Raw genomic sequence first — 230,686 nt, 5'->3', positions numbered from 1 at the left:
CACTGAAAAATATTTCGAGCGTGCCAAATAGTCCTCTCCATTATCCAGAAATTTCTCATTTGAAAAAAACAGCAGATCGTAACCAAGCAAGCCAATCTGTTTTTTGAAGACATTAATGATATCTACAAAAAAAGGATGACTAAAATCAACATTCAGCTTACCAGCGAATATAACGCCTACCAGATTAGATTTTTTGGTAGCCAGCGTTTTAGCCGAGGAGGAGGGTCTATAGCCTGTTTCCTCCATGATTTTAAGTACCCGCTGCCGGGTTTCCTCACTGATGTCTGTGTAATTGTTAATGATTTTCGAAACCGTTGCTACTGAAACGCCTGCCATGCTAGCTATTGTTTTTATATTCATGGAATCCTCCGCAACTAAACTGATTTAGTTAAATTGACTTTGTTTTTCAAAATTAATGATTACTCGTATTCTATGCTACCTCATAGAAGTGAGTCAACCGTGCTAATAAAGGATGACTCCTAATATTTTAAGGAGTAATAACGGTGATTTGTGTTTTATTTGATAATTTACAAATCTCTATTTACAAATACAGGCTATCCGATACATAATAGTAGCTGTAATTAACTAAACCGCTTTCGTAAAGGTAAGTGCATTTATTCTAAGATAGCCGGAGCTGTGAAGTCTTGATTCCTGAAAGGATGATACCAAGTATGAATGAGAATACCTATACATTCCCCACCACGTTTATGTGGGGAACTTCGACCTCTTCTTATCAAATTGAAGGTGGCGTGGATGAGGAAGGAAGAACGCCTTCTATTTGGGATACTTTCTGTCAAGTACCCGGGAAGGTGATCGGAGGGGACTGCGGAGATGTGGCTTGTGACCATTTTCACCGCTTTAAGGAAGACGTGCAATTAATGAAGCAACTTGGCTTTTTACATTACCGTTTTTCCGTGGCCTGGCCGCGCATTATTCCCGCACCTGGCGTGGTTAACGAACAGGGGCTACTCTTCTATGAGCGTCTGCTGGATGAGATTGAGTCGGCTGGGCTGATTCCAATGCTGACGCTGTATCATTGGGATCTGCCGCAGTGGATTGAGGACGAGGGTGGCTGGACGCAGCGAGAGACTATCCAACATTTTAAAACGTATGCCTCTGTAATCATGGATCGATTTGGACAGCGTATAAGCTGGTGGAATACGATAAATGAGCCCTACTGCGCCTCTATTTTGGGCTATGGTACAGGCGAGCATGCCCCCGGCCATGAGAACTGGAGGGAAGCTCTTGCTGCCGCTCATCATATTCTGATGTGTCACGGGATAGCCATGAACTTACACAAGGAAAAGGGCCTGACGGGCAATATCGGTATTACGCTGAACATGGAGCATGTCGATGCAGCCTCTGAACACTCCGAGGATGTAGCCGCTGCTGTCCGGCGGGATGGCTTTATTAATCGTTGGTTTGCCGAGCCATTGTTTAACGGGAAATACCCTGAGGATATGGTGGAATGGTACGGGGAGCACTTGAACGGATTGGATTTTGTACAGCCTGGTGATATGGAGCTGATTCAGCAGCCAGGGGATTTTTTGGGCATCAACTACTACGCCCGCAGTATCATTCGAGCGACTACAGACGCTTCGTTGCTTCAGGTCGAGCAGATTTCCATAGAAGAACCGGTAACGGATATGGGATGGGAGATTCACCCTGAATCCTTTTATAAGCTGCTGACACGGATTGAGAAGGATTTTACCAGAGGATTATCCATCCTGATTACAGAAAACGGAGCAGCGATGAAGGACGAACTGGTGAATGGAAAGATTGAAGACATTGGGCGTCAGCATTACATTGAGGAACATTTAAAGGCATGCCATCGCTTTATTGGGGAGGGAGGTCAGCTTAAGGGCTATTTTGTATGGTCATTCCTCGATAACTTCGAATGGGCCTGGGGATACAGCAAACGTTTTGGGATTATACACATCAATTACGACACGCAGGAACGGACACCCAAACAAAGTGCGCTGTGGTTCAAGCAAGTGATGGCGAATAACGGGTTTTAAAAAGAAAAGGGGTGCACGATGCAGCAGTATTATTTTGACGATCAAGGACGTTTTGTGATTGAGAATTTTGCGCAGGCCAAGCCCTTTTCCAGTTTTCTACCCGGTATTGCTGGTGTTCAGGGAATTCCTCTGTGGGCGTATTATGTTAATCGTGGACAAGGAATTGCGAGCTTTGGTGTGGAGGATAAGAATGGAGCTATCATGGAGTTTTTTCCGGCCAACCGAACAGCTCCTTTATTGCTAGCAGTGCTAATCCTGATGCAAGTTTGCATGGAACGGGATATATCGCGAGGCTGAGCGGATCTACGGCAGAATTTATTCATATGTGGATATGGATGATGACGGGCGGGCAGCCGTTTGGCTATGATCATAGGGGCCTATCCTTGAAGCTGGAGCCCAAGCTGCCAGGCTGGCTGTTCACAGCTACAGGTGAGCTATCTTTCTGTTTTCTCGGAAGCTGTCAGGTGACTTATTTTAATACGGATCGCAAGGATACTTATCCACCGGAATGCATAGTGACCCAGTATGTACTGCATTACGCTAGTGGCGAAAAGAAGACGATAAGACAGGCTATATTAGATCATAAAGAGGCACAAGATGTGAGAGAGCGGTTGATTTCCCGTATCGAGGTATATTTGGGGACATAGCTCCATTCATTAAAGCGGTCATGCTGCAATAACAGAGCATGACCGCTTTTTAAAGTTTCATAAATCCTTGTGTCAGGGCAGGGGACTTATGCTGAAATATCTTGCAACTCCAATATCACAGGACAGTGGTCACTGCCTGTAATATGACAATCAATGCTCGCATCCATCAATAGCGGACGAAGTCTCTCTGAGACGAGGAAGTAATCGATCCGCCAGCCGATATTCCTTTCTCTCACCTTTGGCATGTAGGACCACCAGGAATAAACATCCGTCCGGTCAGGATAAAAGGTTCTGAAGGTATCTATAAATCCGGCGTCTAGCAGCTGTGACATGCGTTCCCGTTCCTCAGGCGTAAAACCGGCATTTCCGTAGTTAGCTTTGGCGTTTTTGAGATCGATCTCCTGATGAGCTACGTTCAAGTCTCCACACACGATGACAGGCTTCAAAGCATCCAGTTGTTGCAGGTAGCTGCGAAAACGGTCTTCCCATTCCAGTCTGTAGGGCAGTCGGGATAAGTCCCGTTTGGTATTCGGTGTGTACACATTGACGAGATAAAATTTTTCGAATTCCAAAGTGATGGTTCGGCCCTCCGGTTCTTCATTTTCTTCAAGTCCATAATGCACAGAGAGCGGCTTGATTTTGGTGAAAATAGCCGTGCCGGAATACCCTTTTTTCTCAGCATAATTCCAGTATTGTGTGTATTCCTCCATGTTTTCCATGAGGATCTGCCCTTCTTGAAGCTTCGTTTCCTGTACGCAAAAAATATCGGCATTCGTTTCTTTTAAATAAGTATAAAACCCTTTGGTCACACAGGCTCTTAAGCCATTTACATTCCAAGATATTAATTTCATTTGATTAATCTCCTTGCTACTTCACGCGGTCAAGCGATGTGATTTGTATATCCTTTGTTGACATAAGCTTATAAATGTCTTCTATCTTGACTTCATAGGTCTTTTCATCAAAATGGTCCTGACCAAACATATAATCGTTTAGTTCTATTGCCTTAAGGTTTCGGTTGGTATTCATAGCCGAAGGGAAGTATTCGATGTCTAATGAGGCTTTATTTCCGGCCAACACTGTTTTGAGAACTTTTGCAGTTTGTAATACCCGTTCTTTTTCCAATGACAATCCTGAGTCAGTTAGATCCTCGAATACAATTATACGAATATATTGATCGCCGACCGCTTCGGGATTCAGTTTAAAATCGTCGTATTCTTTGATCATTTTATCTGTTTCCCCTTCTTGCACCCCAGAATGAACAGCGGCTGCATCATTGTATAGCTTCTGTATAACAGGTTTGAGCTTCATGTCCAGTTGGCTCTCCCAAAGGGCGTTAAGATATTTTTCTCTAAATGGGACATCCTCATAAGGACGCTTGGTCATGTTAAAGAGGACGGAAGGATGACGATTAGAGATCGCCTCCATGGTATATTCAGTGAAGGGAATACTATGATAGCTAATATTTTGAATTTGAAAGTCCTCTCCGTATTTCTGCTCCAGATATTGCTCTGATTCTGCGGCTACGTTGCGTTTATTTTCACCTGTTTGTGTAAAAGGTTCTATAATATCTACGTATTTCATTGTGACTGCAAGAAGTAGAAGTGTAGCTCCCACAGTGAGACTGAGCAACATGCGCCATTTGGAAGGCAACGATGCACTTGTCGGCGCGCTACCCACATTGCTTGTAATTTGAAAAGATCGTATTGTAAAAATAATGCCTAAAATGTGGAGAATAATGGCCAGCGGTCCCGAAATAATAAGCAGGTATCCGAGAGAAAATAATGTAAAATAGATCAGAATTCCCTGTGTGATGATCAGAGCCGCTCCTCCAATCATATAGGAAGGAATGGCGAGATAAAACATACCCAATCCAGTACCTAATATAGAAAGCAAAGTGGCAACAAAACGATGAATTTCCCGCGACTTTTGGAGTTTATTCGTAGTCAAGGGAGTCAGCCAACCTCCTTTACTTCAAAATGGTGTAACATGATAGATGATAGCAATATCTGCGTTTTATTGAAAGAGTAGTGACTTGAAACCAGCGCCTAAAGTAGCGTGGCAGACTATTCTTTCTACATTATTTATCATCAAAAAAAGCTCCCTTGCGGAAGCTTTTTTTTGATGTAATTTATCAAGAGAGATACTCTCCCTATGGTTGACTGCGAAGTATAGGCTAACGATGCCGATGGGCCGACGTTACCCTGTGAGTTATCTCATGAGAACAAAAAAAGCCTCCATTATGGAAGCTTCTTGTTATGACGTCCCAGGAGGGATTCGAACCCCCGACCGACGGCTTAGAAGGCCGTTGCTCTATCCAGCTGAGCTACTGGGACATAAAATTCAAGCGAATATTAATATATCATATGGATAAAAGAAATTCAAGTCTTATTTTGCATATATCGCTTATTTAGGCTTTATACAGCATAAATTCTGAGTAGACGTAGTTTTTTTTGCCTTATAAAAGGGTATGTTAGAATACAGGTGAATATGTGTAAGACGAGTGGTTGGACTTCGGCTACTGTTTCTCATATAATCTACAAATACTTGAGCTTGTGAAGGAGAGGGGGTGCCTTGAATAAAGGACTCCAAGGTGACGACAAAAGAAAATAATATTGTATTGTTTCCGAAGACACTGGACTATTATCAAATCCAACTTACTGTGATGCTTGAAAACGAACGTTACGGAGAGGCGATGGCGATGCTGCGTTTTTTAATGCAGTGTCAGGGACAGGAGCAGAAGCAATACGATGAATGGAACGCTCTATTACAATGGCTGGAAGCTGCATTTCCACAGTACGCTGACAGCGGGGCGATAACGGACGCTGTGGAAGAAGAGGTCAGTGAAGTAGAGTTAGCTCGCCGTCATGCACGCTTTAAGCAGGAGCAGGATGCGGGCTACGGCAACAAGCTGTTGCGGATGGCTATGGATGAACCCTTATCCGAACAGACGATTTTAGCGTTGGAGCAGTTGTCCTATTTGGAACTGCCAGAAATCGACGATGCCTTGCTTCGCTGGATTATGGACCGGGAAATCCATCCTTTACTTCAATTCCGTGTTCTACAGACAATGCGACGACGCGGAATGGAAGGGACGATAGAAATCAGACGGGGTGATGAACAAGCGGAAATCGACATTGAAACGGTTCCGTTACAGCCTGGTGATTTTCCAGAGTCGATTATGCGTATTTTGGAACGGGTGGCTGATCAGACTGAGGTGCACGAGCCTACACTATTCTATTTTGCACAGGAGTTGTGGTCACAGTTTGTGATGGCAGTATACGGTACGAATGATTATAGATCCATGTTGGTGGAAGAGGACGGAATGCCGGATATTTGGGCTGCAGCACTCCATCAGACCGTTTCGGAAAGTTTGAACGGTAATAATAATGAGGAAGAAACCCGTGCTATATATGGTATTACAGATGCGTTGCGCTTCCGTTTTGAGCAGGCGTATCGGTCGATGCGACTATTCGTAGCGGCGGGAATGCACACTCCTTAGTGACCGGAAACGTTTACCTGTGAAGCATTCAAAGGGCTGCTCTTGAAAAAGACAGTAATGTTAGATATACTATAGTGGTTATTTTGTGTGCGTTGATTGTAATGAAAACTAAGTGAAGATTTTGTTGGAGGGGAAAGCATAAAATGAAAGCAACTTGGGAGAAAATAGAGAAGAACCTTGGGGTTCTTGAAGTTGAGGTTGACGCGGATCGTGTAGCCGCTGCACTCGACAAAGCTTTTAATAAAGTGGCAAAACAAGTAAGTGTACCAGGATTCCGTAAAGGTAAAGTACCACGTCCTATCTTTGAAAAACGCTATGGTATTGAAAGTCTGTACCAGGATGCAATTGACATCCTGTTGCCAGAAGCTTACAGCCAAGCTGTAGAGCAAACGGACATCTTCCCGGTTGACAGCCCTGACGTTGAAATTGATCAATTTGCTAAAGGCGAATCTTTCAAATTCAAAGCAAAGGTTACTGTTAAACCTGAAGTGACTTTGGGCGATTACAAAGGCGTAGAAGTGCCTGTAAGCAAACTCGAAGTAAGCGACGAAGAACTGGCTCAAGAACTGGAGCGCCTGCAACAACGTCATGCTGAACTGGTTGTCGTTGATGAAGATGCTGCTCAATCCGGTGATACAGCTATTATTGACTTCGACGGTTCCGTGGACGGTGTACCATTCGAAGGTGGACAAGCTGAGAAGTATTCTTTGGAACTGGGATCTAACACATTCATCCCTGGTTTTGAAGAGCAAGTGGTTGGTTTGCACACTGGCGATTCCAAGGACGTTGAAGTAACGTTCCCTGAGAACTACCATTCTGCTGACCTCGCTGGCAAACAAGCGGTATTCAAAGTGAAAGTTCACGAACTGAAACGCAAAGTTCTTCCTGAACTGGACGATGAATTTGCTAAAGATGTAAGCGAATTTGACACACTGGCTGAATTTAAGGAAGACTTGAAAAAGCAATTGTTGGATCGTAAGGAAAACGAAGCTAAAGCAGCTCGCGAGGGTGCTGTAGTGGAGAAGGTTGCTGAGAATGCAACAATCGACATTCCTGAAGCAATGGTGAAGAGCGAAGTGCAAAACATGGTTCGCGATTTCGACAACCGTTTGCGTAGCCAAGGTATGAACCTTGAAATGTTCCTTGGATTCTCTGGTCAAAGCAAGGAAGACCTGGAAGAGCAAATGAAAGCTGATGCTGAGAAGCGCGTACGTAACAACCTAGTGCTGGAACAAGTGGCTAAAGCAGAAAACATCGAAGTTTCCGAAGCGGAAATTGATGAAGAACTGAAAAACATGGCTGAAGCTTACAAACGTTCAGTTGAAGAAATCCGTAGCATTCTGGAAGGTAACGGCTCGTTCGCTAACCTGAAAGAAGAAATTTCACTGCGCAAAACCATTGCTTTGTTGGTGGAAAACAGCAAAGAAGTAGAAGCGCCAGTTGAAGCTGCTGAGTAATTCAGACGATAAAATATACGGAGTATGCTGTAACAAGCTGAAACGTAGTAATTAGATAGGGATAAGGCACGTAGTGAAAGTTACGTGCCTTATTTTTACCTTTGATAACCCAAATTTTAGTCGTTTATGGAAAGTGCTGTGAGTCGCGTTTTCTTGTTTTACATAAGTCACTACCGTATATTTGCACATACATACGAAACATGGTTAAATATGAGAAGGTCTCGGCAGAGTGTACTGTAAATAGCCCGCACTGCATATATGAGCGCATGCAAATATGACACGAGACTCTGAACATGTTAAAATATTTTGTAAGGTGTTCACGTTTCATGCTTGCTGCTTCCGTTTTAATGGGACATAAGGAAGCGGATGAATACAGGTGTTCATTTTAATAAAGAAAAGAGGTTGGTCGTGATGAGTCTCGTCCCTATGGTTGTGGAACAAACGAATCGAGGAGAACGATCTTACGATATTTACTCGCGGTTGCTTAAGGATCGTATTATTTTCCTAAGTGGCCCGATTGATGACGATGTCGCCAATCTCGTCATTGCACAGCTATTGTTCCTTTCTGCGGAAGATCCAGAGAAGGATATTAATTTGTACATTAACTCGCCAGGCGGTTCTGTAACTGCGGGCATGGGTATATATGATACAATGCAATTCATTAAGCCGGACGTATCGACGATCTGTGTAGGCATGGCTGCAAGTATGGGTTCGTTGCTGCTAACAGCGGGTGCGCCAGGTAAGAGATACGCGCTTACCAATAGTGAAGTCATGATTCATCAGCCACTTGGTGGCATTCAGGGGCAAGCCTCCGATATGCTGATTCATGCGGACTGGATTATCAAAACACGTGCTAAGCTGAATCAAATCTATGTAGAGCGTACGGGTCAGCCCCTCGAAAAAATCGAACGTGATACTGACCGGGATTTCTTCATGGAAGCGGAAGAGGCAAAAGCATACGGTATCATTGACCAGGTGCTGTCTAAACCGATTAATCTGTAAAGGGGTGGCTCTATGTTTAAATTTAATGATGAAAAAGGACAATTGAAATGTTCTTTCTGCGGTAAATCTCAGGATCAGGTTCGCAAGCTTGTTGCCGGACCGGGCGTATATATATGTGACGAATGCATTGAGTTGTGTACGGAGATTGTAGAAGAGGAATTGGGTCATGAAGAAGAAGTAGATCTGAAAGACATTCCGAAACCAATGCAAATCCGTGACATTCTGGACCAATATGTTATTGGTCAGGATCAAGCGAAAAAATCGTTGTCTGTAGCGGTATATAATCACTACAAACGAATTAATACTCAAAACAAAATTGATGATGTGGAACTGCAAAAAAGTAACATCTTGATGCTTGGACCTACAGGTTCGGGTAAAACGTTGCTTGCGCAAACCATGGCTAAAATTTTGAACGTTCCTTTTGCTATCGCAGATGCCACTTCCCTTACGGAAGCAGGTTATGTGGGTGAAGACGTTGAAAATATTTTGCTGAAACTGATTCAAGCTGCCGATTATGATGTAGAAAAAGCCGAACGCGGCATTATCTACATTGACGAAATTGATAAAGTAGCCCGCAAATCCGAAAACCCGTCCATTACGCGTGACGTTTCGGGTGAAGGTGTACAGCAGGCGTTGCTTAAAATTTTGGAAGGCACGGTTGCTTCTGTACCACCTCAAGGCGGTCGCAAGCATCCACATCAAGAGTTTATTCAAATTGACACCACGAATATCCTGTTCATTTGCGGTGGTGCCTTTGATGGTCTGGAGCAAATGATCAAACGCCGTATCGGTAAAAAGGTTATCGGCTTCAACGCTACCAGCGAACAAAAAGACCTGAAACCAGGCGAATATACTTCAATGGTATTGCCTGAGGATCTTTTGAAATTCGGTCTGATACCGGAATTTGTAGGACGCTTGCCAGTAATTTCTACGCTGGAGCCGCTTGATGAGAACACATTGGTTCGTATTCTGTCCGAACCGAAAAATGCGTTAACCAAGCAATACCAGAAGCTGCTTGAGCTGGATAATGTGCAACTGGAGTTTAAGCAAGATGCTCTGGAAGCCATTGCTCGTGAAGCGATCAAGCGTAACACGGGTGCCCGTGGCCTTCGTGCGATCATCGAAGGTATTATGCTGGACGTAATGTATGAGGTTCCTTCCCGTGAGGATGTGACTACTTGCGTCATCAATGAGCAGGTTGTAAAAGACAAAATCGCACCGGAACTCGGTGGTACAGATAAGGATAAAAAACAAGAAGAGAGCGCCTAAGGATTGATACTTCGCGATCTCTAAAACATGAGAAGCCGGATCTCCACTTCACTAAACCTGTATGAGGTTTTAAGGGGTGGAGGTTTGGCGTTAATGGGAGAGAAAAGTACATGTTCTTAAGACAAGACACACGTCCCGTTAAAGTCGGGAATCTGACGATTGGCGGCAGCAATGAAGTCATCATCCAAAGCATGTGTACAACTAAAACAGCAGATGTGGAAGCAACTGTAGCCGAGATTCTTCGCTTGGAAGAAGCCGGATGTCAACTGGTGCGGGTTACCGTCAACAATGAGGAAGCTGCCGCAGCCATTAAGGAAATTAAAAAACGGATTCATATTCCGCTAGTTGCAGATATTCACTTTAATCACAAGCTGGCTCTACTGGCAATTGAAAATGGGATTGATAAAGTTCGCATTAATCCAGGTAACATAGGACGACGTGAAAAAGTAGAAGCTGTCGTGAAGGCATGTAAGGAAAAAGGGATTCCGATTCGAATTGGTGTGAATGCCGGGTCATTGGAACAGCATTTACTTGATAAGTATGGCTACCCTACGCCAGAAGCGATGGTAGAAAGTGCGCTGTATCATATCGGGATACTGGAAGAACTTGATTTCCATGACATTATCGTGTCACTGAAGGCGTCTGATGTTCCTATGGCGATTGCTGCTTATACGAAGGCCGCTGAAATTATTAAGTATCCGCTCCATCTGGGTATTACCGAAGCGGGTACACTCTTTACGGGTACAGTTAAAAGCGCGGCAGGTATGGGCGCTTTGCTAGCATCAGGCATCGGCTCCACAATGCGTATTTCACTTAGTGCTGATCCGGTGGAAGAAGTGAAGGTAGCCCGTGAGTTGCTCAAGACGTTTGGATTAATCACAAACGCAGCTACATTGATTTCTTGTCCGACTTGCGGACGTCTGGATATTGATCTGTTCTCTATTGCCAACGAGGTAGAAGACTACATTGCAAAACTCAAGGTACCGATTAAAGTATCAGTACTGGGTTGTGCAGTAAATGGCCCGGGTGAAGCGAAGGAAGCTGATATTGGAATTGCCGGAGCGCGCGGTGAAGGCCTTTTGTTCCGTTATGGAAAAATGATTCGCAAAGTACCTGAGGCTGATATGGTGGACGAATTGAAAAAAGAAATTGATATCATCGTCAAAGCATATGAGGAAACAGGGAAAATACCTGGACGTGAAGAACGTCATACCGCCGAGAAGGTGTAGGCAAAAAGCAGTTATTATAAAGAGGCATAGTCATAATCTATTGTCATCATTTAAACGCCGTGGAGAGCAGCTCTGCTACAGAACTGTTCTTCGCGGTGTTTTTGTATTTCTCTCTGATCTTTTGAAAGACCGCCGTTTAGCTATCGCGGAAAAGGAAATACTGTTTTTCATAGAGCGGCATTTTTAAAATTGCTGAGATGAGAAACGGAGGAAATACGATGGACTTGACTATGATTTTGTTATTGGTGCAAATGTTTTTCGGGATTGTTATTGGTCTGTATTTCTGGAACCTCCTGCGGAGCCAGAAAACGAACCGTAGTGCGGTAGATCGGGAATCCCGCAAGGAATTGGATAAGCTACGCAAATTGCGTTCTATTTCACTTACCAAGCCGTTGGCTGAACGCACACGTCCTGCCACATTACAGGATATCGTGGGTCAGAAGGATGGACTGCGCGCGCTCAAGGCTGCGTTATGTAGTGCGAATCCGCAGCATGTCATTATTTATGGCCCGCCGGGTGTAGGGAAGACAGCTGCTGCACGCGTTGTGCTGGAAGAGGCTAAGAAGAATCTGTCCTCTCCGTTCAAGGGAGATGCCAAATTCACGGAGATTGATGCTACGACGGCCCGCTTTGATGAGCGCGGTATTGCGGACCCGCTGATAGGTTCAGTGCATGATCCAATCTATCAAGGGGCAGGAGCGATGGGGGTAGCGGGTATCCCACAACCTAAACCCGGAGCTGTGACGAAGGCGCATGGGGGGATGCTGTTCATTGATGAGATTGGTGAGCTGCATCCAACGCAGATGAATAAACTCTTGAAAGTACTGGAGGATCGCAAGGTATTTTTGGAGAGTGCGTATTACAACTCGGAAGATTCGAATACTCCTGCTTATATCCACGATATTTTCCAAAACGGTTTGCCAGCCGATTTTCGTTTGGTGGGTGCGACGACCCGTTCGCCGCATGAACTGCCACCTGCGATTCGCTCCCGGTGCATGGAGATTTATTTCCGTGCCTTGCAGCCACAGGAGATTGCTCGTATTGCAGAGGATGCCGTCCACAAGCTAGGCTTTGGCCCTTGTCCTGAGGCGGTAGAAGTTGTACAGCGTTACGCAACGAACGGTCGGGAGGCGGTCAATATGATCCAGCTGGCTGCTGGTTTGGCACTTACCGAGAAAAGGGAATGTCTCAATGCTTCCGACGTCGAATGGGTAGCGGGCAGTAGTCAAATTCAACCGCGTCCTGACCGAAAAATACCAGGCTTGCCGCAAATCGGATTCGTTAACGGATTAGCTGTATATGGCCCGAACATGGGGATGCTGCTTGAAATTGAAGTTACAGCAGTTCCGGTTCCTGAGGGAAAGGGCAGCTATAATATTACGGGGGTTGTGGATGAGGAAGAAATCGGAGGCGGGTCCCGTACACTGCGCCGTAAGAGCATGGCTAAAGGTTCTGTAGAAAATGTTCTAACTGTTTTGCGTACGCTCGGATTGTCTCCGTCGAATTACGATTTGCATATCAATTTCCCTGGGGGTACGCCGGTAGATGGCCCGTCCGCAGGAATTGCGATGGCAACAGCCATTGCTTCCGCGATGCGGGGAATTCCGGTGGATCATGAAATTGCAATGACTGGCGAAATTAGCATCCATGGTCGTGTCAAACCGATTGGTGGTGTATTAGCCAAGGTTGAAGCCGCTTTTCAGGCAGGAGCCAAAAAAGTGATCATTCCGCAGGACAACTGGCAAGCTCTTTTTGACAGCATTGAGGGTTTAAAAGTGATTCCCGTACAGTCGGTTACCGAAGTGTTCCGACATGTGTTCGGGGAAGAGATAACGTCGGATTCGCCTGTACATGCGCCAATTGAGACTTTTCGCCCATCCCAATCTTCCTTGTTACAGGCTGATGGAACGCATAACGGGACGATATCAGATACAGGATCTTGCTGATGAACCACCCTTTCATTGGTTTTTTCATAAAACATTTGATAAAATATGAAAGATAACAACTTGAGGATTGTAAAATCCGGAACCTGAGAATCACTGGAGGTGCGAAAGCGATGGGACCCACCAAGACAAAAGGTCGTCGTTTTCCTTTGCTGCCTTTAAGAGGGCTTCTGGTCTACCCGAGTATGGTTCTGCATCTCGATGTGGGCCGGGAAAAATCGGTCAAGGCTTTGGAAAAAGCGATGGTTGAAGACAATTTGATTCTCCTGTGTTCTCAATCAGAAGTAAATATTGAAGAACCTACACAAGAGGACATCTTTCGAGTCGGCACGGTAGCCAAGGTACGCCAGATGCTCAAACTTCCTAATGGAACCATTCGAGTATTGGTGGAAGGGCTGGAACGGGCCGAGATTATTCAATATACGGACAATGAAGAATATTACGAGGTAATGGCGAAGGAGCTGCACGAGGCAGAAAACGTACAGCCTGAGACGGATGCGCTAATGCGCACTGTATTAACTCAGTTCGAGCATTATATCAACTTGTCCAAAAAGGTAACACCGGAGACTCTCGCTGCGGTATCGGATATTGAGGAGCCGGGACGGCTAGCAGACGTAATCACAAGTCATTTGACGCTCAAAATTAAGGAAAAGCAGGATATACTGGAGACGATCGACGTTACTCAGCGTCTGGAGAAGCTTCTGGATATTTTGAACAATGAGCGTGAAGTACTGGAGCTGGAACGTAAAATCAACCAGCGTGTGAAGAAGCAGATGGAAAAGACGCAGAAGGAGTATTATCTGCGTGAACAAATGAAGGCAATTCAGAAGGAACTTGGCGAGAAGGAAGGTCGCGCGGGAGAAGTTGAAGAACTGCGCAACCAGCTAAGTGAACTAGAGTTGCCTGTTCCGGTGAAGGAGAAGGTCGAAAAGGAAATCGATCGTCTGGAAAAAATGCCGGCAAGCTCTGCCGAGGGTGGCGTCATCCGTAATTATGTGGATTGGTTGTTAAGCTTGCCATGGAACAAGTTTACCGATGATGATCTGGATATCGTCAAAGCTGAAGAGGTACTTAATAACGACCACTACGGATTGGATAAACCCAAGGAGCGTGTATTGGAGTATTTGGCTGTACGCAAGCTGGTGAAGACCATTAAGGGACCGATTCTGTGTCTCGTGGGTCCGCCAGGGGTCGGCAAGACCTCGTTGGCCCGTTCGATTGCCAAATCCATGGGTCGGGAATTTGTCCGCATCTCTCTCGGAGGTGTGCGGGATGAAGCGGAAATCCGTGGTCACCGTCGGACTTATGTTGGTGCGATGCCAGGGCGGATCATTCAGGGGATGAAGACCGCAGGAACGTCTAATCCAGTATTTTTGCTGGATGAGATTGATAAAATGGCTTCCGATTTTCGAGGAGATCCATCGGCGGCATTGCTCGAAGTGCTTGATCCTGAACAAAACAATACGTTCAGTGACCATTTTGTTGAGCTGCCGTTTGACCTGTCCAATGTGATGTTTGTAACGACAGCCAATGCTGCACACAACATCCCGCGTCCGCTAATGGACCGCATGGAGACGCTCTATATTCCTGGCTACACCGAACTGGAGAAGCTGGAAATCGCCAATCGGTACCTATTGCCCAAGCAGAAGAGAGAGCATGGCTTGGACGAGGAACAACTGGTTATCGGGGAGGATACGCTACTGCGTGTCATTCGCGAATATACGCGTGAATCTGGTGTGCGGAATCTTGAGCAGCAAATGGCTTCTCTGTGCCGCAAGGCGGCGAAGTCCGTTGTATCTGGTGGCGAAGGACCAATTCAAATCACACCGGATAATCTGAAGGATTATCTGGGTATCGCTAAATTCCGTTACGGTGTTGCAGAACTGGAGGATCAGATCGGTACGGTTACAGGCTTGGCATGGACAGAGGTCGGTGGTGAAACACTGATGATTGAAGTGACGGTCGTACCTGGTAGTGGTAAACTGATTCTTACGGGTAAACTGGGAGACGTTATGAAGGAATCTGCACAGGCGGCATTCAGCTACACCCGTTCCAAAGCAGTTGATCTGGGCATTGAACTAGACTTTTATGAGAAAAATGATATCCACATTCATATTCCTGAGGGTGCGATTCCGAAGGATGGTCCATCTGCGGGAATTACTATTGCTACCGCGTTAATTTCAGCTTTGACCAACCGTCATGTATCCAAGGATGTGGCTATGACCGGCGAAATTACTCTACGCGGCCGTGTATTGCCGATTGGTGGTTTAAAAGAGAAGTCGCTGGCTGCCCACCGGGCAGGCTACAAAAAAATTCTGCTTCCCAAAGATAATGAACGGGATTTAAAGGATATTCCCGACAGTATCCGGCAGGATGTTGAATTTGTCCCCGTTGCCCATATGGATCAGGTGCTAAAGCATGCTTTGGTTGAGCAGGCAAGGGTACATTAGAGAGGAATTAAGGACACAATGAAAGTAACAAAAGCAGAATTTATAATAAGTGCGGTTGGTCCCGATCAGTTTCCTGTGGACGCTTTGCCAGAGATTGCTCTGGCGGGGCGCTCCAATGTAGGAAAGTCTTCATTGATTAATCGGTTGATTAACCGTAAAAATTTGGCGCGTACCAGTTCTACGCCAGGTAAAACCCAGCAACTCAATTATTACCGGATTAATGATGATCTCTATTTTGTCGATTTTCCCGGTTACGGTTACGCCAAGGTATCCAAAACGTCCCGCAAGGCTTGGGGGCAGATGATTGAGTCTTATTTGCTGGAGCGTGAGCCACTCAAACTGGTGCTTCAAATGGTAGATTTGCGCCATCCGCCGTCCAAGGACGATATCATGATGTATGATTGGCTGCGTCATAACGGGCTTCCCGTATGTGTTGTAGGCACGAAGGCAGATAAAATCCCTAAAACGCGGCGAGAAAAGCATTACAAGGTAATCAAGCAGGAACTCGGAATACTTCCCGGGGGATTGTTTATCCCCTTTTCATCCGAAGAAGGTATGGGCAAGGAAGAGCTGTGGTCTGTCATCTCCAGCTATATAGAGAATGACGAAGAAGAGCAGACGGAATTGTAAGGCTAGGGACGTCCTTGAGGACGTCCTTTTTTCATGGTTCGGGCTTCAAAAAAATAAACTTACTAAATAGGTGGGAATAATATATAATAACAAAAAGAACTCGTGGATTTTAAGCCGAAAAGTGAGTATATGGGGGATAATGCAGTCTCAACCCCATCATTTTCCGTTTATTTCCGATGTATGGCGGGAATTTATGATTTGATGTGCAAGAAAAGCACTTTAGGTCTGATGTATAATAAATTTAAAGCTTAAACTTATAGGTTCAGGAAAGAATTGAGGAGATGGGTATGGCTCAGCGGTTAGCCACAGAGTATGTTAAAACCACTTTGACCTTGTCGGAAACCCAAATGGACGAATTTTTGCGGGCAGTGGATGATCCCCAGGTGCATTACTATATTAAAGTTCTAGATAACGGAAGACAGGAAATCGTTCTGGAGCATAGTGCGGGTGAGGAAGTTCATTTGTTTTTTGAAGCCAAAGAGGGAGCGTTTGTGTGTGAATTGACTTGTCGCTTAATTCATCCGCAACTAACCCTGTTTATACGCAAACTTTTTGTTCGTTTTAAGGGCGAAGGCATCGTTTACCGAATGTATCAAGGATTCACTATGGTGTATTTTTATAATGAAGGTACGGTTCGTAAAATTATGGAGAAGAATGCCGGAGGTTCCAGGCTGGTATTCGAATATAAAAATACGGTGCAGGAATTGCAACAGCTTTTTCAGCATCAGAACGTTGAAAATGAAATATCTGACGTATATCATCTCATTAATTCGTTGCTTGACCAGCGGAATTTGGCGCGTACTTTCTCGGAGTTGGAACAGATTGACCACAAGCTTCGAATGAGTTGCTCAAAATTATTTGCACTGGAAGCTTAATAAGGCATGAATATATGGAATGAATCGTTATGCCATGTAGTCCCTTTCTTTACCGAAATAGGCTTTTTTATTCTTAAAAAATGATTGCATTTGCTGCACATAGATGTTATTTTTAATCTCGTTGAAAATGAAATATAGGAACCAGGATTCACTCAGGACATTGAATGTTGCGAGAGGTTATTCCCTCGGGAAGTGAATGACGTAGGTCCTAGCGGATGAAATTTTTCCAAACATTTTATTCCTAGGAAGGGGGAACCGAAAGATGGAATTGGAGTACTCAACTTTCGGAAGACACGTTGCCGTAGATACTTGGGGTGTTGAGTTTGAATTACTGAATGATGCGCAGTTTTTGGAGGCTCAATTAGTTGAAGCAGCTGAAGCTTGCGGAGCAACGGTGATGTCCGTTCAATCCAAGCAGTTCGAACCACAGGGAGCTACCGTGCTTGTACTGTTGTCGGAGAGTCATCTCTCTATTCATACGTATCCTGAGAGAGGGTTTGCCGCTATTGATTGTTATACTTGCGGTGAGACTGTCGATCCGCAGCTGGCTATTGATTACCTGGTATCCGTTCTAAAACCGAAAAAAACATATGCGAAAAAGCTGATTCGCGGCTTGGGAGAACTTCAGGTGGAATCACCAGAGTGCAAGCTGGCTGAGTTAGTGTAAATCGTTTTTTATGGAGCCATTTGTGCGTCCTATATTATAGCCATGGAACATTTCCATGGTTATTTGTTTTAAAAGTGGTCTACACTAAATCAAATCATACAGAACGTGCTGGTTTCATGAAAGCTATTCAATTTTCATAAACAATTCATAAAACAGCCGGAGGAGATTCGGACTTCTGTGATATAATTAACATAGTTTATGATAACAGTGGTTATTCTTATTACAGTTTAGGCAGGTGAATTTGCAATGCACATCGTCGTTGTTGGGTTGAATTATCGTACGGCGCCTGTGGAAGTCAGAGAGCGTTTTACATTTGCAGAACAAGATTTGCCAAAAGCGCTGGAGCAACTCAAACTTACCAAAAGTGTGTTGGAGGGCGTAGTTGTCGCAACCTGCAATCGGACTGAAATATATGTTGTAGTGGACCGCCTTCACATGTGCGGCTATTTTATACGCAGTTTTATGGAGCAATGGTTTGGCATTCCGCGTGATCAATTTACACAACATTTATATATATATGAGGACGAGCAGGCGATTCGGCATTTGTTCCGTGTGACTTGTGGTCTTGATTCTATGGTAATCGGAGAAACACAAATTTTGGGACAGGTAAAGAACGCTTTTCTTCAGGCTCAATCCCAGAAAATTACGGCAACGTGGTTTAATATGTTGTTTAGGCAGGCCGTCACATTGGGCAAGCGTGCCCATTCAGAGACATCTATTGGAGAAAGTGCCGTATCTGTCAGCTATGCAGCAGTTGAGCTAGGCAAACGGATTTTCGGGATGTTTACCGATAAAAAGGTACTGATTCTCGGTGCTGGTAAAATGAGCGAACTTACGGTTAAGCATTTGTACAGCGGCGGAGCAGCCGAGGTTATTGTAGCCAACCGAACCTTGTCCCGTGCGGAAGACCTTGCCTCCAAGTTCCATGGAACGCCGGTTACGATGGAGGAAGGCATGAATCGGTTGGCGGACGTGGATATTGTTATTAGCTCGACAGGTGCCCAGGGGTATATTCTGGATCGGACTCGGGTTGAAGCAAGTATGAAACGTCGACAGTCCCGTCCTTTGTTTATGATTGATATTGCGGTTCCGCGTGATCTCGACCCGGCTATTGGTGAATTACAGAATGTTTTCTTGTACGATATTGATGATCTGGAAGGGATCGTGGAGAGCAATTTGGAAATGCGCCGTACCGAAGCTACAAAAATCGAGCATATGATCGAAGATGAGCTTAGCGAGTTTTATCAATGGTTGAAAACGATGGGAGTGCGTCCGGTGATTCGTGCATTACAGGAAAAAGCGGAGTCTGTACATCAGGATACGTTGGAAAGCTTGTTCAATAAGCTTCCCGAGCTGGATGAACGGCAACGCAAAGTGATTAGCCGTTTGACGAAGAGCATGCTGAACCAGATGATGCATGATCCGATCAATCGGGTAAAGGAACTGGCTGTCCAAAAACAGGGGAATGAGGCCCTGGACATGTTTAGCCACATTTTTGCTCTGGAGGATCGTTTGGATGACGCCGCTCAGAAAGTAGATAAAAGCGATGCATCTGCGTTAATAAAACCGGAAGCCGGTGTTCATGAAAAAACCGTTCAGGCTCAGGCTTTGCCAGCGTCGTTTGCGCCGGCCAGCCTGTAAAAGTGGGTGAACAGACGTGGCTTCAGGCATGCTTATATATGATTCAATGATTTATGTTTTTGCCCTGAGCCTTCTGTTTGTATTCTCGGATGGGATTCGTCGCAATGCGAATGCTAAACGGACAGGTACAGGGCTTCTTGTTGTCGTTCTGGTGCTCCAGCTTGCTTATATGGGGATAAGAACCTGGAATGAAGGGCATCTTCCTATTTTCGTGACCTACGATTTTCTATTTCTGTTTTCAGTTATTTTAGTGCTGATTTCTTTGATTTTGACACGTTATCAGCGTTCCGAATTTGCGGTATTGCTGCTTAATATTATTAGTTTTGCAGTGCTGGTGCTCAACAATATATGGATGGAGCCTCTCGACAATCCACTTGGAAATTGGCATACCGTGCATGGGCTGCTCCTGATTCATATTGCGCTGGCTAATCTTGGTTTTGTAGCGATGACAGTAGCAGCTGTATTTTCGGGGTTATATCTGTTTTTGCATCGTAAATTGAAAGTAAAGAAATGGAATGACACGATCAGACGCCTGCCGAGTCTGGAAATGATGGATCGGTATACGCATATGGCGCTGTTGATTGGTACTCCTTTGCTGGGAGTCTCTATTGTAGTTGCCGTTATTTCTATTATTGCTGAGGAACGCTGGCTTCTCTTGCTAGATACCAAGGTGCTGATGACAGCGATTGCCCTGTGTGTGTATATTATATTTTTAGTGAGCAAAAGATTGAATCAGCGTTCAGGGCTTGTGATGGCAAAGTGGGCATTGGTGGGCTACACGCTATTGATTCTTAATTTTTTGCTGAATTCCTGGTCTGTATTTCATCAGTGGACGGGAGAGTGAAAAGCCATTTGCAGCATTTTGTCCCGGTTTCGTTGAATTGTAACAATAAGATCTGTTGTATTGTAGGCGGCGGCAGGATTGCGGAACGAAAGGTTAAGGGGATGATGGAAAGTGGGGCGTCCATTACCCTCATTAGCCCGAATATAACGCCGGATTTACAGGTCCTGGCCGATCACAAGCAGCTCCACTGGGTAAATCGCGTATATCGCGAGGGTGACCTCCAGGGAGCCTTTCTTGTATATGCCGCTACGAACCAGAGAGAAGTGAATAATAAGGTTGCGCATGAGGCCAGACAAAGGGGTATACTGGTAAATGTGGCGGATCGCTCGGAAGAGGGAGATTTTATAACGCCGGGCATCATCCGACGAGGGAGACTGACGATTAGTATCTCTACAGAAGGGGCAGGCCCCGCTGTGACCGCTGATATTACATCAGCCTTGGATACGTTGTTTGGTAGCGAATACGAGCCATATCTGGATTTCATGCACGATATGCGACAGATCATCAAACGTAAGATAAGTTCCCCACAGCAAAGGACTAAACTACTGAGGCGCTTGGCGAGTAGCGGAATTTTGGATCAAATACGCCGTCATGAATTTATGGCTTGGACCGAACAACAAATAGACCTGTGGATTGCGCAAAATCAGGAGGAATAACATGCGAACAATTGTGGTAGGCAGCAGACAGAGTGCGCTGGCGTTAACTCAGACCGGGCATGTCATTGAAGATTTGAACGCGCTATGCGCGGAGCATGGAATGGATTTGCAATTTGTCGTAAAGAAAATCCTGACCAAGGGTGATCGAATATTGGATGTAACCTTGTCCAAAGTGGGTGGCAAAGGGCTTTTTGTCAAAGAGATTGAACAGGCCATGCTGGCTGGTGAGATTGATATGGCAGTACATAGTATGAAGGATATGCCTTCCGAATTGCCGGAAGGGCTTGTCAACGGCGCTGTACCGCGTCGTGAGGATCCACGTGATTGCCTGATCACATTGGGCGCCGAGAGCCTGGAGGAATTGCCTCAAGGGGCAAAGGTGGGCACGAGTAGCCTGCGCAGAGCCAGTCAAATCAAGTCCATGCGACCTGATCTACAATTGGAGCCTGTGCGTGGGAATATTGATTCCCGTCTGAAAAAGCTGGAGACGGAAGGTTTTGACGCTATCATTTTGGCGGCAGCAGGTTTGCATCGGATGGGCTGGAAAGATCGAATTACATCCTATATACCGGAAGAAGACTGTTTGCCGGCGGTTGGGCAGGGAGCGCTGGGTATTGAATGTCGCGCGAGTGATGAAGAGCTATTGGCCTTGCTGCGCCTTTACAACGACCGGGATACCTCGGCTACCGTTGCGGCAGAACGAACCTTTTTGGGCGTGTTAAATGGGGGGTGCCAAGTGCCGATCGGGGCTCATGCCGTCTGGGCTGGTCAAGAAATCAGCCTTACGGGCATGGTAGGCTCGCCAGATGGCGAGGTTATTTTGAAGGAAACGCTCCAGGGAAATGATCCGCAAAAGCTGGGAGAAGCGGTGGCGGCCAGTTTGATAGCCAAAGGAGCAGAACAGATTCTGGCGCAGGTGAGGGGATGATAGCATGGCAGGAAAAGTATATTTGGTAGGTGCAGGACCCGGAGACGCAAGATTAATTACGGTCAAGGGTTGGGAATGCATTCAATTGGGCGATGTCATTGTGTACGACAGACTGGCAAGCCCGCGCCTCTTGGGATTGATGAAGCCAGGGGCCCAAAAAATATATGTTGGAAAGTTGCCAGATCGTCACACTATGAAGCAAGAGGAAATTAATCAGCTGTTGGTGGATTTGGCCTTGGAAGGAAAAACAGTTGTTCGTCTTAAAGGGGGAGACCCTACTATATTTGGACGAGTCGGCGAGGAAGCCGGGCTACTGCGTAAACATGGTATTTCCTATGAAATTATACCCGGCATCACATCAGCAATCAGTGTGCCCGCCTATGCGGGGATTCCAGTCACACACCGGGATATGGCCTCATCGCTATCTATCATTACAGGTCATGAAAGTCCGGATAAACTCGACAAAAGTATTCATTGGGATAAAGTGACGAACGCAACGGGCACACTGATCTTTATGATGGGTGTAGCAAAGATTGGCTATATCAGTGAACAGCTGATAAAACACGGCAAGCCATCAAATACTCCTGTTGCCTTGATCCGCTGGGGAACCCGTGCCGAGCAGGATACGCTGGTGGGTACGCTTGCGGATATTGAAGCTAAGGTGAAGGCTGCGAATTTTCAGCCTCCCGCCGTCATCGTTGTCGGAGAAGTGGTCAATCAACGTGAACAGTTAAAATGGGCTGAGGACATGCCTTTGTTTGGCAAGCGAATTTTGGTTACTCGCGCGCGTGCGCAGGCCAGCAGTCTGGTCCATCGGATAGAAGAGCTTGGTGGCGAGCCTTATGAATTTCCAGTTATTCAGACGGTCGCCCCTTCGGACGAGCCAACCAAACAGGAAATTAAAGAGGCATTTGCGCGACTGCCAGAATATGATTGGGTGTTTTTTACCAGCGTTAATGGAGTGGAATACTTTTTCACGCACTTAAAGGAACAGGGCAAGGACGTACGTATGCTGTTCAAAGCGCGTATTGCCGCAGTCGGACCGGCTACAGCAGCCGCGCTTCGGACGCACGGAATTGTGGCAGAACAGATCGAGGGCCCATTTCAGGCAGAGGGCTTGCTCGAAGGATTTGAGCAGGATTTGCAGGCAGGGCAGAACGTATTTCTCCCAAGAGGTGATCTAGCTCGGCCGTGGCTGCCAGAAAAGCTGAGGGAGATGGGACTTCATGTGACCGAGGCTGATTTGTATCAAACGGTGCTAGCAGCCAACACACAGGATGATGAACTTCTCAAGCTGCTTCAGGAGCGTGCCATTCATGCGATTACGTTTACCAGTTCCTCAACTGTAACCTTTTTCTTAGAAGCCCTCAGACAAATGGGGATCCATGATCCGGTGTCGCTGCTGGAGGGAGTTACGATTGCTGTGATAGGTCCTTTGACCGGTGAGACAGCTACCCAAGCCGGCTTGACTGTAAGTTTTATGTCAGAGAAGGCGACCATTGAAAGTCTGATCCAATCGTTGTGTGAGTGGAAACGTTCAAGTACTGTTATGACATTATAATTTTTTTGTTTTTACTAATGAATGTATAAAAAATGGAGGTTTGTAATCATGAGTGTTCCTTTTACCAGACATCGCCGTTTGCGACAGTCGGCTGCAATCCGCAGTATGGTGCGTGAGACCGTATTGAATCCCGCTGATTTTATCCAACCGATCTACGTAACATTTGGCACTGGGGTGAAACAGGAAATTAGCTCTATGCCAGGTGTATACCGTTTTTCTCTGGATCGGCTGGAGGAAGAACTGAAAGAGATTAGTGAGCTCGGCATTCCCGCTGTGCTCCTATTTGGCATCCCAGAAACCAAAGACAGCGTAGGGACTTCGGCTTTTGTGGACGATGGTATTGTTCAGGAAGCTACTCGTCTGATCAAGTCGCGTTATCCCGAACTGCTGGTTGTGGCTGACACTTGTTTGTGTGAGTTTACGGACCATGGACACTGCGGTATGGTGCACATGCATGAGCATGATGGTGAGGTATGCGGTGAGGTATTGAATGATGAATCTCTGGAGGTGCTGGTACGTACAGCTGTATCTCAGGCCAGAGCTGGTGCAGATATTATCGCGCCATCTAATATGATGGACGGTTTTGTACAGGCGATTCGGCAGGGGTTGGATCTAGAAGGCTTTTCACATATTCCAATTATGTCGTATTCCGTCAAATATGCGTCTGCTTTTTACGGTCCTTTCCGGGAGGCCGCAGATTCTGCGCCGCAGTTTGGTGACCGCAAATCCTATCAGATGGATCCTGCTAATGCACGTGAAGCATTGCGAGAAGCAGAATCTGATGTGCTGGAGGGGGCAGATATGCTGATGGTGAAGCCTTCCCTTTCTTATCTTGACGTAATGCGCACGATTAAGGATCAATTTGATCTGCCTATGGTGGCTTACAACGTTAGTGGTGAATATGCCATGGTCAAGGCAGCGGCACTTCAAGGCTGGATTGATGAAAAAGCAATGGTGCTAGAGATTTTGACAAGTATGAAGCGTGCGGGTGCAGATATGATTATTACCTATTCGGCCAAGGATGCGGCAAGATGGTTGAAGCAATAAGTCTATTTTCAGAAGATAGGAGTGGTCAGAATGATCGACGAACAACGAACAGTGCGCAAGGATACGAACTCCAAAGTAGCCTTTGATGAGGCAAAACAATACATTCCGGGTGGCGTAAACAGCCCGGTACGGGCTTTTAAATCTGTTGGAATTACACCTGTGTATATCGACCATGGCGAAGGATCGCGCGTATATGATATTGATGGTCAATCCTATTTAGACTATGTATGTTCATGGGGACCGCTTATTATGGGCCATGCACATCCCGAAGTGGTTAAAGCTTTACAGGCTGCTGTTGTAAAAGGAACCAGCTTCGGCGCACCAACGTTGGCAGAAACCGAAATGGCCAAGCTCGTATGTGAGCGTGTTCCTTCTATGGACATTGTACGTATGGTTAACTCCGGTACTGAGGCGACTATGAGTGCGATTCGACTCGCACGCGGATTTACGAGCCGTAGTAAAATTCTTAAATTTGAGGGATCATATCACGGTCATGCGGACAGCTTGCTGATTAAAGCAGGCTCTGGTGTTGCCACATTAGGCTTGCCCGATAGTCCCGGTGTGCCTGAAGTTGTGGCCACCCATACCATCACTGTCCCTTATAATGATCTAGCTTCGGTGAAGCTAGCTTTTGAGAAATTTGGCGAAGAGATTGCCGCAATTATTGTCGAGCCAGTAGCAGGCAATATGGGAGTTGTACCGCCACAGCCTGGATTTTTGGAAGGTTTGCGTGAGGTAACCCAGCAGTACGGAAGTCTGCTGATTTTTGATGAAGTGATGACTGGATTCCGGGTTGGACTTCATTCGGCTCAAGGTCGCTTTGGTGTGACACCGGATCTTACCTGTTTGGGTAAAGTGATTGGTGGTGGACTCCCTGTAGGTGCTTACGGCGGACGTCGTGATATTCTGGAGCGGATTGCTCCATCGGGGCCCATTTATCAAGCGGGTACGCTTAGCGGAAATCCGCTGGCTATGGCAGCAGGTTATTCGACACTTAAATTGCTGACGCCAGAAGTATACGATCGCTTGGAAGAGCGGGCAGCACGACTTCAAGCCGGATTCGAACGTAATGCGAACGAGCTAGGTATCCCTGTCACGATCAATCGCGTGGGTTCCATGGTTTGTCCATTTTTTACAGAAGAAAAGGTTGTCAATTTTGATACAGCTAAAACGAGTAATCAGGACCACTTCCGTCGTTACTTTACTGAAATGGTGAATGAGGGAGTCAGTGTAGCACCATCTCAATTTGAGGGTATGTTTGTATCGGGCGTGCATACGGTAGAGGATATTGATGCCACCATTGAGGCGAACTATCGCGCGCTCAAACGTCTATGAGCTGGCAAGGTGGCTGGAAAAGAAGAGGACCGTGGCTGGAAGTCACGCCAGGACGGGAAATCACAGACGAGGAAAAAAACAGCGCTGATGCTGTAGATCAGTGGTTGCTGAATCGTTTGGAATTACCGGAAAAGCTGTGGCGCAGACTGCGCCATGATAAAGAGATTGAACTTACAGGGGACCGGCTACGGCTGGCCCTTTTTCCTGTAATGAACCTTGGCATCACCCCTCGCTGGTATGATTTGAAGGTACTGTATGAAGATGATTTTTGTCTGGTAGTACATAAACCAGCAGGTATGGCAGTACATCCGGACGGTGGTGTGCAGGATGGTCCGCTGACGTTGGATCATGCTGTCGCATCCTACTATGAGATGAATGGCATTCATGCGGTGGTACGGCATGTACATCGTCTGGATGTGGATACGACGGGCCCGGTGCTATATGCCAAAAATGAGTTTGCGTTGCTCAAGCTGGACGAGCAAATGAGAGCTAAGGATATCGACCGCCGGTATGTAGCTTTGGTACGAGGGAAAGTACCTCCATCGCTGCGAACGTTGGATTGGCCGATTGGCAAGGACAGGCATCATAAGCAGCGCCGTCGTGTATCTCCGACTGGGCAGAAGGCGGTTACCCATATTGAACTCGGGGAAGTATGGGGAAGCGGTTCAAGTGCAGTGAGTCTCGTATATCTGACGCTGGAGACAGGACGGACGCACCAGATTCGCGTACATCTTAGTCATGCTGGCTACCCGTTGCTTGGGGATGTATTATACGGGGGGCGTGCTACTGATTTTGGCAGGCAGGCGCTACACGGAGAGTGTCTTACCTTCTGTCATCCGCTGAGTGGCGAAACGATTACTGTTGAGGATGCTTGGCCGGATGATTTTCAAAAGCTGCACAAACAGCTATAAAAGATGGCATGCCTTCTATTTTGGCGCATATACTTGAACCTAGAAACGGTTTGCAATATGGAGTTTCCGTGCGCCTGACCAGAAGTCAGAGGATGTGCGGAGACTGCCCAAAGGAGGATGCCATCCTTGAACAAACAACAGAATGATCAGCCGCAAGGCTTGCGTTTTGATATTTATGAACGCATTCATTTGACGGAGGAAGCTGCCGGGATTGCTGAGTTGGAGGAAATCGAGCTTCTGCCACGCATTCAGGTTGTAACCCACGGCGACCATGCCGCTTTGCGAGGGCATTTGCTGCTGGAGGGCGTGTACCGCACACCTGAACAGTTCACGAGCGAGCTTCATCATTTGATCCCTGTGGAAATTACCATTCCGCTAAACCGCGTAGGGAGATTGGAAGATATCTCTGTCGAGATTGAAAATTTTGATGTAGACCTGCTTTCTTTACGTAGTCTAAACATTACAGGCGTTCTTTCTTTGCATGGTGTGGAAAGCTCGCACGCGGAAGAGACGGCGGTCTGGTTGGATGAGGAATTTACCGTAGTGCATGCACCTGAGCATCCGGTTCAATCCCTTTCCGCCGATGAAGAGTATCGTCAGGCAGAGGCCTATTCTACCAATGATTCTACCAATGATTCGACCTCTGATTACGTTACAGATCCTGAAACCTCCTACAGTGTGCCAGTACAACAGGAGTCCATTTCCTGGGAACAGCTGTCTGAGGACCAAGGGGAACAGCAATCATCGTCGGAACAGCAAGCTTATGAGCCAGCAGTAGATCCTAACCGATTCTATGAGCCTTGGACGGGCAAAGCAGTTGAAGATAACTCTCCCGAGGTCAAACATGAGCATGGGTCTCCGGAAGTGTGGGGATTTCAGCAAAAGGAAGCATGGGCAGGGGGAAATGAGTCCAAAGTATCTTCCGCATCTCCTAATGTAAATTATGACCCTTTGCTGTCTGAACCGCATCCTGCTACGGAGTCCGAGGTCTATCTGGAGCCACAGTTGGAAGCGAGTCAAGTAGATAGCTTCGACTTCAGGCCTGAAGCGTCAGAACAGGTGAATCACGAGGCCCATGACACTTTTACTGAGGATAAGCCAGAGATGCGTGTGGCGCTTAACAGTAAAAAGGATGAAGAGGCAGACGAGCCAGACCCGGTTGTCTACTCATCATTGCTCCAATCCAGCCGTTCGGTGAAAGAAGCGGAATACCAGCAGCAATTGGAGCAGGAGCCGCAGGATCAGAAAGCCGAAGAAGAGCGGGAGAATGCCAAGTGGAAGAACCTTTTTTTTCATACACAAGATGAAACACCTTTTCGTAAGGTGCGGTTATGCATAGTACAGCGCGAGGATACACTGGAAACCATAGCTGACCGTTATCAGCTCAGCACGCGTGAGCTTCAACTGTATAACAGATTGGCGGAGCATCATGTGGAAGAAGGACAGGTATTGTACATCCCTTGATCCGGTTGCTGAAAAATGCACAGCGGGTGTTGACTATAGTCAATGGGAAATGTATGATGTGGTATAGTTATTGAAAGACTGAGATCGGGAAGAGTAGGCAGCAAGCCCTTCAGAGAGTGGAATTGCAGCGCTGTGAGGTTCCGCAGGAAGCTACTGGCCGAAGTCACCCGGGAGTCGCCTGTTTGAACGGTTCCTCATTTAATTCCTACGGAAGATAAGAGGTTCACGGTAGAATAAGGCCGGTCCGCAACCGTTATCTGCATAAAGTGTCACACCATGTGTAATGGATCAGTGGATACATACACTAGGGGTGAAACAAAGGTGGTACCGCGAGAGAACAGCCTTTCGTCCTTTGAGGATGAAGGGCTTTTTTTATTTGCCAATTGAAAAATCATGGAGGTATCCTGATATGTCAGAACAAGACAACAAGACAACCTTGGAAATGCCAACAACGTACGATCCAAAATCAGCAGAACAAAAATGGTACAAAACGTGGATGGAGAAGGGCTATTTCCGCGCTGGGCAACATCCAGAGGCAGAGCCTTTTACAATCGTTATTCCACCACCGAATGTTACAGGTATGTTGCATATTGGACATGCTCTTGACTTTACTTTGCAGGATATTATTATTCGCGCCAAGCGGATGCAGGGCTATGATGCCTTGTGGCTGCCAGGGGCAGACCATGCGGGTATTGCTACCCAAACAAAGGTAGAGCAAAAGCTGCGTGAAGAAGGCCTGACACGTTATGATTTGGGCCGCGAGAAGTTTTTGGAGAAAGTGTGGGAGTGGAAGGATCTTTACCTAGATAATATCCATAACCAATGGGAAAAGATGGGCTTTTCTCTCGATTATTCTCGTGAGCGTTTTACGCTGGATGAGGGACTGTCCCAAGCGGTACGCGAGGTATTCGTTAAACTGTACAAGAAGGGTCTGATTTATCGCGGTAAACGCATCATAAACTGGGACCCTGCTGCACGTACTGCATTATCGGACATTGAGGTGGAATACAAAGAGGTGAACGGAAATCTGTATCACCTGCAATATCCACTGAAAGACGGTAGCGGATTTATTACGGTAGCCACTACACGTCCTGAAACGATGCTGGGCGATACAGCTGTAGCTGTACACCCGGAAGATGAACGCTACAAGCAAATGATCGGCAAAACGCTTGTGCTCCCAATCATCGGACGGGAAATTCCGGTCATTGCGGATGATTATGTTGATAAAGATTTCGGTAGCGGCGCGGTTAAAATTACACCGGCTCACGACCCGAATGACTTTGAAATGGGACAACGTCACCAGCTGCCACAAATTACAGTGATGGACGAAACGGGAACGATGAATGCCGAAGCAGGCAAATATCAGGGCCTTGATCGTAGCGATTGCCGTAAGCAAATCGTCGCTGATCTGAAAGAGCAGGGCGTACTGATTCGTATTGAAGAGCACGTACATCAAGTAGGCCACAGCGAGCGTACAGGTGTAGTTGTAGAACCTTATCTGTCCACACAATGGTTTGTGGAAATGAAGCCTCTGGCAGCTAAAGCCATTGAAGTGCAGAAGGCTGGCAACGGGGTAAACTTTGTACCGGATCGCTTTGAACGTACTTATCTGCATTGGATTGAAAATGTGCGTGACTGGTGTATTTCCCGTCAATTATGGTGGGGACACCGTATTCCGGCTTGGTACGATGAGGATACCGGAGAAGTGATTGTATCGGCGGAGGACCCTACAACTTTGCCTGAGTATGCTGGCAGAAAGCTAAAACAGGATGAGGATGTGCTGGATACTTGGTTCAGCTCGGCTTTGTGGCCGTTTTCGACACTGGGCTGGCCTGAGCAGACAGAGGACCTCAAACGCTACTATCCGACTAATGTCTTGGTTACAGGCTATGACATTATTTATTTCTGGGTATCGCGTATGATTTTTACAGCACTCGAGTTTACGGAAGAGATTCCGTTCAAGGACGTACTTATGCACGGGTTGGTTCGTGATGCGGACGGTAGAAAAATGTCCAAATCCCTCGGCAACGGTGTTGATCCGCTCGACGTGATTGACCAATATGGTACCGATGCCATGCGTTATATGATTTCCACCAGTAGCACGCCTGGGCAAGACCTTCGTTTCCGCTGGGAGCGGGTGGAGCAGGCCCGCAACTTTGCCAATAAAATCTGGAATGCGTCACGCTTTGCGCTGATGAATCTGGAAGGCGTCACTTCGGCAGATATAGACATTACTGGTGACCTGAGCACCGCTGATCGTTGGATTCTGCATCGTCTAAACGAAACTTCACGCGACATCACGCGTCTAATAGATGCTTATGAATTTGGCGAGACAGGCCGCCTTCTGTATAACTTTATTTGGGATGATTTGTGCGACTGGTACATTGAGTTTGCGAAGCTTTCCCTATATGGCGACAACGCAGATGCGAAAAAGAAAACGCAGTCCGTACTTGCATATGTATTGGACCGGACGCTGCGCATGATTCATCCGTTCATGCCGTTTATCTCTGAGGAAATATGGCAGCATCTTCCACATGAGGGAGAAACGATTACACTGGCCGCTTGGCCTGTTTATGATCCGGCTTTTGAGGATAAGGATGCAGTTGCAGAAATGAATTTGCTGATCGACGTAATTCGCGCTGTGCGCAATATCCGTGCTGAAGTCAATGTGCCGATGAGTAAAAAAATTGAGTTGCTCATAAAACCCGGCGATCAAGCCGTTCTCGATATCATTAACCGCAATGGGGAATATGTGCGTAGATTCTGTAATACGTCTGAATTCGACGCGGGATTAGAGTTCACCGTTCCAGATAAAGCGATGACATCTATAGTTAGCGGCGCAGAGTTGTACCTGCCGCTGGCCGGACTGCTTGATATTGCCCAGGAAATTAGCAGACTGGAAAAAGAACTTCAGCATTTGAACAGTGAAGTGGAGCGCGTGGAGAAAAAGTTATCTAACCAAGGCTTTGTGGCGAAGGCACCAGCTAAAGTCATCGAGGAAGAGAAGGCCAAGCAAGCCGATTACTCAGATAAGCGCGCTAAAGTTATCGCACGTATTGAAGAACTCAAGGGATAATTTCACTCACAATAAAATGACCTGAAGGTGAAGAGGATGTCAGATACGATCAGGGGCGGAGATACGGCTCCTTTACAAAGCTATGATGAGGCAGTGGAATGGATTAACGGCTTGATTCCGTTTGGTATCAGACCTGGACTGGAACGAATTGAACAACTAATGAGTAAATTGGGTGATCCGCAACGACATCTGAAATTTGTGCATATTGCGGGAACCAACGGTAAAGGCTCGACTTGTGCCTTTCTGACCTCTGTGCTACTTAAATGTGGGTACGATGTCGGGACTTTTACGTCTCCGTACATCACCCGATTTACGAACCGCTTTCAATTCAATGGGACCGATATTCCCGATGAAACGCTGGTTTTGCTTGCCAATCGCTTGTATCCGTTGGTGAAAGAAATCGCAGATAGTGAATTGGGATCACCTACAATGTTTGAGGTATCGACAGCGTTGGCTATTTTATACTATGCTACGGTATCTTTCCCAGATGTTGTGGTATGGGAGACAGGTCTTGGGGGAAGGATGGATGTAACTAATATCGTGAATCCAATCCTCTCGGTTATTACAAATGTCGGCTATGACCATACGGATATTTTGGGAGATACGCTCGAACAGATTGCAAGGGAAAAAGCCGGTATCATCAAACCGGGTGTACCTGTCGTCAGTTGTGTTTCCCAACCCGAGGCTATTCAGGTCATACGTGAAACGGCGACAAAGCAAGGAGCTACCTTGTACCTGGCAGGAGAACAATTTACGTATGAACGGCTAAATGGAGATGAAACAGCTCAAACCTTTTCATTCGCGGGGCCCTTCCGACATATGGAAATTGACATCACGTTGTTAGGCGAGCACCAATGTTCTAATGCGGCAGGAGCTATGATGGCACTTGAGGTCCTACGTCAGTATATGGCTTTTGTGTTGGATGATGCAGAACTGCTGGAGGGCTTTAGACAAACTGCCTGGGCAGGGCGTCTCGAACAAGTCAGTACATCACCGAGAATTGTTCTTGACGGGGCTCATAATCCAGAAGGAGCACAGACGCTGGCCAAGAGTCTTCCTCAAGTGTATTCGTACAAAAAATTGGTTTTAATGATGGGGATGCTGTCAAACAAGCATCATGAAGCATACTTGCAGCATATACTGCCACTAGTGGATACGCTTATCCTGACCGAGCCCGATTTTCGGCGCAAAATGAATGCCGCTGAATTGGCTCATCTCGTGGAGAAGCTGCGGCCGTCTTATGCCAAAACGGATTTAAAAATAATTGTAGAAGGTGACTGGAAAAAGGCTCTTGGCCTGTTTCAATCACATACGGAAGCGGAAGATCTGGGGGTGGTGTCCGGCACGCTGTACCTTATTGCGGATGTACGGGCTACCCTTATGTATCAAACCGATTCGGAAAAAGGTTGGTGAAATTTGTTGATTACTTCGGAACATGTTCATTTTATCGGTATCGGCGGCTACGGGATGAGCGCGATTGCTCGAGTCATGCTGGAGATGGGTTATACCGTGACTGGCTCAGATGTGGCATCACAGGAGCTGACAGAAAAACTGGCGGCAAAAGGCGCAAAAATATATATTGGACACACGCCTGAGCATATTGCAGGCGCGGATATCGTCGTCTATTCAACAGCATTGTCACGTGACAATGTGGAGCGGGTGGCAGCGGAGGAATTGAATATTCCAACTCTGCACCGTTCGCAGATGCTGGCTCGCTTGCTTAACGAACGTAAGGGAATAGCTGTTGCGGGTGCGCACGGTAAAACGACAACCTCTTCCATGATCGCTCTGGTTATGGAGAGATGTAACGTTGATCCAACGTATATTATTGGCGGCGAAATTACGAATTTGGGGACGAATGCCAAAGCAGGTAAAAGCGAGTTTGTCGTTGCTGAGGCGGATGAGAGTGATGGTTCTTTCCTGCAATATCATCCTTGGCAAGGCATCGTAACCAATATTGAAGCAGATCATTTGGAAAATTACGATGGCGACTTTAATCGTCTGAAAAGTGCTTATGTACAGTTTTTGAGTCAAATTCGACCGGATGGAGCGGCTATTGTATGCGCAGATGATCAGAACATCCGGGAAATGCTGCCTCAACTCCAGACTCGGGTCATTACTTATGGAGTGGAGCATGAAGCGGATTATATGGCGACAGATATCCAATTAGGTGACCGTCGATTAAGCTTCACTATGAGCCGTAAGGGAACAGCACTCGGAACAATCGAACTATCAGTGCCGGGTAAACATAACATGTATAATGCGATGGCGACTGTAATTTCATGTTTAGAAGCAGGGATTCCATTCGATCAAATCGCTGCTACAATTGTGGAATTTCACGGAGCGAAGCGTCGGTTTCAAGTACTAGGTGAAAGCAATGACATACTGATTATTGATGACTATGCGCATCACCCAACAGAGATTGAGGCTACGATTAGCGCAGCGAGAGCGACTGGCAAGCGTATTATTGCTGTATTCCAGCCGCAACGCTATAGCCGCACCTTTTTCCTGCTCGATGCGTTCAGCCGCGCGTTTAGCGAGGCTAGTGAAGTCATCATTACCGATATTTATTCACCAGCGGGAGAAAAACAGATTGAAGGCGTGCATTCTTCCAAGCTCGTGGATTTAATCGTCCAAAACAGCAATGCTAATGCAATCTATTTGCCGACCAAAGAAGCTGTGATCGAGGAGTTGAAAGATCGATTACAGCCGGGTGATCTTGTGCTGACGATGGGAGCGGGAGATATCTGGAAAGCAGGTGACGCGTTAGCGCGCCATCTTCGCGGACAGCAAGTGTAAACCGTATAAAAATGAGCTGTTGCACCAATGAATTACAAAAAAAGGGTATTCCGAACACGACTGTGTTTCGGGATACCCTTTTTTGTAATGCTGGGGCATATATTCTTAGCTTAACTCATACAACAGACTATGAGGAAGTATGGGACAAGGAGGGAGTGCATCCATGAACAAGACCAAGATGACATTCCGGTTCGACCAACAGTTGCCGGAGACAAGCCGGGAGGATAAGCTACAGGTGCTTCCGTACAAAAACGAGTCGATTACGAACGAACAGCGTGAAACTGATAACCCGCATAAAGGAACGGAACGGAACAGAGGAATGGAGAAAAATACTGCAACTACACAAGAATCAAAGATCAATGAACCTGAGGATCGGAATAAACGCATTTCAAGTCGGCGTTTTGCTCCGACATTAAGAGTACAAGAGGGATGGGATGACCCCTTTGGTCGTTCGGCGGCTTCCTGGTCAGATGCGGAAGTTCTACCGGATAGCCTGGAAGAGGATGAGGAAGCTTATCATTCTGGCCAAGAGTACAGAAGACGTCCGCCCCACCCTTCTAGATGGAAACTGGTTGGCTCTGTAGCCAGCGCACTGGTGACCGGAGGCATGTTTGGATATATTATGTTGTTACTGTTTAACGGAGGAGGCATGGTTCCGGGATCAGATCCTTCAGTAGAGGAGGCTGTACCGGTCTTTAAAGAATCTGTTGGTGTGGATGCAATATCTGCAAAAGAGAATTCTGTCCCTGTCACTGTCATAGAGGCTCAGGTACCACCTCAAACCTACTATTTGTTGCAATATGGGGTTTTCAGCACCCCAGAACGGGCCTTACAAGCAAAAGAAGAACTATTAAAGGCAGGTATTGCAGCAGGAGGGGATACCGAGGACCAAAACCGGGTATATGCAGGAATATCACCGGATAGGGAGCAAGCCAAGTTGCTCAGCAATCAGTTGAAAACACAAGGAGTCGAATTGTATGTTCGTGAGCTTGAATTGCCTGGATTTGAAAAAGCGGCTTACGGAGGCGAAGGTGATAAACTCACTAGCTTTTTTCAGTTAAGTAGCTCATTGGTGGGTAAGTTGAGCGGACTTTCCTCAAACTTGCTCGGAGAAGGAGGTCCGAATACGGTGCCAGCCTCCGACATGAAGGAGCTGAACGACCTGCATCAGCAGTGGACACAAAATATCACTGTACTTCCCAGTGGTCTTCCGAAGGAAGCGGTTGCCTCCGCAACCTCACTTGAAAAGGCGATGAACAGCGCGATCTCTGCACTTGGGGAATATAATAAGAATACAGCCAAGGAACACATTTGGGAGATTCAGTCCTCCATAATGGAATATGTTTTGCGTGAGAGGGAATTTATCCAATTCATAAAACAATAGGCTAACCATATTTTCCGGCAAGGAACTGGAAATAGTTCCCCATGCCGGATTTCTGTTTGTATTGCAGTACAAATCACCGTATAATAATGAAGGTGTCAAAAAATGGCGAGGGAAGATCAGGATGAAAAAAAATGTAGGAATGCTTATACTGTTTTTGTTGCTCGGTTGGCTCTTGGGTGCATGGATTGCCAAAGCCCTTCAATCGATCAAATTCCTTTCTTTTCTGACCCACCCCACTAGGATATCTTGGTCGCCGAGAGCGGACCTGGATATTATCAGCTACAACATAACAATAAATTTTGAATTGAGCCTGCTTAGTCTGATCGGCATCATTGCCGCGTTCTGGCTGTACCGCAGGCTCTAACTGATGAAAAGGAGCTTCCCTTATGGACGGGAAAATTACGCCCCGCATTATTTTGGCATCGACTTCACCAAGAAGGAAGGAATTGCTCGCATTTTTGAGACTCCCCTTTGAGGTGGTGCCAAGTCATGCGGATGAGAGCACGCCTGAGAGCTGGACGCCTCAGCAAATCGTGGAGACCCTTGCGGCACGCAAAGCCCAAGCGGTCGTGAACACCGTCACTCAGTCGAAGGAAGCCGGACTGGTGATTGGCAGTGATACCATTGTCGTGCTGGATGGTTCGGTATTGGGCAAGCCAGCCGACCATGCGGACGCAGTTCGCATGCTGACTGCATTGCAGGGAAGGACACACCGCGTGTACACCGGGGTAGCCTGCATACATACCGGAACCGGCGAAGTGCTTGTCAGACATCGCCAAACGGAGGTTACAATGAAGCCTCTGAGTCAAGAGCAAATTGTGGCATACGTGAATACTGGTGAACCGTCTGACAAGGCAGGAGCGTATGGCATTCAAGGCATGGGTGCTACGCTGGTGGAATCTATTCAGGGTTGTTATTTTAACGTCGTAGGATTGCCGCTTTCCTTGCTGTCGGACATGCTGTCCGATTTTGGAGTGAATGTGTTGCGTCCATAAAGGGGATAAACATATGCTGGAGTCGCCAATACTGATGCTTCGCGACCTCCCCCATGAAGAACGACCAAGAGAGCGCATGATGACATATGGGGCGGATGCCTTAAGCAACGCGGAGTTGCTGGCAATATTGCTGCGTACAGGAACGCAAAATGAGTCTTCGGTGCATTTAGCGCAGCGTATTTTGCAGCAGGCAGGAAATTTGCGTCAACTGGTGGATATGAGCTTGAGCGAGTTGACCCAGATTAAGGGCATTGGGGATGCTAAAGCGATACAGTTAAAAGCGGGTATCGAACTGGGGCGCCGATTAGCTTTGTCTCGCCATTTGGAGACCCCGGTGATTAGTTGCCCGCGGGATGTGGCAGATCTGTTGTTTGAGCAGCTTCGTTATTTGCAGAAAGAGCATTTTGTATGCTTGTTCCTTAACACTAAAAATCATGTCATTGCTCAGGAAACACTATCTATGGGTAGCCTGAATTCTGCCATCGTGCATCCACGTGAAGTATTTCGGGCAGCAATCAAATGCAGCAGTGCTTCAATAATTTGCGCTCATAACCATCCGAGCGGTGATCCGAAGCCAAGCCCCGAAGATGTCCAGTTGACTCGCCGCCTGATGGAAGCGGGCAACATCGTGGGTATCGACGTGCTTGATCATATAGTGATCGGGGACGGGATCTTTGTAAGTTTGAAGGAACAAGGTCTGATATAATATAATATTTAAATCAAACATTAAACACGACCGGATAATCCGGCCTGAATAAACCGCTTATACATTGGATAACAGATTTCAGGGAAGAGAAAAGGAGATTACATCATGCTGGGTGGCTTTACAAAAGATTTGGGAATAGATTTGGGGACGGCAAACACGCTTGTATACGTAAGAGGTAAAGGAATTGTGGTTCGTGAACCATCTGTAGTCGCTTTGCGTACAGATACAAAAACCATTGAGGCTGTTGGTGAATCTGCGAAAAAAATGATCGGTCGCACACCGGGAAATATCCGTGCGATTCGTCCGATGAAGGACGGTGTCATTGCTGATTTTGATACGACAGCAACGATGATCAAATATTTTATCCGTCAGGCGCAAGCCCAACGCTCTTTGTTTCCACGCCATCCGAACGTGATGGTTTGTGTGCCTTCGGGCATTACTGCGGTGGAGCAGCGTGCCGTTGAAGATGCGACGAAGCAAGCAGGCGCAAGAGAGGCATATACGATAGAAGAGCCGTTTGCAGCAGCAATTGGCGCTGATCTTCCTGTATGGGAGCCTACAGGCAGTATGGTTGTCGATATCGGTGGAGGTACAACCGAGGTGGCAGTCATTTCCCTGGGTGGGATTGTAACAAGCCGCTCCGTGCGTGTCGCTGGCGATGAAATGGACGAGTCCATCATCCAATACGTGAAGCGCCAATACAATCTGATGATTGGTGAACGGACTTCAGAGCAACTGAAAATGGAAGTGGGTTCAGCTATGCCATTAGAGCAAGTGGAAACCTCGGAAATCCGCGGACGTGATCTGGTAACAGGTTTGCCAAAGACGATCACGATTACTTCTGATGAAATTAGTGAAGCATTATCGGATACAGTCAATGCAATCGTGGATGCGGTTAAAGTAACACTGGAAAAATGCCCTCCCGAATTGGCAGCGGATATCATGGATAGAGGTATTGTACTTACTGGCGGTGGAGCACTTCTACGTAACCTGGACAAGCTGTTGGCAGGTGAAACCGGAATGCCGGTGATCGTAGCAGAAAATCCTCTAGATTGTGTGGCAATCGGCACAGGCAGAGCGTTGGAAAATATTCATTTGTTCAAATCGCGCAGCAGTTCTGCCGTCCGTTCCAAACGTTGAATCGGGGGTGTAGGAACTGTTTAAGCTGCTTGGCAATAAAAGACTATTTGTTCTATTGATTGGAATCGTTCTGTTTATTGCCCTTATGGGGATTACACTTGGACAGAGGAATTCCTTAACCTGGCCCGAGAAGTTCGCCAGAGACTCGATTGGCTTTGTGCAAGGTATCTTTTACAGGCCCGCTTCTGCAATAGCGGGCTTCTTTGAAGATATCGGGAATATGCGCAGTATCTACGAAGAAAATGAACGGTTAAAAATTGCTGTGGCAAAGCTGACTCGTGACCAAATTCAGACCCATAATTATGTTGAAACAAATGCCAGACTGCAGAATGAACTGAAGTTCACCCAAACGCAAAAGGCGAAAAATAATTATGATTATCGTGTTGCTCAAGTGAACAGCGTCAGCAATGATTCCAAAACGCTTGTGATCGATATTGGTGAGAAGGACGGAGCGAAGGTTGGTCAGGAAGTCAGTTCGCTTGAAGGATTTGTAGGAGTCATTAGTCAAACGGGGAATTTTACGTCCACCGTTACCCTATTGACTACATTGGATCCTAAAAATCCGAATTCTTATGCTATTGCAGCGACAGTCTTGGGCAAGGAAAATCAATCGTTTGGTATGATTGAAAGCTATGATCCGGGTACGAACAGATTTCAAATGACTCGCATTGAGGAAAAAGATCCAATCGCAAAGGGTGATCAGATTATTACATCTGGCGCAGGTGGTAAATTCCGCAAAAACCTAATGGTTGGAACGGTAGAGAAGATTCAGGTTGGGGAGTTTGGCAAAACACGGACAGCGATTATTAAACCGGCAGCCAGCTTTGTGGATTGGAAAGAACTGCTCATCCTCTACACTCCTGAGGTACCGGAATAATGAAGATGCGCGGTCAGGTTCTAATACTGCTGCTGTTTGTACTGTTTATAGCTGAAGGGACGATTCTTCCATGGCTTCTTCCGGATAGTTGGCATTCAAGAATGGTTCCGAATTTTGTGTATGTCGTGATCTTGTTTGTGTCTGTGTATTACAGCCGTCATACAGCATTGGTGCTAGGTATTGTTTTTGGACTTATTCATGATGTAGTGTTCTATGGGTTTATCATTGGGCCTTATTCTTTTGCAATGGGGTTGTCTGCATACTTATTGGGGCTTGTTTTTACAGCTCGACGTGCGCAGATGCCCATTATGATGGCAGCCGTGTTGATTGGTAGTTTCCTCTTGGATTCTATGCTTTTTGCCATTGACCAGCTGTTCCAGCTGAATCATCAGACTTTCAATTGGGCACTTGCTCAGTATATAATTCCTGATTTATTTATCCATTTTCTGTTCGCCCTCATCATTTATGTCCCAGTTCGCAAGCAGTTGCAGCGTTTGGGTACCCGTGTGAAAAAGGAAGAGGCTGTCTAGGTCTTTTTACACACATTTTGTCCGGGTTAGCAGGGATTTGACGTCCCGGGGACGAAATGATTGAGATAGGAGGGACAGGCTAATGGCAGTGAAATCGAATCATGTCACGATTAAAGGCATCAAAGATGGCCTGGTATTCCTGCTGGACGATCAATGCGAGTTTGAGAATTTGCTGGGTGAGCTGCGTTTTAAGCTGGAGCACAGTCATCAAAATATTTTAACAGGCCCGATCATTCATGTGGATATTAAGCTGGGAAGCCGAGAAGTGACAGAGGAACAGAAGGAAAGTATTCTGGAGATTTTGAAGCAAAAGGGGAATCTGCTCATCAGGTCTGTAGAATCACCTGGACTGCCTGTGGAAGTGCAGGGAAAGCCTCCTATTCATACGGTGACAGGGATTATCCGATCTGGTCAAGTGCTTCATCACAATGGGAACCTACTCTTTTTGGGAGATGTAAACCCGGGTGGAATTATAACATGTACTGGTGATATTTATGTCCTCGGCGCTCTGCGAGGCATGGCGCATGCAGGGATGGAGGGAAATAGTGAAGCGATTATAGCGGCTTCCTATTTTGCACCGACACAGTTGCGAATTTCCGATATGATCAGCCGTCCACCAGACGAATGGGAGACACGTGAATCCGGTATGGAATTTGCGTATCTCAAGGATGGCGCTATGCAAATAGATAAAATGAGCAATATTGTGCGTCTGGGCCGCGATTTTAACGTGTTCAAAGGGGTGTAGCACATGGGAGAGGCTATCGTCGTCACTTCAGGAAAAGGCGGCGTCGGCAAAACGACGACGTCAGCCAATATAGGAACAGCGCTTGCACTGCTCGGCAAAAAGGTATGTTTGGTGGATACGGATATCGGTTTGCGTAATCTAGACGTTGTGATGGGTCTGGAAAACCGAATTATTTACGACCTTGTTGATGTAGCGGAAGGTCGTTGCCGTTTAAATCAGGCACTGGTTAAGGACAAGCGTTTTGAGGAGCTGTATATGCTGCCAGCCGCTCAAACCAAGGACAAGAGTGCTGTTACGCCGGAGCAGGTTAAGGATATTATTTTGGAGCTTAAAAAGGATTTTGAATATATATTGATCGATTGCCCTGCGGGTATTGAACAAGGCTTTAAAAATGCCATTGCTGGGGCGGATCAGGCTATTGTTGTGACTACTCCGGAAAATGCAGCCGTACGCGATGCAGACCGGGTAATTGGTTTACTGGAAAGCTCACATGTGATATCACCCAAGTTGGTGGTTAACCGCATTCGCAATAGCATGGTTAAATCCGGAGATATGTTGGATATTGATGGGATTTTACAAGTGCTTAGCATAGACCTTATTGGGATTGTGCCGGATGATGAAATGGTAATTAAAGCAGCTAATACAGGGGAGCCTACCGTTATGAATCCAGATTCACAGGCCGCGATTGCTTACCGTAACATTGCGAGACGGATTTTGGGCGATACAGTGCCCCTCATGCAGCTAGACCAGAAGAAAAGCGTGATGACACGTTTTAAGAAGTTTTTTGGTATGGGTGGATGAGGAAAACCGGAAGTTATGGCTGGTAAATTGCTTCCACGCTTCCTAAGTGATTTTCTATTGGTTCTAAGGTAGGAGCTGTAGTAGTATTCATTTGTAATACTAGACACTTAAATAAGTAATAATCTTATTTAAGTGTTTTTGGTTTGTCTTTTTAAATTCCTATAATACGGCTTCTCAAAATTTAGGGTCACTACATAAATATTATAAATACAAAACAAATCCGGTGCGCTAGCGCCGGTTTTTTTTGATTTTTAGGTACTTATTCCCGAGCGGGACAACATAAGTTGAAGCCCGTCCTCATAAGATGTATCAAACATACCTCGCTGAGGGGGCTGAACAGGATGAATAAAAATTCCGGAATCAAGCAGCGCAGAGAAGAACGTATACAGCAGCTAATCGCGGGAAGCAAAGCGGAGACGTATCCCTCTGGCATATATCAGTACAGGCACGGGGATAAAGATATGAGGTCGATGCCTATAGTCAGTGCCAACTCGCCCAGAGACCCAGAAACGGAGTGGAAAAATGAGCGGCAACACTGGCAGCAATCTTTTGGGGCGAATCGTGCTCCGTCTTTTTGGACTTCCTTTTGGCGAAGATCAGTCATAGCAACGGTGTTATTTGGAATGGTATGGGGAATGTTTCGTTGGGATATTCCCTATGCAGTGAATTTGAGAATGTTTATTGCGGATGCCTTGAATAAGGATATGGATTTTGCAGCCGTCGGACAATGGTATGAAACTTATTTTGACGGAGCTCCTTCCTTTTTGCCGATTTTTGGCGAGGAGCATGAAACGCACAAGGTAGCCGCAAATCGAAAGGGCTCTCCACCGATCGAAGGCACTATAACACAGCCTTTTGTACTGAGCCTGAAAGGGGTAGAAATTACGCCGAATGTCACTGACAACGGGCCAATCGTTGTTAAAAGTATAGATGCAGGACGAGTATTAGACATATTAAATCATCCCAAAAGCGGGATTTCGGTTACAGTTCGACACACTGGCGGTATCACAGCAACTTACGGGAGGCTTTCCCGCTCTACCTTAAAAGTGAACGACTGGGTTCAGGAGGGAGATGAGATCGGTGTACTGCCAGCAAGTCGCAGCGGCAGCGAGGCGGCAACTTTATTTTTGGCAGTTCAGAGAGGGGATCACTACATTGACCCGTCGGAAGTGGTAGCCCTTGATTAATGTCCGAGGGGTGACCTTATCACTACATCCACTGTTTGTATTGGTTATGCTGACCTCCATAATAACGGGACATTTTATCGAGATCATCACTTTATTTACATTGGTGTTTATTCATGAGCTAGGTCATGCGACAGCTGCTTCGTTGTTAGGCGCGCGGGTGCTTTCCATACAGATGTTACCCTTTGGAGGAGTTGCGGTCATTGAGGATCAGGGGAAGCTCAATGCGTGGAAGGAGATTGTCATTGCGCTAGCGGGGCCCCTGCAAAACGGAATCATGATCATCATCCTTTTATGGTTCAAAAATGTGAGTGGACCGGAGTATGATTATGTAAATTATATAATTCAGGGGAATGCAGTTATTGCACTGTTTAATTTGCTGCCCATTTTACCACTTGATGGTGGGAAAATATTGCAGGCAATGATTAGTTTATCCTTTTCTTATCACCGCACATTAGTGTGGACCTTTAGGGCCAGTATCGTAACGAGTCTGCTATTTTGTATGTATGGTATTTCACCGTTGTTAAGGCAAAATGGGCCTATGCATTTAAATCTGCTGGCGGTAGGGATTTTTTTGCTTTATTCTAATATTGTGGATTATCGGAATATCCCTTACCGTTTTATACGGTTTTTGCTGGGGAGGGACGAGCTTTTTTACCGCGAAATAGCTAAGGGAAGTATTGCCTTACCTATTGTATCCCTGCCAATGAAACATTTGGAGCCTATTTTGCGTCTTTTCAGAAGAGATCGGTATCATATGGTTTATGTTATGAATGAACAGGGACGAATTGTAGCCGTACTGCCGGAGCAACGCCTTATTCGCTCTTATTTTGCGACACGCCCGCCAGATGGTGGAGAACCCAAGCCTAAATAATGTTTTATGAGTAAGAAAGAGGCTGTATCCAGAGAGGTTGAAAAACCATGAAGCAAATGATTGTACAATGCCAGCAGCAGATGACCCAAATGGCGCTGTTGGAAGAGGGACGATTGGTTGAATATGCGGCTGAACTACCGCGAAAACGGGGGATTCTAGGTTCTTTTTTCAAAGCGAGGGTGGTCAATGTGCTACCAGGTATGCAAGCCGCCTTTGTTGACATTGGACAGCGAAAGAATGCCTTTTTGTACGTAGATGACGTACTTCACGCTCATTTGGACAAGCAGCCGGAGGTAAAGCCATCCATTTCTGAAGTGTTAAAGGTGGGGCAGGAAATTGTAGTACAGGTATTAAAAGAGGCAGTTGGTAGCAAAGGAGCCAGGGTCACCACTCATTTTTCACTTCCGGGTCGCTGGATCGTATATATGCCCCGTGCTGATTATGTGGCCGTATCCAAGAAGATCGAACGTGAGGGCGAGCGCACCCGTTTGAAAGCAATGGGAGAGCAGCTACGCACAAGTGAGGAAGGACTCATAATCCGTACCGTTTCGGAGGACATGAGTATAGAGGCGATTGAAAATGATCTGAATCAACTACGTAAGCAGTGGGCGGCTATTCAGCGTAAAGCTGGTGAACACTCGGCTCCGTGCGAATTACACCGGGATTTAAGTATTGTTCAGCGATTGATTCGGGATGTGTTTACACCTGAACAGGATGAACTGGTTATTGACAGTGAAGAGCAAGCAAAGGATGCAGAAATCATGCTGCAACAGATTGGTCCTGCGAAAGCTCATGTAAGTATATTTCGTGGTGCAGAAGAAACGATTTTTAAAGCTTATGGCATTCATGAGCAGCTGGAACGCGATTTTGCGCGAAAGGTATGGCTGCAGGGCGGTGGATACATTGTCATTGATCATACGGAGGCACTAACCGTCATTGATGTGAATACCGGGAAGTTTACGGGAGGCAGTAATCTGGAAGAAACGGTAACCCGGACTAACATTGAAGCAGCTGAAGAGATTGCCCGCCTGGTACGTGTGCGTGATATTGGTGGTATCATCATCATTGATTTTATTGACATGGAACAAGAGGAGAACCGTCGGGAAGTATCCTCTGTGCTGGAAGCAAGATTGAAGAAGGATCGGACCAAATCTTATGTTGTCGGTTGGACGCGGTTAGGTTTGCTGGAAATGACCCGCAAAAAAGTGCGTGAAGAAAAGACGCTCGTGTAGAGCGATGCGTAACCCAAAATCATTTTAAAACTAAAGGTTGAATGTGTATAAAGCTTGTGCTACAATCATTTAGTATGTGTGATGCGTAAGATTGGCTGCACATGCTGTAACCGCTCCAATCAGGTACTGAAGTGCAGTATCCTAAGGGAATCTGCCACCTGCTATTAGGCGAGTCTGAGACATAAGGAGGTGCAAGCAAATGTACGCAATTATCGAAACAGGTGGTAAGCAATACAAAGTTCAAGAGGGCGACGTATTGTTCATCGAGAAGTTGGAAGCTAATGATGGTGAAACTGTAACGTTCGATCGTGTTCTGGCAGTGTCCGGCGACAATGGCTTGACAGCAGGTACACCGCTTCTTTCTGGAGCTTCTGTAACAGCTAAAGTTGAGAAGCATGGTCAAGGTCAAAAGGTCATCGTATACAAATACAAACCTAAAAAGAACTACCATGTGAAGCAAGGTCATCGTCAACCGTACACGAAAGTGACGATTGAAAAAATCCAAGCGTAAGAGGGTGCGATAAGTGATTATCGTGCGTATTACACGACTGGAGGATGGCAGCATACAGGGGTTTTCCGTTAAAGGACATGCAAATTTCGCTAAATCTGGCGAGGATATCGTATGTGCTGGCGTTTCGGCGGTAACAGTAGGAACTGTCAATTCGATTGGAGCTCTTACGGACGTTGAGATGGAAACGGAAATGGAAAACGGCTTTTTAAGCGCGTATCTTTCTCCTGAAAGTTATCATGATGCGAACGCACAGGTTCAACTGTTGCTGGAGTCCATGGTGATTATGCTGACAAGCATTGCTGAATCATACGGTAAGTATATTCAAATAGAAAATAATCAAAGAAGGAGGTAGACATCATGTTGAAATTGACATTGGATCTTCAATTATTCGCATCGAAAAAAGGTGTAGGTTCCACAAAAAACGGACGTGACAGTAAATCGAAACGTCTTGGAGTGAAACGTGCTGACGGTCAAGCAGTTACCGGCGGTAGCATCCTGGTTCGTCAACGCGGAACGAAAATTCACCCGGGCACGAACGTGGGCATCGGTAAGGACGACACCCTGTTCGCGAAAGTGGACGGCGTTGTGAAGTTCGAACGTTGGGGCCGTGATCGCAAAAAGGTGAGCATCTACCCGATCGACGTTGCTCCAGTAGCAGCTACTGTAGAAGCTTAATAGCGGCTTAGACACGCTGAAAAGCCTCCGGCACTTTTGTCGGAGGCTTTTTTGCATGATGGTAATGAACTGGAAAGTTAGTCTGTGCTATACTGGATTAAGGTTCTTTAATAATCCATTTAATTATCGCAGAACGGAGAGAAGCCATGTTCCAGCGGATAAGAGCGCCTTATCTGGCGTTGGGTTCCATTCTGATTCCTTTGGTTTTTTCACTGCTCTATCCCGAAGTATTAACGATTATCTTATTAGCAGTATGGTCTGTAGTTGCTGCATGTTTTGGTATGTGGTATACGAATAGACAGGTTGAGTATGAGCGGAAAGCTGCTTTGCGTTCTTTTGAGCGTACAGCGATTGCAATGCTTAACCATCATCGGCATGACTGGATGAATGACTTGCAGGTGCTTTATGGATATATTCGCATGAATAAGCATGATAAATCTGTTGCTTATGTGGAAACAATAAAAGGGCGCGTGGCGGAAGACAGTAAAATATCTAAGTTGGGTATTCCCTCACTGGTGTTTTATTTACAGTCTTTTCGCGTGAACGCCGGTAATTTACAGTTGTCGGTACAGGTTGAGGAGCAGTTAAAGTTAGACGCTGTCATGTCTCCCGAAGACGGCGAGTCGCTTGCCTCGGCCGTCATAGAAACGGTGCGTGCGTATCAATATGGCGGGGGCCGGTCGTCCTGGGGAGAAGTGCGCAGATTGACACTTTATTTCGGTATGGATCAGAATGATGTTATCGTCCGTTTTGAAGGAAGTGACATACCTGCGGATTTGAATATCCTTAAGCGGGTCAGATCCGTACCCGGAAGTGAACGCATTCGAACAGAGAAGCTCCCTACGGGCGAAATGTTTCAAATTCGGATGCAGTGCCAGACATAAGGAAGGTGTAACCATGTTTGTAGATAAAGCGAAGATTTTTGTTAAAGGCGGAGACGGCGGAGACGGATTAATTGCGTTTCGTCGTGAGAAATACGTTCCTGAAGGTGGCCCAGGTGGTGGTGACGGAGGGAACGGTGGAGATGTAATTTTCCGTGTAGATGAGGGTTTGCGTACCTTGATGGATTTTCGGTACCAACGACATTTTAAAGCCCAGCGTGGAGTGAAAGGTCGTAACAAAAGTCAACACGGAGCCAATGCGGAGCACATGATCGTACGTATACCGCCGGGAACGGTCATCATAGATGATGATACTGGTGAAGTAGTAGCAGATATGACACGTCATGGTCAACAAGTCGTCGTAGCTAAAGGAGGACGCGGAGGGCGCGGGAACATCCGTTTTGCTACGCCGAGTAATCCAGCGCCTGAGTTGGCTGAGAACGGTGCAGAGGGACAAGAACGTTATATCACGCTTGAGTTAAAAGTAATGGCTGATGTAGGCTTGGTCGGGTTTCCTAGTGTTGGGAAGTCTACCTTGTTGTCGGTTGTATCTTCCGCAAAACCGAAAATTGGGGCCTACCACTTTACAACGATTACTCCGAATTTGGGTGTTGTGGATGTGGGTGATCATCGTAATTTTGTGATGGCGGATTTGCCTGGTTTAATTGAAGGGGCTCATGAAGGTATTGGGCTGGGACATGAATTTCTGCGGCACATTGAGCGGACGCGTATTATTATCCATGTCGTGGATATGGCGGGCTCCGAAGGACGTGACCCGTTTGAAGATTGGACTAAAATTAACGACGAATTGAAGCAATATAATTCAGCATTGGCTGAGCGTCCGCAAATTGTGGCGGCCAATAAAATGGATATGCCGGAAGCTGAAGAAAACCTGGCTCACTTCAAAGAGCAGATTGCTTCTATACGTCCTGATCTTGAAATCATGCCTATTTCCTCACTGACACGTCAAGGTGTGAAGGAACTGCTCTACCGGGCTGCTGATTTGCTGGATCAAATACCGGACGAGCCGGTTGTTGAGGAAGTAGCAGAAGTTAATGAACGTAAGGTATTTAAGCTGGATACAGCAGAAGACGAGGGCTTTACAATTGTACGTGAAAACGATACATTCGTGGTGCAGAGCCCTAAAATTGAGCGCATGATGAAGCGCATGCAGTTGAACTCGCATGATGCCATTTTGAAATTAGCAAGAACGTTACGCCACATGGGTGTGGATGCTGAGTTACGCAAGCGTGGCGCCAAAGATGGTACATCTGTACGCATTGCTGATTTCGAGTTCGAATTTGTTGAAGGCAGCAGCTACTACTAAATTTCAAATAAAGGTCTAAAACCTGAACGGTTACTGTACTATAGGAAACTCTATAGAAGGCAGTAGCCGTTTTTTGCATTGTTTGCTTGCCGATTTTCATGAGTTTCGATATAATGTCCTCTATACAAAAACATAAGTCTTTGAGGAGAGGACGTTCTTGAAAGAGCGCTATTACTTGGTACGGGAAGATATTTTGCCTGAAGCTATTGTTAAGACCATACAGGTGAAACTGCTGCTGGCTTCAGGAGATGTTAAAACCGTGCATGATGCCGTGGAGCAAGTTGGGCTAAGCCGAAGCGCCTTTTATAAATATAAGGATGGCATACATTTGGTTAACCAGCTGGAGCGTGAGCGAATTGTTAATATCTCTATTGATTTGGAACATCAATCCGGAATGTTGTCCAGGGTACTTGGCAGAGTGGCAGATTTCGGAGGCAATGTGCTGACGATTCAGCAAAGTATTCCACTGCAAGGCAGAGCCAACGTAGTCATCTCGGTAGAAATGTCCAGACTCAGTGAAGAGTTGGGTGTTCTACTGGAGGGCTTGGAAGATATCTCTGGAGTCAAACGTGTTCGCCTGATTGGGCAAGGTTAAGGCAATACAGTTCATTAGATAAAAGTTATCAGGAGGGGAATGGATGAAACCGGTCAAAGTAGGATTGTTAGGTTTGGGGACGGTAGGAACGGGGGTCGTTCGAATCGTAGAAGGCAATCAGGAAGACTTGAGCAGACAAGTCGGTTCACCGATCATCATTGAAAAAATAGCTGTAAAAAACATAGAAAAATATCGTTCCATTGAAGTGGAGACGAGCAAACTTACTGAGGACCCATGGGAAGTTATTCGGGACCCTGAAATTGATGTAATTATCGAAGTCATGGGCGGCGTTGATCAGACGAAGGAGTACATTCTTGAAGCGCTGGAGCGGGGTAAACACATCGTAACGGCAAATAAGGACTTAATGGCTTTGCACGGTTCTGAAGTATTAGCAAAGGCGCAGGAAAAGCAGTGTGATATTTTTTATGAAGCGAGTGTAGCGGGTGGTATCCCGATCATTCGTACACTAATTGAAGGTTTCTCCTCCGACCGCATTACCCGCATTATGGGGATTGTGAACGGTACGACAAACTTTATTTTAACCAAAATGAGTCAGGAAGGGGCCTCGTACGAGGAAGTTCTCAAGGAAGCACAGGAGCTTGGGTATGCTGAATCCGATCCGACCTCAGATGTGGAAGGACTGGATGCAGCCCGTAAAATGGCAATTCTCGGCACGCTGGGTTTCCGCTCTAATGTAGAGCTCAAGGATGTAAGTGTCAGCGGCATTTCAAAGGTAACCAGTGAAGATATTGCTTTTGCTAAAAAACTAGGATATGAAATGAAATTGCTAGGCATTGCAGAGCGCCAGGGTGATGAATTTACGATTAACGTTCAGCCGACCATGGTACGCAAGCAACATCCATTGGCTTCGGTGAACGGGGTATTCAACGCGGTGTATGTGCATGGTGAAGCAGTGGGTGAAACCATGTTTTATGGTGCGGGTGCAGGTGAAATGCCGACGGCAACATCAGTTGTAGCCGATTTAGTTGCTGTAGTGAAAAATCTCAAACTTGGTGTCAATGGGCTTAAAGCCATCGTTCCTTACAACCCTAAAAAAATTAGTAACGACGAAGATGTGTATTTCAAAAACTTCGTGCTTCTGCATGTGGATGATAAAGCAGGGGTGTTGGCACGGATTACGCAAGTATTTGCTGAATTTGATGTCAGTCTGGCATCTGTTGTGCAGCAACCGAATGAGGTTAACCCCGATGCTGAAATTATTATCGTGACTCATTTAGCCAGTAAAGCAAGTATGAAAAAGGTTTTGGAGCATTTTGAAACTTTGGACGTCATCCGTCGCATCAAGAGCGTATATCGAGTAGAGGGATAGTCAATAAAAGCAGGAGGAATTGTCTGTATGACCGTTTTAAAAACAGCAAGAGTGCGTGTGCCCGCGAGTACGGCCAACTTGGGTCCGGGCTTTGATACATTGGGCATGGCGTTGTCCTTATATGCATGGATTGAAATGAAGGAGGCCGAACAGACGGCTTTTCATTTATACGGAGATGAAATGAATGGTGTTCCCCAAGATAAAACTAATCTGATTTTCAAGGTAGCACAAATGGTTTTTCGGGAAGCGGGTGTATCAGTTCCTGAGCTCGATATTTCGATGTACTCAGATATTCCACTCACTCGTGGTTTGGGCAGCAGTGCTTCCGCCATTGTGGGCGCCTTGGTCGCTGCAAATACGTTGATTGGCTCGCCTCTGCCGGATTCCAAGTTGTTCGATATGGCAAGCGCCATTGAAAAACATCCGGATAATGTTGGAGCTTCTCTGTTTGGCGGTATTATTACAGCGATGTGGGACGGTGAGCGTGCTAGGCATTTACGACTTGAACCGGATACCAATCTGGAGGTTATGGTAGTTATTCCAGATTTTCAGCTGTCCACGTCGAAAGCCAGAGAGGTTCTACCCGCACAAGTATCATTGAAGGATGCTGTATATAATATAAGTCATGCTTCCATGTTGGTAGCAGCATTGGCATCAGGGCGAACCGACTTAATCGCTGAAGCGATGCGTGATCAGCTTCATCAGCCTTACCGCGCGGCACTTGTGCCAGGTATGACAGAGATCTTGCAGGATGCGCACCATTATGGTGCTTTGGGTGTGGCTCTAAGTGGGGCTGGACCAACGTTGCTGGCATTGACAGATCGGCGGGAAAATCGGAAAGCAGAGCTGGAGCAGTATTTAACGGATACCATGAACAAAGAGGGGATCACTGCTTCTGTTTTAAAATTGCGCCCTGAGAATGAAGGAGTTAAAGTATATACAGAAGGGAATACTCTCCCTTTTATGGATATGATTAAAGGGGAACTTACGATATGAAACGAATTGCACTTCTTCCTGAGGGGACTGTTTCTCATGAAGCGATTAAGTATTTGTTAGGAGATACGTCCCATGAATTACTTTTTTACAAACATATCGCGGACGTATTTCAGGCAGTAGACAAGGGTCAGGCAGACTATAGTGTAATTCCCATTGAAAATACGATTGATGGCTCTGTAAGTTTGCATATGGATTGGCTTGTACATGAAGTAGACATTCAAATGCAGGCGGAATGGGTATATCCTTCAATTCAAAATCTTATTGGTCATCGCAGTGAATTTACGAAGGATTTGGACAAGCTAGATTTGAGCAAAGTGGTCAAAATTATGTCTCATCCTGTGGCGCTTCCCCAGTGTAAAGAATTCATACAGGCTTCCGCTCCTCAGGCCGAGTTGGAGAGTGCAGGAAGTACGGCGGAAGCCGTCGAAATTGTTAAACATAACCCCGGTAAAGGCTGGACCGCTCTCGGAACCAAGCTTGCGGCTGCCAAACACGGATTGGATATTTTGGCCAGCAAAGTGACGGATCACGATAACAACTTTACCCGCTTTGTCTTGATCGGTCATCAACCTATAAGTCTCCCGGGTACGCCTGAAGGTCAGCGAACCAGTATTTTGGTCACGCCGCCGCAGGATTTCCCGGGAGCGCTGCATCAGGTTTTATCCGCATTTGCATGGCGCAGGTTAAATCTGTCCCGTATTGAATCGCGTCCAACCAAAAAGCAATTGGGGAATTATTATTTTTACATTGAAGTTTTGGAATCTCTGCATTCCGTGCTACTTCCGGCAGCCTTTGCAGAGATCGAGGCTTTGGGGTGCCATGTACGTGTTCTTGGCTCTTATCCAAGCTACAAGTATGTTGAAGCAGCGATCGAACCTATTTTAAAGGAACATTAATCGGAGGTGTGATTTTAATGGCAGAACAATGGATCTATCTGGATGGGCAGCATGTGACTAAGGAAAACGCAAAGGTTTCCGTATATGATCATGGATTCTTGTACGGAGACGGTATATTTGAAGGCATTCGTATTTATAACGGGAATATTTTTAAATGTAAGGAGCACTTGGAGCGCCTGTATGATTCTGCGAAATCCATTCAATTAAACATTCCGTTGTCTTCTGATGAAATGTTGGAAGCAATGGCTGAAACGATTCGTCTTAACGAAATGCGTAACGGATATATCCGTCTAGTTGTATCCCGAGGTGCAGGAAATCTAGGTTTAGACCCTCTTCGTTGTGCGAAGGCGAGTGTCATCATTATCGTGGAGCAGCTCGCCATTTACCCAGAAGAAGCTTACTTGACTGGCCTGAAGACAATTTCTGTCTCTCAGCGTCGCAACATCCCGGATGCTTTGAATCCGAAGATTAAATCATTGAACTATCTCAACAATATCCTCGTGAAGATCCAGTCTAACTATGCTGGTGTAGGTGAGGCTATTATGCTCAATTCCCAAGGATATGTGACGGAAGGCTCTGCAGACAACATTTTCATTGTCAAAAACGGAGTGTTGTATACACCTCCTTGCTATTTGGGAGCGCTTGAAGGAATTACTCGTAATGCTATTATCGATTTGTGTGCTAAGCTTGGGTACTCCCTTAAGGAACAACCTTTTACACTGCATGATGTATATGTTGCGGACGAGGTGTTTTTTACAGGAACTGCGGCAGAAGTTATTGCAGCTTATGAGGTGGATGGTCGTACGATCGGCTCCGGCGTTGCTGGCCCAGTGACTTTGGAGCTCCTGACTGAATTCCGGAAGATCGTGGATCAGGATGGCTACAAAGTGTGGCAGGACTAAAATAAAACCGAATCCTTTTAACTGAATGCTCGCGAGAGTATTTAGTTAAAAGGATTTTTTTGTTTGTATGGGGTCATTCGCCCGGGAGGTGCATAGGATGTAATAACAGAAGCCGGGCGTTTATCCCGCCCGAACGAAAGTCTAGGAGGTTTGTGACCTGTGAAAATACACATCGTCAAAAAAGGTGACACTCTGTACTTGCTGGCACAGAAGTATAATGTGACGCTGGAGAAAGTTATTGCCGCCAATCCCCAATTGGCAGACCCTAATCAGTTGAGTATCGGCGAGAAAATTAAAATTCCAACAGAGCCTGTCACGATGGAAACACAGCCGTCAACGGTATATCAACACAAGGTTAAGCAAGGAGATTCATTGTGGAAGTTGTCTAAGGCGTGGAATGTACCGCTCAAGCTAATTATTGATGCCAATTCCCAGCTTAAAAACCCGAACGCACTACTGGTTGGAGAAACAGTTAATATTCCACACTACAAAGAAGAGAATTCTGATTTTACTGAGAATAAAAAAAATACCGCAGTCAAAGAAGAGATGACACAGCCTAAACCTGAATCCCCCACTAAGCAAGAACTTACCCAGCCCAAGGCAGAGATGACACAGCCTGAGCCGGAGAATATGCCTAGCCCTAAAGAGGAGATGACACAGCCGAAAGAAACAGTGAATCCTCCTAAGCTTCCTGAATTAAAACTGCCTGAAGTTCCTATGGCACCCGTAAATCCCGCTCCACCTCAAATGCAGCCCATAGTTACACCACCTGCTCCACCTCAAATGCAGCCCATAGTTACACCACCTGCTCCACCTCAAATGCAGCCCATAGTTACACCACCTGCTCCACCTCAAATGCAACCTATAGTCACCCAACCGATTGCATCTAAGCCACAGCTTCCTACAACTGTTGTGAAGCAACCTGTAGCTGAAAAGTTTTGCGGCTGCACAAAATCGGAGCCGATGGTAAATTCCGAGTGGTCGATACAACAGCCGACATCTGATTATAGCCCACAAATAAATGCAATGCCGAACTCGTGGTATCCGGGGATTGGGTCTCCTCAAGCGCCTATAAATACCTCCTTAGCAGAATATGCCTCTCCTACTGTAGTTTCTGATCAGGGCTATCATCATGACTGTGAGCATCCATGGTGCTGGGGACCTGTGCAGACACCAATTATAAATGCCTATCCAACTCCTTATCCTGCCTATTCAGATTGCTGCGCCCCCGGATATTATCCGAGCCATGAAGCGTCTGAAAATGCATCCTATCCTGTCTATCCTCCATTTATCCATCAAGGGCATCCGCCGCAGTATTCAGAGAGTACAGTCCAGAGCAGTCAATGGAGCCAGGCATGGGGAGGACCTCCATATGGTTTGCCTGCGGCTGGACACGTATCCGACTATAGCCAACTACAAGGGCAACAATCTGCGAATTCCCCTTATCATCCGTTTGCGCATGGGAATGCACCTATGTATCCATTAGAGGGATATACAACACCCTATATGTTTATGCCAGACTGTGGATGCCGGGAAGAGAACGTCCAGTCGGCACCAGCAATTCCAGGAACGCAGGAGGTAGGTAACAATCTGACTATAGCATCCCAAAATGAAATTGATTCTTCTTCTAAAACAAAGGATCGTAGCGTGAGTAAAGGTAAATCAAAAGACAGCTCTGGCAGCACATCCAAAGAAGAGACGTCCAAAGTCAAGGTTTCCAGTAAAAATGCTACTCATAAGAAGCAAAAATCCCGTAATTCAACTGGAGGAGAAACTCGTTCCTCATCCTATAGTGCTCGTTCGCGTAAAAATCCATGGATTAGGGACTGACGTGGCTAAAAGTAAAAAGTAAAAGAAGAGAGACTCCTAGTAGTGCCCCGGCTTTATTAGTCATTAAGAGAAAGAAATGAATGTTAAAGAGACTGTTATTCTGCTTGAGGGAATAATGGTCTCTTTATTTAAATGCAGTGATTTTAAAGATGAGAAAATAATTTTTTAAAAAAGGTGTTGCTACTAAGCTTATATATGTGGTATATTCTTATAGCTGTCTTTTACAAGATAGTTAGCAACACGAAAACAAAGCAGAGTTGATTATAAAATTCTCTTAAAAAAAGTGTTGCAAAGACGCGGAAAACATGATATATTATTTAAGTCGCCGCAGAGATGCGGTGGTGAAACAAAGTGAGATATGATGTAGGTTTGATCTTTGAAAACTGAACAACGAGTGAGTAAAACGATTTTGTTCGCAAAATCAAACAAGAGATATTTTTATCTCGTCAGTTTCAACATGAGCTTATCGCTCTTTCTATAAACCAACTTCGGTTGGTCTTTAATGGAGAGTTTGATCCTGGCTCAGGACGAACGCTGGCGGCGTGCCTAATACATGCAAGTCGAGCGGGGTTGTGTAGAAGCTTGCTTCTACACAACCTAGCGGCGGACGGGTGAGTAACACGTAGGCAACCTGCCCACAAGACAGGGATAACTACCGGAAACGGTAGCTAATACCCGATACATCCTTTTCCTGCATGGGCGAAGGAGGAAAGACGGAGCAATCTGTCACTTGTGGATGGGCCTGCGGCGCATTAGCTAGTTGGTGGGGTAATGGCCTACCAAGGCGACGATGCGTAGCCGACCTGAGAGGGTGATCGGCCACACTGGGACTGAGACACGGCCCAGACTCCTACGGGAGGCAGCAGTAGGGAATCTTCCGCAATGGGCGAAAGCCTGACGGAGCAACGCCGCGTGAGTGATGAAGGTTTTCGGATCGTAAAGCTCTGTTGCCAGGGAAGAACGTCTTGTAGAGTAACTGCTACAAGAGTGACGGTACCTGAGAAGAAAGCCCCGGCTAACTACGTGCCAGCAGCCGCGGTAATACGTAGGGGGCAAGCGTTGTCCGGAATTATTGGGCGTAAAGCGCGCGCAGGCGGCTCTTTAAGTCTGGTGTTTAATCCCGAGGCTCAACTTCGGGTCGCACTGGAAACTGGGGAGCTTGAGTGCAGAAGAGGAGAGTGGAATTCCACGTGTAGCGGTGAAATGCGTAGAGATGTGGAGGAACACCAGTGGCGAAGGCGACTCTCTGGGCTGTAACTGACGCTGAGGCGCGAAAGCGTGGGGAGCAAACAGGATTAGATACCCTGGTAGTCCACGCCGTAAACGATGAATGCTAGGTGTTAGGGGTTTCGATACCCTTGGTGCCGAAGTTAACACATTAAGCATTCCGCCTGGGGAGTACGGTCGCAAGACTGAAACTCAAAGGAATTGACGGGGACCCGCACAAGCAGTGGAGTATGTGGTTTAATTCGAAGCAACGCGAAGAACCTTACCAGGTCTTGACATCCCTCTGACCGCTGTAGAGATATGGCTTTCCTTCGGGACAGAGGAGACAGGTGGTGCATGGTTGTCGTCAGCTCGTGTCGTGAGATGTTGGGTTAAGTCCCGCAACGAGCGCAACCCTTATGCTTAGTTGCCAGCAGGTCAAGCTGGGCACTCTAAGCAGACTGCCGGTGACAAACCGGAGGAAGGTGGGGATGACGTCAAATCATCATGCCCCTTATGACCTGGGCTACACACGTACTACAATGGCCGGTACAACGGGAAGCGAAGCCGCGAGGTGGAGCCAATCCTAGAAAAGCCGGTCTCAGTTCGGATTGTAGGCTGCAACTCGCCTACATGAAGTCGGAATTGCTAGTAATCGCGGATCAGCATGCCGCGGTGAATACGTTCCCGGGTCTTGTACACACCGCCCGTCACACCACGAGAGTTTACAACACCCGAAGTCGGTGGGGTAACCCGCAAGGGAGCCAGCCGCCGAAGGTGGGGTAGATGATTGGGGTGAAGTCGTAACAAGGTAGCCGTATCGGAAGGTGCGGCTGGATCACCTCCTTTCTATGGAGAATCGTTTCCTGCAACGGAAACATTCAATTTTGAAGCATTAGCTTCAAAACTCAGGTTTAGGCCTGTTACTCACTCGTTGCTCAGTTTTGAGAGCTCAAACTCTCAAGCTTCGACGAATACTTCATTCACACATTCGTGTGGAACCGAAATATTCATCGGGTTTCGCTTCGATGAAGCGAATTGCACCTTGAAAACTGGATACCGAAACGAAATTGCGTTTTAGAATATTCCTTTAAGCTGATCTTGTGTAAACAAGTGAAATAAAGGTAGCTGCCTTGAATTTCATTCACACGTAAGTGTTGAACCGAAATTCAAAGCAAATCGTATTTACGATGTAAATACTAGGTTAAGCTACAAAGAGCACACGGAGGATGCCTAGGCGCCAGGAGCCGACGAAGGACGTGGCGAACAACGATAAGGCCTCGGGGAGCTGTAAGCAAGCTTTGATCCGGGGATGTCCGAATGGGGAAACCCGGCTGTCTTCATCGACAGTCACTACTCACTGAATTCATAGGTGAGTGAGAGGCAGACCAGGGGAACTGAAACATCTAAGTACCCTGAGGAAGAGAAAACAATAGTGATTCCGTCAGTAGCGGCGAGCGAACGCGGATTAGCCCAAACCAAGGAGCTTGCTCCTTGGGGTTGTGGGACGTCTCACATGGAGTTACAAAGGAACCGGTTAGATGAAGAGGTCTGGAAAGGCCCGCCAGAGAAGGTAAAAGCCCTGTAGTTCAAAACTTGTTCCCTCCGAGACGGATCCCGAGTAGTGCGGGGCACGTGAAACCCCGTATGAATCCGGCAGGACCATCTGCCAAGGCTAAATACTCCCTGGCGACCGATAGTGAAGCAGTACCGTGAGGGAAAGGTGAAAAGCACCCCGGAAGGGGAGTGAAATAGATCCTGAAACCGTGTGCTTACAAGAAGTCAGAGCCCGATCTAGGGGTGATGGCGTGCCTTTTGTAGAATGAACCGGCGAGTTACGTTCCCGTGCAAGGTTAAGGTGAAGAGCTGAAGCCGCAGCGAAAGCGAGTCTGAATAGGGCGATTTGAGTACGTGGACGTAGACCCGAAACCGGGTGATCTACCCCTGTCCAGGGTGAAGGTGCGGTAACACGCACTGGAGGCCCGAACCCACGCATGTTGAAAAATGCGGGGATGAGGTGGGGGTAGCGGAGAAATTCCAATCGAACCCGGAGATAGCTGGTTCTCCCCGAAATAGCTTTAGGGCTAGCCTCGGAAAGAAGAATCGTGGAGGTAGAGCACTGATTGGGTGCGGGGCCCGCAAGGGTTACCAAGCTCAGTCAAACTCCGAATGCCATAGATTTAGTTCCGGGAGTCAGACAGTGAGTGCTAAGATCCATTGTCGAAAGGGAAACAGCCCAGACCATCAGCTAAGGTCCCCAAGTGTGTGTTAAGTGGGAAAGGATGTGGAGTTGCACAGACAACCAGGATGTTGGCTTAGAAGCAGCCACCATTGAAAGAGTGCGTAATAGCTCACTGGTCGAGTGACTCTGCGCCGAAAATGTAACGGGGCTAAACACACCACCGAAGCTATGGCTTGATGCTTGCATCAGGGGTAGGGGAGCGTTGAATGCGGGTTGAAGGTGTACCGTAAGGAGCGCTGGACTGCATTCAAGTGAGAATGCCGGTATGAGTAACGAAAAGATCTGTGAGAATCAGATCCGCCGAAAGCCTAAGGGTTCCTGAGGAAGGTTCGTCCGCTCAGGGTAAGTCGGGACCTAAGGCGAGGCCGATAGGCGTAGTCGAAGGACAACAGGTCGAAATTCCTGTACCACCGTAATCCGCTATGAGCGATGGGGTGACGCAGTAGGGTAGTGACGCGGACTGATGGATGTCCGTCTAAGCAGTGAGGCTGGTGTGTAGGCAAATCCGCACATCGTTAAGGCTGGGCTGTGATGGGGAGCGAAAATTGTAGTAGCGAAGGTCATGATCTCAGACTGCCAAGAAAAGCCTCTAGCCAGGAGAAGGTGCCCGTACCGCAAACCGACACAGGTAGGCGAGAAGAGAATTCTAAGGCGCGCGGAAGAACTCTCGTTAAGGAACTCGGCAAAATGACCCCGTAACTTCGGGAGAAGGGGTGCCTCGGTAGGGTGAATAGCCCGAGGGGGCCGCAGTGAAAAGGCCCAAGCGACTGTTTAGCAAAAACACAGGTCTGTGCGAAGCCGCAAGGCGAAGTATACGGGCTGACGCCTGCCCGGTGCTGGAAGGTTAAGGGGAGTGGTAAGCCTTCGGGCGAAGCTATGAACCGAAGCCCCAGTAAACGGCGGCCGTAACTATAACGGTCCTAAGGTAGCGAAATTCCTTGTCAGGTAAATTCTGACCCGCACGAATGGCGTAACGACTTGGGCGCTGTCTCAACGAGAGATCCGGTGAAATTTTAATACCTGTGAAGATGCAGGTTACCCGCGACAAGACGGAAAGACCCCATGGAGCTTTACTGCAGCTTGATATTGAATTTGGGTACGATCTGTACAGGATAGGTGGGAGCCGTCGAACTTTGAGCGCCAGCTTGAAGGGAGGCATCCTTGGGATACCACCCTGATCGTATCTAGGTTCTAACTTGGTACCGTAAACCGGTGCGAGGACAGTGTCAGGTGGGCAGTTTGACTGGGGCGGTCGCCTCCTAAAGAGTAACGGAGGCGCCCCAAGGTTCCCTCAGAATGGTTGGAAATCATTCGAAGAGTGCAAAGGCAGAAGGGAGCTTGACTGCGAGACCTACAAGTCGAGCAGGGACGAAAGTCGGGCTTAGTGATCCGGTGGTACCGCATGGAAGGGCCATCGCTCAACGGATAAAAGCTACCCTGGGGATAACAGGCTTATCTCCCCCAAGAGTCCACATCGACGGGGAGGTTTGGCACCTCGATGTCGGCTCATCGCATCCTGGGGCTGAAGTAGGTCCCAAGGGTTGGGCTGTTCGCCCATTAAAGCGGTACGCGAGCTGGGTTCAGAACGTCGTGAGACAGTTCGGTCCCTATCTGTCGTGGGCGTAGGAAATTTGAGAGGAGCTGTCCTTAGTACGAGAGGACCGGGATGGACGTACCGCTGGTGTACCAGTTGTTCCGCCAGGAGCACCGCTGGGTAGCTATGTACGGAAGGGATAAGCGCTGAAAGCATCTAAGCGTGAAGCCCCCCTCAAGATGAGATTTCCCAGTATGTAAGACCCCTTGAAGACGACGAGGTAGATAGGTTGGGGGTGGAAGTGCAGTAATGCATGGAGCTGACCAATACTAATCGGTCGAGGGCTTATCCTAAGAATAAAACGCAAATGAGTTTCGGATCCAGTTTTCAGGGTGTAACCTTGAAGGTATGTACAAGTGACATACGACAAGCGCATGGCTATTCATTCACACAATAAGTGATGAACCGAATAACCTTACGGAAGAATTTGCATAGCAAATTCATGTTTGGTGGCGATAGCGGAGGGGTTCCACACGTACCCATCCCGAACACGACCGTTAAGCCCTCCAGCGCCGATGGTACTTGGACCGCAGGGTCCTGGGAGAGTAGGACGTCGCCAAGCAGAGCTTTATGATTATTATTCCCTGATAGCTCAGTTGGTAGAGCACTCGACTGTTAATCGAGTTGTCACAGGTTCGAGTCCTGTTCGGGGAGCCATATGGAGAGGTGTCCGAGTTGGCCGAAGGAGCACGATTGGAAATCGTGTAGGCGCCAAAAGCGTCTCGAGGGTTCGAATCCCTCTCTCTCCGCCATAATTATTTTATTGTATGGCCCGTTGGTCAAGGGGTTAAGACACCTCCCTTTCACGGAGGTAACAGGGGTTCGAATCCCCTACGGGTCATAAGTAGTATGGAGGCTTAGCTCAGCTGGGAGAGCATCTGCCTTACAAGCAGAGGGTCGGGGGTTCGAGCCCCTCAGCCTCCACCATTTATTTAAATAGCAGTCCCTAATATTATCGCGGGGTGGAGCAGTTCGGTAGCTCGTCGGGCTCATAACCCGAAGGTCGCAGGTTCAAATCCTGCCCCCGCAACCAATTAACTTTTGAATGTAAACTGCTATGGAACTGTGGTGTAGAGGCCTAACATGCCTGCCTGTCACGCAGGAGATCGCGGGTTCGAATCCCGTCAGTTCCGCCATTTTCACAAAGTTATGTTACCCTGTTGGGAGCCATTAGCTCAGTTGGTAGAGCACCTGACTTTTAATCAGGGTGTCGAAGGTTCGAGTCCTTCATGGCTCACCATTCATGCACTTATATGTCATGGATATAATGATATTGCGGACGTGGCTCAGCGGTAGAGCATCGCCTTGCCAAGGCGAGGGTCGCGGGTTCGATTCCCGTCGTCCGCTCCATATTTGCGCCCTTAGCTCAGCTGGATAGAGCGTTTGACTACGAATCAAAAGGCCGGGAGTTCGAATCTCTCAGGGCGCGCCATTAACTTCATAAGCCGGTGTGGCGGAATTGGCAGACGCGCGCGACTCAAAATCGTGAGGGAAACCGTGGAGGTTCGAGTCCTCTCACCGGCATGTATTTCGGGATGTAGCTCAGCTTGGTAGAGCACCTGGTTTGGGACCAGGGGGTCGCATGTTCAAATCGTGTCATCCCGATTCAAAAGGAAAGTCGCTGGAAGCAGCGGCTTTTTTGTTATATTAATTATCTTTTTGTATAAATCAGTAATCGCCAGGTCACACTAACACAAAAAGTGGGACGGAAGGGATTACTGTGAAGCGATTAAGTTGGAAAAAACAGATGAAACGGCGCTGGAAACAGTGGAGAAGAACAGTGTGGGCCTGTAGCATTTTGGGCGCGGCTTGTTTGCTGGCAGGGTTGGGTATTCTGTTATCGAATTATATGCAGGCTATGTTGTCACAGCCACTCGCTACTACCGTCATGGCAGAGGAGGGCATGGAGGAGGCTTCACATCTCGGTCCAACTGAAGATCACTCCTCACATATGCAACTATTACAAAGTATTCGTGCTTCCGGTATAAGCAGGAAGACCCGTCTGTTAACCACCTACGTATGTGGTACGGAAACACTTTCCTTGGGAACGCTAAGTTCACAGCAGCTAGAGACCTTACTGAAGCAACATTCCGATTGGAAGGGACGACTTAATACCAAAGGAGAGGTGTGGCTGGAACGCAGGGTGGAAGACTTGTCAGAGTCATGCAAAGAGCGTGGATACATGGGTTTGAGCACTGACGGCCAGCTTACATTGTATGAAGGACTGCCTAAAAGAGAAAAAGTTATCCGCACTTTTTTTCAATTGGATGTGGGTTCCATGGAGACGGCCTTGCCAGAAGGGGTGTATAAACAACTTCAGCAGGGAATCCGTGTACAGGATATAAATGAGTATAACAGTGTAATTTCCACTTTTAGTGACTTTGCCGTGGAGCGAACACAAAGGGTATTAAAACAGCACTATTGATTACAACTGCGAGACGTTAGGCTTTGCCCATGAGGTGAGGCTTGAAGCGTCTCTTTTTATGTTTTTACTCATGTTTAAATTTTTTCCTCTATTAGATACAAAGTTTTGTTATAATGAAAAGAACGACACATATGTTCGCTTTATATGGTATTTGGCTTTTGAGTATATTCAGGATAACGTTGACTATTGGTTAGTTACGCCATGATTGAGCGATAGAGGAGAGATTTTTTTGCGTTTTCTAGGAATTGATCCGGGTATTGCTATTGTGGGCTTCGGGTTTGTAGACAAGATTGGCAGTAAAGTGGTGCCTGTACAGTATGGCTGCATCCAGACGGAGGCTCATACACCGGAAGAAGAAAGGCTGCTTCATGTGTATGAAGGCATGTTGCAATTAATAGATAAATATAAGCCTGATGCAGTAGCACTGGAGAAGCTCTTTTTTAATCGCAACGTTACAACCGCTATGTCTGTAAGTCAGGCACGTGGGGTGCTGGTGCTGGCTGCAAAACAACGTAATTTGCCTATAGGTGAATACACGCCGATGCAGGTAAAGCAGGCTATTGTAGGGTATGGTAAGGCTGAGAAGAAACAGGTACAAGAAATGGTTAGAATGTTTCTAAAGCTTCAAACTGTGCCGAAACCGGACGATGTAGCGGATGCTTTGGCGGTGGCTATTTGTCATGCGCACTCCTATGGACTAAATTCAAAATTAAATGAGGTATTGCGAAAATGATAGATTTCTTGCGTGGTTCTGTGGCCCATTTGGAAAATGAATATGTCGTTTTAGATGTACAGGGTGTAGGGTACCGGGTATTTTGTCCGAATCCTTACGCGTTCGCCAAAACTGAAGGTCCAGTGGTTGTTTATATTCACCATCATGTAAGGGAAGATGCTATTTTACTGTTCGGTTTTGCGACCCGTGAGGAGCAGCAGCTATTCCGTAAACTGATTGATGTATCTGGTATTGGACCGCGTGTTGCGCTTGGTATTTTAGGAGGCGGTACGCCTGCTCATGTGGTAACGGCGATTTATCAGGAGAATATCACATTTCTCACCAAGTTACCGGGGATCGGTAAAAAGACGGCACAACGTATGATTCTGGATTTGAAAGACAAGCTGGACGGTATTGGCTCGTTGGGGATGGCAACCGGATTGTTTGCTGAGCCTGTCGTAGAAGAAGGCGAAGGTTCATATTGGGGCGAGGCCCGTGAGGCGCTCAAGGCCCTCGGTTATACTGATACTGAGTTGGATAAGGTATGGAGCAGAATGAAGAAAGATGCAAAACCTGATGAATCTGCCGATATTTTGATGAAGCGGGCTTTGCAACTGTTGTTTGCCGGATAGGACGCGGATGTCCGTTAACAAGTGTCTGGTGAAAAGAGGAGCGATGGAATATGGATGACCGGATTATTTCCGCCAATTTGATGATGGAAGACCAGACGGCGGAGCTAAGCCTTCGCCCCCGTTATCTAAATGAATATATCGGGCAAAATCAGGTTAAGGAAAATCTGAAAGTATATATTGAAGCGGCCAAAATGCGTAAAGAAGCGTTGGACCATGTACTGTTGTACGGACCGCCTGGGTTGGGTAAAACAACTCTTGCTAACATTATTGCCAATGAGTTGGGGGTTAATCTGCGTACGACTTCAGGTCCTGCAATTGAAAGACCGGGAGATTTGGCAGCATTGCTGACCAATCTTCAAGAGGGTGATGTTTTGTTCATTGATGAGATTCATCGCCTTCATCGTACGGTGGAAGAAGTCATGTATCCGGCGATGGAGGATTTTGCGCTGGATATTATGATTGGTAAAGGCCCGAGTGCACGCTCAGTCCGTCTGGATTTGCCACCCTTTACACTTATAGGGGCCACTACGCGCGCTGGGCTGCTCTCTGCGCCATTGCGTGACCGGTTTGGTGTTATTAGTCGATTAGAGTTTTATACGACAGACGAGCTGGCTTACATTGTGTCTAGGAACGCGGATATTATGGAGATTGAAATTGTCGGGGATGCGGCGGAGGAAATCGCATTGCGTTCACGGGGGACACCGCGTATTGCCAACCGACTATTAAAAAGGGTGCGTGATTTTGCCCAGGTTGCCGGAGACGGAATTATCCATTCTGAGTTGGCTGCAGAGGCACTAAAGAGACTTCAAATAGATCCTCTCGGGCTGGATGAAATTGATCATAAAATGCTTAAGGCCATGATTCATTCATTCCGGGGCGGACCTGTAGGATTGGACACAATTGCTGCAACCATTGGTGAAGAGAGTCAGACTATTGAGGACGTGTATGAACCCTATTTGTTACAAATTGGTCTTTTACAAAGAACACCTCGGGGACGAACAGTGACTCCGGCGGCATATGCCCACCTTGGAATCCCCATGCCAACGGATCCACGGTGATTAGGAAACATGATGCACTTTTAAAAAAAATCATTGCATGGTTACATGCAAGTATGGTGAATACGATATCGGCTGACGGATGACTGAGGAAATGAGAGTATAAGTAAGATTTTGGCGGGTTTACATTTTGGCTTATTCCGCCGATGTATTTAAAGGGACAGACAAGGATCGAGAGCCCGATAAATTACGCAAATATAAGTGCTAGGCAGCTAGATTGGGGGAGCCAGAAATGAGTGGAAAAGCATTTAACCGAGAAAGTATTTTCGGTGCATGGATGGGCCGGGCCAAACGAGCAGCAGCGATTATGGTATTAGCTACAGTGTGCATACCTTGGTCTTCGGGCGTTCACGCTGCCGCCGCCCAAGAGGATATTCGTGTAGTGATTTTTGCGGATCTAGGTAGCAAATATAAAGCGACAGTCCCCGCTGTAACCTTGAAATCATCAGGAGGTCTGAGTGTTGGACAGAACAGTGGAGGCAGCTTTCAAACTTGGATGGGACTGCCAGACAGTACAGCTCGTTTTAGTGTAGACAGCTATCGGGTGAAGGTACTTGAAGGAAATGAAGCAGCGGCGATAAAAGCGGCGCAAGCCCTGCAAAAGACTAATGATAAACCTACGGTTTTTATCGGTTCAAAAAATGGTAGCTCTGTGTATCAAGTGTACGCGGGAATATATGCTAGTGAACAGTCTGCGCAGGCTGCTGTACAGCGGATTTCCTCGGCAACCGGAGCGCAGGCCGAGGTGAAGGGAAACAAGCATTGGTCCACTGGAAGCTACGGAAGCGAGCAGGAAGCTAATCTCGTTCGAACGACAATTGCTGCGGCGGGCTTTGATGCTTTTACTGTGATTCAATCAAGAGGTCAGTATGCTGTGTGGGTTGGAGAAGAAAGTAATGACAGCAAGCTGTTGGCTTTGAAAACTGAGTTGGAGAGCAAGCAACCGAGACTCACGCTGTCTAAAGTTAATGCTACTCAAACCGGCCTCATTATAAGACAGGAAGCAGGAGTCACGACTGGCTCGCAGGTGATGTCTCATTACAAACTAAGTGGTTCTGATAATAGCAAGGTAATTGTCAGCGGTGGTAATGATGGAATACAAGTGATGGAAAGATCACAGCGTATATATCGCGGCGAGATGGAGATTGGCATGACGTCAGGTCAGCTGGCGCTTGTGAACGAAGTTCCTTTGGAGCAGTATTTGTATTCCGTGGTAGGAGCAGAGGTCTATTCCTCATGGCCAGATGAAGCGCTCAAGGCTCAAGCGGTAGCGGCTCGTAGCTACGCGCTTGCCCAAGGCAATCGGTTTCAGATCGGCAATGTGGTAGACGGCACGTTAAGCCAGGCTTACAACGGTAAGAGCTCGGAACATGCCAATGTCAATGAGGCTGTAGATGCAACAGCTGGTGAAGTCATTAAAAGTGGCGGCAAAGTGGTCGAAGCTGTATTTTCATCTAATGCGGGCGGTGTGACAGCAGATGCTTCTGAGGTGTGGAACATTGGTGGCGAAGCCTTTGCCAGCGTAGACAGCTCAGGGGATACTTCGGCGCAAAAAGGAGCACAGGAATGGTATCATGTACTTCTCTCCAGTGGCAAGACAGGGTATATTCGTGAGGATAATGCTAAGGAACTGGAGGGTGTCACAGAAGCGGGGTTAGACAAAATCACCGTCACTGCGGAAAATACAAATGTGCGTCCTATTCCCCAAATTCAATCGACGGTTACACCAATAGCCAAGGCGCAGCCGGGTGAAGAGATCATTGTATTAGAAAAGGTGCCTCAGTCCGGAGACTATGCATGGGTGAGGGGGCCCTTTACGTCAGCTCAGCTTGCTAAATCCCTGCAAGGAAAAGTAACGGGTACAGTGCCTTCCTCTATTAATCACCTCGATGTCACCAAACGTGGTCCATCAGGGCGAGTGTTGGAGGTTGAAGCGAACGGATCCCCTTTGAAAGTGAAGTATCCGGATATGTTTCGCTCAGCAATGGGCGGACTCCCGAGCACACTGTTTGATATTGCGAGTACCGGAAGTTATACTGTATTAGGCGCTGATGGGGCCACTTCTCATGTAAGTGGTACACAAGGCACTCAAATCCTGTCCGCATCTGGCAGCAGTACTTCAAGTGGTAACGGGGTGATCGTCATGAATGAAGATCGTCATGCACGAGTCATTGACAAAACACAAAGCTTTATTTTTACAGGTAAAGGAAATGGTCATGGTTTGGGCTTATCCCAATGGGGTGCCAATGGTTTGGCCGAGCAGGGGTATGATTACAAGAAAATTTTGCAACACTATTATAAAAATGTGGATATAGTTAAGGACTGACCAATATATGAACGTAAACGACTACGATTTTGAACTGCCTGAAACATTAATTGCACAGACGCCCTTGCTTGATCGGAGCGCTTCCAGATTACTGACATTAAACAAAAATAACGGTGAAGTGGGCCATCATACGTTTTCGGATATTGTGCAGTATCTCCAACCAGGGGATACGTTGGTATTAAACGATACGAGAGTGATTCCTGCACGCTTGTTTGGCATCAAGGAAGACACGGGAGCTAAGGCTGAGGTTTTGTTGCTTAAGCAACTGCAAGGGGACCGATGGGAAGCATTGGTGAAACCTGGTAAAAAGCTGAAAAAGGGTGCTGTTATCGTTTTCGGTGATGAGCTGAAAGCAGTAATTGAGGAAGAAGGAGATATGGGCGGAAGGGTACTGTCATTTTCATATGACGGTATTTTCCAGGAGATATTGGACCGCTTGGGCCAAATGCCGCTTCCGCCGTATATCAAGGAACAACTGGATGACCGCGAGCGCTATCAGACCGTTTATGCTCGGCATGAAGGTTCGGCTGCGGCTCCAACGGCAGGGCTGCACTTTACAGAAGAATTGCTGGACCAGATTAAAAAGAAGGGCGTTACCGTTGCCTTTATCACACTTCATGTTGGCTTAGGGACGTTCAGACCGATGTCTGTGGATACGATTGAAGAGCATGTAATGCATGAAGAATACTATTCATTGTCACAGGAAACAGCCGATGTACTCAATGAAACCAAGGCGTGCGGTGGAAGAGTCGTGGCGGTGGGGACGACCAGTTGCCGGACGCTGGAGACGGTGGGTAATAAATTTGGTGATGGAGTATTAGAGGCCAGTAGTGGCTGGACACAGATTTTTATTTATCCAGGTTATGAATTCCGTGTGGTGGATGCGATGATTACGAATTTTCATTTGCCCAAATCCACCTTGGTTATGCTGGTCAGCGCACTGGCGGGCAGGGAGAATATTATGCATGCTTACCAGGAGGCGATTGACCGACAATATCGGTTTTTCAGCTTCGGGGATGCAATGTTTATTTATTAATTAAGGATGGTAGAGAAAATATGGCACCAGCAATAAGATACGAACATATCAAAACCTGCAAGCAATCGGGAGCCCGTCTCGGGCGTGTACACACTCCTCACGGAGTTATTGAGACACCAACCTTTATGCCTGTGGGAACTCAAGCGACTGTTAAAACGATGAGTCCTGAGGAACTGAAAGCGATGGATGCTCAAATTATTTTGAGTAACACGTACCATTTGTTTCTTCGTCCTGGCCACGATATTATTCGTGAAGCGGGTGGACTGCACAAGTTTATGAATTGGGATCGCCCTATTTTAACGGACAGCGGCGGATTCCAGGTGTTTTCTTTAAGTGAAATGCGCAAGATTTCAGAGGAGGGTGTTCATTTTCGCTCTCATTTAAATGGAGATAAAAAGTTTCTTTCGCCTGAAGTGGCGATGGAAATTCAAAACTCGCTTGGCTCAGATATTATGATGGCCTTCGATGAATGTCCGCCGTTTCCGGCTGAATATGAGTATGTGAAAAAGTCATTGGAACGCACCAGCCGTTGGGCTGAGCGTTGTCTAGAGGCACACGCGCGTCCTCATGATCAAGGTCTGTTTGCCATTGTTCAGGGAGGCATGCATGAAGATCTGCGCAGGCAAAGCGCTGCGGATTTGACTTCCATGGATTTCCCGGGGTATGCTATTGGTGGACTGAGCGTAGGTGAACCGAAACATTTGATGTATGAAGTGCTCGATTATACGGTTCCTCTGCTTCCCACCAACAAGCCACGTTATTTGATGGGCGTGGGTTCGCCTGATGCTTTGATTGAAGGCTCTATCCGTGGTGTGGATATGTTCGATTGTGTACTTCCAACCCGAATTGCTCGCAATGGGACAACGATGACCAGCCAAGGTCGTCTTGTCGTTCGCAATGCCCAATATGCAAGTGATTTTGGCCCGCTCGATCCCGCTTGTGATTGTTATACCTGTCGCAATTATTCACGTGCTTACTTGCGACATTTGATTAAAGCGGATGAAACCTTCGGGCTCCGACTGACAACGTATCATAACTTGCATTTCTTAATACAATTGATGCGTAATGTCAGACAAGCGATTATGGATGACAGGCTGCTTGATTTCCGAGATGAATTTTTTGAGCAGTACGGTCTTCATGATAATGATAAAGGATTTTAAGTTTTAGGGAGAGTATACGAAAGGGGGATTTAACATGTTTCATTTTGCTACAGCCGCTGCTACACCCGGTGGAACTGGCGGACTTTTTCAAATGATCTGGCCACTGGCTCTGATGTTTGTAATCTTCTATTTCTTGCTGATTCGCCCGAATCAGAAAAAACAAAAGCAACGTCAAACGATGCTTCAAGCTTTGAAAAAGGGAGATAAAGTCATTACAATCGGAGGTCTTCACGGTACAATTATGGAGATTACGGATGATGTAGTAGTTTTGCGTGTGAATGATGTCACGAAGCTGACCTTTGACCGCAGTGCAATCAGCAACGCGATTGCAAAAGACACGGCATCTGAGGAAGTTGTTTCCAAATCGTAAAATGCTGGTGACCGTTATACAAAAACCGAGCCTTTGAGGAGGCTCGGTTTTTTGTGTTGTTTTATTACATGGGTACAAACATTTTGATTACTTGCTGAGATTAATGCCAAACATCCCACCACCTGCGCCTATGACAAACGCGAAACCTAAGTGTAACAGGTCCTTGCCGACCATGCCCGCATCCAATGCCAGAAAACCGACCAGCAGAACGATTAGTCCATACAGGATACCTGTAATACCGCCTTGATACCAGCCTTTGTTTGCTGATCTTTTACCGGCGACGAAGCCACCAGATAGCATGGCGAATGCATGGACGATGTACGTATACAATGATAAGTCCTGTTCCTGCATCTGTGTCAGCCACAAGAGTAGTGAAAGAATCAATGCGCCAAGCAGCATCCATGCAAAAGCATAGAATAAGCCGGATAAAATAGGATGGGCCAGACGAAACGAACACCAGCGGCGAATGAGCTCCATTGATAATTCCTCCTGTACCAAGGTTTGAACTATTATCATTCTATGGCCAAGCCTCACGGCTTAGTACCAAGTCGCAAGCAGTCTTTCTCTTTATTTCAATAATTTAGCCTTTTGTTTTTTGTATGAGCCAAGTGAGGAACGGTCAGAATACGTGTACAATGAACGACTCATGTCTTATTGCAAGTACAGGGGAGGAGGCGAACATATTGAGTCACGATATTTTTGCTCATATTTTTCGGACGCTGCTCATGTATTTTATTGTATATCTGGTGATGCGCTTGATGGGTAAAAGGGAGATCGGTAAATTGTCTGTTTTCGATCTCGTCATATCCATTATGATTGCAGAAATTGCTGTATTCAGTCTGGAGGACATAAAACGTCCACTTTACGAAGGATTGATTCCTTTAGGAGTGCTGTTAATTTTGCAAATTGGGATTTCCTATTTCAGTCTGAAAAGTCGGCGACTGCGCTTACTATTTGATGGTAGGCCCAGTGTATTGTACTCTAATGGACAATTAAACAAGGACGAAATGGTGAAACAACGTTACAATTTGGATGACTTGCTGTTACAACTTCGTGAACAAAATATAGAAAGTCTGGACGAAGTTGAATATGTTATTTTGGAAACGACAGGTAAGCTAACGGTTATAGGTAAGGATGATAACGATGGAGTGGAACACGAAAAAATGAAGCAGGAATTAAACGGAACAGATTTGGCAAACAAAGAGCTACAGGTGGATAAAGTCCATCCTTCTCCACAAATCGGTGGAAAGTTTAGATATGAGGGACTGCCTATTCCATTAATCATGGATGGCAAAGTGCTGGATCGAAATTTGGAACGGATGGATATGAACCGTTTTTGGCTTAAAAATCAAATTCAAGCGAAGGGACACAAAGATTTTAAGGATGTTTTTTTATGCTCAATTAACCATAGAGGTGATGTGTACATTACACCACCGGCCTATGGAAAATCTTCGGATTAGATTTCTTATGCTTTAAACCATCTTCTCAGGATTGGAATGCGTGTAAGGTTGTCCCAATCAATCATTTTGATCAAGGTCATCAGGAAAAGGTACAGAATAATTCCCAAGCCTGCGGCAAAAATAAATTGGAGCCACAATTGGTCGAACATCGTTAAATGTCTGTAGGTATATAACACTGCTGCTGCCATGATGATCATGCCTATCCCGGTCTTCCAGAAATCGAGCAAACGTACGCGGAAGCGAAGTAGCCTGCTGACACTGAAGCCATGAAGGAGAGTAACAATGGCACTGTTAATACAAATGGCGATGACAGCTCCGTAGATACCGTACTGAGGTTGGGATGCAAGCCAGACGATCAGCACAATTTTGATAACGGCTCCGATAAAGGTATTTAATAAGGCACTTCCAGGACGGTCTAACGCCTGAAGTGCTGCCTGAAGCGGGGCCTGAATGTACATAAAAAGAGCAAAAGGTGCCATGAGCTTAAGCATTCCTGCAATATCGCCATTATTGTAGAGTAGCAGACACAGAGGTTCCGCCAATACATACATGATCACGGCAAATGGGGCTCCTGCAACCAAAGCGAGCCGAAGCGATTGATGTAGACGTTTGTGAATGGCTATAATATGCCCCTTAGCCGCTGCTTCGGATAACGAAGGAACGAGTGAAACAGCTAATGAACTGGTCAGAACCCCAGGTAGTAATAACACAGGAATGACCATGCCCTGCATGGCTCCATATTGTGCGGTTGCCACGCCAGTTGCAATGCCTGCTACGGCAAGGCTGCGCATGCACAAGATAGATTCGAGCAAATAGGATAAGGAACCGACAAGCCTTCCAGCAGTCACGGGAACGGATATAGACATAAGACGTGACAAAACAGATGATTGCTCGGGATAAACCTCAGAGGAGGGGCCAGGCGAATTCGGCTGAAGGATGCGATCTTTTCGCTGGTTACACACGTATTGCCATAGAAGCACAATCATGCCAATGAATTCGCCCGCCAGAGCACCGAGCATGGCACCTGCAGCAGCGTAGGCTACCCCATGGGGAAGTAACAAGTAAGCAAACCAAATGACACAAAAAATGCGCATAACGGTCTCGGCAATCGAGGAACTAGCGGAAGGAATCATATTTTGCTTTCCCTGAAAATAGCCCCTATAAGCTGAAGAAACAGCTACAATGACAATCATTGGGCTCATGCTCACGAATGTATAATACACGCGGCTGTCGGTCAGAAGATGGCTTGTGATCCAAGGCGCGAACACAAGACAGAGCACCATGGCGATCAGACTGAGTGTAATGGTGAAGCGCAGGCTGGTGTGCAAAATACGCCGCGACATTTCGGGCTGTCCCGCCGTTTCGGCTTCGGCTACTAGCTTGGCTACCGCAAGAGGGATTCCCCCTGTAATAAGCGTCACCAGAACGATAAAAAAGGGATACCCCTGTTGGTACAAGCCAACTCCTTCGGGGCCGATGATACGTGGGAGTGCGATTCGGGGAATAAAACCTAGTATCCGGTTGATAATTCCTGCTGCCAATAAAATAATTGCTCCATGGATGAATGTCTGCTTTTTCAATCGCAACTCCCTCTTCCCCAAAATGTAATTCTGCGTCTATACATTACTTTAGAAGATATGCTGGACCTGTCCATCTTCATGACAAGCTTTTCCGTTCAGAAACAAAGTGATTTAGACAACAAGAGGGAGAGTGGTGAATTCTGCTATTGACGAGCGAAATGATTGCATATATTGTTGATTTAAGGCTATTTTCAACGAGAAGAAGGGTTTTCCAGGATCAGGACAGAAATGTTCTACAAAGCAGTCAATAACCCCGCTAATTGCTGATCTGCGGAACCGGTAGTCGCTGGGAGGAGGAACGGCCATCGTGGGTATGGAAGAGCTGGATGAGCAGGATTGGGATGACGCAATTGAGATGCTTTGTCAAAGTAAGGCGGACGAGTTGATTCTCGTAGGCTATGAGCATGTCACAAGTAAGGACGTGTGGAATTGCGTCAGCCATAAATATGAAAAGGAGGGTATTCCTCCGCTGCACAAGCTCGTTAACGATATACTTTCCCTTAAAGCGACGAGCTTTATGAACTATTTGACTATGTCCGCATTACGGGGCTCCACTTTCGAATAGAAGGGGGTCTTTTTTTGCGTTCAAATTGACTGCTTTTTGAGGGGTAGCTATAATAGGAATATTGAGAATGAAAGGGGAACATGGGACGGAATGAAGAGAATTCTAAGTTTCATCGTGGTCGTGCTCATAACTACTGGTGTTATGATCGGGACAAGCCCGGGCCTACTGAACAGTTTAAAATTAGGCCTCGATTTAAAGGGAGGCTTTGAAATTTTATATGAAGCCCAGCCTTTGGAAGCCGGGCAGAGTGTAACCAGACAGTCTCTTATACAAACAGCTCAAAGTCTGGAGAGACGGATTAATGCGCTCGGTACGACTGAGCCGGAAGTAACAACAGAGGGGAGCAACCGTATTCGCGTGCGGCTTGCTGGTGTCACTAATGAGGCAGAAGTTCGCTCCATGCTGAAAAAGCCTGCAGAATTAACGTTTCGCAGTGCAACGGCAGCAGATGCTAAGAAGCCAGGTCAATACAGCAAAATTGAGCTCCGCGGTAATGATTTTGTGGAGAATGGCGCTGTTGTAGGCTATGATCAGCTGAATCAACCTGAGATTAGTATCAAAGTCAAGGACAAAGCTAAATTTGCAGAAATCACAAAGCGGCTTCTGAATAAAGAATTAGCTATTTTCCTTGATCAGGAATTGCTGTCTGCACCCACAGTGCGTGGGGAATTAACGGACGGTAGCGCGTCAATCACAGGTAGCTACACTCGTGATGAAGCGAATAAACTGGCGGATACGATTAATCTGGGTGCCCTTCCGCTCAAACTGACGGAAAAATATTCTCAGAGTGTAGGTGCTACGCTGGGTCAATTGTCACTGGATCAGACGATTCGTGCTGGATTGATCGGCTCGATCATTATTCTGGTATTTATGATTGCAATGTTCCGTGTACCGGGATTAGTGGCCAGTTTCTGTCTCATCGTTCATACCTGGGTAGTGCTTGCGATTTTCTACTTGGGTGGATTTGTACTCACACTCCCAGGTATCGCCGCCTTTGTGCTCGGGATCGGGATGGCGGTCGATGCCAACATCATTACGTATGAACGGATTAAAGAAGAAATCAAGTCAGGCAAAACGATTCGTTCTTCTGTCATTGCAGGTAGTAAGGCTTCGTTCCGTACCGTTATGGATGCCAATGTTACGACAATTATAGCGGCAGCGGTTATGTTTGGTCTGGGAACAGGCTCCGTTCGAGGATTCGCTTTGGTGCTCATCGTTGATATTGTCACCAGTATTTTGACGAATATCTTCTTCTCCCGCTTCTTACTCAATCTGCTGGTTAAAGCGGATGCTGTGAAGAAGGCCAAGTATTTTGGTGTGAAGGAGAGTGATATCAGTGCGCTTTAATTGGAACTTGAAATATATTAAGATGAGCAAGTGGTTTTACACGTTCTCAATTATTATCACACTGCTTGGTATTCTAAGCTTGTCAATATTCGGCTTGAATTACGGGGTAGACTTTCGTTCCGGTTCCAATGTGGATGTCAATTTGACTAAGGTTGTTACACAGGAACAGATCCAAACTTTGCTGGACAAGCAGAAAATCGGTAAAGAGGTAGATTATACACCGGGGAAAGAGCGTTTTGGCATTCGCTTCTCACAGGTTTTGACGGATCAGCAAGTGAATGATTTTAAGATTTCTTTTAATAAACAGCTGGATCCGAAGGCTTCCTTTGAGGTCAATACAGTGGATACGGAAATGGCGCAAGAACTAGAACGAAATGCGTTATGGGCGATTTTATTGGCTTCTGTGGCTATCGCTATTTATATCTCAATCCGTTTTGAATGGCGGTTTGCCGTTGCAGCAATTGTTTCGTTGTTGCATGATGCCTTCCTCGTCATCAGTATTTTCTCGATTTTCCGGCTTGAGGTGGATTTGACCTTTATTACGGCAATTCTGACGATTGTTGGTTTCTCCATTAATGACACCGTCGTTATTTTTGACCGTATTCGGGAAAATCTACGATTTGCGAAGAAGAAGTCCAGGGACGACTTAGAGCAGGTAGTTGATCACAGTATTGCGCAGACAATGACTCGGTCACTTGCAACCGTGTTTACGGTGTTTATTGCCTCCGTATGTTTGTTCATATTTGGCGGCGAATCGATCCGTATGTTCTCACTTGCAATGGTCATTGGTTTGTTGTTTGGTGCTTATTCCTCCATTTTCATTGCCAGCCCGCTGTGGGTGGCATTGAAAGGAAAACAAAAATCTCCGACAGCTGGCGGGGGCGCGGCCAAAACTGCAAAGTCTTAAGTTACGCAAATACCAGTAGTATAAATTAAAGAGAAAGCCGCGTCTGCTTGGGCGCGGTTTTCTAAGGTTTTAAGATTTACCTTAAGTAAGGCTCAGTAGTGGCACTTAAATGTGAATGGTTTTTGATTTTGAGAAATTCGGTTATTTTAGATTGAGCTTTATTGGGAAAGGGTTAGTTCAGGATTGAGGGGGAAACGTTGTGAATAGCGAACGCAGCCGATCATTGGAAACTGCGGCGTTGAGCGGGATTGTAGGTAATCTCGCGCTGGCTGTTCTAAAGGGAGCCGTCGGTTATGCGGCAAACAGCAAGGCGTTGTTGGGAGATGCACTGCACACGGCTGCAGATAGTGCTTCCCGTTTGCAGGAGCTTCTGTGTTCCAAGGGTGCTACAGGGCACGGAATGCTGGCACGGTTGCGAAACGGTGAAAAGGTTCGAACGGTCATATCTGTGGTACTGGCTATTTTAGTGCTGATGAGCGGTCTTCAGCTAGCTATCTCGGCTGTTCGTTCATTAAGCAGTTCGGAACCGCAGGCACCCGGTCTGTATGCATTAATTACCGTATTTATTGCGTTGGTATTGAGAGAAGCGCTATTTCAGTTTCAATATCGCTACTCGATTAAACATGGTCATAAAGAGGAAGCAGATCGGTACGCAAACCATGAACGTTACTCGCTGTATGCATCGTTGATTGCATTGATTGGCATGATCGGCGCAATGACTGGCGAAGCAATGGAATGGCCTGCATTATTATATCTTGATCCAACCGCAGCTTTGCTCGTAGCCTGTCTGGTGCTGCGTAAAGGATATTTGATGGTAATGAATACCGCTTACCAGGTTCCTGCGCAGCCCTTGCAGGAGGAAGACTCCCGACGCTTTATGGAGACGATTCAACGGGTGTATGGTATTGTAACGGTTGAACACTTACATGCCCAGGAAACAGGGCATTTCATAACAGTGGATGTAACGATAAGTGTGAACCCGCGGATTACGGTACAGGAAGCGCAGGAAATCGCCGATCGAGCCAAAAATTTACTGTTAGCCCGTTTTCCACAGGTGACCCATGTACAAATGAAGTTCATTTCTTATCAAGCCGGATATCCATACAAATCCAATCATGAACTGCCAGATAATGATGTGTCGTCGTTGCTTCAATAGGGCAGGACGACTATGAAAGAAAGGTGAATAGGATTGCTTCATTCGCAGTACAGATGGAAGACCCCAGAGGCTAACCTGGAAGCGGCTCAGCTGTTGACAGAGGAACTGGGGATTTCACCATTGTTGTCCCGGCTTTTAGTGAACCGGGGCGTCACTACCGCCGGGGAAGCAAACCGCTTTTTGTACGGAAGTGTGGACGATGTACACGACCCTTTTTTGCTTCTTGGTATGGAAGAGGCTGTGCCGAGAATTCGTCAGGCTCTGGAACGTGGCGAGCATATATTAATCTATGGAGATTATGATGCGGACGGCGTATCCAGTACATCATTGATGATTCAGCTCATGCGTTTTCTAAAGGCTTCCTATGATATTTATATTCCTCATCGTTCTAACGAGGGATATGGTCTGCATAACCATGCCCTTGATTGGGCACATCAGCAGGGAGTTACACTGGTCATTACGGTAGATACGGGAATTAGTGCAGTAGAGCAAATTGCTTATGCAACTTCCTTGGGGATAGACGTTATTGTGACGGACCATCATGAGCCGCCTGCAGTACTTCCCGAGGCATATACTTTGATTAATCCGAAGCTCCCCGGTTGCCCATACCCATTTAAAGGTCTTGCAGGTGTTGGTGTTGCCCTGAAGCTCGCTCAGGCGCTGTTGGGTGAAGTGCCGGAGGAATGGTTTGAAATCGCCGCTATTGGCACGGTAGCCGATCTGATGCCACTACATGGTGAAAATCGGACGATGGTACGCAGAGGGATTCAATCCATGAGAAACTCTGCTTTTCCGGGGATTCGTGCGTTGCTCCATGTAGCGGGCGTAGATATATCTACAGTGACTTCAGTCAACATCGCATTTGCCTTGGCTCCGCGGATTAATGCCAGCGGGCGTCTGGATCATGCAGGACGAGCCGTTTCTTTGCTAACGACAGAAAAAGAGGAAGAAGCAGACCAACTTGCGCATGCGCTGGACCTGCTCAATCGTGAGCGTCAACAGGTGGTTGAACGTATTGTGGAGCAAGCCGAGCAACAATTGGCATCCAAACTGAATGGAGGCAAGCTACCGTCAGTTATTGTGTTGGCTGGTGAAGGCTGGAATGTCGGCGTTGTCGGAATTGTGGCATCCAAGCTGTTGGATCGCTATTATCGACCGACCATTATTCTGGGTATAGATGCTGAGACAGGTATGTGCAAAGGTTCCGCCCGTTCTATTCCTGCATTGGATATTTACAGTGCTCTTACGGACAGCCATGAGCTTATGGAGCATTTTGGTGGTCATCCTTCGGCAGCGGGTATGACGCTGTCCTCTGATAATCTGGAATTGTTTGAAGAGCAGCTGAACCGCTATGCGGGTTCCATTTTGACACCAGACGATCTCATTCCTGTAGCTGAGGCTGATATGGTCTGTCGTTTGGACAAGGTATCTTTGCAAGTGGTTGAAGAACTGGAGTTGCTTCAGCCTTTTGGTATGGGGAATCCATCTCCACGATTCGTATTACAGGGTCTGCAATTGCGCGAGGCTCGTAAAATGGGACGTGAGAAAAATCATGTGAAGCTCCTGCTGGAGCAGAACGGTTTATCGCTGGACGCGATTGCCTTTCGTCGTGGCGATTTGGCTGATTTTTTACAGCAAGAAACGGAGATAGATCTGCTGGGTGAATTGTCAATTAACGAATGGAACGGTAAAAGGTCTCTCCAGCTCATGATGCAGGACATTCGAGTGCAGGCGCCGCAAATTTTTGATTATCGTGGAGTGTCGGACCCTTTTGCCGAATTAGAACGGGGACTGAAGATCTTTCATCCACGCATAGAGGAAAGAAAGAAAGACGTTGCGGTGTTGATCCACCCTTCTTCTAGGCTTCGTCCATCGAGCTCCGTGGACACTGAATCCTTATGGTTATACGATAAAGACGGCAGTGTTATTCCCAGTGATGGTCAAAGAGATGCACAGCACTCTGTGAAGTCGTTATTCGTACTGGAGCCACCGGATACACCGGATCAGTTCCAGGCATTATGGTCTACCTTTGAAAATGTAGAAAACGTATTTCTCCTTCATTCGGTCAGTGAGCGTGGCGGTCGTCTCGTAAGCCCAGACAGAGAGCTGTTCAAGCGCATTTACGTTGTGCTTTCCCGATTGGGAACACAGCCTATTGATGAAAAGGCAATGCTGCCTGCTCTTAGCCGACAGTGTTCCTGTTCAGTACGCATGTTATCCAAAGTATTGGACATCTTCGAAGAGCTTGAGTTTATGACGCGTACAGATGGTCAATTCCGTTTTGTATCCAATCCGCCCAAGCGGGATTTAACTGCTTCTCCGCGCTATCAGGAATTATATAATATGGCTGAAATGGAGCGGTATTTGCTGGATGCGGACACCACCCAGATGACGAGCTGGATTATGTCGCTTATGAAGGGTGCGTCTTGAGATACTATTTCGTAATTTATGTTGTAAAATGTATATACTAATTTGAAGTTTACAGTAGGAGGAACTAAGTTGGACTACAAAGAATATATTCGGGTGATTTCCGATTTTCCACAACCAGGGATTAGTTTTAAAGACATTACAACCCTAATGAAAAATGGTGAACTGTACCGCAAGGCTATCAACGATATGAAGGAATTGGTATCGGATTTAAAAATTGATTTGATTGCAGGTCCAGAAGCACGTGGATTCGTTATCGGTGCGCCTCTGGCTTATGCGCTTGGCGTTGGTTTTATTCCGATCCGTAAAAGTGGCAAGCTCCCTGGAGAAACCATTGAGGAAGCATACGGTTTGGAGTATGGTAAAGATACGCTGGCGATGCATAAGGATGCTATAGAGCCTGGCCAAAATGTTTTGATTGCTGATGACCTGCTTGCTACAGGTGGAACTATTGCTACATCCGTGAACTTGGTACGCCAGCTTGGTGGCAATGTGGCAGGGGCTGCTTTTCTTATCGAGCTGTCTGATCTAAACGGTCGGGCGAAACTGCCTGATGTAGATGTATTCACTCTGATTACGTATTAAGTATTTCGAAACCTGGGTTTCCCGGGAAATAATTATGAACGGGTCGCCTAAATAGTCCGATGGAACATCTCTTTATCTAAAGAGTTGCTCCATCGGGCTATTTTGTTTAGAAGCGTTTTAGGTGTGACTTTGTTTGATTGGTGCAAATTACCACTGTTTTTATTGGGAATAGTTATAAAAAATTTAAAATAAATGTCGATAAATAATTAAAAAGGAGCAGAGGTGGTCATATTGGGTTTATTTCGATTTAAGAGTTTACAGGCACGGACATTTTCTACCTTGATTCCGCTTGTACTTATAACGCTGATTTTAATCAGCTTTTTGTCTTATTTTTTTGCCAAGCAGAAGCTAGATACGGAAATAAGCCAAAATGCTGCTCATTCCTTGTCGAGGGTTAAAACGGATATTGCAGCTAACGTAGATCGTCATGCTTTACTTGTTTCGATGCTGACTAAGAGTGCGGAACAACTGGGAGCAGGAATGAACATTGAGGGTTATGGACGTTTTTTTGAACAAGAGTTGGCTTTAAATGATATGTCATACGGGTTGGGCATTTATTTTGCTAAAGGTGCGTATGATCCGGGAGTGACTTACCGTTCCATATATGTGCATAGAGATGGCCAGCTAGTGAAGCAAACGATTGAATATGATGATCCACAATATGACTACTTAACACAGCCATGGTATACAGAAGCCGTGGAACGTGGTAAGGAAATAAATTTTACGGAGCCTTTTTACGATAGCAGACTGAAAGTCAATATGATTACTGCAGGGAAAGCATTTTATGACAGGGAAGGGAAGCTGTTAGGTGTCATTACTGGCGACCTGAATATGACAAACATTCAAACGTTTATTGAAAAAATGAAGTTTGGTGCTAACGGTAGTGCGATCTTGATGGATAAGAATGGAGCCATTTTGTCATCCGGTCTTCCGTCCTTAAAAGCAGGCGAGCCGTTAACAAAAACGATGAATGCGGAAGCAGCACAATCTATTCAAAGTGGTACGTCCGGACAACTATCCGTACCCATTGATAGTGAGGACTACCGGATAATGTACGAAACACTCCCACAAACCGGATGGAAAATCGGCGTATTACTGCCAGAATCCGATTTGAACCACTCTGCGAACGAAATGCTTAAACTTCTTCTTATTGTTAGTGTTATAGGCATCTTGCTAATTATGGGAGCGTTATTAATTAACAATTCAGGTATGATCAAAGAGATTAAAAAAATTATGCAGATAACCAATCGTATGGCTCATGGGGATTACAGCGTTGAACTAACACAACAACGTAAGGATGAATTTGGCCAAATGGCTGACGGGATCAATAAGGTGATTGCGGCAACCAGAGGAATGGCATCACGTTTGAGCGAAGAGTCAGATGTTATCTCAGGCGTATCTATAAAAATTTCCCAAGAGATTTCTGGGGCTACTAAAGATGCGCAGCATAATGCAGGAGAACTGGCACAGGTGAAGGAAGGAGCCGAGCTTCAATTGGTCGCAGCAGCAGAGAGTGCGACTGCGATGGAAGAAATGGCTGTTGGCATACAGCGTATTGCTGAATCTATCCAGCATGTATCCGAGGCTACCACTGAGATTGAACATAAGGCACAACAAGGAAATGAACGGTTGACCGTGGTCAACCAAGGAATGCATAAAGCGAAAATATCTATGGATGAGGCAGGCAGGGTAGTAAGCTCATTGAATGAGCGGTCCGCCCAAATTGGCAGCATAATTGGAATGATTCAGGAAATTAGTGGGCAGACCAAGTTGCTATCACTGAATGCTTCCATTGAAGCCGCACGTGCAGGGGAGCATGGCCGAGGGTTCGCTGTGGTGGCTTCAGAAATCGGCAAGCTGGCTGTAAACGTGAGCGAGTCTGCGGAACAAATTACGAGTCGAATCCGATCCATGCAGGAAGAAACCAAATTAGCTTTGGAAGGAATGCAGCAGGGTGCTCTGGAGATGGATGAAGGAGTATCTATTTTACTTGAGGTGGAAGAACGTTTTATTGCGATGAATCAAGATATTCAGCAGGTGGCGATAGAAGTGCAGGAGGTTTCATCTGCCTCAGAAGAAATGTCGGCAGGTTCAGAGGAAGTTGCAGCCTCTATTGGATATCTTGCAGACATTGCGAAAGCTTCAGCTAAACGTACAGAGCAAGCCTCGGAACGATCCGAACGGCAGCTTAAGGATCTGGAAGGTATGGACAGCTCTGTCAAGACACTTACAGGTGTCTCTGATACGCTTAATCAGGTCGTATCTCGCTTTCGTGTGTGATATCTTTAGAAAAAAAGGCAGTGCATAAAAAAAACGTCGCTCCATGAGATATGGATCTTTACACGCTTGTCTATACAGCCTGAGCGTGTTGATCCATAACTAACATGGAGCGGCGTTTTAAAGTTGAAAAAAAGATATCAATCTGGTGTTTTCTCGGTTAAAGGTGCCTGCGATTTATCGTTGGACCAGCCGAGCACGTCAATCAGCTTGAAGAACAAGCTGAGGATGATGCCGATGATTGTAGCCAATGCCATACCTTTCAAGGTTACAGCGCCCCAAGTGAGCGTAGTACCACTGATTCCGACAACAAGCACGATGGTCGCAAGCAGCATGTTAGTTGGCTTGGCGAAATCAACCTTTTGCTCAACGAAGATTCTTAGACCGGAGGCAGCAATGACACCGAATAATAGTAAGGATACGCCACCCATAACTGGAGCTGGAATATTAGAAACAATCGCTGAGAACGTGCCTGAAAAGGACAGCAGGATGGCAATGATAGCCGCTCCGCCAATAACCCATACAGAGTACACTTTAGTTAATGCCATGACACCAATATTTTCACCATAAGTCGTATTAGGCGTAGAACCGACAAAACCCGAAATGACGGTGGAAATACCGTTACCCAGCAGAGAGCGGTGGAGACCAGGATCTTTGGACAACTCACGCCCGACAATGTTGCTAGTCACAAGTAAGTGACCAATATGCTCTACGATGACGACCAGAGCAACAGGAAGAATCGTCAGCATAGCAGAGGTATTAAAAACTGGAGTGGTAATTGCAGGATGTCCGAAAAAAGGAGCGTCTGCGATGGCCTGTGTATTGACCATGCCCATAAAATAAGCAAGCACATAGCCCACTACGATACCGATCAGAATATGAATGATTTTGGCAAACCCACGAAACAACACCGCACCCAGAACAGTAACCCCGAGTGTAACGAGCGAAAGAGTAATCGTTTTGGGATCTGGAGTCCAAGCTTTAGTAGGATCGGCATTGATAATGCCTGCCATGCCTGCTGCAACCGGAACCAGCTCCAGACCGATTAAGGCTACGATGGAGCCCATAACAGCTGGAGGAAAAACGACGTCCAGCCAACGGGTTCCGGCATATTTGATCACCAGTGCGACGAGGCAGAAAATAATACCTGTAATGATGAAAGCACCGAGGGCCATAGCATAGCCGTTGCCGCCGGGATTGTTTTTAAGCACAAGACTGACGGGAGCGATAAAAGCGAAGCTGGAGCCGAGATAGGCGGGGATTTTGCCACGGCAGATCCAGATGTACAACAATGTGCCAATACCGTTCATTAGCAAAATCATGCCGGGATCGACGCCGAAAATATTCGGCACCAGCACAGTGCTGCCAAACATGGCAAACAAATGCTGTACGCTGAGCAGGAACCCAGGTCCTGCCGGTAGCTTTTCATTAACTTGAATTTCGCGTTGCAACGCAGTTCACTCCTTAGTTCTTTCAATTATTCTTATATACATTAATTACTTTTCGTAATTTTTTCAATATAATTCGTTTCAATTCGTCAACATTCCTCATTTTACTTATCCATGTGTGACAGAATAATGCTACAATGCCAAACCTCTAATAGTTGACGTGTGACGTGCTAACCGTCATAATTGTAGGAAATCACTTTTAAAAGGGAACCTTTGCGCGACATTGATCGGCGGGTTCCATTTTGCATAGAAAGGACACGGAATAGAGCAGAATGGGGATAGAGCAATTACTTAAAAAGGCCGGGGCCTATACCAGAGAAGCAGATCTTATCCGCATCAGGGACGCCTATGATTTTGCCGAACAGGCCCATTCCGGCCAGACTCGTAAGTCCGGTGAACCTTATATTCTGCATCCGCTTGCGGTTGCTGATATCGTCGTTAATATGCAGATGGATACCATCTCCATTATCGCCGCTCTTTTACATGACGTTGTGGAGGATACGACGGTGTCTTTGGCGCAGATTCGCGAGCATTTTGGCGATACATGTGCGATGCTTGTCGATGGTCTGACGAAACTGGAGCGTATCCAGTTCCGTTCCAAGGAAGAACAACAGAACGAAAATTATCGAAAAATGTTTATTGCTATGGCGCAGGACATTCGTGTCATTGTCATTAAGTTAGCAGATCGTCTGCACAACATGCGTACCTTGAAATATCAGTCAGAGGAAAGCCAGCGTCGGATTGCTTATGAAACGTTAGAGATTTTCTGTCCGGTTGCAAACCGACTGGGTATTTCAGCCATTAAGTGGGAAATGGAAGATATTGCTCTGCGCTATCTGAATCCTCAGCAGTATTATCGCATTGCTAATTTGATGCATAAGAAGCGGGCAGAGCGGGAGCAGTTTATTGATAATGTCATACAGCGTATCAGAGAAAAGCTGGAAGAGATGGGCATTCAGGCTGATCTGTCCGGACGCCCTAAACATATTTACAGTGTGTTTAAAAAAATGACGACGAAGAACAAGCAGTTCAATGAAATATATGATTTGCTGGCGATTCGAATTATTGTGGATAACATTAAAGACTGTTACGCCACACTGGGGATTATCCATACGTTGTGGAAGCCGATGCCGGGGCGGTTTAAGGATTATATCGCTATGCCTAAGGCCAATATGTATCAGTCCCTTCATACGACAGTAGTAGGTCCTAACGGGGAGCCTACCGAGGTCCAAATTCGCACAGTGGATATGCATCGTACCGCTGAATTCGGGATTGCGGCCCATTGGGCCTATAAAGAAGGCAACGGAGCAAACAACACTAACTTTGAGGATAAAATCACCTTTTTTCGAGAAATCCTGGAGCTGCAAAATGAAGCGAAGGATGCGTCGGAATTTGTGGAATCGCTCAAAATGGACTTTTTCTCAGACCTTGTGTTTGTGTTTACTCCTAAGGGAGAGGTCATTGAGTTGCCAGCCGGATCCGTTCCGCTGGACTTTGCTTTCCGTATTCATACCGAAGTTGGCAATCGAACGATTGGCTCTAAGGTAAATGGAAGAATCGTACCTTTGGATTATCGGCTTAAAACTGGGGATATTGTCGAAATTATGACGTCCAAACATTCTTATGGACCTAGTCAGGACTGGCTCAAAATTGCTCAGTCCTCTCACGCGCGCAGTAAAATCAAACAATGGTTCAAGAAAGAAAAGCGTGAGGAGAATGTTGAAAAAGGCCGTGAAAATCTGGAACGTGAGCTAAGAAAACGCGATATCGAGCCATCGGTGTGGATGAGCGACGACAAGCTTCAGGAAGTGGCGCAGAAGTTCTCTTTTAACGATTCCGAAGATATGCTGTCTGCGATTGGTTTTGGTGGTATAACCGCAGCGCAGGTCTGTACACGTTTGACAGAGAAGCTGCGTAAGGAACAAGAAGAGGCACGGTTGATCGAATTGACGACCGAGGTCAAGGAGTACAAGCCGCAGGGCGAACGGAAAAAAACACCGACCAACGGTGTCAGCGTCAGAGGCGTCGATAATTTACTCGTTCGTTTTGCACGATGTTGTAATCCCGTACCGGGAGATGACATCATTGGCTATGTAACACGTGGACGCGGCGTATCCGTTCACCGGACGGATTGCCCGAATATTCCTTCGGGTACGGGCGAAGACCAGGCGCGTGTGATTGAAGTAGAGTGGGAAGAAGCAGCGGAAGTCAATTACAGTGTCGATATTGAGATTACGGGCCATGATCGCAACGGTTTGCTGAATGAAGTGCTTCAGGCCATTTCTGAGAACAAAACCAGCTTCTCGGCCGTTACAGGTCGTACAGATAAAAATAAAATGGCGATGATTCACATCACGATTCTCATTCGCAACACGGATCATTTGCATTCTGTTGTCGAACGGATTAAACGGGTGAAGGATGTATACACCGTGCATCGGATTATGCAATAACCTTATGAAGCGTACAGATAGGTTTATAGCCTTTGTAACATATCTTGGGTAGAAAGACCCATAGGCTGCTAAGAGAGCCGTAGTACAGCTGTGAGCACCTTTTAAAAGGGAAGGTTAAAGGAGATATCGGATAGTCGATGAAGATCATTATTCAGCGCTGTAAAGACGCTCAGGTAACGGTGAATCAAAAGGTGGTTGGCAAGATTGGAACCGGATTAATGCTGCTGGTTGGTATTGGTCAGGGAGATACGGCAGCTGATGCCGTTTATTTGGCGGATAAAACGGCGGGATTACGTATATTTGATGATGCTGAAGGCAAAATGAATGACAGCGTTCTGGATGTCGGTGGAGCCATTTTGTCTGTTTCTCAATTTACGTTGTATGGTGACTGCCGTAAAGGAAGAAGGCCTAACTTTATGGGGGCGGCCAAACCTGAGGAAGCGGAGAAGCTGTATGATTTCTTCAACAGTCAGCTTCGAGCCAAGGGCCTGAAGGTAGAAACGGGAATTTTTGGGGCTATGATGGATGTTTCATTAACGAACTGGGGCCCAGTCACACTGATTTTGGATAGCGAACGTTCGTGACTATACATTCACGGCGTGGTCTGAGTAGAATAAAATAGCTGTTCAGAGGGACCATAATGTCATCCCGATTGGTGATTAGCCAGGCGGATAGCCTAAGGGTGACAGGAGAGACGAAGTTATGCGTCAAACCCCAAAAATGGACGGGCATCGAAGCACTATGCTGCTTTTTCCCGGTAGTATGCAGGAGGCAATCAGCCTTACTCGTAATGCTGATACGTTATTACAGCATGTTGCAACAGCCATAGACAAGCCAGGACGCGGCGCTTTGCCGCGCAGGTAACATTGGGTTAAATGGAGCGTTAATGAGGTGCTACCCGAAGCTCAAAGAGGTCAAAATAAAATATGTAGTATTGAATTAGTGGAGGAGCCGAAAGGCTCCTTTTTCTTTTCCACCGCTGCGAATTGTTATAAAAACAGATCAAGCGGGTAATAACAAATCGTGGTAGAAAAATAAACTTAATTTTATACTTGTTTCGAGGATAACCGGAAAGGAGATCTGAACATTCATGAGTAAAATTGCATTTTTATTGGCTGACCAATTTGAAGATTCCGAAATGAAGGTACCTTATGATGAATTAAAAAAGGCTGGACATGAGGCGGATATTGTTGGGCTGAAGCAAGGTGAGAAAGTGAGCGGTAAGCAAGGTAAAGCAAGCTATACTATTGAAAAAGCCATTGCAGATGTGAAATCAAGTGATTATGATGCAGTTGTTATTCCTGGTGGATCATCTCCGGAAAATCTCCGTTTGGATGCAAATGTTCTGAAATTTGTAACTGAAATTAATGAGTCCAAAAAAACGATTGGCGCTATCTGTCACGGGCCACAAATTTTGGCGAGTGCCGATTTGTTACAAGGCCGGACGATTACAGCTTATCCTCCATTGAAAGATGACTTGATTAATGCGGGTGCTTATTTTGAGGATCGAGAGGCGGTTGTGGACGGTAACTTTATTACGTCTCGGACCCCTAAGGATGAGCCCGCTTTTGTGCGTGAGTTGTTAAAGGCATTGTAATTTCCGTGAATGCTTCCTAGATTTATGCCAGTACAATTCCCTAACGAGGAGGATTTGATATGGCTAAACAGATTCAGGCTTATTTTCGCACAGAAGATGAAGCTGAGGGCGCTAGAGCTTCGCTTCAGGCTTATAGAACTGAACATTTGGAAGTAGGTGCTCTGGATGAGACGCTCGGTCGGGAGACGAGGGTTTTAATTCCGTTGGTCCCTTATAACAATACTGGCTCTGTGAGCACAGGAGGCTCAGCGGGTGCGGCAATCCCTGCGGCGGGTGCTTATGGCGAGAATATTTTACCAGATGCGAAGGATGGCCAGATTAACTCTAGCTCAGCCCAAAGGGATCTGGATGAAGATCGGAGCGGAACAACGAATCATGACGGAGGGTTGCTCCGTGCAACAGATGTGTATATTAACGGTGATCAAGATGAATTGCGGTATGTATTATCAGCAAAGGTGAATGATGCCGATTATGATGAGGTCATTTATAAGCTGCGTTCCAATCGTGGATATGTATCGCAGTTGGATTAAAGTTGAGAGCACGGCACAAGATTGTCGATACTTGAGAATTTAGCTACAAAAGAGTGACTGTAATACAATTGTAATATTCGAAACATCATTCCTTAATATTAGCAGTTTATAATAACAGCATGACCCCCTTTTGATATATCTTTTTGAGCCTGCGGACCGTTTCCGCAGGCTATTTTCTTTTTTAGGACTTATTTGTACAGTAAGTTGCTATGAGGCTAACGATACAGGATACAAAAAAGTGAAAGATTATTTAATTTGACACTGACTGTCTTTTTGTATAAAGTGTAAAAAGATACTAAGTCCCGAAATAATAAAAATATAAACAATAAATATACCCATTTCCAATTACGGGACCGAAATATTACAACTGAAAAAGTTAGGAAGTGTCAAAATGGGTAATGAAATAGAATGGTTTGCAGAGATAACTCCTGAGCTGAGGAAATGGACCGGAGGCAAAGGAGGGATGCTTGCTAGGATGCTTCAAGCTGGTTATCCGATTCCTAATGGTTTTATTGTTTTTCCACAGGCCTTTCAAGGGGAAAAACTTAAGGAAAAGACATGGAAAGAAATGATCAGGTATTTGGAAAAGCTTCGTAAGGATTACCCTAATGTCTCATTTGCAGTAAGGTCTTCAGCCTTGAGCGAGGATTCAGCCTTAGCTTCTTTTGCAGGAGAGTTTGAAAGTGTCTTAGAAGTACAAACAAACGAGGACGTTCTGAAAGCCTTGTATGTGGTTCACCATTCTCAATACAGTGAGAGGGTGCGGGCATACAGTGCAGTTAAGGGTTTTGAAGAAGCACACCAAATGGCGATTGTAGTCCAAATCATGGTTCCTTCTGAAATCTCGGGTGTTCTTTTTACAGCAGACCCTATTACGGGCAATCGTTCAGTAATGTCTGGAAATTTTGTGTTCGGGTTAGGGGAGCAACTGGTATCTGGTAAAGGAAATGCTCGTGTTTTCTCCTTATTTAAACCCTCAGGTCGATATAAAGGGCCAAAAGAATTACTTCCTTATATCAAAAAGCTATATTGGTATGCTTCCCGTCTGGAAAAAGCGATGGGAGAACCACAGGATATTGAATGGGCCATTGCCAATAGCCAACTCTTTTTTTTACAAGCACGACCTGTTACTACTTTAAGCCCTGGAAATATGGATACATTTGAATGGAATGATTCTTTATCAGGTGATTTTCTTTGGACGAATACTAATGTAGGTGAATCCATTTCAGATGTTGTTACTCCCTTAAGCTGGTCTATTATTCGTGCTTTGGACGAAGAACATAATGTGATTCCTGGCCATTATTTAATGTCTGGTAATATCTGTGGAAGAGTATACTCCAATGTGAGTGTACCATTGTCCGTTTTTTTTGCATTTGGGTGGAATAAAAAGTCAATATTAAAAAAAATGAGCAATGTTTTTGGGGAAATTCCAGATGAAATTCAAATTCCTATATATCCGTTTTCTAGGAAAGAGCTTATTAAAATAATGCTCCCCAAGATGCTGTATGCTTTTAAACAGACCCGAAAAGCGATGAAATTATTACCACAGCACATAAAAGAAACAGCGGCCTGGTGCACTCAAACGGAAGAGTTAATTGGCAATGTCCAGTCCAAGGAAGAATTGATTACATTATGGCGTGAGCAGCTTTGGCCTAAAAATATTGAAGCGATGTGGATTGCACTGGAAGGACCTAGTAGCAAGATGCAAAATTTTGTTCGATTGAAGGAAAAGTTGGAGAAATGGCTTGGACGTGATGATGCTAGTGTACTTCTATCTAATCTGAGCGGAAGTACAGGTTTGGCCAGCTTGGGACCTGTTGTTGGTATATCTTCAGTCGTGAAAGGTGAAATGAGTCAGGAGGATTATCTATTGGAATATGGGCATCGAGGCCCACATGAGTTTGAGCTATCGATACCTGATCCAAGAGAAGAACCGAGTTGGCTGGAAAAGCAAATCCAAGAAACAAAGAAATCTGGAATAAATGTTGACGATTTATTGTATAAACAACGTGAACAAAATGAAGTGGTTTGGAGAAGATTGGAGCAGCGTTTTCCATACAAGATAAATAAGTTGAAACGTGTCATAGCAAAAATTTCTGAAGGACCGCATTTAAGGGAAGCTGTTCGTTCGGAATGGACGCGTGTCTTCAGATTAAATCGCTCTTTCGCGCTGAAAGCAGGCGAGTTGATTGGCATAGGAGAAGATGTATTTTTTTTATATGTAGATGAGATATTGGGCTGGCTTGCAGGAGGAAGTGTTATTGAGGAGAGAATCTCGACCAGAAAAGTGAACTATTTAAAATATAAGCAACTGCCTGCGTTCCCCTCGATTATACGTGGGCGATTTGAACCTTTACAATGGATGGAGGATCCCAATCGCAGAGTAGATTATTATGATCCATATATACCATTAGATAGCTCTATCCATTCTGAAATCATTGAAGGAGTTGCTGGAGCGGCAGGTAGAATTGAGGGGACTGTACGTGTACTGAGGAATCCTGAGGATGGACACCAGCTCCTTCCTGGTGAAATACTGGTGACCTCGACAACGAATGTAGGCTGGACTCCACTTTTTCCAAAAGCAGCTGCGATTGTAACAGATATAGGAGCACCACTCTCTCATGCTGCAATTGTAGCCAGAGAGCTAGGCATTCCAGCTGTTGTAGGATGTGGAAATGCTACTACAAGAATGAAAACCGGCGACAGGGTTATTGTTGATGGTGGGCAGGGAATTGTACTAACGAGGTGAGGAGATAAATTTTTTGAATTTCTCAATAGAACCAACCTGATTCAACCTATCAGCTTCTGTACGCCGCATATTCGCCTATAAAAGCTGATATTGGAGTGGTTTCAAGTTTTGATGTATTGCTTTACAGTCAGGAATAATACAATCCTGGGTATCGTGAAGTACAAAGGATCATGATAAACTGAGTGTAAACGCAAAATCGGGCAATAGTGTGCATGTGGTCAAAAATATATGCTGAAGCAAATTGCTCGATGAGGAGTGAAACTTGAATGAGCAATCTATTGAGGAGTGAAACAAATGTCACTTGAACACCAGCAAAATCTTGGGCTGAGGGAGCGAAAAAAAGCAAAAACCATTGCATCGATTCAAATGCATGCGTTACGCCTATTCAGCGAACTGGGATATAACGAAACTACTGTGGAACAGATTGCAGAAGCAGCGGAGATTTCACCAAGCACCTTTTTTCGCTATTTTTCGAGCAAGGAGGATGTGATTGTTACAGATAACTATGATCCCCTGCTTATATCTGCATTTGAAGAACAGCCAGCTCATTTAACTCCACTTCAAGCTGTGCGTAATGCTATGTTAGCAACCATGTCTGACATGTCCGGCGACGAAATGTCTACTACACGTGAGCGTAACCAACTCGTGATGTCAGTACCGGAACTCCGGGCTGCAACCTTGAATAATTTGACTGATACAATGCATATGATTGCTGAGATGGTTTCCAAACGGGTGGGACGAGATCCTGGAGACTTGCAGATTCGAACTTTTGCAGGCGCCGTCATAGGTGTTAACATATCTGTTATGTTGCATTATGCGGAAAATCCAACTGAAAATTTTTCTGAATTATTATCTGAAGCATTAAATCTCTTGGAGACTGGCCTTCCACTATAAACAATCACTGAAATCCAATTTCATTATATTAAAGAAACGAGTTGTAATCTGAATTAAATAAATGGAAAACATAAAATTGAAATATGAAGATACGTAAATTCTCCCATCCTTCGTCAAAGCATGCGATAGTTCCCAAACACAGACTGTTAGGAAAAACCAGGGATACATTACATCACTAAAAGCAGTTTAGGCTTTTTAAGTCAGGCTGTTTTTTTGTATTTTGTGAGGTGTCTGCCTACCTGGCGAACATCGGAAACTCTTCGTGTCCATGTGTGACAATGATACAAAGTTGCAGAGAAGCTATAGAATGTCTTGACTTTGTCGAAGCGGTTCATTAAAATCATAAAATAATGAAAAATGATTTGATGACGGGACCAAGTACTCCGAACCCACAAGCGCAGAGAGGAATTTCCAGGCTGTAAAAATTCCCTTGATGAGCGGATGAATGACCTCCCCGAGAACAGGCGGCGAACAATTGAGGAAACCCTACTGAAAGTACATTGTAATTGTGCCGACAGTGGATGGTCCTGCATAATAGCCGTACTGCGCGTTACGGGCGTTATACGTATGAGCGGAGTCAGTATATTGCTGACGGGCAATGAGTGATTTTATGCTGGTTGTCTGGACAAACTCCGGAATGTGGGTGGTACCACGGGTGATTTGTAAACGACAATCCCTCGTCCCTGTTAATGTTAACAGGACGAGGGATTTTTTGTTTTATATTGAAAGTGGAGCAAGAAGAAAGAGCACAATATGAAATACAACGATGGGGGGATACGTTAATGGCCTTTCAAAAACCGACGGGAACACAGGATTTGCTGCCGGGCAGTGTAGAAAAATGGCAAGTGGTCGAGGAAAAAGCCCGTGAGATTAGCCGCCGCTTTAATTATCGAGAGATTCGTACACCAATGTTCGAACAAACGAATTTGTTCGTTCGAGGTGTGGGTGAAACGACGGATGTAGTGGAAAAGGAAATGTATACTTTTGAGGATAAAGGGAAGCGCAGCATGACTTTGCGTCCGGAAGGAACAGCAGGGGTTGTCCGCTCCTATGTGGAGAACAAACTATACGGGGAGCCGGATGTAACTAAGCTGTATTATATCGGTCCGATGTTCCGTTATGAGCGTCCACAGGCTGGGCGTCAGCGCCAGTTTCACCAATTTGGAATTGAGGCATTTGGGGCGGTCGATCCGGCACTGGATGCAGAAGTTATTGCTTTCGGGTATCAATTCTGCCGTGAACTGGGTCTGAAAGGAGTACAGGTGGAGATTAACTCCGTCGGTAATGCAGCCAGTCGCGCAGCTTATCGGCAGCATCTGGTGGACTTCTTGATGCCAATTAAGGATACGTTGACCAAGGAGAGCCAAGCACGCATTGAGCGTAATCCGCTGCGAGTGCTGGATAGCAAAGATGACCAGGACAAATTTGGAGGTGCACCTTCGATTTTGGATAGCTTGGACGATGAATCTCGCACACATTTTGAGAAAGTGAAGCAAAATTTGGATGCCATGGGTGTGGAATATACAGTTAACCCGCGTTTGGTACGGGGGCTGGATTATTATACGTTGACAGCGTTCGAATTCAAAGCTGAAGGAATTGGCGCCATAGACACGATCGGTGGAGGCGGCCGCTACAACGGATTGGTTGGAGATCTGGGCGGACCGGATCAGCCGGGGATTGGTTTTGGCATTGGACTGGAGCGAATTCAGCTGATCTTGGAGCATCAGGGTGTCAAACTGAACGAATCCAAGCCGTTAGATATCTATATGGTGGCGTTGGGTGAGGCGGCAGAAACGGAAGTAACCAAACAACTATTCAAATTGCGTCAAGCTGGATTTTCTGCAGAACGAGATTATCTGGGGCGTAAGATGAAGGCGCAGATGAAATCAGCAGATCGCTTTAAAGCAAGATATACTGCGATTCTGGGTGAAGATGAGCTGGTTCAAGGTGAAATTGCACTGAAAAATATGGAAACTGGTGAGCAGCGTACTGTTAAGCTAGATCAGCTGGTGGAAGAACTAGGATAAAGAAGATGTGTAACATCAGTCAGGGGGAGTCTCCCTCTGGCTGTCATATAGCATTAACTACTAAACATAAACAGGAGTGTGTATTATGAAAAGGAGTCATCAATGCGGCGCATTGACTCATGCGCATATCGGAGAAACAGTTACATTGAACGGTTGGGTACAAACACGTCGTGATTTGGGGGGCGTACTTTTTATAGACCTGCGTGACCGTAGTGGAATTGTACAAATCGTATTTAATCCGGCATATTCCGGTGACGCACTGCAAATTGCGGACCGTGTTCGTAGTGAGTATGTGCTTGAGGTTACGGGTACCATTGTCAAACGGGATGCAGAAACGATTAACCCGAACCTGCCTACAGGTGAAATTGAAGTGCGTGTCACTGAAATCGAAGTATTGAATGCATCCAAAACACCTCCGTTCTTCATTGAAGATGGCGTGGAAGTAGACGAGTCACTGCGTTTGAAATACCGTTATCTGGACTTGCGTCGTCCGGAAATGCATCAGACCTTGAAGCTGCGTTCCAAAGCAGCAAAAGTATTCCGCGACTTCCTGGACGGTGAAGATTTCATTGAGGTGGAAACACCGATTTTGACAAAAAGTTCCCCAGAGGGCGCCCGTGATTATCTGGTACCTAGTCGGGTACATGAAGGTGAGTTTTTCGCCTTGCCGCAATCTCCACAACTGTACAAGCAATTGCTGATGGTCGGTGGCGTGGAGCGCTACTACCAAATTGCACGTTGTTTCCGTGATGAAGATTTGCGTGCTGACCGTCAGCCTGAATTTACGCAGGTCGACATTGAGACCTCCTTCATGCAACAGGATGATTTGCTGCCTATGATGGAGCGTCTTATGGTCAAATTGTTTAAAGAAACCGTTGGAGTAGAACTGGAAACACCGTTCCAACGAATTACACATGCAGAAGCGATGGATAAATACGGATCAGACAAGCCTGACCTGCGTTTTGGTCTGGAGTTGATTAATGTCAATGATATCGTGGCAACCAGTGGTGTAAAAGTATTTGCTTCCGTAATTGAAAAGGGCGGGGAAGTTAAAGTTCTCAATGCCAAGGGATGTGGCACGTGGAGCCGTAAGGACATTGATGACCTGGGTCCATATGCTGCACGCTATGGAGCAAAAGGCTTGGCTTGGATTCAGGTGAAAGAAGGCGAATTCAAGGGGCCTATCGTTAAATTCTTCACACCGGAAGAAATCGAAGCCTTGAAAGAGCGTACGGGAGCTGAAGAAGGCGATCTGTTACTCTTCTCTGCGGATAATAAAAAAGTAGTTGCTGATGTATTGGGCGCACTTCGTCTGAAAATTGGCCGTCATTTGGGCCTCATCGACGATAACAAATTCAAATTTGCCTGGGTCGTAGACTTCCCGCTTCTGGGCTATGATGAAGAACAAAAACGTTATGTAGCGGAGCACCATCCGTTCACTCGTCCGAAGGAAGAAGACCTGGCCCTCTTGGACACAGATCCAGGTCAAGTTCGTGCTCAGGCCTACGATATCGTGCTGAACGGCTACGAAGTGGGTGGTGGCTCGATGCGTATTTTCAAGCGTGAAGTTCAGGAGAAAATGTTCAAAGCGCTCAACCTGCCGCCTGAGGAAGTGAAGGATAAATTCGGTTACCTGCTGGATGCATTTGAATATGGTACGCCTCCACATGGTGGTATTGCCTTCGGTTTTGACCGTCTTGTGATGCTGCTTGCAGGTCGTACAAACCTGCGTGAAACCATTGCATTCCCGAAAACAGCTAGCGCGACAGACCTGCTTATGGATGCACCAAGCGAAGTGGATCAAGCTCAATTGGAACAGCTTCACATCCGTCTTGCCCCGAAACCTGTTACTCCTAAAGCTTAAGATGAACGTTTGTCTTTGCAAGTGCACCGAGTGGCTTGTGGATAGATTATAGAATGCCGTGAACCCGTTACCCTTTTATGGATAATGGGTTCGTGGTTTGTATGCTGGAGTTCAAGTATAGAGTTTAAATCAGTGAGGGAGGATATACCATATTGTTGCATCAATTTTCACGAACGGAACTGGCTATCGGAACTGAAGGTCTTGAGGTTATGAAAAATAGCACGGTGGCCGTGCTGGGTATCGGCGGTGTCGGTTCGATTGCAGTGGAAGCACTGGCGCGCACAGGTGTTGGACGTATCATTTTGATTGATAAAGATGTTGTAGATATCACCAATATTAATCGCCAAATACATGCGTTGACAACGACGGTAGGTCAAAAAAAGGCGGATCTGATGGTAGAGCGTGTGAAGCTGATTAATCCTGAATGTGAAGCGATTGCACTGAACATGTTTTATACGGAAGAAACGTATGAGGAGTTATTTAAGTACGAACTGGATTATGTGCTGGATGCTTCAGATACGATTATTTACAAAATTCATTTGATTAAGGAATGCCTGAAACGGGGGATTCCGCTGATCTCCAGTATGGGCGCTGCGAATAAAATGGATCCAAGTCGTTTTCAAGTAGCGGATATTTCCCAAACCAGAATGGACCCGATTGCCCGTGTCATCCGCACCAAGTTGCGTAAGGAAGGCATTACCAAAGGCGTCAAGGTTGTATTCTCCGATGAGGAACCAAAGAAGCCACGTGAAGAAATTACAAAAAAAATTGTACCTGCCAACGCACCTGAAATCCGGAAAGCGAAGCAGCCGCCTGCAAGCAATGCATTTGTACCTCCGGTAGCAGGACTGATCATGGTTAGTGTAGCCGTGAAGGATTTATTAGAACACGCTGGTGTGTAAGTTGTAAAAATAGCATGGCAGTGCATTCGTTAGATTTACAGCAGTATGTATTCACTTTAAGACCTGTAGTTCTGTGCATCACATCCTTTGTGTCACAGTTGCTACAGCTCTTTTTTGTTTTGAAAAAGTGCAGCTTACTGTAAACAGATTGAACAACTTGCTGGAGGGTTTTGGTATGAAGGATGGACTATGGTCCAGAAGTCTCGGTTACAAGCCCGAGCATCATTGGAAAAAGGAATTAGCCGCTGGGGCCATTTCTTATTTTTCCGTGGTATACATTGTTATGGTTAATGCGACTATTTTGTCAGATGCCGGGATTCCCCTCCAAGGGGCGATGCTCGGGACACTGCTGACATCGATGATCGGCTGTCTACTGATGGCTTTTGGTGGGAAATCTCCAATGGTCGTTGTACCAGGGATGGGAATTAATGCCTTTTTCACTTATACGCTGGTACATTCCATGAAGCTGAGCTGGCAGGAAGCGTTGATGGTAGTTGCCGTCACAGGGGTGATATTCGCCATTGTGGCCTTTACATCATTGTACAAGCTGATTAGCCAAGCGATTCCCCATAATTTGCAGCACGGAATTACGGTAGGCATTGGTTTGTTTTTAACCTTTATCGGTTTGCAAAAAAGCGGCATCGTGATTGCTCATCAGACGACTTTTGTGGCTATTGGCCATTTTAATGATCCCAAGGTAATTACGGCTTGTGTAACGTTGCTGCTCGCTATTGTATTGTTTGTGCGTAACGTTCAGGGAGGTTTACTAATTAGTATTTTGGCGGGAACTGGGCTTGCTTATATACTGGGAGCTGTAGAGCCTACAAGCACGGTACGAACCTCTGAAACGGTGCGACAGTATGGGCAATTGTTTGGAGAGCTTTCCTTTTCAGGCATTGTCTCGGTAGCTTTCTGGATCGCTGTCTTTTTGCTCCTACTCATTGTGCTATTCGAGAATATTGGTATGATTACTGCACAAACCAACATGATTGGTAGACCGGATTTATTTAAAAACAGCTTGCGTGTGTTGGCTGTAACCAATATCTTTGCCGGTATTTTGGGCAGCAGTCCGGCGGTAGCCGCTGCGGAATCGACGGCTGGTATTGCAGCAGGGGGACGCTCGGGAATGACACCGCTGGTAACTGCTATTTTATTCGGGGCGACGTTTTTCTTTATTCCACTGTTGGCTTATATTCCTGATAGTGCCATTGCACCCGTGTTGATCATCATTGGGGGGCTAATGGTGCAAAATGTGCGAGAGATGGATTTCAGTGATTTTACTGAAGCGTTTCCTGCATTTCTGATCATGGTGATGATGCCCTTTACTTATAGTATCGTAGACGGAATGGCATTTGGTTTTATTGCATACCCCGTAGCCAAGCTGGCAGCAGGACGGGGCAAGGAAGTACCTATCGCATTATATATCATATCTGTACTGTTTGTGGCAAATTTTGTGCTTCATTCTCTGGTGTAGTAAACTCGAAGATAGATTGTACTGTTCATACCCGCGCAGAGCGCGGGTGTTGTTGTTTGAACAAGAATGGTCAGACAGGAAGCGAGGTTGATGGTATATGGAAAAAGAACATCATATACACCAAGAAGAGCAGGAGGACCGGATGAAGGAAAAGCCGGGTAAAAGACCGGATAAGGCTGGCATGGGGCGGTTTATCAAATTGATTGCGAGTGCGCATCCGCCCAAAGCCATTCTGATCATCGCCCTGATTCTGACCCTGATTCAGACCATGGCTGGTTTAATCGTACCCATGATGACTAAAGGGTTGATTGATGGCTTGACCTTTTCTTCACTAAACCGTATGGTCATTGTTGGTCTGCTTGGCGCTTTTGTGATTCAAGCGGTGGCTTCGGCAGTTTCTATCTATATGTTGAACTATGCTGGGCATAAGATTGTGGCTAATTTGCGCAAACGCTTATGGCATAAAATCTTATCTCTACCTATACCTTACTTTGATAGAAATCGGTCAGGAGATACGATGAGTCGCGTCACTAATGATACAAGCCTGATTATGAACTTAATTACGGAGTATCTAGTCAATTTGATTTCTAATGTGATTGCAATTATTGGTGGTATTGCATTGTTATTTTATCTGGATTGGGTGATGACGCTCATTATTATGGCTATTGTTCCGCTAACAGCTCTAATTTTATTTCCGGTAGGCAGAAAAATGTACCGCATCTCCAAAAAACAGCAGGATGAGATGGCAGATCTGACCTCAGTGTTAAGTCAGGTTATCGGCGAAATCAGACTGGTGAAGGCCTACGGAACCGAAAGCAGAGAGGCTCAGGCTGGTGAGGATCGTATTTACCGGATGTTCCGCTTCGGTTTGCAAGAGTCACGTATCCTGGCCCTTGTAGGTCCAATTTCTACCTTCTTGTTGACTGCAGTACTGGTCATTATATTGGGGGTTGGTGGTGTTCGCGTTGCATCGGGTGTGCTGACCGCGGGGGATTTGGTGGCATTTATTTTGCTGCTATTTCAGGTGATCACACCGATGGCACAATTCACGACTCTGTATTCACGTCTGCAAAAGGTGGTTGGGGCTACTGAACGGATTCAGACGATTTTAGATCATGAAGAGGAACCGCTCGAGTTGAAGCAGGAAGCGGCAAAAGAGAGCAGAGATATTATACTTCGTGATGTTGTCTTTTCCTATACCGAAGGTGAAGAGGTTCTTCATAATGCAAACTTGGTCATTCCGGCTAACCGGACGACAGCATTCGTGGGTCCGAGCGGGAGTGGGAAATCCACCTTATTTTCATTGCTAGAGCGCTTTTATGTGCCAGATACAGGGGAAATTCGTTATGGAGACGAACCGATATCGTCATATACACTTTCCTCTTGGCGCTCCAAAATTGGTTATGTATCGCAGGAAAGCTCAATGATGACCGGAACGGTCAGAGATAACATTACATATGGCTTGGGGCGCGAAGCTGACTTGGAAGAAGTGAGACGAGCAGCTACGATGGCGTATGCGGATACATTTATTATGGATCTACCTCAAGGCTACAACACTGAGGTGGGAGAACGGGGAATGAAGCTGTCCGGAGGCCAGCGTCAACGGATCGCTATTGCGCGTGCGCTTCTTCGTAGCCCTGACATCCTCATGCTGGATGAGGCTACATCTAGTCTGGATAGCTCATCTGAGCATGAGGTACAGAAGGCCCTAGCGAACTTGATGGAAGGACGCACGACGATTGTCATTGCTCATCGTTTGTCTACGGTGGTTCACTCCGACCAGATTATCGTGTTGGACAAGGGCAAGGTGACCGGTGCAGGAACTCATACAGAGTTATTAGAGTCCCATCAGGTGTACCGTGAGCTGGCTCAAAAGCAGTTTGTGGAGATGGGGGAGAGAAGTATGGAGTATTAGAGGCCGCTTCGCTGGTGCCGAAAAGCTCCATACTTTTGTGAAAGAGTAGGGAAATAGGGGGATTAGAAATAAGGTTGGATTTTTATGGTTAAATGTGTTACGCTTACTTTCCTTTTTTTGTGTCGGAGCAAGTGGATGATGCAGAAATCGAGACTTGATATTCTTAGGAGGTAACTGAAATGGAGAATGAGTTTCAAAGTGCCTATCAAGAAGAACAGCACAGGCTGTCGCTTGCTATGGAGGAAATTGATCGGAGATTGGAACGGCTTCGCAATACGCCAGTATACACTGGGCATGATTTTACAGAGCAAGTGCTGGAATCTGCACGGGAGGAAAAACGCCAGGCTTTGGCTAAAAGCTCGCAGGAGCCTTATTTTGGGCGTATGGATTTTGACGAGCGTGGCAGAGGGCAGCGGAAGCCGCTTTATATCGGTAAAATTGGAGTAGAGCGTGAAGAAACGTCAGCGTATCCGCTGGTGATTGATTGGCGTGCACCGATTGCCAGCTTATTTTATTCATTTACAGGTGGTGAAGAAACCGCGTCCTATGAAGCTCCTGAGGGAACTATTGAGGGTTTGGTCTATCTGAAGCGCAACGTTGTCATTCGGAAAAGAATTCTGGAACGGGTAGCCGATACGTATAATCGTGAAAGCGACGAGCCGGCCGTTTCCGATGAGTTTCTCGTTTATCGTTTAGGTGAAAACAAGGATAACCGTTTACGGGATATCGTATCTACCATTCAGGCGGAGCAGGATCAGATCATCCGCGCGGCTAAAAATACTGCCCTCGTTATTCAGGGGGTAGCGGGTAGTGGCAAGACGACGGTAGCGCTGCATCGTCTCGCATTTTTACTGTATCAATACAAGGATCAGGTATCAGCGGACAAAATGGTCATTTTCGCACCAAACCATATGTTTCTCGACTATATTTCAGATGTACTTCCTGAGCTGGGGGTCGGAGATATTCAGCAAAGTACATTTGCAGACTGGGCGCTGGACTTGTTGGGTTTGGATTTACCTTTGGCTGATCCTGCCGAAACATTATCTTATTGGTTTGAGAGTGGCAGTCTGAGAGAGGAATCCATGGATGAGGCGCCGGGAAGATTCAAGGGTTCAGTTCACTTTATGGAGTTACTTCAAGCTTTTGTTGAACGACTGGAGCCCATTTCCGTTCCCGAGGAGGATTTTTCACCATGGGATGGAGCGATGCTGCCGCGAGCTGAGATTTTGAATTGGTTTAATGAGGAGTATAAGCCTTATCCGCTCGCGAAGCGGAAGGAGCGTGTGCTGGCAAGAGTGCACCGCTGGATTGAAATGGAGCTGAAAAAGTCGCCTTCGGCGGCAGCACTCAAGGAACGCAAAAAAAAGGCAGGGGCACGGGAAAAGGCATATGCTAAAAAATGGCCACAATACGACGCACTGACGCTCTACAAGCAGCTTTTTCAAGCAGCTAAAGGGTTACCCGCAGATACGGCTGCAGAGATGAAGGCTTCTCTGCCGACTGCTATTTTTAAGGCTACACAGTCGGATCTGCGAAAACAGATTATCCGTGAAGAAGATCTGACTGCGTTAGTGTATCTCCACGTGCTGATTCATGAGGTAGAATCATCTCAACGTTTTGACCATGTGGTCATTGATGAAGCGCAGGATTTTTCACCTTTTCATATCGCATTGCTGGATTTGTTCGTCAAAGGACATTCCTTTACTATACTGGGCGATTTATCGCAGGGCATTCATGAATACCGTGGCGTACATGCATGGGAGGAAATGAGTTCTCTTTTTGCACCGGAACATACCGGGTATTTTGCGCTTACGCGGAGCTATAGATCAACCTTGGAAATTATAGAATTTGCAAACACGATTTTGGAGCAGGGAGTTCGCGGCGGTATTACGGCAGTTCCAGTATTTCGTAGTGGCGATCCGGTGCGCACTATATCTTACGACTCATCGGTGCGTGAGCAGAGTTTGCTCACCGCTCTAAAAGAGCTGTCCTCCAGGGAGTATCGTACTGTTTCTGTGCTGACACGTACCTTAAAAGAGGCTGTGGAACTGCATGAGGTTTTCACAAGTGCGGGGATGGATGTGAATTTGATTGACGGTGGTAAAAAGCAATATGAGGGCGGTTTGTCGGTACTGCCTGTGTACCTATCCAAAGGTCTGGAGTTCGATGCAGTTATTGTGGCGGATGCCGACCATGAGCATTATGGAGAACGGGCATGGGATGCCAAGCTGCTGTATGTAGGATGTACCCGTGCGCTGCATGAGTTGTGGCTATTGCATGATGGCTCACTTCCTAGTTACGTACAGGCACAGACGAAGTAAACAGAAAAAGCGTTGTAAAGTACCGCCTGAGTTGTTGTATTCCTTTTTGTTTACTGTTTATCTTAGTGATGGAAATTATGAAATCATGCCAGTCGAAGAACAGCCACGAAATCATCTTTCGTCTAAGGCTGTTCTTTCTTTTTTATGGGCGACTGACTTGAAGACCTACAGCTGTGCCATGACCATGCTATCTGCAACTTGTTAACGGATATGGTAGAATAAGAGTCGGTTTACACCGTATCAGAATTATAGATGACTTGAATTTTCATATTTTTCAACCGTATGAGCGAACCTAATATAGTATGTTTTTAAAGATAAAAAAAAAGTGTTCGTTCATAAATCATAAGGAAGTGAAAGAAATGGACTTATTTTCATATTCCCAAGAGTCAACGCCAAGCAATCGGTTGCTTGCGGATCGCTTGCGTCCGACTTCACTGGATGAATATATTGGACAGGAGCATGTTGTGGGTCCAGGTAAGCTGCTGCGAAGAGCCATAGAGGCAGATCAGGTTTCTTCAATTTTGTTGTACGGACCACCGGGATGCGGCAAAACAACGCTGGCACATATCATCTCGCAACACACGCAAGGCGATTTTGTACGTCTGAATGCTGTAGAAGCATCTGTGAAAGACGTAAGAGAAGTCATTGACCTTGCACAGACGAATAAATCGATGTATGGCAAAAAAACCATTCTGTTTCTCGATGAGGTACATCGTTTTAACAGTTCACGTCAGGATGCACTGCTACCCGCGGTGGAAAAGGGCACGATCGTGTTTATTGGCGCCACGACTGAAAATCCCTTTCACTACGTCAACGGCGCTTTGATGAGCCGTTCTACGTTGTTCCAGCTTGAAGCGTTAACGCAGGAACATTCGCTGGCTGCTATGCGCCGCGCCTTAAGCGATGCGGACAAAGGGCTTGGCTACATGCAGCTCCAGGTCGATGAAGCTGCACTGGCTCACATCGCTTCCATGGCGAACGGCGATATCCGCCGCGCTTTAAACGCGCTGGAACTGGCGGCGCTCACAACGCCTCCGCTGGCAGACGGCACGATTCACGTGACACTGGAAGTCGCTGAGGAATCCATTCGCCGCCCGATTGTCAAAGCAGATGAATCCACGCAGTATGATGTGTTGTCGGCCTTCCACAAAAGCATTCGCGGCTCCAGCGATGCCGCGCTGTTCTGGTTCCTGTACGCCGTAGAAAAACTCGGTATGGACCCGATGACCTTTATCCGCCGCCTCATCGCGGCAAGCAGCGAGGACATTGGTCTGGCGAACCCGCAGGCAATGGTGCAAGCGGTGAGTGCGCTTGAAGCCTATCGCAATAACGGCTGGCCCGAGGCCAAGCTGAACATTGCACAGGCTATTTTGTTCGCTGTGGAAAGCCCCAAATCGAATGCTGTATATACGGCGATTTCACGGGCCATGTTGGCTATGGACGATATCAAATCGGCTGAGGTGCCACTCCATTTGCGTGACGCACACTACAAAGGCTCGGAAAAGCTCGGTCATGTAGGCTACCAATATCCACATAATTATCCGAATCATTATGTGAAGCAGCAATATTTGCCCGATGCGATAGCAGACCAAACCTTCTATCAGGCTACTGAGCAGGGGAATGAGTCAAAAATCAGGCAAAACCAGCGCTGGCGGGATTCACAGTCTTAATATATGTGCGACTTAATATACAGAGTGTGTACGATATCGTCACGTTACGCCATGATCGTGCAAGTGCGAAGAAGGGGATAAAAAAATGAAAGACATGTTATTCGTTGCCGCGGGCGGAGCGCTTGGAACCTCTACCCGTTATGGCCTGCAATCGCTGCTGCCTGCGGCGGGTGCGGATTTTCCACTTGGTGTGCTGCTAATTAATTGGATCGGCTGCCTGTTTCTTGGTTGGTTCTTTACGGTAACCTTGCGATCATGGCGGATCAAGCCGCGATTGCGACTTGCCATCGGAACAGGCTTTACAGGGGGCTTTACCACCTTTTCCACTTTTGCAGTGGATGCTGTACGCCTCACAGTTCACGATCGTATGCTGACGGCTGTGTTGTACCTCCTGCTAAGCGTAGGCGGAGGGCTATTTTTGACATGGACAGGTATCCGTCTAGGTACAAAAATGACGCAGGCTGCTCCGAAGGAGGAACGCTTATGATCTGGTGGGCGGCGGCAGGCGGGATTATGGGTACACTGGCGAGATACGGGCTTGGTATGTGGGCCGGCAAGAGGTTGGGTACCGTATTCCCGTGGGGGACGTGGATCATTAACGTCAGCGGTTCATTGCTGCTAGGCTGGCTCTATGGTGAGTTTACGCAACACCAGTTGTCTCCTGCACTCTGGATGCTGTTAGGAACAGGTTTTTGTGGCAGCTACACCACCTTTTCCACATTCGGCTATGAATCTCTTCAACTGATGGAGCGCAAAGAATACCGACGCATGGCTACGTATGTACTTTCCTCTGTCGTGGTAGGAGTTGTAGCTGCGGCTATCGGGTACAGAGTCAGTTAAGCTTTATACATTTTCGAAATAACACGTAAAAATGCAATAAAAAGCTTCCAATCCCGACTCAAGGCATTCTCAGCCGTGATACGGTTTTGGAAGCTTAGTGCTGTACCTATACAGCTATTTTTTATCTCGTTCTTTGTACAATTCAGGTAAAAGGGATTCGAGTTCAGGTCTTGGATCAGGATCAGACAACTTCATTTCCTCCAGCGTTTGGACGGCAATCCGCAGCACAGTATAATCCCTATACCAACGGTTGTCTGAAGGAATGACATACCAAGGAGCTTGTTTGGTTGAGCTTAGCTCTAATACATCCTCATAATACTGGGTATATTGCTTCCAAAATTTCCGTTCCTGCAAATCACTTGGATCGAGTTTCCAGTTTTTGTGAGGCTTTTCAATTCGGTCGATCAGCTTTTCTAACTGAAATTGCTTTGAAATATGTAAAAAGATTTTAACCACCTTTACACCATTATCCAGCAACAACTGTTCAAAATGCTTGATATGCTTAATATTCCGTTTGGCCTGCTTATCGGATATCTGTCCGTGAACACGTGTAATTAGCACATCTTCATAATAAGAACGGTTAAATGCTGCAATATATCCACGTCCTGGGGTAACGCTATGAGCACGCCACAAGAAATCATGACTTAATTCCTCAGCCGTAGGCGATTTGAAGCTGTGGACCGTCACCCCCGCCGGATTCAGATTAGAAAATACCTGTTTGATGACGCCGTCTTTGCCGCTGCAATCCATGCCCTGAAATATAAACAAAACGGATTGTTTTTTCTCTGTAAATAATTTGCTTTGTAATTCCGTGAAGCGTTCCTTCAATTGATCTGTTTCCTGTCGGATTTCTTCTTTATTTTTGATATTATTTGTATCCTTAGGGTCCCATTCTTTCAAAGAAACTTTTTTACCTGGTGTCAGCATTCCTAATGAATCAGACATAAAGGCACGCTCCTTTTCAATTGAAGTATGATCTTGTTTACATCATATACCCAAATGAGGATGTTATCAAAAGTTACTTACCTTAAAGGAGGAATTCAATTGGCGACGATAGCTGAGATTTCTGAAGATTTAGAAAAATGGACTGTATTTCTTACAGCTTTATCTCCATACTCAGATGAGCTACTTCGTAAACCCATAGTGGGTACATGGTCAATACAAGATATGATCAGTCATATTATGGGGTGGGACAAAAGCTTCACTAAGACACTCATACAGATTATCAATGAGGAACAAATTACGCTCCAAGAACATCCTGATGTACAAGCGTTTAACGATTCGTCCGTTGCATTCGGCAGAAATATGAAACCACATGATTTGTTAAATGAAGCTATTGCAGAGCGTAGGCGAATGATTGTGAAGCTCAAGATGGTTTCAGAATCAATGTTTATCCGTCAATTTCCTAATAGCTCATACACCATGGGAAATTTTTTGCAAGAAATGTTTGTCCAGCATGACAGACATCATAAAGAGCAGATTATGAATTCTTTACAAGCCATGAACTAAAATAAACTTTCATAAAAAAAAGTCGCCCCTTCCAAATCTGGAGAGACGACTTTTTTAATTCCTGCTATATCAATGCAAAATGGCTTTCATTTAAACCGTTTCAGGCTGAAGTTTTTCAACCTTATCAATGGTTCCTCCACCCAGACAGCGTTCCCCGTCGTAAAATACAACAGCTTGTCCAGGCGTAATGGCCTTTTGATGTACATCGAATATGACATGCACGGTCCCATCCGCAAGCCATTGTAAAGTTACTTGCTGATCAGGTTGGCGATAACGGAATTTGGCTGTGCAACGGAATTCGCCGGTCGGACGAGTATCTGCGCCTTCAATCCAGTTCACATCTGTTGCAATCAGGCTGGTAGAATACAGGCTGTGGTGACGATCACCCTGTACCACATACAGAATATTCTTCTCCAGATCCTTATCCGCTACGAACCACGGTTCGCCTGAACCTGAGCCGCCAATGCCCAAGCCTTGACGTTGACCCAGTGTATAGTACATCAGACCATCGTGGCGTCCTTTGACTTCACCAGTAGCGATATCCACCATGTCTCCACCTTTTGCAGGTAGATATCCACTCAGAAACTCCTTGAAATTACGCTCGCCGATAAAACATACGCCTGTGCTGTCTTTCTTCTTGGCCGTATACAGTCCCGCAGCTTCCGCAATTTTACGCACTTCTGGTTTCGGCAGATGACCGATAGGGAACATGGTTCGGGATAGCTGCTTTTGGCTTAACGCATTCAGGAAATAAGTTTGATCCTTGTTGCTGTCCACGCCTCGCAGCAAAGTAAAGTGGCCGTCTTCTTCCACAACCCGTGCATAATGTCCAGTAGCAACATAATCTGCTCCCAAATCCAGCGCTTTATTTAGAAACTCGCCGAATTTAATTTCACGGTTACACATGACATCCGGGTTGGGTGTGCGTCCAGCTTTATATTCATCAAGAAAATAAGAGAATACTTTATCGAAGTATTCTTTTTCAAAATTGACGGTATAGTAAGGAATGTCGATCTGTTCGCAGACACGGCGCACATCCTCCGCATCCTCCTCAGCCGTACAACGGCCAAATTCATCCGTGTCATCCCAGTTTTTCATGAAGATGCCGATTACGTCATAGCCCTGCTCCTTCAGCAGCAGCGCAGTAACGGATGAGTCGACGCCACCGGACATCCCGACGACGACACGGGTTTCATGATTGGCTTTAGCCATGGTCATCACCCAATTCTTTCAATATAGTTGTAGAACCCACCTATTGTAACATAAACGATAATAAGATACGATGTTTGGACGATCAAACGACACGGCGAACGATGGAAGAAAGCTACATAAAACGGGCTAAAGCTGTTCCAAATCGCCCCAAAGCAACTTTTTTTAAGATTGTTACCGTAATGTTTCCCTTTACCTGCCCTAATATGTTAACATAAGCTGAGGGTTAGGATCGGAATAGAGAGGTTTACAGCACCAGTTATTCCGCGTGTTTAACGGAATTGTTACTATAAGTGAGGTGGCACAATTGAAAATATCAACGAAAGGCCGTTACGGCCTGACCATTATGATGGAACTTGCAGCCAGGTTTGGCGAAGGTCCAACTTCTTTGAAAAGTATTGCCGAAAAAAATCAGCTGTCAGAGCATTATCTGGAACAGCTCATTGCGCCTTTGCGTAATGCAGGTTTGGTAAAAAGTATCCGTGGTGCTTACGGCGGTTATATTTTGGCGAATGAACCGGCAGGAGTAACAGCGGGAGACATCATTCGTGTACTGGAAGGTCCGATTTCTCCGGTCGATTTCACGGAAGAAGACGATCCGGCAAAACGTCAGCTGTGGCTGCGAATTCGTGACAGCATCGCTGAAGTGTTGGATTCTACTACACTTAAGGACTTGATCACATACCAAGAACATGATGAATTGGATAATTACATGTTCTACATTTGAGGTGGATAACATGAACAGAATTTATCTGGATCATGCCGCATCGACTCCTATGCATCCTGAGGTTGCGCAGACTATGATGGACATCATGACTGGCCAATTCGGCAACGCTTCGAGCGTTCATGCCTTTGGCCGCGATGCCAAGCGCACCGTCAGCGCTGCTCGGGATGCCGTTGCGGCCTCTTTGGGCTGCAAGCCTGAAGAAATTATTTTTACGAGCGGAGGAACAGAAAGTGATAATCTGGCCCTGTTTGGGACGGCTACGGCAGACGGCCGTACTTCAGGGCATATGATTACAACTGCGGTTGAACATCATGCAGTGCTTCATGCTTGTGATGAGCTGGAAAAAGCGGGGTATGAGGTAACTTATGTCCCGGTCAACGGGTTTGGACGCGTGAACCCTGCGGATATCGAGGCTGCCATTCGACCAGATACTTTTTTGATCAGCATGATGTATGCCAACAATGAGGTGGGCGTCATTCAGCCGATCTCAGAAGTAGGGCAGATTGCGAGAGAACATGGAGTTGTATTCCATGTAGATGCGGTTCAAGCTTTCGGTCATATATCCATCGACTGCCGGAACCTCCCGATTGACTTACTGAGTGTGTCTGGTCATAAGATTAACGGACCGCAAGGGGTTGGGGCATTGTATATCCGCCAAGGTACACGCCTTCAGCCGCTAATGCATGGGGGACTTCAGGAAAAGAAACGCCGTGCCGGAACAGAAAATATCGCCGGTATTACGGGGCTGGCTAAAGCCGCAACTCTTGCTAATGCTTCCATTGAGGAGCGTGGGGCGCACGATACGGTTCTTCGCCAGACGTTGCTTAAAGGGTTGGAAGACACTCTGGGTAGCCAAAATTTTGTGATTAACGGTGACCCTGATCATTCTTTACCTAATGTTCTCAATGTTAGCTTTCCGGCCATTGGTACAGAGACCATGCTGATGAACCTTGATATGGAAGGAATCGCAGCAGCAAGCGGATCAGCCTGCACTTCCGGATCTTTAGAGCTATCGCATGTATTGCAGGCGATGGATCTTCCTGAAGATGTTTTACATTCAGCGATTCGGTTTAGCTTCGGTTTGGGTAATACTACGGAAGAAATGGAATACACGGCCAAGAAAATTGAAACCATATGGAAGCGGCTGCGTACTAGGTACTAGGGATTTCTCCGCATTTTAATAAGAAGGGAGGGGCGGTTTTTCCATTTCATTGCATGAACGGAAGCAAGGTCTGACAGGCATGTAGGAAAAGGACCGCACCTTCGTTCAGATTGCAGAATGAGGAGGTACCCTATATATGAAGCTTCAAGATATGATCGGACTTGCCGTTTTCGATGTGGAGGACGGGAAGCAGATTGGTAAAATACATGACTTTATGGTGACAGCGGATTGGCGAATCTCAGGGATCGAGTTGGAAGGAAAGGGACTTTTTTCTTCTCACGTGAAAATGGTTGCTTGGGATGACATCGTTGCTTACGGTGAGGATGCGATCATGATTCGCAATCAGCAGGCTGTGCGTAAAATGGAGGCCCATGATATACAACATACGTACTTGCTTGGGCCTTGTAAACTGAAGGATCTATCCGTGCTAACAGAGGAAGGGCTTATGCTCGGGCACATCTCGGATGTTTATTTTGACCAGGAAATGGGCAATAACATAATAGGCTTGGAAATCAGCGATGGTTTTGTATCGGATATTATAGAGGGGCGGAAATGGCTGCCCTGCACCGAAGAGATGTCCATCGGGGAAAATGCTGTTATGGTTCCCCCATTAAGCGAGCAGCGTCTGGAAAAAGCCATATATTCTGTTAATGGATAGGGTGAGTTTATTGAGATGTCCGAATTGTAATTCCAAAGATATCGGAAAAATTGGCTCCCATCAATTTTATTGCTGGGGATGCTTTATCGAACTTCAGGTGAATGGTGAAAAAATGTCTGTCTACCAAGTGGAAGAGGATGGAACGCTCAGTTCGCTGGACGACCTATTCTTTGGAGATGAGATGGCACAACAGGACTTGCCGCAAATTCACGCTTCTTCCTAAGCTGGACACCAAAAGTGGACAGGCTGCTTACTAAGAGGTGTGATCTACATACGGCTTAGTAGGTTGTATAACGCTTGATAAAAAACAACGAAGAGGGTGCCCCGTACGGCCATAATGGCTGAGGGCACCCTCTTTTGTATACCGTTATTGTGAAGATTGTAAGTTCTACAATTTAAAGCGTTTGACCTCTTCCAATAGAAGATCTGCATGAGAATCGAGTTTGGCAGAAAGGTCAGCAATATTATTCATGGCATGACCTTGTTCTTGCACAGAGGAGGCCACTTCCTCTGTAGATGCTGCACTTTGCTCAGAAACAGCGACAACGCTGGAAATGACGTCGGAAATATGCCCGGCATTCACACGGAGATCATCTGCGGCGGCTGTAACGTCCTCAATTTGGGCAAGCATATGCTGAGAAGCGCCACGAATGGACTCAAACGCCTGTCTCGTTGCAATGGCAGCGTGCTCCTGTTCTACAGTTACAGCAAGAGCCCTCTTCATTTCCTCCGCGCTTTGTACTCCTGCAATCTTAATTTCTTCCAGCTTACTCATGATACTGTCACTGGAACTGCCCGCTTGCTCAGCCAGCTTTCTCACTTCTCCCGCGACGACGGCAAAACCTCGTCCGTGTTCCCCGGCCCGTGCTGCTTCGATAGATGCATTGAGGGCCAGCAGGTTTGTTTGTGCGGCGATATCATGGATGGCTCCGGCCAGCCGCTCAATATCCTGAGTTTTTAGCGTGAGTGAATCTACGGCTTCCCCTGCCGCAGTCGTCGTTTGTCTGGACTCGGCGGCCAGTTTCGCTTGACGTTCAGCTGTTTCATACCCTGCAAGCACGGCAGAATCTGTTTCGAATACGGCAGTTTGGGTCCGTTTGACACTTTCGCCAATCTGGTCGATGGAGCCTGTCATGTGAGTCAGCTTCTCAGAGCCGGAATATACAGCCTCAGCTTGGTCGCTCGCTCCTTGGGCAAGTTCCTGAACTGCGCTGGAGATTTGTGACGCGATGGTTCCAGTATCCTTAGCGTGCTGATGCATATCATGGGAAGCTGAGCTGACATCGCCTGCAGTATCTGATACCTTGCGCAACAGGTGAGATAGATTATCAGACATGATATTAAAATCTGTACCCAGGCTGGCAATTTCATCTTTACCCTTAATGTCCACACGAGCTGTCATATCGCCTTCAGCTATACGTTTGACGTTCACTTGAAGCTTCCGAATTGGCTTGATAAAGTTGTTTGCCGCCCAGATTGCCAGCAGCATAGCAACGACCAAGATGATAGCAACGGTAATAATCAACTGATTACGAGTGGAGTAATACTCCTGAAAAGCAATATCTTTTGAAATGGACAATCCTACAATCCAGCCAGTGCTAGGCATCTTTTTAAAATAAAGCTGACGGTCACTGCCATTATAGGTATAGTCTGTTTTTCCCGAAGCTGTGCTCAGCAGGGCCGCAGTTGATGAACCCAACTCGGGCGTATCCTTAAGGTTTTTACCGGCCAGCTTGCTGTCTGGGTGTGCGACCACAACTCCATTCTGGTCAATCAGAAATGCGTAGCCTAATCCGTTCAGGTTTATGTCTTTAATGATTTTTGTCATATCATTTAACATAATATCCTCGCTGACTACCCCGGTGATAGAGCCGTTGGAATCTTTGAGAGGTTTAGCAATAGAAATGGTGAAGTCATTGCTGCCTGCATCGGTGTAAGGTGAGGAATAATACATTTCTCCCTTGGTTTTGGCATCCTTGTACCACGGACGAGCGCGAGGATCATAACCAGCTTCAAACCAGCCAGATCCATCCCAGTAGGATCCATCTTCAAAGCCTGCGTAGATGTTGGAAATATTTTGATCTTTATAGTTTTCAAAAGCTGCTTTCAGAGATACGGTTTTGGCATCTGATGAAATATCACTCGATTCCAGACCTGCAGCCAGTGTCTCGATAATTTTGGCATTGCCGCTGGTCCATCCGTCGAGCTGATTGACGGTTTCGGTGGCTTTACTAGTCATAAGCTCTTGTATGTCACGGTTAGCCTGATTTTTGATACTTGTCATGCTAATAACGGATAAAGGCCCGGCTGCAACGATAACAATGCAAGTGAAAAGGAGAATAAGCTTGATTTTTAAGTTCATGTAATGACCCCCGATGTTTCAGAAATATGAAATCCTAAAATAGTGCTTTGTACTTATATCGTCAGATGGAATGACTTTGTTAATTATTTTCATCCGTTTTCATCATTTTTTTACAATGGTAATCGATGGAGCATTCCAGACTCGCGGGAAGGATTAAAGTAGAGGTACAGGCATATACTTAAAGAAGGCTAGTCCGGTAAGGGGGCACGAAATGGAGCAATTAACGAAAAGTAGACTGTTCCGGTACGGAATATGGACGCTGCTGGGACTTGTCATTCTATATTTTATCTGGCTGCTGCGACCTTTGTTTTTTCATTTGTATGAATTTCTGAAAACAATCATTGCTCCGTTTGCGGTAGCGATGATCATCTCCTATGTACTTAATCCTGTTGTCAATATGCTGGGCGGTCGCAAGGTGCCTCGAAGCGTAGCTGTGCTGCTCATCTATGCTGTATTTTTGGCCAGTCTCGTTGTGATTCTGATGAACCTGATTCCGATGTTTATTGAACAACTGGATGAGCTGAATGAGCATCTGCCTGAGCTGACCATGCATGCACAGGGATTAATGACGAATATGGATAGCGGCATTTTGCCCCAAGGGGTGCGAACGGGTATGAATCAATGGTTTTTCCAACTAGAGAATCGGATGGCAACCGGAATTTCTACCTTTATGGATAACATCGGCGGGATGATCAACATGCTGTTCAATGTATTCATTGTACCGTTCCTCATTTTTTATATTTTGAAAGATTTTGATGTGTTCGAGCGGACGATTGTGTCTTACCTCCCGCGTTCTCGTCGTAAGGCGATTGTAACGGTACTTAAGGAAATTGATCAGGCGCTTGGCAACTATGTCAGGGGACAATTACTGGTATGCGTCATTATTGGCGTGCTGGCTTATCTCGGATATATGCTGATTGGCATGCCTTATGCGCTGTTGCTGGCAGGAGTGGTTGCGGTTTTTAACATCGTTCCATATTTGGGCCCCTTTTTGGGAGCCGCTCCGGCAGTAATCATGGCTTCTACAATCTCCTTCAAAATGGTGCTTTTGGTCGTGGTCGTTAACACTTGTATTCAAGTGTTGGAAAGCAATGTCATTTCTCCCCAGGTGGTAGGACGAACGCTGCATCTGCATCCGATAGCCATTATTTTCGCTCTGCTAGTGGGTGGTGAAATTGCGGGAATTACCGGCTTGATTTTAGCGGTTCCCGTGATGGCGGTATTAAAGGTAGGACTTCAACATTTTTTTGCTTATTACGTGAAGCGGAAAACGATCTGATTTTGTCCTTACACCGTATGTATCTTGTCTGATATCGCGTTGACACGGCTAAATGACACGGATATACTGAATTGAGTATGTTTAAATGTGTTTATCCAGTAGGGAAAGCTCATTTCGAAGTGCGGGCTGAACCCGCCGGGATGCTCCCGTTACCAGTGAAAACAAGGCGATCGATCGTCCGTTAAGCAAATGTTGGTGTGCAGCTTGCGCATGGGCATTTCGTACAGAGGGGACGGCGTTAACCAGGGTGGTACCGCGATACAATCGTCCCTGATCCGTTCAGGGGCGTTTTTCTGTTTTTTTATGGCCTGTGCCAGGAACCAGTGACACCATAATTAGGAGGCTACTTATATGAAAGCTAGTGAAATCCGCTCCAAATGGCTGGAGTTTTTTGAAAGCAAGGGACATGTGATTGAACCAAGCGCGCCGCTTGTTCCACATAAAGATCCTTCCCTGCTGTGGATTAATGCGGGTATGGCACCGCTTAAGCCTTATTTTGACGGACGTGTGAAGCCAGAAAATCCACGTATCGCCAATTCGCAAAAATGTATTCGGACGAACGATATTGAGAATGTCGGTAAAACGCGCCGCCATCACACCTTTTTCGAAATGCTCGGCAACTTTTCTATTGGCGACTATTTTAAGGAAGAAGTCATTACATGGGCATGGGAGTTTCTGACGGATCCAAAATGGATTGGTTTTGATCCGGAACGTCTGGCTGTAACTGTGTATCCTGAGGATGAGGAAGCGTACAAGCTGTGGAACGAAAAAGTTGGACTTCCTGCCGAACGTATCATCAAACTGGAAGATAACTTTTGGGATATCGGTGAAGGTCCTTGCGGACCTTGTACGGAAATCTTTTATGATCGTGGCGAAGCCTACGGTAGCGACATGACGGACCCTGAAATGTATCCGGGGGGAGAAAATGAGCGTTATCTGGAAGTGTGGAACCTCGTTTTCTCACAATTCAACCATAACAAAGACGGTAGCTATACGCCGCTTCCAAACAAAAATATTGATACAGGGGCTGGATTGGAGCGTTTTGCATCCATTCTGCAAAATGTGGATTCCAACTTTGATACGGATATCTTCCAGCCACTAATTCAAAAAACAGCGGCGATGGCAGGAGTGAAATATAACGAAAATGTGGACAGTGATGTGGCTCTTAAGGTTATTGCTGACCATGTTCGTACCGTAGCTTTTGCAATTGGTGACGGTGTGCTGCCTTCTAATGAAGGACGCGGTTACGTGATCCGCCGTTTGCTGCGCCGGGCTGTGCGCTATGGCAAAATGCTGGGCATGAACCGTCCATTTATGTTTGAGCTGGTGGAAACCGTTGGGGATGTCATGGGTGTGTATTACCCTGAGGTAGTGGACAAGCGTGATTTCATCATCAAAGTGATCAAAACGGAAGAGGAACGCTTCCATGAAACACTGACAGATGGATTGGCAATTTTGTCCGATATCAGTGCTCAGGCGAAGGCAGAAGGTCGCAATGTCATTAGTGGAGCAGATGCCTTCAAACTGTATGATACGTACGGGTTCCCATTCGATCTCACAGAGGATTATGCAGACGAGCAGGGCTTGAAAGTAGACCGTGAAGGCTTTGATGAAGCGATGCAGGAACAACGCAAACGCGCCCGTGATGCACATCAGGACAGCGCCAGCATGAAGATTCAGGGCGGAGCTTTGTCCGATCTGGCGGTTAAAAGTGAATTTGTTGGATATAATGACCTCGTAACTGAGTCTAAAATTGTGGCGATTGTATATGAAGATGTACTGGTGGACACTGTTAGTGAAGGGCAGTCTTGCCAGGTCGTGCTGGATGTGACTCCTTTCTATGCCGAAAGCGGAGGACAAGTCAGTGACCAAGGCTTGCTGCGTGGAGGTACGGTAACCGCGAAGGTCGAAGGATTGTTTAAGGCGCCACAAGGTCAGCATGTGCATCAGGTTGTTGTAGAAGCTGGTGAGCTGAACGTTGGCGATACGGTGAAAGCTGAAGTTGATCAAGCTTCACGTGGAGAAATTGAGAAAAACCATACGGCTACGCATTTGCTTCACAAAGCGCTTAAAGAAGTGCTGGGTGACCATGTCAATCAGGCGGGTTCTTTGGTAGAGCCTGGGCGTCTGCGTTTTGATTTCTCCCATTTTGGAAGCATTACACCAGAAGAACTGGCGGATATTGAACTGCGTGTAAACCGTGCCATCTGGAGCCAACTGGACGTTAATATTGAACTGAAACCGATTGATGAAGCCAAGGCTCTCGGAGCAATGGCGCTGTTCGGTGAAAAATATGGAGATATCGTGCGGGTCGTTAAAGTAGGCGATTACAGCATTGAACTATGCGGTGGCTGTCATGTCAGCAATACTTCGCAAATTGGCTTGTTCAAGCTTGTCAGCGAGAGCGGCATTGGATCAGGTGTACGTCGTATTGAAGCGGTGACCGGACGTTTTGGTTTTGAATATATGGAAGGTCAATTAGAGCTGTTGAAGGTATCGGCTGGACTTGTAAAATCCAAGCTGTCTGAGGTACCAAAGCGTATCGAATCATTGCAGCAACAAATTAAAGACCTTAGTCGTGAAAATGAATCGCTGCAAAGCAAGCTGAGCGTTATTGAGGCAGGCCAGCTGACCGATCAGGTCGTGCAAGCAGGCGGGGTGCAACTGCTGGCTGCGCGCGTGCAGGCTTCCAGCATGGACGCGTTGCGTGCGATTGCTGATGAACTGAAAGGGAAACTTCCGGCTGCTGTGCTGGTGCTCGGCGCTGCAATGGACGATAAAGTTAATTTTGTCGTAGCAGTTCCGGCAGAGCATACCAAGGCCGGACTTCATGCAGGCAAGCTCGTGAAAGAAATTGCTGCCGTATGCGGTGGCGGCGGTGGCGGACGACCTGACATGGCGCAAGCCGGTGGTAAGGATGCCAGCAAGCTGGATGAAGCACTTCAACGTGCGCATGAACTGGTGGCGGCAGCCTCACAAGGATAAAGTTCGATATTTTTTGCAGATTTTTGGGAAAAAACGGGCTTAGATATTTCCTTGTAGGGCTTTGCTTATGGTATGATGTAAAAGAATAAGCTGGCATAAACATGTACACATGTTTTGTGGAAGCGAGGTGTCAACAATGGATTCCATGGACAAAACGGTCAAATTTAATGTCAAGGCAGATGAAAAGGAAGCTTCTGCTCAGGAGATTTTGTTGACCGTATATGATGCGTTGGTAGAAAAAGAATACAATCCGATCAATCAAATTGTCGGCTATTTGCTATCCGGTGATCCGGCTTATGTGCCACGGCATAATAATGCTAGAAGCCTGGTACGTAAAAAAGAACGCGATGAGTTGATTGAAGAGTTGGTTCGTTTCTATCTTGCTAAGCATCGTTAGGAGACAGGCATGAAAGTAATGGGATTGGATTACGGGGATCGCCGAATTGGGGTCGCCGTAAGTGATGCCTTCGGCTGGACCGCCCAAGGATTGGAAGTCATAGAACGACGCGGTGACGACAGCGAGTTCGGTAAAATTGCAAATTTGGTTCGTGAAAATGAGGTCGGCGAGGTTGTTGTTGGCTTGCCGAAAAACATGAACGGAACCGTGGGTCCACGCGGTGAGATTTGCATCGAGTTTGCGAACCGACTCAAGGAGTTACTGGGTTTACCCGTTCACCTTTGGGATGAACGGCTGACGACGCGTTCGGCGGAGCGTACGCTTCTGGAGGCCGACGTCAGCCGAAAAAAACGCAAGCAGGTGGTAGATAAACTGGCCGCAAGCCTGATCTTGCAAAACTATTTGGACGCACACAGTACAAGGTGAGGGGGATTTCGTAATGGCTGAAAATCAAGTGGGTATGGAAGAAGAGCCGGAAATTATTTATATTGCCGATGACGAGGGCAACGAGGAAGAGTTCGAGGTCATTATGAAGTTTGAGGTAGATGGTTCCGAAGCGAAGTACATGATGGTTGCGCCAGTGGACCCTGAAGCTGATGAGTCCGATGTGTACGCCTTCCGTTACGAGGAAGAAGGCGATGATATTAAATTGTTTGTGATCCAAGACGATGCCGAATGGGAAATCGTCGAAGAGACCTTTAATACATTCGTAGAAGAAGAGGAAGAGGAAGAGGAAGACGGGAAATGACGAGCTATTCACGTGAAGACCTGAGTTGGACCTCTGATTTGAAGGAAACGTTCGACGGCGATGTAGAGTTGCAGGATGAACAGGGCCATGCGATTCGCATGGAATTGGAAGCAGAGTTCAAGGTAGGAGAGCAACGGTACGCCGTATTGCGTAGACCCGGGGCTGCTGTTGGCGAACATGAACTTTACCATGTAAGCTCATCCACAGACGGCGAAATCTCTATCACCACCATTGAAGATGATGATGAGTGGGAAGATATTTCCGAACTGTACGATGAATGTACGTTGCCGGAAGAACTGTAAGTCTGGATAGCGATGAGATCAAACCTGAAAGGGCGGACCAGTCCGCCCTTTTTGGCTGTGAAGGAGTTGGGTGGATGTGAAGCGAAGGACGAGGATGTTTACGTTGTTGCTACTGCTTATCATTATAGCAGGAGGGGTAGCCCTCTATATTTGGAATGCCATGCAGCCTGTTCAGCCCCAAACACAACCCGTTGCTTTTACGGTGGTGCAGGGAACAGGAACATCGGCAATCGCAGATACGCTGGAGCAAAAGGGACTTATACGTAATGCGCTCGTGTTTAAGGCTTATGTAAAATTCAAACAGCAAGGAAGCGCATTTCAGGCCGGAAAATATGAGGCGCAGCCTGGCGCAACCTTTGATCAGTTGATTACTAAGTTATCGGCTGGAGATGTTGTCAAAGAGGAAATGATTCGTTTTACAATCCCGGAAGGTTTTACGATTAGACAGATGGCTGATAAGCTGCAAAAGGAAGGACTGGCAGACCGGCAGCAATTTTTGCAGCTGGCCAACGATCCGTCCGCTTTTGACGTCGCGCTGGTGCGGGACATTCCAAAGCAGGCGGGGCTTCGCTATGCGCTGGAGGGCTACCTTTTCCCGGAAACCTATGAGCTGAAAAAGGGCAGCACGGCCAAAGATATGATACAGGTGATGCTAGAACAGACACAAAAGCGGTTGGAGACTGTTTCCGATCTGGATGCCAAGCTGAAACAGCGGGGTGAAACGCTGCATCAACTGCTGACGGTTGCTTCTTTGGTAGAGCGCGAGGTGGTTGTGGAAGATGAGCGGTCTGTAGTAGCTGGCGTCATTTATAACCGGCTCAAACAGGGTAAGAAGCTGGAAATTGATGCTACGGTTCAATATATGCTGGACAAGCAAAAAGAACGGCTGTATTACAAGGATTTGGCTGTGGAAAGCCCTTATAATACGTATTTGCATCTGGGACTTCCACCAGGGCCGATTGCAAGTCCCAGTCTGAACTCAGTGATAGCGGCTTTACAGCCGAAAGCTACAGATTATTTATTTTATGTGACCAAAAAAGACGGGACACATGAACATTTGTTTGCCAAAACGTATAAAGAACATTTGCATAACATTCAGGTAAGTAACCGTAAGACAAATTAGGAGGTGAGCCTATGGCTTACAAACCCGAACTACTGGCAACTGCCAGCTCTCCGGAGGATGCCCGCCATATGCTGGGGGCTGGAGCTACTGCATTACTTATTGGAGATGACCGCTTTGGAATGCGACTGCCGGGACATTTTACACCGGACCAAATCCGTGAAGTGGTAGAAGAAGCACGCAAGCATGCGGCGCAGGTATATGTATCTATGACGAATTTGATGACGAACGAGCTATTGCCGCTCATTCCCGAATATGTGCAGACCCTAGCTGGATGCGGCATAGACGCCATTGAGTTTAATGATCCCGCAGTGCTTATGGCCGTGAAGGAGTATGCCCCGCATCTGAAGCTGTTCTGGAACGGTGAGATGATCTCTACCAACTTCGCAACCGCCAACTATTGGGGTGAAAAGGGGGCTTCCCGGGTCATTTTGGCTCGTGAGCTGAGTATGGATGAAATTACCGAAATGATACCAAAGTTGAACATAGAAGCACAGGTTCAGGTACATGGCATGACTAATATTTATCACTCCAAGCGTAAGCTTGTTCAAAGTTATATGCTGCACCAGGGACGTAATGTAGAAGGGGATTTGGGTAGAGGACGCGGCTTGTTTCTGATTGAAGCAGAGCGGAAAGAAGAGAAGTTCCCTATTTACGAGGATATAAATGGGACACATATTATGAGTTCAGATGATTTTTGCATCATGGAGGACCTGCATATTCTAATGGAGGCGGGCGTGCATAGCTTTAAGATCGAGGGCTTATTGAAGCCTACGGCTTACAATGAGGCGGTTGTTCGTGCTTATCGTAAAGCAATAGATAGTTATACAGCCGACCCAGATGCTTACGCTTATGATGAAAGCTGGCTGGATGAAGTTCGCCGTCTTCAAGATCCTGAACGGGAACTTTCCTTCGGATTTTTCTATAAAGAGCAGGTTTATTAATTTTAAAATGAATTTACAGAGGGGGGAACGTCATGGGGACGATAACCAAAGCGAGAAAATATATAGGTAAACGGAATCGTTTGGACAAGCCGGAGCTGTTGGCTCCTGCCGGAAATCTGGAAAAACTGAAGTTTGCCGTTCACTATGGCGCGGATGCTGTATATATTGGTGGACAAAAATATGGTCTGCGTTCTAACGCCGATAATTTCAGTTTTGAGGAAATGCGCGAAGGTGTAGAATTTGCGAACAAGTATGGTGCTAAAGTGCTTGTGGCCACCAATATCTATGCCCACAATGAAGATATTGCCGGAATTGAGGAGTACTTGCGCAATCTGTACGAGGCGGGAATTCATGCCGTTATCGTCGCTGATCCGGCTATTGTATCCGTGGCATTGCGCGCTGTTCCTGGATTGGAAGTGCATTTGAGCACACAGCAGTCCACGCTGAACTGGCAAGCGGTAAAGTTTTGGAAAAACGAGGGGTTACCGCGTGTGGTACTTGGACGTGAGACCAGTCTGGAGGAAATCGAAGAAATTAAAAAGCATGTGGACATCGAAATCGAGGCTTTTGTCCATGGTGCGATGTGCTCTTCATTTTCCGGCCGCTGCGTGTTGTCCAATCACTTTACAGACCGTGATTCCAATCGTGGGGGATGTTGTCAGTCTTGCCGCTGGAAATACGATCTGTTTGAGGATGCCCGCCCAGGTGAGGTTTGGATATCTGAAGAAGAGGCACAGGTTAGCAATGCACTGAAACAGTTCCAGCTCGGTGTTAACCAGCTTCCATTGTTTGAAGAGAGTGATAATGCTTTTTCTATGGGTTCCAAGGATCTATGTATGATTGAAAATGTCCCTGATCTGATTGATGTAGGTGTAGACAGTTTTAAAGTAGAGGGACGGATGAAGTCTATCCACTATGTGGCAACGGTCGTGAATGTCTATCGTCAAGCGATTGATTCCTATATGGCTGATCCTGAAAATTATGTGCTCAAACCAGAATGGATTGAAGAAATTAACAAGGCAGCTAATCGTCCGCTGAATACAGGGTTTTTCTACGATACACCGGATCATGAGGATCATATTTATGAGCCGGAAGAAAAGGCAGTCCCTTATGATTTTGCTGGACTAGTCATGGACTACGATGCCGCGAGTGGGATCGCAACTATTCAACAACGGAACCATTTTAAACCCGGTCATGAAATTGAATTTTTCGGTCCGAACGGAACATTCTTCAAACAAACGGTCGGAACGATCTGGGATGAGGAAGGCAACGAGTTGGATGCTGCTCGTCACCCGCTTCAACGAATTAGAATGAAGGTAGATCAGCCCGTATCGTATTTTGATATGATGCGTAAAAAGAAATAAATAAGCCTTAAGTCACAGGTGAAAGAATCAAAAGCCTCTCCTATCGGTTGGAGAGGCCTTTTTTTGAATAGTTTTCTAGGAAAAAAGTTTCACAAAATTTAGTCGATGCTCAAAGGAAAGCTACATTCCTTGTCGAATAGTTCCGATAGAAGTTATATAGATAATAGATACATAATGGATGACGTGGAATTAGAAACTAATTATATGGTGGTAGGTGAGAGGAATGGGTTTACGGAAAAAAGAGGGGAATACAGTAAAAAGGCAACCCAAGAAAACGGATCAAATGCAGGGTTTGAAAGGCAGTAAAGCAACGAATAAAGGGGAACAAACGGTTGCGATGTCTTCGAAGGTTGCGCCCTGGTTAGCTAAGGCGATTCGTAAGGGTACACACAATTTAAAGCGTTTACTTAAGCCAGAAAGGTACAGTAAAGATTTCATGCATTTGGTCAAAAACTATAATCCGATACGTTCGGTTGGAATGAAGTTGTTTCTGATCTTTTTTGCGGCAATTATGTTATTTGTGGTCAGCTTGGGGATGCTCTCATACTACAAGGCTAAAAGTACGATTGAGCAAAATGCAGCAACGGCTTATCAGCAGACCGTTCAGCAAACTTCAGAAAAGCTTGACATTATTCTAGAGCGCTTTCAAGACACATCGACACAGGTATTTTTTGATACTGAATTAAGTGATCAGTTGCAAAAGGCTGTAAAGCAAGATAAAAATCCCTTTGCATCTTTTGTTGCTATGGGCGAAGTAAACAAGAAATTAACGAATATTGCTTTTACGAATAAAGCGATTGATTCATTGTATTTGTACCCGGAAGAAACCAAGTTTGCTGCTATGGGCACTGGAACACAAAAAGATGTACGGCAGGAAGCATGGTTTAAGGATATTTTGAAAAACAAGGGAATTGTTTGGTTACCTACACAGGTGAATGACAATGGCAGCAAGACCTTTCGCCTAGCACGCTCCATGAACAGTATGTCCGGGTTGGGAGGGACTTACGTTCTGGTTATGGATTTAAAGTCCAGTGCGGTGGAGGACGAGTTGAAAGGTGTTAATTTGGGCTCAGGCAGTATGATTAGCCTTGTGACAGACAAGGGTGAGTTTGTAGGTTCTAACAATGAGAGCTTGGCAGGAGGAAAGACAAAGCTGGATTACGTTTCCAAGCTTGAAGGGATTGAAGGAAATCAAATTATGGAGCAGGTTGCAGATGGCAAAGAGCAAAATGTGCTTACAGTTCATAATACGCTGGGAACTTCCAAATGGATTCTCGTGGGTGTAGTACCTGTATCTGAGCTGGTGAGAGACGCTAAGGGGATTCTAACCACGACCTGGATATTTGCTGCAGTGGCTGCACTCATTGCATTGTTCATTGGCCTGTGGATCGTGCGCCTCGTGGCTCGTCCATTGACACACCTGAAGGATTTAATGGTCGAAGGCGCCAAAGGCAACTTGCAAATTCGAACGAACTATAAGGCTGAGGATGAAATTGGGCAGTTGTCAGAAAGCTTTGATATCATGATGGAGCAAATTACATTGCTGGTAGAGCAGACGAATGCCTCAGCTCAGGAGGTTCTGAAAACAGCGACGGAACTAGGCGATGCCTCGAAGAAGACAGCCATTTCAGCCAAAGAAATAGCAGCAGCAACGGAAGAAATTGCTCATGGCGCCGCCAGTTTGGCAACAGAGGCCGAACGTGGCAGCGGACTAACCGGGAATATATCTCAGCAAATGGATACGGTTATGGCTTCCAATCATGAAATGAGTCTGGTCGCACAAGAAGTTGAACAATCCAGTGAACAAGGGACAGTTCAACTGAAAAATCTATTGAGCAAGACTAAGGTTACGGAAGAAACTACGCATGCTCTGGTAGGCAAAGTAGATGAACTGAAGAAGACAACTTCCGATGTCTTTAAGGTGCTGGACGTATTACAGGATATTGCTAAACAAACGAACATTCTGTCACTGAATGCGACGATTGAAGCAGCACGAGCGGGGACGGCTGGGCGTGGTTTTATGGTGGTAGCCAATGAGGTTCGGCAGCTGGCTGAACAATCACGTCAAGCTATTCGCACAGCTACGGGTATTACTAATAACATCGTCAATGAGATGAATGAAACGGTACAGGCGTTATCTGAGGTGTACCCGCTGTTCCGGGAGCAGATGGGAGCCGTGCAGGAAACAACGGACATTTTCCAATCGGTGCAGCAGCAAATGGGAGAGTTCGCGCTTCGGTTGGGAACGGTCACCGCCTCCATTCATCATCTGAGTGAATCACAGACCACATTGTCCGAGGCAATGACCAATGTAAGTGCAGTAGCTGAGCAATCCTCGGCCACTTCACAGGAAGTCGCTTCACTCAGCACTGAACAGGCCAATATTGGTAATCAACTGGTAGGTTTGTCGGATAAACTGGAAGGAGTATCAGTGAACTTGAAGGAGCAGCTTTCGCGGTTTACGGTGTAGATATAACTAAACCATGGGAATCAGGATTGTCACTGATCTCCGTGGTTAACCCATTCAACGTTAAAAGTTGAGTGGGTTTTCTTTTTCAACTACAGGACATACTACTGGAAAAAAGATGAAAGAAGGATGGGTGTGCCGAGGCGTGGTAGCAGTTTCATACGAAAACGTCGAATTGCATATATGGCCTTGGGGGTGATGGCGCTACTGCTGATTTTATTATTCCGACTGGCTTGGCTTCAGGGGACAGCGGGCATTCATATGTCCGTTTATGGGGGGCATTCGCTTAAGGAAATGTCAGCACGTCAGCGACAGGAGGGCATTTCTATCGACTCTGGACGTGGACAGTTTACGGACCGGCATGGGCGACCCTTGACTGGCGGAGTAGTATGGACGCCAGTACTTTTTCCCGATGTAGATGGCAAAGCGGCTTTACATGGCGAAGAACTGGCCGAGCTACTGCGTACGAATAAGAAGCAACTACTGACACGATGGAAAGGGCTGCAATCCCCGCTCATATGGCGAGATGGGCGCGGAGAGCCCGTACAAATCAATCCGCATGAAGCAGGCAAGCTGCTGAAGTTAGCCCCTTCGCTTATTGAGCTTGTACCTTATGCGAAACGTTACAGGGATTTGCCCAATGGCAGGCAATGGCTTGGCTTTTTGTATGAACGTGCCGACCGAGCGAGTGAACTGCCGATGGGGGCAGCCGGGCTGGAAAGAACGCTGGAGCCGCTACTGAGCGGCGTCGGTGAAACGTTCGTCTCCCGATTTGTAGATGCGCAGCGTCGTCCATTGGCTCATGTACCGCTGCGTGTCAGTGCTCCATCCAATGGTCACTATCCATTAAAGGTACAGACTACAATTGATCTACCTATACAGGAACAGATTGAAAAGCTGACGGAATCTAGTCATTTGGCAGAAGGGGCGGTGGTAGTGCTCGATGCAGGCAACGCGGATGTACTGGCGATGGTGTCTCGCCCTTTTTATAATCCCGGTCATGTTGATCCCCAGAAAAAAACAGACTGGTCTAATCGTGCACTTAAGGCGATAACGCCTGGTTCCATTTTTAAGTTGGTTACGGCTGCTGCTGCACTTGAATCAGGTGTTGTCCAACCGCAGGAACAATTCCATTGTCATGGAACTTATGGCAAGTACGGTTTGGCTTGCTGGAAAAAAGAAGGACACGGTACCCTGAACCTGGAGGAAGGGCTTGCCGTATCCTGTAATAGTGTGTTCGCTCATCTCGGCGAACGGCTTAATCCTGAGCAAATTCAGGCCACAGCCTCTGCACTGGGATTGGGCCGAACTGTGGGCTGGCAGGAGCGGAATCTTGCAGGACTACCTCAATTCAGACCGCTGGATCACGAAGAAAAGGGAGCCGTATTCGGCCCCCATACGAACGCGTCTGATCCGGGCGTACGTGTACAGACAGCTATCGGCCAACGTGATGTGCTGGTGACGCCTCTCCAAGCTGCCAATCTCATCGTCACCTTGCTGCATGATGGTCAAGTACATGCACCACGCGTCGTCAAACGCATCAGTTATGCAGATGGTAGCACCTTACTGGAACTACCTACTCACGCTGCACCTTCACCTGAGGGTAGCCGCTTGATTCATACATCGACGGCTCGCACGCTTCGTGAAGCAATGGAAAAGGTTGTGACACAGGGGACTGGTGCCTCGTTGCGTAATAAATCATGGAATCTGGCCGGCAAATCAGGTACGGCCCAAGCTTTGAAGAACGGTCACTCCATCAATCACCAGTGGTTTATAGGGTATGGTCCGATAGAGCGGCCTCGTTATGCGGTCGCCGTCCTTGTGCAAAATGCTTCAACACATTCTGCAAATCAAGCTACAGCATTGTTTGGTCAAGTGATGGATCTGTTAGCTCAATCCTCCTGAGTACCACGAGTAGCTTCACGATCCTCCTCCTGTATTTTAACGATAAACGGAGGCTCGTCAAATTCCTCTGTCGGAAACCGAATCCATTGCTGCAGATAGCCTTGCTGCCACAATTCCTTGAGCAAAATGATCAGAATGGGGGATAGGATTAATCCGGCCAGTCCAAAGATGGACAACGATATAATGGCAAAGGAAAGCATCAGATAGGCAGATGAAACACCGATGGAATTACCAGTGATTTTAGGCTCTGCCAGCTGACGAACGATCACCGTGACAGCCATGACAATAAGCAGGCCTACTGCCAGGCCGGTATTGCCTGTGATGAACAGATACACTGCCCACGGAATAAAAATAACAGGCACACCCAACAAGGGCAGGATATCAAACAAAGCTGCCACGAGCGCCAATGAGAGGGCATTATCCACTTGCAAAATGAGTAAACCTATAAATACGAGAACAAAGGTAATCCCTACCAGTAGAGCTTGAGCCTTGAGAAAAGCGGAGATAGCTTTAAGTACGTGGTTTTTCAGAAAAAGATAAGCAGTTTTTAGTGTCTTGGGTGTTTTACTACGGGCAATGCTCTTCCAAAGATTAATTTCCATACTTAAAAAGAACGCTAAAATGATTGCAATGGCAAAGTTGCCCATAAAAACAGTGAAAGAACTGAGGAACTGTATGAAAAAGGATAAGCCTAGCTGTGCCCATTTCGTAGCAATGGTGGTGGCAGTCGCAAAATATTCATTCACACGTTCGGTAACACCCGGAGGTAAAGCAGCGATTTTATCTTGAGAAAGATGAAGATACCGCGTGAATTCCGCTTGGATAATCTGAGTATACTGTGGGAGGTTTTGCGCGACTTTCGTAAATTGCGTAACCAGAATCAGACCCAATCCGAAAAAAATAGCAAGTAAAAGGATAATAAACAGCAATACGGAGAGTGCGGAGGCAAAAGGTTTTTTCATTCCTTTTCGATGAAAATAACGGGCAGCAGGTTCAATGCACCAGAACACGACGAACGAAAGGAACACAGGTGCGGCAAGTTGATACAGTTTGCTGGATACGAACATAATTAAATACACGGTTAATACGATCAAACCGATATCAAAAACGGTACGCCAATATTTTTTGTACAATGGAAGCATATGGATACAACGACTCCTTTTAGATTTTTATTTATTGTACACTAAATTGGACCTCAATGCTGACCATATGAAGTAGCGAAATCTCGGCATGTTTACGTCATTGTGATAACATATAAGTAAGTGAGTTTTCCTCAGGAAGCCTGCTTGGGGAGTTCAGAATAGAAAAGTGGGGATAAAACGTGCAGACTTTGCTGTTATGGATGTTTTACATTTCAACTTTTTATGCTTTTATTCCGGCGCTGGTTAGTCGTATATTTGGTTTCCGGGTGTTCAGGCGCGGCAAAAGTGAACAAGAATATGCGCTCACCTTTGATGATGGCCCTGATCCAGTGTATACATCGCAGCTGCTTGATTTACTGAAGTGTTTTGATGCCAAAGCTACTTTTTTTGTTGTTGGGATAAATGCAGAAAAACACCCTGAGCTTCTGAAACGCATGCATGATGAAGGTCATCTAATTGGTATTCATAATTATGTGCACAAATCGAATTGGCTTATGCGGCCTGTTACTGTTAGAAGACAAATTGCCCAGACAGAGTCAGTCATTCGTCGAGTAACTGGCGAGGGAACGACCTTTTATCGCCCACCTTGGGGGATAGTGAACTTCTTTGATATTTCCAACACCAATGGTCGTCGAATCGTATTATGGTCTTCCATGTTCGGGGACTGGAAGGCAAGCATTGGAGCTAAACAATTGGCAGAGAGAATGCTTAAAAAGCTAAGGGGTGGCGAGGTGATGCTGCTCCATGACTGTGGTACGACATTGGGGGCAGACGCGGAAGCGCCACAGAATATGCTAATCGCACTGGAGAAGCTACTGAGGGTCGCCCAAGAACGACAATTACGCAGCGTGCGGGTGGATACATTGTTTTGCCGTCAGTCTGTCAATCAACCTACTGCCTCCGAGATGTCCAGTACGGGTTGGTATAAAAGAACGCTGGTATTTGGATGGCTTCAGTATGAGCGTCTATTTCATGTTTTGTTTCGTCTTCGTCCCGTAAGTCAGGAGGATACGATCTTTTATTATCGTCGCCGTATCTATCATGGGCCAAATGTAAATATGGAGAACAGCAGGTGGCTAAAAAAAGGGGACCCGGTAATCGAACTTCATTTTGATAATAAAAAGTTGTTCCAATTGGGTTCGACGGCAAAGTCGATGGTACATCTAGCTATTCAATTAATTCGGATTGTAAAAAAACAACTTCCTGATCTGACCCAACGCATTGTACATGATTCTGAAATGAAGGGTGTAAAGGCGATCTATGCAGTAAGTATGATTCATCGGGGACCAGAGAAGTTGGGATTTCAAGTTCGAGAGCTTCCCAAAGGATTGTTTAAGCATGTGTCCACTGTATATCTTAAGCTGTTATTTCGTGTTATCCATCCTTCGGGCTTAGAGAAATTGAATGAAAAAAAAGATGTAATGGTACCGAAAATAATTGTGATGCCACTGGATACCTTGTTTGAACATTTTCATCAGGGAGACTCACACCGCTCAAACGAAGCTCTTGAGCAAACAGCTCAGAGAGATGATGTCCATGCACTCAACAGCGAGCTGACTGAATAGGCTAACCCTGATGACCTAATAAAAAAGCCTCTCGATCCTTTGTTAGGGATCGAGAGGCTTTTTAGCCGGTCATAAAGTAGTCCTATCTTAGCAAAGCATTTAGATTTTCATAATTCCGCCGTTACTTGCGTTCGTCACCAGCTTGGAATAACGCGCCAGGTAACCCGTTTTCACCTTCGGCTCAAAGCCTTTCCAGTTGGCGCGACGACGTTCGAATTCTTCGTCCGTAATCTGGAGCTCAATCTTACGATTGTTCAAGTCCAGCTCGATGATATCGCCGTCCTCAACAAAAGCGATAGGTCCGCCTTCTGCAGCTTCGGGGGAAATATGACCGATGGAGATACCACGGGAAGCACCTGAGAAACGCCCGTCTGTAATCAGACCCACCTTGGCACCAAGCCCCATGCCCACGATTTGTGAAGTTGGAGCGAGCATTTCAGGCATACCAGGTCCGCCCTTTGGACCTTCATAACGAATAACAACAACGTGTCCTTCATTAATTTTACCGTTGGCGATACCTGCCAGTGCATCTTCCTGTGAATCAAAGCAGATAGCAGGACCCTTGTGATAGCCACCAACCGAAGCATCAACTGCACCGACTTTAATGATGGAGCCTTGCGGTGCCAGATTACCGAATAATACAGCCAGACCGCCGCGTTCGGAATAAGGGTTGTCCAGTTTGTGGATGACGTTAGTGTCCAGAATTTCCTGACCCTCTACGTTTTCACGAATGGTTTTTCCGGTTACAGTAATACAGTCTCCATGCAGTGCGCCCGGTTTCTTCAACAATTCATTCAACACTGCGCTTACGCCGCCTGCATTATGAACATCCTCAATATGATAGTCGGAAGCAGGTGCCAATTTGGACAAATGAGGCACGCGGTTTGCCACTTCATTAATACGTTCGATAGGGTAGTCAACTTCTGCTTCATGGGCAAGTGCCAATGTATGCAATACTGTATTCGTGGAACCGCCCATTGCCATATCCAATGCAAATGCATTATCAATAGCTTCTTTAGTCACGATATCACGTGGTTTAAGATCCAGCTTAATCAATTCCATCAATTGGCGTGCAGATTGTTTAACGAATTCTTTACGTTCTTCTGCTACTGCAAGAATGGTGCCGTTACCCGGCATAGCCAGACCCATCGCTTCTGCGAGACAGTTCATGGAATTCGCTGTGAACATCCCTGAACAGGAGCCACATGTCGGACAGCCATATTGTTCTAATTCAAGCAAGCTTTGATCATCGATTTTACCAGCCTGATATGCACCTACGCCTTCGAAGACGGAGGTCAGGGAAATAGAGCGTCCGTTCTTGTCTTTACCAGCTTTCATAGGGCCGCCGCTGACGAAAATAGTTGGAATGTTAACGCGCAATGCGCCCATCATCATGCCAGGGGTAATTTTATCACAGTTAGGAATACAAACCATACCGTCAAACCAGTGAGCAGACACGACAGTTTCCAGAGAGTCAGCTATAATTTCGCGGCTTGGCAGAGAATAACGCATACCGATGTGTCCCATGGCAATGCCGTCATCTACACCGATGGTGTTAAACTCGAAAGGTACACCGCCTGCTTCACGAATGGCTTGCTTGACAATTTTGCCAAATTCCTGCAAATGGACGTGGCCCGGTACGATATCAATATACGAGTTGCATACCGCAATAAACGGTTTGTCAAAATCTTCCTCCTTGACACCCGCTGCGCGCAGCAAGCTGCGGTGAGGAGCGCGGTCAAAGCCTTTTTTAATCATATCGGAACGCATTTTCGTCTTAGCTGTCATGATGCTGGTTTCCCCCCAAAGTATAAAAATAGTATGGCGTTCAATGGACGCCGTAATAGCGCAGATGTTTTCTAAAGAGTCTATCATAGATGTGAGCTTTTTTCTACATATATGAAGATTTTGAAAAAGTACAAGAAGTGTTCTGTAATCAACAATATATAGATATGACCAGTTTTATTTGTCTATATATTGCATTTAGAGGAGGTTAGAATGTGATTCTATTAGAAATATGTATACTGATAGGTTTGCGTATCAGGTAAAATATGAAAGGGCCCATTCCGCAATAAAGCGGATGGGCTCAAGCTTGTTTTTATGTTAAAGGAGGGCGGAAGAGGACATTACACCTTAATTTCTGCCGCCTTTACGACCGATGTCTCTGTAGAAATCTTTGTCATGCGACTCAGCTGTAGCATCGCCGCCCTTTTTGCCGATTTCCTGATAAAATTCTTTATCGTGAGAGTTTGCGGTTGCTTCCCCGCCTTTTTTACCAATCTCCTGATAAAATTCCTTATTGTGCTTCTTGGAAGTAGCCTCTCCACCCATACGACCTGCCTCTTCTCGACTCATTTTCCCCTGATTTTGATTACGTGCCATTACAAATCACTCCTTAATAAAAAAGTTGTTTTTTGTTGCGCGCATCCTTTACTTACCACGTCACGCCTGTATGAAACAGGCTCCAAGTGGAGTAAAGAGGGGGTAGACTCGCTTACATGGTGGTCTGTAAGTGGGTTGTGGCGTGTTCAATGTTAAATAAAAAATGGATAAAAAAATTACGCGGACCGTCTAAAGGGATAAGGAGCTGGCTTTAGCATCCACTCTACCTGTGGCTCAATCAGAGGTCGTGTTGCAGTTCGAACCCAAGGCATGGTCAACATACAGCACAGACCAGCAGCACACACCACAATCAACATGACTTCCACTGGAGTGTCTATATATTCGTAGACTCCCTTCGCAACGACGGTACGGACGATCAAGCCATGCAGTAAAAAGACATATAGTGTCCGTCTTCCCATCTCGGTTATACGTCCTGTGACAGCTGGAACAAAGCTTAGGAACGCCATGGATGCTATCCATTGAACTCCATAAATGCCGATGCGGTAAATTCCTGCGTACCATTCGGTATGGCCCAATTCACCGTAAGTCATATTGCCATATAGCCAGCCTGCCGGGATGTCGAAATACGACGTTCCCGCCAGTACCATAAGCAGAAGAGATATAAAGCCAGCGATTATGCGGACTGGAGCTGTGAAGAACCGCCGAACGTCCGCATAATTCAAATGATAACCTGCTACAAAGTAAGGCAAATAAACAAAGGTTCTGCATACGCTCAGCCATATACCATCCACAGGGAGATACCCGACGAGGATACCGAGCAGCACGGATATACCCAATTGGAGGACAGGTGGTATTTTCTGAAAAGACAGCATTAGCAGTCTCCAACAGATATGGCTGGCAAGGAACCAGAGTAGCAAATAAGGAGCAAAGAACGAATGATGGATATGGGGAACGTGGAAGAGTGCAACATCCAAGATCGAATAGAGCGATTGAAAAATAAGATATTGCATACCAATCTGAAGCAGAACTTTTCGGCCTGCAGATCCGGTCAAAGATGTTTGGGCAAAGTAGCCTGTAACGAGTACAAACAACGGCATATGAAACATGAATATCCAGCTGAACCATTGTTGAGCAATATGAAATGAACCGACTAGAGGCTCCAGAGCATTTCCTGCAAATACGCATATGATCAACAGAAATCGCAAATTGAGAAAGAAGCTTTCCCCTTGTACATCATGGCTTGTCGTCATGTGTTTCCCTCCGAGCGGCTTCTGCCGAATAAACTATTTAAAAAATAATTCTTTACAAGGAACAAGGTACGATACTCTGGACTTTATCATTGTGATTTTATTCACAATAGTAAGCGTTATCATAACCTTATTGTGTGGCGAAAGCTTGAACACCGGACAAAGACGGGCTAATACCTGGAAATGTATGCTGATTTGACCCTGTGTGTGCAACGATGTTACCCTAACAAGGCTATAGTTACGCTGAGAATACAGCGGCACATTTTATATTCAAATTACGAATTACGAGGTACGAAAGACGAAAGGGACTTTTACAATGAGAAGAAGAACAAGAAGATCATACAATTCATATGGGACACGTGGTCCTCGGAGAATATGGAAAGTTCTCTTAGGCATCCTGATTATTATTGCACTGATAGCAGGGTGGGGAGCATGGAAGGTATTTACGCCTTATCAGCCTGACGAGACGGCGGCGGCTGCATTAGCCGAAGTAGCGGATGCTGTGAAAGTAAATGAACAAGAACATTGGGTTGGTTTTGAGCCTGTAAAAAGAAGCGGAGCTGGAGTCATTTTGTATCCAGGGGCGTTGGTGAAGCCCGAAAGCTATGCGCCTTTGGCACGCCGTCTGGCGGAAAAGGGTCATCATGTGATTATTGCAAAAATGCCACTCAACCTTGCATTGATCTCCCCGGATCTAGCGAATGAAGTGCTAAAGGCATATCCGAAAGAAGCGTTTGTTATTGGAGGTCATTCGTTAGGTGGAGTGATGGCGGCCCGATATGCAGCTGCGCATCCTGATCAGGTCAAAGGTGTATTTTTCCTTGCCTCCTACCCGGATAACAAAGGAAATTTAAAGGATAAAAATCTGCCTGTTATTTCTCTACTGGGAAGTGATGATGGAGTCGTCCAGATGGAAAATGTCCAAAGTGGTAGAACTTATTTACCAGCCAACACGCTGTATTTTACAGTCGAAGGGGGTAATCATGCTCAATTCGGCAGTTATGGTGCCCAAAAAGGGGATAATCCTGCAAAAATTAGCGCTGTCGAGCAATGGAATCAGACGGTAACGGCTTTACAGGACTGGATGAAAGAAAGTGTGGATGTGGCTCCTAAGAATCAGTAAAGGAGGTATGCTGCATGTCTGAGCTGATCGTGCAGGGGGAGCGGTACCCATGCCGTGGTATTCTATTGGATAAAGATGGAACGTTGCTGGATTTTATTCAGTTGTGGGGCCCCTGGGCTCGTTCTATACTGGATATGATGGAGCAGCATCTTGCCGTGGCGGGTGCCGGTTTTACGGTGGAAAAAGGTACCGTTCTAGGTACTGTTCACGATCAGGAGGGGCGTGTGATCGGTTACGATCCTTCTGGCCCTCTGGCCATGGGGACGGTGGACGAAAGTACAGGGGTACTGGCTTGGCAGCTTTATACTGCTGGTGTACCGTGGAATGAGGCTGTGCGGCTTGTCCGCGACTTTAATAAAACGGCGATGGCTGATATTCGGCGACATCGGGCAGCGAAGGTGTTTCCAGGATTGCGGACGTTGCTTGAGCAAAGCCGCCATGCCGGGCTGAAGCTGGCAGTTGTGACCTCTGACAGTACCGAGGCTGCACAGGAGCATTTGGAGTGGATGGGGCTGACATCTTATTTTGACGAGATTATCGGACATGATAGGGTTACATACGGTAAGCCTGACCCGGAAATGGCTGAAAAAGCCTGCGCGTTACTAGGACTGTCGCCGGCGGACGTGGTAGTCATCGGAGACAGCAATGGGGATATGCAGATGGGCAAACGTGCCGGAGTGCGGCTCGCTATTGGATTTGCGCCAGAAGCAGAACGTTCTGGTCATTTACTGGATGCGGATAAGGTTGTTAGTGGATATGAAGAACTGGAGGTGCGTAGGGTATGAATGTTAATACGTTGGCGGAATGGATACAGCAATCGCAGAATGTTGTTTTTTTCGGCGGAGCAGGCACATCTACGGAAAGCGGTATTCCGGATTTTCGTTCGGCAGCAGGCCTGTATCAAAGTGAGGAGAAATTGCCTTATTCCCCTGAGGTTATGCTGAGCCGTTCATTTTTTGTGAAGCATCCTGAGGTGTTCTTCGACTTCTATCGCAGCAAAATGCTGCATCCCGATGCGGAGCCGAACGGTTGTCATCATTTCCTCGCGTCATTGGAAAAACAAGGCCGTCTAAAAGCGGTTGTGACCCAAAATATTGACGGTTTACATCAGGCTGCAGGTAGTGTGAATGTACTAGAACTTCATGGCTCGGTGCATCGCAACCACTGTATGGAATGTGGACGCTTTTACAGTCTAGATGAAGTGATGAACAGCTCTGAGGTTGTACCCAAATGTCCGATAGATGGAGGAATTATCAAACCGGATGTCGTTTTATATGAGGAGGAGCTGAATCAGGATACCATTATTCAATCCGTTCAGGCTATTTCGCAGGCTGATCTGCTGTTAATTGGAGGAACGTCGCTGACAGTACATCCCGCTGCGGGCTTGATTACTTATTTTCGTGGTAAACATACGGTGCTGTTGAATACAGATCCGACCTCGTATGATCATAAGGCGGATCTTTTAATCACTGATCCAATCGGTAAAGTTATGGAAAAACTTGCTCATCAATTAGGTTTGTAATCGTTTTCTTGTCAACGCCTGGATAAAAGCGCTATGATGATGTTGTGATGGACATTACAATGTTTCGAGAGAGGCTGGGATAGCATGGTTTATTTAGCTGGCGAAGATCGTTATGAAAGTATGAAATATAACCGTACAGGGAGATCAGGTCTAAAACTGCCCGCTATTTCGTTGGGCTTGTGGCACAATTTTGGCGGGATTAACAACGCGGAGAATGGCCGTAGCATGATTACCCGCTCCTTTGATCTGGGAATTACGCATTTTGATTTAGCTAATAACTATGGCCCTCCTGCGGGATCAGCTGAGGAATTTTTTGGACAAGTTTTAGCCAGTGATATGAAACCGTACCGGGATGAGTTGGTCATCTCCACCAAAGCGGGCTACAATATGTGGGCAGGGCCTTATGGAGACTGGGGATCTCGCAAGTATATGATATCTAGTCTGGATCAGAGCCTGAAGCGGATGGGGCTGGACTATGTCGATATATTCTACTCTCACCGATTTGATCCTGATACGCCGCTGGAAGAAACGATGGGAGCACTGGATCATATCGTACGTTCTGGCAAAGCGTTGTATGTGGGTGTGTCCAATTATAGTGCGGAGCAAACAGCGGAAGCAGCTCGCATTCTGAAGGAACTGGGAACACCGCTTCTGATTCATCAGCCGAAATACTCCTTGCTTGACCGCTGGATTGAAAATGGATTACAAGATGTACTGGACGAAAACGGGGTAGGCAGCATTGCCTTTTGCCCGCTGGCGCAGGGATTGCTGACCAATAAATATTTGAACGGAATTCCTGAGGATTCACGTGCAGCGAGTACATCGGTTTTCCTGAATGAGAACCATGTGACGCCAGAGACACTTCGCAAGGTACGCGCCCTGAATCAGATGGCTGCTGCACGCGGACAAAGTTTGGCTCAATTCTCGCTGGCCTGGGCTCTGCGCGGCGAACGTCTGACCTCTGTCTTGATTGGGGCAAGCCGTGTAAGCCAAATTGAAGAAAATGTTGCTACTTTATCCAATCTGGACTTTTCTCAGGAGGAACTGGATCGGATTGATTCGATTCTGAATGCCGGGAACTGACAGGACGGCGGCACAGCCTAATGGCGAAAGTTAATTTGTAGTCATCGGCCTAATTGCGTGTTCTCTTATACAATATAAATTAACAGCCCGTATCCGTTTAAAGGATGCGGGCTGTTTAAGTCTGTTTTACGACTGTGGATACTGCTTAACCTTGCTTCGGTACTCGGTTGGAGACTGACCACAGAAGCGCTTGAATTGACGTGAGAAATATAAGGCATCAGTTAGTCCGACCGAAGCGGCCACTTGCTCTACCGATAGTTCAGGACGCTCACGCAGCAGTTGACGTGATTTGTCAATTCTTAGCTTAAGCAGATAGGTGACGGGGGAGATGCCCGTTTCCTTTTTGAATATCCGTGACAAATACGCACGGTTATAACCAAGTCCTTCAGACATTTGCTCAATGGAAACGGGATGTGCGTACTGAGTGGACATATATTGCACCATCTGCTTGACTGTACGTTGAATTTGTGAATCCGCCCCGGACGGATCAGTCCAGTCGCTCAGGTAATTGCCTGCTTCCCCCATAATCAGATACAAATAGCCCAAGGCTGATAAATGAGAACTAGATTTTCTGCTATAAAAGGCCAATTGCATTTGCTTCAAATAACCGGGGATTGGACTTTGATCGGAAGCATGGAAGACAGGCTGGTGAACACGCAACCCTGCCTCCTGCACCACCTGCTCAGTATGGTGTCCAGTAAACGCAGACCAACGATAACGCCACGGTTCCTCTTCATCAGAGGTATAGCTCACCAGCTGACCAGGATGGATAAGGAAAAAATCGTTTACTTCAAGCTGATATGTGTGCTGTTCCGTTCGGAAGATGCCTTTGCCCGATTCTACAAAGTGGAGCAGATAGTAATCATAGATTTTCGGCCCTACGGCATGACCGGATTTGGTTTGGCTCTCTCCTGCAAAAAGCACATGCAGTGGGCTATTTTCATAAAACACTGGATTAGAGGCGACAGCATAACTATATGAATGCGTTTGCAAAATAGGGTCATCCTTCCTGCATTTGTGAATAGTTTAGCGTATGCGGTATACTTACATTGTACATATCCAAGTCACATTTATCCATAGCTTAAACACATGGATGCATTACATTGTGTGGCGCTTTCATTTATACTGAAATCATAAGAGATGTCAACCTGATTAAGATGTTACAGGGAAATCAGGTGGCCTTTACTAACGGTATACGAGGTGGATGCGGATATGAACTCTACTGAATTAAAGAAACATTTTATTAAAAAATATGGTGAAAGCAGCAATGAACTGCGGATATTTCATGCACCTGGACGTGTCAATCTGATTGGAGAGCATATCGACTATAATGGTGGTTATGTACTCCCGGCTGCGCTGGAATTTGGAACGACGCTGATCCTTCGTGCGCGTAATGATGATGAGATTCATTTTGCTTCGACAAACCTGTCGTATGAAGTATCTATCTCCCGCGGAGAAATAGGTAAAAACAAAACGGATGAGTGGGTGGACTATCCGGTGGGCGTGTTGGTAGAGCTAGCTGATAAGGGAGTTTATCCGTCTAAGGGATATGACCTGCTCTATCACGGAGAAATACCGAACGGTGCTGGATTATCCTCTTCAGCCTCCATTGAGGTTGTTACAGGATACGCGTTCCTCACTATTGAAAAACAGAAAACAGATACGGTCGAAATCGCTTTGTTGTCCCAGCGAGCAGAAAACAATTACGTTGGTGTCAATTGCGGCATTATGGACCAGTTCGCTGTAGCGAACGGAGCAGCTGATCATGCAATTCTACTGATGTGCGATACGTTGGATTACCGCAAAGTTCCATTCCGTACGGGAGATTATAAGTTGGTGATCGGCAATACAAATAAGCGTCGCGGTTTGGTGGACTCGGCCTATAACGAGCGTCGTAGCCAATGTGCCGAAGCACTGTCCATTTTGCAGCAGCAGGAGCCGTCACTGGAATACCTCGCTCAGCTGGATGAGACGCGTTTCGGAGAGCTTCAGCACCACATCACGGACGAAACAGTGCGTCGGCGGGCACAGCATGTGGTGGAGGAAAACGCTCGTGTATTGGCCTCTGTCGATGCTCTCGCGGCGAATGAACTTGCAGCTTTTGGTCAGTTAATGAATGCTTCTCATGATTCATTACGCGATTTGTATGAGGTCAGCTGCACGGAGCTGGACGTCATGGTTGAAGAAGCCCGACGCATTCCTGGCACGTTGGGTGCTCGTATGACGGGAGCTGGATTTGGAGGGTGTACGGTTTCGTTGGTTCATGAGGACGATGTTGAACGTTTTGTGAAGGAAGTCGGCGAAGCTTATCAGACCCGCACAGGGCTGGAAGCCAGCTTTTATGTATGCAAGGCAGGAGACGGAGTTAAAGAACTGAAGGAGGACGAATAACATGGCCATTTTAGTAACAGGTGGAGCTGGATATATCGGTTCACATACCGTAGCAGAATTGTTGAATCTGGGAGAAGAAGTTGTGGTGCTGGATAATTTGCAAACAGGGCACAAAGCAGCGTTGCTTGGGGGCAAGTTGTATGAAGGGGATTTGAGGGATAAAGAATTACTGTCCAAACTGTTCTCTGAAAATAGTATCGATGCAGTTATCCATTTTGCAGCCAACTCGCTGGTTGGAGAAAGTATGCAAAATCCTGGTAAATATTACGACAACAATGTATTTGGCACGCTGAGCTTGTTGGAGGCGATGAAAGATGCCGGAGTGCGCCGAATTGTATTTTCCTCTACTGCGGCTACCTACGGCGAACCGGAAAAGGTGCCGATTGAAGAGGGTGACCGTACAGAGCCAACCAACGTGTATGGTGAAACAAAGCTGATGATGGAGCGCATGATGTCGTGGTTTGATAAAGTTTTAGGCATCAAATATGTGTCTTTACGGTATTTTAATGCGGCTGGTGCGCATGAGAGCGGCAAGATCGGCGAAGATCACCGACCAGAAAGTCATCTGATCCCATTGGTGCTCCAGACAGCCTTGAAACAGCGTCCACACATCGCTGTGTTTGGTGAGGACTATGCGACACCTGACGGCACATGTGTTCGGGATTACATTCACGTAAGTGATCTGGCGGATGCTCATGTGCGTGCAGTAAATTATTTGCGCGAAGGCAATGACAGCAACGTGTTCAATCTGGGCAACGGACAGGGCTTCTCTGTGAAAGAAGTAATTGAGACAGCACGCAAGGTCACCGGGCTCGAGATTCCAGTTGTGACAGAACCTCGCCGCGCAGGCGATCCAGCGATATTGGTTGCATCTTCTGACAAGGCTCGTTCGGTGTTGGGCTGGAGTCCAGCGCGTACCCAACTGGAGGATATTATTAGCGGAGCATGGGGATGGCATCAGTCGCACCCTCACGGCTACGGCGACGAATAGACGGGAGACGATGACATATGAGCGAGCGCCAATCTGCAGATAAAGGCCAAGGCCGGGAACATTCCCGGCATCTGGCCCATGACATCGACGAAACTGTACAGCAGTCGGCTCTATATGCGGTGGAGCAACTGGTTGCATTCGCACAAAATAAGGGCTTGGTCGGTCCGCAAGACACAGATTACAGCCGTAATTTGTTATTGGATCAGTTTGGTTTTTCCGAGCCTTATTCAGGTAGGGATGTAGGGGGCATTATGGCCCCTGAAGCCCTCCAGCCTGTGCTTAATGTATTGATAGATTATGGTTTTGCCATAGGCCTTATCCCCGAAAACACAGATACGTATCGTGATTTGCTGGATTCCAAAATTATGGGACTACTGATGGCGAGACCATCTGAAGTCATCCGTGACTTTCATCAAACGGAGGCTGAACGTGGCATAGAGGCGGCGACTGATGCTTTTTATCAATTATCTATCGATTCGAACTACATCCGAATGGATCGGGTTGCCAGCAATGTGTACTGGAATCAGTCGACATCTTACGGAGATATGGAAATTACGATTAATTTGTCCAAGCCAGAAAAAAGTCCCAAGGAAATTGCGATGGCGAAGCTTTTGCCGCCGCCTGTTTATCCCAAGTGTCAATTATGCCGTGAAAACGTTGGATATGCAGGAAGAGTAAATCATCCGTCCCGTCAAAATTTGCGTATCATTCCGGTGGAATTGAATGGGGAACCGTGGTTTTTTCAATATTCACCCTATGTGTATTACAACGAGCATTGCATCGTGTTCCATCATAATCATGTACCGATGAAGCTCACGAAGGATACACTGCGCCGATTACTGGCCTTTACGAAAGCGTTTCCGCATTATTTTATTGGCTCCAATGCGGATCTGCCGATTGTCGGCGGATCGATTCTGACCCATGATCATTTTCAGGGTGGTCGTCATACATTCCCAATTGAAAAAGCGGGTGTGGACGGCGTATACCATAATGAAGCGTTCCCGCAGGTTACAGCAGGGATTGTAAATTGGCCGATGTCGGTCATCCGTTTTACGTCAACAGATGCCGAGGCGCTGTTGGAAGCGGGAAATGCTGCTTTTGAAGCCTGGAAAGCTTATAGTGATCCTGTAGCTGATGTCCTCTCTCATACAGAGCAAGAGGGGGAAACGATTCCGCATAATACTGTGACGCCGATTGTGCGCCGTGATTCCGAAGGCAGGTATCAGATGGATCTCGTACTGCGCAACAACCGAACGAGTGAAGAGTACCCGGAAGGTATTTTTCATCCTCACCGCGAGATGCATCACATCAAGAAGGAAAATATCGGTCTGATCGAAGTTATGGGACTTGCCATATTACCGGGGCGGCTCAAGGATGAACTGGATGGAATTGCAGATATTTTGTGTGGGGATGACAAACTGGCTGTGGCTGTACAGCAAGAAGGACATCCGCTGTTTAAGCATGCAGACTGGATTTACCAGTTAAACACTCGGTTCGGTCGTTTGCCTGACAAGGAGACGGCTGTTCGTACCATACAAAATGAGGTTGGACTGAAATTCAGTGAAATTTTAGAGCATGCAGGAGTATATAAACGGAATCCGTCCGGACAGCAGGCCTTTGGTCGTTTTATGAAACAATTGGGATATACTTTGGGAGAATAAAATTGCTTGCGAAGCACATACTATACTACGAGAACCCTCCCAAGATATGACATGGAACCATGCTCCTCAAGGAGTGTGGTTTTTTTCTGAAAACAAAGCAGATTTGTTTCCTGTAACCGAAAAGGTTATAATAGAGTAGTTTCTTAATATTAAACTTTAGAACTATTGGAGGCGAGCGTTTGCGATGAAAGCATTCGAATTTTATAATCCTACACAATTGATCTTCGGTAAAGGACAATTGGAGGCTCTCAAGCGTGAAGTTCCTAAATATGGTAAACGTGTATTGCTTGTATATGGCGGCGGCAGCATTAAGCGCAGCGGCTTGTATGATAATGTAATAGGTTTGCTTGGTGAAATCGGTGCAGAGGTAACGGAACTGGCTGGTGTGGAACCGAATCCTCGCTTATCTACAGTACATAAAGGCGTGGAATTGTGTAAAACACATCAAATCGACCTCGTTCTGGCTGTAGGCGGCGGTAGTGTGCTGGATTGTTCCAAAGCCATTGCTGTTGGTGCAAAATATGATGGCGACATGTGGGATTTTGCAGAGCGTAAAGCGGCACCACAGGCAGCATTGCCATTAGGTACGGTTTTAACTATGGCAGCCACTGGTTCTGAAATGAATGCGGGTTCTGTTATTACAAATGAAAAAACACAGGAAAAATTGGGCTGGGGCAGCGTATTTGCGTTCCCTGCGTTTTCTATTCTTGATCCAGTGAACACATACTCACTGCCGCAAAATCAAACGGTTTACGGAATCGTAGATATGATGTCACACACGCTGGAGCATTATTTCCATCTGGAATCCAATACTCCGGTCCAACTTGGCTGGTGCGAAACGATTTTGCGTACGGTAATGGACGCGGCTCCAGGTCTGGTCAACGATCTGGAAAACTACGAGTTGCGTGAAACAATTATGTATTGTGGTACGATGGCGCTGAACGGCTTCCTGAACATGGGGCTAACAGGTGACTGGGCTACTCACAATATCGAGCATGCGGTGTCTGCTGTTTATGATATTCCACATGGTGGAGGACTGGCTATTCTGTTCCCGAATTGGATGAAACACAATCTGCATGTGAAGCCTGAACGCTTCAAACAATTGGCGGTCAATGTGTTCCATGTAAACCCAGAAGGCAAGAGTGATGAAGAAGTGGCGCTGGAAGGTATTCAGGCGTTGCGTGATTTCTGGAACTCGATTGGTGCACCAAGCCGTCTGGCTGATTACGAGATTGATGCGTCCAAAATCGATGTTATGGCTGATAAAGCTGTGAAATTCGGATCTTTTGGTGGCTTTAACAAGCTCAATCGCGAAGATGTAGTCGAAATTTACAAAGCATCCCTGTAAAACGACATTTGTATCATTTAAAGCACGTTTGTGCGTCATTAGACGTACGAACGTGCTTTTTTGGGTTTGATTTGGGATATTGGAGGAAAATTTTGAAACTTTTTTAGGTTGAATACGTAAACATAGTTATAGACTGGAAACCAGACTGAAAAGGTACATGGAAGGAGGAGTCGCATGGAAACCATATTTTGGTGGCTATTGGCAGGGGGCGCTATCTTTACCGTGGTCAGTGTGCTGATCGGAGATGTACTCGGTAGTTGGCTGGATGGTGCATTGGAGCTGCCGGGCCTTGATTGGTTCAGACCTGTCGTTTTACTTGGAGCCATGACCGCTTTTGGCGGAGCTGGAGTACTGCTGACAAAGTATACCGGGCTGAGCACGGGATGGGTCGTCGTGCTTGCTTTAGGGATTTCGTTTGTCATCGGAATACTCGTGTTCTTTGCGTTTATCAAACCCATGGCGAATTCGGAGGTATCCAGCGGCTTCTCCATGCGTGAGCTGACTGGCCGGATTGGTGAGGTTACCATTCCTGTACCTGAGGTTGGTTACGGGGAGGTTATGATCCGCTTGGGTGCAGGCAACACCATACATACAGCATCGAGCTTCGATCACAAACCGCTTGCTGCGGGAACCCGTATCGTTGTGGTTGAGGTCGCAGAGGGCGTCGTCCGCGTAGCGTACCTGGACACCTAGACGGCGCATTCGCTTAACTTGAAGGGAGCGTGATCGGGAGTGTCAAATTTGCAAGATATTGTGTTGGTCCCTGGGATTGTTGTTATCGTTATCGTCATATTAGGGATCGCCTTTTGGGCCCGCTACAAAACGGTAGGGCCGGATGAAGGAATGATTGTGACGGGTTCTTTTCTGGGAAATAAAAATATTTCCGAGGATGACTCTGGACGTAAAATTAAAATTGTACGCGGCGGGGGGGCCTTCATTTGGCCTATTTTCCAGCAGTCCGAATTCATCTCTCTGTTGTCCCATAAACTGGACGTAACCACACCGGAAGTGTATACGGAGCAAGGAGTTCCCGTGATTGCGGATGGTGTGGCGATCATCAAGGTCGGCAGTTCTATTGAAGATGTGGCTACAGCAGCCGAGCAGTTCATCGGGAAGCCACTGGAGGCTCTTAGGGGAGAGGCTCAGGAAGTACTGGAGGGGCATTTGCGCGCAATCCTCGGCTCGATGACAGTGGAGGAAGTTTATCGTAATCGGGATCGGTTTGCGCAGGAAGTACAGGGCGTGGCTGCTCGTGATCTAAAAAAAATGGGCTTGCAAATCGTTTCATTCACCATCAAAGATGTGCGTGATAAGCACGGATATCTGGATGCGCTTGGTAAGCCGAGAATTGCCGCTGTGAAACGGGATGCTGAGATTGCGGAAGCCGAAGCTGTGCGGGATGCCCGAATTCAGAAGGCGCGTGCGGAACAGGAAGGCCAGAAGGCCGAACTGCTGCGAGATACCAACATTGCCGAGGCAGCCAAAGAGAAAGAACTGAAAGTAGCTTCGTTTAAAAAAGAACAGGATACAGCGAAGGCAGAAGCCGATCAGGCTTATCACATCCAGGAGGCTCGTGCCAAGCAGACTGCCGTCGAGGAGCAGATGAAGGTCGAGCTGGTGCGCAAAGAACGGGAAATTGACCTTCAATCCAAGGAAATACAGGTACGTGAAAAGCAATATGATGCGGAAGTGAAAAAGAAGGCAGAAGCCGATCGGTATGCGGTCGAACAAGCGGCGGAAGCAGATAAATCGCGTAAAATGCGTGAGGCTGAATCACTGCAGTACTCGATTGAGACACAGGCTAAAGCGTCAGCTGAACAAAAACGTCTAAACGGGCAAGCAGAAGCGGATGCCGAACGCGCCAAAGGTACGGCAGACGCAGATGTCATCCGTTTGCGTGGACTTGCAGAAGCGGAGGCCAAGGAAAAACTGGCGGAGGCGTTCCAGAAGTTTGGAGAGGCTGCCGTGCTCGATATTATCGTAAAAATGTTGCCTGAGCTGGCTGGACGTATTGCCGAACCGATTGCGTCCATTGATAAACTCACCGTAGTTGATACAGGAAAAGGAGAAGGAGCAGCGCGTGTCAGTAATTATGTCACCGAACTGATGGCTACGGCGCCCGAGATGCTGAAAAGTGTATCCGGTATTGATGTGGAACAGTTAATCAAGGGGCTGACCACTGGGAAAAAAGGCCTTCATTCCGTGCCGTCCTCCGGTGAAGCGAACAAGCAGCCTCTTCCAGCCTCGGTGGAGGCAGCACTAACAGATAAAGAATAACGATAAGTCTTTGGGAGCTTCTATCCCTAACCAAAAGACCGCTTTTCATCACAGCATTTTCCGGCAATGTGATGAAAAGCGTTTTCTTTTTATTGACCTTTAGCCGAATATTTGGTACTTTAACGTGGATTCCTCTGAGCTTCATGCTATAATTCTTAGGATCAAGGTTCTGATAAAAGAGGTGCGGATGTGAGCAGCCTAAAAGTGGCCAAAGCGCTGAATAACAATGTGATTATAGGAATGCACCCCGAGCATGATGAGGTTGTCGTGATTGGAAAAGGAATCGGTTTCAATCGCAGACCCGGCGATCTTATGCCGTTGGATTCAGTTGAAAAATTATTTATATTAAAAAGCCATGAAGAACAGGAGCAATACAAACGGTTGCTTCCTGAGCTGGATGAAAAGCTCATCGAGGTCATCGGTGAGGTGCTTCATCTTGTTCAGCTTCAAGCAAAGAAGCCTCTAAATGAGCACATTCTGATTGCTTTAACTGACCATATCGCTTTTTCCATCAACCGTCATAAACAGGGAATTACGATTCATAATCCGTTTTTGTATGAGACTAGGGAAATATATCCTCAGGAATACAAGATGGCTGAGCAGGCTGTTGCTTTAATCAGGGATAAGATGAATGTAGATCTGGGAGAAGATGAAATCGGATTCGTGGCCCTGCATATTTATAGCGCTATGACAAACCAGCATATTTCCGAGGTTAGGAAGGATTCTCGTCTGATTGCTGATATGGTTCAGGTTGTCGAGACGACACTGGATTATCGAATTCCTCTCCAATCCCTTGATTATTCTCGACTGCTGACTCATCTGAGGTTTGCGATTGAACGTGTGCGCCGGGGAGAGATTGTGCAGGAGATTTATCGATTGGACAAGCTTTTGAACGAAGAATATCCAGAAATGTATATGCTGTCCTGGAAACTGACGAAGATTATGGAGAAAAGGCTACGTAAACCTGTTTATCCGGCTGAGGTTAGTTATTTGACAATGCATCTGCAGCGGTTGTCCCAACGCAAAGAGCAGGGGGAGCAACAAAAAGTGATAAAACCGGAATAAAAAAGTATTGCCTCGCATTTAGCGGGGTGCTATAATCAATTCTGCAATGAGGAAGACAACAACTGAACATTTAACGTGTTACTGATTCGATCAGGCATGAGTTGCTTTAAGTTATGATTGTTTACAGCCTACTGGGGTAAGCTATATCCCAAGGTTGTTTTCAAACATACTTAAATCGGCTCATGCCTTTTTTGTTGTTTTGCCTCTGTTCTAAATTTCAGAGAAGGATGTGGAAGGTATGTTTAAAAAGCTTTTCGGCGTTTTACAGCGTGTCGGTAAAGCATTAATGCTTCCTGTAGCGATTTTGCCAGCTGCGGGGCTTTTATTGGGTATCGGTAACATGCTGGTCAATCCTGATTTTCTCCAGTACATTCCGGCATTAAATGCGGGCTGGGTTCAATCGGTTGCGACGATCATGATGAATGCCGGACAAATCGTTTTTGATAATCTGGCACTGTTGTTCGCAGTCGGCGTAGCCGTCGGTCTAGCGGGCGGTGAAGGTGTAGCAGGTTTGGCTGCCATCATCGGTTACCTCGTTATGAACATTACTCTGGGTACAGCCGTGGGTGTCACACCTGGTCTGATTGCTCAAAAAATACCGGGTTATGCGAACGTGTTGGGAATTCCAACGCTTCAAACCGGGGTGTTCGGCGGGATAATCATCGGTATACTGGCCGCAGCCATGTACAACCGCTTTTTCAAAATTGAGCTTCCTTCGTATCTGGGCTTTTTCGCGGGTAAGCGTTTCGTTCCAATTGCAACGGCGGTATCCTCACTTATTGTCGGACTAGCACTGGTTCTGATCTGGCCTCCAGTTCAACAAGGACTTAACGCAGTATCTCACTTTATGGTGTATTCCAACCCGACTTTGTCGGCGTTCCTGTTCGGGGTTATCGAACGCGCGCTGATTCCATTTGGTTTGCATCACATTTGGTATTCACCGTTCTGGTTTGAGTTTGGTGAATATGTTAACAAAGCAGGTCAAACCGTTCACGGTGACCAGCAGATCTTCTTCAGCCAGCTTCGCGACGGAGTGGCTTTGACAGCAAGTACGTTCCAAGTGGGTAAATTCCCATTCATGATGTTCGGTTTGCCAGCAGCAGCGCTTGCGATGTACCATGAAGCAAGACCAGAACACAAAAAATATGTAGCAGGTATTATGGGTTCAGCAGCATTGACTTCGTTCTTGACAGGTATTACGGAGCCACTGGAATTTTCCTTCCTGTTCGTAGCTCCACTGCTGTTTGCAGTACACTGTATATTCGCAGGTCTGTCATTTATGACCATGCAAATTTTACATGTCAAAATCGGTATGACCTTCTCAGGCGGATTTATTGACTTCCTGATTTTCGGGATTATTCCAACCCGTACGCCTTGGTGGTATGTAATCATCGTCGGTCTGATTTTGGCAGTTATTTACTACTTCGGATTCCGATTCATCATACGGAAATTCAACTTGAAAACACCAGGGCGTGAAGAAGCCACAGAAAATGTGGATGGCGCAGCAACTGGTAGTAGTGATGAGCTCCCACACAACATTTTGGCAGCTTTCGGCGGTTCATCGAATATCAAGCATCTGGATGCTTGTATCACACGTCTTCGGATCGAGGTTAATGAGAAATCGAACGTTGACAAAGCTCGTCTGAAACAACTTGGCGCATCGGGTGTCCTTGAAGTCGGTAACAACGTACAGGCAATTTTCGGTACACGTTCCGACACCATTAAATCTCAAATGGCTGATATCATGGCTGGACGTACACCTGCACCAGCTCCGGCGCAACCTGCTCCACAAGAGGAGAAGGAAGCTGGAGAAGAACAACAAACCATTATTGTAGAAGATATTGTAATGCCTGTTAACGGCGAATTGGTTGATATCTCGACGGTTCCCGATCCGGTATTTGCAGAACGTATGACAGGTGACGGCTTTGCGGTCGTGCCAAATGATGGAACGATTGTGTCCCCTGTTTACGGCAAAGTATTCAATGTATTCCCGAGCAAGCATGCGGTTGGTATCCAATCCGATGGCGGTAAAGAAGTGCTTGTTCATATCGGGGTGAATACAGTGAAGCTTAAAGGTCAAGGATTTGACGTTTTGGTGAACGAAGGCGATCTTGTGTCAGCTGGCCAGCCTATTATGAAAGTAGACCTGGAATACGTGAAGGCAAACGCTAAATCCATCATCTCACCTGTCATTTTTACTAACCTTCCTGAAGGTTCTTCAGTAACTTTAAACAAAACTGGAGTATTGAAGGCTGGCGAAGATGGTATAATTACGATAAAATAAACTCTATGTGTTTCGGATTAGTTGATTAGGCGGCTTAGGCCGTCTGATCAATTATTCGGTATACTGCGTGTAAACAAATATTATCTTTAGGAAAGTGGGAGGAACAAATTATGCAAACAACTTTTAGAATTACGGATGAAGACGGTATCCATGCACGTCCTGCAACTGCGCTGGTAAATACAGCTAACAAATTCAGCGGTGCTGAATCTTTTGCCGAAGCTAACGGTAAAAAAGTAACTTTGAAATCCATTCTGGGTGTATTGTCTCTGGGTCTGGAACAAGGCGATACTATTAACATTATCTGCGAAGGCGCTGAAGCTGCCGAAGCACTGAAAGCTCTTGAAAATGTAATCGTCAACGAAGGGCTGGGCGAAGTTCATGCTTAAGATTTCTGGGATTGCCGCTTCGGCAGGCATAGCCATTGCCCGGGCGTTTATCTTGGAGCATCCGAATTACGCTGTAGAGAGACGCGCGGTTGGTGATGTTGAAGCTGAAATCGCAAGATTGGATGCGGCTTTGGCACAATCTCAAACCGAATTGGAATCGATTAAGGAGAAAACGCTTAAGGAACTGGGAGAGAAAAAAGCAGAAATTTTTGCATCTCACCTGCTCATTTTGAATGACCCTGAATTGATCGATCCGGTTAAAGCTAAAATCAGAGACGAGCAGCTTAATGCTGACTATGCTTTGAATGAAGTAGCTACACAGTTCATTTCCATGTTTGAAAACATGAAAAGTGCCTATTTGCAAGAACGCGCATCGGACATGCGTGATGTAACCAAGCGGATCCTGAATCACCTGCTTGGTGTTCATTTTGTTAGTCCTGCAGAAATTGCCGAAGAAACGATTGTGCTTGCAGAAGATTTGACACCTTCCGACACAGCTCAGCTGAACCGTGAATTTGTTAAAGGTTTTGCAACGAATATCGGCGGACGTACTTCGCATTCGGCTATTATGGCTCGCTCACTTGAAATTCCTGCAGTTGTGGGAACGAAAAATATATTGTCTCAAGCTAAAAGCGGCGATTTGATTATCGTTGATGGTTTGGATGGTCACGTATTCGTGAACCCTACCGAAGAGATTGTTGCAGAATACCGTGCTAAACAAGTGGCATACGACAAGCAACGCGAAGAGTGGCGCAAGCTGCGCGGCGAAGCTACGGTTTCTGTCGATGGTGTCCATGTCGAACTGGCAGCCAATATTGGTACGCCTAATGATGTAGCTGGTGTCCTGGACAACGGTGGTGAAGGCGTTGGCTTGTACCGTACGGAGTTCTTGTACATGGGACGCGATAAGCTTCCATCCGAAGAAGTACAGTATACAGCGTACAAAACCGTTCTGGAAAGAATGGAAGGTAAACCGGTTGTAGTCCGTACTTTGGATATCGGTGGTGACAAAGAACTTCCTTATCTGGACCTGCCGAAAGAAATGAATCCGTTCCTCGGATTCCGTGCTATTCGCCTGTGTCTGGATCGCCAGGATATTTTCCGCACTCAATTGCGTGCTTTGTTGCGTGCGAGTGTGCATGGTAACTTGCGCATCATGTTCCCAATGATTGCTACGCTGAACGAATTCCGTGAAGCTAAAGCTGTTTTGTTGGAAGAAAAGGAAAAGTTGGTAGCTGAGGGTGTATCCGTATCCGAAGAAATTCAACTGGGCATCATGGTAGAAATTCCTTCTACAGCGGTATTGGCTGACCAATTCGCAAAAGAAGTAGATTTCTTCAGTATCGGTACAAACGATCTGATTCAATACACAATGGCAGCGGATCGCATGAACGAGCGGGTTTCTTACCTGTATCAACCATACAATCCATCCATTCTGCGTCTGGTGAAAATGGTTATTGATGCTGCTCACCGTGAAGGACGTTGGGTTGGTATGTGTGGCGAAATGGCAGGAGATACAACAGCAATTCCGTTGCTGCTGGGTCTCGGACTTGATGAGTTCAGTATGAGCGCCACTTCCATTCTGCCAGCACGTAGTCAAATTTCCAAGTTGTCCCGTGCGGACATGGAAAAACTGGCTACAAAAGCTCTGGACATGCAAACAGCAGAACAGGTTGTTGAATTGGTTCAAAGCATCGAAGGCTAAGGAAGGGTATTACATTTCAAAGGTTATATCTTTTTCCAACAAAAAATTGCTGTGTACATACAGCAGCCGGTATCTAATTAGATACCGGCTTTTTTGCATGCTTTAAGTAGAATTTGTTTTAACTGCATGAGCAATTCAGTACAGGTTTGCGGGCTGCGGTAGTTTCGTCCAATCGTGTGACTGGAGTAGTATATGGTGCATTGAGCACCAGCTCAGGGTTCTCTTCTGCTTCCCGCGCAATATGAATCATAGTGTCGACAAAAGCATCAAGTGTTTCCTTACTTTCCGTTTCCGTGGGCTCGATCATGATGCACTCCTCTACATTCAGCGGAAAGTAAATTGTAGGTGGATGGTAGCCGAAATCAAGCAGCCGTTTGGCTACATCAAGCGTGCGCACTCCAAATTTTTTCAAGCCTCGCCCCGACATCACGAATTCGTGTTTGCAATGTCCAGGGTAGGGCAGATCAAAATGTGGAGCGAGCCGATGCATCATATAATTGGCATTGAGTACAGCGCATTCCGATACACGCTTTAAGCCATCAGGACCGTAGCTACGGATATAAGTATAGGCACGGACGAGAATACCGAAGTTCCCGTAAAAGGCTTTAACCCGTCCAATAGAATCTCCCTGTTCCCGGTCCCAGTGGTACACCCCCTGTGGATCCCGTGCGACAAGCGGCTTGGGCAAATAAGGGATGAGCCGTTGCTTTACGCCGACAGGTCCAGCGCCGGGGCCACCGCCACCGTGCGGGGTACTCATCGTTTTGTGCAAATTGAGATGCACTACATCGAAGCCCATATCTCCGGGACGGGTAATCCCCATGATGGCGTTGGAGTTCGCCCCGTCATAGTAGAGCAGACCCCCCGCGTCATGCACGATGGCAGCAATGTCAGTGATTTGCTTCTCGAACAGCCCAAGCGTGTTCGGGTTGGTCAGCATGAGCGCAGCGGTGTCGTTGCCTACGGCTTGACGCAGCGCATCCAGATCCACCAGCCCCTCAGGGGTGGAAGGAAGGGTGACTGTTTCGAAGCCTGCGACGGTTGCACTGGCGGGGTTCGTTCCGTGCGACGAATCCGGCACGAGCACCTTGGTACGTCGCTCACTACGTGCTTCGTGGTATGAGCGAATCATCATCAGCCCGGTCCATTCGCCATGGGCGCCCGCGGCGGGCTGAAGCGTGACGGCATCCATGCCAGTTAACGCAGCCAAATCATTTTGGAGCGTATGCAGCAACTCCATGGCACCCTGGATGCTCTCCTCGGGCTGACATGGATGGATTTTGGCGAAGCCTGTATATCGGGCGACATCCTCATTCACCTTCGGATTGTATTTCATCGTACAGGAGCCGAGCGGATAAAATCCATTGTCCACGCCAAAATTGCGCCGGGACAAGGCGGTATAATGCCGAATAACGTCTACTTCGTATACCTCGGGTAATGCTGCAGGTTCGCTGCGCAGCGCATAGTCTGGCAAAAGCGCTGCCACCGGGCGACGGGGAACGTCGCACTCGGGAAGGGAATAGGCGATGCGACCCGGACGGCTCAATTCAAAAATGAGCGCTTGATCGTGTTCCTTTAACAGCTCTTGTTTCTGATCCTGTCCGGTATGTGTCATAGCAATCCCCCCAAGGTGTGCACAAATTGGTCAATCTCTTCTTTGGTTCTTTGCTCCGTCACGGCAATCAACATGTGACCAGCGAGTTCCTCATAGTCCCGGCCCAAATCGTAGCCAGCGATAAATCCAGCAGCTAACAGATTGTCCTGAAGTTTGCTCACATCCGTACCTTCAGGCAGCCTAAGGGCAAACTCGTTAAAGGTCGGTGCGTGAAATGAGGCAGTTACGCCTTTCAAGCTCAGCAATTGTTCTAACGCATAGCGGCTTTTATGCAAATTCAGCTCGGCTACTTCCTGGATGCCCTGTCTCCCCATGACGGACAAGTACACAGATGCAGATAAAGCTAGCAACGCTTGATTGGAACAAATGTTAGAGGTGGCCTTTTCGCGGCGGATATGCTGTTCGCGCGCTTGCAAGGTCAGCACGAAGCCGCGTTTACCATTGCGATCAGTGGTCTGACCCACAATACGGCCGGGGATACGGCGCATATGTGCCTGAGAAACGGCAAAGTATCCACAGGTCGGACCGCCGAGAGAAGAGGAGATGCCAAGTGGCTGCGCGTCTCCTACCACAATATCCGCGCCCTGTTTGCCGGGTGTCTCCAGCAAGCCAAGTGCCAGTGGGTTGGCACTGACGACCAAAAGACCTTTGTGTGCATGGATGAGGTCAGCCATCGGCTGTAGATTTTCCACGGCTCCGAAAAAGTTGGGGCTTTGGACCAAAACAGCCGCGGTCTGTTCCGATACGGCCGCCGCTAACGCATCAGCATCCGTTACACCGTCCGAACAGCCGATCTCCACGATGTCCAAATTCAATCCGCGTGCATAGGTTGCCAATACCTGACGTGCCTCTGGATGGACGGACCTCGATACGATAAGCTGTTTACGGCGGGTAGCTGCGGCGGACAGTGAGCCCGCTTCCGCCAGTGCAGTCGCTCCGTCGTACATGCTGGCATTAGCTACAGCCATGCCCGTCAATTCGCAAATATACGATTGAAACTCGAAAATGGCTTGTAGCTCGCCTTGGCTTACTTCCGGCTGATAGGGGGTGTAGGCAGTGTAGAATTCTGAGCGTGAAGTGATGTGCTGGATGACGGACGGAATATGATGATCATAAATTCCTGCGCCAAGAAAGCTGGCATGTGTGTCTGTATTGGCATTGTGTCCGGCCAGCTCGGTCAAGTGACGGGTTAAGGCTTTCTCATCGAGTCGAGAAGAAAGAGGGAGTTCCCCTTGATATCGAATGGCCTCTGGAATGTCACTGAATAAATCATCAATGGATGATACACCGACCACACGCAGCATTTCGGTTTGATCCTGTTCAGTCATAGGGAGATAACGATGCTGCTTCATAGGTTCTGGCTCCTTTCGAAAAGCAAAATTTTAAATCCGTAAATGAGCTAATAAAAAAGTGTGAGATGAAAACCCGGAAATACATATCTGACATGTTTGCTTTATAGAAATAAGGAGAGTTTAAGATCAGCGTGGGCGCTTATAAAAGGGGGCTGCCACCACCTCGGCACGCAGGCGTTTGCCACGAATCTCAACCTCCAGTGGTGTGGAGAGGGCGCTAAAACGACTGTCCACCAAGGCGAGGCCCAGATTACGCTTCAAGGAGGGCGACTGAGTCCCCGTTGTGACCTCACCGATGTGTTGTCCTTCTGCGAATACCGGATAATGGGCGCGTGGGATACCGCGGTCCATCATTTCTAGCCCGATCAATTTACGAGGAACCCCTTGTTCTTTTTGACGCTGAAGTGCTTCTCTACCGATAAAATCTCCTTTATTCAGCTTGACGAAGAAACCCAGACCGGCTTCGAGTGGTGAAATTGTGGCAGATAACTCCTGTCCGTATAGCGGCAACCGAGCCTCAAAGCGTAGTGTATCCCGAGCACCAAGTCCAGCGGGAATCAGCCCATACGACTCACCGGAACGAAGCAAACCCTCCCATACGGCGGGTGCTTCCGCGGCAGGTACGTAAAATTCAAAACCGTCTTCGCCCGTATATCCGGTTCGTGAGACGAGTGCTTTTGCTCCGAACAATGGCACGTTCTCATGAAAGTGGAAAGATGCCAGATTCGTAATATCCGTATCTGCCACGGCTGCGGCAATACGTGCTGCTTCCGGTCCCTGCAATGCCAGCAATGCTATTGCATCAGACACATTCTCCATGTGAACGGATGCAGGCACATGACGAAGTAACCAATCCCAATCCTTATCAATGTTGGAGGCGTTCACAACGAGCATGTAGCGTTCCGGTCCTTTGCAGTAAACAAGCAGGTCGTCTACTACACCTCCATCGGGGTAACACAGGAGTGAATATTGTGCCTGACCTGGTTCCAACTGGCTGACATCATTCGTGGTCACCCTTTGTAGAAAAGCTTCGGCCTCTTTGCCTTCAACCAAAAACTCACCCATATGCGATACATCGAATAAACCCGCACGTTGCCGGACGGCCTCATGCTCCTTTTGAATGCCGCTAAACTGAACGGGGAGCTCCCAGCCTCCAAAGTCAATACAACGAACCCCAGACTGCGTCCCGTAGGATGAATATAGCGGTGTTTTTCGCAAATTAGTCATGTTTCCACTCCTATCCGGTGTAATCGGCTAAACAAAAAAGACAGGCCGAAAAAAACGTATAGACAGCAGTCTATACTCTTTTTTCAGCTCTGTCCTTGATACCAGAAAGTTACCCCGGTATGTACCGGGTTTCCTCTTGGGTGATCCGCTCCAATAGCGAATGCTCTCCAGAGATGCGTCCGGCAGAGGTCCTTTTGCCTGAGAGATTCACCTGCAATGCAGGCTTACTCCTTCGGCGCTACCTTCGGGATCAGCAGTATATTACCTGGCTTTGCAGATAACAACTTGATCCGATTCGCGTGCACAACTGTCTCACAAGCGGCAACAGCTATGCGAATCTTTTTGGCAGTCTCTCCCTCTGCGTTCATCCGCGTTTGCAGTTGTCGGGTGTTTCCCAAAGTATTTGCTATAACCCATTAATACGCAAATTCATTCAAAATGTCAATAAAAATGTCATCAAAAACAATAGAAAAAACATTTAATATATAAATAAGGATATGTAAGCGTTTGTTATAAATTATTATATTTTTATATAGAGCACTATAGGAGGTAATATGAAGTATTTTTGTTAGTATTATTGACATGAGTGTTCTTATTGTCATAATCTTAACCTGTCTAATACAGGTGAGCAAATGCGATTTTATTCATATGGAAGTGAGGGGAACAGAATGGGTGAAGTGAAGCAGCAACTTTGGTATACAGACGAACATGAGTGGGTTCAGCGGACAGAGAATGGAACGGTGCGGATTGGTATTACAGACTTTGCACAGCACCAACTGGGTGATATTGTTTTTGTAGAATTACCTGAGGCGGGAGTAACGATTGAGCAGGGAGCGGAGATCGGTACGATTGAATCGGTGAAGACGGTATCCGACCTTTTTGCTCCGGTGACGGGAACCATATTAAAAGTGAATGAAGCGCTGGAAGGTACACCTGAGCTAGTGAATGAATCTCCATATGACAAAGGTTGGATGGTAGAAGTAGAGATGGATAAAGATGTGGAGGAATCATTGGGCAAACTACTGTCGGCGGATCAGTATGAGCAGTTGATTTCGGAGTAATAAATAGAGCAATGCAGCATGAAATAATAGCGTGTTATTCGGAATTTTATATTGATTTTTAATTGAATAAGAGCATCGTTAGTTTGCTCGATTTTTGTATAAAATAGTCGCTATGATTTGACGTAGCGGCTATTTTTTTGTCTTTTTTATGAAAACGTAATTACGTGTGTTGTTCTGATATAGTGGGTTGTCCCCATATAGGAATCATACATAATCCAGCGCGGTTTTTCGACTAATTTCTATAGCTACAGGTCATATTAAGAAGAATTATGCAGGTATAATATCTTCCTGGATAATTTAAATTTAAATGTTGTCATCAACGTTCATGACGAAAGTACGTTTTCATTTCGTTGATGAAGATAGCGCTGTCATTTAGTATGAATTTTAAGAAAAGGTAGTGATGCTTACCTACAAGGAGGATTTGAATATGAGTACATTGGACGCAAAGCCAAGTTCAAAAGGAGGCACTCGTGTCGCCGTACAGCGTTTTGGCCGTTTTCTTAGCGGTATGGTTATGCCCAATATGGGAGCCTTTATTGCGTGGGGGTTGATTACGGCACTCTTTATTCCGACCGGATGGTTCCCGAACGAAGGTTTTGCACAGTTGGTTGATCCGATGAAAAATTATTTGTTGCCGCTGCTGATTGGTTATACAGGGGGCACGATGATTCACGGACAGCGTGGAGGTGTGATCGGTGCCATCATGACGATGGGTGTCATAGTAGGAGCCGATATCCCGATGTTCCTGGGCGCGATGGTAGCTGGTCCGCTGGCTGCGTGGATATTGAAGAAGTTCGACAAGGCCATTGAAGGCAAAGTCAGATCAGGCTTTGAAATGCTGGTCAATAATTTTTCGGCCGGGATTATCGGTGCCATTCTAGCACTGCTTGCCCATGTGGCGATCGGCCCGGTTGTACAAATGATCAGTCAAGTGTTGTCGGCAGGGGTACAGTTCCTCGTGAACGCGGGGCTATTGCCGCTTGTCAACCTCATTATTGAGCCCGGAAAAGTATTATTTTTAAACAACGCGCTGAATCACGGAGTATTAAGTCCGATTGCGTTGGAGGAAGCTGCAAGAACAGGCAAATCCGTACTGTTCATGCTGGAATCCAACCCTGGGCCGGGGCTTGGTATTTTGCTGGCCTACTGTCTGTTCGGTAAAGGCTCTGCGAAGTCGTCAGCTCCTGGCGCAGTCATCATTCATTTTTTCGGCGGGATTCATGAAATTTATTTCCCTTATATTTTGATGAAGCCGATTCTGATTCTTGCAGCTATAGCTGGCGGTGTTGTGGGAACCTTCTGTTTCATGTTGACAGGTGCCGGACTGGTTGCTGCTCCTTCACCGGGTAGTATCATCGCCTATTTTCTAATGACGCCAAAAGGTGGATATTTGCCAATGCTGAGCGGGGTGATCGCTGCTGCGGTCGTATCCTTTGCTGTTGCAGCAGTGTTACTCAAGACAGGTAAGCAACAAGAAGAGGGGCTGGAGGAAGCTGCATCTCGCCTGAAAGATATGAAAAATCAAAACAAGAGTGCCAGTGCTAACGCCACTGTAATGGAAGATAACCACGAATCTGATCGTGCTGCCGAGATTGTCGCAGATCGAACGCTCAAGGATAAATCCGAAGTGAACAAGATTGTCTTTTCCTGTGATGCAGGTATGGGTTCAAGCGCGATGGGTGCCTCGATTTTACGCAAAAAAATGAAGCAGGCGGGCGTAGGCGTAACAGTTACGAATACGGCAATCAGTGAAATTCCACAGGATGCGGATATTGTCATTACGCAAAAAACGTTGACAGACCGGGCTAAAACAGTAGTCCCGAATGCTGAACACATTTCCATTGACAATTTTTTGAAGAGTCCTGAATACGAAGCGCTGGTTGAACGTCTGAAATCCGATTCTTAATCCCCGTCATAGTCAGGCGGACTGTATGCAGTGTACGTCTCCTGCTGGAGGGATGAGCTTGGGAAGGAACGGTATGCGCTTATGAATATTACGAAACGACAACGTGACATCGTGGAATATCTTCTGGAGCAGTCCAAAGAGGTTACAGCCGGAGAAATTGCCACGAAGATCAATGTCAGCACGAGGACGGTTCATCGGGAACTGGGCGCAGTCGAGCATTGGCTGGCAGCTCATGAGGTGAAGCTGGAGAAAAAGTCAGGGATTGGTATCTGTATAGATGCAGACCCAGCTCATCTTGTATGCCTGCGAAAGCAATTGCTGCATACGAATCCAGACGAATATTCGGCTGAGGAGAGAAAGATCGTGGTTCTCTGCATGCTGCTGGATACACGGGAGCCGATCAAGCTGCTGGCGCTGGCTTCAGATCTGAAAGTCACGGTAACTACGGTCAGTCATGATCTGGACGAATTACAAGACTGGATCGGAGATCGAGGGCTCGTGCTTGTCCGCAGACGGGGATATGGTGTCGAGATTACCGGACGGGAGATAGACAAAAGACGGGCGATTTCCGAGCTGGCCCTCGAACATTTGGATGAATCTGATCTGTTTTCCAGCCAGGGAGAGGTTCGTTCTGTGACCCGTGTCTCCGACAAATTGCTGGAGATGATTGGCAGAGAGAACCTGCTGATCGTGGAAAAGGCCCTCTGGCAGCCCCATGAAAAGTGGCTGGAAAACATGGTGGAAAGCAAATATATGGAGTTGCTGATTCAGATTTGCGTTTCGCTGGCACGTCTACGACTCGGGTATGTTATGGATCCTCTTCTCTCCTATTTAAAAACAGATTCGGATGAGAATATCATGCTGCGCACAGCTATGGTAGAACGCATATGCGCAGAATTGTCAGCGGTGCTGGATATTAACTTTCCGGACCCGGAACGTTCTTATTTCAGGCTGCTGTTCCGTGATGCCGAGGATCATTCTACCCGGCTGCTGCCGCTCGATGATCTTGTACTGCTGGAGTCGGTTCATGAGTTGATTCGTCGTGTGGAGGAAGAAACAGGCACGCCATTGGAAGAGGACCGTGTTCTGCGTGAAGGACTGATTGCCCATATGGCTCCGGTATTCAAACGTTTGAAGGAAGGCAAGTCGATTCGTAATCCCCTCCTTCAGCAAATCCGCAAGGATTACAGCAGCTTATTCGACTCAGTGAAAAAGGCTGCGGCGGACATGACAGAAATGAAAGTCCCTGATGAAGAGATTGGATTTCTCGTCATGCATTTCGGCGCTTCGCTGGAGCGGTTGCGACAATTGCGGCGGGAGGTGCGGGCCATCGTAGTCTGCACGAGCGGCATTGGTTCATCCAGACTTCTGGCAACAAGGCTCGCCAAAGAGCTGCCACAGATCAAAATTGTGGATAGGGCCTCATGGTACGAGGCGGCGCGGATCCCCAAGGAGGATTATGATCTGATCATTTCGACAGTAGAGCTACCGCTTGAACCAGATCGCTATCTTAAGATCAGCCCGCTGCTGACGCAGGAGGAGAGTGATCGCCTGCGTCAATTTATCCAGCATATTACACTCAATCATCCCGATGACCATCAGCAGGAACAGGTCGTTCAGCCCGGTCAGGACATGGAGTGGCTTACCGGCCTGCGGAAAAGTCTCGATGAAATTGTACACATTGTACAGCAATTTCAAGTGTATCCGCTGGAAAATCAGGAGATGGATATGGCGGCGACCGTAGAGGCTATATGCATGTTGGAGGCGGGGCGGGGGAATGTTACAGAGCCTTCTGCGGTTGCTGCACAACTCATGGAAAGAGAGCGCCAAGGTAGTCAGGTGATCTCTGATACCTCCATTGCTTTAGTTCATACGCGTAGCCACTATATTCGCAAGCCTTCGCTTACCTTGTATAAGCTGGCAGAGCCGCTGTTGGCGGATACAGGCGAACAGGTAGAATGCGTGCTGCTCATGTTAGGACCTCGTGAGCTGCCGAGAGAAAGCTTGGAGGTATTGAGCGAGATTAGTGCATTACTCTTGCAGGAAGACATGGTTACGCTACTGGAACACGGTAGCAGGGATCATATTGTCAATTATATATCGAGTGAGCTAGCTGAATTTTTCCACAGTAAATTAGGGACAGGGAGGAACCTACCGTGAGTATTATGACGATAGACAAAGTAAAAATGAATGCAACCGCCAAAGACAAATATGAGGCGATTCGTATGGCTGGACAAATCCTGCTGGATGCAGGACATATTTCAAGTGAGTACATTGACAAGATGCTGGAACGCGAGGAGATCGTGTCCACCTATATCGGGAACGGGCTGGCTATTCCACATGGCACCAAGGAATCCAAGACGCTTATTCAATCCACAGGCATTTCCATCGTCCAGTTTCCGCAAGGCGTAGATTTTGGGGGAGAAAAAGCATACATGGTAATCGGCATTGCAGCACAAGGCGGCGATCATATGGAGATTTTGACGAGTATCGCTGTGGTGTGTGCGGAGGAAGAAAATATGGATAAACTTCGCAATGCGGTGACCCCACAGGAAATTATAGATCTGTTCGAAAGTGAGCTGGAGCTATGAGAGCCGTCCACTTTGGAGCAGGAAATATCGGTCGCGGCTTTATCGGATTGATTCTGTCGCGTGCAGGCTATGAGGTTGTTTTTTCAGATGTCAACGACACCCTTGTATCCGAGTTACGCCGTCGTAAACAATACACCGTAGAATTAGCCAATGATACAAAGGATACGGAGCTGGTCACGAATGTGACGGCGATTGACGGCAAGGATGCAGCGGCTGTAGCCGATGCGGTAGACCACGCAGATCTGGTAACGACCGCGGTAGGGGTCAGCATCCTCAAGCACATAGCAGCAGGTATTGCGGAAGGAATCAAGCGGCGGGTAGAGAGAGGAGCGAGGCCGCTGCATGTGATTGCCTGTGAAAATGCAATCGGAGGTAGTGCGCAACTGAAAGAGCATGTTTTTGCGCTATTAGATGAGGCGACCCGTGCCAAGGCTGAGGCTTCGGTGTATTTTCCAAATGCTGCCGTAGACCGGATTGTGCCGATCCAGCAACACGAGGACCCGTTACATGTGCAGGTAGAGCCTTTTTACGAGTGGGTGGTGGATCGTTCGCAAATGGCATCTGAGCATGAAGAAATCGAAGGTATCCTGTACGTGCAGGATCTAGAGCCTTACATTGAACGAAAGCTATTTACGGTAAATACGGGACATTGCGTGGCAGCTTATCTTGGTTATACCGCAGGTTATGCTACCATTCAGGAGGCCATGAAGGATGGCAAGGTGGTGGATTCGATACAAGGGTCACTGGAGGAAACGGGAGCGGTGCTTGTGAAGCACTTCGGTTTGGATCAAGAGGAGCATAGGAAGTACATCTCTAAAATTTTGGATCGCTTCCGCAACCCTAATCTAATAGACGATGTTACTCGGGTCGGACGTTCACCATTACGCAAGCTGTCTCCCAATGACCGTCTTGTACGTCCCGCGCTCCAAGCGCAGGAGTATGGCATTCCGACGGATCATCTGGCGTTAGGAATGGCTGCTGCCTGTAAATTTGATATTACGGAAGACCCCGAGGCAGTCGAGCTTCAGCAGGTGATCCGCAACGAAGGGCTGGGTGTGGCGCTGACGCGTTATACTTCCATAACCGCAGACCACCCGTTACATCGGCAGATATTGGAGCAATATGATATTATAAATTCATAAAACAACGTATTACTAACATTAGATTTCGATAATCCTCTTGAAGACAAAGCATCCACATCAACACTAGCGTGTTCTGTAGAGATGTGCTTCAAGAGGATTTTTATATGCGTGATTTACATCACATAACAACCTGCTTAAATTGTTTATATTGATAATGATTATCATTATCTATAAAATGAAATCATTACTATTATAACTATTAGGGAGGATTATAGTGAAACCGATCTATATTACCTTAGGGTTTTTATTTTTGGCGCTTGGAGTTATTGGTGTAGTGCTACCATTGCTACCGACTACACCGTTTCTGCTGCTCGCGACCTTTTTCTTTATGCGGGGGTCCGAAAGGATTCACCAGTGGTTTTCGAATACCTCCCTGTACCAAAAGCATCTAGAGAGTTTTGTTCAAACAAGGTCGTTGAAGCTGTCTACGAAAATCACGACATTGGGCTTAGCGTCAACGATGCTGATTATAGGCTTTATTTTCACCCCTAATGTGTGGGGCAAAACGCTCATCGTCTTGGTCATCCTTTTTAAATATTATTACTTTATATTCCGAATCGGAACAGTGAGAAACGCTGCAGCAAAAATAACACCATCATCTTCACCTGCACCTACTCCAAAAAAAAAGTCTAAAATGGTCGACAGCCGTCTGCTCGGTCTAGTGGAACATTCTCGAAAATATATCGTATGGGGTGTGCTTGTGCAGTGGATCGGTCTTTTGGGGAGTATAGCCGCTGTGTTGTCTATGGCCTTTGTTATGCAGCAGGCATGGGAAGGACAAGTGACTCGCAAGCTGATTCTATCTATGACGGTCATTGTTATTGCTGCTATTGCAGTTCGCTGCCTGAGCAATTATGCAGCCAGTATGTTATCCTATCGTGCTTCGGTAAATGCTAAAAAAACGCTGCGCTCGCAAATTTACAGCAAGTTGCTGAAGATAGGGCCCGCATATACAGATCATACCTCCACCTCGGGGGTTATTCAGGTTGCTGTAGAAGGGGTAGAGCAGCTTGAAACCTATTTCGGTAGATATATGCCTCAGCTATTTTACAGTCTGCTTGCCCCTGTAACGTTATTCATTACCCTCTCTTTTGTCAGCTTCAAAGCAGCCATTATCCTATTGATCTGCGTTCCCTTAATTCCAGTGTCGATCATTGTCATTATGAGGATGGCTAAAAAGCTTTTTCGGAAATATTGGGGTAGTTACGTCAATTTGGGCCACAGCTTTTTGGAGAATGTGCAAGGTCTGACTACGCTCAAAATGTACGGAACAGACCAGGATAAACATCAGGAAATGAACACAGCAGCTGAAGATTTTCGCAAAATGACGATGAAAGTGCTGACTATGCAGCTTAACTCCGTGGCCATTATGGATCTTATCGCATTTGGTGGTGCCGCTGCGGGTGTACTGGTCGCGGTAAGCGAATATTCTTCTGGACGAATTGGCTTGGCAGGAGCAATCATCATTGTTTTGCTGTCGGCAGAATTTTTTATTCCTCTGCGTCTTCTGGGTTCTTACTTTCATATCGCCATGAACGGAATGGCTGCAAGTGACAAAATATTCCAAATGTTGAGCACAGAGGACCTTATACAAGGACAAAAAAGCATAGAAACCACAGATATTCGACTGGAACAGGTGAGTTTCGCCTACGACGAAAGAGATACCTTACGAAATGTATCCATGGATATTCCCCAGGGCAGCTTTGTATCCATTGTTGGGGAATCAGGCTCTGGTAAAAGTACGGTAGCCGGATTGATTGTTGGGCATCACGAGGGGTATCGAGGAAGCCTGACGATTGGAGGAACCGAGCTTACCGATATTTCGGAAAAAAGCCGCATGCGTCATATGACCTGGATCGGTTTTAACAGCTATATTTTTAAAGGCACCGTGGAAGAAAATTTAAAAATGGGCAATGAGCACGCGGATGAGCAACACATGCTGGAAGCTTTGCGACAAGTGAAGCTGTATGATTTTATCCTCTCAGAAGGAGGTCTGGAAGCAGAACTGGAAGAGCAGGGAGCCAATCTGTCAGGAGGACAGCGCCAACGGCTAGCACTAGCCAGAGCATTGCTGCATGATAGTCATGTGTACATTTTTGACGAGGCCACCTCTAACATTGACAGTGAAAGTGAGGAAGGCATTATGGAGATTATACATGCGCTGGCAGGTCAAAAAACAGTGATTCTTATCTCTCACAGACTGGAAAACGTAGTCCAATCCGATTGTATCTATGTGCTGCAAAACGGTTTGGTGGCAGAATCCGGAACGCACCATGAGCTGTTGAGCCAGCAGGGGCATTATGCGGAGATGTATCTCAGTCAACACCGGGTAGAGCAGTTTGTAAAAGGAGGGGCTGTATATGCGTAGACACGGATTACGGATCATGGGCCAATTATTGGTATTGGCGGGACCTCTTTTACCTGTGCTGCTCATCACGATTGTTACAGGAGTGCTTGGTTTTGTTTGTGCTATTGGCATTATAGTGTTTGGAGCCCTGGCTCTGCTTACAGCAACGGGCATCACGACAGGCTACACCCTATCGTTTTTGCTGACGACGATCGTGGTTTGCGCCGTACTGCGCGGCGTATTCCGTTATGGCGAGCAAATGAGTGGTCACTATCTCGCTTTCAAGCTGCTGGCTGTACTACGTGACAAGGTGCTTCAAGCCCTGCGAAGACTCGCTCCAGCCAAATTGGAAGGCAAGGACAAGGGAAATCTGATCTCACTCATTACAAGTGATATTGAGTTGCTGGAAGTATTTTATGCGCATACGATAGCTCCTGTTATGATTGGCATCATCACCTCACTGCTCATGGTATTTTTTATCGGTTCTTATGAGCCTCTGCTAGGCTGGCTTGCTGCGCTTGCTTACCTAACTGTCGGTTTATTTATTCCCTTACTCACGTCACGTATGGGCAAGCGTCAGGGGATGGAATACCGCAGCAGCTTTGGCAAGCTGAGCAGTTATTTTTTGGACAGCTTACGGGGGATGAAGGAAATTGTGCAATATGGGCAAGGAGAACAACGTTTGAATGAGATTAACTGTCATACGGATCAATTGGATGCCAAGCAGAAGGACTTAAAGCATCATGAAGGCATCACAAGAGCCATCACAGATGCGGCTGTAGTTGGATTCTCATTCTTGATGCTGCTGGCTGGATTGTACGGTATGTCTAATGGTCAGGTTGACTTTACAGGTATGCTGATTTCTGTCATTGCCCTGTTTAGTTCATTTGGTCCGGTCATCGCACTGAGCAATCTGTCCAACAATTTGCTTCAAACGCTGGCGAGCGGGGAACGAGTGTTGAGTCTATTGGAGGAAACTCCGGAGGTAGAGGAAAATATCGACGGGATGAGTGTCGCCTTTACTGGGGCACGAGTAGACAAGGTGACTTTTTCATACGATGGTCAAACGGTGCTGAATGATGTAAGTCTCATGATACCGCATAAGCGGATTTTAGGCATTCAGGGTAAAAGCGGCTCTGGCAAGTCTACACTGCTGAAGTTGCTGATGCGATTTAGGGACCCGCAGCAAGGTGAAATTTTGCTATCCGGACACGATTTGAAGGAAATTGGAACCCGACATTTGAGAGGCTTACAGAGCTATGTCGACCAGCATACGTTCCTGTTTGATGATTCCATTGCAGCTAATATCAAAATCGGAAAGCCTGATGCTACACATGAGCAGGTGGTGGAAGCAACACGTAAGGCATCCGTGCACGATTTTATTATGACCTTGCCTCAGGGGTATGACAGCCGAGTTGGAGAATTGGGGGACAGGCTGTCTGGTGGAGAACGTCAACGCTTGGGGCTGGCCAGAGCCTTTGTCCATGATACGCCTCTCTTACTGCTCGACGAGCCTACCAGCAATTTGGACAGCCTGAACGAGGCCATTATTTTAAAATCGTTAAAGGAACAGCAGCAAGATAAAACGATTGTCCTTGTTTCGCACCGAAGTTCTACCATGCGGATTGCTGATGATATTTTTCAAATGGATAATCGAAGACTGTCCTGACTTTTCTAACTATTGTTATATCCTAAGGGCAAAAGTTGTAGCCTGTTCATGGTATTGTCATAAAATGGAGTGTGTGTTGAAATGGAAGCGTCATCCTTGTTTAAATCATCCAGCTTTTCAAGCTTGTCTTATTTTGATAGCCTATTAGGTGAAGATTTTATAAAATCCTAAGGTATATTGACAAGTCATAAACATCATAAATGATGGATGAACAGAGGCTGTAAGCCGATGTACAGAAATGGGTGGTGAACAGAAATGTCAGATTTCAATCAGCTTAAGGAGCTTGAGCACACAAAATATCCCATATATGAAGGCTATGATTTGGGTCTTACTTATACGCCTGCGGGCACCAAGTTCAAGGTATGGGCCCCGACTGCGAAGCAGGTCCATATAGCGTTGTATAGCGATGCGGGGGCGTACGATCAGGAGGGGAACGTTCAGGAGCACGGCGGGGGTCAGGAATTTCTCATGATCCGTGATGATCAAGGGGTATGGTCTATAGAGCTGGAAGGTGACTGGAACAAATATTATTACATGTACAGGCTGGAGTGGGCGGACAACACTGTTCATTATGCTGCCGATCCATATGCCACAGCGGTATCAGCCAACGGGCAACGTACAGCGATCATTGATTTGGCTCAAACCAACCCGGATGGATGGGAATTGGATGCGGGGCCTACCCTTAAGCGGCCGACGGATGCCATTCTCTATGAGGTTCATGTGCGTGATTTTTCGATGGATACCCATTTTAATACAGGGAAAAAAGACTTATCTGCTGCTCAGGGACGGTTTGAGGCCTTTACGTATACGGGATTGAAGGATCCTGAGGGGAACAGTATCGGGCTGGATCATCTGCTGGAACTGGGCATTACACATGTTCATTTGCTTCCAGTAGCTGATTTTCATACGGTGAATGACTTTGCGGAATTAGATACTGAATATAACTGGGGCTATGATCCCCAGCATTATAATGTGCCGGAGGGGTCTTATTCTTCCAATCCGGCTGATCCGGAGGCACGTATACGAGAGCTGAAACTGCTGGTAAAGTCTTTGCATTCTGCCGGCATCGGTGTCATTATGGACGTTGTATACAACCATACGTATTCGGTGGAACAGGGGCCATTTGAGCCTGTTGTACCTGGATACTATTACCGCACGGATGAACAAGGGCAGCTCACCAATGGATCAGGTGTAGGCAATGAGGTGGCAACCGAACGTCCGATGGTGCGCAAGTATATCAAGGATTCACTACGCTATTGGGCAGAGGAATATCATATAGACGGCTTTCGATTTGATCTGATGGCTCTGATTGATACACCAACCGTGGTGCAGCTTACGCAAGAACTTCGCTCTGAAGTGCGTTCCGATCTGCTGATCTATGGTGAGCCTTGGACGGGAGGAGAATCTCCACAACCCTTGCTTACGCTAAAAGGAACACAACGGGACAAAGGCTTTGCTGTTTTTAACGACAACTACCGTTCTGCTATTAAGGGGGATAGCGACGGTACTGGAAGCGGGTTTGCCACGGGGGCAGAACATCAGGAGGAGCAGGTGCTCAAAGGTGCTTTTGGGGCTATTCATGATTTCACAGCTCAGCCATCGGAGACCGTCAATTATGTAACTGCCCACGATAATCTCAATCTGTGGGATAAAATTTTGACGGTAAGACATTTGCGGGAGCACTGTCGTTTTCCACAATGGGAGCAGGGGAAGCCACAGGATGGGAGGACACCTGAACATGCTGTTGCCGAAGCAGATCCGTATGAGGAACTTGATGAAAATAACCTGCTAGAGGACGAAACCGTGCGCAAGTCCCTGTTGGCCAACGGCATGGTACTCACATCTCAAGGTATTCCTTTTATTCATGCAGGGGATGAACTGTTGCGCTCCAAATATGGAGACCACAATAGTTACCGGAGCTCAGATGTGGTCAATGCCATTCATTGGGATAACAAGGCGAGGTTTCGCCCCGTGTTTGATTACTACCAAGGCTTAATTGCTTTGCGACGCAGCCACCCAGCATTCCGAATGGACCAACGTGAGCTGGTGGAGCAGCACATGGAAGTGCTGCAAAGCAGTGGGCATGTGGTGGCCTTTGCTTTGAGGCACCATGCTAACGGCGATGCCTGGAATCATATTGTGGTGATTTATAACGGCTCGGATACGGAGCAGACGATAGTATTGCCTGCGGAATCGGATCGTTGGCATGTGGTCGTGGACGCACACGGGGCTGGTAATGAGACACGGTATGAAGTCGTAGGCCATCGTGTAACTGTATCGCGCTGGTCAATGATGGTGTTATATGATCAGGAAGAACCTGCACGAGTCTCCTTTTTGACTGAACAAGATCAGGCTAATCGTCAGGCGGAGAACGAATTGGAAGACTCGGATGAGGGAACAGATCAAGAAATTGCAGGTACAGCCATGGCTTTGACAGATGTGCAGCTTGGAAACGATAATGAAGTCGCTCCATTTCGTACGATTGAACTGATCTACGAGCGTACGGATCGGCAATACACTGGCTGGAACGTATGGGTATGGGGAACTGGGCATCGCGACGGACATGTCGAATTTCGGGATTTGGATGACGGTCGTGCAATAGCGCGTATTCAGGTGGCTCCTGATATACAGCGAATTGGCTACATTGTCCGGCTTAATCACTGGGATGCCAAGGATGTTGAGGCAGATCGATATATTGATATAGACCAGAACCAGTCTGTGATGCAGGTACTGATCCATAGTGGCAGAGAAGAATATTTGTTACTGGTAAATGATAATCGGGCCGGTTAGACTTGCGTGCTTGGTTGCGTATATACACAAAAATAGCATTTTTCGATCATTTCGAGAAATGCTATTTTTTTATGCAAACGTGTGTCAGTTTCAGAAAAAAGGGGTAAAATAGAATTATGGACTTGTTTAGTTTTGCCAGCTAGCTGGCTTACATCCTGTAGTACGACTGGTAAACAGGCAAGATTCTTGGAGGAAAATCATTTGTAAGGTAACCTGAAGGAGGTTGTATATCATGAGTTCTAATGGAGGAAGTATTCAACTGACCGCCCAGCCGAGAACAGAGAAGAAGGGTTCGGCCATTCGTGGATTGAGGTTAAAAGGACGGATTCCAGCTGTGGTTTACGGCTCTGAGCTTGAAGGAACCCCTGTACATGTCGATGCCAAGGAATTTAATAAAGTAGTCAAAACCGGACGTTCAGAGGTGTTTAACCTCACAGTAGAGGGTGGAGAAACCATTCCAGTTATTATTAAAGATTATCAACAGCGTGATAACCAATGGTTGCATGCCGACTTTCTGAAAATCTCCAAAAACAAACCGCTTCGCGTGCGTGTTTCTATTGATTATCAGGGTACACCTGCAGGTACAAAAACAGGCGGTATTCTGCAAGTTCAGGAAACGGAAGTTGAGGTCGAAGGTCTTCCGGCTGATTTGCCATCTACCATTGAGGTGGATGTATCCGCGCTGGATGTTGGCGACAAGCTGAGCGCTAGCGACTTGAAACTCCCTAAAGGAGTAACACTGCACGTCCCTGAAGAAGAACTGCTTGCTTCTATTATCGTTCCACGTGCAGTTGAAGTAGAGAATGCTGCTGTGGAAGGTGATGCAGCGGCAACCGAAGGCGCTGAAGAGGCTTCTGAAAACAAGGAATCCTAATATTATCAGTGGTACATGAACCTTTTCCAATTGCAAAGATCATCAAAAATGAATTCAAAATCGCTCCCTGTCAGGGGGGCGATTCTTTGCATTCATTTATTTACAATTACATACTCTTTCCCTTTAAGAGTTGTCCTGTTGTAATTTGACGATTAAAGGGAATGTGGAGTGTTTGCATGATTTTCATTCACTACGTGTTCTGATATGACGATATATAAAGTATGGTATTTACATTTTTATTTTATAAATACCTAATATATATTCTAAGGAGCGCGTACACAATCATGGACAGAACGAGTGAATTGTTGTGGCAAAGAAACAAATTGGTGATCATTATTTTTTGGATTATGGCCTTGAGCGGCATCGTCCCGGCATTATCTAATCCCTCGATGTGGGTATCTAATGGTGTAGGATTTGTAGTCGCGGCAGTTTTAACGATCCTGAATGTGAAAAAGAAAGGAATCCGCCTTATTCCGTGGATTACTACGTTTTTTAGCGTATTAATGTGTATATTTTTGAACTTATCTAGCGTCGAGGTAGTGACCACCATATTAATCTGCTCTTTGTTTTTGCTGTATCCATCTTACCGATATTTTCTGGTAGCTATGTCCTTAAATCTCTGTAATATTTTTGTGCAAATAACAATCGGTACGCCCGCAATTCCCCCGGCTACCGGTTCTTTGCGTTATGTGCATGAGTTTATTATTGTTTTACTCATTGGTTTGCTACTGTTAGTGGTGTCGGTGTTAAATCAAAAGCAGTTTAAGAAAAGTGAAGAGCAAAATAAAGATATCGAAGCTACAAGGCAACGAATTGAATTTCTTTTTGAGCAAGTTAGACAAGCAGTGGCTGGATTGCATAGCTTTACAGAACGATTCAGGAATCAAGTAGATGCGACGGGCAGCGTGACAAATGAAGTCGCTATCGGGTTTCAGGAGGTTGCCAAAGGGGTAGAACTGCAAGCTTCGAATATCACCGAGGTTACGGATAACTTGGCCCAATCTGACCAGCACGTGCGAGAGGTAGCTGATCATTCCCGAGAACTGAAGCAGCTTTCCGAAGATACGAAAAATGCCGGGGACAGAGGGAGCAGTCAACTGCTTGCATTAACGTCTCAAATTAAGGATTTGGGTCAGGTCATGAGTCGTACCAAAGAAGAACTGGACGAGTTTAGAGTACAAAGTGATAACATGTCTGCCATGCTTAAAGATATTACTCAAATCTCGAAACAAACTAATTTGCTGTCCTTGAATGCATCCATTGAGGCCGCCAGAGCGGGAGAGCACGGAAAAGGGTTTGCCATCGTAGCTGGAGAAGTGCGTAATTTGGCTGAAATGGTAGGGAACACCTCGGTAGCGATGGAAGCTATTTTGACCCAGCTGAGAGCACAGATGGATTCCGTCGTAAGCCAATTTGGCATGGGACAGCAAAGGTTACAGCAAAGTATGGAATCGGCACATTCGACCGAAATTGTACTGGAAGACATCCTGCAAAACGCCAATAAAGTGCTGCAGCAGGCCGTGGATGTGGAAAACAGTACGAATAGCATGCAGCAGTACTCATCTCAGGTTGTTCAAGAGATGACGGAATTTTCAAGTGTAACGGAACAAGCGAGTGCAGCGTCAGAACAAATTTTGGCTGGAGTAGAGGAACAACGAAATATAACCTCCAATATGGTGACCGGGTTTAGTGAGCTGGAGGCGTTGATTATCCAATTAAAAGAACTGGTACATGATCAGAAGGAGTACAACAGTCCTACCGAAATCAGCAAAAGCAAATAACCGAAATGCTTCATTATCGGATTAGAGATCCGGGGATTATCGCTATCAAGCGGTACTCTCCGGTTTTTTATTGCGTTTGAAGAAGGGAAATGAAGAAGAGGCGATTTCTCGAAGCTATAATTAGATGGAAGTTGATGGTATAATTTGTGGCAGTTTAAATGCTTTATAACTAAGGGGGGAGAAATTCTATGGAGTTTAAATATTTGTTAATCGGCGTGTTAAGCCTATTGGGTAGTGGAGTGATATATACGATGGAGCGCTTTATATCCGTCATTCAATGGGCTGCGAATTCTGTCCCTGTTAAATTGAATAGTTCAGGTATATCTATGTCAGAACCTGATATGCCGAGTTTTGTTGACAATATATTTGTTATTATTTTATTCGTATGTGGCTTGATGATACTCGGGTATGGTGTGTATGAACGACGTACACGATAACATAGCCTAAGAAGGCGTATCCGTTTTATTTGGGAGGAACGCAGATGAACGCCTTGTTGGAAATGCTGATGCAGCTCTTTGAGCGCGCAGCGTTGTTACTGATTTGTTTATTTTTTATTACACGTATCCCACGTTTTAAGGAAACCTTGCAAAAGAACAGCCATTCTCCGGCAGAACTGGCCATACTAACATTGATTTTTTGCACGTTTGCGCTGTTTGGCACCTACACCGGGATTGAAGTCGAAGGTTCGCTTGTTAACGTTCGAATCATTGCAATTATGGCGGGCGGTATTTTGTTTGGACCCTGGGTTGGGATCGTTACAGGTATTGTATCGGGTATCCATCGTTATCTAATTGATATCGGGGGAGTGACCTCGATTCCGTGTCTGATTACGAGTATCTTGGCAGGTGTGGTGTCAGGATATATCGGTCGTCGGGTCAACCGTTCCAAGAGATGGCTGGTCGGTATCGCCGCAGGTATGGTCTGCGAAGCGTTGACGATGCTGCTCATTATGGTGATGGCACAACCCCATAGCCTTGGAGTGGACATCGTTTCCAAGATCGGCCTACCGATGATTATTGGAGAAGTCAGTATCGGTTTAATCGTTCTGTTGATCCAGAGTGTGGAAGGGGAAAAGGAGAATATCGCGGCCAGACAGGCCAAGCTGGCACTGGATATTGCCAACAAGACGCTGCCTTATTTTCGCTCCATTAATGCGGAATCCTTGCATACCATTTGTTCGATCATAAAAGAAGATATTAAGGCAGACGCGGTGGCGATCACGGATACCAGAGATGTGCTGGCCTATGTCGGTTTTGGCGAAGAGCGTTATCACATCGGAGATGAGATCATTAGCGATGTGACTAAATCGACGATCCGCAGCGGTAAAATCACGATTCGCAACCATATTGCAGACGATAAAACACCCCAAATCCAGTCTCTGCTCATTATTCCGTTAGAAGAGCGGGGAGAAGTAACCGGAACGTTGAAGATTTATTATCGCAAAGCTTATAAAATCACGTATCCGTTGCAGACGATGGCGATTGGCTTGTCTCAAATCATTTCCACGTTAATGGAAGTGTCGCGTGTGGAGCAAATTAAGGAAGCGGCGAATAAAGCTGAGTTAAAGGCACTCCAAACGAAAATTAATCCCCATTTTCTGTTTAACGCGCTGAACGCCATTGCCTCTACGACACGCACCAAGCCGGATAAGGCCCGAGAGCTAATCATTAATTTATCGGGCTATCTGCGCTATAATTTGGAGCTGAATGATGATTTGATTGAAATTCATAAGGAGCTTCAGCAGGTGTCTGATTACGTGGAAATTGAAAAAGCACGCTTCGGCAACCGGCTTCAGGTAGAGTATGTAATGGATGAGGTGTCTGTGCGTATTCCAAGTCTTATTATCCAGCCCCTGGTTGAGAATGCGATTAATCACGGAATTCTCAAGAAAAAAGGATCAGGTACAGTAACTATTTCTGTAAAGGATCGTGGAGAAAAGGTGCGTATTTCTGTGGCAGATACCGGGGTAGGTATACGCGATGATGTTGTGGATAACCTGTATCATGATCGGGTTCCGGCTAAACAGATCGGCTTGTACAATGTGCACAGACGGCTCAAGCTTATGTACGGCGAAGGAGTTATTATTCTAAAGCATGAGCCGGGCACCGAAGTTTATTTTGACATACCAAAGGAGAAGTCATGAAGGCCATAATTGTAGAAGACGAACTTCCGGCACGTGAAGAGCTGGAGTATCTTATTCAGACTCATAGCAACATTGAGGTGACCGATAGTTTCGAGGATGGGCTAGATGTGTTTCGGTTTCTGCAAGATCAGGAGACGGACGCGATCTTTCTGGACATTAACATTCCTTCATTGGACGGGATGCTACTGGCACAGAACATTAGCAAATTTGCCAAAAAGCCCTATATTATTTTTACGACCGCCTATAAAGAACATGCGGCGCAGGCTTTTGAACTGGAGGCGTTCGACTACATCCTCAAACCATATGATGAAAAAAGGATCGCATCTATGCTACGTAAGCTGGAAAATGCTTATGAGCAGCAGAACGTTCCAATACAGGAGCCTGTCCAGACGGCGCAACCCCGAGCTGCTGAAGCCAGCACCGTTGCTGCGCCAGGTCGTATTAATCTGCTGAAAAATGACAAAATCATCGTAACGGATGCGAACGATATTTACTATGCGTGTGCGCAGGAAAAGGTGACCCGTGTCTTTACTAGGCACGAAGAATATACGATGCCGATGAGCATTTCAGAATTTCATAGCCGGTTGCCGCAGCAGGACTTTTTCCGCTGTCACCGATCGTACACAGTTAATCTGTCGCAGATCCGTGAAATTGTACCTTGGTTTAATCATACGTATCTCCTGCGTTTGCGTGGACTAGAGGCTGAAATTCCAGTAAGCCGTAGCAAGGCCAAAGAATTTCGGCAAATTATGCGACTTTAAAGGCATTTCATTCCGCTATATGTGCATTTCATTCCTCAAACGATTTCTGGCTGACATGCAGGGTTATAATAACCCGTGTAGAGAGAATCCTTACAGACTTGCTCCTCCTCAGGCGCAATGTATACTGGATTCCCGGTTATCATAATCACAAATTGACGCTGTAGAGCCGGAATGAAAAGAGGAGATTGAAATGAAAACAAACAGCGGAAATCGTTGGCTTGTCGTACTTGGAACAATAATTGTACAAATGGGATTAGGAACCATTTACACATGGAGTTTATTTAATCAACCGTTGGTGGACCGCTTTGGCTGGAACCTCAGTTCGGTTGCCATTACATTTTCAATTACCAGTTTTGCACTGGCGTTTGCTACCTTATTCGCAGGCAAACTACAGGATAAATGGGGACTACGTCGTTTGATTTTGTGTGCAGGTGTCGTGTTAGGAGCAGGGCTCATGCTCAGTTCACAGGTAACTTCGTTATCCCTGCTATATATTTTGGCGGGTATTGTCGTAGGTTTTGCGGATGGAACGGCATATATTACATCACTTTCTAATCTGATTAAATGGTTTCCTGAGAAAAAAGGACTTATTTCCGGTATTTCGGTTGGGGCATATGGAACAGGCAGTCTTATATTCAAGTATATTAATGGTTCGTTGATTCAGTCCGTTGGTGTATCGCAAGCGTTCTTATATTGGGGAATGATCGTGCTGATCATGATTGTGGGTGGTTCTTTCCTGGTAAAAGAAGCTGTAGTCGTGAACAAGCCTTCGGTACAAAATGGGGTCGTACAGCGGGACTACACCGTTAAAGAAATGTTGCGCACCAAGCAGGCATACCTGCTGTTCGTCATGTTCTTTACCGCTTGTATGAGTGGTCTATACCTGATTGGAGTCGTCAAAGATATCGGCGTACGGATGGCCGGTCTGGATGTAGCAACAGCCGCTAATGCGGTCGCTATGGTCGCCATTTTCAACACGGCGGGTCGGATCATTTTAGGTGCGCTATCGGATAAAGTAGGTCGTCTGAAAGTAGTAGCGGGTGCTCTATTAACAACGGCGGTTGCAGTTACAGTGCTGAGTCTATTACCGCTGAATTATGGTTTGTTCTTTGCCTGTGTAGCAGGAATTGCTTTTTGCTTCGGCGGCAACATTACAGTCTTTCCTGCCATCGTAGCTGATTTCTTCGGTCTGAAAAATCAAAGCAAAAACTATGGTATTGTGTATCAAGGCTTTGGCCTCGGTGCGCTGGCGGGATCATTTATCGCAGCCTTGCTCGGCGGATTCATCCCGACCTTTACCACGATTGCGGTGCTGTGTGTCGTATCGTTCCTGATTGCCCTCACCATTCGCACTCCGGAACAAGGTAAAGGCAAACTGCGCAGTGAACGGAAGAAAAATACGAACAGTGTGCGCAGCATGAAGCCCGGAACGAAACTGGGATAAACGATTTGAGAAAAAAGAACCAGATGAATGCCAAAAGACCTGTCATCATTTCTCTGTGGGAGATTATGGCAGGTTATTTGTTTTTCCAATAATCTATTTTACGGTATAATGAAAAGATGTGTAATAAGCCGATATATACAAAAGACATAAGCTAAGAACCTGACAGGAGGACGAGTCATGATCGTGGATACAAGCGGGAATCTGCTTGCCCGCAATACGAAGCTGCGAAATACATATCAAATTCGAAGCGCCTTGTCCCGCAGTGAGCTGGCCATCGTGTATACGGCAAGGCTGTTGGATAACCGAGAAAAGGTCATTGTGAAGGAATTTTTTCCGAATGCACTGGCTTTGCGGGGGATGGATCGAAAAACGGTCACTTGCGGTGCTTCTATGCAATCCAAATACGTGGAGTTTATGCATTATTTTTTGCGTGAAGGGCAAATGTTGAAGGAGTTAAGTCACCCGGGAATTGTCGGTTATATAGATCACTTTGAGGAAAATGGAACTGCCTATCTGGTCATGGAATACTGTGCAGGCAAGACACTGGATCGAATGATGAAAGAAGAGGCTGCGCCAACGTATGACCCCACTTTTTTGTACCATACGCTGCTACCTTTAATTGATGCCATGGAGTACATTCATGATAAAGGAATTATTCATCGGGATATTAAGCCGGGCAACATTATGATTGGGGAAAATGGCAACGTCAAGCTGATTGATTTTGGTTCGGCTGTGCATTTTGAAGGCAAAGAGCATCCGATCTTCACCACGGCGGGCTATTCCCCGCTGGAATTTTACTCTAATCGTTCGCAGCAGGGGCCTGTATCTGATATCTATAGTTTGGCTGCCACGCTGTATTATTGCCGAAAAGGAACACCTCCACCAGATGTGCCAGGCCGATTATTTGCAGATCATGCTGAGCGGATTCAGATTGAAAATGCGGGACTTTCTCTGCTGCCGTATGTCATTCGGCGTGGTCTGGAGGTACAGGCTAACAAGCGCTGCCGCTCACTTCGATGGTTTAAAGCCGCACTACGTGCGGAATATTGGATAAAAAAAGGGAAGCGCCCTACTCTTACGGTTCGTTAATCGTAAGAGACGGTGCTTCTCTTTTTTTTACGTTGTGGCGGACATTATCCTGTCGGAGCCTGGATATGGTCGGTGTACACTGAAGTATTCGGTTTAATCGCTTTGTATCGCAGCTCGATTTCAGTGACACCATCCTCGAATGTAATGTACAGTTTGTCACTGTACTCCATGACCGCTTTTTTGTTGCGGGCTAATCTGATTTTTCCATGCTGTAAGGCACAGCGTGTATCATGTTTCACGATCAGGCTCCCTTTTTTACCTGCGGAAAATAGGATCCGTTCTGCTTCTGGCAACGGTTCGTGAACGTCAAGCGTACGGAACAACTCCTGCAAGCTGACCTTACGACCCGGAAAGGAGGTGAGCGGCCAGGATTTTACGGGAATCTCATGTCCACTTGCTGTAGCGAGAAAATATCCTTCGATTCTTCCGGCAAACTGCGGCTTCGGCCGCAAGAACCAATACAGTAGAGCGGCTACCACGATACTGATGGCTACTGTCCATTTAATGGCTGTATACCGAGATTGTACGGAAACGGTTAGTGTAGCGCTGCTGGATGCTCCTTCCGGATCGGTAGCAGTAATCTTTAGCTGAGAGTCACCTGTGTGGAGCTCGGACAGCAGCAGATCATTACCGTTAATCTCAGCATGGATCGCATCCCCAGAGGCTTCTGAATCCAACTTATAGTTCAGCTTGTCATGATTCGGGTCAACAATAAAATCCGATACACTTCGATGGGAATCACCGTCTTCTTTCACCAGGTGAATCGTCAGGTCTTTTAAGACCTGTGGCGCTGCATTGGCCGCGTGAACTTTATGTACAGTTCCCTTACGGTACCATTGCGGACTATCCAGAGATAGCTGCCATGTATAATCCCCGGTTTGAGGGAACGCATATTCGGTATGGAAGGTTCCTGACTTATAGGTCATAGGCACCTTTTTGGCTGTGCCCCCCTTTGGAGTAACAATAATATGGGCTTGGAGAGACGTATATACGGCTTCATCCGTAAGCTTTTGACTGTCGGGTAACAGGAGCTGAGCTTGAAACGGTGTGGCTTGACCTTTCAGCAACTGCACAGGCTTGTCGCCATGAGTGGCCGATGCTTGCTTTCCTCCCATGGTTGCTTCGGCTTCCAGTCGGTAGCTGCCAAGTAAATTGATTTTCACCAAATCTCCGCGTATGCCCCGTAGTTTCAACTTCACTTTACCTGCCTGTGGATGCTCGGTTTTTAAAATCGCATATCGGCTCGACTTGTACCTGCGGACATTTTCTGAATTGGAATATAGCTGTGTTTCCAGAAGGGGATGCTCCGACAAAAGCACCAGATTAGCTTCCTCCATACTGGAATCAGGTAGAGTTACAGTTAATTCCTGCATCTCGCCAGTGGTCGTAATTGCAGCAATTGGAACGAGCTTGGAACGAATTTGACTGGCGAAAATACGGTTCAGAATTTCCGGCAGATCCTCGGCACTACTCGTAATAAAAGAAGCTCCACCCGTTTGAGAAGCGATCCGTTCGAGTTCTTGTCGGTTCACTGTGCCATCATGGTTCAGACCAATCGTATACACTGGATATCCCTTGGTCTGTGCAGATTTGATGACAGAGGATACATCGTTATTGGAGTCGCCTTTGGATCGGAAACCAGAGGAGGCACCAAAATCAGTCTCTCCATCGGACAACAGAATCATAAAAGGCTGACGCCCTCGGGATGCTCCTGCCGCTAGAAGCTCCGAGCCTTTGCGCAACCCAAGTCCCAAATCCGTATAACCGGAACGGTTAAGTGTTCTGATTTCCTGCTGGATCTGGGATTTTTGCGCTGCCACGGCAATCGAAGTGAGTGGTTTCGAGGCGACCACGTGATGATTGTAGGCAACGAATCCGACGCGTGTGCGGTCTGCATCACTCAAATCCATAAACATATTGATGACTTCCGCGGCAATGCCCTCAGGATCGGTATCCCTCATGGAATAACTGGTATCCAATACAAAAACGGCATCATAACCCTCGATCGGGACAGCGCCTAAAGATGCTGCATTAGCCTGATTTACAGTGCAAATGACCCCGTTTAAGCCCATTTGTAAAAATAGTACAAAAGTCATGAAAATGATAATCCCTAGTTTCCTTATTCTGAACATAAGCTCCTCCATCGCCGAGGCCAACATGGGGGGATCAACTCTCCTAATCCTTGGGATATAAGGGATAAAGGATCAAAACAGCTGATAACCCTCACATTAGCCATGAATTTGATTCTTTTACGCTTATCAGAAATATCCAATGGACTTCTATCGGTAATTAAGTTCCATTTGTGAATATTTCCCTGAAGAAACAGGTCTAACATATCATGAAAATTACGTATTCACGCATAAAATGAGTCAAAATGCCCTGTTTCAATCTGAGACTACAGAAATTGACAAAACTGAAGGGTGCTTTGTATGATAGCTCTCGTATCAACGGCAAAAATTGGGATTGAAGTTAGGAATACGAAATCATAAATTTAAAATTTCTGTGTTATCTGACTTTGTAATTCTAGAAATACATCTCATTTGCATCCTTTGTCGTTAAAAGCCGAATAACGCTTCGGACCGATTTTCGAGGTTACATGCCTGTACCGTAAATGTGGTATAAGCTCAATCCTTTGACGAATTTAAATGTTAAGTAGGGGGGAGGAGGCAAAAGAACTAAAAATGAGTATTCGTCCGTTTCAAATTGGACATCCCGTGTCCGTATATGGAGCAATGGACCTATAACTCATACTTTATTCATTTGCCGACAGCGATGGAAATCATTTATCAAACCAACCGGACAATGCTTTTTGAAGAGATTAACCCGGAAAAGCTGGACCTGATCACCATAGTAGGTGATGTGAAGGGTATTGACAGCTTGAGCGATGAGAAGATCAAGGAAATTAATCAGCACCTTCTGGTGCGCAGCTTTGACGAATTTTTGGATAAGTTTTCGCCGACCGTGTATTCGTTTTTTAACGCGGCCAATCAAAAAGTCGTCTACACCCTTAAAAAGCCAGAAGGAATTGATGAGGATAGCATTTCTGAAATTCGTGTAAATCAAAGTAATGACTTTCTGAAAATGTTGTTTACGCTCATCGATACCAAGCGGAGTCAAGGAATCACTAATGTAGATTTCAAATTTGAAAATCTGCTGGATATGATTTCACCGAAAAAGGTCATGGATGATATTCGCCAAGTCCGCAAAGAAATTCACTATATGTACGGTGAATACGACAAGCTGGATGATGGTGACCCGAAGAAACTCGACATGGGGGACAAGCTGAATGGCATGTTCGAGGAAGCGAGTCAAAACTACAACAACGTTATGGCTATGCTTCCACTGGCAATTGAGGACATCAAAACCCGCCTTCTGCTCGGTGGCGCGCAAGAGGAAAACTCCGGTGAACTGATCCAGGTGGGCATGCTCTCCATTGGGGAAAGCGGCGAACTGAAAATTATTGAAGCGCCGAAGAGCGACAGCACTGAGCTGATGTTGTTGGATGAGAACAGCACTGGCGATCTCTCTCAAGTATTCGAAGAAGATTATAACTCTATCACAGATACGCCTTCTGATTATGTGAAGGATTTGGTAGTTCGCACGTTTGTGCCACTGCCAGCTGTTCAGACCAAGGTGGATACAGCAGTTGAGGTTCAGAACTACAACACGTATCTGGAGTTCTATAAAAATGCCAAGGACGATTTCGTAAAGGCGGTTAAGCCGCTTGTGGAAAAAATTCTCGGTGTCAAAATGTTCTTCGATCAATATGCAACGAAGAGCAAAGGCATGCTGCCGACAATGCTGGTGGCGAACAACAAGCTGGACATGCTGGTAAAAAGTAGCAATATTCCGCGCCTGGAAACGTACCTGAACACTGTGAATGCTAAGAATGAATTCAGCGACACGATCTGGTTCGGTATCGTTCCATCCGTCGAGCTGGAAGCAGCCGGTAAGGTAAAGGTTTCACGTGAACGCTTCAAGGGCAACGAGAAGGTCGTTAAGCAGGGCGGAAATTCTATGGAATCGCTCTCGATGTTGCTGCAAGTCGTGAAGGATTACAAAATTCAAATGTTCTTTAATTTTGAATCCGGTGAAGAAACGACTTTCAACAGTATGGCAACAGCAGGCATCGATAAATATGTCGATAAATGCGCCAGTCTCGTTCGCAGAGAATATAGCGAATTTGCAATTCCTTGTGTACCGAACTTTACGATTATTCCGAAGGACAAATCGGGTGTCATTATCGACAGCAAAATGCTACAGACCGAAGATGGTGTACAGCTCTCTAAGGAGAAAGAGGATATTCTCAAGCTGTGGATCGAGGGCGTTTATGTAGGTGCAGCCTACGTTGCCGCCGGCTTGGTTGCTTCCTATCAGTGTCCTGAATACCTGCGTGAGACGTTCAAAACGGTCAATAAGAACTTCCCTGGCGTACGCTTCGACATCGAAGCAGGAGACAACAGTCTGCGCACGGTAACGACGATGGCCAAGGAGATCACCGGTTTCACTAACACGATCAAGGATGCCATCAACCGTAAAAACTTCGGCTTTGTATTCTCGTCGGAGAATGCACAGATCCAGGATAAGGATATCCGCCGGATTACCGTCTACAAGGCGAGAAGCATGGCGATGTCCGAGGACGGTTTTGACTCCATCTACAAGACGCTGGTCAGCACGTATATTGAACGTATTTTGCGCTACCAGACAGGGGACTTCAAACACGAGAATATCGTCCGTTTCTTCAGTAACAATCCGAGCAGTCAGAAGAGCAAGTGGCTGAGCAGCAGAGGATCTGTTAACTCGATCATTCAGGACGGAGACGATATGAGCTTCATTATTGATGAGAAAAGCAATATGTGCCATATCGACCTGGTCTTCAACGGTAATGTGAAGAACCTGGAAGTCATGATCACTAAAGGAACCAGCTCGGTCAAATCATGATCCGAGCACTACGAAAGATGTTAGAGGCGTTTCTTTCCAGAACCGCCTTTATACATAAATCGGGAAGAAGCTCTGCTTCTTCCGCCATCATATTACCTAATTTCAAGGAGGCAACACACATGGGATTCAGATTGAAAGTAGAAGGACAAGAAACAATTGAGCTGGGCTTGGATAACATCCAAACGGTTATTTATGACACCGATACACCGGACGATTCCAATGCACGCTCCACTGACGTAGGCTCCACGCTGCGCATCAGCGGCAAAATCATCACAGCAGTAGACGGTGACAGCGCGGATGACACGCTGAAACTGGCTTTGTGGTCTCTGGTTCCTGCTGAAAAAGCAGACAGCTACCGTAAAGTAACACTGGAAGTTATCGCAGCTGATCAAGTTGTGCGTAAAATCCACTTCCCGAATGCTTTCGTTGTAGACTACAACGAGCACTTCGGCGACACAGAAGGTGTAGGTGCATTTACACTCTACATCAAACAAAAGAAAGACAAAACCGAGCTGGCTACAATCGACGGCGGATATCCGGTTTAAGCTTAACGTCTTCACGTTAAGTGCAGCTTAAACACACACTCACCCGGCACACAAGTGCAGGGTGGATAAATATTAAGAGGCCTACGGGTCTCTTAATATTTATTTTTTTCGGAGAGGGGAACATCACACAATGACTAACTACTATGAGCTGCTCGGTGTCAGCCGGGATGCTTCGGAGGCAGAGATTAAGCAGGCTTACCGTAAACTGGCCAAAAAGTATCATCCTGATACCAACCAGGGAAGCGAGGAAGCAACGCGCAAGTTTAAGCTGATTCACGAGGCTTACAATACATTGCGTGACGAAGCATTGCGGCAGGCATACGATGCCGAGCTCATCCGAAAAACCGAGGGAGCTGGCGGGAAACAGCAAGAGAGAGGGAGAGGGGCTTCATCTTCCGGCGGTGCGCGTACGGCAGCCAAAGGATTCAATCCGGCTGATATAGGAACTGATTTTGAGCAATTTTTTGGTTTTCATCCGAAAACGAAGGAAGGCTCACCAGGGAAAAAAACGAAAAAATCCGGTGATCCGACGGATACCTCAGCGATGTTTAACCAATTTTTTGGTATTCGTAAAAAATGATGATTTCAGGATAGAAATGGGGGAAGCAAGCAGTGAAAACGGCGCAGAACAGATGGGTTTTCATCATAGATGTTGCCATGTTCGGGCTGATGCTGGCGATCGCCTTTTATGTGTTTAATCGTACAGGCTACAGCGGTTTGAAAACCGTGGTCGCGACAGGTATTGGAATCGGCGTGCTTGTATACATACTGCGCAATCTGGTGTCCGTTGTACCTGTGGCCAAGTCAAGGGCACAACGTCAGCGGATTGCCAAGCTGGTGTTGATTGATGAAGAGGGCGAGTCCATTAAAGAATGGTATATCGAAGGCGAAACGTCGCTCTTAATCGGCAAAACGACGTCACGTTCGGAGGCGGATATTGATTTGGCAGGTACAGATTATGCCTCCCTGGTAAGTGTGGAACATGCGGTACTCAACCGGGTGAACAGCGACTGGTTTGTGGAAGATGTGGATTCCGGTAATGGTACAGGCTTGCGGTCTGCCAACGAAAGTGTAACCAAGAAATTGGAAAGCGGTGAGCCATACCGGATTTACTCAGGTGACTTGTTATATATTGCCAATACAAGGGTGCTCGTTAAATAGATGAGGATGCTGCAAAATCCTCAGATCGCTGAAAAGACAATCATGACAATGGGGGAAGGAACCGACTATGAGTTTGACAAGATGCCCGAACGGACACATGTTCAGTACACGAAAGCACGGAAATACGTGTCCTTATTGCAACACGGTAGTAAATATAGCTGCACCCAAGAGCGCGGAGCCAGCAGCGAAAACAAACGTCGCGGGAGATAATGACAAAACAATGCCGTATTTGGGTGAGACGGTGGGGATTCATCCGGTAACTGGATGGCTGGTATGCATCGAAGGAGCACAGGTGGGTCAGGACTATCGCATTATGGCGGAGAAGAACTTTATCGGGCGCGCAGAGGAAATGCATGTCCGCATTATCGGGGACAACACGATTTCTCGCAGAAATCATGCGGTTATTGTGTATGATCCGAAGAAACGCAACTTTTACTTGCTGCCAGGCGATTCATCGGGTTTGGCGTACCACAATAACGAGGCGGTATATTCACCAGCAGAGCTGGCTGCCTATGACGTGATTCAGCTGGGACACAGCAAATTTATCTTTATCCCGCTGTGTGGCGCCCATTTTGAGTGGGATAACGAAAACTAGGATGGAATTGGGCAATGGTGCAGGGAGGTAACGATATGCAGCCTTATTTTGTTGTAAGTGGAGCTGCGGTACTATTCGCTGTTCTTCTCATGATCCGTATACGACTGACGCGAAGTTCCGGCAGCCGTACCGTAAGTGGAATTGAAATCGGAAATGGTCAAACGATCGGGAGCCGGAGCGAGCAGGATGATTATTTCTCCAGTATGACGACAACTGTCGGTACGCTGGCTGTTGTCGCAGACGGTATTAGTGGACTGGCCAATGGACGTATGTCCAGTACCTTGGCTGTGACGACTTTTACAAAGGCATTTGCCAAGCTGGAAGATGCAACGAATTTGAACGGCTATTTTGCAGAAGCGGCAACTCAAAGCAATCGCGGCATTTTGCAAAATTTGAATGGACAGGGTGGAGGAACGACGCTGGCTGCGGTCATTGTGTGCGGATATCAGCTGCATTACGGAGCGGTGGGTGACAGCCTGATTACGATTTACCGTAATGGTCATTTCCAAACAGTCAATTCCAAGCATACAGCAGAAACACTGCTGGAGGAACGAGTGCTTGCTGGACAAATGACCTCGGAGGAAGCCAAAACGAGTCCAGTGCGCAATCAACTGGTCAACTACTTGGGCTATGAGGGCTTTGAGAGCATGGAACTGGGGAGTGCACCGATTCGTCTGTATTCGGGCGATCATGTGCTGTTGTGCAGCGATGGCATTCAGGAGGCGCTGACGGAGATTGAATTGGAAGAGATTATGCGCAAGGGTGGAACACCGCAGGAAACAGCGGATGCCATGATCGACGCCATTAATGATAAAGGCTTTAAAAGTCAGGATAATGCAACAGTACTTATTTTGGCGATAGGATGAAACAAGAAAGACGGGGGTAGCGATGCGCAAGGACAACAGCGATTTTAGTACCGCCTTTGTGTCGGAAGCGGGCTCTTACATAGACAACCGGGACTATTTTGCATTCATGGAGACGGACGACATGGCCTGTTATGTCCTCGCAGACGGTCTGGATTCGGATCAGGAGCTGCGCAGCGCAGAAATGGTTGTCAAAACGGTGCTTGAAAACTTCATGGAGAAGCCTTCCATGTCCAAGCGGCGCTTGATGAGAGATCTGCGTGAAGCGCAGGAATGGCTGCAATTTGAAAGCCGTCGTGTTCGGCTCAAAGCCAGTCTGCTGATGGTAGTGACCAACTACAACAAAATGGTGTACGTTTCGTGCGGTAATGTGCGGCTATATCATTTTCGCAATGGAAGGCTTAATTTTCGCAGCAAGGATCATAGTCTGGCTCAGTCATTGGCAGATGATGGACGCATTCCAGACGAAGCGACCAGCACACATGAGGAACGAGGTAATCTGCTGGAATACTTGGGAAATCCGAATGGAGTTCATGCCCATTACGCCAAAAAGACCCAGCTTGCAGATGGAGATGTAATCCTGCTCGCCACATCCGGGATGTGGGAGGACGTTGAGCTGGCGGAAATGCTGGGGGCGCTAGAGGAAGCGAAGGATCCGGTCATGCTGACGGACACATTGGAAGAGGTTCTGCTAAGCAAACAGCACCGGACGGTGAACAATTACACGGCTGCGGCCATTTATGTAAATAAAGTTTTTCAGGAAAAGCCTAAAAACCGCCGTAAGCTGATCAAACGGATTTTGATTGCGTTGCTCGCCTTTGTAATCGTGGGCGGGGGAGCATGGATTACACTGGCGCGTATGGCAGCGAACAAGGCGGCTGCGCTGGAAACGATGGTCGAATCGGCACAGGCCGCGGATGATTATGCCAGGGCAGGAGATTATGCGAAGGCACTCAAGTCCTACAGTGAAGCGAAAAACGCGGCGGTTAAAATTAATGATAAGATTCATAAGCGACTATATACAGCCGAGCAGAAACTATCTCAATTACTGGTGGACGGAGACGGCTACGTGGAAAAGGCGGACTTTACCAAAGCTGAAGCCAGCTACGAGAAAGCACGGAAAAGCGCTGGTCTGTACCCGCCTTTCAATGTGAAGGATATTGAGCATAAAATCGACCAACTGGACAGCTATGCTGAGACGGCGAGCTGGATGAAGGACGGAGATTTGAAATTTCAGGGCGGCGATTACACGAATGCACTCAAGCTGTACAAAAAAGCAAATAAGGCTGCGATGGAATCCGGTTATACGTCTGCGCAAAAAGAACTGGAGAAGAAAATTACCGAGGCCAACGATAAATTGACTGCTATTCAGCAGCAGCTCAAGGAGATTCAAGCTGGCAAGCTTCAGGCTAAAGGAGATCGAATGATGAAGGATCTCGATTATGAAGGAGCCATTGATGCCTATAGCGGGGCACAGGAAATTTATCAGGAGATCGATAAGCTCGAAAGTGTTCTGGCATTGGAGCGGAGCATAGCCAAGGCGGAGGAAAAGCAGAGCGCTGAGCAGCAGAAAAACGGTCAGCTTCCTGCTGGATTGGGATTGTCTGACGGAGCGTTGAACGACACGGACGCAGGGGACGCAGCGAGTAATGCTTCAGCTTCCGTCGCTGCAACCCCTGCTGCAGAATCGCAAACGAAGGCTACGCCAACGGCTTCAGCGGGAACTACACCCGCGAAGAAGGAAGTCTCTTCAGCGGCAAAAAATAGCGGTACGGGCGATGGAAATGCCTCTTCGGCCAAGGCGGGCACCAGCAAAGAACAAGGAACTGCTGATTCCGCTTCTAAAGCAGAAGGAGCGTCTGATTCAGAGAACCAAGATCGGGCTGCTGCGAATGGAAGTTAAGTTTTCATGTTCAATGAAGCTGGAGCCGAAAGGAGTGAGACGTCGTGAAAGAGCTGGTACAGGACCGTTTGAGCAAGATGGACGATTTGGAGCAGAGACGTTTACTGAAAAATATGATGGCGGGGGTATTTATGAACCTTGTCGAATATCAGGAAGAAATGACCCGCCAGCTAGAACGGCGGGTATTTGAGGAAATTGAGAATACGGAAGAAAAGATTGATGTGTACGTGTCATTGACATCGCGTGAGGACTATGACCCGATTCATGAATTTTTATACCCTGTGTTACCGTCGGATACGGAGGAAAAGCAGATTGACATCAGCCATGTGGCAGAGGTGGTACGCGAAGGCGGATCGATGCCGCTGTTTACGCTTTTCCTTGAGATGGAGACCGAACGAATCTCAGCACTGGTGCGCAGCAAGCGAATTTTCTCAGGAATGTTGGTCACGGAAACCGGCAATTATCCGATTCGTTTTCGTCTGGAGCATAACCGTTCTTATATTTTAGAGATTGAGCAGTTATATCACACGTTTATGCAAAATGGCATGCCGTGGAAAACAATTAATCACCCGTACGCTTATAAGTTTGTGGACTGTGTATTGATTGGTGGAAACGGCGAGCCGGCCGCCCATGAAGAAATTCATGAAATTACAATTTCATTGGAGGAATTCGACGGTTTTAAGAAGGGTGACGTTTTTCCGCTTTGGAACATTGAAAGGCTATCTCTAAAGAACAGCGGCTTTCCTATACCCGCTATGGATCGTGTGAATTATGAGCATGTGCTGCCTTTGCGAAAAACAGGTCCTGAGCATGGTTACTTGATTGACGGGACTGAAGGCGATATCCGGTATATCAAGCGTACAGAAGAGGAACTGACGATTGTCACACCACGTGATAAGTCTGGCGAATGGAATGTGTTGAAGGTTACGAAGCCTGTTACAACGAGACTTAGTCGTCAGACTTATCCGTTATTGTCCAATCGGCGACAGGACAGCTTTTTGGGCCGCTATGCAGGAAAACAGGCCGTGATTGTCCGTGCCAAAGCGGAAATCATGCGCATCGTAAACTCGTTTGAAGCAGCGCAGGGGCTTGAGCTGGAACGTGTAGACATCTGGGGAGGTGCAGGGAGAAATGATGTAAGCAACCTTTTAACCAAAACCCAGACGTATCCGTTAAATCCGTTTGTCAGCGATAACGTACGGACAGAGGAAGGCAAGCAGATCATGCGTTTGGGGTTCAGACGTGGTTCTGACGATGTTTTGCCCACTGCGCCTGCTTATATTTTATCCGATTTAATGAGCTTTCTAGTATCAGAAGTGCAGATGTATTTTCCGGAGTACAAGTGTGAAGGAGAATGGGTGTGAATTACGTCTGGGATTTGCTCATGCGCGCGAGGGAACAGGGGCTGGATGTAGATAAATTCCGCTTCGTACCCGCTGTCAGCTACTCTCCGTATATGGAGCTTAGTCTGGCAGAGTTGAATACTTCCCATTTGGAGCAGGTAGTGGAAATCAATCCGTACTACCGCTTTTATTCTATTTTTCGGGATCTGTTTCCACCGGATGCTGAAGAGTATCTAGAGCTGAGAGAATCGCTATTTGATATTATGATGCATTTCCTGGCGGAAATGGACTTGTATCAAGGGATGAATCGGCGGGAGTACCATATCCGGTTTGTTCAGCGTGATATTGCAGAGGGCATTTTTGGCCCGAAGGTAAAGGAAGGCTTTGGACAATTAAACCGTGAGGATCAGGACGCGATTGCTGAAGGATTGCTGCGCCTGTATGAGACGGGAGAAGCCGTACATTTGCTAAAAGAAACGATGCGGCGCGTCTTTCATCGCTCAATCATTTACACCAATTGTGAGGAAAAAGACGAACTGCTCATCTATATCGGCCAAGAGGAGACACCATTGTCACGGATTAAAGTGGATTTGATTCTGGATTTGTTTCTTCCGGCACGTTTTACGACGGAATTGTATTGGACAAGTCATTTCGGCATTTTGGAGGAAGATCCTACGATGAAAATAGACGCTATCGCCCTCTATTAAGGCTAAATGGCTAAGAAAGGACATGTGAACGATGAACGGACCCTATACATACAGGTTGCTAGACCCGCTCACCGATCGAAAAAGCATACGCTTCACGGCGAAATACACGCGGGCGGAATTGGAGCAAATGACGACCTTTCAGTTACGCGGAATATGCGATAAGGAACGACTGGTCGAGGGCTTTGCCAATCGCCTGGCACGTGAAGAGTTGATTCGCGTGATTTTACGTTTTCGGAGCGCGGAAGAGCATTTACTCATCACAAGGCCAAATCCTGGCGGCTTTGAACGCATGGAATCGGCACTACAGCGAAACTGGAACGACCGTCGGCAGGAGAGCAGCGGCATCCGGGTTCCCGCCAAAATCACGCTGTATCAGGGTGTACGCACAGGTCGCATGGACAACTACCGGATTGAATCCGATTTGCCTTGGCTGAGCTCATCTAATGTGCTGCTGGTGAATGCAACAGGAGAACTGTGCGGTGTTTTGAATTTGGTGAAGGATGAGACACGAACAGGCGTATATTATCTTTCTCGTCATCGTGATGCTGAACTGCGAGAGACGTCCAATCATAGTTATAGCCTGCTGTTTCTGCGAAGACAGGAATCAGAATATTTTTATAACCTCTACTATGGAGATAAGCCAATGCTGCCGCTGAAGCTTCAAGGTCACCGGATTCCGGTGGCAGAGCTGATCATTCGGGGCACGGAAACTACAGATGCGGTACTTGCGATTGATTTTGGCACCTCGAACACCACAGCAGGTGCTTATTTAGACAGTTCCTACGTTACGGCTCCTGATACAGGTATGAGCAGCACAGTAAGGCTGAACGCCATCAATTATGTGTCATTCCCCGGCCCAGAAGGGGCAGAAGGCGACTGGATCGAAGTATTGCCGACTGCTATTCGCGTCGCAGATTGCTCCAATCCAGAACATATCCTTTATGTATTTGGGGAGGATGCACTACGTGGATCTGACGTGGCAGGAAGCCGTGCAACAGTATTGCGGGGGATCAAGCGGTGGGTCAACGATTATAAGCGAATTGAGGAATTAATGGATTCCGAGGGGAATACAGCAACCGCTTCCCGCAATGATATTTTAGCTGCTTTTATCCGTTATGTGATTGCTACAGCCGAGCAGCAATTTAAGTGTCGGTTCCGCAACCTGCACTTTTCTGCTCCGGTAAAGCTGCAGCCCCAGTTTATAGAGATGTTTAGTGATATTTTGCCTGATTACCAGATTGAAGCGGAGGATGCGCTGGACGAAGGGCTGGCTGTGCTGTACAACACGCTGGCAGACCAGATGGAACGAGGGACTTTTGCGGACGGTGAGGAGTACCAGGCACTTGTTATTGATTGTGGTGGAGGCACGACAGATTTGTCTTCCTGCCAATTCCGAATTGAGGACGGACGTATTGCTTACAAGCTGGATATTCACACAACATATGAAAACGGGGATACCAACTTTGGCGGCAATAATCTGACGTATCGGATTATGCAGTTTATGAAAATTGTATTTGCAGGTTATTATGCTGCCGAGACGCGTTTGCCTGACACCGATATTGATGCCCTGATCGGCATTCCTTCGGGAGATTTGTACCGTCATGTGGATGAGTTTGGTGTAGATGCTGTATATGCGGGACTGGAGGAGCGCTACCGAGAGGCAGAGGCCATCTTGCCTACCGCGTTCAAACAGTATGAGCATGCTACACGGGATGAATATCAGCGGGTACTGAGTAATTTTCATCTATTGTGGAGCGCGGCAGAAAATATGAAAAAAGAATTTTTTCTACGTACGGGGATCTTGCGCAGCCGCTTCGAATCCGAGCAGGTATTATCTGCTGAAAGCGACCTGAACATTGCAGTGATGGACCGTTGGCTGGTTTCAGTCATCGAGAACGGACGGTTTCGTGATGAATATGGTTTGCCTGATGTGGTGTTTAACATTCGGGAGATACAGCAGCTTCTTAAGGCAGATATCTACAATATTGTGCGCAAGTTTCTGGATGATTTTTATCAGGAGGGGCGTTTGCAGGACTATTCGATTATCAAGCTAACCGGGCAGTCCTGCCGGATTGACGTATTCCGCGAAGCGCTCAAGGAATTTGTACCAGGGCGAAGTATTGAGTTCCGTCAAAAGGCAGAGGACCTCAGCCGGGTACCTGAGTTGAAAATGGCCTGTCTGCGCGGGGCTATCCGCTACCTGAACGCTAAAAAAATGGGCACGATTGAGCCTGTCATTACCAATCACATTCCGGCTATACCGTACACGGTCAGCGCATGGACGCATACGGGGCGCGAAAAGGAGCTGATTGCGAGTTTGGAAAGCAACCGGGTACGCGGTTCTATTTCCCGGCCGTCTCATGCGGCTGAGGTGGAGTTCTTCCTGACGGCCGACGGCGGCAAGCTGCGTCAGCGCCATGTGTATCGTAGTCGGCCAGAAGCTTTTGAACCCATGCCGTATGAGGAAATTGCAGTGCTGTACGGGCGGGATATCCCGCAGGATGATACGGACTCCATCCGTAATGGGGAAACGAAATATTTTGTTTTTGTCGGAGATAGCCGCTGGGGCTTTTATGTAGTGCCGATTACTCGCCGAGATGAATTGCTGCATCTGGGACCCAAACGCTTTTTTGCCTTCGAGAATGATCTCTCCGAGCTGGATTTCTTTGACGGCACGAAATAGTAAATTGAGGGTTTTGCAAAATGCTGAAATTAGAAAAGTACACAACACTTGGAGGGGATAACGTGCTGTATGCAGGTTTTTGGAAACGAACTTTGGCTTATATCATCGATGGCCTTATTCTATGGTTTGTATTTTTAATATTTGGATTGATCTGGATGGTAATTCGGACCTTAGGGGATTGGGTACCGTCTCCGGCAGAAAGCTCTTTGCTCTCAGACGGATCGTCTTCTATTGTTACCATGAAAGTAATAGGACAGACCTTGCTGAATTGGGGAGCTATATGGCTATATTATGCGCTTATGGAATCATCCAAATGCAAAGCCACGGTGGGCAAGCTGGCTCTCGGCATCGTTGTAGTAGATGAGTTTAATCACAAGCTCAGCTTTGGACGTGCTAGTGCCCGCTACTGGAGTAAGCTTCTATCAGTCATCATTTTGTTCGCCGGCTTTATTATGGCAGCCTTTACGGCGAGAAAACAGGCTCTCCACGATCTGATTGCCCGTACCTACGTTGTGGACAAACGCGAGCTGAATTATATCCTTCGTGAGCAGGCTGGGCGCGGAGCTGGAATGTAACATTTAGGTTGGCACACAGATTCAAAGATTCTGATGAACAGCAGGCTTTAAACAGGAGGAGCAGCAGGATGTACGCTGGTTTTTGGAAAAGATTTTTAGCCCATTTGCTAGATTATACTATTTTATTTGTGACTATTCGTTTGATTGATACGTTGCCGTTTGTGACGATAGGGTTTGTCTCTGCGTTCGTAAAAATGCCGAATTTTTCGGAGTTTGTTTCACACTTAGACGATGTGTCGGTGAGAATTTTGGGAGCTATTATTATTTTTGGCCCTCTTTTATTGGATTGGCTTTACCACACCATCATGGAATCATCAAAATGCAGAGGAACGGTCGGCAAGCTGGCTGCGGGGATTGTCGTTGCGGATGAAAATAATGAAAAAATATCTTTCGGACGGGCCAACGCCCGCTACTGGGGTAAAATCATTAGCTTAGTCACTATATTTGTAGGCTATATCATGGCAGCTTTCACTGAAAAAAAGCAGGCGCTGCATGACAAAATCGCTCGTACCTATGTGGTGAACAAAAATTGGCTGGACTACTCTGAGTATATTAAGCAAAATCCATCGCTGACAGAGATGCCTGTCCCGGCTCCTGCACCCGGTGTGAATCGGTTGTCCGTTCCCTTGAATAAAGAAGAGCAGTAATGACGTCGCAGAGCGACCCGGCTGGCGCATAACGTTGCTAACGCAATGTCATTACTGAGGTGCCGGGCGACACTTGTGCCGAAATCGGCACGGAGAGGAGGAAACCACATGTTAACCCATATCGTGCCGAAGTTCGAGAAAGGCCGTATTCTCAAAACCGAGATGCTAGAGAACCTGCGGGACTACCCCCGCAGCTTTCTCGATATCCGGTATCAGGATTATTCGGATGGCATCATTACAGGAATGAACGTAACTGTCGGGGAGTACACGCTAACCATTGGTAGAGGCATCGTGAAGCACAAGGGTAGATTGTATCTGCTGGAGCAGGAGCAGGAAGTGCCGTATGCGGCCACAGGGCGGCTGTCGGTGTTGAAGCTGCTCTTTTTGGAACAAACAGATCGCCCGGATTTCACAGCCCATCATGCAGATATCGTGCTGGAGGATGAGGCAGAAATCGGTCTGGATGAGATGGAGCTGGGCCGATTCAAGCTCAAAGAGGGAGCCGTGCTTCGCTCGGATTATCAGGATTTTGCCGACATGGCAACGGAATTCAATACATGGAGTGATATCCATGCTCCTTTTGCGGGTTTGAAGCAGAGTACATTGCGCCCGGAGACGATGCGCTACTTCGCATCCGAGCTGCTTAAAAGTGGTGCATCAGATCCGATGGATTGTATGTTTGCGTTGATGTGCCTGAACTCGGAAGTTGTAGACAGGGAATCCATTCAGCATTACATCGCAAACCGAAATGGTGCGGAATACAGAGATTATTCTCATGCTCAGTTGCATAGACAGCTAGTTCTTATTCTGGAAGGCGCCGGACGTGGAAAACGAACAGCAGGCCGTTGGCAGGGCGGCGGAGCCGGACGGATGATTGTGGATTAGAAAATCAGGTAGAGGAGTGTGCATTATGAAATATGAGGATGAAAAGATTTTGGATCAGCTCCGTGAGATGGAGAAGCTGAAGAGGCCTAACAATATTTTAGCAGGACCCATAATCATTGACGGTCAATCCTATGTGTTTGAAGAGCGGTCTTTCTTTAAGGATCGGCTGAAAATGCATGTCCCCTCTATCTTTAGTCCAATGCCCAAGCATTTGCAAAAGATTAAATATCCTCATGAGCAACGTCCAGAAATGATTTTGACGAATGATTTGGGCAGTGTGGATGTTACCCTGAATCGGGTGGACCAGACGCTACAAGATGAATGGGTGGAACAGCTCACTTCTGGCATGAAGGCAATGATGAAAAATATGAATCCTGCCCATGTATTTTATGAAGAAAAAATAGAAGAGGTACATGGTAAGCAGATTGGCTATTTTGACTTTAAAAGTCCTGCGCTGGACCAGCCCATCTACCACAATATGTTTTACTTTGAGCTGGAAGGAAAGACGGTCATGGGAACATTTTGTTGTCCGTATAAGCAGTATGCTGAATGGCGGGATGTCGCCCTACAGATGATACGCACCATTCAAACGGTTGACGAGGCAGAAAAGGAGGGATATGAATGAGTAACCCCATTTACACCACAGCAGATGTTCAGGTGGCCCCTTATCAGTTTCAACGTGTATTAAGTATCCATCTCATTAAACAGTTAAACGAACATGTGAGCTTCTGCATACGTGGAATTGTTTCGGAGGACAAGCTGGATCAATACGTAGAAAAAGCAGATGAAGATGAGCACATCGAAGTCTTCTTAAAAAGTGAAGGCAAGGAGATCCGGCTTTTTCAGGGAATCGTCACGAATATTGCTGTAAAAGCTGTAAACGGAGTACGCGAGCTTACGATTGAGGCTAGCAGTGAAACCTTAATAATGGACATTCGCCCCAAACGTCGTTCATTCCAAAAAACAGCGGAATCATATAACAATCTATTTTCGCATGTTACAAGTTCATATACTGATGCAGAAGTGATTGACGAGGCTTCTCATGGCGCAGCTATCGGTGAATTGTTAGTGCAATACAATGAAACGGACTGGGCTTTTGTCAAAAGAATTGCTTCTCGGCTGCATGCTGCTTTAATTCCAATTACGATGCAACAAGGATTGAAATATGTGATTGGTATCCCCCATTCTAGTGCCCCTCAACCGCTGAACGAACATAACTATTCCATAAAAAAAGACTTGAAGGAGCACAAGCTCATGTCCCGTAACGGACTGCCGGAATACGGTGAGTCTAACAGCTTGAGTTATGAAGTGACCAGCAACAAAGTGCTAGAGCTGGGCAGTTCCGTCATTTTTCATAGAAGAACGCTTTACATAGCTAGGGCGGAGACGACCACGGAAGGAAATCTGATCGTTAATCGTTACATTTTACGGGATGCACATGGGTTAAAATGCCCAACCGTCTATGCCTATGATCTTTCAGGAGCCTCTCTGTTTGGCAAGGTAATTGATATTTCCAAAGAAAAAGTAAAAATCAAGCTGGAAATTGATCAAGGCTCGACTGCATCCGGGGCTATGTGGTTTCCCTATTCTACGGTTTATTCTTCTCCTGATGGCAGCGGTTGGTATGTTATGCCGGAAGCAGGTGATCAAATTCGTCTGTACTTTCCGGATGAACGGGAGCAGCATGCTTTTGCCGCCAGTTCTGTCGATCTTGCCTCCTCTGATCCTGTTAAAAGAAGTGATCCTGCGGTTAAAAGTATCAGCACCAAATACGGCAAACAAGTCGTTTTCAAGCCTGGTGCAGTAGAAATTATCAACAGTGGGCAAATGCTCATGCGTCTCACGGATGAAGGCGGGATCGAAATTAATAGTAACAAAAAAATAACCCTGTCTGCTCAGGAAGATATCCAAATTACAGGGGGAGCGAAAATTATTATGGAGGGGAAAGAAGGCGTAAGTTTTATTCAATCCGGAGCCAAACTCGACATCATGGACGATGTGAGATTAACCGGGGGTAAGGTGAACATTGAATGAAGCTCATGGATCGGGATGCTGCGTTGCAGGATTTGCTGGAAAAGCACGTATTTACGGAATGGATACATGATTTGGCTCTTATTGAAAACAACTTTCTGACGCGCCAGCAAGCCATTGAAGACGAGCTTATAGCAGCTCTAGAGTCGCTATGCCAGCTCGCTACCCTTCAGCACGAGCAAGGTCGTAAGGGGGATATTCGATATATTTATATCTCCTTGCTCAGAACTCGTGTTGCGAAAAATAAAGCGGTTTATCGTCTAGATGCCTATGATGAAAATTGGTTTCTGGATGAGACTGAATGCGCTGTGGTATGGTCGGCAGACTTTGTTTTCGAGCCTCTGTTCAATCGTATGACTAAGCTGGAAAAGCTTAAATCAGATTATGTCCGTAAGATCTCGACGATGGATATTGAACAAATTCAACAAATTGAGGCGGTCAAATACCATCTGCTCACTGTAGAGTTCTTGAAAAGCCAGATGCCAGTTTTTATAGCTTCCCCTTCGTTAGAAAGGATGCCAAAAGCAAATGTATGCACGATATTTGCTGGAGAGTATCGAGATGATAGCGAAATATTGTGCCGTTTTACGCGTAGTGAGGGAGCTGAGACACGAAAGGGGGAATCTTCATGGATTATTTCCTCTTAAAACAGGATGTGCGGTATACCCATGTTCCTGCGCTACAAAAGGTGATGGAAACGATTGATCCGTGGAAGCTGTATGATTTGCAGCCGGAGGATATTGTCAAGCCATTGATGTTTCACGTGAAGGCAGATGCAGAAAGTATTTTTATTGATTATCTAGAAGGTCCCATCCCACTCATTTCAGATGCTTTAAAACGCCTTGTCCAGGCCTATGTGCCGGAGATGCCTATGAAATTAACGATACTTACTCAGATCGAACAGAGGATACAGAAGAATTACTATATTCCTTTTGTGGAGCGGCTTGCAGCAGTACATCCAGAAAGCGAATGGAATTTAGATCAAAGTGTGCTTAGAAAGCTGGTATTACGTGCAGATGCTATTCGGGGCCACAAGATATTTACAATCCAGGAGAGTGCTATCCCGATGATCATCGTCCGTTTGGACATTGCAGAAAGTATACTGCGGCGTGATTATACCGGGATCGCTTTGGAGCAAATTCAGGTGAAATAGGGAGGGAAAGGGCACATGTCAGACAATGAGTATTATGTCGTACGGGGGGCTTGTATGCGTTGCACTTGCGGGACCCATCCTCGAAAGATCAATTTGCCGAACAGCCACGGGGCTTATGTTAACGGTAAACCCATGATGAATGAAGGAGATTATTCTCCTGAGAATGTCCCTCATTTTGGAATTTGTACCAGTCCAGAACAGCCGAGTGCCGAGACTATATATCTGATCGCCGAAGATGGATCCACAATCTCAGGGAAGCCATGCCTACCAATGCTGACGGATAAGTGGAAAAACACAAAAGAACCGACAAAGGTGGAAGGCCAGCCAGCCTTGACGACCTCTTCATTTCAGAGTTGTTTATATCATGGATTTATCGAATTTCATACGAATGGCCAGCAGGAGGAGTAGCTGGAAGGGAGGTTTGAAACATGATAGGATATGATCAGATTCGAATAGATTCCCCCTACCCCATTCAGGTCTTAAAGGATGTTCAGATCGAGTGGAAGCCGGGTGAGCATGGGCGTATTACACTCACAGGCATTTGTAAGGAGTCGAGTCATGCCACGGCTGCGCTGGATGCGACCTCAGAGGATCAGCTACATGTGTATGCGCAGAATGGACAAGAGGAAATCAGCTTGTTTAAGGGTGTCGTCCATACGGTAGAAGTTGAGAACCATAATGGAGTGTATACACTTACACTGGAAGGAATCAGTGGCTCATTTGAGCTGGATATTGTCAAAAGAAAGCGGTCTTTTCCTGAGGAGAAACACACATATAAACAGTTAGTGAATAAGCTTGCTCAAGGCTATGAGCGAAGTGATGTCTTGTACCAGACTGGAGAGCAGTCGGTAGGCGAAGCCATTTTACAGTATGATGAAACCGACTGGGAGTTTATGAAACGGATGGCGAGCCGTTTACATACAGTGGTGGTCAGCGACATATGGGAGTCCGCATCGCCGAAGCTGTATTTCGGCATGCCTGCTGGCACCCAGCGAACAATTCGGAAGGATACGCCATATACGGCAAGTAAGGATTTAAAGGGCTATCAGCGGGCAGGCGGAACGTCAGCCGGGCTACATGATACCGACTTTTTCAAATACGAGATTGAAAGCGGAGAACGGTATGCTCTTGGAGACGAGGTGCAATTTCGCCAGAAAATAATGATTGTAACTGAATTGCGAAGCCGCATGGAAAAGGGGCATTTGCTATTCAGTTATGTGTTGGCCCGCGCAGAGGGCATTCGCAGTGATTTCATCCCCAATCCCAAAACAATCGGAATTTCTCTGGAAGGAGAGGTCATTGCGGTACGGGGAGAGGAAGTGAAGCTGCGGCTGGCGATTGATAAGGATGATGGGGTATCCGAGCCGCATTGGTATCCGTTCGCTCCCCCAACGGGAAGTGCGATGTACAGCATGCCGAAGGTGGGAACACAGGCAAGCCTGTACTTTCCAGATGCGTCTGGTTCCAGAGCAATGATTTTGGGTGCGGTTCGTACAAATGGAGACGGTTGCGCGAAAACGAGTAATCCTAATGATCGATATTTTGGAACGGAGCATGGAAGTGAACTGAAAATGGCACCGGGTCGCATCCATATCATGGGTGATCCGGGTGGGACATTGCAGATGAGTCTGGACGATGCTACTGGGATTGAATTAACTAGTCCCAAGAAGTTATCGTTAGAAGCAGAGCAAGAAATCATTCTGAATACGCCGAAGAAAATCATTATTGACGGAACCAGCCAGGTCATGGCGTATCAAACGGGAGGAAGCACGGGGCTTTCGGTAGAAAACGAATACCACGTGTTGGGAGGAAGCGTCTGGGCGGACGGTAGCGACCGAACTGCATACCCGCCGTTTGATGATGAACCGAAGGAAGGCGAGCCACCTCCACCGCCGCCACCCCCTGAACCGTTTAACTGGGGCAAGCTGGGGATGAATATTTTGGGCGGTTTGGCAGTTGTGGCAGCCGTAGCCGTGGTAGCAGCCATTACGGTAGCGACGCTTGGAGCGGGTACGGTGGTCATTGCAGCGGTAGCCGGAGGAGCGCTGCTGGCGGGTGGCTTGGGTGTAGCAAGCTTGGCCGCATCAGATATCGCCCGAGGGGAAGTGAGCGACTTCAGCGACTATGCCCTGACCGGCTTGAAGGAAGCGGGAATCGGGGCGGTATCTGGAGCAATCTTTGGCCCTCTCGGTGTAGGGGGAACCTTACTGAGGAAAGCAGCGATCGGCGGTGTCACAAATGCCGCGGAAAATCTAGCGAGTCAGGTGCTGAGTGGTGAAAAGATCAACTGGGGCTCAGTAGCAAAGGACGCGGGATTGGGTTTTGTCACCGTAGGCGTACTGGATTCCAAAGTAGGCAAGGCCATTGGCGGATTCGCTGAAAAAGTAGGCAGCAAGGTTACACCGCAATGGATTAGCAAAGGTGTAGATGCAGTCGGGGCAGGCTTTGGCAAAGCTGTAACCAAGCTGGAGCAGTCCGGCAGTAAACTGGGTCAGAAGTTCAATGAGCAACTGAGTAAAATGGCAGACGGCCTCAGCCCCGGGAAGTTGGCCACAGCCAACGGAGCGCCAGTTCCGCACGTTAATAAGATGGACAGCGGACCACTTCCACAGACGGATGTGCAGAAGAATTACAACAAGGTCATGAAGGAAATGGAAGAGAGCGCGGCGAAAAAGGTTGAGGGAACAGTAGGAAGTAAAGAAAAAGTAACTGTTAAGAAGTATGGTGAGTGGAAATATGATAAATCTGGGAAGCAAAAGCATCACCTTAATCAAGATGCTGCATTTAAAAAAGATGGGAATGGCAAACAGGTAATCCCGTCAGATGAAGGATATACTATCGAATTAGAGGGCAATGCATTTAAGGATGTTGGTTCACCACATTTTATGGCACATAAAACTATGGAAGAATTTTTTAATAGATATAGAAAAGGGGATAAAAAAGGTTTAATTCCTACAAATGCTGAATATAACGTAGCATTATATAAATCGTTGAGAAAGGCCGGATTAACCGAAAAACAAACCTTAGATGTAGTGGAGAAAGCTAGAAGCCAACGGTTAAAATATGGTTTACAAGATGATGATCCAATACCAAAAATACCAGGACAAATAAATTCTATATATAAATATTTATTTCAAAAAATAAAACTAAACTGAGGGGAAGAAAATGAACGAAGTAAAGGATTTTTACGATAATACAATATCTAAAATTGACTTTTTCAGTAACTGTGGGGATGCTATTAATGCTACACTCAATGTTAATGTTACGCAAGTACGTAACTGGGTTGATGTTGAAAAAAAAGTTAATTCTACTTGGGATAATGTTAGACTCCAAATAAGAAATCAACTAACTTCGACTCTACATGAGAATTGGCGAGAAGAATACAGACAGTGGAATAATATTACTATGGAGGCTAAATTATTACTTAAGGATGGAGTCCTTAAAAATATTTCTACATTTATAGAAAGAAATAAATTAAACAATTGTATATATGAGAGCGTTGAGTGGGATTTGCTTACTGCAATGATGGAATATGCATATAGCACGTATGTAAAACCAGGCTTTCATACAGAATTGTTGGAAATATATAATTCAGGACATATACCTTGTGGTTGGAAAGGGAAGTGGCCTCAAGGAAGCCTATTGGTATTCTAACAGCCTATGGGAGGACTTCAATACAAAGAGATTGCTTATAAGAGGAAGTGATAATATTGGATATAAATAATCAATTATTAGAACATTATAAGAAATACATTGGTGAGCCAGATTTAATAAATATAGAGACCGTTTCAGAAAGTCTAAATATAAACTTAATCATTTTTCGAGCAAACGACCAAAGAGACTTTCATACTATTATAACGTCAGGAATGAGCTTATTACCTGCACAAGTTTCAGAAGATAATAAAGATTGGGAATATACAGAACTTATCATGTATCTTCCGGCATCATGGCCTGTGGCTAAAGAGGATATTAAAGATTTTAAAGATTATTGGCCATTTGGTTGGCTAAGAAAACTTGGCAAGTTCCCGCATGAAAGAAACACATGGTTTTGTTATGGAGACACTATACCTAATGGGGAACCTCCAGAACCAATTGCAAATGACAATAATTTCACTTGTATGCTATTATTACCTCCCATTCGTGAAGATGAAGGATTTAGCTCGTTAATGTTAAGTAAAGATAAAACAATACAATTTTTAGTTGTTTGTCCAATATATCAGGAAGAAATGGAATTTCAACTATCAAAAGGTTTTGGTGCTCTTCTTGAAAAGTTTGATGAATACAACGTAAATGATATTGTTGAAGTTAATAGATTAAATGCATGTAAATAAGGATATTAATAGCTAATTAAAAGAGCGAGAATAACAGATTGTAAAAAGAATTCACACAATTAATTGGCCCCAAAATTATAATTTATCTTAAAAAACTTATTTCACTCGAACATGAGAGGAATAAGTTTTTTTCTCGTAGAGAATAACCAGTTGTGTGCTATGGTGACACTATAAAATACTGGTGAATAGCCTCTAGTCTCCAAAACAAGCAGTGAACTCTTAGAAGGCTATTCAATGATTAGCTTATTTCTAATTAAATCGACCCTATGAAAGCCTATACATTCTTTTAAATAAAAAAGTTGACATATGTTTAAAAACAGGAAAAAAGTCACTAAGACTAAAGTCTCTTGTTAGATGAATTATGCATTCCTTAATCTGATGAAATTCGACATTTTTTATGCTAGATGGATTGTTCGAAATTAAGCTAGAAGTCAATGGGGTTGTCGCATCAAGGAATAAGCCCCGTTTAGGAATTCATAAGTAGGAAACTGGAACGGAGAAGTAGTGCTATTGCGCAATTGTGCTTGTCCTTTATGAGTATTTCTAATCGTTCATTCACATTTTATTAATTCAGTTCGATTAGATTAGAATATTTGCATACATATGTATAAAAATGAGTATTAAGTCTCGGAAACTCCCTTTGCTACTGTGAATTGACAAAATATGAAGCAGTGGCTAATATGGTTGGGTACACGGGAGATATTGGAATTTATAAAGGGGTAATGAGTTTTGAACAAGAGACTAGATAACAGATGTAGTAACAAAATGAAATGGGGCCAAACGATTTTTGGAGCGCTGTTGGCGCTTAGTCTGGTGTTACTCAGTGGGGGTAATGCGTGGGCCTCATCCAATGAACAATTAAAATGGATTGAGGGTGGCCGAAAGGTAGATCTGGGAAAAATGGCTACGGTTGAACTGGACTCATCTCTTCTTTTCTTGGATGCAGCTAACACAGCAAAGGCAAGCGAGATGAATCATGATAAGCCATCTGGTAAGGAGATTGGGAGTATATTTCCGAAAGATGAAAATCAAAATTGGGAAGTTGTTTTTGAATACGATGAACTTGGACACATTAAGGATGATGAAAAAGAAGATATCGATGCAGATGCCATTCTAGATAGTTATAAAAAGGGGACGGAAGAGAGTAACAAGGAAAAAGCGGAAAGTGATCGCTTGTATGTTACGGGCTGGGATGTCGAGCCTTTTTATAATGAAGCGACCCATAATCTAACCTGGTCTATGTTGGCGGAGGATGGGAACAAGGAAAAGCTGATCAATTATAATGTTCGTTTGCTCACTCGTCAGGGTTATATTTCTGCAATATTAGTGTCCGATCCTGCGCATTTGGACGTAGATAAGAAGTTTTTGAATGAGAATATATTACCCAAGCTGACAGTAAATCAGGTGAGCGGTACGAGGATTTTAATGCTTCAACGGACAAAATTTCCGAATACGGCCTGACCGGATTGATTTTGGGAGGAGCAGGCTTGGCAGTAGCTAAAAAAGTAGGCTTGTTGGCATTACTCATTGCTTTTTTTAAGGGCGCGGGAATTAAGGTTATCCTACTTATTGGTGCTGCTTGTGCAGGTGTGTTTGGCGTGATAGGCAAGTTTTTTGCCAAATTATTTCGCAAGAAAAAATCGGAATCCATGCACAATGAAACGAACGCCCAGGATCAGTCAGAAACACTACAGTAAAGATAAAAAAACACTCTATAAAATTGCTGATAAATAGGGGATGATGATTGAGCGCAAAACACAATCTCAGGCAGCCTGATAAGTACACACGAACATGTAGCTTGGGCAGAAAATTATGAACAGATGATCATGTGACGTTAGACCCGTGAATCATCTGTTTTTCGTTTGTTTTATCCCTTGTAATACTTTCGGTACACCGCGGGCGTTGTGCCTTCATACTTTTTGAATATTTTGATGAAATACCCCGGCTCATTAAAGCCGAGCTCGCTACTGATCTGAGATACAGGAATATCTGTAGCTTCGAGCAACTGCTTCGCCCATCTAATCTTCAAGCGGGAAAGATAGCTGGAAAAGTTCTCACCCGTTTCCTTGGCAAACAGCCGACTAAAATAGCTTGGGCTAATGTGGCACAAGTCAGCCATGGCTTTCAAAGAAAAAGTTTCACCCTTGTGCTCAAAGATATATTCGAAGGCGGGTTTGAGTACGGGATTTCCGCACGGAATATCCACATCTTCTGAGGAATTCAGATAGGCATCTGCTAAGAAATTATTCATTTCTTTCTTAAGGTTTTCGATATGCTCCAGCGAGTAGCCAGGAAGGATCTCGGACAACTGCGGAGTGGAATGTGTGGCCGACGCCTTCTCGAACATTTCCGCGAGAAGATTTTTGTTCATGGCTTCTTCTACAATATAATTACACAATAAGGATAACATGTTGGAGATCGTCTGAATTTCCTGATAGGTCATGGAGGGCAGATCGGCGTAGTCGTTCTTAAGTTCCTCCCATTTGGAACTGTACAGTTTTTCATTTTTTGACGTGAGGATTTGCTCCAGCTGTAAGGCGCTCGAAGGATCGGCTAAGCGGACCTGACCAGCCATGACGGCGCCGATGTACTTATCGTCAATAATGATCGGTACCGCGATGTCAACGATATCATAATGACAAAGATAAATATAAGGTTTGTTGGAACGTACCGCTTCAAGTCCACCGCGAGAGTCACATTTTTGGCAGTAGGGAAGGAGACTCTCATCCTGGCGAACCTTATTGCAGAACGATTGGCATTGGCTGTGGCTAGTTACGGGATTCCCTTTATAATCGACAGTGAGAATAGCTAATTGGGTAACGGATGCTAATGAATCCTGCAACTGCTCCCACTTTTTCAAATCAAAGATTTTCTGGATGCTCAAATGTTCACGTATCAAGATCTCATCCCTTAATAGTAAATTATCCTGTAAGCGATAACAAAAAAGTACAATTCGTGATCCTTAGTGCAAAAAAATACGATTGTAGATTATAATATATTCCTTGATTCCTCCAATGTAAAGTTTACATGGTTCGGTTATAGTTTTAATCAGAACGAAGCCAACACAATCATAAGGAGGAATTATAGATGAGAAAAGCTTTTATCAGCCCAAGCAAATATGTACAAGGTGAAAATGAATTGTTGAATTTGGGTTACTATGTGAGCACCTTCGGCAAATCCGCTTTACTGATTGCGCATCCTGCTGATGTGGCGCGGGTAAAAGATAAACTTGATTCCACTTTGGGTAAATATAACGTGACCTTTATTGAAAGCGGTTTTATGGGTGAGTGTTCCAGACAGGAAGTGTCCAGACTTCAGGAAATTGCTACTGCAAACGGATGCGATTGTATCGTAGGTCTTGGCGGCGGGAAAGCGATCGACGCGGCGAAATGCGTAGCTCAAGGGGAAGCGCTTATCATCTGTCCGACGATTGCTGCGACGGATGCACCGACAAGTCACTCGGCCGTTCTGTACACTCCGGAAGGTGCTTTCGACGATTACGCCTATTTTAAGCAAAGTCCGAGTGTCGTATTAGTCGACACCACCGTAATTGCCAATGCACCAACCCGATTCCTTGTGTCAGGTATGGGTGATGCACTGTCAACTTACTTTGAAGCCCGTGCGACCTCCCGTTCTTACTCCAGGGTCAATGCCGGACTGCCTAATGGAGTACGCGAAGGACAGTGTGCGCCAGCAGTAGGTACAAATGCGGCGATTGCACTTGCAACGCTATGCTATGAAATGCTGTTGAAAGACGGTGCCAAAGCAAAAGCGGCATGTGATGAAAACCAGGTTACGCAAGCACTCGAAAATATCATTGAAACTAATATTTTACTCTCAGGCCTCGGCTTCGAGAGCGGTGGACTTGCGGCGGCCCATGCGATTCATGATGGACTCACGATTTTGGAAGGCACGCATCATTATTATCATGGAGAGAAAGTTGCATTCGGCACGATCGCACAGCTGGTGCTCGAAAACGCACCGACGGAAGAATTACATCAGGTACTTGATTTCTGTTTAGCCGTCGGTTTACCGGTCTGCTTGGCTGATATCGGCGTCGATCATATCAGTCAGGAAGAACTTATGGAAGTAGCTGCAAAGGCCTGCATTTTGGAGGAATCGATTCATTCCATGCCGTTTCCGGTCACAGTGGAGCAGGTTGCAGCGGCAATCGCTGCGGCCAACCGTATCGGGAGCCAGTACAAAGCGGAGGTAAAGTAGCATGAAAAAGGTCATCAACCGTGCGGAAAATTTGGTCCTTGAGATGTGCAGTGGTATTGCGCTCGCGCATCCTGAGTTGGAATTTCTGCCAAAATACAAAGTGCTCAAGAAAAAGGAATTGAACGCGGAGAAAGTAACGCTCATCAGCGGCGGTGGCAGCGGGCATGAACCCGCCCACGCCGGCTTCGTTGGCCAAGGGATGCTCGATGCCGCGGTCTGCGGTGATGTCTTCGCCTCTCCCTCACAAATTCAAGTATATCAGGCCATCCGAGCGACGACCGGGAAAAAAGGTGCGCTGCTGATTATCAAAAATTACAGCGGCGATATTATGAACTTTAGAAACGGCGCCCATCTGGCCACTGAAGACGGTCTGGAAGTGGACTATGTAAAGGTTGAGGACGACATCGCGGTAGAAGACAGCCTATATACAGTCGGACGGCGCGGAGTGGCGGGAACGGTACTCGTCCACAAGATCGCGGGTGCAGCGGCGGAAGAGGGCCGGAGTCTGGCGGAAGTTAAAGCAGTAGCCGAGAAAGCCGCTGCGAATGTACGCAGTATCGGATTCGCATTGACTTCGTGTACCGTGCCGGCGAAGGGCACGCCAACATTAGAGCTCGGGCATGATGAAATCGAGTACGGTGTTGGCATTCACGGCGAGCCTGGGACCAGCCGCGAGAAGCTGACGGATGCAGATACGCTGGCAGCCAGAATGGTAACCGATCTCCTTCGAGACATGCAGATCGAAACTGGATTCAGCGGAGAAATCGCCCTGTTGATCAATGGTTTCGGCGGTACGCCTCTGCAAGAACTGTACCTCTTCAACCATTCGGTCACTCGCGAACTAGCAGCGAAGGGGGTCAAGATTGATCGTACTTTTGTCAACAATTATATGACGAGTATCGATATGGCAGGTATCTCGGTTTCCATCATGAAGCTGGACAAGGAACTGAAAACGCTCCTCTCTCATGAAAGCAACGCGCCTGCGTTCAAGGTGGCTGGACCTGTTGATCATGTCGTATTCACGGATATTTCAACTGTAGCAGACGAAAAGCGGCAAGTATCCTTTGAGGTAGAAACGGACCCTGCCTTCGCAGTTATTGAAAACAACAAAATTACGTTGAACAATCTTACCTACCTAGTCGATAAGATGAGTGAGGTTATCATCAAGAATGAGGTACCTTTCTGCGATCTTGACGCTCATGCAGGCGACGGCGACTTTGGCATGAGCGTTGCTAAGGGATTTCGTCAGCTGAAACGGGAATGGAGAGACATCCTGAATCAAGACTCTTTGACGATGGGAGCCTTTCTTCATTCATGCTCGCTCGTCATCATGGAATACTGCGGTGGCGCTTCGGGTCCGATATGGGGCTCAGCATTTCGCGCAGCGGCACGATCTGCTGGCGAACGAACCGAACTCACCGTTTCCGAATTCGCAGATATGATGCAGGCTGCGGTGCAAGGCATACAATCAACAGGCGAACGTTCTTTCGGCAGAGGAGCCGTTGTTGGCGATAAAACGCTTATTGATGCATTAGTGCCATGTGCAGATAGCTGGTTGGAGAGCGCAAAATTAGATTTTGACGTGAAGACAGCCTTTGTAAGTGGTGCTCAAGCCGCTGTATTAGGGGCCAAAAAGACGGAAGACATCGTGGCGCGTATGGGCCGTGCCGGAACGGTAGGAGAGAGAAGCCTTGGTTATCCAGACGCGGGGGCTTATGCGCTTGGCGTGATTTTTACGGAGCTTGCTGATTGTTTGAACTGATTTTCTATAAATCCAAAATTACTGGCACGAACACTTCGTTTAGATTTCCATTCCTGCCCGTACCACTCGCTAATTCTTAAAAATTCAAGGTTTGTTCATTGCAATTGATGTGCATTAGGTTTATAATTTCAGACGGATTCAACGGGCTTATCCCGGAATCCATGGGAGTTCATCCCATCTGAGCTAGCTTACTGCATGCTCAAATATGAATTAAGCGAGGGATTTACAATGAAAACCTGCTGCACCATCCAAGTTGACGAAGACAGTTTAGTTATTGATTTGCCAGAAGAAGGAACCACGCTAGAGTCCCTGCTCGGTGATATTGAGAGCTGTGGAGGTAGTGAAGAACCTTGGCTGCAACTTATTGACAAGGTAATAGGTAACTCATCTGAGACTGTACTGACAGAGCAAGCGACGGATGGCGGCGATATGAAGAAAGATCAGACGACCAAAGAACCTCAAGCAACTGCTCAGGGGTAATAGGGAGATCATACGTTAAGACGATATTTGTAACATTATTCGATCACATATAAGATCATCTATAAGACTGCTACCGAGCCAAGGCACGGGAAGCGGTCTTTTTTTATTAAAATAACTAAAATTCTCCGAATTTTGCAATTGGTAAATGAGTCTTTTGTCCCTTTAGTACTCCATAGTAGCCAACCAAGTAGAACACATCCCAAAACCGTGACTTCCTGTTCATTTTCTATCATAAAGTCGAAATGTAACATGGAACTAACTATAATAGTAGTATCATCCATATACAGGTAAGTGACATCGATGTTTGGACCTGATCCTCTTGTTGTATAAAGGAGGGGGTAAAAGAGCAGAGAACAACGTACTGATAAGTCTCATCTACTTTATAAAAAGGAAGGAATGTGTAAATGATGAATGGGCAATGGATCCTGTCAAGGATCGCAAAAAGAGTAGCGGTGATGCTAACAGCAGTATTACTATTAACGTTAACGAACGGATTCAACTGGAATACGCAAACAGCAGAGGCTGCTGGGACGACACCTGTGGAACGTTACGGACAACTTTCAGTAAAGAATGGTAAATTGGTGGATAAAAACGGTAAACCTGTGCAACTCAAAGGTATTAGCTCTCACGGCGTCCAATGGTTTGGGGATCTGGTAAATCAGGACTCTATGAAATGGCTACGGGACGATTGGGGCATTTCCGTATTTCGGGTTGCACTGTACACTGAAGAAGGTGGTTATATCGCCAATCCTTCTTTGAAAAATAAAGTGAAAGAAGCGATTGAGGTAGCACAGAAACTGGGCTTGTACGTCATTATCGACTGGCACATTCTTTCAGATGGCGATCCGAACATTCATAAAAATGAAGCCAAAGCTTTCTTTAATGAATTTTCAACTCAGTACGGCCATTTACCTAACGTAATCTATGAACTTGCCAATGAGCCGAATGGAAATGTGAACTGGAACAATCAAATCCGACCTTATGCGTCTGAGGTATCTCAGGTTATTCGCGCTAAGGACCCGGACAATATTATTATTGTAGGAACAGGCACATGGAGTCAGGATGTACATGATGCAGCAGACCATCCACTTCCAGACAAGAATACAATGTATACCGTACATTTCTATGCGGGTACGCATGGACAATTCTTGCGCGATCGGGTCGATTATGCACTGAACAAAGGCGTGGGCATATTTGCTACCGAGTGGGGTACAAGCGATGCTTCGGGTAACGGTGGTCCGTTCCTGAATGAATCCAAAGTATGGACTGATTTTCTGGCTAGCCGTGGAATCAGTTGGACTAACTGGTCGCTGTCAGATAAAAATGAGACCTCTGCTGCGCTGATGTCTGGTGCTGACCGTAAGGGCGGATGGCCTGATTCACAATTGTCCGCTTCTGGAAAATTCGTAAAACAGGCGATTCTGGAAGGCTCCAGCAACATTGGTGGAGGCGGAAACAACGGTGGGGATAACGGCGGAGATGGCAACACTGGCGGTAATAACGGTGGTGGCAACAACGGCGGCGATAACGACAACGGAGGAAGTACACCAGGCAGTAACGATCAAGGAATTGTGCTACAGTATCGCACCGGTGACACAAATGCCAAGGATAACGCAATCCGTCCTGAATTTAATATCAAAAATAAAGGGAAAACAGCTGTGAAGTTGAGCGATCTAAAAATTCGCTACTATTACACAGATGAAAGCAAACAAGCTCAGCAGTTTTTTGTAGACTGGGCCAGGATTGGCAATGAGAAGGTAAAAGCAACTTTTGTAACATTGCCGAATCCAAAGGCCAAGGCTGATAAATATGTGGAGATTTCTTTCACAGATGGAGCCGGAACGATTCAGCCCGGTGGGGAAAGCGGAGAAATTCAACCCCGTATTCATGCTGCAAATTGGAGCAATTTTGATGAGACCAACGATTACTCCTATGGTGCTACCCAAAAAGCATTTGCAGACTGGGACCATGGCACTGTATATCAGCAGGGTAAGCTGGTTTGGGGTATAGAACCTTAGGAACCTTAGAATTTAACCGTTATTAACTTTATCGGAATGAGTAAAGAATGGGACTTTTGGGTGCAATTTTTCCAAGGTTTGGAGTATAGAATATGCGCCTTTGGTATATACGAACTGGAACTTTAGGAGGTAACAACTGGAACTTTAGTTTCGATGTGTATACTACCAAAGTACCATATGGTGTTAGACTTTTGTAGTGCTTGAATTACTTCCATAGTGTAGATGGGTTGGTTCCAATGAACCCTTCTCTACGACAAACCCCCGCTGTTGCCATTATAGGCTGGCGGGGGTTTTTTATGTTTCTGAAGCTCAGCCTCCGTTCAACGGCTGTCTATACCAAATCAAAAGCTTTGGCCAGCAGACGGTAGGACTGAACACGTTTATCAAAGTCATGAATGGATGAAACGACCAGTAACTCATCGGTACGATACTGCTCAGCCAGTCTTAGTAGCTGTTCCTTACACTGTTCAGGGGTACCAACAACACGCCATGCTGCGGACTGACGCAGCCGCTCACGATCCAACTCTGTGTATGGATAGGACATTGCTGTTTTCACCGACGGAAGAGAACTCATTTCTTTACCTTGCATGAGCAAAAGGAAATACAAACTAGCACTGGACGCCAGCTGCTCAGCCTCTTCTTCGGTTTCAGCGCAGGCCACCGTAACTGCCGCCATGGAATGGGGCTTATCACCCAGGATCGAAGGCTGAAATTGCTCGTGGTAACGTGCAGTAGCTTCTACACCGCCTGGAGTCCCGAAAAATTGGGCAAAGGCATAGGAGGCCCCCATCATCGCAGCCAATCGGGCGCTCTCTCCGCTGGAGCCGAGCAACCATAATTCAGGAACGGTCGATATCATCGGGGAGGCATGAAGACCGGCAAACCGATGATTGTCAGGCACCGAATCATGGAAGTAGTCGATTAAATCGAGAATCTGCTGTGGATATTGTTCGACAGATTGGTACTTGCCTTCCTGCAGGGCGCGAGTAGCAAGCGGTAAACCGCCGGGAGCCCGCCCTATTCCCAGGTCGATACGTCCTGGATGGAGTGCCTCCAGCAAACGGAAGTTTTCGGCGACTTTATACGCGCTATAGTGTGGCAGCATAATACCGCCTGAACCCACACGAATGCGTGATGTGTGAGCAGCCAAATGCGCAATCAGCACCTCAGGGCTGGAATGCGCTAGTGTTTTGGAAGCATGATGTTCGGATACCCAATAACGGCTGTACCCCAGTTGGTCAGCTTCGCGGGCTAAATCTGTTGTATTGGATAATGCATCCTGAGCAGTACCGCCTTCAGGAATATGAGACTGGTCCAGTATACCCAGTTTAAGCATTTATAATCACCTCTTACACAACTCTATCAGACACAACTCACTAGGTCAAAATTCAAAATGGATAGGTTGGAGTTTGGGGACCTTTTCGTTATAATAAAGGATGTGTAAAGGATGAGAGTACATCCTTGCTAATGGAGAGGGGATTGAAATTGTGTTAAGAACACCTTTAGGGCGTGTCCGACTCATGCTCTGGATTCAAGCTATAGCTTATTTGGCGATACTATTCACCCACCAGCCGCTGCAAGCAGCGGGCATGGCCCAGGCGGTTATGGTGATTGGTAACATATACCGGGTGAGCTTTTTGTTGCTCCTCGTTGCTTTGATCTATGGGAAAACAGCACTGCATTGGTCTATACGGCGGCCTCTTTTTATTATGTTTGCCTCCTTCATTCCGTTTGGTCTGATGATTATGGATTTTGTTTGGGTGCGAAAATGGACAGGGGATTCGGCAGCAGAACAGCGAGCTGCATCGTAATCTTAGAAGTTTTGTTTTGTGTGAGTTGTCGAGGAGTTTGTCTGGCGTAAGCGGGACTGGCCCCGATGCAGCAGAAAAGAACATTACGCAGGTTGATGCGTGGTGTTCTTTTTTTGTGCACCGGAGGAATTATGAAAAATGCTGCACTAAAAATTCAACTGTTTTACGTCTTTGAAAGCCTTCAACCCAATGTCCGGTAAACGGATAAATTTCAATCGTTTTCGGTGATTCAATACGGTTATAAGCGGCGAAAATCGTCTCTGGCATACACACAGTATCCTTGAACCCTACCGATACCATGATCGGGATACGAATACGATGAGCAAGATTCATCACGTCAAAATAACTTAATGTATGTAGCACCTGCTCCAAATGCTCCGGAAATCGGTTAGCAAATTCAGCTGCTTCCGTCAGCGAACTGGTAGAATTCATCATACCAAAATCCATATGACACATATTGGGGATATCCGCTACTGAAATAGCAGCTTTATCGCTGAGCGCAGCCACCATTAATGAAAGTCCTCCGCCCTGACTGGCGCCACTGATTGCGATTTTAGCCGAATCGACATCCGACTGCTCCGCTACCCAATCTACGGCTCTAAGGGCATCAGTTGTAATCGTTTTGTAGTAGCAGGTATCTTTGTCCAATATTCCTTTCGTTACCCAGCCTTTAACCGTACCATGAGCATCACCCAGACGGTCTCCCGTTTCTCCACCTTGACCACGTACATCTACTGCCAATACAGCAAAGCCAAGCATAAGCCAGGAGGAATAATCTTCAGGATAGCCTTTTCCGCCTGTATAGCCATGAAACAGAACGATACATGGCAGCTTTTGATCTCCGGCAAATCGGGGGCGTACATACCAGGCATGCAGAGGCGTATCATCGACACCCTCAAAAGTAACCCGGTAGGCAAGAATATGAGGATATGGCGTTTCTACGAGAGTTTTGAACGCATGTACAGGTTTGGCGTGGACTTCTTCCAGTGTTTTGGCCCAGAATAAATCTATATCATTCGGGGCGGTAAGATCGGGTCGATATTGCTTCAATTCGGCAATTCTTTTTTCAATAACATTCATAATCAAAATTCTCCTTCATATAGAATGAACTTCTCCTTAAGTTTTACCCGGTAAAGTTGACTCCTCTAGCTCTCTCAGTAGCTGATATGCTCTTTCATTAGTGCTTCCGCACGTATCCTCATCAGCATGGAACCCACTGCACACAACTGGGCGCTCAGGTTTGCCAAACAATCGGCAACGGTAATCGGAAGTTAGCTGAGGGCAAGGAACACCAGCTGGTTTTCCATCTGGCATGCCGGGAATAGGGGAAGAAATCGTAATGGCAATGCAGCACGCGGCACATCCTACTCGACACTCCAGTTGGGGTCACTCCTTAATAATCTGTTATTTTTGTAACTTATGCATGAAGTGACATTGATGAAGCCATAATGTGAGGATGGCACAAAAAAAGCAGGAATACAAGGATAAACGCATATGAGACACACTTTTCACACAAGGGGTATAAATAGTCGTAGAGGCACGTAAGATGGTATCAAGTCCCTAAATCAGTGTTCCATACTGTGGTAATATTAACCAATCGTCTTTTGTGTGTTCAAAAGGAGTTCGAGTGGTTAATAATAGAACACAACGATAAAAACTTAAACGAGGTGACGCAAAATGAGTTGGTTATGGGCATTGATTGTTGGTGGTATTATTGGTTGGTTGGCAGGAATTATTGCAGGTCGTGATGTTCCGGGTGGCGTGATAGGTAACATCATCGCTGGTTTTATCGGCGCATGGTTGGGTAGCTTGATTCTGGGAAACTGGGGTCCTGAAATCGGATCATTCTACATCGTTCCTGCATTAATTGGTGCGATTGTGCTGGTCGTGATTGTAAGCTTGATCTTCCGTTCCGTTGGACGGACTAGAGGCTAACCTTACGAATCATTGAATAGACTAGCCCCTATGGGGCACAAGGCTAAAATGGAAAGAAGCTGCTTCCGCAAGGTTCGCAAATGAACCTGTGGGAGCAGCTTTTTTTTGAGGAAAAGTCCTATTGAAAACGCCTGATATGAGGAACACTCAGAACGCCTAGCACGATACACATGCCGATGGTTGCAAACATACCCATGGTGAACATACCACCAAGCTTATCAGCCGCAGCACCTACTGCCAGATAGCCGACAGGGAGCAGGGCAAAGGAAAACATTAGATCCAGACTAGCTACACGTCCAAAAGACTCGGCTGGGACTAATTCCTGAAGGCTCGTCTCCCAGATAATCGCAAATATCATAATGCCAAACCCTTCGAGCATCATGCTCATAATCAGTCCTGGCATCCAAGTGACTACAGACAACAGTAGTAAAGCAAGACCGCTGACAAAAGCTCCTAAGTAAGCGAGCAGGCCACGATGCTTCCAATGCTTGCGTGATCCATACACAAAGGCCCCCAACATGGCGCCAATACCGCTACTTGCCATCGCAATGCCATATACGACTGGATTGTAGCCATGATGAACCTTGAACAGCCATGGAATGAGTACAGCGATAATGCCTGAATAACAAATATTAATGAATGAAAAGGCAAGAATCGTAATCCATAGCCAAGGATGGCTTTTGAGAATGGTAAAGCCTGCGATAAAATCCTTGAGAAAATGCTGTCCCCCCTGATCTTGCTGTTCTGGATCTACCTGACCTTTGCCGATGATGGAGGCCAAATGAGCGCTCAGCATCCAAAAACAGGCAAAAGATATCAGATAAGCGATAGAATCCAGCCCAAAGCCCACACCCGGTGAGGAAAAAGATACAATGAAGCCTCCTAACGGAGGACCAAGTAGACGGACGGCTTGTATACTAATCTGGCTAAGCGCGTTGGCTGCATTGCGTATGTCCGGTGTGAACACCTGTGCACGTAAGGCAGAATAAGCGGGATTAAAGATACCGTCCATCAATCCGTATAACGCTAGGCCAACGAATAGAAACGGCAATTTCATCCCGCCCGTAAACATCAGCACGGCCGCAATGAACATCAGCCCAAACCGGGCGATATTCGTAAACAGAAGGAGACGGATTCGGTCAATTCTGTCCACAATCATTCCTGCGAAAGGCAGAATAAGTACATTAGGCAGCATATAAACCGTCATCGCCAGTCCCATGATAGTAGTCGAGCCTGTTAGGGAATAGATAACCAGTGGCAAAATGACTGTGGTGACTGAGCTCCCCAACATTGCGATCCAATGTCCAAGCCACAACAAGGTGAACGCTTTGGATTGTTTTAAGGGTGAAGTGAAAGTAGCCCAGGCCGAGGGACTGCCTTCAGGTGAAGTAGAGGATAAGGTTGAATTCTGGGTATCCATGATCACACTCCGGTACATATTTCTAAATTGCATATTAAAACCTATTATACGAAATCTCAAACGTGAGGGTACAGAAAAAGTTGCTGTGAGGGGAGTTATAATGAATAACCTGCCAATGAAAGAGTCAACCTAGAATAACTTTAGGCCACAAAAATATATAACTTACCTTTTTCATAGGGATTATTGGATAAAAGCATTGACGCGTGAAAATGAATGATGTACTATTCAATGACCAGCCGCGTGCTAGGTTATCAAGAAAAGGGAAAGAGTGTGGATACCATGAAAAAATTTAGTTTTTTGCCGATTGTACTCATCGTGATGGCATTGCTGGTTTCGGCCTGCGGGAACAACGATAAAGGCGCCAGTACCAATAATGCATCTACCGGAGAAAACGGATCTAATAATGGAAAAGCAGATACCACTGCTACAGCTACTCTTGAATCTGTAAAAGCAAGCGGCAAGCTAAGAATTGGCACGGAAGGCACCTATGCTCCGTTTACCTACCATGATGCTGCTGGTAAACTGACGGGCTTCGATGTCGATATTGCGACTGAAGTGAGCAAACGCCTGGGTGTACAACCGGAGTTTATCGAGACGCAATGGGACGGCATATTCGCAGGGTTGAACTCCAAGCGGTTTGACACAGTGTTCAATGAAGTATCCATTACAGACGAGCGCAAGCAAAAATATGATTTTTCCGATCCGTACATTGTCTCCAAGGCAGTTCTGATCGTAAGCGAAGACAATACAGACATCCATAAATTTGCTGATCTAAAAGGGAAAAAGTCCGGGCAATCCCTGACCAGCAACCTGACTCAAATCGCGAAAAGCAACGGTGCGGAAATTGTGGCAACAGAGGGATTCAACCAAGCCATTGACCTCCTCACTTCCAAACGGGTGGATGCGACCGTCAATGATGGATTATCCTATCTCGATCTGAAAAAGCAAAAGCCAGACGCACCCATCAAAAAGGTGGACGAATCTCCAGATGCTTCACACAGCGCAGCTGTATTCAATAAAGGCAGCGAAGATTTGATCAAGGAAGTAAACAAAGCGTTGGCTGATATGAAGGCTGACGGTACGTATCTGAAAATTTCCGAGAAATATTTTGGAGCCGACGTATCCAAATAATAAATGAAGACCAAACGTTCGCCAAGGCGAACCGAATCTTCTCAAACCTATCTTTTCAAAGGATGTCTGTACAATGGATGATCGCCAAATACAAATCATTATGGATTCATTATTGCCTCTGCTAAAAGCAGGGGTTTCTTTTACGATTCCGCTCACGCTTATCTCCTTTGCTCTGGGACTCGTGCTGGCGCTGATTACAGCGTTAGCCCGGCTGTCCAAATGGAGAATACTCAAGCTGATTTTCGGCTTCTATGTATGGGTGATTCGAGGAACTCCGTTGCTGGTGCAATTGTATATTATTTTCTATGGTTTACCTTCCGTAGGTATTACATTGGACCCGTTTATTGCTTCAGTAATCGGTTTTACCCTCAGCGTAGGGGCTTATAGCTCTGAAATTATACGTGCGGCTATCATATCTATTCAGGAAGGCCAATGGGAGGCGGGATACTCCCTGGGGATGACGCGCTGGCAAGTATTGCGACGTATCGTGCTACCGCAAGCATCCCGTGTGTCCATACCTCCGTTGGCTAATTCATTCATCAGCTTGGTGAAGGATACCTCACTGGCTGCGACCATCACCTATGTGGAAATGTTCAGAACGGCTAACCAGATTGTAGCTACCACATACGAACCGCTATTGGTGTATACCGAGGCGGGGGTTATTTATCTGCTGTTTAGCACTATTTTGACTGTGCTGCAAAATTACCTGGAGAAGCGACTAGGCCGTTTTTCCGTCAGATAAAGGAGATTGTACCGGTGATCCAAATTCGGAATATACACAAATCGTTCGGCTCGCTGGAAGTGCTTAAGGGTGTTGACGTAACGTTGGGTAAGGGGAAGGTGCTTGTTATCATCGGTCCTTCCGGTTCTGGTAAAACAACGTTTTTACGCTGCTTAAATTTGCTGGAGATTCCTGACCAAGGAGAGATTCAAGTAGGGGATATTGCACTGAATTTTGCGAAAGGAACGAAGCTCCGGCAAGAAAATATTTTGGCGCTGCGCAAGCGGACAGGGATGGTGTTTCAATCCTACAACCTTTTCCCACATATGACAGCAGCACAAAATGTGATGGAGGGACAAGTCACGGTTCAGAAAAAGAGCAAGGACGAAGCGCGCAAACGTGCATTGGAGTTGCTTAAAAAAGTGGGGTTGGCTGATAAAGCCGAATCCTATCCGCATCAGTTATCAGGAGGACAGCAGCAACGTGTCGGTATTGCCCGGGCAATGGCGGTCGAACCTGAGGTACTATTGTTCGACGAGCCGACCTCCGCGCTTGACCCCGAGTTGGTAGGCGAAGTGCTCAAGGTTATAAAACAGCTGGCTGCCGAAGGGATGACGATGGTCATTGTTACCCATGAAATGAAGTTTGCAGCCGAGGTCGCGGACCATGTGATTTTGATGGATCAGGGTGTAATCGTTGAGCAGGGTACGCCGCATGAGGTTCTGGAACAGCCCACCAGTCCACGGGCTATTCAGTTTTTGAATCGTCTGAGCGGGGAAGTGGAATAAAGGGAAATACAGTATTTATTAAAATAAGCGTTTAGACTGAATAAAAGGCAGCTACAGCCCCGGGCATTTCAAAAATAAAGCCTTGCACCCGTAGCTGCCTTTTGCTCATCAGTTGCCCTCTTTTATTTCATTTTTAATGTAAGCAAAAAAGTAATCAACAGAATACAACAGCCTGCTATAAATGGAGCGAACAGATTTGCATCCAATAAAAAACCCGCTAGAGTAGGGCCTAAAATATTCCCAACACTCATATAGGCATTATTCATACCAGCTACATATCCTTGCTCATTCCCGGCCATCTTCGATAATTGTGTATTAAGAGCTGGACGAAGCATAGCTGTGGCAAAGAAAATAAGGGAAGTGACAAGGAAGATACTCCAGAAATCTTTGGCTAGGAGAAATAAAATATAAGCAACAGAGGTGAAAAGAAGCGATCCTTTGATCACTCTTTGTTCACCAAACTTATTGATTATTTTAGCAACAACTAATGCTTGCATACCGACTCCGATCACAGCACCTGCGGTCAGAATGACAGCAATATTTTGCGGCGAGAATTGGAAGCGGTTCGTTACATATAAACCAAGAACAGATTCAAAATTAGCGAGTCCAAAGGTCATCACCAGGACAAGTACAAAGAGCATTGTATATTTTGACTTCAATGATCTCGCGTATTGTTTATAAATAGATTCCTTCTGAATCATTCTTGCCCGTGCTGCTTTCATTTGCTCTTTCGATAAACTTTCAGGCAAACAAAACACTGAAAAAATAACAGCAGCTATAGCAGCACCTGTCGCTGTGTAAAGCGGCACTCTCGTTCCATATCCTGCAAGAAGACCACCCAATCCAGGTCCAATAACAAATCCGAATGACATGGCTGCGGCGAGCAGGCTGTTCCCTTTGGCGCGTTCTTCGGTTGTTGTAATATCCGCTACATATGCCATCATAGGAGGAACAATCAAGGCTGCTGCCATTCCTTCCAGAAGTCTTGAGGTATACAGCATCCATAATTCATCTCCGATAGCAAAGATAAATTTAGCTACAGCAAAAACAATGACACCTACGAGGATAAAAACTTTTCTCCCATATCGATCAGACAGCTGTCCAGTCAGGGGAGAGAGCAGGAACTGCGTTATGCCATAGGCTGCTACCAATAAACCGATTGCCCGCCCACTGGCTCCAAACTCAATGATCAGTTCCGGCAGGATGGGGGTAATTAAACCCACGCCCACCATAACAATGAAGATATTAATCATTAGAATCCCAAGTATTCTTTTCATGCAAAAAACCTCCTTATCCATTGGTTTCTGGATAGGAGGCAGACATACGAACAAGAAGATACACTGCTCCCGTCAAAGAAGCAATGCTCTTATCGTTAATACCCAAAAGCCTACACTAATCCTATCCAGAAAATTCGTAAGATTACGATTTTTTTCTTTGGTGGAATAGGATTAGTAGATCATTGGCTTAAGGTCACCCTTTCGATACTTTATTGTTTATCAACGTAACATAAATTTCTTGATAAGGCAATGAAAGGATAAATCAGAAGAACCCGACTCGTCCTTCGGCCACATTTTTTAGCCAGTCCTGCTTACGGCTCTTATCGAGCTCGCCTCGCATACCTTTGATAATCAGTTCAATATCGGCTTTTCCCTGCTCATGCCACTCCAGAGCCGTGCTGACATAAAGTTCTCCGAGCTGTGCCAGCGAAAACCCGTCAGTCATGGCTGCCGCCTTCTGTGTACCCGTTTCTCCTGCAAAAACAAGGAAGTTACGCAACTTGAGATATGCCAGTCGCAGCGCTTCGTCAGGCAAACTGATTTCATAAGCCCGGTCGAAACGCCCTGCCCGGTTCATCAGACCCGGGTCGATTTTTTCGGGATAATTGGTCGTTCCGATCAGGAAGATGCCCTCCTTGGATGTAGCACCGTCGAGGGTATTCAGGAAAAAAGAACGCACCTCCTGAGGCATGGAATCAATGTCCTCAATGACCAGCACCATCGGAGCCAGGCGAGTAGCCGCCTCGAACACCTCTTTGACCGATTCACTGGTTGTATACTCCGTAATTTGCCAGTAGGCTGCCGGACCCGGTACACTGCTGGCAATTGATTTTACAAGTGTTGTTTTACCATTGCCCGGATGGCCGTATAGCAGAATGCCGCGCTTGTAAGGAATGTTATAAGTCTGATAGAAGGTACGATCCGCTTCAAAAAACTGATCAAGTGATCGGAAAATATCCCGTTTGATTTCCGCTTTCAAAATCACGTCATCTCGCGTAATTGCGCGGGTTATCGGCTCTGCCTGCCGAGAAAGTCCACGGCTTGTGTCGGTAAACACGGTGACACGCTTCATATTCTGCTTACGTTCACGACCGCGTACTCCCGCGAGGAAGCCTTGCAGCTCCTGGTCGCCTATCGCAAATACGTAATCTTCATTGTACACGCCATTATCACGGAAAAAGGGAACTCGCGCCAGCGCGATGCCCCACTTGGGATAGGCGAATACATTATTACGCATCGACAGATGCACGCCGTATTCAGGAGTCGGCCCGTCATCGTCATACTGGATGGTGCGTTCCTCCAAACGATCGAAGACCCGTGCCACATGCTCCAGGTCGGGACTGCCTGAACGAATATCCTCCTCCAGCAGATCCCAATACTCAATATTGGGATCATCGCTGGCATACAGCACGTATTTTACGCCATAGCGGTTATAGAGTGCTTCACTGATACCGTCGATCAGACGGGCATAAGCGGCATAACCGGTAATGCGTCCATCTGTACGTTCATCAAATTCATAAATAGCTGGGATGTCTATACTCAAATTATTTGGCTCCTTTCAGGGCAGCTAGCGGCTTGCATTTGGCTACAACTGCTGCGAGTCCTGCCCCGGTGACACTTTCGATAATATCATCTACATTTTTGTAGGCTTGCGGAGATTCGTCGATAATGCTTTCCAGTGATGCCTGATTGACCACAATTTCGTCGTCTGTCCCTACACCCAGGGCCCCTGCAAAATCGTCCACACTGACGAGTCGTTTGGTCGCAGAACGCGAACGAATACGGCCTGCTCCATGGCAAATGGAGTGGAAGTTATCCTGACCGCCCGGTAAGCCTACCATAATATAAGAGGCTGTTCCCATAGAGCCGGGAATCAGGGCCGGATGCCCTGTCGCCTGATAAGGCCGCGGATTGTCGGGGTGTCCTGCTGGAAGAGCACGCGTAGCACCTTTACGATGCACAAACACACTACCGTGATCCGGATGGGATTCCTCCCAAGCATAATTGTGCATTAGATCGTACAAAGTATGCAACTCGCACTTTGTACCAAAGACATCGCGAAAGGCTTCACGCACGGAGTATGCGATGAGATGTCGGTTCACCACGGCATAATTCAGCGCCGAATACATCATATCGACATAATGTGCAGCTTCGGGATGGTCCAGCGGTGCGAATACCAGTCTCGGGTCAGAGGTACCGAGTCCGAGACGGCTCATCGTCTTGGCAATGGCAGATGAACTAGCCTGGCTGACTGCTCCACCCCAAGCCCGCGATCCAGAATGAATCATCACAGCCACCTGACCGTCGAACATCCCCCAAGCTTCAGCTGTTTCACGGTTTTCCTCCGCGATTTCAATCGCCTGAATTTCGACGAAATGATTGCCTCCACCCAGTGTGCCGAGCTGTCGGTGAGCCCGGTGCCATGTACGGTCTTCGACAAGATTCAGCACCTCCTCGTCAAAGGAGAACTTACTGTGCTCTACATGGGTGAGTGAGGTGGATTTCTTAGGAGTGTAGCTGTCCGGAATATATTTGTTGGGTAAGCCGTGTAGACCCTTGCGTACAATATGCTCCAGTCGGATATCCGAATAATGCCCGCGTTGGTGGGCTTCCATGGGCAAATATTTGTCGATGGTTTTGACCAGCTTACGGCGCAGCTTGGTTTCCTTCAAAGCATCCTTGTGCAGATTGGTCAGGTGTACGCGCATGCCGCAGCCAATATCACTGCCGACGATGGAGGGAGATACGTAACCATCCTCCATTCCCCATACAGCAGTCGTACCGATGCAGGTTCCGACGCCTACATGTACATCTGGTGTGTATCCCATATAGCGGATACCTGGAATTTGTAAATTGTTATTAGCCATCTCGAACACTTTGTAATCCAGTGAGGAGAAAAGTTGCTGAGAAGCATAGACGGTTAGATCACCTGCCGGAAGCTTCATCAGATGGCTGTATGGTCCTTCATGCAAGGACGAGTCGGTTGTATGTTGTATATTCATATAAATGGGTAGTTCCCTTCTTCAAGTAAATTCATAAATACTTGCATAAAAAGATTTAAAAAACAAAAAAAGCCGCAGACTTGTCGTCTACGGCTTCTTGCACCGAAAGTGTTATTACATTTTATGATCAACACATCATAAATACGTAAAATAACCTGTTCTTCCAATAGCATAAAAAAATAAAAAAGCCCGGCTAATCACGCCGTCAGACAGCGTGATATCACCCATCATGTCGCCCGAACGGGGCCGATGAGACGAAAACTCAAATATGTGGTTGTATCATGCTGCCTGTCTGTCGTTATCATGTAAAGCACGGTCATGTCTGTCGGCCCCCTTTTCTTAAAAGTTAATTGCTATGTTAATGGAAACCTGTGGAAGCTGTCAACCCCTGAAAGGTAGAAGTGTGGAAAAATGTGACTTTACTCATGGTGAAGTGTGAGTAACATCATAGTTCAATTGGCCCGAAGCTGTTATTGTACTAAATATTCAAATATTCAGATATTGTTGATCGTTTATAGGACAATTCTGTGAGGGGGACGGAGCAGGCATGGAAGGAGATCTCCAGAAATTTAAGGCCGACTTTTTCAAAGCATTGGCTCACCCTCTGCGCATCCGCATTTTGGAGGTGCTGAGTGAAGGGGAACGGAATGTGAACGAGCTGCAGACTGCGCTCGGTTCTGAAGGTTCTGCCGTATCGCAGCAATTGGCCGTTTTACGAGCCAAAAATTTGGTGAACAGCTTCAAGGAAGGTACATCGGTTGTGTATTCACTACGTGATCCGCTTTTGACGGAGCTGCTTGCAGTGGCGCGACGGATTTTTGACAATCATTTGGTCGAAGCTATCTCGTTGCTGGAAGGTATACGTAACGAGAAGTAATGCTATTACAGAAAAGAAGGGTTACAGGAATGAAGTGGATAGGAAGGTTCGAAGGCTATAACGCAGGGGCTTTGCGAAAGGATCTCATTTCCGGAAGTATTGTAGCGATTGTGGCGATTCCACTCGGTATGGCGTTTGCCATTGCATCAGGAGTAAAGCCGGAATATGGGCTGTATACGACCATTGTTGCGGGAATTTTGGTTTCGCTGCTGGGAGGATCCAAATTCCAGATCGGAGGACCTACAGGCGCGTTTATTCCGATTTTGCTAGCTATTGTCATGCAATACGGTTATGAGAACTTACTCATAGCCGGTTTTATGGCGGGCATTATGCTCATTTTAATGGGTGTACTCAGGCTGGGGGCATTGATCAAGTTTATTCCCAAGCCAGTAACGATTGGCTTTACGGCCGGAATTGCCGTGACGATATTCAGTGGTCAGATTGCTAACTTTCTCGGCTTGCGCGGGGTAGAGAGGCATGAAACTTTTCTGCCTTCCATGGCAGAGCTCATCCATCGACTTCCTTCACTGAATGTGTATAGTATCCTGACGGCTTGTATCTGTCTTGCCGCGCTTATTTTGGTGCCTAAAAAATGGCCCAAGATACCCGGATCACTGGTTGGTCTACTCTTGTCAACGCTGGTGGCAGCTTTACTTTTTCCAGGGCAGGTGGCTACGATTGGCTCTGCGTATGGCGCAATTCCAGCATCTTTGCCTGAGCTACATATTCCTGCGGTGACGTGGGATTTGATCGTGAAACTCTTGCCGCCAGCACTTGTTATTGCAATGCTGGGAGCTATTGAATCTCTGCTTTCAGCGGTGGTAGCTGACGGTATGACGGGAGCCCGGCATAGCAGCAATCGTGAACTGGTTGGACAAGGGATTGCTAATTTGCTGACACCGCTGTTCGGCGGTATTCCTGCGACAGGTGCAATTGCCCGCACCGCCACAAATATCCGTAATGGTGCTGTTTCTCCTATGTCAGGCATCGTACATGGGTTCGTGGTGCTCCTCATTCTGGTGCTTTTTGCACCTTACGCATCTAACATTCCGTTGGCCAGTATGGCTCCGGTGCTGATGGTAGTAGCGTGGAATATGAGTGAGCGCAAGCATTTTGCGCACATTCTCAAAACGCTGACAGCGGATTCTATTGTGCTGGTTGTCACCTTTTTGCTGACGGTTTTTACGACGCTGACAACGGCTGTGGAGGTAGGCCTGATTCTAGCGGTTGTATTGTTTGTTAAACGTATGAGCAGTACACTTTCAGTAGACAAGGTACTTCCTGATCCTTCTGTAAAACATGAAAAAGTAGGCGCCCATATGGTCACAGATCAGCATGATTGTCCACAAGTGGCTATTTACAATGTGGAAGGCCCTCTATTTTTCGGTGCAGCCTCGGTATTGGAAAACTCAGGTGTGGGAGGCCGGACGGATCACCTACAAGGGATTTTGTTGTTACGTATGGGAAAGGTTCCTTTTATGGATATGACGGGAGAAGGTAACTTTACTGCATTAATTCAGAAATACCGGAAGTCTGGCGGGACAGTGCTTGTTTCCGGACTCCAGCCTCAACCGCTGGCATTACTACAGAAAACTGGATGCTACGACATGATTGGACAAAAGCATTTTTTTGAACACACAGGAGAGGCCCTTACGGCTGCTCTTGCACTGGTGAATCAGGATCATTGCTGTGGATGCAGGCAAATGGCTTTCCGAGAATGTACGAGTCTGTGCCGCAGACCGCAGCCAACCAAATCATCCTTTCCAGATGGAGCCGTCTCGGTTCCCATACCTGTAAATAGCGGCAGATAACACTCTTTTAAGTTTCTTGCTGAATGTCGAAAAATCTCTTCTGATCTCCGAAACCAAGTGCACAATGAAGACTTGCATTTGCTTCGAAAATGGAAGAGATTTTTCTTTTCTTCAAGGAAAAAAGGAATAAAATTCAAAAAAATGCTTGAATATCTGATTTTATGACACTATACTAGATTCAAAAGATACCATATGTTTCATTCTTTTGTTTTAAATTGTATTTTAATACTTGCACATTAACCTCCTCGATTACTTCTAAATTTCTTATCCTACCTTTCTCTTCATTTTTTTCACTTATCATTTTCAAACTTGTCCACCTGTTTCTACCCGATGCTCGTTTTTTACGGTCTGCACCAAGGGTTGTTCACCTCAGAATGATGATCTATGGATTTCACCCCGGCGGAATCTATATTTTTTAAAGGAGGTGAGTACCAGAGGCTATTTTGTGAGCTTTTGACGTAGCTGTCCGGAAGGTTGTCCTTGAGAATTAAAAAACCAAGTAAAGGGAAATGGAAAGTATTGATTAAGTCGAAAAATATCAAAAAGACGCTGTCGGTCAGTTTTACCGCTCTTCTTGCCTTTTCTCTAATTTCCCCGGTATATGGGGATTCCAGCACAACCACCTCAGAGGAGGATCAACCATTTCCGCCAAGGTTTCAGCCAAACTGAACCAACAATTCAGTGCCAGTGAGTATGTCACCTATCTGGTTAAATTGAAGGATCAGGTGGATACGGAGTCCGTTGCCAAGCATGCTTTCCAAAAGGCCTCTGCAGAGCAGATTTCACCCGCTGCTGCTAAGCTTTCTGTACGTACAACAGTTGTGAACTCTCTCATGGATACAGCAGAAAAAACGCAACAATCCGTGGAAGAATACTTAAAGAAAGAAGTTAATAACGGAAGCGTCAAAAAGTACAAGAGTTACTTTATCGTGAACGCTTTTGCGGTCACCAGCACCAAAGAGGTCATGGATAATCTGGCCACACTTCCTGAGATCGACAAAATTTTACCGGATGAAAAGCGGGAACTGCAAAAGGTAGAAATAGATAAGGATGCCCAGCCTGTGGTTGAGGAATCTACAGCTGACCAAGTGGTTGCAGATCAGGCCACTGTAGATACGGCTGTGACGGAAGAGAATGCGCAAAAATCGGTGGAAGAATCCGTATATAAGGATGCGGTAACGCCAAGCCGTGTCGAGTGGAATATCTCTAAAATCAAAGCACCACAGGTTTGGGCCAAAGGCATTGACGGCAAAGGCATTGTTGTCGCCAATCTGGATACAGGCGTTGAATATACTCACCCGGCGTTGAAAAGAAAATGGCGTGGTCTGAATGCTTCCGGTCAGGTCGTGAATCCAGAACTGAGCTGGTATGATGCGGTTGATGGAGCATCGCTGCCAACTGATTCAAATGGACATGGTACACATACGATGGGTACAAGCGTTGGCTCGGACAGCAACGGTACGAATGAAATCGGTGTTGCTCCTGGCGCCAAATGGATTGCGGTTCGAGTATTCAATCCAGATACCACCGACTCCATCTTACTGGACGGTGGACAATGGATTCTTGCTCCTGTAGATAAAAACGGTAAAAAGCACCCTGAGCTTGCACCGGATGTGGTGAATAACTCTTGGGGCGGTGGACCTGGCCTGGATGAATGGTATCGTCCAGTCACCAAGGCGTGGAGAGCGGCTCAGATTTTCCCTGAGTTCTCCGCAGGCAACACAACACTGTCCAATCCGGGCGGACCTGGGTCTGTAGCCAATCCGGCAAATCTGCCGGAGGCTTATGCGACAGGAGCCACGGACGTTAACAACAAGCTAGCCAGCTTCTCGCTGCGCGGTCCTTCTCCTTATGGCGAAGTGAAGCCTGAAATTTCGGCTCCTGGTGTAAACATCCGTTCTTCTGTACCGGGCGGAGTGTATGAGGGGGGATGGAACGGTACCTCCATGGCAGGCCCGCATACTGCCGGATTAGCAGCATTACTGCTTCAGGCCAAACCATCTTTGACCGTGGACCAACTGGAGGATGTTATTTCAAAAACAGCAACTCCGCTGACAGACAGCCAGTATCGGACTTCACCGAACAATGGTTACGGATATGGTCTGATCGACGCGCTTGCTGCGGTGAACTCCGTACTTAAGTAAAAATAATCAGACAGGATTAAGAAAGTCTTCCGAAAATCCCTTTGAGCGGCTCGTACAGAGATTGCATACACCTGCTAACCGTGTAATGCACTAATTACGTAGCCGCTAAAAAGGGGTTTTCGTACATAAAAGAATATAAAAGTCATAGAATTTCAAGAAAAATGCAAAAAAATGACTTGTATATCTGTTTTGATAACTTTATACTATTCCATAATATATGATTATATATCAATTTTTAATATAAACTGTAATGATATAACATGTTTTTCTTCGAAGTTCTCCTGCTTTTTCTCCTTGGTTTCTACTGAATTTCATCGCTCTTCTATTGGGATTGTAAACTCACCTATGAAGTACCGCCATCTATGAACAGCCAAATATTTTTGTGCCTCTATATTCTATGAAGGAGGTGGTCGCCAACCACATCGTGTTGTGCAACCCGTGTGTTTGATGTGTAAGGTATGAGGTCTTACTCTGTACAGGTTATTCCAGAAACATTAAACCTAGTAAAAGGAGTGGAGAAGTAATTGATTAAACCTAAACGATTCAAGAAACCACTATCTATCGGACTATCTTTGCTTATGGCCTTTTCCTTTGTTCAACCTGCTTTGGCGAAAAACACACCGGATGGCTCCAAGCTGGAGCTGAAATCAGCCTCTCACAAGATCACGACCGCGAAGGTATCTCCGAAACTGACCAAACAGTTTGAGGAGAATAACTATGTTACCTATCTGGTCAAATTAAAAGAACAAGTTGACACTAACAAGGTTTCCAAAAATGCTCTCCAAAAGGCCTCACTTGAGAAAGTAACACCTTCCGCTGCCAAAATGGCTGCACGCAGCCATGTGATCAGTTCTCTGCGCGAAACGGCTTCAAGAACCCAATATGGGCTTGAAAATTATTTGGATAAGCAATCAGAGAGCGGCGGAGTGAAGGAATATAAAAGCTTTTTTATTGTCAATGCATTGGCTGTAACAAGCACCAAGGAGGTGCTGGATCATATTTCGCAGTTGCCTGAGGTCGATAAAGTCTTGCCGAATGAAACGCGTTATCTGCAAAAGGTGACGGTTGACAAGCAAGCAGAGGGGGCAAATGCCAAGACGGCTGAAACAGCTGAAACAGCGACAGCAGCAACGGCGAAGTCTGCAACGGTAGAGAAAGCTGTAGAACTGGAGAAGGACGATGGCAAAACATCGGCTAAGCCTGGCAATGCAGGTAAGAACGCTGTAGACCCATCTACGGTGGAATGGAACATATCCCATATTAACGCACCACAAGTGTGGGAAAAAGGAATCGACGGAACCGGAATCGTAGTTGCCAATCTGGATACAGGTGTAGATTATACACATCCGGCCCTTCATCGCAAATGGCGGGGTCTGGACGCGGCAGGCAATGTCGTGAATCCCGAGCTGAGCTGGTACGATCCGCATAGTCATGCGACGCTTCCGGTCGATCAGGAAGACGATTCCCATGGTACGCATACGATGGGCACGATGGTCGGCTCCGAGGAGAACGGAACGAACCGAGTGGGCGTTGCTCCTGGTGCGAAGTGGATTGCAGTTCGGATTTTTAATCCGGAAACGACGGATGCGATTATACTGGATGGCGGTCAATGGCTGCTTGCGCCAAAAGATGCTCAAGGGAATCTTCATCCCGAGCTTGCTCCAGATGTAGTGAACAACTCGTGGGGAGGCGGACCGGGTCTTGATGAATGGTTCCGGCCTGTGGTTCAGGCATGGCGGGATGCTCAAATCTTCCCCGAATTCTCTGCAGGTAACACCTCTCTTTCCAATCCGGGCGGACCTGCCTCAGTAGCCAATCCGGCGAACTATCCGGAATCCTTCGCTACTGGAGCCACGGATAGCAATGATAATCTGGCCAGCTTCTCATTGTTAGGACCCTCACCCTATGGTGAAGTGAAGCCCGAAGTTTCCGCGCCGGGTGTTAATATCCGGTCATCTGTTGCTGGTGGCGCCTATAAAGGCGGATATAACGGTACTTCTATGGCGGGACCTCATGTTGCGGCCCTTGCAGCGCTGTTGCTGCAAGCGAATCATTCGCTTACCGTAGATCAACTTGAGGAAATTTTGATGAATACGGCTACACCACGAACGGACAGCACATATCCTACTTCACCAAACAATGGCTACGGACATGGTGTCATTAATGCGCTGGATGCGGTCGGTTCGGTCATGCAGGGTCTGGGCTCCGTGTCTGGTAAAGTTGTAACGGGTGGCGACGATCTGGAAGCACCTGTTCTCGAGCATACACCGCCCGCTGCGGCATTCGAGGGTATTGATATACCTCTGACTGCTCATGTAACGGATGATGTCGGCGTGACAGCCGTTGAGGCATTTGCCAAAACAGCGGGTACGTCAAACTATGTATATATTCCGTTGGAACGGACCTCCGGCGACAGCAAAGATGGTACATATCAAGCATCCATCCCGACTTTTTTGGTGGATAGCGCTGGTCTGGAATACTATATTCGTGTAAATGATTACGGTAATAACGGATTTGAAACTGAAGTATATAAGGTGAAAATCTCTAAAGGGGTAAAACCAGGCTACACACAAGACTTTGAAAAAGACATTGCCGGTATTAATATCGGTGGACAGGGCAGTGTTTGGAAATGGGGAACTCCAACAAGCGGCCCTAAAAGCGCACATTCGGGTACAAAGGTCATCGCGACCAATCTCGAAGGCCAATATCAGACCAACTCCAACAGTTATTTTATGGCCCCTCCGATTGATCTGACCGAGAGCTCAAAAGGGGCACTGGTCAGCTTCAAGCATTGGTACGATCTTGAAAACAATTCTGATTTCGGCAAAGTGTACGTAGCAACCACAAACAATCAGAATGCGTTTGAGCAGGTATTATCATTTACCGGCGCCAGCAACGGCTGGAAAACACAATATCTTGATTTGCGGGCATTCGCGGGTCAAAAGGTATACCTCCTGTTCAACTTTACTAGTGACAATACGGTTGTGAAAGATGGCTGGTATATTGACGATCTGTCGATTCAGGAGCCAGACACCGTTGCACCTGCTGCGCCGAGCAATTTGACTGCTGAAGCAGATACTGTGGGCAACGTCACGCTGGCCTGGAATGCTTCCTCCGATGAAGATGTGAAGCAGTACAAGGTGTATCGTTCTACCCAGTCAGGTAAAAATTATGTTTCCGTCGGTACAACCTCAGCACTGACATTCACAGATACCATCACGGTCGGTGGAGCGACCTACCATTATGCAGTGGCGGCCGAGGATTATAGTGGTAATGAAGGAATCAAGTCGAATGAGGCTTCTCTGAGAGTAGACGTGCCGGATACGCTGTATAGCGATCATTTTGATGGCAGCTCGGATAATGGCTGGACTCATTCCGGCACCAAAGATGAGTGGGAACGCGGCATTCCTAAGGAAGTAGGACCAGAGAGCGCAGCGTCCAGACCCAATGTGTGGGCAACCGATCTGGATAGCAATTATGAGAACGGAGCTGAATTTTCGCTGGTTTCACCAAAAATTAATTTGCAAGCTGTACGCAACGCAACACTGACCTTCAATCACTGGTTTGAAATTGAGGCTGGCTATGATTACGGTTATGTGGAAGTGTCCAAAAACAATGGTGACACGTGGAGCGAGCTGGGCAAATTCTCTCACAATACGAACGGGAAAAAGTGGGCTCCAGTTTATTACAATCTGGATAGCTACGCCGGCAATGAAATCCAAATTCGCTTCCGTTTGAAATCGGATAACAGTGTGAACAAGAACGGCTGGTATATTGACGATTTCCGTGTGCTTGGCATTCCAGCTACGACAGTGACTAAGGACATCGTACCTGAGTCGAATATCAAGCTGGAAAAAGCGGAAGAACAGTTCCCGCTGTACAAAATTACAAGTACTGAAAAGAGTGAATTCCAGGAGAAAGTGAAGCCGGCAGAAACAACGGTGGAACGTGGACGTGTCGGTCTCGACAGTCTTCCAGCCAGCGCTACGGTTACGGTATTGGAAACCGGACGTTCGGTAAAAACGGATCCGACCACGGGCAAATACAGCTTCACCCATGTAGCCGGCGACTATACGCTGAAGGCTGAAGCCTACGGTTACGTTCCTCAAACGAAAGCAGTCACGATTGAGAATAACAAAGTCATCAGAGCAAACTTTAGTCTTCAGGCCATACCTCACGGTACGATTCACGGGGTCATTACCGACAAGCAATCCGGTGAACCGATCCAAAAAGCGAAAGTGTTGGTGGTGGAGGATGCACGCATTGCTCCGGTAGAAACGAATGAGGCTGGAGAATTTACGCTGGACGTGCTGGAAGGAACATACACGTTGTCCATTGCAGCCGAAAATTATTATAGCGACAGTGTATCCGTTACTGCTCCTCCGAACGGTAGTGTGGAAGCGAATGTCATGTTGAAACCTTTTATCGGGTTCCAAGGAGGCATTGCTTACGATGACGGGACAGGAGAAAATGCTAGAGCCTTTAACGCGGCAGGCAATTCATGGGCAGTCAGAATGACACCTGAGTCGGAAGTGACTCAAGTGACAGGAGCATCGCTTTTGTTCTGGAACTCTGCCTTCCCGAATCCGGGAGGAACGGCATTCCAATATTCTGTCTATGACGCCTCCGGTGCCGCAGGAGCACCTGGACGATTGTTGGCTGGTCCATTCGACGGGACTGCCGTACGGGATGAGACACAATGGACGACGGTACAGCTCCCAGAGCCGGTGACGGTTCAAGGTGACTTCTACATCGTATATACACAGTCTGCTGTAGGCACACAGTCGCCGGGTCTTGCTACAGATGAAAGCAGTCCCAATGCGCTTCGAAGTTGGCAAGGTGTAAGCGGCACATGGAGCCAATCACCTGAGGAGGAGGGTAACTACATGATCCGGGCTATCGTCAGATATCCGGTGAATGCTCCAACGATTACGACTCCTACGAAGGCTACCTATACGCAGGAAGAGACGATTACCGTAACAGGAACTTCTCCGGCAGAAGGAGCCGATATTCAGCTCTTTAACGGTAAGGAGCTGACTGGCACAACGAAGGTGAAGGATCGCCAGTTCAGTTTGTCGGTTGATCTTCAACCAGGTGCTAATCCGCTAAGTGTCCAAGCAGCGGTATACGGCAAAATAACGGATCGTTCCGAGCCGGTAGTTGTGACGCTTGACCAGACTAAACCGGGTCTGATCCTGACTTCACCTGATGAAGGGGCGCGTACAAACGCGGGTGTAGTCAGTGTAGTCGGTACTGTGTATGACGAGTTCCTCACCGAATTGACGATTAATGGTGAGCCCGCTGAATTTGGAAGTGACGGCAGCTTTAACAAGCGGTTGCTTATCAACGAAGGTGAAAATCAAATTACGGTGACGGCCAAGGATCTTGCCGAAAACGAAACAACCGTTACGCGCTCGGTGTATGTCGATACAGCTCTGCCGAAGCTTGAAAACATTAGTCCTGCTGAGGATGTGCGTATTACTCCAGGACAGTCGGTACGAGTATCCTTTGACAGTGCATCCGGTTTGGAGGCGTCCTTCCATGTGGAGCTGCCTTTCAACCTGTCCACTTTGGGTCGCAACGATATTCCATTAAATGAAACTTCGTCAGGCCACTATGAAGGTACTTATTTCACTTCATCTTCCCTGAACCTGGAAGGCGGAGTCATCGTGATCCGGGTAAGGGATGCAGCGGGAAATGAAGTGGAGACGGAGGCACCGGGAAGATTGTATGTAACCAATGGTGGAGGACAGAACCCTG

Annotated in this window: 185 protein-coding genes, 12 tRNA genes, 3 rRNA genes, 2 pseudogenes, 1 riboswitch and 1 other annotated feature (2 of these 204 only partly in view); of the genes and pseudogenes, 175 read left to right on the top strand and 27 right to left on the bottom strand. The window is 46.5% G+C overall.

Annotated features, from left to right (window positions below; translation table 11 throughout):
* Positions 1 to 360: the start of a LacI family DNA-binding transcriptional regulator gene (locus tag MKY75_RS19065; protein WP_029518397.1), read on the bottom strand. The gene continues 681 nt to the left of window position 1, outside the view; the window shows 360 of its 1,041 coding nt (coding positions 1-360); it begins with the start codon at positions 358 to 360; the stop codon falls past the left edge of the window.
* Between the two features lie 311 nt (positions 361 to 671).
* On the opposite strand from MKY75_RS19065, the gene MKY75_RS19060 reads away from it, so the two are divergent.
* Genes MKY75_RS19060 through MKY75_RS19050 form a run of 3 tightly spaced genes read left to right on the top strand, consistent with a single transcriptional unit; the run spans position 672 to position 2,665 of the window.
* A complete protein-coding gene (locus MKY75_RS19060; RefSeq protein ID WP_318628057.1) occupies positions 672 to 2,018 on the top strand; it encodes a GH1 family beta-glucosidase in 1,347 nt (448 codons plus the stop codon).
* An 18-nt stretch (positions 2,019 to 2,036) separates the two neighbouring features.
* Positions 2,037 to 2,315, top strand: coding sequence for a hypothetical protein (locus MKY75_RS19055; protein WP_029518399.1), 279 nt, complete (start codon positions 2,037 to 2,039; stop codon positions 2,313 to 2,315).
* A 26-nt stretch (positions 2,316 to 2,341) separates the two neighbouring features.
* Positions 2,342 to 2,665, top strand: a complete 324-nt coding sequence (locus MKY75_RS19050) for a hypothetical protein (RefSeq protein WP_230585102.1) — start codon at positions 2,342 to 2,344, stop codon at positions 2,663 to 2,665.
* Positions 2,666 to 2,751: 86 nt separating this feature from the next.
* Here MKY75_RS19050 and MKY75_RS19045 read toward each other — a convergent pair whose 3' ends face one another.
* From MKY75_RS19045 to MKY75_RS19035, 3 genes are all read right to left on the bottom strand, one after another.
* Complete coding sequence (locus tag MKY75_RS19045) at positions 2,752 to 3,516, bottom strand: exodeoxyribonuclease III (protein ID WP_340886246.1); 765 nt, start codon at positions 3,514 to 3,516, stop codon at positions 2,752 to 2,754.
* 16 nt (positions 3,517 to 3,532) lie between these two features.
* Positions 3,533 to 4,612: a hypothetical protein gene (locus MKY75_RS19040; protein WP_069011259.1), complete on the bottom strand. Its 1,080-nt coding sequence runs from the start codon at positions 4,610 to 4,612 to the stop codon at positions 3,533 to 3,535.
* Positions 4,613 to 4,924: 312 nt separating this feature from the next.
* Positions 4,925 to 4,998: transfer RNA gene (locus MKY75_RS19035), tRNA-Arg, on the bottom strand.
* A 257-nt stretch (positions 4,999 to 5,255) separates the two neighbouring features.
* On the opposite strand from MKY75_RS19035, the gene MKY75_RS19030 reads away from it, so the two are divergent.
* The 67 genes from MKY75_RS19030 to yajC all read left to right on the top strand — a co-directional run bounded on the left by MKY75_RS19030 (position 5,256) and on the right by yajC (position 69,117).
* On the top strand, positions 5,256 to 6,164 hold the full coding sequence (locus tag MKY75_RS19030) for a hypothetical protein (RefSeq protein ID WP_318628059.1): 909 nt from the start codon (positions 5,256 to 5,258) through the stop codon (positions 6,162 to 6,164).
* Between the two features lie 143 nt (positions 6,165 to 6,307).
* On the top strand, positions 6,308 to 7,621 hold the full coding sequence (gene tig, locus MKY75_RS19025; protein ID WP_028541569.1) for a trigger factor: 1,314 nt from the start codon (positions 6,308 to 6,310) through the stop codon (positions 7,619 to 7,621).
* A gap of 411 nt (positions 7,622 to 8,032) precedes the next feature.
* Positions 8,033 to 8,623, top strand: coding sequence for an ATP-dependent Clp endopeptidase proteolytic subunit ClpP (gene clpP, locus MKY75_RS19020; RefSeq protein ID WP_016324659.1), 591 nt, complete (start codon positions 8,033 to 8,035; stop codon positions 8,621 to 8,623).
* A gap of 12 nt (positions 8,624 to 8,635) precedes the next feature.
* Positions 8,636 to 9,892 carry an ATP-dependent protease ATP-binding subunit ClpX gene (gene clpX / locus MKY75_RS19015; RefSeq protein WP_013311623.1) on the top strand — a complete coding sequence of 419 codons (1,257 nt, stop codon included), beginning with the start codon at positions 8,636 to 8,638 and terminating at the stop codon, positions 9,890 to 9,892.
* A 110-nt stretch (positions 9,893 to 10,002) separates the two neighbouring features.
* The gene (gene ispG / locus MKY75_RS19010) at positions 10,003 to 11,121 is read left to right on the top strand and encodes a flavodoxin-dependent (E)-4-hydroxy-3-methylbut-2-enyl-diphosphate synthase (RefSeq protein WP_025718670.1); all 1,119 of its coding nucleotides are present in this window, start codon (positions 10,003 to 10,005) and stop codon (positions 11,119 to 11,121) included.
* Positions 11,122 to 11,339: 218 nt separating this feature from the next.
* Positions 11,340 to 13,067 carry an ATP-dependent protease LonB gene (gene lonB, locus MKY75_RS19005; RefSeq protein ID WP_029518404.1) on the top strand — a complete coding sequence of 576 codons (1,728 nt, stop codon included), beginning with the start codon at positions 11,340 to 11,342 and terminating at the stop codon, positions 13,065 to 13,067.
* A gap of 110 nt (positions 13,068 to 13,177) precedes the next feature.
* Positions 13,178 to 15,514: an endopeptidase La gene (gene lon / locus MKY75_RS19000; RefSeq protein WP_023989969.1), complete on the top strand. Its 2,337-nt coding sequence runs from the start codon at positions 13,178 to 13,180 to the stop codon at positions 15,512 to 15,514.
* A gap of 18 nt (positions 15,515 to 15,532) precedes the next feature.
* Positions 15,533 to 16,144: a ribosome biogenesis GTP-binding protein YihA/YsxC gene (yihA, locus tag MKY75_RS18995; protein ID WP_029518405.1), complete on the top strand. Its 612-nt coding sequence runs from the start codon at positions 15,533 to 15,535 to the stop codon at positions 16,142 to 16,144.
* A 287-nt stretch (positions 16,145 to 16,431) separates the two neighbouring features.
* On the top strand, positions 16,432 to 17,019 hold the full coding sequence (locus MKY75_RS18990) for a hypothetical protein (RefSeq protein WP_029518406.1): 588 nt from the start codon (positions 16,432 to 16,434) through the stop codon (positions 17,017 to 17,019).
* Between the two features lie 268 nt (positions 17,020 to 17,287).
* Entirely contained in the window at positions 17,288 to 17,686 is a 399-nt protein-coding gene (gene speD, locus MKY75_RS18985; protein WP_025365654.1) for an adenosylmethionine decarboxylase, read from the top strand.
* Positions 17,687 to 17,932: 246 nt separating this feature from the next.
* Entirely contained in the window at positions 17,933 to 19,327 is a 1,395-nt protein-coding gene (hemA, locus tag MKY75_RS18980) for a glutamyl-tRNA reductase (RefSeq protein WP_340886243.1), read from the top strand.
* A 16-nt stretch (positions 19,328 to 19,343) separates the two neighbouring features.
* Positions 19,344 to 20,171, top strand: a complete 828-nt coding sequence (gene ccsA / locus MKY75_RS18975; RefSeq protein WP_029518408.1) for a cytochrome c biogenesis protein CcsA — start codon at positions 19,344 to 19,346, stop codon at positions 20,169 to 20,171.
* Positions 20,172 to 20,179: 8 nt separating this feature from the next.
* Positions 20,180 to 20,827, top strand: a complete 648-nt coding sequence (locus tag MKY75_RS18970) for a precorrin-2 dehydrogenase/sirohydrochlorin ferrochelatase family protein (protein WP_340887101.1) — start codon at positions 20,180 to 20,182, stop codon at positions 20,825 to 20,827.
* Between the two features lies 1 nt (position 20,828).
* On the top strand, positions 20,829 to 21,755 hold the full coding sequence (gene hemC / locus MKY75_RS18965; protein ID WP_029518410.1) for a hydroxymethylbilane synthase: 927 nt from the start codon (positions 20,829 to 20,831) through the stop codon (positions 21,753 to 21,755).
* Positions 21,756 to 21,759: 4 nt separating this feature from the next.
* On the top strand, positions 21,760 to 23,316 hold the full coding sequence (cobA, locus tag MKY75_RS18960; protein WP_209950329.1) for a uroporphyrinogen-III C-methyltransferase: 1,557 nt from the start codon (positions 21,760 to 21,762) through the stop codon (positions 23,314 to 23,316).
* A gap of 48 nt (positions 23,317 to 23,364) precedes the next feature.
* Positions 23,365 to 24,363: a porphobilinogen synthase gene (gene hemB / locus MKY75_RS18955; RefSeq protein ID WP_028541574.1), complete on the top strand. Its 999-nt coding sequence runs from the start codon at positions 23,365 to 23,367 to the stop codon at positions 24,361 to 24,363.
* Positions 24,364 to 24,393: 30 nt separating this feature from the next.
* On the top strand, positions 24,394 to 25,698 hold the full coding sequence (gene hemL / locus MKY75_RS18950; protein WP_069011263.1) for a glutamate-1-semialdehyde 2,1-aminomutase: 1,305 nt from the start codon (positions 24,394 to 24,396) through the stop codon (positions 25,696 to 25,698).
* Positions 25,695 to 26,609 carry an RluA family pseudouridine synthase gene (locus tag MKY75_RS18945; RefSeq protein WP_340886241.1) on the top strand — a complete coding sequence of 305 codons (915 nt, stop codon included), beginning with the start codon at positions 25,695 to 25,697 and terminating at the stop codon, positions 26,607 to 26,609. The genes hemL and MKY75_RS18945 overlap by 4 nt, the downstream gene beginning before the upstream one ends.
* A 126-nt stretch (positions 26,610 to 26,735) precedes the next feature.
* Positions 26,736 to 28,073 (top strand): LysM peptidoglycan-binding domain-containing protein, encoded by a 1,338-nt coding sequence (locus MKY75_RS18940; protein WP_165148798.1) that lies wholly within the window; start codon positions 26,736 to 26,738, stop codon positions 28,071 to 28,073.
* A 409-nt stretch (positions 28,074 to 28,482) separates the two neighbouring features.
* Entirely contained in the window at positions 28,483 to 31,149 is a 2,667-nt protein-coding gene (locus tag MKY75_RS18935) for a valine--tRNA ligase (RefSeq protein ID WP_029518416.1), read from the top strand.
* 36 nt (positions 31,150 to 31,185) lie between these two features.
* Complete coding sequence (locus tag MKY75_RS18930) at positions 31,186 to 32,562, top strand: bifunctional folylpolyglutamate synthase/dihydrofolate synthase (protein WP_029518417.1); 1,377 nt, start codon at positions 31,186 to 31,188, stop codon at positions 32,560 to 32,562.
* Positions 32,563 to 32,568: 6 nt separating this feature from the next.
* Entirely contained in the window at positions 32,569 to 33,948 is a 1,380-nt protein-coding gene (gene murC, locus MKY75_RS18925; protein WP_013311605.1) for a UDP-N-acetylmuramate--L-alanine ligase, read from the top strand.
* Positions 33,949 to 34,111: 163 nt separating this feature from the next.
* The gene (locus tag MKY75_RS18920) at positions 34,112 to 35,332 is read left to right on the top strand and encodes an SPOR domain-containing protein (protein WP_165148801.1); all 1,221 of its coding nucleotides are present in this window, start codon (positions 34,112 to 34,114) and stop codon (positions 35,330 to 35,332) included.
* A gap of 121 nt (positions 35,333 to 35,453) precedes the next feature.
* On the top strand, positions 35,454 to 35,696 hold the full coding sequence (locus MKY75_RS18915) for a DUF4321 domain-containing protein (RefSeq protein ID WP_023989955.1): 243 nt from the start codon (positions 35,454 to 35,456) through the stop codon (positions 35,694 to 35,696).
* A gap of 22 nt (positions 35,697 to 35,718) precedes the next feature.
* Complete coding sequence (locus MKY75_RS18910) at positions 35,719 to 36,327, top strand: Maf family protein (RefSeq protein WP_039272577.1); 609 nt, start codon at positions 35,719 to 35,721, stop codon at positions 36,325 to 36,327.
* Positions 36,328 to 36,340: 13 nt separating this feature from the next.
* Positions 36,341 to 37,033 (top strand): RadC family protein, encoded by a 693-nt coding sequence (gene radC, locus MKY75_RS18905; RefSeq protein WP_340886238.1) that lies wholly within the window; start codon positions 36,341 to 36,343, stop codon positions 37,031 to 37,033.
* A 105-nt stretch (positions 37,034 to 37,138) separates the two neighbouring features.
* Positions 37,139 to 38,173 carry a rod shape-determining protein gene (locus tag MKY75_RS18900; RefSeq protein ID WP_013311600.1) on the top strand — a complete coding sequence of 345 codons (1,035 nt, stop codon included), beginning with the start codon at positions 37,139 to 37,141 and terminating at the stop codon, positions 38,171 to 38,173.
* A gap of 55 nt (positions 38,174 to 38,228) precedes the next feature.
* A complete protein-coding gene (gene mreC, locus MKY75_RS18895) occupies positions 38,229 to 39,050 on the top strand; it encodes a rod shape-determining protein MreC (RefSeq protein WP_029518420.1) in 822 nt (273 codons plus the stop codon).
* Positions 39,050 to 39,580, top strand: coding sequence for a rod shape-determining protein MreD (mreD, locus tag MKY75_RS18890; protein ID WP_029518421.1), 531 nt, complete (start codon positions 39,050 to 39,052; stop codon positions 39,578 to 39,580). Before mreC ends, mreD begins: the two co-directional genes overlap by 1 nt.
* Positions 39,581 to 39,662: 82 nt before the next feature.
* Positions 39,663 to 40,325, top strand: coding sequence for a septum site-determining protein MinC (gene minC / locus MKY75_RS18885; RefSeq protein ID WP_165148804.1), 663 nt, complete (start codon positions 39,663 to 39,665; stop codon positions 40,323 to 40,325).
* Positions 40,326 to 40,328: 3 nt separating this feature from the next.
* Positions 40,329 to 41,126 (top strand): septum site-determining protein MinD, encoded by a 798-nt coding sequence (minD, locus tag MKY75_RS18880; RefSeq protein WP_013311596.1) that lies wholly within the window; start codon positions 40,329 to 40,331, stop codon positions 41,124 to 41,126.
* A gap of 341 nt (positions 41,127 to 41,467) precedes the next feature.
* The gene (locus MKY75_RS18875) at positions 41,468 to 42,313 is read left to right on the top strand and encodes a peptidoglycan DD-metalloendopeptidase family protein (RefSeq protein WP_165148807.1); all 846 of its coding nucleotides are present in this window, start codon (positions 41,468 to 41,470) and stop codon (positions 42,311 to 42,313) included.
* A complete protein-coding gene (locus MKY75_RS18870) occupies positions 42,306 to 43,184 on the top strand; it encodes a M50 family metallopeptidase (RefSeq protein WP_029518424.1) in 879 nt (292 codons plus the stop codon). The genes MKY75_RS18875 and MKY75_RS18870 overlap by 8 nt, the downstream gene beginning before the upstream one ends.
* 47 nt (positions 43,185 to 43,231) lie before the next feature.
* Positions 43,232 to 44,416 carry an Rne/Rng family ribonuclease gene (locus MKY75_RS18865; protein WP_029518425.1) on the top strand — a complete coding sequence of 395 codons (1,185 nt, stop codon included), beginning with the start codon at positions 43,232 to 43,234 and terminating at the stop codon, positions 44,414 to 44,416.
* A 98-nt stretch (positions 44,417 to 44,514) separates the two neighbouring features.
* Positions 44,515 to 44,602 (top strand) — a sequence feature (ribosomal protein L21 leader region).
* Between the two features lie 13 nt (positions 44,603 to 44,615).
* A complete protein-coding gene (gene rplU, locus MKY75_RS18860; protein WP_013311592.1) occupies positions 44,616 to 44,927 on the top strand; it encodes a 50S ribosomal protein L21 in 312 nt (103 codons plus the stop codon).
* A gap of 13 nt (positions 44,928 to 44,940) precedes the next feature.
* Positions 44,941 to 45,279 (top strand): ribosomal-processing cysteine protease Prp, encoded by a 339-nt coding sequence (locus tag MKY75_RS18855; RefSeq protein ID WP_013311591.1) that lies wholly within the window; start codon positions 44,941 to 44,943, stop codon positions 45,277 to 45,279.
* A 5-nt stretch (positions 45,280 to 45,284) separates the two neighbouring features.
* Positions 45,285 to 45,602, top strand: coding sequence for a 50S ribosomal protein L27 (gene rpmA / locus MKY75_RS18850; RefSeq protein ID WP_039272574.1), 318 nt, complete (start codon positions 45,285 to 45,287; stop codon positions 45,600 to 45,602).
* Between the two features lie 146 nt (positions 45,603 to 45,748).
* Entirely contained in the window at positions 45,749 to 46,486 is a 738-nt protein-coding gene (locus tag MKY75_RS18845) for a Spo0B domain-containing protein (protein WP_029518427.1), read from the top strand.
* Positions 46,487 to 46,499: 13 nt separating this feature from the next.
* Positions 46,500 to 47,810, top strand: coding sequence for a GTPase ObgE (gene obgE, locus MKY75_RS18840; protein ID WP_029518428.1), 1,311 nt, complete (start codon positions 46,500 to 46,502; stop codon positions 47,808 to 47,810).
* Between the two features lie 157 nt (positions 47,811 to 47,967).
* A complete protein-coding gene (locus tag MKY75_RS18835) occupies positions 47,968 to 48,405 on the top strand; it encodes an ACT domain-containing protein (protein ID WP_013311587.1) in 438 nt (145 codons plus the stop codon).
* 43 nt (positions 48,406 to 48,448) lie between these two features.
* Positions 48,449 to 49,735, top strand: a complete 1,287-nt coding sequence (locus MKY75_RS18830) for a homoserine dehydrogenase (RefSeq protein ID WP_029518429.1) — start codon at positions 48,449 to 48,451, stop codon at positions 49,733 to 49,735.
* Positions 49,736 to 49,762: 27 nt separating this feature from the next.
* Positions 49,763 to 50,731, top strand: coding sequence for a homoserine kinase (thrB, locus tag MKY75_RS18825; protein ID WP_165148813.1), 969 nt, complete (start codon positions 49,763 to 49,765; stop codon positions 50,729 to 50,731).
* Entirely contained in the window at positions 50,728 to 51,627 is a 900-nt protein-coding gene (gene pheA, locus MKY75_RS18820) for a prephenate dehydratase (RefSeq protein WP_029518431.1), read from the top strand. The genes thrB and pheA overlap by 4 nt, the downstream gene beginning before the upstream one ends.
* Before the next feature lie 17 nt (positions 51,628 to 51,644).
* A complete protein-coding gene (ilvE, locus tag MKY75_RS18815; protein WP_165148833.1) occupies positions 51,645 to 52,529 on the top strand; it encodes a branched-chain-amino-acid transaminase in 885 nt (294 codons plus the stop codon).
* Between the two features lie 159 nt (positions 52,530 to 52,688).
* Positions 52,689 to 54,359 (top strand): LysM peptidoglycan-binding domain-containing protein, encoded by a 1,671-nt coding sequence (locus MKY75_RS18810; protein ID WP_340886237.1) that lies wholly within the window; start codon positions 52,689 to 52,691, stop codon positions 54,357 to 54,359.
* A 499-nt stretch (positions 54,360 to 54,858) separates the two neighbouring features.
* Positions 54,859 to 56,414: ribosomal RNA gene (locus MKY75_RS18805) — 16S ribosomal RNA — on the top strand.
* 353 nt (positions 56,415 to 56,767) lie between these two features.
* Positions 56,768 to 59,694, top strand: a 23S ribosomal RNA gene (locus MKY75_RS18800).
* A 152-nt stretch (positions 59,695 to 59,846) separates the two neighbouring features.
* Positions 59,847 to 59,963: ribosomal RNA gene (rrf, locus tag MKY75_RS18795) — 5S ribosomal RNA — on the top strand.
* Together the 16S, 23S and 5S rRNA genes with 11 tRNA genes alongside form the textbook arrangement of a ribosomal RNA operon.
* A gap of 19 nt (positions 59,964 to 59,982) precedes the next feature.
* A tRNA-Asn gene (locus MKY75_RS18790) sits at positions 59,983 to 60,058 on the top strand.
* 3 nt (positions 60,059 to 60,061) lie between these two features.
* A tRNA-Ser gene (locus MKY75_RS18785) sits at positions 60,062 to 60,153 on the top strand.
* A gap of 17 nt (positions 60,154 to 60,170) precedes the next feature.
* Positions 60,171 to 60,242, top strand: a tRNA-Glu gene (locus MKY75_RS18780).
* A 10-nt stretch (positions 60,243 to 60,252) separates the two neighbouring features.
* Positions 60,253 to 60,328: transfer RNA gene (locus tag MKY75_RS18775), tRNA-Val, on the top strand.
* A 29-nt stretch (positions 60,329 to 60,357) separates the two neighbouring features.
* Positions 60,358 to 60,434: transfer RNA gene (locus MKY75_RS18770), tRNA-Met, on the top strand.
* Positions 60,435 to 60,460: 26 nt separating this feature from the next.
* Positions 60,461 to 60,537: transfer RNA gene (locus MKY75_RS18765), tRNA-Asp, on the top strand.
* Between the two features lie 28 nt (positions 60,538 to 60,565).
* Positions 60,566 to 60,641, top strand: a tRNA-Lys gene (locus tag MKY75_RS18760).
* A gap of 35 nt (positions 60,642 to 60,676) precedes the next feature.
* Positions 60,677 to 60,751, top strand: a tRNA-Gly gene (locus tag MKY75_RS18755).
* Positions 60,752 to 60,756: 5 nt separating this feature from the next.
* A tRNA-Arg gene (locus tag MKY75_RS18750) sits at positions 60,757 to 60,833 on the top strand.
* Between the two features lie 12 nt (positions 60,834 to 60,845).
* Positions 60,846 to 60,925, top strand: a tRNA-Leu gene (locus MKY75_RS18745).
* 7 nt (positions 60,926 to 60,932) lie between these two features.
* Positions 60,933 to 61,006 (top strand) — tRNA-Pro (locus tag MKY75_RS18740).
* A 115-nt stretch (positions 61,007 to 61,121) separates the two neighbouring features.
* Positions 61,122 to 61,826: a BofC C-terminal domain-containing protein gene (locus MKY75_RS18735; protein WP_340886235.1), complete on the top strand. Its 705-nt coding sequence runs from the start codon at positions 61,122 to 61,124 to the stop codon at positions 61,824 to 61,826.
* A 229-nt stretch (positions 61,827 to 62,055) separates the two neighbouring features.
* Complete coding sequence (ruvC, locus tag MKY75_RS18730; RefSeq protein WP_029514797.1) at positions 62,056 to 62,559, top strand: crossover junction endodeoxyribonuclease RuvC; 504 nt, start codon at positions 62,056 to 62,058, stop codon at positions 62,557 to 62,559.
* Positions 62,556 to 63,170, top strand: a complete 615-nt coding sequence (ruvA, locus tag MKY75_RS18725) for a Holliday junction branch migration protein RuvA (RefSeq protein ID WP_340886233.1) — start codon at positions 62,556 to 62,558, stop codon at positions 63,168 to 63,170. Before ruvC ends, ruvA begins: the two co-directional genes overlap by 4 nt.
* A gap of 50 nt (positions 63,171 to 63,220) precedes the next feature.
* Complete coding sequence (ruvB, locus tag MKY75_RS18720) at positions 63,221 to 64,228, top strand: Holliday junction branch migration DNA helicase RuvB (protein ID WP_013372650.1); 1,008 nt, start codon at positions 63,221 to 63,223, stop codon at positions 64,226 to 64,228.
* Between the two features lie 229 nt (positions 64,229 to 64,457).
* Positions 64,458 to 66,551 (top strand): SpoIID/LytB domain-containing protein, encoded by a 2,094-nt coding sequence (locus MKY75_RS18715; RefSeq protein ID WP_340886230.1) that lies wholly within the window; start codon positions 64,458 to 64,460, stop codon positions 66,549 to 66,551.
* Positions 66,552 to 66,558: 7 nt separating this feature from the next.
* Positions 66,559 to 67,587 carry a tRNA preQ1(34) S-adenosylmethionine ribosyltransferase-isomerase QueA gene (queA, locus tag MKY75_RS18710; RefSeq protein WP_340886227.1) on the top strand — a complete coding sequence of 343 codons (1,029 nt, stop codon included), beginning with the start codon at positions 66,559 to 66,561 and terminating at the stop codon, positions 67,585 to 67,587.
* 20 nt (positions 67,588 to 67,607) lie between these two features.
* The gene (gene tgt / locus MKY75_RS18705) at positions 67,608 to 68,747 is read left to right on the top strand and encodes a tRNA guanosine(34) transglycosylase Tgt (RefSeq protein ID WP_029514803.1); all 1,140 of its coding nucleotides are present in this window, start codon (positions 67,608 to 67,610) and stop codon (positions 68,745 to 68,747) included.
* A 34-nt stretch (positions 68,748 to 68,781) separates the two neighbouring features.
* Complete coding sequence (gene yajC, locus MKY75_RS18700; RefSeq protein WP_029514804.1) at positions 68,782 to 69,117, top strand: preprotein translocase subunit YajC; 336 nt, start codon at positions 68,782 to 68,784, stop codon at positions 69,115 to 69,117.
* 87 nt (positions 69,118 to 69,204) lie between these two features.
* Here the strand turns inward: yajC and MKY75_RS18695 are convergent, their stop codons facing one another.
* Positions 69,205 to 69,594, bottom strand: coding sequence for a TIGR04086 family membrane protein (locus MKY75_RS18695; protein WP_039275026.1), 390 nt, complete (start codon positions 69,592 to 69,594; stop codon positions 69,205 to 69,207).
* A gap of 206 nt (positions 69,595 to 69,800) precedes the next feature.
* Between MKY75_RS18695 and MKY75_RS18690 the strand changes: the two genes are divergently transcribed.
* On the top strand, positions 69,801 to 70,577 hold the full coding sequence (locus MKY75_RS18690) for a DUF421 domain-containing protein (protein ID WP_340886225.1): 777 nt from the start codon (positions 69,801 to 69,803) through the stop codon (positions 70,575 to 70,577).
* A 5-nt stretch (positions 70,578 to 70,582) separates the two neighbouring features.
* Here MKY75_RS18690 and spoVB read toward each other — a convergent pair whose 3' ends face one another.
* Complete coding sequence (gene spoVB, locus MKY75_RS18685; RefSeq protein ID WP_340886223.1) at positions 70,583 to 72,157, bottom strand: stage V sporulation protein B; 1,575 nt, start codon at positions 72,155 to 72,157, stop codon at positions 70,583 to 70,585.
* 307 nt (positions 72,158 to 72,464) lie between these two features.
* Here spoVB and MKY75_RS18680 point away from each other — a divergent pair, with 307 nt between their 5' ends.
* The 7 genes from MKY75_RS18680 to MKY75_RS18650 all read left to right on the top strand — a co-directional run bounded on the left by MKY75_RS18680 (position 72,465) and on the right by MKY75_RS18650 (position 81,424).
* Positions 72,465 to 72,722, top strand: a complete 258-nt coding sequence (locus tag MKY75_RS18680) for a post-transcriptional regulator (protein WP_013311570.1) — start codon at positions 72,465 to 72,467, stop codon at positions 72,720 to 72,722.
* Between the two features lie 90 nt (positions 72,723 to 72,812).
* Complete coding sequence (gene secD / locus MKY75_RS18675; protein ID WP_039275022.1) at positions 72,813 to 74,069, top strand: protein translocase subunit SecD; 1,257 nt, start codon at positions 72,813 to 72,815, stop codon at positions 74,067 to 74,069.
* Positions 74,059 to 74,976, top strand: a complete 918-nt coding sequence (gene secF, locus MKY75_RS18670) for a protein translocase subunit SecF (protein ID WP_051718082.1) — start codon at positions 74,059 to 74,061, stop codon at positions 74,974 to 74,976. Before secD ends, secF begins: the two co-directional genes overlap by 11 nt.
* Before the next feature lie 199 nt (positions 74,977 to 75,175).
* Positions 75,176 to 76,132, top strand: a complete 957-nt coding sequence (locus tag MKY75_RS18665) for a cation diffusion facilitator family transporter (protein WP_165150829.1) — start codon at positions 75,176 to 75,178, stop codon at positions 76,130 to 76,132.
* Between the two features lie 33 nt (positions 76,133 to 76,165).
* The gene (gene recJ, locus MKY75_RS18660; protein ID WP_165150828.1) at positions 76,166 to 78,562 is read left to right on the top strand and encodes a single-stranded-DNA-specific exonuclease RecJ; all 2,397 of its coding nucleotides are present in this window, start codon (positions 76,166 to 76,168) and stop codon (positions 78,560 to 78,562) included.
* 69 nt (positions 78,563 to 78,631) lie between these two features.
* The gene (locus tag MKY75_RS18655; protein ID WP_029514814.1) at positions 78,632 to 79,144 is read left to right on the top strand and encodes an adenine phosphoribosyltransferase; all 513 of its coding nucleotides are present in this window, start codon (positions 78,632 to 78,634) and stop codon (positions 79,142 to 79,144) included.
* Between the two features lie 222 nt (positions 79,145 to 79,366).
* Positions 79,367 to 81,424 (top strand): methyl-accepting chemotaxis protein, encoded by a 2,058-nt coding sequence (locus MKY75_RS18650; RefSeq protein ID WP_340886221.1) that lies wholly within the window; start codon positions 79,367 to 79,369, stop codon positions 81,422 to 81,424.
* A 137-nt stretch (positions 81,425 to 81,561) separates the two neighbouring features.
* Here MKY75_RS18650 and uraA read toward each other — a convergent pair whose 3' ends face one another.
* Positions 81,562 to 82,872, bottom strand: coding sequence for a uracil permease (uraA, locus tag MKY75_RS18645; RefSeq protein ID WP_069012460.1), 1,311 nt, complete (start codon positions 82,870 to 82,872; stop codon positions 81,562 to 81,564).
* A gap of 269 nt (positions 82,873 to 83,141) precedes the next feature.
* On the opposite strand from uraA, the gene MKY75_RS18640 reads away from it, so the two are divergent.
* From MKY75_RS18640 to crcB (MKY75_RS18565), 16 genes are all read left to right on the top strand, one after another.
* Positions 83,142 to 85,319: a RelA/SpoT family protein gene (locus MKY75_RS18640; protein WP_025720225.1), complete on the top strand. Its 2,178-nt coding sequence runs from the start codon at positions 83,142 to 83,144 to the stop codon at positions 85,317 to 85,319.
* Positions 85,320 to 85,456: 137 nt separating this feature from the next.
* On the top strand, positions 85,457 to 85,903 hold the full coding sequence (gene dtd, locus MKY75_RS18635; RefSeq protein WP_029514820.1) for a D-aminoacyl-tRNA deacylase: 447 nt from the start codon (positions 85,457 to 85,459) through the stop codon (positions 85,901 to 85,903).
* A gap of 118 nt (positions 85,904 to 86,021) precedes the next feature.
* Entirely contained in the window at positions 86,022 to 86,183 is a 162-nt protein-coding gene (locus MKY75_RS18630; RefSeq protein WP_165150826.1) for a hypothetical protein, read from the top strand.
* Between the two features lie 226 nt (positions 86,184 to 86,409).
* Positions 86,410 to 86,916 carry a type 1 glutamine amidotransferase domain-containing protein gene (locus MKY75_RS18625; protein WP_029514821.1) on the top strand — a complete coding sequence of 169 codons (507 nt, stop codon included), beginning with the start codon at positions 86,410 to 86,412 and terminating at the stop codon, positions 86,914 to 86,916.
* 59 nt (positions 86,917 to 86,975) lie between these two features.
* Positions 86,976 to 87,446: a hypothetical protein gene (locus MKY75_RS18620; protein WP_340886219.1), complete on the top strand. Its 471-nt coding sequence runs from the start codon at positions 86,976 to 86,978 to the stop codon at positions 87,444 to 87,446.
* Positions 87,447 to 87,837: 391 nt separating this feature from the next.
* Positions 87,838 to 90,195: a PEP/pyruvate-binding domain-containing protein gene (locus tag MKY75_RS18615; RefSeq protein ID WP_340886217.1), complete on the top strand. Its 2,358-nt coding sequence runs from the start codon at positions 87,838 to 87,840 to the stop codon at positions 90,193 to 90,195.
* A gap of 294 nt (positions 90,196 to 90,489) precedes the next feature.
* Positions 90,490 to 91,089: an acyl-CoA-like ligand-binding transcription factor gene (locus MKY75_RS18610; RefSeq protein ID WP_029514826.1), complete on the top strand. Its 600-nt coding sequence runs from the start codon at positions 90,490 to 90,492 to the stop codon at positions 91,087 to 91,089.
* A 782-nt stretch (positions 91,090 to 91,871) separates the two neighbouring features.
* Positions 91,872 to 93,116: a histidine--tRNA ligase gene (gene hisS / locus MKY75_RS18605; RefSeq protein WP_307347832.1), complete on the top strand. Its 1,245-nt coding sequence runs from the start codon at positions 91,872 to 91,874 to the stop codon at positions 93,114 to 93,116.
* Positions 93,117 to 93,201: 85 nt separating this feature from the next.
* Positions 93,202 to 94,980 carry an aspartate--tRNA ligase gene (gene aspS, locus MKY75_RS18600; protein WP_340886215.1) on the top strand — a complete coding sequence of 593 codons (1,779 nt, stop codon included), beginning with the start codon at positions 93,202 to 93,204 and terminating at the stop codon, positions 94,978 to 94,980.
* 152 nt (positions 94,981 to 95,132) lie between these two features.
* A complete protein-coding gene (locus MKY75_RS18595) occupies positions 95,133 to 95,882 on the top strand; it encodes a tRNA threonylcarbamoyladenosine dehydratase (protein ID WP_029515738.1) in 750 nt (249 codons plus the stop codon).
* 175 nt (positions 95,883 to 96,057) lie between these two features.
* The gene (locus MKY75_RS18590; protein WP_029515737.1) at positions 96,058 to 97,356 is read left to right on the top strand and encodes an NCS2 family permease; all 1,299 of its coding nucleotides are present in this window, start codon (positions 96,058 to 96,060) and stop codon (positions 97,354 to 97,356) included.
* A 97-nt stretch (positions 97,357 to 97,453) separates the two neighbouring features.
* The gene (locus MKY75_RS18585; protein ID WP_029515736.1) at positions 97,454 to 99,271 is read left to right on the top strand and encodes an ABC transporter ATP-binding protein; all 1,818 of its coding nucleotides are present in this window, start codon (positions 97,454 to 97,456) and stop codon (positions 99,269 to 99,271) included.
* 179 nt (positions 99,272 to 99,450) lie between these two features.
* Positions 99,451 to 101,592 carry a HelD family protein gene (locus MKY75_RS18580; RefSeq protein WP_318627539.1) on the top strand — a complete coding sequence of 714 codons (2,142 nt, stop codon included), beginning with the start codon at positions 99,451 to 99,453 and terminating at the stop codon, positions 101,590 to 101,592.
* Between the two features lie 359 nt (positions 101,593 to 101,951).
* Entirely contained in the window at positions 101,952 to 103,262 is a 1,311-nt protein-coding gene (locus MKY75_RS18575) for a replication-associated recombination protein A (protein ID WP_029515734.1), read from the top strand.
* A gap of 85 nt (positions 103,263 to 103,347) precedes the next feature.
* Positions 103,348 to 103,749, top strand: a complete 402-nt coding sequence (gene crcB, locus MKY75_RS18570) for a fluoride efflux transporter CrcB (protein ID WP_029515733.1) — start codon at positions 103,348 to 103,350, stop codon at positions 103,747 to 103,749.
* Positions 103,746 to 104,102 carry a fluoride efflux transporter CrcB gene (gene crcB / locus MKY75_RS18565; protein ID WP_029515732.1) on the top strand — a complete coding sequence of 119 codons (357 nt, stop codon included), beginning with the start codon at positions 103,746 to 103,748 and terminating at the stop codon, positions 104,100 to 104,102. The genes crcB (MKY75_RS18570) and crcB (MKY75_RS18565) overlap by 4 nt, the downstream gene beginning before the upstream one ends.
* A 114-nt stretch (positions 104,103 to 104,216) precedes the next feature.
* Here crcB (MKY75_RS18565) and MKY75_RS18560 read toward each other — a convergent pair whose 3' ends face one another.
* A complete protein-coding gene (locus tag MKY75_RS18560) occupies positions 104,217 to 105,047 on the bottom strand; it encodes a PPK2 family polyphosphate kinase (RefSeq protein WP_029515731.1) in 831 nt (276 codons plus the stop codon).
* A 99-nt stretch (positions 105,048 to 105,146) separates the two neighbouring features.
* On the opposite strand from MKY75_RS18560, the gene MKY75_RS18555 reads away from it, so the two are divergent.
* Positions 105,147 to 105,611, top strand: coding sequence for a DinB family protein (locus tag MKY75_RS18555; protein WP_069012468.1), 465 nt, complete (start codon positions 105,147 to 105,149; stop codon positions 105,609 to 105,611).
* Positions 105,612 to 105,701: 90 nt separating this feature from the next.
* Here the strand turns inward: MKY75_RS18555 and mnmA are convergent, their stop codons facing one another.
* Positions 105,702 to 106,823: a tRNA 2-thiouridine(34) synthase MnmA gene (gene mnmA, locus MKY75_RS18550; RefSeq protein WP_029515730.1), complete on the bottom strand. Its 1,122-nt coding sequence runs from the start codon at positions 106,821 to 106,823 to the stop codon at positions 105,702 to 105,704.
* A gap of 304 nt (positions 106,824 to 107,127) precedes the next feature.
* Here mnmA and cymR point away from each other — a divergent pair, with 304 nt between their 5' ends.
* The 4 genes from cymR to MKY75_RS18530 all read left to right on the top strand — a co-directional run bounded on the left by cymR (position 107,128) and on the right by MKY75_RS18530 (position 109,590).
* On the top strand, positions 107,128 to 107,547 hold the full coding sequence (cymR, locus tag MKY75_RS18545) for a cysteine metabolism transcriptional regulator CymR (protein ID WP_013311532.1): 420 nt from the start codon (positions 107,128 to 107,130) through the stop codon (positions 107,545 to 107,547).
* 10 nt (positions 107,548 to 107,557) lie between these two features.
* Positions 107,558 to 108,709, top strand: coding sequence for a cysteine desulfurase family protein (locus MKY75_RS18540; protein ID WP_029515729.1), 1,152 nt, complete (start codon positions 107,558 to 107,560; stop codon positions 108,707 to 108,709).
* Between the two features lie 136 nt (positions 108,710 to 108,845).
* The gene (locus MKY75_RS18535; RefSeq protein WP_029515728.1) at positions 108,846 to 109,367 is read left to right on the top strand and encodes a PRC-barrel domain-containing protein; all 522 of its coding nucleotides are present in this window, start codon (positions 108,846 to 108,848) and stop codon (positions 109,365 to 109,367) included.
* Between the two features lie 10 nt (positions 109,368 to 109,377).
* A complete protein-coding gene (locus tag MKY75_RS18530; protein ID WP_013311529.1) occupies positions 109,378 to 109,590 on the top strand; it encodes a hypothetical protein in 213 nt (70 codons plus the stop codon).
* A gap of 165 nt (positions 109,591 to 109,755) precedes the next feature.
* Here the strand turns inward: MKY75_RS18530 and MKY75_RS18525 are convergent, their stop codons facing one another.
* Entirely contained in the window at positions 109,756 to 111,729 is a 1,974-nt protein-coding gene (locus tag MKY75_RS18525; RefSeq protein WP_029515727.1) for a methyl-accepting chemotaxis protein, read from the bottom strand.
* A gap of 211 nt (positions 111,730 to 111,940) precedes the next feature.
* Between MKY75_RS18525 and MKY75_RS18520 the strand changes: the two genes are divergently transcribed.
* From MKY75_RS18520 to MKY75_RS18470, 11 genes are all read left to right on the top strand, one after another.
* The gene (locus tag MKY75_RS18520) at positions 111,941 to 113,008 is read left to right on the top strand and encodes an AI-2E family transporter (RefSeq protein ID WP_029515726.1); all 1,068 of its coding nucleotides are present in this window, start codon (positions 111,941 to 111,943) and stop codon (positions 113,006 to 113,008) included.
* A gap of 351 nt (positions 113,009 to 113,359) precedes the next feature.
* Positions 113,360 to 115,993 carry an alanine--tRNA ligase gene (gene alaS, locus MKY75_RS18515; RefSeq protein WP_029515725.1) on the top strand — a complete coding sequence of 878 codons (2,634 nt, stop codon included), beginning with the start codon at positions 113,360 to 113,362 and terminating at the stop codon, positions 115,991 to 115,993.
* A gap of 136 nt (positions 115,994 to 116,129) precedes the next feature.
* A complete protein-coding gene (locus MKY75_RS18510; RefSeq protein WP_007431624.1) occupies positions 116,130 to 116,390 on the top strand; it encodes an IreB family regulatory phosphoprotein in 261 nt (86 codons plus the stop codon).
* A 9-nt stretch (positions 116,391 to 116,399) separates the two neighbouring features.
* The gene (ruvX, locus tag MKY75_RS18505; RefSeq protein ID WP_029515724.1) at positions 116,400 to 116,816 is read left to right on the top strand and encodes a Holliday junction resolvase RuvX; all 417 of its coding nucleotides are present in this window, start codon (positions 116,400 to 116,402) and stop codon (positions 116,814 to 116,816) included.
* A gap of 13 nt (positions 116,817 to 116,829) precedes the next feature.
* Positions 116,830 to 117,138: a DUF1292 domain-containing protein gene (locus MKY75_RS18500; protein ID WP_241113411.1), complete on the top strand. Its 309-nt coding sequence runs from the start codon at positions 116,830 to 116,832 to the stop codon at positions 117,136 to 117,138.
* A complete protein-coding gene (locus MKY75_RS18495) occupies positions 117,135 to 117,440 on the top strand; it encodes a DUF1292 domain-containing protein (protein ID WP_013311522.1) in 306 nt (101 codons plus the stop codon). Before MKY75_RS18500 ends, MKY75_RS18495 begins: the two co-directional genes overlap by 4 nt.
* Positions 117,441 to 117,534: 94 nt before the next feature.
* On the top strand, positions 117,535 to 118,563 hold the full coding sequence (mltG, locus tag MKY75_RS18490; protein WP_069012469.1) for an endolytic transglycosylase MltG: 1,029 nt from the start codon (positions 117,535 to 117,537) through the stop codon (positions 118,561 to 118,563).
* A gap of 11 nt (positions 118,564 to 118,574) precedes the next feature.
* Positions 118,575 to 119,504, top strand: coding sequence for a peptidase U32 family protein (locus tag MKY75_RS18485; protein WP_318627537.1), 930 nt, complete (start codon positions 118,575 to 118,577; stop codon positions 119,502 to 119,504).
* Between the two features lie 32 nt (positions 119,505 to 119,536).
* Positions 119,537 to 120,868, top strand: a complete 1,332-nt coding sequence (locus MKY75_RS18480; RefSeq protein WP_069012471.1) for a peptidase U32 family protein — start codon at positions 119,537 to 119,539, stop codon at positions 120,866 to 120,868.
* 223 nt (positions 120,869 to 121,091) lie between these two features.
* Positions 121,092 to 123,338, top strand: a complete 2,247-nt coding sequence (locus MKY75_RS18475) for a methyl-accepting chemotaxis protein (RefSeq protein WP_340886213.1) — start codon at positions 121,092 to 121,094, stop codon at positions 123,336 to 123,338.
* Positions 123,339 to 123,464: 126 nt separating this feature from the next.
* Positions 123,465 to 125,240 (top strand): peptidoglycan D,D-transpeptidase FtsI family protein, encoded by a 1,776-nt coding sequence (locus MKY75_RS18470; RefSeq protein ID WP_340886211.1) that lies wholly within the window; start codon positions 123,465 to 123,467, stop codon positions 125,238 to 125,240.
* Here the strand turns inward: MKY75_RS18470 and MKY75_RS18465 are convergent.
* Entirely contained in the window at positions 125,228 to 126,382 is a 1,155-nt protein-coding gene (locus MKY75_RS18465) for an AI-2E family transporter (RefSeq protein ID WP_069012474.1), read from the bottom strand. The genes MKY75_RS18470 and MKY75_RS18465 overlap by 13 nt on opposite strands.
* Before the next feature lie 179 nt (positions 126,383 to 126,561).
* Between MKY75_RS18465 and MKY75_RS18460 the strand changes: the two genes are divergently transcribed.
* Positions 126,562 to 127,947: a polysaccharide deacetylase family protein gene (locus MKY75_RS18460; protein WP_340886208.1), complete on the top strand. Its 1,386-nt coding sequence runs from the start codon at positions 126,562 to 126,564 to the stop codon at positions 127,945 to 127,947.
* A gap of 99 nt (positions 127,948 to 128,046) precedes the next feature.
* Here the strand turns inward: MKY75_RS18460 and ilvD are convergent, their stop codons facing one another.
* The 3 genes from ilvD to MKY75_RS18445 form a co-directional block, all read right to left on the bottom strand.
* Positions 128,047 to 129,735 carry a dihydroxy-acid dehydratase gene (gene ilvD / locus MKY75_RS18455; RefSeq protein ID WP_246772683.1) on the bottom strand — a complete coding sequence of 563 codons (1,689 nt, stop codon included), beginning with the start codon at positions 129,733 to 129,735 and terminating at the stop codon, positions 128,047 to 128,049.
* Between the two features lie 345 nt (positions 129,736 to 130,080).
* Positions 130,081 to 130,329, bottom strand: coding sequence for a KGG domain-containing protein (locus MKY75_RS18450; RefSeq protein ID WP_165149659.1), 249 nt, complete (start codon positions 130,327 to 130,329; stop codon positions 130,081 to 130,083).
* Positions 130,330 to 130,505: 176 nt separating this feature from the next.
* Positions 130,506 to 131,540: an acyltransferase family protein gene (locus MKY75_RS18445; protein ID WP_039272871.1), complete on the bottom strand. Its 1,035-nt coding sequence runs from the start codon at positions 131,538 to 131,540 to the stop codon at positions 130,506 to 130,508.
* Positions 131,541 to 131,853: 313 nt separating this feature from the next.
* Between MKY75_RS18445 and MKY75_RS18440 the strand changes: the two genes are divergently transcribed.
* The 4 genes from MKY75_RS18440 to mgrA all read left to right on the top strand — a co-directional run bounded on the left by MKY75_RS18440 (position 131,854) and on the right by mgrA (position 135,265).
* Complete coding sequence (locus MKY75_RS18440; RefSeq protein WP_039272872.1) at positions 131,854 to 132,660, top strand: alpha/beta fold hydrolase; 807 nt, start codon at positions 131,854 to 131,856, stop codon at positions 132,658 to 132,660.
* Between the two features lie 14 nt (positions 132,661 to 132,674).
* Positions 132,675 to 133,445 (top strand): HAD family hydrolase, encoded by a 771-nt coding sequence (locus MKY75_RS18435; protein ID WP_340886206.1) that lies wholly within the window; start codon positions 132,675 to 132,677, stop codon positions 133,443 to 133,445.
* Positions 133,442 to 134,182: an NAD-dependent protein deacylase gene (locus MKY75_RS18430; RefSeq protein WP_340886205.1), complete on the top strand. Its 741-nt coding sequence runs from the start codon at positions 133,442 to 133,444 to the stop codon at positions 134,180 to 134,182. The genes MKY75_RS18435 and MKY75_RS18430 overlap by 4 nt, the downstream gene beginning before the upstream one ends.
* Before the next feature lie 84 nt (positions 134,183 to 134,266).
* A complete protein-coding gene (gene mgrA, locus MKY75_RS18425) occupies positions 134,267 to 135,265 on the top strand; it encodes an L-glyceraldehyde 3-phosphate reductase (RefSeq protein ID WP_039272878.1) in 999 nt (332 codons plus the stop codon).
* A gap of 126 nt (positions 135,266 to 135,391) precedes the next feature.
* Here the strand turns inward: mgrA and MKY75_RS18420 are convergent, their stop codons facing one another.
* Positions 135,392 to 136,258, bottom strand: coding sequence for an AraC family transcriptional regulator (locus MKY75_RS18420; protein ID WP_069012478.1), 867 nt, complete (start codon positions 136,256 to 136,258; stop codon positions 135,392 to 135,394).
* A gap of 219 nt (positions 136,259 to 136,477) precedes the next feature.
* Between MKY75_RS18420 and MKY75_RS18415 the strand changes: the two genes are divergently transcribed.
* The 10 genes from MKY75_RS18415 to ptsP all read left to right on the top strand — a co-directional run bounded on the left by MKY75_RS18415 (position 136,478) and on the right by ptsP (position 149,373).
* The gene (locus tag MKY75_RS18415; protein WP_029515710.1) at positions 136,478 to 137,656 is read left to right on the top strand and encodes a galactokinase; all 1,179 of its coding nucleotides are present in this window, start codon (positions 136,478 to 136,480) and stop codon (positions 137,654 to 137,656) included.
* Position 137,657: 1 nt separating this feature from the next.
* Positions 137,658 to 138,647 carry a UDP-glucose 4-epimerase GalE gene (gene galE, locus MKY75_RS18410; RefSeq protein ID WP_029515709.1) on the top strand — a complete coding sequence of 330 codons (990 nt, stop codon included), beginning with the start codon at positions 137,658 to 137,660 and terminating at the stop codon, positions 138,645 to 138,647.
* 17 nt (positions 138,648 to 138,664) lie between these two features.
* Positions 138,665 to 140,308 (top strand): UDP-glucose--hexose-1-phosphate uridylyltransferase, encoded by a 1,644-nt coding sequence (locus tag MKY75_RS18405; protein WP_029515708.1) that lies wholly within the window; start codon positions 138,665 to 138,667, stop codon positions 140,306 to 140,308.
* A 184-nt stretch (positions 140,309 to 140,492) separates the two neighbouring features.
* Positions 140,493 to 141,656: an iron-containing alcohol dehydrogenase gene (locus tag MKY75_RS18400; protein ID WP_069012479.1), complete on the top strand. Its 1,164-nt coding sequence runs from the start codon at positions 140,493 to 140,495 to the stop codon at positions 141,654 to 141,656.
* Positions 141,657 to 141,830: 174 nt separating this feature from the next.
* Complete coding sequence (locus MKY75_RS18395) at positions 141,831 to 142,349, top strand: membrane protease regulatory membrane protein (protein WP_029515706.1); 519 nt, start codon at positions 141,831 to 141,833, stop codon at positions 142,347 to 142,349.
* 48 nt (positions 142,350 to 142,397) lie between these two features.
* Positions 142,398 to 143,933 (top strand): flotillin family protein, encoded by a 1,536-nt coding sequence (locus MKY75_RS18390; protein WP_039272892.1) that lies wholly within the window; start codon positions 142,398 to 142,400, stop codon positions 143,931 to 143,933.
* A gap of 189 nt (positions 143,934 to 144,122) precedes the next feature.
* Positions 144,123 to 144,998, top strand: a complete 876-nt coding sequence (gene glcT / locus MKY75_RS18385) for a glucose PTS transporter transcription antiterminator GlcT (protein ID WP_029515704.1) — start codon at positions 144,123 to 144,125, stop codon at positions 144,996 to 144,998.
* A gap of 238 nt (positions 144,999 to 145,236) precedes the next feature.
* Positions 145,237 to 147,282, top strand: a complete 2,046-nt coding sequence (ptsG, locus tag MKY75_RS18380) for a glucose-specific PTS transporter subunit IIBC (protein ID WP_029515703.1) — start codon at positions 145,237 to 145,239, stop codon at positions 147,280 to 147,282.
* A 110-nt stretch (positions 147,283 to 147,392) separates the two neighbouring features.
* The gene (locus MKY75_RS18375) at positions 147,393 to 147,668 is read left to right on the top strand and encodes an HPr family phosphocarrier protein (protein ID WP_013372579.1); all 276 of its coding nucleotides are present in this window, start codon (positions 147,393 to 147,395) and stop codon (positions 147,666 to 147,668) included.
* Positions 147,661 to 149,373 (top strand): phosphoenolpyruvate--protein phosphotransferase, encoded by a 1,713-nt coding sequence (ptsP, locus tag MKY75_RS18370; RefSeq protein ID WP_029515702.1) that lies wholly within the window; start codon positions 147,661 to 147,663, stop codon positions 149,371 to 149,373. Before MKY75_RS18375 ends, ptsP begins: the two co-directional genes overlap by 8 nt.
* A 118-nt stretch (positions 149,374 to 149,491) precedes the next feature.
* Here the strand turns inward: ptsP and gcvPB are convergent, their stop codons facing one another.
* The 3 genes from gcvPB to gcvT form a co-directional block, all read right to left on the bottom strand.
* On the bottom strand, positions 149,492 to 150,988 hold the full coding sequence (gene gcvPB / locus MKY75_RS18365) for an aminomethyl-transferring glycine dehydrogenase subunit GcvPB (protein WP_340886202.1): 1,497 nt from the start codon (positions 150,986 to 150,988) through the stop codon (positions 149,492 to 149,494).
* The gene (gene gcvPA / locus MKY75_RS18360; RefSeq protein WP_340886201.1) at positions 150,985 to 152,340 is read right to left on the bottom strand and encodes an aminomethyl-transferring glycine dehydrogenase subunit GcvPA; all 1,356 of its coding nucleotides are present in this window, start codon (positions 152,338 to 152,340) and stop codon (positions 150,985 to 150,987) included. Before gcvPA ends, gcvPB begins: the two co-directional genes overlap by 4 nt.
* Positions 152,341 to 152,466: 126 nt before the next feature.
* Positions 152,467 to 153,567, bottom strand: coding sequence for a glycine cleavage system aminomethyltransferase GcvT (gene gcvT / locus MKY75_RS18355; protein WP_340886200.1), 1,101 nt, complete (start codon positions 153,565 to 153,567; stop codon positions 152,467 to 152,469).
* A 176-nt stretch (positions 153,568 to 153,743) separates the two neighbouring features.
* Positions 153,744 to 153,843, bottom strand: a riboswitch (glycine riboswitch).
* Positions 153,844 to 154,235: 392 nt separating this feature from the next.
* On the opposite strand from gcvT, the gene gcvH reads away from it, so the two are divergent.
* From gcvH to MKY75_RS18280, 15 genes are all read left to right on the top strand, one after another.
* Positions 154,236 to 154,628 (top strand): glycine cleavage system protein GcvH, encoded by a 393-nt coding sequence (gcvH, locus tag MKY75_RS18350; protein WP_069012484.1) that lies wholly within the window; start codon positions 154,236 to 154,238, stop codon positions 154,626 to 154,628.
* A 427-nt stretch (positions 154,629 to 155,055) separates the two neighbouring features.
* Entirely contained in the window at positions 155,056 to 156,534 is a 1,479-nt protein-coding gene (locus MKY75_RS18345; protein WP_340886198.1) for a PTS mannitol transporter subunit IICB, read from the top strand.
* Between the two features lie 81 nt (positions 156,535 to 156,615).
* Positions 156,616 to 158,694, top strand: coding sequence for a BglG family transcription antiterminator (locus tag MKY75_RS18340; RefSeq protein ID WP_340886196.1), 2,079 nt, complete (start codon positions 156,616 to 156,618; stop codon positions 158,692 to 158,694).
* Positions 158,691 to 159,125, top strand: coding sequence for a PTS sugar transporter subunit IIA (locus MKY75_RS18335; RefSeq protein ID WP_069012487.1), 435 nt, complete (start codon positions 158,691 to 158,693; stop codon positions 159,123 to 159,125). Before MKY75_RS18340 ends, MKY75_RS18335 begins: the two co-directional genes overlap by 4 nt.
* Positions 159,122 to 160,267: a mannitol-1-phosphate 5-dehydrogenase gene (locus tag MKY75_RS18330; RefSeq protein WP_340886194.1), complete on the top strand. Its 1,146-nt coding sequence runs from the start codon at positions 159,122 to 159,124 to the stop codon at positions 160,265 to 160,267. The genes MKY75_RS18335 and MKY75_RS18330 overlap by 4 nt, the downstream gene beginning before the upstream one ends.
* Positions 160,268 to 160,481: 214 nt before the next feature.
* Positions 160,482 to 162,635, top strand: coding sequence for a DUF454 family protein (locus tag MKY75_RS18325; RefSeq protein WP_340886192.1), 2,154 nt, complete (start codon positions 160,482 to 160,484; stop codon positions 162,633 to 162,635).
* Complete coding sequence (locus tag MKY75_RS18320; RefSeq protein WP_165149645.1) at positions 162,628 to 164,283, top strand: amino acid ABC transporter ATP-binding/permease protein; 1,656 nt, start codon at positions 162,628 to 162,630, stop codon at positions 164,281 to 164,283. The genes MKY75_RS18325 and MKY75_RS18320 overlap by 8 nt, the downstream gene beginning before the upstream one ends.
* Before the next feature lie 255 nt (positions 164,284 to 164,538).
* The gene (pulA, locus tag MKY75_RS18315) at positions 164,539 to 167,073 is read left to right on the top strand and encodes a type I pullulanase (RefSeq protein WP_340886190.1); all 2,535 of its coding nucleotides are present in this window, start codon (positions 164,539 to 164,541) and stop codon (positions 167,071 to 167,073) included.
* 232 nt (positions 167,074 to 167,305) lie between these two features.
* Entirely contained in the window at positions 167,306 to 167,947 is a 642-nt protein-coding gene (locus tag MKY75_RS18310; RefSeq protein WP_029515690.1) for a 50S ribosomal protein L25, read from the top strand.
* A 284-nt stretch (positions 167,948 to 168,231) separates the two neighbouring features.
* On the top strand, positions 168,232 to 169,728 hold the full coding sequence (locus tag MKY75_RS18305; RefSeq protein WP_340886189.1) for a methyl-accepting chemotaxis protein: 1,497 nt from the start codon (positions 168,232 to 168,234) through the stop codon (positions 169,726 to 169,728).
* Positions 169,729 to 169,916: 188 nt separating this feature from the next.
* Entirely contained in the window at positions 169,917 to 170,165 is a 249-nt protein-coding gene (locus MKY75_RS18300; RefSeq protein ID WP_165149643.1) for a hypothetical protein, read from the top strand.
* A 44-nt stretch (positions 170,166 to 170,209) separates the two neighbouring features.
* Complete coding sequence (locus MKY75_RS18295; RefSeq protein WP_340886187.1) at positions 170,210 to 171,871, top strand: sensor histidine kinase; 1,662 nt, start codon at positions 170,210 to 170,212, stop codon at positions 171,869 to 171,871.
* Complete coding sequence (locus tag MKY75_RS18290; protein WP_029515686.1) at positions 171,868 to 172,632, top strand: LytR/AlgR family response regulator transcription factor; 765 nt, start codon at positions 171,868 to 171,870, stop codon at positions 172,630 to 172,632. Before MKY75_RS18295 ends, MKY75_RS18290 begins: the two co-directional genes overlap by 4 nt.
* A gap of 190 nt (positions 172,633 to 172,822) precedes the next feature.
* Positions 172,823 to 174,076 carry an L-lactate MFS transporter gene (locus tag MKY75_RS18285; protein ID WP_029515685.1) on the top strand — a complete coding sequence of 418 codons (1,254 nt, stop codon included), beginning with the start codon at positions 172,823 to 172,825 and terminating at the stop codon, positions 174,074 to 174,076.
* A gap of 177 nt (positions 174,077 to 174,253) precedes the next feature.
* Positions 174,254 to 175,165, top strand: coding sequence for a serine/threonine protein kinase (locus tag MKY75_RS18280; protein ID WP_029515684.1), 912 nt, complete (start codon positions 174,254 to 174,256; stop codon positions 175,163 to 175,165).
* Positions 175,166 to 175,209: 44 nt separating this feature from the next.
* Here MKY75_RS18280 and MKY75_RS18275 read toward each other — a convergent pair whose 3' ends face one another.
* Positions 175,210 to 177,297, bottom strand: a complete 2,088-nt coding sequence (locus tag MKY75_RS18275) for a vWA domain-containing protein (protein ID WP_340886186.1) — start codon at positions 177,295 to 177,297, stop codon at positions 175,210 to 175,212.
* Between the two features lie 640 nt (positions 177,298 to 177,937).
* Here MKY75_RS18275 and MKY75_RS18270 point away from each other — a divergent pair.
* The 22 genes and pseudogenes from MKY75_RS18270 (at position 177,938) to MKY75_RS18165 (ending at position 201,225) form a co-directional block, all read left to right on the top strand.
* Positions 177,938 to 180,106 carry a hypothetical protein gene (locus tag MKY75_RS18270; protein WP_023989860.1) on the top strand — a complete coding sequence of 723 codons (2,169 nt, stop codon included), beginning with the start codon at positions 177,938 to 177,940 and terminating at the stop codon, positions 180,104 to 180,106.
* Positions 180,107 to 180,225: 119 nt separating this feature from the next.
* A complete protein-coding gene (locus tag MKY75_RS18265) occupies positions 180,226 to 180,651 on the top strand; it encodes a hypothetical protein (RefSeq protein ID WP_013311475.1) in 426 nt (141 codons plus the stop codon).
* A gap of 130 nt (positions 180,652 to 180,781) precedes the next feature.
* On the top strand, positions 180,782 to 181,231 hold the full coding sequence (locus MKY75_RS18260) for a J domain-containing protein (RefSeq protein ID WP_029515682.1): 450 nt from the start codon (positions 180,782 to 180,784) through the stop codon (positions 181,229 to 181,231).
* A 32-nt stretch (positions 181,232 to 181,263) separates the two neighbouring features.
* Entirely contained in the window at positions 181,264 to 181,812 is a 549-nt protein-coding gene (locus MKY75_RS18255) for an FHA domain-containing protein (RefSeq protein ID WP_029515681.1), read from the top strand.
* A 67-nt stretch (positions 181,813 to 181,879) separates the two neighbouring features.
* Positions 181,880 to 182,407 (top strand): FHA domain-containing protein, encoded by a 528-nt coding sequence (locus MKY75_RS18250; RefSeq protein WP_028542470.1) that lies wholly within the window; start codon positions 181,880 to 181,882, stop codon positions 182,405 to 182,407.
* 35 nt (positions 182,408 to 182,442) lie between these two features.
* Entirely contained in the window at positions 182,443 to 183,273 is an 831-nt protein-coding gene (locus MKY75_RS18245; RefSeq protein ID WP_340886184.1) for a PP2C family protein-serine/threonine phosphatase, read from the top strand.
* Positions 183,274 to 183,295: 22 nt separating this feature from the next.
* Positions 183,296 to 185,173 carry a serine/threonine protein phosphatase gene (locus MKY75_RS18240; protein WP_340886183.1) on the top strand — a complete coding sequence of 626 codons (1,878 nt, stop codon included), beginning with the start codon at positions 183,296 to 183,298 and terminating at the stop codon, positions 185,171 to 185,173.
* Positions 185,174 to 185,217: 44 nt separating this feature from the next.
* Complete coding sequence (locus MKY75_RS18235; RefSeq protein ID WP_165149637.1) at positions 185,218 to 186,537, top strand: normocyte-binding protein; 1,320 nt, start codon at positions 185,218 to 185,220, stop codon at positions 186,535 to 186,537.
* Positions 186,534 to 187,223, top strand: coding sequence for an iron-dependent peroxidase (locus MKY75_RS18230; RefSeq protein WP_134902813.1), 690 nt, complete (start codon positions 186,534 to 186,536; stop codon positions 187,221 to 187,223). The genes MKY75_RS18235 and MKY75_RS18230 overlap by 4 nt, the downstream gene beginning before the upstream one ends.
* Before the next feature lie 31 nt (positions 187,224 to 187,254).
* Positions 187,255 to 189,906, top strand: coding sequence for a molecular chaperone (locus MKY75_RS18225; protein ID WP_340886181.1), 2,652 nt, complete (start codon positions 187,255 to 187,257; stop codon positions 189,904 to 189,906).
* Positions 189,907 to 189,968: 62 nt separating this feature from the next.
* On the top strand, positions 189,969 to 190,481 hold the full coding sequence (locus MKY75_RS18220; protein WP_029515675.1) for an RDD family protein: 513 nt from the start codon (positions 189,969 to 189,971) through the stop codon (positions 190,479 to 190,481).
* A gap of 68 nt (positions 190,482 to 190,549) precedes the next feature.
* Positions 190,550 to 191,128, top strand: coding sequence for an RDD family protein (locus MKY75_RS18215; protein ID WP_029515674.1), 579 nt, complete (start codon positions 190,550 to 190,552; stop codon positions 191,126 to 191,128).
* A gap of 108 nt (positions 191,129 to 191,236) precedes the next feature.
* On the top strand, positions 191,237 to 192,013 hold the full coding sequence (locus MKY75_RS18210; RefSeq protein WP_340886180.1) for a DNA and RNA helicase: 777 nt from the start codon (positions 191,237 to 191,239) through the stop codon (positions 192,011 to 192,013).
* 25 nt (positions 192,014 to 192,038) lie between these two features.
* Positions 192,039 to 192,638 carry a hypothetical protein gene (locus tag MKY75_RS18205; protein ID WP_039272935.1) on the top strand — a complete coding sequence of 200 codons (600 nt, stop codon included), beginning with the start codon at positions 192,039 to 192,041 and terminating at the stop codon, positions 192,636 to 192,638.
* Positions 192,635 to 194,047, top strand: coding sequence for a phage tail protein (locus MKY75_RS18200; RefSeq protein ID WP_318627527.1), 1,413 nt, complete (start codon positions 192,635 to 192,637; stop codon positions 194,045 to 194,047). The genes MKY75_RS18205 and MKY75_RS18200 overlap by 4 nt, the downstream gene beginning before the upstream one ends.
* Entirely contained in the window at positions 194,044 to 194,691 is a 648-nt protein-coding gene (locus MKY75_RS18195; protein ID WP_340886179.1) for a hypothetical protein, read from the top strand. Before MKY75_RS18200 ends, MKY75_RS18195 begins: the two co-directional genes overlap by 4 nt.
* Entirely contained in the window at positions 194,673 to 195,197 is a 525-nt protein-coding gene (locus MKY75_RS18190; protein ID WP_340886178.1) for a hypothetical protein, read from the top strand. Before MKY75_RS18195 ends, MKY75_RS18190 begins: the two co-directional genes overlap by 19 nt.
* A 15-nt stretch (positions 195,198 to 195,212) precedes the next feature.
* Positions 195,213 to 195,605, top strand: coding sequence for a DUF4280 domain-containing protein (locus tag MKY75_RS18185; RefSeq protein ID WP_069012500.1), 393 nt, complete (start codon positions 195,213 to 195,215; stop codon positions 195,603 to 195,605).
* A gap of 20 nt (positions 195,606 to 195,625) precedes the next feature.
* The gene (locus MKY75_RS18180) at positions 195,626 to 198,352 is read left to right on the top strand and encodes a hypothetical protein (RefSeq protein ID WP_340886176.1); all 2,727 of its coding nucleotides are present in this window, start codon (positions 195,626 to 195,628) and stop codon (positions 198,350 to 198,352) included.
* Positions 198,353 to 198,362: 10 nt separating this feature from the next.
* Complete coding sequence (locus MKY75_RS18175; protein WP_029515665.1) at positions 198,363 to 198,851, top strand: hypothetical protein; 489 nt, start codon at positions 198,363 to 198,365, stop codon at positions 198,849 to 198,851.
* A gap of 56 nt (positions 198,852 to 198,907) precedes the next feature.
* A complete protein-coding gene (locus MKY75_RS18170) occupies positions 198,908 to 199,528 on the top strand; it encodes a suppressor of fused domain protein (protein WP_029515664.1) in 621 nt (206 codons plus the stop codon).
* Between the two features lie 765 nt (positions 199,529 to 200,293).
* Positions 200,294 to 201,225, top strand: a pseudogene (locus MKY75_RS18165) (DUF2167 domain-containing protein).
* A gap of 170 nt (positions 201,226 to 201,395) precedes the next feature.
* Here the strand turns inward: MKY75_RS18165 and MKY75_RS18160 are convergent.
* Positions 201,396 to 202,427: a PocR ligand-binding domain-containing protein gene (locus MKY75_RS18160; protein WP_340886174.1), complete on the bottom strand. Its 1,032-nt coding sequence runs from the start codon at positions 202,425 to 202,427 to the stop codon at positions 201,396 to 201,398.
* A 188-nt stretch (positions 202,428 to 202,615) separates the two neighbouring features.
* On the opposite strand from MKY75_RS18160, the gene MKY75_RS18155 reads away from it, so the two are divergent.
* The 4 genes from MKY75_RS18155 to MKY75_RS18140 all read left to right on the top strand — a co-directional run bounded on the left by MKY75_RS18155 (position 202,616) and on the right by MKY75_RS18140 (position 208,009).
* A complete protein-coding gene (locus tag MKY75_RS18155) occupies positions 202,616 to 203,749 on the top strand; it encodes a glycerol dehydrogenase (protein ID WP_069012504.1) in 1,134 nt (377 codons plus the stop codon).
* Between the two features lies 1 nt (position 203,750).
* Complete coding sequence (gene dhaK / locus MKY75_RS18150) at positions 203,751 to 205,511, top strand: dihydroxyacetone kinase subunit DhaK (protein ID WP_069012505.1); 1,761 nt, start codon at positions 203,751 to 203,753, stop codon at positions 205,509 to 205,511.
* Between the two features lie 228 nt (positions 205,512 to 205,739).
* Positions 205,740 to 205,991, top strand: a complete 252-nt coding sequence (locus MKY75_RS18145; RefSeq protein ID WP_039273050.1) for a hypothetical protein — start codon at positions 205,740 to 205,742, stop codon at positions 205,989 to 205,991.
* A gap of 404 nt (positions 205,992 to 206,395) precedes the next feature.
* Entirely contained in the window at positions 206,396 to 208,009 is a 1,614-nt protein-coding gene (locus tag MKY75_RS18140; protein WP_340886173.1) for a cellulase family glycosylhydrolase, read from the top strand.
* A gap of 331 nt (positions 208,010 to 208,340) precedes the next feature.
* Here the strand turns inward: MKY75_RS18140 and MKY75_RS18135 are convergent, their stop codons facing one another.
* Positions 208,341 to 209,345: an LLM class flavin-dependent oxidoreductase gene (locus MKY75_RS18135; protein WP_029515656.1), complete on the bottom strand. Its 1,005-nt coding sequence runs from the start codon at positions 209,343 to 209,345 to the stop codon at positions 208,341 to 208,343.
* 151 nt (positions 209,346 to 209,496) lie between these two features.
* Between MKY75_RS18135 and MKY75_RS18130 the strand changes: the two genes are divergently transcribed.
* Complete coding sequence (locus MKY75_RS18130; RefSeq protein WP_029515655.1) at positions 209,497 to 209,820, top strand: DUF3817 domain-containing protein; 324 nt, start codon at positions 209,497 to 209,499, stop codon at positions 209,818 to 209,820.
* A 129-nt stretch (positions 209,821 to 209,949) separates the two neighbouring features.
* Here MKY75_RS18130 and MKY75_RS18125 read toward each other — a convergent pair whose 3' ends face one another.
* Positions 209,950 to 210,900, bottom strand: coding sequence for an acetylxylan esterase (locus tag MKY75_RS18125; protein WP_165149617.1), 951 nt, complete (start codon positions 210,898 to 210,900; stop codon positions 209,950 to 209,952).
* Positions 210,901 to 210,936: 36 nt separating this feature from the next.
* Complete coding sequence (locus MKY75_RS18120; protein WP_238437904.1) at positions 210,937 to 211,200, bottom strand: YkgJ family cysteine cluster protein; 264 nt, start codon at positions 211,198 to 211,200, stop codon at positions 210,937 to 210,939.
* Positions 211,201 to 211,497: 297 nt separating this feature from the next.
* On the opposite strand from MKY75_RS18120, the gene MKY75_RS18115 reads away from it, so the two are divergent.
* Positions 211,498 to 211,755, top strand: a complete 258-nt coding sequence (locus tag MKY75_RS18115; protein WP_013311445.1) for a GlsB/YeaQ/YmgE family stress response membrane protein — start codon at positions 211,498 to 211,500, stop codon at positions 211,753 to 211,755.
* A gap of 118 nt (positions 211,756 to 211,873) precedes the next feature.
* Here the strand turns inward: MKY75_RS18115 and MKY75_RS18110 are convergent, their stop codons facing one another.
* On the bottom strand, positions 211,874 to 213,175 hold the full coding sequence (locus MKY75_RS18110; RefSeq protein WP_165149615.1) for an MFS transporter: 1,302 nt from the start codon (positions 213,173 to 213,175) through the stop codon (positions 211,874 to 211,876).
* A gap of 279 nt (positions 213,176 to 213,454) precedes the next feature.
* On the opposite strand from MKY75_RS18110, the gene MKY75_RS18105 reads away from it, so the two are divergent.
* From MKY75_RS18105 to MKY75_RS18095, 3 genes are all read left to right on the top strand, one after another.
* Positions 213,455 to 214,306, top strand: a complete 852-nt coding sequence (locus MKY75_RS18105) for an amino acid ABC transporter substrate-binding protein (RefSeq protein WP_165149613.1) — start codon at positions 213,455 to 213,457, stop codon at positions 214,304 to 214,306.
* Positions 214,307 to 214,379: 73 nt separating this feature from the next.
* Positions 214,380 to 215,048, top strand: a complete 669-nt coding sequence (locus MKY75_RS18100) for an amino acid ABC transporter permease (protein WP_069012510.1) — start codon at positions 214,380 to 214,382, stop codon at positions 215,046 to 215,048.
* A gap of 14 nt (positions 215,049 to 215,062) precedes the next feature.
* Positions 215,063 to 215,815 carry an amino acid ABC transporter ATP-binding protein gene (locus MKY75_RS18095; protein ID WP_340886171.1) on the top strand — a complete coding sequence of 251 codons (753 nt, stop codon included), beginning with the start codon at positions 215,063 to 215,065 and terminating at the stop codon, positions 215,813 to 215,815.
* 122 nt (positions 215,816 to 215,937) lie between these two features.
* Here the strand turns inward: MKY75_RS18095 and MKY75_RS18090 are convergent, their stop codons facing one another.
* The 3 genes from MKY75_RS18090 to MKY75_RS18080 form a co-directional block, all read right to left on the bottom strand.
* Positions 215,938 to 217,092 carry an MFS transporter gene (locus MKY75_RS18090; RefSeq protein WP_069012512.1) on the bottom strand — a complete coding sequence of 385 codons (1,155 nt, stop codon included), beginning with the start codon at positions 217,090 to 217,092 and terminating at the stop codon, positions 215,938 to 215,940.
* 262 nt (positions 217,093 to 217,354) lie between these two features.
* Positions 217,355 to 218,635 (bottom strand): AAA family ATPase, encoded by a 1,281-nt coding sequence (locus MKY75_RS18085; protein ID WP_029515648.1) that lies wholly within the window; start codon positions 218,633 to 218,635, stop codon positions 217,355 to 217,357.
* Between the two features lies 1 nt (position 218,636).
* Complete coding sequence (locus MKY75_RS18080) at positions 218,637 to 220,094, bottom strand: RtcB family protein (RefSeq protein ID WP_340886167.1); 1,458 nt, start codon at positions 220,092 to 220,094, stop codon at positions 218,637 to 218,639.
* 547 nt (positions 220,095 to 220,641) lie between these two features.
* Here MKY75_RS18080 and MKY75_RS18075 point away from each other — a divergent pair.
* The 4 genes and pseudogenes from MKY75_RS18075 to MKY75_RS18060 all read left to right on the top strand — a co-directional run.
* The gene (locus tag MKY75_RS18075; RefSeq protein WP_013311437.1) at positions 220,642 to 220,971 is read left to right on the top strand and encodes an ArsR/SmtB family transcription factor; all 330 of its coding nucleotides are present in this window, start codon (positions 220,642 to 220,644) and stop codon (positions 220,969 to 220,971) included.
* A 29-nt stretch (positions 220,972 to 221,000) separates the two neighbouring features.
* Positions 221,001 to 222,782, top strand: a complete 1,782-nt coding sequence (locus MKY75_RS18070; protein ID WP_340886165.1) for a SulP family inorganic anion transporter — start codon at positions 221,001 to 221,003, stop codon at positions 222,780 to 222,782.
* Between the two features lie 519 nt (positions 222,783 to 223,301).
* Positions 223,302 to 224,926: pseudogene (locus MKY75_RS18065) on the top strand (S8 family serine peptidase).
* Positions 224,927 to 225,450: 524 nt separating this feature from the next.
* Positions 225,451 to 230,686, top strand: partial view of a S8 family serine peptidase gene (locus tag MKY75_RS18060; protein WP_340886163.1) — the 5' portion only. Its footprint extends 278 nt past the window's final position; 5,236 of the gene's 5,514 nt are visible here — the first part of the coding sequence; its start codon is at positions 225,451 to 225,453; its stop codon lies beyond the right edge, outside the window.

This window comes from Paenibacillus sp. FSL L8-0663, from assembly GCF_038008125.1.
GTDB lineage: Bacteria > Bacillota > Bacilli > Paenibacillales > Paenibacillaceae > Paenibacillus > Paenibacillus polymyxa_D.
The sequence above is the reverse complement of the archived record's forward strand: the minus strand, read 5'-3'. Positions and strand labels throughout refer to the sequence as shown.

What these genes read in the sequence shown, in the direction of transcription:
- mgrA (WP_039272878.1), top strand. Translation starts at nt 134,267, where the DNA reads ATGGTTTATTTAGCTGGCGAAGATCGTTATGAAAGTATGAAATATAAC.
- MKY75_RS18830 (WP_029518429.1), top strand. Translation starts at nt 48,449, where the DNA reads ATGAAACCGGTCAAAGTAGGATTGTTAGGTTTGGGGACGGTAGGAACG.
- MKY75_RS18575 (WP_029515734.1), top strand. Translation starts at nt 101,952, where the DNA reads ATGGACTTATTTTCATATTCCCAAGAGTCAACGCCAAGCAATCGGTTG.
- MKY75_RS19060 (WP_318628057.1), top strand. Translation starts at nt 672, where the DNA reads ATGAATGAGAATACCTATACATTCCCCACCACGTTTATGTGGGGAACT.
- MKY75_RS18200 (WP_318627527.1), top strand. Translation starts at nt 192,635, where the DNA reads ATGAGTAACCCCATTTACACCACAGCAGATGTTCAGGTGGCCCCTTAT.
- cobA (WP_209950329.1), top strand. Translation starts at nt 21,760, where the DNA reads ATGGCAGGAAAAGTATATTTGGTAGGTGCAGGACCCGGAGACGCAAGA.
- MKY75_RS18500 (WP_241113411.1), top strand. Translation starts at nt 116,830, where the DNA reads ATGGCTGAAAATCAAGTGGGTATGGAAGAAGAGCCGGAAATTATTTAT.
- queA (WP_340886227.1), top strand. Translation starts at nt 66,559, where the DNA reads ATGAACGTAAACGACTACGATTTTGAACTGCCTGAAACATTAATTGCA.
- gcvH (WP_069012484.1), top strand. Translation starts at nt 154,236, where the DNA reads ATGGGTGAAGTGAAGCAGCAACTTTGGTATACAGACGAACATGAGTGG.
- MKY75_RS18090 (WP_069012512.1), bottom strand. Translation starts at nt 217,092, where the DNA reads ATGAAAAGAATACTTGGGATTCTAATGATTAATATCTTCATTGTTATG.
- clpX (WP_013311623.1), top strand. Translation starts at nt 8,636, where the DNA reads ATGTTTAAATTTAATGATGAAAAAGGACAATTGAAATGTTCTTTCTGC.
- ilvE (WP_165148833.1), top strand. Translation starts at nt 51,645, where the DNA reads ATGGCAGAACAATGGATCTATCTGGATGGGCAGCATGTGACTAAGGAA.
- yihA (WP_029518405.1), top strand. Translation starts at nt 15,533, where the DNA reads ATGAAAGTAACAAAAGCAGAATTTATAATAAGTGCGGTTGGTCCCGAT.
- MKY75_RS18290 (WP_029515686.1), top strand. Translation starts at nt 171,868, where the DNA reads ATGAAGGCCATAATTGTAGAAGACGAACTTCCGGCACGTGAAGAGCTG.
- ruvX (WP_029515724.1), top strand. Translation starts at nt 116,400, where the DNA reads ATGAAAGTAATGGGATTGGATTACGGGGATCGCCGAATTGGGGTCGCC.
- MKY75_RS18585 (WP_029515736.1), top strand. Translation starts at nt 97,454, where the DNA reads ATGGAAAAAGAACATCATATACACCAAGAAGAGCAGGAGGACCGGATG.
- MKY75_RS18250 (WP_028542470.1), top strand. Translation starts at nt 181,880, where the DNA reads ATGAGTTTGACAAGATGCCCGAACGGACACATGTTCAGTACACGAAAG.
- MKY75_RS18510 (WP_007431624.1), top strand. Translation starts at nt 116,130, where the DNA reads ATGGATTCCATGGACAAAACGGTCAAATTTAATGTCAAGGCAGATGAA.
- MKY75_RS18270 (WP_023989860.1), top strand. Translation starts at nt 177,938, where the DNA reads ATGGAAATCATTTATCAAACCAACCGGACAATGCTTTTTGAAGAGATT.
- MKY75_RS18080 (WP_340886167.1), bottom strand. Translation starts at nt 220,094, where the DNA reads ATGAATATACAACATACAACCGACTCGTCCTTGCATGAAGGACCATAC.
- MKY75_RS18930 (WP_029518417.1), top strand. Translation starts at nt 31,186, where the DNA reads ATGTCAGATACGATCAGGGGCGGAGATACGGCTCCTTTACAAAGCTAT.
- MKY75_RS18175 (WP_029515665.1), top strand. Translation starts at nt 198,363, where the DNA reads ATGAACGAAGTAAAGGATTTTTACGATAATACAATATCTAAAATTGAC.
- MKY75_RS18715 (WP_340886230.1), top strand. Translation starts at nt 64,458, where the DNA reads ATGAGTGGAAAAGCATTTAACCGAGAAAGTATTTTCGGTGCATGGATG.
- MKY75_RS18845 (WP_029518427.1), top strand. Translation starts at nt 45,749, where the DNA reads ATGTTCCAGCGGATAAGAGCGCCTTATCTGGCGTTGGGTTCCATTCTG.
- MKY75_RS18195 (WP_340886179.1), top strand. Translation starts at nt 194,044, where the DNA reads ATGAAGCTCATGGATCGGGATGCTGCGTTGCAGGATTTGCTGGAAAAG.
- MKY75_RS18865 (WP_029518425.1), top strand. Translation starts at nt 43,232, where the DNA reads ATGAAGCAAATGATTGTACAATGCCAGCAGCAGATGACCCAAATGGCG.
- MKY75_RS19050 (WP_230585102.1), top strand. Translation starts at nt 2,342, where the DNA reads ATGTGGATATGGATGATGACGGGCGGGCAGCCGTTTGGCTATGATCAT.
- MKY75_RS18205 (WP_039272935.1), top strand. Translation starts at nt 192,039, where the DNA reads ATGAAATATGAGGATGAAAAGATTTTGGATCAGCTCCGTGAGATGGAG.
- MKY75_RS18440 (WP_039272872.1), top strand. Translation starts at nt 131,854, where the DNA reads ATGAGAAGAAGAACAAGAAGATCATACAATTCATATGGGACACGTGGT.
- aspS (WP_340886215.1), top strand. Translation starts at nt 93,202, where the DNA reads ATGAAAAGGAGTCATCAATGCGGCGCATTGACTCATGCGCATATCGGA.
- MKY75_RS18190 (WP_340886178.1), top strand. Translation starts at nt 194,673, where the DNA reads ATGGATTATTTCCTCTTAAAACAGGATGTGCGGTATACCCATGTTCCT.
- MKY75_RS18625 (WP_029514821.1), top strand. Translation starts at nt 86,410, where the DNA reads ATGAGTAAAATTGCATTTTTATTGGCTGACCAATTTGAAGATTCCGAA.
- MKY75_RS18920 (WP_165148801.1), top strand. Translation starts at nt 34,112, where the DNA reads ATGAACAAGACCAAGATGACATTCCGGTTCGACCAACAGTTGCCGGAG.
- MKY75_RS18070 (WP_340886165.1), top strand. Translation starts at nt 221,001, where the DNA reads ATGAAGTGGATAGGAAGGTTCGAAGGCTATAACGCAGGGGCTTTGCGA.
- MKY75_RS18155 (WP_069012504.1), top strand. Translation starts at nt 202,616, where the DNA reads ATGAGAAAAGCTTTTATCAGCCCAAGCAAATATGTACAAGGTGAAAAT.
- MKY75_RS18640 (WP_025720225.1), top strand. Translation starts at nt 83,142, where the DNA reads ATGGGGATAGAGCAATTACTTAAAAAGGCCGGGGCCTATACCAGAGAA.
- MKY75_RS18470 (WP_340886211.1), top strand. Translation starts at nt 123,465, where the DNA reads ATGGGTGTGCCGAGGCGTGGTAGCAGTTTCATACGAAAACGTCGAATT.
- MKY75_RS18280 (WP_029515684.1), top strand. Translation starts at nt 174,254, where the DNA reads ATGATCGTGGATACAAGCGGGAATCTGCTTGCCCGCAATACGAAGCTG.
- minC (WP_165148804.1), top strand. Translation starts at nt 39,663, where the DNA reads ATGGCAGTGAAATCGAATCATGTCACGATTAAAGGCATCAAAGATGGC.
- rplU (WP_013311592.1), top strand. Translation starts at nt 44,616, where the DNA reads ATGTACGCAATTATCGAAACAGGTGGTAAGCAATACAAAGTTCAAGAG.
- dtd (WP_029514820.1), top strand. Translation starts at nt 85,457, where the DNA reads ATGAAGATCATTATTCAGCGCTGTAAAGACGCTCAGGTAACGGTGAAT.
- MKY75_RS18520 (WP_029515726.1), top strand. Translation starts at nt 111,941, where the DNA reads ATGGAGCAATTAACGAAAAGTAGACTGTTCCGGTACGGAATATGGACG.
- MKY75_RS18125 (WP_165149617.1), bottom strand. Translation starts at nt 210,900, where the DNA reads ATGAATGTTATTGAAAAAAGAATTGCCGAATTGAAGCAATATCGACCC.
- crcB (WP_029515733.1), top strand. Translation starts at nt 103,348, where the DNA reads ATGAAAGACATGTTATTCGTTGCCGCGGGCGGAGCGCTTGGAACCTCT.
- MKY75_RS18580 (WP_318627539.1), top strand. Translation starts at nt 99,451, where the DNA reads ATGGAGAATGAGTTTCAAAGTGCCTATCAAGAAGAACAGCACAGGCTG.
- MKY75_RS18465 (WP_069012474.1), bottom strand. Translation starts at nt 126,382, where the DNA reads ATGCTTCCATTGTACAAAAAATATTGGCGTACCGTTTTTGATATCGGT.
- ptsG (WP_029515703.1), top strand. Translation starts at nt 145,237, where the DNA reads ATGTTTAAAAAGCTTTTCGGCGTTTTACAGCGTGTCGGTAAAGCATTA.
- pheA (WP_029518431.1), top strand. Translation starts at nt 50,728, where the DNA reads ATGAAACGAATTGCACTTCTTCCTGAGGGGACTGTTTCTCATGAAGCG.
- MKY75_RS18610 (WP_029514826.1), top strand. Translation starts at nt 90,490, where the DNA reads ATGTCACTTGAACACCAGCAAAATCTTGGGCTGAGGGAGCGAAAAAAA.
- MKY75_RS18245 (WP_340886184.1), top strand. Translation starts at nt 182,443, where the DNA reads ATGCAGCCTTATTTTGTTGTAAGTGGAGCTGCGGTACTATTCGCTGTT.
- MKY75_RS18305 (WP_340886189.1), top strand. Translation starts at nt 168,232, where the DNA reads ATGGACAGAACGAGTGAATTGTTGTGGCAAAGAAACAAATTGGTGATC.
- MKY75_RS18695 (WP_039275026.1), bottom strand. Translation starts at nt 69,594, where the DNA reads ATGGAGCTCATTCGCCGCTGGTGTTCGTTTCGTCTGGCCCATCCTATT.
- MKY75_RS18320 (WP_165149645.1), top strand. Translation starts at nt 162,628, where the DNA reads ATGCGTAGACACGGATTACGGATCATGGGCCAATTATTGGTATTGGCG.
- ptsP (WP_029515702.1), top strand. Translation starts at nt 147,661, where the DNA reads ATGCTTAAGATTTCTGGGATTGCCGCTTCGGCAGGCATAGCCATTGCC.
- MKY75_RS18525 (WP_029515727.1), bottom strand. Translation starts at nt 111,729, where the DNA reads ATGAACTTAAAAATCAAGCTTATTCTCCTTTTCACTTGCATTGTTATC.
- MKY75_RS18300 (WP_165149643.1), top strand. Translation starts at nt 169,917, where the DNA reads ATGGAGTTTAAATATTTGTTAATCGGCGTGTTAAGCCTATTGGGTAGT.
- gcvT (WP_340886200.1), bottom strand. Translation starts at nt 153,567, where the DNA reads ATGACTAATTTGCGAAAAACACCGCTATATTCATCCTACGGGACGCAG.
- yajC (WP_029514804.1), top strand. Translation starts at nt 68,782, where the DNA reads ATGTTTCATTTTGCTACAGCCGCTGCTACACCCGGTGGAACTGGCGGA.
- hemA (WP_340886243.1), top strand. Translation starts at nt 17,933, where the DNA reads ATGCACATCGTCGTTGTTGGGTTGAATTATCGTACGGCGCCTGTGGAA.
- MKY75_RS18620 (WP_340886219.1), top strand. Translation starts at nt 86,976, where the DNA reads ATGGCTAAACAGATTCAGGCTTATTTTCGCACAGAAGATGAAGCTGAG.
- crcB (WP_029515732.1), top strand. Translation starts at nt 103,746, where the DNA reads ATGATCTGGTGGGCGGCGGCAGGCGGGATTATGGGTACACTGGCGAGA.
- gcvPA (WP_340886201.1), bottom strand. Translation starts at nt 152,340, where the DNA reads ATGAAGCAGCATCGTTATCTCCCTATGACTGAACAGGATCAAACCGAA.
- mreD (WP_029518421.1), top strand. Translation starts at nt 39,050, where the DNA reads ATGAAGATGCGCGGTCAGGTTCTAATACTGCTGCTGTTTGTACTGTTT.
- MKY75_RS18330 (WP_340886194.1), top strand. Translation starts at nt 159,122, where the DNA reads ATGAGAGCCGTCCACTTTGGAGCAGGAAATATCGGTCGCGGCTTTATC.
- MKY75_RS18310 (WP_029515690.1), top strand. Translation starts at nt 167,306, where the DNA reads ATGAGTTCTAATGGAGGAAGTATTCAACTGACCGCCCAGCCGAGAACA.
- secD (WP_039275022.1), top strand. Translation starts at nt 72,813, where the DNA reads ATGAAGAGAATTCTAAGTTTCATCGTGGTCGTGCTCATAACTACTGGT.
- MKY75_RS18445 (WP_039272871.1), bottom strand. Translation starts at nt 131,540, where the DNA reads ATGACGACAAGCCATGATGTACAAGGGGAAAGCTTCTTTCTCAATTTG.
- MKY75_RS18140 (WP_340886173.1), top strand. Translation starts at nt 206,396, where the DNA reads ATGATGAATGGGCAATGGATCCTGTCAAGGATCGCAAAAAGAGTAGCG.
- galE (WP_029515709.1), top strand. Translation starts at nt 137,658, where the DNA reads ATGGCCATTTTAGTAACAGGTGGAGCTGGATATATCGGTTCACATACC.
- hemC (WP_029518410.1), top strand. Translation starts at nt 20,829, where the DNA reads ATGCGAACAATTGTGGTAGGCAGCAGACAGAGTGCGCTGGCGTTAACT.
- lon (WP_023989969.1), top strand. Translation starts at nt 13,178, where the DNA reads ATGGGACCCACCAAGACAAAAGGTCGTCGTTTTCCTTTGCTGCCTTTA.
- MKY75_RS18105 (WP_165149613.1), top strand. Translation starts at nt 213,455, where the DNA reads ATGAAAAAATTTAGTTTTTTGCCGATTGTACTCATCGTGATGGCATTG.
- MKY75_RS18375 (WP_013372579.1), top strand. Translation starts at nt 147,393, where the DNA reads ATGCAAACAACTTTTAGAATTACGGATGAAGACGGTATCCATGCACGT.
- MKY75_RS18405 (WP_029515708.1), top strand. Translation starts at nt 138,665, where the DNA reads ATGAGCGAGCGCCAATCTGCAGATAAAGGCCAAGGCCGGGAACATTCC.
- MKY75_RS18295 (WP_340886187.1), top strand. Translation starts at nt 170,210, where the DNA reads ATGAACGCCTTGTTGGAAATGCTGATGCAGCTCTTTGAGCGCGCAGCG.
- MKY75_RS18100 (WP_069012510.1), top strand. Translation starts at nt 214,380, where the DNA reads ATGGATGATCGCCAAATACAAATCATTATGGATTCATTATTGCCTCTG.
- hisS (WP_307347832.1), top strand. Translation starts at nt 91,872, where the DNA reads ATGGCCTTTCAAAAACCGACGGGAACACAGGATTTGCTGCCGGGCAGT.
- MKY75_RS18615 (WP_340886217.1), top strand. Translation starts at nt 87,838, where the DNA reads ATGGGTAATGAAATAGAATGGTTTGCAGAGATAACTCCTGAGCTGAGG.
- MKY75_RS18400 (WP_069012479.1), top strand. Translation starts at nt 140,493, where the DNA reads ATGAAAGCATTCGAATTTTATAATCCTACACAATTGATCTTCGGTAAA.
- MKY75_RS18240 (WP_340886183.1), top strand. Translation starts at nt 183,296, where the DNA reads ATGCGCAAGGACAACAGCGATTTTAGTACCGCCTTTGTGTCGGAAGCG.
- obgE (WP_029518428.1), top strand. Translation starts at nt 46,500, where the DNA reads ATGTTTGTAGATAAAGCGAAGATTTTTGTTAAAGGCGGAGACGGCGGA.
- ruvB (WP_013372650.1), top strand. Translation starts at nt 63,221, where the DNA reads ATGGATGACCGGATTATTTCCGCCAATTTGATGATGGAAGACCAGACG.
- tgt (WP_029514803.1), top strand. Translation starts at nt 67,608, where the DNA reads ATGGCACCAGCAATAAGATACGAACATATCAAAACCTGCAAGCAATCG.
- MKY75_RS18075 (WP_013311437.1), top strand. Translation starts at nt 220,642, where the DNA reads ATGGAAGGAGATCTCCAGAAATTTAAGGCCGACTTTTTCAAAGCATTG.
- MKY75_RS18185 (WP_069012500.1), top strand. Translation starts at nt 195,213, where the DNA reads ATGTCAGACAATGAGTATTATGTCGTACGGGGGGCTTGTATGCGTTGC.
- MKY75_RS18910 (WP_039272577.1), top strand. Translation starts at nt 35,719, where the DNA reads ATGGACGGGAAAATTACGCCCCGCATTATTTTGGCATCGACTTCACCA.
- dhaK (WP_069012505.1), top strand. Translation starts at nt 203,751, where the DNA reads ATGAAAAAGGTCATCAACCGTGCGGAAAATTTGGTCCTTGAGATGTGC.
- thrB (WP_165148813.1), top strand. Translation starts at nt 49,763, where the DNA reads ATGACCGTTTTAAAAACAGCAAGAGTGCGTGTGCCCGCGAGTACGGCC.
- MKY75_RS18630 (WP_165150826.1), top strand. Translation starts at nt 86,022, where the DNA reads ATGCGTCAAACCCCAAAAATGGACGGGCATCGAAGCACTATGCTGCTT.
- MKY75_RS18415 (WP_029515710.1), top strand. Translation starts at nt 136,478, where the DNA reads ATGAACTCTACTGAATTAAAGAAACATTTTATTAAAAAATATGGTGAA.
- MKY75_RS18560 (WP_029515731.1), bottom strand. Translation starts at nt 105,047, where the DNA reads ATGTCTGATTCATTAGGAATGCTGACACCAGGTAAAAAAGTTTCTTTG.
- MKY75_RS18900 (WP_013311600.1), top strand. Translation starts at nt 37,139, where the DNA reads ATGCTGGGTGGCTTTACAAAAGATTTGGGAATAGATTTGGGGACGGCA.
- radC (WP_340886238.1), top strand. Translation starts at nt 36,341, where the DNA reads ATGCTGGAGTCGCCAATACTGATGCTTCGCGACCTCCCCCATGAAGAA.
- minD (WP_013311596.1), top strand. Translation starts at nt 40,329, where the DNA reads ATGGGAGAGGCTATCGTCGTCACTTCAGGAAAAGGCGGCGTCGGCAAA.
- MKY75_RS18450 (WP_165149659.1), bottom strand. Translation starts at nt 130,329, where the DNA reads ATGGCACGTAATCAAAATCAGGGGAAAATGAGTCGAGAAGAGGCAGGT.
- MKY75_RS18590 (WP_029515737.1), top strand. Translation starts at nt 96,058, where the DNA reads ATGAAGGATGGACTATGGTCCAGAAGTCTCGGTTACAAGCCCGAGCAT.
- MKY75_RS18435 (WP_340886206.1), top strand. Translation starts at nt 132,675, where the DNA reads ATGTCTGAGCTGATCGTGCAGGGGGAGCGGTACCCATGCCGTGGTATT.
- clpP (WP_016324659.1), top strand. Translation starts at nt 8,033, where the DNA reads ATGAGTCTCGTCCCTATGGTTGTGGAACAAACGAATCGAGGAGAACGA.
- MKY75_RS18135 (WP_029515656.1), bottom strand. Translation starts at nt 209,345, where the DNA reads ATGCTTAAACTGGGTATACTGGACCAGTCTCATATTCCTGAAGGCGGT.
- MKY75_RS18480 (WP_069012471.1), top strand. Translation starts at nt 119,537, where the DNA reads ATGGGGACGATAACCAAAGCGAGAAAATATATAGGTAAACGGAATCGT.
- MKY75_RS18915 (WP_023989955.1), top strand. Translation starts at nt 35,454, where the DNA reads ATGAAAAAAAATGTAGGAATGCTTATACTGTTTTTGTTGCTCGGTTGG.
- MKY75_RS18225 (WP_340886181.1), top strand. Translation starts at nt 187,255, where the DNA reads ATGAACGGACCCTATACATACAGGTTGCTAGACCCGCTCACCGATCGA.
- MKY75_RS19055 (WP_029518399.1), top strand. Translation starts at nt 2,037, where the DNA reads ATGCAGCAGTATTATTTTGACGATCAAGGACGTTTTGTGATTGAGAAT.
- MKY75_RS18145 (WP_039273050.1), top strand. Translation starts at nt 205,740, where the DNA reads ATGAAAACCTGCTGCACCATCCAAGTTGACGAAGACAGTTTAGTTATT.
- MKY75_RS18275 (WP_340886186.1), bottom strand. Translation starts at nt 177,297, where the DNA reads ATGTTCAGAATAAGGAAACTAGGGATTATCATTTTCATGACTTTTGTA.
- mltG (WP_069012469.1), top strand. Translation starts at nt 117,535, where the DNA reads ATGTTTACGTTGTTGCTACTGCTTATCATTATAGCAGGAGGGGTAGCC.
- mnmA (WP_029515730.1), bottom strand. Translation starts at nt 106,823, where the DNA reads ATGGCTAAAGCCAATCATGAAACCCGTGTCGTCGTCGGGATGTCCGGT.
- lonB (WP_029518404.1), top strand. Translation starts at nt 11,340, where the DNA reads ATGGACTTGACTATGATTTTGTTATTGGTGCAAATGTTTTTCGGGATT.
- MKY75_RS18495 (WP_013311522.1), top strand. Translation starts at nt 117,135, where the DNA reads ATGACGAGCTATTCACGTGAAGACCTGAGTTGGACCTCTGATTTGAAG.
- MKY75_RS18215 (WP_029515674.1), top strand. Translation starts at nt 190,550, where the DNA reads ATGTACGCTGGTTTTTGGAAAAGATTTTTAGCCCATTTGCTAGATTAT.
- MKY75_RS18430 (WP_340886205.1), top strand. Translation starts at nt 133,442, where the DNA reads ATGAATGTTAATACGTTGGCGGAATGGATACAGCAATCGCAGAATGTT.
- alaS (WP_029515725.1), top strand. Translation starts at nt 113,360, where the DNA reads ATGAAAGCTAGTGAAATCCGCTCCAAATGGCTGGAGTTTTTTGAAAGC.
- pulA (WP_340886190.1), top strand. Translation starts at nt 164,539, where the DNA reads ATGTCAGATTTCAATCAGCTTAAGGAGCTTGAGCACACAAAATATCCC.
- MKY75_RS18990 (WP_029518406.1), top strand. Translation starts at nt 16,432, where the DNA reads ATGGCTCAGCGGTTAGCCACAGAGTATGTTAAAACCACTTTGACCTTG.
- MKY75_RS18180 (WP_340886176.1), top strand. Translation starts at nt 195,626, where the DNA reads ATGATAGGATATGATCAGATTCGAATAGATTCCCCCTACCCCATTCAG.
- MKY75_RS18260 (WP_029515682.1), top strand. Translation starts at nt 180,782, where the DNA reads ATGACTAACTACTATGAGCTGCTCGGTGTCAGCCGGGATGCTTCGGAG.
- ispG (WP_025718670.1), top strand. Translation starts at nt 10,003, where the DNA reads ATGTTCTTAAGACAAGACACACGTCCCGTTAAAGTCGGGAATCTGACG.
- gcvPB (WP_340886202.1), bottom strand. Translation starts at nt 150,988, where the DNA reads ATGACACATACCGGACAGGATCAGAAACAAGAGCTGTTAAAGGAACAC.
- MKY75_RS18475 (WP_340886213.1), top strand. Translation starts at nt 121,092, where the DNA reads ATGGGTTTACGGAAAAAAGAGGGGAATACAGTAAAAAGGCAACCCAAG.
- rpmA (WP_039272574.1), top strand. Translation starts at nt 45,285, where the DNA reads ATGTTGAAATTGACATTGGATCTTCAATTATTCGCATCGAAAAAAGGT.
- MKY75_RS18540 (WP_029515729.1), top strand. Translation starts at nt 107,558, where the DNA reads ATGAACAGAATTTATCTGGATCATGCCGCATCGACTCCTATGCATCCT.
- hemB (WP_028541574.1), top strand. Translation starts at nt 23,365, where the DNA reads ATGAGTGTTCCTTTTACCAGACATCGCCGTTTGCGACAGTCGGCTGCA.
- MKY75_RS18345 (WP_340886198.1), top strand. Translation starts at nt 155,056, where the DNA reads ATGAGTACATTGGACGCAAAGCCAAGTTCAAAAGGAGGCACTCGTGTC.
- MKY75_RS19045 (WP_340886246.1), bottom strand. Translation starts at nt 3,516, where the DNA reads ATGAAATTAATATCTTGGAATGTAAATGGCTTAAGAGCCTGTGTGACC.
- ruvA (WP_340886233.1), top strand. Translation starts at nt 62,556, where the DNA reads ATGATAGATTTCTTGCGTGGTTCTGTGGCCCATTTGGAAAATGAATAT.
- hemL (WP_069011263.1), top strand. Translation starts at nt 24,394, where the DNA reads ATGATCGACGAACAACGAACAGTGCGCAAGGATACGAACTCCAAAGTA.
- MKY75_RS18535 (WP_029515728.1), top strand. Translation starts at nt 108,846, where the DNA reads ATGAAGCTTCAAGATATGATCGGACTTGCCGTTTTCGATGTGGAGGAC.
- tig (WP_028541569.1), top strand. Translation starts at nt 6,308, where the DNA reads ATGAAAGCAACTTGGGAGAAAATAGAGAAGAACCTTGGGGTTCTTGAA.
- MKY75_RS18485 (WP_318627537.1), top strand. Translation starts at nt 118,575, where the DNA reads ATGGCTTACAAACCCGAACTACTGGCAACTGCCAGCTCTCCGGAGGAT.
- MKY75_RS18935 (WP_029518416.1), top strand. Translation starts at nt 28,483, where the DNA reads ATGTCAGAACAAGACAACAAGACAACCTTGGAAATGCCAACAACGTAC.
- MKY75_RS18395 (WP_029515706.1), top strand. Translation starts at nt 141,831, where the DNA reads ATGGAAACCATATTTTGGTGGCTATTGGCAGGGGGCGCTATCTTTACC.
- MKY75_RS18210 (WP_340886180.1), top strand. Translation starts at nt 191,237, where the DNA reads ATGTTAACCCATATCGTGCCGAAGTTCGAGAAAGGCCGTATTCTCAAA.
- MKY75_RS18875 (WP_165148807.1), top strand. Translation starts at nt 41,468, where the DNA reads ATGAATAAAAATTCCGGAATCAAGCAGCGCAGAGAAGAACGTATACAG.
- MKY75_RS18265 (WP_013311475.1), top strand. Translation starts at nt 180,226, where the DNA reads ATGGGATTCAGATTGAAAGTAGAAGGACAAGAAACAATTGAGCTGGGC.
- ilvD (WP_246772683.1), bottom strand. Translation starts at nt 129,735, where the DNA reads ATGACAGCTAAGACGAAAATGCGTTCCGATATGATTAAAAAAGGCTTT.
- MKY75_RS18115 (WP_013311445.1), top strand. Translation starts at nt 211,498, where the DNA reads ATGAGTTGGTTATGGGCATTGATTGTTGGTGGTATTATTGGTTGGTTG.
- MKY75_RS18110 (WP_165149615.1), bottom strand. Translation starts at nt 213,175, where the DNA reads ATGGATACCCAGAATTCAACCTTATCCTCTACTTCACCTGAAGGCAGT.
- MKY75_RS18340 (WP_340886196.1), top strand. Translation starts at nt 156,616, where the DNA reads ATGAATATTACGAAACGACAACGTGACATCGTGGAATATCTTCTGGAG.
- MKY75_RS18945 (WP_340886241.1), top strand. Translation starts at nt 25,695, where the DNA reads ATGAGCTGGCAAGGTGGCTGGAAAAGAAGAGGACCGTGGCTGGAAGTC.
- MKY75_RS18285 (WP_029515685.1), top strand. Translation starts at nt 172,823, where the DNA reads ATGAAAACAAACAGCGGAAATCGTTGGCTTGTCGTACTTGGAACAATA.